199 protein-coding genes, 1 tRNA gene and 1 pseudogene (2 of these 201 only partly in view) are annotated in these 230,686 nt (G+C 63.2%); 118 read left to right on the plus strand and 83 right to left on the minus strand.

All coding sequences use genetic code 11. The features are described from left to right. The 9 genes from N0B28_RS15605 to gspG form a co-directional block, all read right to left on the minus strand. Positions 1–11,586, minus strand: the 5' portion of a protein-coding gene (locus N0B28_RS15605; protein ID WP_275727339.1) for a filamentous hemagglutinin family protein. The gene continues 1,047 nt to the left of window position 1, outside the view; the window shows 11,586 of its 12,633 coding nt (coding positions 1–11,586); its start codon is at positions 11,584–11,586; its stop codon lies beyond the left edge, outside the window. Between the two features lie 205 nt (positions 11,587–11,791). Further along, complete coding sequence (locus N0B28_RS15610; RefSeq protein ID WP_275727342.1) at positions 11,792–12,934, minus strand: substrate-binding domain-containing protein; 1,143 nt, start codon at positions 12,932–12,934, stop codon at positions 11,792–11,794. Positions 12,935–13,269: 335 nt separating this feature from the next. After that, entirely contained in the window at positions 13,270–14,475 is a 1,206-nt protein-coding gene (gspF, locus tag N0B28_RS15615; RefSeq protein WP_275727344.1) for a type II secretion system inner membrane protein GspF, read from the minus strand. Next, positions 14,475–15,893, minus strand: a complete 1,419-nt coding sequence (gene gspE / locus N0B28_RS15620) for a type II secretion system ATPase GspE (RefSeq protein ID WP_043860340.1) — start codon at positions 15,891–15,893, stop codon at positions 14,475–14,477. Before gspE ends, gspF begins: the two co-directional genes overlap by 1 nt. Further along, positions 15,890–18,241, minus strand: coding sequence for a type II secretion system secretin GspD (gspD, locus tag N0B28_RS15625; protein WP_275727348.1), 2,352 nt, complete (start codon positions 18,239–18,241; stop codon positions 15,890–15,892). The genes gspE and gspD overlap by 4 nt, the downstream gene beginning before the upstream one ends. Beyond that, positions 18,238–18,756, minus strand: coding sequence for a type II secretion system protein GspM (gene gspM / locus N0B28_RS15630; RefSeq protein ID WP_275727351.1), 519 nt, complete (start codon positions 18,754–18,756; stop codon positions 18,238–18,240). Before gspM ends, gspD begins: the two co-directional genes overlap by 4 nt. Next, positions 18,746–19,693: a type II secretion system protein GspL gene (gene gspL, locus N0B28_RS15635; RefSeq protein WP_275727354.1), complete on the minus strand. Its 948-nt coding sequence runs from the start codon at positions 19,691–19,693 to the stop codon at positions 18,746–18,748. Before gspL ends, gspM begins: the two co-directional genes overlap by 11 nt. Beyond that, positions 19,690–20,649: a type II secretion system minor pseudopilin GspK gene (gene gspK, locus N0B28_RS15640; RefSeq protein ID WP_240619902.1), complete on the minus strand. Its 960-nt coding sequence runs from the start codon at positions 20,647–20,649 to the stop codon at positions 19,690–19,692. Before gspK ends, gspL begins: the two co-directional genes overlap by 4 nt. A gap of 8 nt (positions 20,650–20,657) precedes the next feature. After that, a complete protein-coding gene (gene gspG / locus N0B28_RS15645) occupies positions 20,658–21,101 on the minus strand; it encodes a type II secretion system major pseudopilin GspG (RefSeq protein ID WP_275727360.1) in 444 nt (147 codons plus the stop codon). A 139-nt stretch (positions 21,102–21,240) separates the two neighbouring features. Between gspG and gspI the strand changes: the two genes are divergently transcribed. Continuing rightward, the gene (gspI, locus tag N0B28_RS15650) at positions 21,241–21,624 is read left to right on the plus strand and encodes a type II secretion system minor pseudopilin GspI (protein WP_043860346.1); all 384 of its coding nucleotides are present in this window, start codon (positions 21,241–21,243) and stop codon (positions 21,622–21,624) included. On the opposite strand, the gene N0B28_RS15655 is transcribed toward gspI, so the two are convergent. After that, positions 21,611–22,042 carry a type II secretion system protein N gene (locus N0B28_RS15655; RefSeq protein ID WP_275727363.1) on the minus strand — a complete coding sequence of 144 codons (432 nt, stop codon included), beginning with the start codon at positions 22,040–22,042 and terminating at the stop codon, positions 21,611–21,613. The genes gspI and N0B28_RS15655 overlap by 14 nt on opposite strands. Positions 22,043–22,160: 118 nt before the next feature. Between N0B28_RS15655 and N0B28_RS15660 the strand changes: the two genes are divergently transcribed. Both N0B28_RS15660 and N0B28_RS15665 read left to right on the plus strand, forming a co-directional pair. Next, on the plus strand, positions 22,161–22,604 hold the full coding sequence (locus N0B28_RS15660) for a GspH/FimT family pseudopilin (protein ID WP_275727365.1): 444 nt from the start codon (positions 22,161–22,163) through the stop codon (positions 22,602–22,604). After that, positions 22,601–23,212: a prepilin-type N-terminal cleavage/methylation domain-containing protein gene (locus N0B28_RS15665; RefSeq protein WP_054916093.1), complete on the plus strand. Its 612-nt coding sequence runs from the start codon at positions 22,601–22,603 to the stop codon at positions 23,210–23,212. Before N0B28_RS15660 ends, N0B28_RS15665 begins: the two co-directional genes overlap by 4 nt. Here the strand turns inward: N0B28_RS15665 and N0B28_RS15670 are convergent. Genes N0B28_RS15670 through N0B28_RS15680 form a run of 3 tightly spaced genes read right to left on the minus strand, consistent with a single transcriptional unit; the run spans position 23,205 to position 25,336 of the window. Next, complete coding sequence (locus N0B28_RS15670; protein WP_196932333.1) at positions 23,205–24,116, minus strand: DUF4880 domain-containing protein; 912 nt, start codon at positions 24,114–24,116, stop codon at positions 23,205–23,207. The two genes, N0B28_RS15665 and N0B28_RS15670, sit on opposite strands and share 8 nt — an antisense overlap. 39 nt (positions 24,117–24,155) lie before the next feature. Next, positions 24,156–24,686, minus strand: coding sequence for a sigma-70 family RNA polymerase sigma factor (locus N0B28_RS15675; protein ID WP_043860351.1), 531 nt, complete (start codon positions 24,684–24,686; stop codon positions 24,156–24,158). Between the two features lie 20 nt (positions 24,687–24,706). Further along, entirely contained in the window at positions 24,707–25,336 is a 630-nt protein-coding gene (locus N0B28_RS15680; RefSeq protein ID WP_240619901.1) for an STN domain-containing protein, read from the minus strand. Positions 25,337–25,474: 138 nt separating this feature from the next. On the opposite strand from N0B28_RS15680, the gene N0B28_RS15685 reads away from it, so the two are divergent. Then, positions 25,475–25,795 (plus strand): hypothetical protein, encoded by a 321-nt coding sequence (locus tag N0B28_RS15685; protein ID WP_275727374.1) that lies wholly within the window; start codon positions 25,475–25,477, stop codon positions 25,793–25,795. Positions 25,796–26,154: 359 nt separating this feature from the next. Here the strand turns inward: N0B28_RS15685 and N0B28_RS15690 are convergent, their stop codons facing one another. Further along, complete coding sequence (locus tag N0B28_RS15690; RefSeq protein ID WP_054916096.1) at positions 26,155–27,453, minus strand: ATP-binding protein; 1,299 nt, start codon at positions 27,451–27,453, stop codon at positions 26,155–26,157. 15 nt (positions 27,454–27,468) lie between these two features. Then, complete coding sequence (locus N0B28_RS15695; protein ID WP_043859689.1) at positions 27,469–28,170, minus strand: response regulator transcription factor; 702 nt, start codon at positions 28,168–28,170, stop codon at positions 27,469–27,471. Positions 28,171–28,325: 155 nt separating this feature from the next. Between N0B28_RS15695 and N0B28_RS15700 the strand changes: the two genes are divergently transcribed. From N0B28_RS15700 to mobA, 3 genes are read left to right on the plus strand one after another with little or no spacing between them, the layout of a single operon-like run. Beyond that, entirely contained in the window at positions 28,326–29,504 is a 1,179-nt protein-coding gene (locus N0B28_RS15700) for an efflux RND transporter periplasmic adaptor subunit (RefSeq protein WP_054916098.1), read from the plus strand. Positions 29,505–29,515: 11 nt separating this feature from the next. Beyond that, positions 29,516–32,644, plus strand: a complete 3,129-nt coding sequence (locus N0B28_RS15705) for an efflux RND transporter permease subunit (RefSeq protein ID WP_043859687.1) — start codon at positions 29,516–29,518, stop codon at positions 32,642–32,644. A 60-nt stretch (positions 32,645–32,704) separates the two neighbouring features. Continuing rightward, a complete protein-coding gene (gene mobA, locus N0B28_RS15710) occupies positions 32,705–33,283 on the plus strand; it encodes a molybdenum cofactor guanylyltransferase MobA (RefSeq protein ID WP_196932330.1) in 579 nt (192 codons plus the stop codon). Between the two features lie 63 nt (positions 33,284–33,346). Here the strand turns inward: mobA and N0B28_RS15715 are convergent, their stop codons facing one another. The 19 genes from N0B28_RS15715 to N0B28_RS15805 form a co-directional block, all read right to left on the minus strand. Beyond that, positions 33,347–34,924: a diguanylate cyclase gene (locus N0B28_RS15715; RefSeq protein WP_054916134.1), complete on the minus strand. Its 1,578-nt coding sequence runs from the start codon at positions 34,922–34,924 to the stop codon at positions 33,347–33,349. 257 nt (positions 34,925–35,181) lie between these two features. Beyond that, positions 35,182–37,014, minus strand: a complete 1,833-nt coding sequence (locus tag N0B28_RS15720; RefSeq protein WP_229589305.1) for a long-chain-acyl-CoA synthetase — start codon at positions 37,012–37,014, stop codon at positions 35,182–35,184. A 139-nt stretch (positions 37,015–37,153) separates the two neighbouring features. Next, on the minus strand, positions 37,154–37,816 hold the full coding sequence (locus N0B28_RS15725) for an iron-containing redox enzyme family protein (protein ID WP_043859798.1): 663 nt from the start codon (positions 37,814–37,816) through the stop codon (positions 37,154–37,156). 69 nt (positions 37,817–37,885) lie between these two features. Beyond that, positions 37,886–38,284, minus strand: coding sequence for an ester cyclase (locus N0B28_RS15730; RefSeq protein ID WP_043859797.1), 399 nt, complete (start codon positions 38,282–38,284; stop codon positions 37,886–37,888). A gap of 38 nt (positions 38,285–38,322) precedes the next feature. Beyond that, positions 38,323–39,099: a hypothetical protein gene (locus N0B28_RS15735; RefSeq protein ID WP_231390606.1), complete on the minus strand. Its 777-nt coding sequence runs from the start codon at positions 39,097–39,099 to the stop codon at positions 38,323–38,325. Positions 39,100–39,287: 188 nt separating this feature from the next. Beyond that, entirely contained in the window at positions 39,288–39,734 is a 447-nt protein-coding gene (locus N0B28_RS15740) for an HIT family protein (RefSeq protein WP_275727386.1), read from the minus strand. Between the two features lie 319 nt (positions 39,735–40,053). Next, positions 40,054–41,058, minus strand: a complete 1,005-nt coding sequence (locus N0B28_RS15745; RefSeq protein WP_275727389.1) for a CDP-6-deoxy-delta-3,4-glucoseen reductase — start codon at positions 41,056–41,058, stop codon at positions 40,054–40,056. A 14-nt stretch (positions 41,059–41,072) separates the two neighbouring features. Continuing rightward, positions 41,073–42,107 (minus strand): 4-hydroxy-2-oxovalerate aldolase, encoded by a 1,035-nt coding sequence (gene dmpG / locus N0B28_RS15750; RefSeq protein WP_043859793.1) that lies wholly within the window; start codon positions 42,105–42,107, stop codon positions 41,073–41,075. Between the two features lie 10 nt (positions 42,108–42,117). After that, positions 42,118–43,059: an acetaldehyde dehydrogenase (acetylating) gene (locus N0B28_RS15755; protein WP_275727393.1), complete on the minus strand. Its 942-nt coding sequence runs from the start codon at positions 43,057–43,059 to the stop codon at positions 42,118–42,120. Further along, positions 43,056–44,915: a feruloyl-CoA synthase gene (locus tag N0B28_RS15760; RefSeq protein ID WP_229589308.1), complete on the minus strand. Its 1,860-nt coding sequence runs from the start codon at positions 44,913–44,915 to the stop codon at positions 43,056–43,058. The genes N0B28_RS15755 and N0B28_RS15760 overlap by 4 nt, the downstream gene beginning before the upstream one ends. Before the next feature lie 104 nt (positions 44,916–45,019). Then, positions 45,020–45,802, minus strand: a complete 783-nt coding sequence (locus tag N0B28_RS15765; protein ID WP_058541174.1) for a fumarylacetoacetate hydrolase family protein — start codon at positions 45,800–45,802, stop codon at positions 45,020–45,022. 29 nt (positions 45,803–45,831) lie between these two features. Further along, complete coding sequence (locus N0B28_RS15770) at positions 45,832–46,803, minus strand: nitronate monooxygenase (protein WP_043861080.1); 972 nt, start codon at positions 46,801–46,803, stop codon at positions 45,832–45,834. Between the two features lie 31 nt (positions 46,804–46,834). Beyond that, positions 46,835–47,647, minus strand: a complete 813-nt coding sequence (gene hcaB, locus N0B28_RS15775) for a 3-(cis-5,6-dihydroxycyclohexa-1,3-dien-1-yl)propanoate dehydrogenase (RefSeq protein WP_043861079.1) — start codon at positions 47,645–47,647, stop codon at positions 46,835–46,837. A gap of 10 nt (positions 47,648–47,657) precedes the next feature. Further along, the gene (locus N0B28_RS15780) at positions 47,658–48,188 is read right to left on the minus strand and encodes a 3-phenylpropionate/cinnamic acid dioxygenase subunit beta (protein WP_043861078.1); all 531 of its coding nucleotides are present in this window, start codon (positions 48,186–48,188) and stop codon (positions 47,658–47,660) included. A 9-nt stretch (positions 48,189–48,197) separates the two neighbouring features. Next, positions 48,198–49,547 carry an SRPBCC family protein gene (locus N0B28_RS15785; RefSeq protein ID WP_043861077.1) on the minus strand — a complete coding sequence of 450 codons (1,350 nt, stop codon included), beginning with the start codon at positions 49,545–49,547 and terminating at the stop codon, positions 48,198–48,200. Between the two features lie 38 nt (positions 49,548–49,585). Then, positions 49,586–49,939, minus strand: coding sequence for a non-heme iron oxygenase ferredoxin subunit (locus N0B28_RS15790; RefSeq protein WP_043861076.1), 354 nt, complete (start codon positions 49,937–49,939; stop codon positions 49,586–49,588). Further along, positions 49,936–50,787 (minus strand): protocatechuate 3,4-dioxygenase, encoded by an 852-nt coding sequence (locus N0B28_RS15795; protein ID WP_058541176.1) that lies wholly within the window; start codon positions 50,785–50,787, stop codon positions 49,936–49,938. Before N0B28_RS15795 ends, N0B28_RS15790 begins: the two co-directional genes overlap by 4 nt. Before the next feature lie 4 nt (positions 50,788–50,791). After that, positions 50,792–51,088 (minus strand): extradiol ring-cleavage dioxygenase, encoded by a 297-nt coding sequence (locus N0B28_RS15800; RefSeq protein WP_043861074.1) that lies wholly within the window; start codon positions 51,086–51,088, stop codon positions 50,792–50,794. A 6-nt stretch (positions 51,089–51,094) separates the two neighbouring features. Further along, a complete protein-coding gene (locus tag N0B28_RS15805; protein WP_054916107.1) occupies positions 51,095–51,910 on the minus strand; it encodes an alpha/beta hydrolase in 816 nt (271 codons plus the stop codon). Positions 51,911–52,204: 294 nt separating this feature from the next. On the opposite strand from N0B28_RS15805, the gene N0B28_RS15810 reads away from it, so the two are divergent. From N0B28_RS15810 to N0B28_RS15835, 6 genes are all read left to right on the plus strand, one after another. Beyond that, entirely contained in the window at positions 52,205–52,786 is a 582-nt protein-coding gene (locus N0B28_RS15810; protein WP_043861072.1) for a TetR/AcrR family transcriptional regulator, read from the plus strand. A gap of 447 nt (positions 52,787–53,233) precedes the next feature. Next, a complete protein-coding gene (locus N0B28_RS15815) occupies positions 53,234–54,271 on the plus strand; it encodes a branched-chain amino acid ABC transporter permease (RefSeq protein ID WP_043861071.1) in 1,038 nt (345 codons plus the stop codon). Next, on the plus strand, positions 54,271–56,037 hold the full coding sequence (locus N0B28_RS15820) for a branched-chain amino acid ABC transporter ATP-binding protein/permease (protein WP_052504234.1): 1,767 nt from the start codon (positions 54,271–54,273) through the stop codon (positions 56,035–56,037). Before N0B28_RS15815 ends, N0B28_RS15820 begins: the two co-directional genes overlap by 1 nt. A 5-nt stretch (positions 56,038–56,042) precedes the next feature. After that, on the plus strand, positions 56,043–56,801 hold the full coding sequence (locus N0B28_RS15825; RefSeq protein WP_229589366.1) for an ABC transporter ATP-binding protein: 759 nt from the start codon (positions 56,043–56,045) through the stop codon (positions 56,799–56,801). Between the two features lie 48 nt (positions 56,802–56,849). Beyond that, complete coding sequence (locus tag N0B28_RS15830; protein WP_043861069.1) at positions 56,850–57,986, plus strand: ABC transporter substrate-binding protein; 1,137 nt, start codon at positions 56,850–56,852, stop codon at positions 57,984–57,986. Between the two features lie 32 nt (positions 57,987–58,018). Beyond that, the gene (locus N0B28_RS15835) at positions 58,019–59,299 is read left to right on the plus strand and encodes an OprD family porin (protein ID WP_054916110.1); all 1,281 of its coding nucleotides are present in this window, start codon (positions 58,019–58,021) and stop codon (positions 59,297–59,299) included. A gap of 215 nt (positions 59,300–59,514) precedes the next feature. On the opposite strand, the gene N0B28_RS15840 is transcribed toward N0B28_RS15835, so the two are convergent. Further along, positions 59,515–61,152, minus strand: coding sequence for a methyl-accepting chemotaxis protein (locus N0B28_RS15840; RefSeq protein ID WP_043861067.1), 1,638 nt, complete (start codon positions 61,150–61,152; stop codon positions 59,515–59,517). A gap of 145 nt (positions 61,153–61,297) precedes the next feature. Beyond that, positions 61,298–62,185 carry an SDR family oxidoreductase gene (locus N0B28_RS15845; protein WP_210014002.1) on the minus strand — a complete coding sequence of 296 codons (888 nt, stop codon included), beginning with the start codon at positions 62,183–62,185 and terminating at the stop codon, positions 61,298–61,300. A 113-nt stretch (positions 62,186–62,298) separates the two neighbouring features. On the opposite strand from N0B28_RS15845, the gene N0B28_RS15850 reads away from it, so the two are divergent. The 16 genes from N0B28_RS15850 (at position 62,299) to N0B28_RS15925 (ending at position 78,688) form a co-directional block, all read left to right on the plus strand. Continuing rightward, on the plus strand, positions 62,299–63,276 hold the full coding sequence (locus N0B28_RS15850) for a LysR family transcriptional regulator (protein WP_088515457.1): 978 nt from the start codon (positions 62,299–62,301) through the stop codon (positions 63,274–63,276). 42 nt (positions 63,277–63,318) lie between these two features. Further along, entirely contained in the window at positions 63,319–64,023 is a 705-nt protein-coding gene (locus tag N0B28_RS15855) for a GntR family transcriptional regulator (protein WP_058541363.1), read from the plus strand. Between the two features lie 153 nt (positions 64,024–64,176). Beyond that, a complete protein-coding gene (locus tag N0B28_RS15860; RefSeq protein ID WP_078480797.1) occupies positions 64,177–65,109 on the plus strand; it encodes a 4-hydroxyproline epimerase in 933 nt (310 codons plus the stop codon). After that, positions 65,106–66,221: an FAD-dependent oxidoreductase gene (locus tag N0B28_RS15865; protein WP_078480796.1), complete on the plus strand. Its 1,116-nt coding sequence runs from the start codon at positions 65,106–65,108 to the stop codon at positions 66,219–66,221. Before N0B28_RS15860 ends, N0B28_RS15865 begins: the two co-directional genes overlap by 4 nt. Further along, a complete protein-coding gene (locus tag N0B28_RS15870) occupies positions 66,214–66,450 on the plus strand; it encodes a 2Fe-2S iron-sulfur cluster-binding protein (protein ID WP_043861063.1) in 237 nt (78 codons plus the stop codon). Before N0B28_RS15865 ends, N0B28_RS15870 begins: the two co-directional genes overlap by 8 nt. Beyond that, positions 66,447–67,703, plus strand: coding sequence for an FAD/NAD(P)-binding oxidoreductase (locus N0B28_RS15875; RefSeq protein WP_275727414.1), 1,257 nt, complete (start codon positions 66,447–66,449; stop codon positions 67,701–67,703). The genes N0B28_RS15870 and N0B28_RS15875 overlap by 4 nt, the downstream gene beginning before the upstream one ends. A 74-nt stretch (positions 67,704–67,777) precedes the next feature. Next, on the plus strand, positions 67,778–68,527 hold the full coding sequence (locus tag N0B28_RS15880) for an AraC family transcriptional regulator (RefSeq protein WP_043861061.1): 750 nt from the start codon (positions 67,778–67,780) through the stop codon (positions 68,525–68,527). 248 nt (positions 68,528–68,775) lie between these two features. Next, positions 68,776–69,594, plus strand: coding sequence for a transporter substrate-binding domain-containing protein (locus tag N0B28_RS15885; protein ID WP_043861060.1), 819 nt, complete (start codon positions 68,776–68,778; stop codon positions 69,592–69,594). A gap of 10 nt (positions 69,595–69,604) precedes the next feature. Further along, a complete protein-coding gene (locus tag N0B28_RS15890; RefSeq protein ID WP_275727416.1) occupies positions 69,605–71,386 on the plus strand; it encodes an aconitase family protein in 1,782 nt (593 codons plus the stop codon). Continuing rightward, on the plus strand, positions 71,379–72,044 hold the full coding sequence (locus N0B28_RS15895) for an amino acid ABC transporter permease (RefSeq protein ID WP_275727419.1): 666 nt from the start codon (positions 71,379–71,381) through the stop codon (positions 72,042–72,044). The genes N0B28_RS15890 and N0B28_RS15895 overlap by 8 nt, the downstream gene beginning before the upstream one ends. A 10-nt stretch (positions 72,045–72,054) precedes the next feature. Next, positions 72,055–72,705, plus strand: a complete 651-nt coding sequence (locus N0B28_RS15900) for an amino acid ABC transporter permease (RefSeq protein WP_043861057.1) — start codon at positions 72,055–72,057, stop codon at positions 72,703–72,705. Then, the gene (locus N0B28_RS15905; protein WP_054916116.1) at positions 72,698–73,420 is read left to right on the plus strand and encodes an amino acid ABC transporter ATP-binding protein; all 723 of its coding nucleotides are present in this window, start codon (positions 72,698–72,700) and stop codon (positions 73,418–73,420) included. Before N0B28_RS15900 ends, N0B28_RS15905 begins: the two co-directional genes overlap by 8 nt. A gap of 116 nt (positions 73,421–73,536) precedes the next feature. Continuing rightward, positions 73,537–74,565: a proline racemase family protein gene (locus N0B28_RS15910; protein ID WP_054916117.1), complete on the plus strand. Its 1,029-nt coding sequence runs from the start codon at positions 73,537–73,539 to the stop codon at positions 74,563–74,565. 124 nt (positions 74,566–74,689) lie between these two features. Beyond that, a complete protein-coding gene (locus N0B28_RS15915; protein ID WP_043861054.1) occupies positions 74,690–75,607 on the plus strand; it encodes a dihydrodipicolinate synthase family protein in 918 nt (305 codons plus the stop codon). Positions 75,608–75,688: 81 nt separating this feature from the next. Beyond that, positions 75,689–77,080 (plus strand): fosfomycin efflux MFS transporter AbaF, encoded by a 1,392-nt coding sequence (abaF, locus tag N0B28_RS15920; RefSeq protein ID WP_275727423.1) that lies wholly within the window; start codon positions 75,689–75,691, stop codon positions 77,078–77,080. A 27-nt stretch (positions 77,081–77,107) separates the two neighbouring features. Beyond that, on the plus strand, positions 77,108–78,688 hold the full coding sequence (locus N0B28_RS15925; RefSeq protein ID WP_274097273.1) for an aldehyde dehydrogenase (NADP(+)): 1,581 nt from the start codon (positions 77,108–77,110) through the stop codon (positions 78,686–78,688). Positions 78,689–78,803: 115 nt separating this feature from the next. On the opposite strand, the gene N0B28_RS15930 is transcribed toward N0B28_RS15925, so the two are convergent. The 4 genes from N0B28_RS15930 to N0B28_RS15945 form a co-directional block, all read right to left on the minus strand. Further along, positions 78,804–79,811 (minus strand): Ldh family oxidoreductase, encoded by a 1,008-nt coding sequence (locus tag N0B28_RS15930; protein ID WP_123752445.1) that lies wholly within the window; start codon positions 79,809–79,811, stop codon positions 78,804–78,806. Positions 79,812–80,029: 218 nt separating this feature from the next. Beyond that, positions 80,030–81,865, minus strand: coding sequence for an NAD(P)/FAD-dependent oxidoreductase (locus N0B28_RS15935; RefSeq protein WP_275727430.1), 1,836 nt, complete (start codon positions 81,863–81,865; stop codon positions 80,030–80,032). A 149-nt stretch (positions 81,866–82,014) separates the two neighbouring features. Beyond that, positions 82,015–84,087, minus strand: coding sequence for a PQQ-dependent dehydrogenase, methanol/ethanol family (locus tag N0B28_RS15940; RefSeq protein WP_116054624.1), 2,073 nt, complete (start codon positions 84,085–84,087; stop codon positions 82,015–82,017). A gap of 34 nt (positions 84,088–84,121) precedes the next feature. Then, positions 84,122–85,045 carry a transporter gene (locus N0B28_RS15945; RefSeq protein WP_275727433.1) on the minus strand — a complete coding sequence of 308 codons (924 nt, stop codon included), beginning with the start codon at positions 85,043–85,045 and terminating at the stop codon, positions 84,122–84,124. Between the two features lie 358 nt (positions 85,046–85,403). Between N0B28_RS15945 and N0B28_RS15950 the strand changes: the two genes are divergently transcribed. Then, on the plus strand, positions 85,404–86,894 hold the full coding sequence (locus N0B28_RS15950; protein WP_043861048.1) for an aldehyde dehydrogenase family protein: 1,491 nt from the start codon (positions 85,404–85,406) through the stop codon (positions 86,892–86,894). A gap of 78 nt (positions 86,895–86,972) precedes the next feature. On the opposite strand, the gene N0B28_RS15955 is transcribed toward N0B28_RS15950, so the two are convergent. After that, positions 86,973–87,278: an NIPSNAP family protein gene (locus N0B28_RS15955; RefSeq protein WP_043861047.1), complete on the minus strand. Its 306-nt coding sequence runs from the start codon at positions 87,276–87,278 to the stop codon at positions 86,973–86,975. Between the two features lie 117 nt (positions 87,279–87,395). After that, positions 87,396–87,773 (minus strand): SH3 domain-containing protein, encoded by a 378-nt coding sequence (locus N0B28_RS15960; protein WP_058541187.1) that lies wholly within the window; start codon positions 87,771–87,773, stop codon positions 87,396–87,398. Between the two features lie 96 nt (positions 87,774–87,869). On the opposite strand from N0B28_RS15960, the gene N0B28_RS15965 reads away from it, so the two are divergent. Beyond that, positions 87,870–88,184, plus strand: a complete 315-nt coding sequence (locus N0B28_RS15965) for a hypothetical protein (protein WP_275727438.1) — start codon at positions 87,870–87,872, stop codon at positions 88,182–88,184. 114 nt (positions 88,185–88,298) lie between these two features. Here N0B28_RS15965 and N0B28_RS15970 read toward each other — a convergent pair whose 3' ends face one another. Both N0B28_RS15970 and ggt read right to left on the minus strand, forming a co-directional pair. Continuing rightward, positions 88,299–88,766: a YbaK/EbsC family protein gene (locus N0B28_RS15970; protein WP_043861044.1), complete on the minus strand. Its 468-nt coding sequence runs from the start codon at positions 88,764–88,766 to the stop codon at positions 88,299–88,301. Between the two features lie 76 nt (positions 88,767–88,842). Beyond that, complete coding sequence (gene ggt / locus N0B28_RS15975) at positions 88,843–90,621, minus strand: gamma-glutamyltransferase (protein ID WP_275732063.1); 1,779 nt, start codon at positions 90,619–90,621, stop codon at positions 88,843–88,845. A 234-nt stretch (positions 90,622–90,855) separates the two neighbouring features. On the opposite strand from ggt, the gene N0B28_RS15980 reads away from it, so the two are divergent. Together N0B28_RS15980 and N0B28_RS15985 are read left to right on the plus strand one after the other, a co-directional pair. Further along, on the plus strand, positions 90,856–92,043 hold the full coding sequence (locus N0B28_RS15980; RefSeq protein WP_275727441.1) for an MFS transporter: 1,188 nt from the start codon (positions 90,856–90,858) through the stop codon (positions 92,041–92,043). Positions 92,044–92,079: 36 nt separating this feature from the next. Next, positions 92,080–92,544 (plus strand): hypothetical protein, encoded by a 465-nt coding sequence (locus tag N0B28_RS15985; protein WP_240619899.1) that lies wholly within the window; start codon positions 92,080–92,082, stop codon positions 92,542–92,544. Between the two features lie 90 nt (positions 92,545–92,634). On the opposite strand, the gene N0B28_RS15990 is transcribed toward N0B28_RS15985, so the two are convergent. Further along, positions 92,635–92,817: a hypothetical protein gene (locus N0B28_RS15990; RefSeq protein ID WP_054916126.1), complete on the minus strand. Its 183-nt coding sequence runs from the start codon at positions 92,815–92,817 to the stop codon at positions 92,635–92,637. A 335-nt stretch (positions 92,818–93,152) separates the two neighbouring features. On the opposite strand from N0B28_RS15990, the gene N0B28_RS15995 reads away from it, so the two are divergent. From N0B28_RS15995 to N0B28_RS16005, 3 genes are all read left to right on the plus strand, one after another. Next, positions 93,153–94,136, plus strand: a complete 984-nt coding sequence (locus tag N0B28_RS15995; RefSeq protein WP_229589317.1) for a DUF1852 domain-containing protein — start codon at positions 93,153–93,155, stop codon at positions 94,134–94,136. Between the two features lie 28 nt (positions 94,137–94,164). Further along, positions 94,165–95,196: a methionine synthase gene (locus tag N0B28_RS16000; RefSeq protein WP_043861040.1), complete on the plus strand. Its 1,032-nt coding sequence runs from the start codon at positions 94,165–94,167 to the stop codon at positions 95,194–95,196. Between the two features lie 85 nt (positions 95,197–95,281). Next, complete coding sequence (locus N0B28_RS16005; protein ID WP_054916127.1) at positions 95,282–95,791, plus strand: flavin reductase family protein; 510 nt, start codon at positions 95,282–95,284, stop codon at positions 95,789–95,791. Between the two features lie 21 nt (positions 95,792–95,812). On the opposite strand, the gene N0B28_RS16010 is transcribed toward N0B28_RS16005, so the two are convergent. Genes N0B28_RS16010 through N0B28_RS16020 form a run of 3 tightly spaced genes read right to left on the minus strand, consistent with a single transcriptional unit; the run spans position 95,813 to position 99,285 of the window. Further along, positions 95,813–97,132, minus strand: a complete 1,320-nt coding sequence (locus N0B28_RS16010; RefSeq protein ID WP_275727448.1) for an aminotransferase class III-fold pyridoxal phosphate-dependent enzyme — start codon at positions 97,130–97,132, stop codon at positions 95,813–95,815. Further along, entirely contained in the window at positions 97,129–98,196 is a 1,068-nt protein-coding gene (locus tag N0B28_RS16015) for a phosphotransferase (protein WP_275727450.1), read from the minus strand. The genes N0B28_RS16010 and N0B28_RS16015 overlap by 4 nt, the downstream gene beginning before the upstream one ends. 57 nt (positions 98,197–98,253) lie before the next feature. After that, a complete protein-coding gene (locus N0B28_RS16020; protein WP_043861036.1) occupies positions 98,254–99,285 on the minus strand; it encodes an ABC transporter substrate-binding protein in 1,032 nt (343 codons plus the stop codon). Between the two features lie 185 nt (positions 99,286–99,470). Here N0B28_RS16020 and N0B28_RS16025 point away from each other — a divergent pair, with 185 nt between their 5' ends. From N0B28_RS16025 to N0B28_RS16040, 4 genes are all read left to right on the plus strand, one after another. Next, the gene (locus N0B28_RS16025) at positions 99,471–100,205 is read left to right on the plus strand and encodes an SDR family oxidoreductase (RefSeq protein WP_078480772.1); all 735 of its coding nucleotides are present in this window, start codon (positions 99,471–99,473) and stop codon (positions 100,203–100,205) included. Between the two features lie 67 nt (positions 100,206–100,272). Further along, positions 100,273–100,941 (plus strand): GntR family transcriptional regulator, encoded by a 669-nt coding sequence (locus tag N0B28_RS16030; protein ID WP_088515149.1) that lies wholly within the window; start codon positions 100,273–100,275, stop codon positions 100,939–100,941. Positions 100,942–101,150: 209 nt separating this feature from the next. Then, positions 101,151–101,429 (plus strand): hypothetical protein, encoded by a 279-nt coding sequence (locus tag N0B28_RS16035; RefSeq protein WP_153046092.1) that lies wholly within the window; start codon positions 101,151–101,153, stop codon positions 101,427–101,429. Positions 101,430–101,729: 300 nt separating this feature from the next. After that, positions 101,730–102,029 carry a hypothetical protein gene (locus N0B28_RS16040; protein ID WP_043861032.1) on the plus strand — a complete coding sequence of 100 codons (300 nt, stop codon included), beginning with the start codon at positions 101,730–101,732 and terminating at the stop codon, positions 102,027–102,029. Between the two features lie 864 nt (positions 102,030–102,893). Here N0B28_RS16040 and N0B28_RS16045 read toward each other — a convergent pair. Next, positions 102,894–103,457 (minus strand): class I SAM-dependent methyltransferase, encoded by a 564-nt coding sequence (locus N0B28_RS16045; RefSeq protein ID WP_275727463.1) that lies wholly within the window; start codon positions 103,455–103,457, stop codon positions 102,894–102,896. 816 nt (positions 103,458–104,273) lie between these two features. On the opposite strand from N0B28_RS16045, the gene N0B28_RS16050 reads away from it, so the two are divergent. Beyond that, positions 104,274–104,504 (plus strand): hypothetical protein, encoded by a 231-nt coding sequence (locus tag N0B28_RS16050; protein ID WP_275727465.1) that lies wholly within the window; start codon positions 104,274–104,276, stop codon positions 104,502–104,504. Positions 104,505–104,807: 303 nt separating this feature from the next. On the opposite strand, the gene N0B28_RS16055 is transcribed toward N0B28_RS16050, so the two are convergent. After that, positions 104,808–105,026 carry a hypothetical protein gene (locus tag N0B28_RS16055; RefSeq protein WP_190977290.1) on the minus strand — a complete coding sequence of 73 codons (219 nt, stop codon included), beginning with the start codon at positions 105,024–105,026 and terminating at the stop codon, positions 104,808–104,810. 279 nt (positions 105,027–105,305) lie between these two features. Here N0B28_RS16055 and N0B28_RS16060 point away from each other — a divergent pair, with 279 nt between their 5' ends. After that, positions 105,306–106,562, plus strand: a complete 1,257-nt coding sequence (locus N0B28_RS16060; RefSeq protein WP_190977334.1) for an integrase domain-containing protein — start codon at positions 105,306–105,308, stop codon at positions 106,560–106,562. 155 nt (positions 106,563–106,717) lie between these two features. Here N0B28_RS16060 and N0B28_RS16065 read toward each other — a convergent pair whose 3' ends face one another. Beyond that, entirely contained in the window at positions 106,718–107,644 is a 927-nt protein-coding gene (locus N0B28_RS16065) for a Kiwa anti-phage protein KwaB-like domain-containing protein (RefSeq protein WP_190977289.1), read from the minus strand. 951 nt (positions 107,645–108,595) lie between these two features. On the opposite strand from N0B28_RS16065, the gene N0B28_RS16070 reads away from it, so the two are divergent. From N0B28_RS16070 to N0B28_RS16145, 16 genes are all read left to right on the plus strand, one after another. Next, positions 108,596–108,925, plus strand: a complete 330-nt coding sequence (locus N0B28_RS16070; protein WP_190977288.1) for a hypothetical protein — start codon at positions 108,596–108,598, stop codon at positions 108,923–108,925. A 91-nt stretch (positions 108,926–109,016) separates the two neighbouring features. Beyond that, positions 109,017–109,985 (plus strand): DUF932 domain-containing protein, encoded by a 969-nt coding sequence (locus N0B28_RS16075; RefSeq protein ID WP_190977287.1) that lies wholly within the window; start codon positions 109,017–109,019, stop codon positions 109,983–109,985. A 75-nt stretch (positions 109,986–110,060) separates the two neighbouring features. Beyond that, positions 110,061–111,065, plus strand: coding sequence for a lambda-exonuclease family protein (locus N0B28_RS16080; RefSeq protein ID WP_037009424.1), 1,005 nt, complete (start codon positions 110,061–110,063; stop codon positions 111,063–111,065). 90 nt (positions 111,066–111,155) lie between these two features. Then, positions 111,156–112,106, plus strand: a complete 951-nt coding sequence (locus N0B28_RS16085; RefSeq protein ID WP_190977286.1) for a hydrolase or metal-binding protein — start codon at positions 111,156–111,158, stop codon at positions 112,104–112,106. Then, positions 112,078–112,626 carry a JAB domain-containing protein gene (locus N0B28_RS16090; RefSeq protein ID WP_010487172.1) on the plus strand — a complete coding sequence of 183 codons (549 nt, stop codon included), beginning with the start codon at positions 112,078–112,080 and terminating at the stop codon, positions 112,624–112,626. Before N0B28_RS16085 ends, N0B28_RS16090 begins: the two co-directional genes overlap by 29 nt. A 251-nt stretch (positions 112,627–112,877) precedes the next feature. Then, on the plus strand, positions 112,878–114,035 hold the full coding sequence (locus tag N0B28_RS16095; RefSeq protein ID WP_010953427.1) for an iron-containing alcohol dehydrogenase: 1,158 nt from the start codon (positions 112,878–112,880) through the stop codon (positions 114,033–114,035). An 82-nt stretch (positions 114,036–114,117) separates the two neighbouring features. Beyond that, the gene (locus tag N0B28_RS16100) at positions 114,118–114,795 is read left to right on the plus strand and encodes a type 1 glutamine amidotransferase domain-containing protein (protein ID WP_190977285.1); all 678 of its coding nucleotides are present in this window, start codon (positions 114,118–114,120) and stop codon (positions 114,793–114,795) included. Positions 114,796–114,804: 9 nt separating this feature from the next. Next, complete coding sequence (locus N0B28_RS16105) at positions 114,805–115,107, plus strand: DUF1330 domain-containing protein (protein WP_010487168.1); 303 nt, start codon at positions 114,805–114,807, stop codon at positions 115,105–115,107. A 69-nt stretch (positions 115,108–115,176) separates the two neighbouring features. Next, complete coding sequence (locus N0B28_RS16110) at positions 115,177–116,001, plus strand: NADPH-dependent oxidoreductase (RefSeq protein ID WP_010487167.1); 825 nt, start codon at positions 115,177–115,179, stop codon at positions 115,999–116,001. A 366-nt stretch (positions 116,002–116,367) separates the two neighbouring features. Further along, positions 116,368–117,468 (plus strand): NADH:flavin oxidoreductase/NADH oxidase, encoded by a 1,101-nt coding sequence (locus tag N0B28_RS16115; RefSeq protein WP_010953424.1) that lies wholly within the window; start codon positions 116,368–116,370, stop codon positions 117,466–117,468. A 78-nt stretch (positions 117,469–117,546) separates the two neighbouring features. Next, positions 117,547–118,938 carry an NAD-dependent succinate-semialdehyde dehydrogenase gene (locus N0B28_RS16120; RefSeq protein ID WP_275727483.1) on the plus strand — a complete coding sequence of 464 codons (1,392 nt, stop codon included), beginning with the start codon at positions 117,547–117,549 and terminating at the stop codon, positions 118,936–118,938. 251 nt (positions 118,939–119,189) lie between these two features. Further along, the gene (locus N0B28_RS16125) at positions 119,190–120,689 is read left to right on the plus strand and encodes an aldehyde dehydrogenase family protein (protein ID WP_024765054.1); all 1,500 of its coding nucleotides are present in this window, start codon (positions 119,190–119,192) and stop codon (positions 120,687–120,689) included. A 62-nt stretch (positions 120,690–120,751) separates the two neighbouring features. Further along, a complete protein-coding gene (locus N0B28_RS16130) occupies positions 120,752–121,876 on the plus strand; it encodes an alkene reductase (RefSeq protein WP_010953422.1) in 1,125 nt (374 codons plus the stop codon). A gap of 66 nt (positions 121,877–121,942) precedes the next feature. Then, positions 121,943–122,926 carry an LLM class oxidoreductase gene (locus tag N0B28_RS16135; protein ID WP_100857917.1) on the plus strand — a complete coding sequence of 328 codons (984 nt, stop codon included), beginning with the start codon at positions 121,943–121,945 and terminating at the stop codon, positions 122,924–122,926. A 138-nt stretch (positions 122,927–123,064) separates the two neighbouring features. Continuing rightward, positions 123,065–123,370, plus strand: coding sequence for a helix-turn-helix transcriptional regulator (locus tag N0B28_RS16140; protein ID WP_010487150.1), 306 nt, complete (start codon positions 123,065–123,067; stop codon positions 123,368–123,370). A 283-nt stretch (positions 123,371–123,653) separates the two neighbouring features. Then, on the plus strand, positions 123,654–124,253 hold the full coding sequence (locus N0B28_RS16145; RefSeq protein WP_024765057.1) for a nucleotidyltransferase family protein: 600 nt from the start codon (positions 123,654–123,656) through the stop codon (positions 124,251–124,253). On the opposite strand, the gene N0B28_RS16150 is transcribed toward N0B28_RS16145, so the two are convergent. The 9 genes from N0B28_RS16150 to N0B28_RS16190 all read right to left on the minus strand — a co-directional run bounded on the left by N0B28_RS16150 (position 124,231) and on the right by N0B28_RS16190 (position 132,875). Then, on the minus strand, positions 124,231–125,199 hold the full coding sequence (locus tag N0B28_RS16150; RefSeq protein WP_024765058.1) for a radical SAM protein: 969 nt from the start codon (positions 125,197–125,199) through the stop codon (positions 124,231–124,233). The genes N0B28_RS16145 and N0B28_RS16150 overlap by 23 nt on opposite strands. Next, a complete protein-coding gene (locus N0B28_RS16155) occupies positions 125,196–125,534 on the minus strand; it encodes a putative quinol monooxygenase (protein WP_190977283.1) in 339 nt (112 codons plus the stop codon). The genes N0B28_RS16150 and N0B28_RS16155 overlap by 4 nt, the downstream gene beginning before the upstream one ends. A gap of 28 nt (positions 125,535–125,562) precedes the next feature. Continuing rightward, entirely contained in the window at positions 125,563–126,771 is a 1,209-nt protein-coding gene (locus tag N0B28_RS16160) for an XdhC/CoxI family protein (protein WP_024765060.1), read from the minus strand. A gap of 13 nt (positions 126,772–126,784) precedes the next feature. Beyond that, positions 126,785–128,005, minus strand: coding sequence for a cytochrome c (locus tag N0B28_RS16165; RefSeq protein WP_010487144.1), 1,221 nt, complete (start codon positions 128,003–128,005; stop codon positions 126,785–126,787). A 10-nt stretch (positions 128,006–128,015) separates the two neighbouring features. Further along, positions 128,016–130,208, minus strand: a complete 2,193-nt coding sequence (locus N0B28_RS16170) for a molybdopterin cofactor-binding domain-containing protein (protein WP_103463263.1) — start codon at positions 130,206–130,208, stop codon at positions 128,016–128,018. A 1-nt stretch (position 130,209) separates the two neighbouring features. Further along, positions 130,210–130,671, minus strand: coding sequence for a (2Fe-2S)-binding protein (locus tag N0B28_RS16175; RefSeq protein WP_190977333.1), 462 nt, complete (start codon positions 130,669–130,671; stop codon positions 130,210–130,212). Between the two features lie 99 nt (positions 130,672–130,770). Beyond that, complete coding sequence (locus N0B28_RS16180) at positions 130,771–131,013, minus strand: hypothetical protein (RefSeq protein WP_100857915.1); 243 nt, start codon at positions 131,011–131,013, stop codon at positions 130,771–130,773. Positions 131,014–131,134: 121 nt separating this feature from the next. Next, complete coding sequence (locus N0B28_RS16185) at positions 131,135–132,169, minus strand: NADP-dependent oxidoreductase (protein WP_010487136.1); 1,035 nt, start codon at positions 132,167–132,169, stop codon at positions 131,135–131,137. 112 nt (positions 132,170–132,281) lie between these two features. Further along, on the minus strand, positions 132,282–132,875 hold the full coding sequence (locus N0B28_RS16190) for a TetR/AcrR family transcriptional regulator (protein ID WP_010953412.1): 594 nt from the start codon (positions 132,873–132,875) through the stop codon (positions 132,282–132,284). A gap of 389 nt (positions 132,876–133,264) precedes the next feature. On the opposite strand from N0B28_RS16190, the gene N0B28_RS16195 reads away from it, so the two are divergent. Then, positions 133,265–133,885 (plus strand): glutathione S-transferase, encoded by a 621-nt coding sequence (locus tag N0B28_RS16195; protein WP_190977282.1) that lies wholly within the window; start codon positions 133,265–133,267, stop codon positions 133,883–133,885. Between the two features lie 268 nt (positions 133,886–134,153). Here N0B28_RS16195 and N0B28_RS16200 read toward each other — a convergent pair. Then, a protein-coding gene (locus N0B28_RS16200) for an IS3 family transposase (protein ID WP_190977281.1) occupies positions 134,154–135,304 on the minus strand; the annotation gives its coding sequence in 2 pieces (ribosomal slippage) (positions 134,154–135,070 and positions 135,070–135,304; 1,152 coding nt in all). A 230-nt stretch (positions 135,305–135,534) separates the two neighbouring features. On the opposite strand from N0B28_RS16200, the gene N0B28_RS16205 reads away from it, so the two are divergent. From N0B28_RS16205 to N0B28_RS16235, 7 genes are all read left to right on the plus strand, one after another. Further along, complete coding sequence (locus tag N0B28_RS16205) at positions 135,535–135,783, plus strand: hypothetical protein (RefSeq protein WP_063033229.1); 249 nt, start codon at positions 135,535–135,537, stop codon at positions 135,781–135,783. Further along, positions 135,780–137,285, plus strand: coding sequence for a YfjI family protein (locus N0B28_RS16210; RefSeq protein WP_275727500.1), 1,506 nt, complete (start codon positions 135,780–135,782; stop codon positions 137,283–137,285). Before N0B28_RS16205 ends, N0B28_RS16210 begins: the two co-directional genes overlap by 4 nt. Before the next feature lie 354 nt (positions 137,286–137,639). Further along, positions 137,640–140,540, plus strand: a complete 2,901-nt coding sequence (locus N0B28_RS16215; protein ID WP_190977279.1) for an SNF2-related protein — start codon at positions 137,640–137,642, stop codon at positions 140,538–140,540. Between the two features lie 195 nt (positions 140,541–140,735). Then, positions 140,736–141,857, plus strand: coding sequence for a Fic family protein (locus N0B28_RS16220; protein ID WP_190977278.1), 1,122 nt, complete (start codon positions 140,736–140,738; stop codon positions 141,855–141,857). Positions 141,858–141,876: 19 nt separating this feature from the next. Next, positions 141,877–145,137: a site-specific DNA-methyltransferase gene (locus N0B28_RS16225; protein ID WP_190977277.1), complete on the plus strand. Its 3,261-nt coding sequence runs from the start codon at positions 141,877–141,879 to the stop codon at positions 145,135–145,137. A gap of 1 nt (position 145,138) precedes the next feature. Then, positions 145,139–148,417: a DEAD/DEAH box helicase family protein gene (locus N0B28_RS16230; RefSeq protein WP_190977276.1), complete on the plus strand. Its 3,279-nt coding sequence runs from the start codon at positions 145,139–145,141 to the stop codon at positions 148,415–148,417. A 952-nt stretch (positions 148,418–149,369) separates the two neighbouring features. Then, positions 149,370–149,723: a hypothetical protein gene (locus N0B28_RS16235; protein WP_190977275.1), complete on the plus strand. Its 354-nt coding sequence runs from the start codon at positions 149,370–149,372 to the stop codon at positions 149,721–149,723. Positions 149,724–149,830: 107 nt separating this feature from the next. Here N0B28_RS16235 and N0B28_RS16240 read toward each other — a convergent pair whose 3' ends face one another. After that, positions 149,831–150,448, minus strand: a complete 618-nt coding sequence (locus tag N0B28_RS16240) for a recombinase family protein (protein WP_190977274.1) — start codon at positions 150,446–150,448, stop codon at positions 149,831–149,833. A gap of 715 nt (positions 150,449–151,163) precedes the next feature. Here N0B28_RS16240 and N0B28_RS16245 point away from each other — a divergent pair. The 3 genes and pseudogenes from N0B28_RS16245 to N0B28_RS16255 all read left to right on the plus strand — a co-directional run bounded on the left by N0B28_RS16245 (position 151,164) and on the right by N0B28_RS16255 (position 153,206). Continuing rightward, complete coding sequence (locus N0B28_RS16245) at positions 151,164–151,697, plus strand: hypothetical protein (RefSeq protein WP_223849220.1); 534 nt, start codon at positions 151,164–151,166, stop codon at positions 151,695–151,697. 122 nt (positions 151,698–151,819) lie between these two features. Further along, positions 151,820–152,404, plus strand: a complete 585-nt coding sequence (locus tag N0B28_RS16250; RefSeq protein WP_190977273.1) for a hypothetical protein — start codon at positions 151,820–151,822, stop codon at positions 152,402–152,404. A 182-nt stretch (positions 152,405–152,586) separates the two neighbouring features. Then, a pseudogene (locus tag N0B28_RS16255) lies at positions 152,587–153,206 on the plus strand (tyrosine-type recombinase/integrase). Between the two features lie 433 nt (positions 153,207–153,639). Here N0B28_RS16255 and N0B28_RS16260 read toward each other — a convergent pair. The 3 genes from N0B28_RS16260 to N0B28_RS16270 all read right to left on the minus strand — a co-directional run bounded on the left by N0B28_RS16260 (position 153,640) and on the right by N0B28_RS16270 (position 155,794). Continuing rightward, the gene (locus N0B28_RS16260) at positions 153,640–153,939 is read right to left on the minus strand and encodes a hypothetical protein (RefSeq protein ID WP_223849163.1); all 300 of its coding nucleotides are present in this window, start codon (positions 153,937–153,939) and stop codon (positions 153,640–153,642) included. Further along, a complete protein-coding gene (locus N0B28_RS16265) occupies positions 153,936–154,640 on the minus strand; it encodes an F-box domain-containing protein (protein ID WP_190977100.1) in 705 nt (234 codons plus the stop codon). Before N0B28_RS16265 ends, N0B28_RS16260 begins: the two co-directional genes overlap by 4 nt. Before the next feature lie 317 nt (positions 154,641–154,957). Then, complete coding sequence (locus N0B28_RS16270; RefSeq protein WP_190977101.1) at positions 154,958–155,794, minus strand: hypothetical protein; 837 nt, start codon at positions 155,792–155,794, stop codon at positions 154,958–154,960. A 142-nt stretch (positions 155,795–155,936) separates the two neighbouring features. Between N0B28_RS16270 and N0B28_RS16275 the strand changes: the two genes are divergently transcribed. The 3 genes from N0B28_RS16275 to N0B28_RS16285 all read left to right on the plus strand — a co-directional run bounded on the left by N0B28_RS16275 (position 155,937) and on the right by N0B28_RS16285 (position 157,884). Further along, a complete protein-coding gene (locus tag N0B28_RS16275) occupies positions 155,937–156,323 on the plus strand; it encodes a hypothetical protein (protein ID WP_190977102.1) in 387 nt (128 codons plus the stop codon). A 252-nt stretch (positions 156,324–156,575) separates the two neighbouring features. Beyond that, entirely contained in the window at positions 156,576–156,812 is a 237-nt protein-coding gene (locus N0B28_RS16280; RefSeq protein ID WP_159388353.1) for a DUF4224 domain-containing protein, read from the plus strand. 4 nt (positions 156,813–156,816) lie between these two features. After that, positions 156,817–157,884: a tyrosine-type recombinase/integrase gene (locus N0B28_RS16285; protein WP_190977103.1), complete on the plus strand. Its 1,068-nt coding sequence runs from the start codon at positions 156,817–156,819 to the stop codon at positions 157,882–157,884. 123 nt (positions 157,885–158,007) lie between these two features. Here N0B28_RS16285 and N0B28_RS16290 read toward each other — a convergent pair. After that, positions 158,008–158,095 (minus strand) — tRNA-Ser (locus N0B28_RS16290). Positions 158,096–158,216: 121 nt separating this feature from the next. Between N0B28_RS16290 and N0B28_RS16295 the strand changes: the two genes are divergently transcribed. The 8 genes from N0B28_RS16295 to N0B28_RS16330 all read left to right on the plus strand — a co-directional run bounded on the left by N0B28_RS16295 (position 158,217) and on the right by N0B28_RS16330 (position 164,020). Continuing rightward, on the plus strand, positions 158,217–158,888 hold the full coding sequence (locus tag N0B28_RS16295; protein WP_043860836.1) for a Bax inhibitor-1/YccA family protein: 672 nt from the start codon (positions 158,217–158,219) through the stop codon (positions 158,886–158,888). A gap of 217 nt (positions 158,889–159,105) precedes the next feature. Further along, positions 159,106–160,476, plus strand: coding sequence for a uracil-xanthine permease family protein (locus N0B28_RS16300; protein ID WP_043860837.1), 1,371 nt, complete (start codon positions 159,106–159,108; stop codon positions 160,474–160,476). 93 nt (positions 160,477–160,569) lie between these two features. Further along, positions 160,570–160,962, plus strand: a complete 393-nt coding sequence (gene tusD, locus N0B28_RS16305; protein WP_275727511.1) for a sulfurtransferase complex subunit TusD — start codon at positions 160,570–160,572, stop codon at positions 160,960–160,962. Between the two features lies 1 nt (position 160,963). Continuing rightward, complete coding sequence (gene tusC, locus N0B28_RS16310) at positions 160,964–161,323, plus strand: sulfurtransferase complex subunit TusC (protein WP_043860839.1); 360 nt, start codon at positions 160,964–160,966, stop codon at positions 161,321–161,323. Next, positions 161,323–161,619: a sulfurtransferase complex subunit TusB gene (gene tusB / locus N0B28_RS16315; RefSeq protein WP_058541209.1), complete on the plus strand. Its 297-nt coding sequence runs from the start codon at positions 161,323–161,325 to the stop codon at positions 161,617–161,619. Before tusC ends, tusB begins: the two co-directional genes overlap by 1 nt. Beyond that, positions 161,616–161,951, plus strand: coding sequence for a TusE/DsrC/DsvC family sulfur relay protein (locus N0B28_RS16320; protein ID WP_043860841.1), 336 nt, complete (start codon positions 161,616–161,618; stop codon positions 161,949–161,951). Before tusB ends, N0B28_RS16320 begins: the two co-directional genes overlap by 4 nt. After that, positions 161,948–162,943, plus strand: coding sequence for a glycosyl transferase family protein (locus N0B28_RS16325; RefSeq protein WP_275727516.1), 996 nt, complete (start codon positions 161,948–161,950; stop codon positions 162,941–162,943). Before N0B28_RS16320 ends, N0B28_RS16325 begins: the two co-directional genes overlap by 4 nt. Positions 162,944–163,051: 108 nt before the next feature. Further along, positions 163,052–164,020: a glutathione S-transferase family protein gene (locus tag N0B28_RS16330; RefSeq protein WP_275727518.1), complete on the plus strand. Its 969-nt coding sequence runs from the start codon at positions 163,052–163,054 to the stop codon at positions 164,018–164,020. A gap of 92 nt (positions 164,021–164,112) precedes the next feature. Here the strand turns inward: N0B28_RS16330 and cysG are convergent, their stop codons facing one another. The 6 genes from cysG to ftsK form a co-directional block, all read right to left on the minus strand. Then, positions 164,113–165,498 (minus strand): siroheme synthase CysG, encoded by a 1,386-nt coding sequence (cysG, locus tag N0B28_RS16335; RefSeq protein ID WP_043860844.1) that lies wholly within the window; start codon positions 165,496–165,498, stop codon positions 164,113–164,115. Next, on the minus strand, positions 165,499–166,779 hold the full coding sequence (serS, locus tag N0B28_RS16340) for a serine--tRNA ligase (protein ID WP_054915099.1): 1,281 nt from the start codon (positions 166,777–166,779) through the stop codon (positions 165,499–165,501). It abuts the gene before it with no gap. A 17-nt stretch (positions 166,780–166,796) separates the two neighbouring features. Beyond that, positions 166,797–167,171: a fluoride efflux transporter CrcB gene (gene crcB / locus N0B28_RS16345; RefSeq protein WP_043860846.1), complete on the minus strand. Its 375-nt coding sequence runs from the start codon at positions 167,169–167,171 to the stop codon at positions 166,797–166,799. Further along, positions 167,168–168,493 (minus strand): replication-associated recombination protein A, encoded by a 1,326-nt coding sequence (locus N0B28_RS16350; RefSeq protein WP_043860847.1) that lies wholly within the window; start codon positions 168,491–168,493, stop codon positions 167,168–167,170. Before N0B28_RS16350 ends, crcB begins: the two co-directional genes overlap by 4 nt. A 19-nt stretch (positions 168,494–168,512) precedes the next feature. Then, positions 168,513–169,136 (minus strand): outer membrane lipoprotein chaperone LolA, encoded by a 624-nt coding sequence (gene lolA / locus N0B28_RS16355; RefSeq protein WP_043860848.1) that lies wholly within the window; start codon positions 169,134–169,136, stop codon positions 168,513–168,515. A 65-nt stretch (positions 169,137–169,201) separates the two neighbouring features. Next, positions 169,202–171,607, minus strand: a complete 2,406-nt coding sequence (gene ftsK / locus N0B28_RS16360; RefSeq protein ID WP_058541214.1) for a DNA translocase FtsK — start codon at positions 171,605–171,607, stop codon at positions 169,202–169,204. Positions 171,608–171,948: 341 nt separating this feature from the next. Here ftsK and aat point away from each other — a divergent pair, with 341 nt between their 5' ends. The 3 genes from aat (at position 171,949) to infA (ending at position 173,729) form a co-directional block, all read left to right on the plus strand. Further along, positions 171,949–172,626 carry a leucyl/phenylalanyl-tRNA--protein transferase gene (aat, locus tag N0B28_RS16365; RefSeq protein ID WP_275727528.1) on the plus strand — a complete coding sequence of 226 codons (678 nt, stop codon included), beginning with the start codon at positions 171,949–171,951 and terminating at the stop codon, positions 172,624–172,626. A gap of 75 nt (positions 172,627–172,701) precedes the next feature. Continuing rightward, complete coding sequence (locus tag N0B28_RS16370) at positions 172,702–173,409, plus strand: arginyltransferase (RefSeq protein ID WP_043860851.1); 708 nt, start codon at positions 172,702–172,704, stop codon at positions 173,407–173,409. A 101-nt stretch (positions 173,410–173,510) separates the two neighbouring features. Beyond that, complete coding sequence (gene infA / locus N0B28_RS16375) at positions 173,511–173,729, plus strand: translation initiation factor IF-1 (RefSeq protein WP_002553999.1); 219 nt, start codon at positions 173,511–173,513, stop codon at positions 173,727–173,729. Between the two features lie 130 nt (positions 173,730–173,859). Here the strand turns inward: infA and clpA are convergent, their stop codons facing one another. Both clpA and clpS read right to left on the minus strand, forming a co-directional pair. Next, the gene (gene clpA / locus N0B28_RS16380) at positions 173,860–176,130 is read right to left on the minus strand and encodes an ATP-dependent Clp protease ATP-binding subunit ClpA (RefSeq protein WP_043860852.1); all 2,271 of its coding nucleotides are present in this window, start codon (positions 176,128–176,130) and stop codon (positions 173,860–173,862) included. 30 nt (positions 176,131–176,160) lie between these two features. Beyond that, positions 176,161–176,523, minus strand: coding sequence for an ATP-dependent Clp protease adapter ClpS (gene clpS / locus N0B28_RS16385; RefSeq protein WP_043860853.1), 363 nt, complete (start codon positions 176,521–176,523; stop codon positions 176,161–176,163). Between the two features lie 228 nt (positions 176,524–176,751). On the opposite strand from clpS, the gene cspD reads away from it, so the two are divergent. Next, positions 176,752–177,006, plus strand: a complete 255-nt coding sequence (cspD, locus tag N0B28_RS16390; RefSeq protein WP_058541364.1) for a cold shock domain-containing protein CspD — start codon at positions 176,752–176,754, stop codon at positions 177,004–177,006. Between the two features lie 61 nt (positions 177,007–177,067). Here cspD and icd read toward each other — a convergent pair whose 3' ends face one another. After that, positions 177,068–178,324: an NADP-dependent isocitrate dehydrogenase gene (gene icd / locus N0B28_RS16395; protein ID WP_043860855.1), complete on the minus strand. Its 1,257-nt coding sequence runs from the start codon at positions 178,322–178,324 to the stop codon at positions 177,068–177,070. Positions 178,325–178,742: 418 nt separating this feature from the next. Between icd and N0B28_RS16400 the strand changes: the two genes are divergently transcribed. The 23 genes from N0B28_RS16400 (at position 178,743) to N0B28_RS16510 (ending at position 207,871) form a co-directional block, all read left to right on the plus strand. Beyond that, entirely contained in the window at positions 178,743–180,968 is a 2,226-nt protein-coding gene (locus tag N0B28_RS16400; protein ID WP_054915101.1) for an NADP-dependent isocitrate dehydrogenase, read from the plus strand. Positions 180,969–181,131: 163 nt separating this feature from the next. Then, complete coding sequence (locus N0B28_RS16405) at positions 181,132–181,572, plus strand: NUDIX hydrolase (protein WP_078480764.1); 441 nt, start codon at positions 181,132–181,134, stop codon at positions 181,570–181,572. 73 nt (positions 181,573–181,645) lie between these two features. Then, positions 181,646–182,767, plus strand: a complete 1,122-nt coding sequence (mnmA, locus tag N0B28_RS16410; RefSeq protein WP_275727535.1) for a tRNA 2-thiouridine(34) synthase MnmA — start codon at positions 181,646–181,648, stop codon at positions 182,765–182,767. Then, complete coding sequence (gene hflD, locus N0B28_RS16415) at positions 182,767–183,387, plus strand: high frequency lysogenization protein HflD (RefSeq protein WP_043860859.1); 621 nt, start codon at positions 182,767–182,769, stop codon at positions 183,385–183,387. The genes mnmA and hflD overlap by 1 nt, the downstream gene beginning before the upstream one ends. Positions 183,388–183,522: 135 nt before the next feature. Next, positions 183,523–184,893, plus strand: a complete 1,371-nt coding sequence (purB, locus tag N0B28_RS16420; RefSeq protein WP_043860860.1) for an adenylosuccinate lyase — start codon at positions 183,523–183,525, stop codon at positions 184,891–184,893. Between the two features lie 80 nt (positions 184,894–184,973). Continuing rightward, on the plus strand, positions 184,974–186,140 hold the full coding sequence (locus tag N0B28_RS16425; RefSeq protein WP_043860861.1) for a cupin domain-containing protein: 1,167 nt from the start codon (positions 184,974–184,976) through the stop codon (positions 186,138–186,140). After that, on the plus strand, positions 186,133–186,558 hold the full coding sequence (locus tag N0B28_RS16430) for a GNAT family N-acetyltransferase (protein WP_043860862.1): 426 nt from the start codon (positions 186,133–186,135) through the stop codon (positions 186,556–186,558). The genes N0B28_RS16425 and N0B28_RS16430 overlap by 8 nt, the downstream gene beginning before the upstream one ends. Before the next feature lie 125 nt (positions 186,559–186,683). Continuing rightward, on the plus strand, positions 186,684–187,418 hold the full coding sequence (locus N0B28_RS16435) for a secretin N-terminal domain-containing protein (RefSeq protein ID WP_229589330.1): 735 nt from the start codon (positions 186,684–186,686) through the stop codon (positions 187,416–187,418). A gap of 522 nt (positions 187,419–187,940) precedes the next feature. Next, positions 187,941–189,266 carry an isocitrate lyase gene (aceA, locus tag N0B28_RS16440; protein WP_043860864.1) on the plus strand — a complete coding sequence of 442 codons (1,326 nt, stop codon included), beginning with the start codon at positions 187,941–187,943 and terminating at the stop codon, positions 189,264–189,266. Positions 189,267–189,893: 627 nt separating this feature from the next. After that, positions 189,894–190,307 carry an NADH-quinone oxidoreductase subunit A gene (locus tag N0B28_RS16445; RefSeq protein WP_010220397.1) on the plus strand — a complete coding sequence of 138 codons (414 nt, stop codon included), beginning with the start codon at positions 189,894–189,896 and terminating at the stop codon, positions 190,305–190,307. Between the two features lie 10 nt (positions 190,308–190,317). After that, the gene (locus N0B28_RS16450) at positions 190,318–190,995 is read left to right on the plus strand and encodes an NADH-quinone oxidoreductase subunit B (protein WP_043860865.1); all 678 of its coding nucleotides are present in this window, start codon (positions 190,318–190,320) and stop codon (positions 190,993–190,995) included. Between the two features lie 77 nt (positions 190,996–191,072). Beyond that, the gene (gene nuoC, locus N0B28_RS16455; protein WP_043860866.1) at positions 191,073–192,854 is read left to right on the plus strand and encodes an NADH-quinone oxidoreductase subunit C/D; all 1,782 of its coding nucleotides are present in this window, start codon (positions 191,073–191,075) and stop codon (positions 192,852–192,854) included. A gap of 2 nt (positions 192,855–192,856) precedes the next feature. After that, a complete protein-coding gene (gene nuoE / locus N0B28_RS16460) occupies positions 192,857–193,354 on the plus strand; it encodes an NADH-quinone oxidoreductase subunit NuoE (protein WP_043860867.1) in 498 nt (165 codons plus the stop codon). Beyond that, the gene (nuoF, locus tag N0B28_RS16465; protein ID WP_043860868.1) at positions 193,351–194,706 is read left to right on the plus strand and encodes an NADH-quinone oxidoreductase subunit NuoF; all 1,356 of its coding nucleotides are present in this window, start codon (positions 193,351–193,353) and stop codon (positions 194,704–194,706) included. Before nuoE ends, nuoF begins: the two co-directional genes overlap by 4 nt. A 128-nt stretch (positions 194,707–194,834) precedes the next feature. Continuing rightward, positions 194,835–197,549 carry an NADH-quinone oxidoreductase subunit NuoG gene (gene nuoG, locus N0B28_RS16470; protein ID WP_043860869.1) on the plus strand — a complete coding sequence of 905 codons (2,715 nt, stop codon included), beginning with the start codon at positions 194,835–194,837 and terminating at the stop codon, positions 197,547–197,549. Beyond that, on the plus strand, positions 197,546–198,553 hold the full coding sequence (gene nuoH / locus N0B28_RS16475; RefSeq protein ID WP_054915105.1) for an NADH-quinone oxidoreductase subunit NuoH: 1,008 nt from the start codon (positions 197,546–197,548) through the stop codon (positions 198,551–198,553). The genes nuoG and nuoH overlap by 4 nt, the downstream gene beginning before the upstream one ends. An 11-nt stretch (positions 198,554–198,564) precedes the next feature. Beyond that, complete coding sequence (gene nuoI, locus N0B28_RS16480; protein WP_009400993.1) at positions 198,565–199,113, plus strand: NADH-quinone oxidoreductase subunit NuoI; 549 nt, start codon at positions 198,565–198,567, stop codon at positions 199,111–199,113. 9 nt (positions 199,114–199,122) lie between these two features. Next, positions 199,123–199,623 (plus strand): NADH-quinone oxidoreductase subunit J, encoded by a 501-nt coding sequence (gene nuoJ, locus N0B28_RS16485; protein WP_043860871.1) that lies wholly within the window; start codon positions 199,123–199,125, stop codon positions 199,621–199,623. A gap of 3 nt (positions 199,624–199,626) precedes the next feature. Continuing rightward, entirely contained in the window at positions 199,627–199,935 is a 309-nt protein-coding gene (gene nuoK / locus N0B28_RS16490) for an NADH-quinone oxidoreductase subunit NuoK (RefSeq protein WP_010220409.1), read from the plus strand. Next, positions 199,932–201,785 carry an NADH-quinone oxidoreductase subunit L gene (nuoL, locus tag N0B28_RS16495; RefSeq protein ID WP_043860872.1) on the plus strand — a complete coding sequence of 618 codons (1,854 nt, stop codon included), beginning with the start codon at positions 199,932–199,934 and terminating at the stop codon, positions 201,783–201,785. The genes nuoK and nuoL overlap by 4 nt, the downstream gene beginning before the upstream one ends. Positions 201,786–201,824: 39 nt before the next feature. Beyond that, a complete protein-coding gene (nuoM, locus tag N0B28_RS16500) occupies positions 201,825–203,357 on the plus strand; it encodes an NADH-quinone oxidoreductase subunit M (protein WP_043860873.1) in 1,533 nt (510 codons plus the stop codon). 7 nt (positions 203,358–203,364) lie between these two features. Next, on the plus strand, positions 203,365–204,834 hold the full coding sequence (gene nuoN, locus N0B28_RS16505; protein ID WP_043860874.1) for an NADH-quinone oxidoreductase subunit NuoN: 1,470 nt from the start codon (positions 203,365–203,367) through the stop codon (positions 204,832–204,834). Positions 204,835–205,777: 943 nt separating this feature from the next. Next, positions 205,778–207,871, plus strand: coding sequence for a TonB-dependent receptor (locus N0B28_RS16510; protein ID WP_275727551.1), 2,094 nt, complete (start codon positions 205,778–205,780; stop codon positions 207,869–207,871). Between the two features lie 17 nt (positions 207,872–207,888). Here N0B28_RS16510 and N0B28_RS16515 read toward each other — a convergent pair whose 3' ends face one another. Then, on the minus strand, positions 207,889–208,950 hold the full coding sequence (locus N0B28_RS16515) for an AI-2E family transporter (RefSeq protein ID WP_043860876.1): 1,062 nt from the start codon (positions 208,948–208,950) through the stop codon (positions 207,889–207,891). A gap of 120 nt (positions 208,951–209,070) precedes the next feature. Here N0B28_RS16515 and yegQ point away from each other — a divergent pair, with 120 nt between their 5' ends. After that, positions 209,071–210,390, plus strand: a complete 1,320-nt coding sequence (yegQ, locus tag N0B28_RS16520; protein ID WP_275727554.1) for a tRNA 5-hydroxyuridine modification protein YegQ — start codon at positions 209,071–209,073, stop codon at positions 210,388–210,390. Positions 210,391–210,474: 84 nt separating this feature from the next. Here yegQ and N0B28_RS16525 read toward each other — a convergent pair whose 3' ends face one another. Next, positions 210,475–212,796, minus strand: coding sequence for an acylase (locus tag N0B28_RS16525; protein WP_345799352.1), 2,322 nt, complete (start codon positions 212,794–212,796; stop codon positions 210,475–210,477). A gap of 208 nt (positions 212,797–213,004) precedes the next feature. On the opposite strand from N0B28_RS16525, the gene N0B28_RS16530 reads away from it, so the two are divergent. Beyond that, positions 213,005–213,391, plus strand: coding sequence for a fe2+ zn2+ uptake regulation protein (locus N0B28_RS16530; RefSeq protein ID WP_088515161.1), 387 nt, complete (start codon positions 213,005–213,007; stop codon positions 213,389–213,391). 40 nt (positions 213,392–213,431) lie between these two features. Here N0B28_RS16530 and N0B28_RS16535 read toward each other — a convergent pair whose 3' ends face one another. Then, positions 213,432–213,620, minus strand: a complete 189-nt coding sequence (locus N0B28_RS16535; RefSeq protein WP_043860879.1) for a hypothetical protein — start codon at positions 213,618–213,620, stop codon at positions 213,432–213,434. Positions 213,621–214,075: 455 nt separating this feature from the next. Between N0B28_RS16535 and N0B28_RS16540 the strand changes: the two genes are divergently transcribed. Then, a complete protein-coding gene (locus N0B28_RS16540; RefSeq protein ID WP_043860880.1) occupies positions 214,076–214,456 on the plus strand; it encodes a Mor transcription activator family protein in 381 nt (126 codons plus the stop codon). A gap of 79 nt (positions 214,457–214,535) precedes the next feature. Here the strand turns inward: N0B28_RS16540 and N0B28_RS16545 are convergent, their stop codons facing one another. From N0B28_RS16545 to N0B28_RS16555, 3 genes are all read right to left on the minus strand, one after another. Beyond that, entirely contained in the window at positions 214,536–218,210 is a 3,675-nt protein-coding gene (locus N0B28_RS16545; RefSeq protein ID WP_275727559.1) for a translocation/assembly module TamB domain-containing protein, read from the minus strand. After that, positions 218,207–219,946 carry an autotransporter assembly complex family protein gene (locus N0B28_RS16550; RefSeq protein WP_275727562.1) on the minus strand — a complete coding sequence of 580 codons (1,740 nt, stop codon included), beginning with the start codon at positions 219,944–219,946 and terminating at the stop codon, positions 218,207–218,209. The genes N0B28_RS16545 and N0B28_RS16550 overlap by 4 nt, the downstream gene beginning before the upstream one ends. A gap of 66 nt (positions 219,947–220,012) precedes the next feature. Next, the gene (locus N0B28_RS16555; RefSeq protein WP_043860883.1) at positions 220,013–220,663 is read right to left on the minus strand and encodes a GNAT family N-acetyltransferase; all 651 of its coding nucleotides are present in this window, start codon (positions 220,661–220,663) and stop codon (positions 220,013–220,015) included. Between the two features lie 148 nt (positions 220,664–220,811). Here N0B28_RS16555 and xthA point away from each other — a divergent pair, with 148 nt between their 5' ends. The 3 genes from xthA to N0B28_RS16570 all read left to right on the plus strand — a co-directional run bounded on the left by xthA (position 220,812) and on the right by N0B28_RS16570 (position 224,179). Further along, positions 220,812–221,624, plus strand: coding sequence for an exodeoxyribonuclease III (gene xthA / locus N0B28_RS16560; RefSeq protein ID WP_275727565.1), 813 nt, complete (start codon positions 220,812–220,814; stop codon positions 221,622–221,624). Positions 221,625–221,709: 85 nt separating this feature from the next. Further along, on the plus strand, positions 221,710–223,020 hold the full coding sequence (locus N0B28_RS16565) for a phosphate ABC transporter substrate-binding/OmpA family protein (RefSeq protein WP_275727566.1): 1,311 nt from the start codon (positions 221,710–221,712) through the stop codon (positions 223,018–223,020). 160 nt (positions 223,021–223,180) lie between these two features. Continuing rightward, on the plus strand, positions 223,181–224,179 hold the full coding sequence (locus N0B28_RS16570; protein WP_078480753.1) for a TerC family protein: 999 nt from the start codon (positions 223,181–223,183) through the stop codon (positions 224,177–224,179). An 83-nt stretch (positions 224,180–224,262) separates the two neighbouring features. On the opposite strand, the gene N0B28_RS16575 is transcribed toward N0B28_RS16570, so the two are convergent. After that, positions 224,263–225,492 (minus strand): acyl-CoA dehydrogenase, encoded by a 1,230-nt coding sequence (locus N0B28_RS16575; RefSeq protein ID WP_043860887.1) that lies wholly within the window; start codon positions 225,490–225,492, stop codon positions 224,263–224,265. Between the two features lie 150 nt (positions 225,493–225,642). Between N0B28_RS16575 and N0B28_RS16580 the strand changes: the two genes are divergently transcribed. The 3 genes from N0B28_RS16580 to N0B28_RS16590 all read left to right on the plus strand — a co-directional run bounded on the left by N0B28_RS16580 (position 225,643) and on the right by N0B28_RS16590 (position 228,058). Then, positions 225,643–226,569 (plus strand): LysR family transcriptional regulator, encoded by a 927-nt coding sequence (locus N0B28_RS16580; protein WP_043860888.1) that lies wholly within the window; start codon positions 225,643–225,645, stop codon positions 226,567–226,569. Between the two features lie 167 nt (positions 226,570–226,736). Further along, positions 226,737–227,138 carry a MerR family DNA-binding transcriptional regulator gene (locus N0B28_RS16585; protein WP_043860889.1) on the plus strand — a complete coding sequence of 134 codons (402 nt, stop codon included), beginning with the start codon at positions 226,737–226,739 and terminating at the stop codon, positions 227,136–227,138. Between the two features lie 20 nt (positions 227,139–227,158). Beyond that, the gene (locus tag N0B28_RS16590) at positions 227,159–228,058 is read left to right on the plus strand and encodes a hydroxymethylglutaryl-CoA lyase (protein ID WP_210013942.1); all 900 of its coding nucleotides are present in this window, start codon (positions 227,159–227,161) and stop codon (positions 228,056–228,058) included. Positions 228,059–228,608: 550 nt separating this feature from the next. Here the strand turns inward: N0B28_RS16590 and N0B28_RS16595 are convergent. Then, positions 228,609–229,127 (minus strand): MgtC/SapB family protein, encoded by a 519-nt coding sequence (locus tag N0B28_RS16595; RefSeq protein ID WP_043860891.1) that lies wholly within the window; start codon positions 229,125–229,127, stop codon positions 228,609–228,611. Between the two features lie 139 nt (positions 229,128–229,266). Between N0B28_RS16595 and N0B28_RS16600 the strand changes: the two genes are divergently transcribed. Then, positions 229,267–229,506, plus strand: a complete 240-nt coding sequence (locus N0B28_RS16600; protein ID WP_210013941.1) for a DUF3203 family protein — start codon at positions 229,267–229,269, stop codon at positions 229,504–229,506. A 121-nt stretch (positions 229,507–229,627) separates the two neighbouring features. Beyond that, positions 229,628–230,686, plus strand: the 5' portion of a protein-coding gene (gene ccoG / locus N0B28_RS16605) for a cytochrome c oxidase accessory protein CcoG (RefSeq protein ID WP_043860893.1). It continues 354 nt past the right edge of the window; 1,059 of the gene's 1,413 nt are visible here — the first part of the coding sequence; it begins with the start codon at positions 229,628–229,630; its stop codon lies beyond the right edge, outside the window.

The following is a 230,686-nucleotide window of genomic DNA, read 5'->3' on the forward strand; positions in this document are numbered from 1 at the left end:
GGCCGCATCGCCCTCGAAGGCGTAGCGCTCGGCCAGCCATTGACGCAACTCCTCGGCGTAGGTCTTGGCCACCTTGCCCGGCTGCGCCGCCAGGCTCTGGTTGCTGTCGGCAAGGTTGGCCGGGTTCAGGTACAGCTCGGCAAAGCGCGCATACCCTGGCCCCTGGGCGCCCACGCCGGCCTGCAACACCAGGCTTGCGCCGGGGCGGTTGTCGCCGGTGACGATGGCGCCCAGGCTGGTGATGGCCGCGCGGTCCTCCTGGCGCAGGTCACGCCCGGCACTGACGGTGAGCGTGCCGGGGCCGGCCACGTTCAGGCCACTGAACAGGATGTCGCGCCCAGCCACCACCTGCGAGTGATCGGTGGCGTGGTTGTGCACGAACAGGTTGCCGCTGGACAGCGCCAGCGCACCGACGATGTCCGACATCATCGCCGGCACGTAGGTGGTCTCGCCAAGGCCGGTACCGCTGTACACGATGTCGCGCCCCGCCATCATCCACACCGGTGCGGCGCCCTCGTACCAGACGGCCCCATTGCGCGCATTGCCGAAGTTCAGGACCTCGCCCGAGCGCACCCCCACCAGGTCGCCGCTCACGGCGTAGATGCGCGCCGGCTGCAATTGCCCGTAGGCATTGGCGGTGCTGGTGCTGCCAAAGGCGAACAGCGGGAAGCGACCCGCTTCCAGGTCTGCCGCAATCCCATCTGGCCTCTGGTTGCTGACGCTGTGGCCGTTGTAGCTGCCGATGAAACCCGGGTTGAACGGCGTAGCCAGGGCCGACGGTGCGGCGCCGGACTGGTTGATCGCATAGCCACCGGCGTAGATCGAACCCTGCGCCACCAGCTGCAACTGGGCATTGGCCGAAGGTGCCAGCAGCAACGAGTAGCCACTCGCGCCCTGCAGCCGGTTCTTCTCCCGGTACTGCGCGGAGTTCCCGTAGTACAGGTTGCCGGAGGCCGCCACCGCACGCAGGATCGACGGGTAGACAAAGCGCCCGTCGGTGGGCGAGGTATCCAGGCCGGACAGCGCATCACCGCTGACCGGCTGGGTCAATTCGATCAGCTGGGTGCTGGGGGTCAGGTCACCGCCCGCCGAGAACAGGTCGATGGCAGTGTTGGCCGTCCACAGGCTGAACCAGCTGTTGCCGCCCCCCGCCGCCGTTCCGAACGGCGTGGTGTTGAGCGTGGGCACACGGCCCGGGTCGGCCGCCGCCCCCAGCACCAGGTCGCCCCGGGTGCTCAGTTGCACCGTGGCGTCGCCGGGCACCACCACCAGGCCGCCTTTGGCGCTGGCCAGGGTGGCCTGGAACGGGTCGTAGGCGCGGGTTTCGTGGCTGTCCTGCTGTATCCCGAGCGCGCCGTAGGCACGGTCGATACCGCCCAGGGCCGCTGCCGACACCTGCAGGTTGCCGCGCAGGTTGACCAGGGTACCCTGCAGGTCATGGGCGGCCACGCCCAGTACATCGGCGTTGTCGCCACGCCCCAGGGCCGCCTGGGTCGGGTTGACGGCGCCGCCGACCTTCAGGTTCAGGTCGCCGCCACCGCCCAGCGTCAGGCTGCCATCGCGGCCCACGCGGCCGGTGCTGCCCACTGCCAGCTGCAGGGCCTGGGTACGTGCGCTATCGTCCCACTGCGTGCGGTACTGGTCAGCGGTATTGCCGATCACATCGAGGGTGCCGGCCTGCCCGCCCACCGTGACATCGAGGTTGCCCCCGCCCAGGGTGCCGAAGCCGGTGAAGCCGGCCACCACACTGTTGCGCTGGTAGCGCACATAGGTGCCGAAGTTGATCCACCAGGCCGTGGGTATCTGCTCGTCTGCCGCCAGCGCGTTGCCACTGCCCTGGCGCCACAGCCAGTTGCCGACCTGTGCGGTGGGCAACTGGTAGGCCAGGCGGGTCAGGCTGCCATATTCGCGGCTGAGGGAGTTGCCCGTCAGGTTGCCCCCCACCGTCAACAGCAGGTTGCCGCCCTGCTCCGGGTACCAGGCCTGGTACAGGCTCTGCGCGCCGCCATCGACCAGCGCCTCGTAGCCGCCGAGAAACTCCGGCAGCACCTGCCCGTCATTGGCCTGCCCGCGTGCCAGTTGATAGGCGGCGGGCACCGGGGTCGCCGTACCGGCGGTGTACACGCCGAACAGCGTGGTCATGTCCAGGTTGCCGGCGGCGATCAGGTCCAGGTCACCGGTACCGGTACGCAGCACGCTGTAACGCGAAGCGCCGCCGGGCACCGTGTCGTGCTCGGTGTTGCCCGGCGCGGTCATCACGCACCAGGTGGGGAACTCATCGCACAGGGTGGGGTAGCCAATCGCATCGAAGTCGATCAGATCGCCCGGCCTGGCATCTGCGCCAAACCCGTCGATGCCTTCCTGGGTCCAGGCCAGGCCACCGCCGGCCGCCGGTGCCCTGGCGCACCAGGTGGGGAACTCGTCGCACAGCGTGGGGTAGCCGATGGCGTCGAAATCGATCAGGTCACCGGGCTTGGCGTCCACGCCAAAGCCGTCGATGCCTTCCTGGGTCCACACCAGGCCGCCCCCGGCAGCCGGTGCCCTGGCGCACCAGGTGGGGAACTCGTCGCACAGCGTGGGGTAGCCGATGGCATCGAAGTCGATCGGGTCGCCGGGCCTGGCGTCCACACCAAACCCGTCGATGCCTTCCTGGGTCCACACCCAGCCGGCACTGGCGCCTACCGCCAGCATGCCCACGTGGTGGTCGGCCAGGCGCAGGCGCCCGCTGGCGTTCGGGTCGGCCAGGCGCGGGTCGGCCGCCGTGGTATCGGCACCGGCCACCACGCGCAGGTTCCACGACTGCGAACCGGCCGGCAGCATGCTGGCAACCGCCCAGTTGGTGCCCTTGCCCTCGCTGCGCAGCGCCACCGAGCCCACGCCCCCCAGCTTGATATCGGTGCGCGGCGGAATGATCGCGCCGCGTTGCAGCACCAGGTTGCCCGCCAGCAGCACCAGGTCATCGGCGCCACCGTTCAGCAGGTGGCCCGGATCGGACGGCAGTGCCACGCCTTTTGGCCAGGTCATGGCCGTGACGGGCGTGTTGACCACCAGCCGCGTGCCGGCACCCAGTTGCATGCCCGCTTCCAGGCGCAACGGGGCCTCCAGGCGGGTGCCCGCCGCCAGTGCCTGGCTGCCGTCGGCGTTGTAGAGCGCCGCCGAGAGCACGGTGCCAGCCGGCAGCTCGATCGCGGCCGAAAGGGTTGCACGCACTGGCAGCACAGCGCCCGAGGCCAGCACGCGCGCCTGTATCGGCAGGTCGTAGTTGAGCACCTGGCCGGCCAGAAAACCGGTGCCCTCGTGCAGCTCGACCCCGCCGTTGGGCACCACCACCTGGGCGCCATAGGCCAGGCGCCCTTCCAGCAGCACCCAGCCGCCGTCGTCCTGGGTCTCGGATGGCGGCGCGAAGCCGTCGTTGATGCTGCCCAGCACCTCCACGTCGCCACCGGCACGCAGGCTCAGGCTGCCGGCCTCGCCCGAGCCGTACACCGCGCCGGTCTTGTGCACGTTGGGGTTGAGGCTGGCATAGCGGTAGCGCGACAGGTCGAGGTCACCGCTGACCACCAGGTCGCCGTCGGTGATCACTTCAAGCCCCGGGCGCAGGTGGAACTGCTGGGCGTAACCCTTGACCAGGCCGGCGAGCTTGCCGTTGACCAGCGCCGTGTTGGCCAGGGCGCTGTCGATGAACTGCACGCTTTGCGCGTGGCGTGCGTCAAGGTAGGCCTGGTCGATCTGGACATAGGGCTTGCCGCTGACATGTGGGTCGACGCCCTGCGGGGCCGCATGATCGCGCGCCATGGCGAACAGGTCGATACGCTGCGCACCAAGAATCGACAGCGCCTGCGAGGCGTCGATGGCGATGTCGCCATGGGTCGGGTCGTCGGCCCGCAGCCGCGGCGCATACAGCGCCAGGGTGCCGCGCTCGCGGCCATCGTGCTGGCCGGCGGCGCCGCCGCGGGGTGCGTCGGTGCCATGGCGCAGGTCGATACGCACGCCACGCGCCAGGGTCAGCTGCCCGGCACCGGCATTCAGCTCCACCGTGGCCCGGTTGGGGCTGTCGATGATCTTGCCGTAGCTGTCCACGCGCAGCACGCTGCCATGTGCATCGAGCACCGCGCCCTGGGCCAGGGTCAGGCCATTGCCGGCGGCCAGGCGAATGCTGCCGACACGCTCGCCGCTGGCATCGATCAGGCCGTTGACACGCAGATGGCCGTTGTCCAGCGACACCTGCACCTGGTTGGCGCGCACCCCGTTGCCGATCTGCAGGTCGCCCTGCTTGAACTGGAAGCGCCGGCTGCCATGCACGCCGCCGTCGTTCAGGCGCTGGTTGAGCGTGGCGAAGGCACTGCTCAGGTCACCGGCCAGCCCCTGGGCACGCAGGGTGAAACCCGCACCCGCGTAGGGCACCTGGGTGCCCCCGGCATCGTAGTGGCCGGAGCTTGCGCCCAGGAGGCGGCCTTGCAGGTCGACCTGGCCGGCACTGGCGTCCAGCGCCACCACCTCCAGGCTGCCGGCCTGGTTGTGTTCGGCGTGCAGGTCGATGATCGAGCCGGCCGCCTGGTGGATGTTGCCGTGCTGGCTGCGCAGGATCACGTCGCCGCCCCAGCTGTACTTGTCCAGGTCGTTGAGGCTGACCTTGCGCCCGGCCAGGTCCAGTTGCGCCGCCTGGCCCAGGCGCAGGTCGCCCTGGCTGTCGAGGGTCAGCTTGCCGCTGGGCAGTGCCACGCGGGTGTCGAGGTCGATGCGCTGCGCGCTGAACGACCATTCGGCGCCCAGCGCCCCGGCCTTGAGCTGCGCGTCGGCGGTGCTCGGCGCCGCCCCCGCGAGCATCTGCAGGGCACCGCCGACGCGCACCTGGTTGACCGAACCGGCTTCACCGGTCACCAGCGGGGTGCGCACCAGCAGGTTGCCGCCGCTGTAGCGGTAGCCTTCGCCGGTCACATACTCGCCGCGTGACTGATACACCGACAGGCTGCCGCGGTGGTTGGCAGTCAGGCGTTCGCTGGCCAGCAGCGCCACGTCGCTGAAGCCCAGCGCCAGGCGCTCGAACGCCGGCTGGCTGCTGCTCTGCGCCTGCGGGCCATACCCCAGTTCGATGCGCCGGGCTTCGATCTGCAGCCGCCCGCTGCCGGTGCCGGCACCGTTGCCGAGCAGGGCCGGCGTGGCCTGGGTGGCGCCACTCCAGATCAGGTTGCCGGTACGAATGCTGGCCACGTCAGTGGCCGCGCCATGCCCGTAGATCGCCGGGGTGCCCAGCACCAGGTTGCTCAGGCGCGACTTGCCGGTCGACGGGTCGAGGGTGTCGAGCGCGGTGGTGCCGAAGAAGTTGAGGCTGTCCTGCACGGTCAGCGTCAAGGTTTCCAGGGCTGGCGCGCCACGGCGGGTATCGCCCTGCAGCAGGCGGTCGAGCACCTGCTGGTTGAGGGTCAGGCCGCTGGGCAGGTAGCCCGCCGCAGCGGCAGCGGCCAGGCTTTGCGCACTGCCGACGTTGATCGCGCCCACCGCCAGGGTCAGGTTGCGGGTGCCGAAGCGCACCTGGTCGTCGAGGCTGAAGCGGTTGTTGGTGGCGGCGGCAATGGTGCCTTCGGAATACAGCTCGGTCTGGCCGCTGCACCGCGTCAGGCAGCCGCCGATCAGGATGCTGCCCGGCCCGGTGATCGTCCCGCTGGGCGCTTGCGGCGCCAGCACGTCGACCCAGCCATTGGACACGATCAGCAGGCTGCTGTTGTGCGGGTTGTAGAGGTAGCCGTCGCGGCTGTCGTAGGCGGGTGCGCCCTGCCCGAGCGTATCGATGCTCGCGCCTTGCTCTATGTTGATGGCGCCGGCGATGCGCCCGGTAACCATCAGCACTTCGGCGGCCTTCAGGTGCGCGCCACCCTTGAGCACGATGCTGGTGCCCCTGGCATCACCGAACAGCAGCTGGTTGCCACCCTGCCCGTACACCCGCTGCCCGGCGTGGCCGATGCGCAGGCTGCTGGCACCCAGGGCGTTGAGCTGCGACGCGGCAATGGCGGTTTCGCCGGCACCCGGTGTGGCGGGCGCGTTGTCGCCGTGGATCACCAGGGTGTCGCCGAACAGCACCGTGGCGATGCTGCCGTGGCCCTTGTCCGCCGGTTTGTTCAACAGCACGCCCTGCATGCTGAAGCCGGGCCGCGTGGTGTCGTTATGGCCCAGGTCCAGGGTCAGGCCCTTGGCATCGATGGGCAGCGCGGCACGCGGGATACCCAGGCGTGCGGCATCGTTGAGCAGGAACTGGCTGAAACTGGTTTCGTTGTACTGCGAGTACCGGCGCAAGGTGTCGGCACCGGTCAGTATCAGGTGCTGCGACAGGGCATCGCCCAGCCCGCTGCCGGCGATCGAGCGCTTGCCGGTCAGGCCCCACGAGCCATTGCGCAGCGCCGTGGCACCTGCCTGCGGCGCGCCGACGCTGGCCTGGCCGTTGACCTCGACACGGTAGGCCCCCGGCAACAGCGCATAACTGGCCGGCAGCAAGGTGTAGGTGCCGGCGGGCAGGCCCGGTACCCCGGCGTCCAGGGTGATCTGCTGGCCCACCAACGGCATCGAACCCGATGGCTCGCCCGCCACCGCTTCGGGCGCCACGCTGGCCTGCACACCGGGCACGATGGCGTACACCGGGTTGTTCGCCAGGCCCGGCAGGCTGAAGCTGCCATCGGGGTTGTTGCGCACCAGCGGGTGATAGCGGGCATCGGTGGAGCCGCCGCGCCCGGAGATGAAGCCGGCGCCGCGCACATCGCCACCGCCGGACAGGTCGATTACCGCACCGGGTTGGACCGCGATGCTGCCACCGCCCAGGGTCACGTTGAGCCAGCCGTTGGGCAGGCTCTGGCCCAGCACCGTGCTGTTCAGCGACTGGCCGGCGAAGTTGTACACCAGGCCATCTACCGTGCCGCCATAAGGCATCACCAGGCCGGCGGCACTGACCGAAGTCAGGCTGCCAGGGCGCAAGGTCACTTCGCGGGTGCTGGCGGTGCCCAGTACCAGGGCGCCGAGGGGCGCGCGCAGCACGCCCTGCTGGTCGATGGTGTCGGCCTGTATCGACAGCGCGCCAAACAGCGAATAGGGCTGGGCAGGCGTGGCCGCGCTGCTGCGCGCAATCTTCACATGCTCGGCCTTGATCACTGCCACGGCATTGGTGCCAGGGTAGATCTGCGCCGCGCTCAGGGTCAGCGTGCCCGGCGCCACCAGCCGCGTGTCGTTACCGCCCAGTGTCTTGAGCAGGCGCAGATCGCCGCTGCTGTTCAGGCTGACCTGATGGAAGCCGCGTCGATCGATGCTCAGCGCTTCACTCACCCCCGTGCCGAACTTCAGGGTATTGCGTACGTCGATCAGCGCCGCATCCACCTGCAGCATGGCCTGATCGGCTTGCGACGAAAGCGCGATACCGATTTGATTGTTGGTGAGGCCCGGCCCGGCCGGCGGCAGGCTGGTGTACCCGGCCAGACGCACATGCGCAGCCGACAGGCGCACCCGGGTATCGGCGCGAGCCCCTTCGGCCAGCCCCAGTGCACCGGCATACAGGTGCAGGCTGCGTGCCGGTTGCAGCGTCACGTCGTCGGTAAAGCTGATCACGCCGCGACTGAACAGCGTCAGTGCATCGAACCCGCCCTGCGCCACCTGGGCCACGCTGAGGTGGCCATGGCCATGTTCCAGCTTACCGGCCTGGTTGGCGAAGGCTTCCCCGCGCGGGCTGATACGCAGCTCGCGCTGGCGGATGGCCTCGGCATAGGCCGGGGTGATCGGGTAGGTACCGCTCTCCAGCGCAAGGGTCAGGCTGCCGCCCGCCACGCCAGCGCCACCCGCCGCTGCACGCAACTCGCCGTCCACGTACAGGCCATTGATCGAACTCAGGCTGATGCTGCCGCCCTGGCTGGCCAGCCGAGTCGCGCCAACCCCGGGTACATCGACGCTCATCTGGCTGCCGGACGCATCCAGTACAGCGCCACGCTCGACCACCACAAACAGGTCGGGGGCCAGCGCGCCACCCAGGTTGGGGTCGAAGGTGCTGCCGATGACGATACTGCCGCCCTGGCGCAGTTCGCCATAGCGCTCGCCACGCGCGTCCACGGCGGTGACGGCACGGGCCGATACGTCGAGCAGCGCCCCGGCGCCGACCCGGATCGCCCGTTGATGCGGCTCGAACCGCACCGCACTGGTCAAGGCCTCCTGCACAACAGTGTCAGCCAGGGTGATCTGCCCGCCGTGTGCCACCAGGCTGCCGTCAACCTGCAGGCCACCGGGGCTGCGCAACGTGATGGACTGCCCGTCATCGACCTGGATACGGCTGCCGCTGGCTACCTGCAGCCAGCGTGACGCCACCTGCTGGGCCGACTGGTCCAACTCGCTGCCCGCCTGCAGCAGCAGGCTGGCACCGGCGCGCTGGGTCAGGACGCCCTTGGCGGCGTTCTCCAGGTACTGCGGTGGCGTCCACAGCTCCAGCGCCTCGGCCGCCGAACGGGCATCGCCACGCAGGCGATACACCGGCCGCGTCACCTGCACCTGGCTGTCGGCCGCCACCTCCAGGCGCTGGTTGCCCACCACCTCGTAGCGGGCAAAGCCCTTGGCGAAGAAATCGCTACCCAGGTTCAGGCTGGCCGCCGGGGTGTCGGCGCCGATGCTCACGTTGTCGCCGCGCAGGGCCAGCGTGCCGGCACCCGTGGTGCCGTACCCGCGCAGCTCGCCGCCCAGCAGCAACTGCCCACCGGCCCCGCCCGAGGTCAGGCTGGCCAGGCTCAGGTCGCCACCGGCACCCCCGCGCCAGCTGCCGTCGGGGGTGCGCGCCGCGCCGCTTTCCACACTCAGCACACTGCCCTGGCCCAGGCGAATGTCGCCGGTGCCACGCAGGGCCAGCGAACCGCCGTCCAGCCAGGCCGACAGGTCGGCGGGCTGGGCATTGACGCCGTCCTGGCGCCGGCCGCTGGCCTCCACGCGAACCCCGTCGGCCACCTCGATACGCGCGGCCAGGCCGGCATTGCCGACCCGCAGGCTGTCCGAGCCGCGTTGCAGGTTGCCCAGCAGCAGGTCGCCGCCGTGGCTGACCAGGTCGGCGTTTATCTGCACCTGTGGCGCCAGCAGGCTCAGGCCGGCGCCGTCGGCCAGGTTCAGCGCCTGCTCCAGGCGGATGCCCTCATACGCGGCCACGTGCAGGCCGCCAAGCTCGCGCAGGCGCTCGGCCTCCAGGCGCAGGACGCCTTCGCGCTCGGCCTCGACCGGGGCGTCGAGGGTCAGTGAGCCGCCCTGCACCTGCGAGCCGATCACCACCTGGTGCAGGTTGCCCGCGCCGGCGTTGAGCACGCTGCCCGTGGCGGTGGGCCGGTAGTCGCCAACGATCAGCTGCGCGCCGCGGGCCTGGCTCAGCTGGCTTTGCCGGTAGCCGTCGAGGCCGGCCTGGGGGGCCTGCAGCTGGTGGTCGCCCTTGAAGGTTTCGCCCAGGATCTCACCGCCCAGCTGCGCATTGGCGGTGCCGACCACCAGCCGCCCGGCATCGCGGCCAACGGTGTAGCCGTTCTCCAGGCGCTCGCGCGGGGCGATCAGCGGGCTGTAGAAGTAGCGGGTCTGGCCCCAGCGTGCGCTGTGCTGCTCGTAGCCCTTGTACACGCCCTGGTACAGCACATCGCCAGGGGCACGCGAGAGGTTGTACAGGCGCCCGTCGGCGCCCTTGAGCCAGGTCTGCTTGAGGTAGCCGGTGGCCACGTCCAGCGTGCCGCCCGAGAGGTTGACCAGCGAGCCGGCCTGGGTCACCAGGTCGCCCCCGGTGAAGCTCACCGTGCCGCCCTGGGCCAGCCACTCGCCCAGCCCGTGGCTGCGCGTGCCGAGGTAGCCGCCCACTTCCAGCAGGCCGCCGGCGGTGTACCAGCGCTCGCCCTCGTAGCCGTTGGTGCCGGCGGCCACGTGCACCAGCTCGCGGATGTCGACCCACACATCGGTGCTGTTGAGCGCGCCGCTGTCGCGGTTGCCCGCCGCGTCGCGCTGCTCGTTGCCCTGGATGTTGACCTTGATGCTGTTGCTGTCCATGGCCAGCTTGACCCCGACAGCGCCCGCCACGTCCAGCACCGCGCCGTCGCGCAGCAGGCTGCGCTGGCCGGCACTCACCGCCACCTGGCCGCCGGTGGCCAGGGTCAGCGAGCCGCCCTGGAAGTCCACCGTGCCGCCACTGACGATCTCGACCCGCGACAGGCTGCGGTCATCGGCCACCGTGCTGAGGTTGTCGAACGCGCCGTTACGCTGGTTGACCTGCCCGCCCAGGTCCTTGCGCACCGCCTCGCGCTGGCTGTCCAGTGCGCTGCCGGGGTTGGCGTCGATGACGATGGCAGTGGTGCTGCCGGCGGCCAGGGTCACGTTGCCGGTGCGGTCGCTGGCCGCGTTGAGCAGGTGGATGGTGCCGCGGTTGTCGATCGAGCTGGTGGCCACGGCCACGCCCTGCTGGCGCACCTGATGCCCGGTCAGGGTGATGTCGCCCTGGCTGGCCTGGATCAGCCCGCTGTTGCGCACCGTGCCGGCCGTGCTGCCGGCCTTCAGCGTGGTGGCCACCTCGTTGCCGCGGGTGGTGGAGTACGGGTTGCCCGCCGTGCCGACGCCCTTGCGGATGTAGAAGGTATCGCCCGCCGCCAGGGTCGCCTGGCCCTTGGCGTTGATCAACTGGCCGGCGTTCTCCACCTCGTGGCCCAGCAGCAGGGTGTAGCCACCGCCCTGGGTGGAGCTGGCCGGGGCGTGGGTCTGGATCAGCGCGCCGCGCTCGACCATGACCTTGCCGGCGGCATCGGTGAAGGTCGGCTGGCTGCCCAGGCTGTCCACGTACAGGCCGCGCTCGGTGAACTGTTGGTCGCTGATGGTGGCGGCGGCCGCCGTCAGGTTGCGCACGTTGATCTGGCTGCTGCCGCTGAACACGATGCCGTTGCGGTTGACGATCATCAGCGTGCCGTCGGCCTTGATCGTGCCCTGGATCTGGCTGGGCGCGACGCTGTTGCCGACGCGGTTGAGCAGCGCCCAGTTGGCGTCCTGCTGGAAGGTCAGCTGGGTATCGCGGCCGACGTTGAAGGTGTCCCAGTTGAGAATCGCCTTGTCGGCGGTCTGCTTGATCGTCACCTGGGTGGTGCCGCCCTTCTGCGTCTGTACCGGAGCCTGGGCGTTGGTGAACAACGGCTTGCCATTGGCATCGAGCAGCGGGTTCAGGCCATTGCCGCCCAGGCCGTTGTGGATGCTCGAGGGCGCCGCCAGCGCGGCGGCGCGGCCGGCCGCCTGGGCAGCCTGTTGCGCGGCGATGGCGGCCACGGTGTTGTTGAGGTTTTGCAGCGAACGCTGCAACTGGGCATTGGCACGCTGCTGCTGGGCCAGCGGCGGTGGCAGCCCCGGCAACTGCACCGCACCGCCCTGCCCGCCCGTACCGCCGGCCTGCGGCGCGCTGCCCTTGGCCGCGAACCAGGCCGAACTGAACGCCGCAGGCGCCGCCTGCACGCTGCCGGCCAGGGCCAGCAGCGCAATCACCTGGGCCAGCGGCTTGAGCCGCAGCAGGGGCATATCGGCCTGACGGTGGGTACGGCGGGAGGGCGAAGCAGCAGTGCCAAGGCGCATTGCAATCAATCCTTTTCTGGTCCATCGCGGTAATGGGGTGCCACACGCCGGTGCGGCCGGTGACCTATGACATAGGCGGTTGCACGGGCGGCAGACCGAACCTTTGTCACGCAAAGTTCATGTGATCGGTGGCGTTCTGAAACGCAAAAGCCGGTAACGGCGCGAGCCGTTACCGACGGGGTACAGCGACAGGCGTCGGCGCGGCTTAGGCCGGGCGACCCTGGGTGTTGCACACGCTGAGGTTGTTCACGCCCAGTGCGCCGGACTGGTTGGCGAACTGCAGGCGAACGGCGTTTTTCCAGGCTGAGCTCAACGGGATCAGCTTCTGCGCGATGATGGCCGCATCGTTGTTGGTGGTGGCGCCGTAATGACGGTTCAGGAAGGCGACGACGGCGGTGCCGTCTGCGGCGTCCTTGTAGCACTGACCGAAGATCAGGTTGGTGTAGGCAACGATGGAGTAGCCGGTGGCCGGGTTGGCCAGCACCGGGGCCCAGTTCTGCGGAATCGCGCGTGCGGCGGCGGTGGCCGGTGGCGCGGCGTTGGCCAGTGCAGTCTGCACGTTGCCGACGGTTGGCAGCAGGTTGTTGACGCGGGCGACCTTGGCGTTGTTGGTGGCATCCACGTCTTCAGGGCCTACATAGCCGATGGCGTCTTCGGTGCCGTACACCGAGGTCACGATATCGCCGCTCAGGGCAGCACCCTGGAACGTGGCAGGCTCTGCACCGACCTGAGCGGTGGTGAAGGTGCTGCTGACGCCGAACTGGGTCGGGCACTGGCTGTTCAGGTGACGGGTGAAGATCTCGGAGGTGCCGCTGCTGCCGCTGCGGTAGAACACCTTGATGGCCTTGTTCGGGTAGCTGGCGTCGATCTGGTTCCAGTTGCTGATCGAACCCGAGAAGATCCCGCACAGCTGGGCGCTGGTCAGGTTCAGGTCGTTGACGGCAGTGCCGTTGGCCAGCTTGAGGTTGTACGGGATGGTGACCGAGGTGGCTGCCGACGGAACCTGGATCAGCGGGCCCCACTTGTTGGCGACGTCGTTGCCGGCGCTGTTGTGGTCCAGGTTGTAGGTGTTGATTTCCGCATCGGAAAGGATCGAGTCGCTGCCTGCGAAATCGACGGTCACACCGGCGGGCTTGTTGATATCGGCGGCACGGTTGAACAGGAAAGCCGACTTGCCTTTACCGCTGCCAACACCGGTGTAGGTGTCGAAACCGGCGCCCAGTACGCCTGGGGTGGTGTACAGGCCTTGTGGCAGGGTGGCACCGCCACCGACAACCGCTGCCATCGATTGAGCCGAAGCCAGTGCGGCAACAGCCAGCGAGGCTGCGATCATAGTGCGCTTAAACATGAAGAAGCTCCTTTCGTCGTGTTCGTACGTTGAGGTGAGTCGCGCTTGCATGTCACGGTGGCGTGGCGCAGCGCCTTGATCCAGAGGGCTTGCTGGCCGATCCACGAGGCTTAGGTTGGCAGTGCGCGGTGACAGTCAGAGGAAAAAACATCGGGAGCTTGGCGGGTAATTTCTCGGGTGTTTCGGGTGGCCTCATCGCGGGTCAAGCCCGCTCCCACACAGGTCAGTGTGGGAGCGGGCTTGACCCGCGATGGCTTCACCACCGATGGGGCGGCCCCTCGAGGTCCCGGATTCCCCGGCAACCCACTCGGGTGTTGCCAACCCCCCAAAAAAAATCACTGCACCAGCTGGTTGATCTCGATGATCGGCAGCAGCACCGCCATCACGATCAGCAGCACCACCGCACCCATCACCACGATCATCAGCGGCTCCAGCAATGCGGTCATGCCCATCGCTCGGCGCTCGATGTCCTTGGCCAGGCTCTGCGCCGCGCGGTCGAGCATCGGCGGCAGGTTGCCGGTCTTCTCGCCGCTGGCGATCAGGTGGATCAGCAAGGGCGGGAACACCTTCTCCACCGCCAGCGCCGACGCCAGCCCCACGCCTTCGCGCACCCGCGCCGTGGCCTCGCTCACGCACTGGTCGAGGCGGTCGTTGGCCAGGGTCTGGCGCGCCGCCTCCAGGGCCCGCAGCAACGGCACCCCGGCACTGCCCAGAATCGCCAGGGTCGAGGCGAAGCGCGCGGTGTTCAGGCCCAGCACGAAGCGCCCCAGCAACGGCAGGCGCAGCACCCGGCTGTGCCAGGCCAGGCGTGCCGACGCGCCGCGCAGGTACACACGCCAGCCCCATGCCCCGGCCACCAGCACGATGAAACACAGCCAGCCCCAGGCCCGGATGAAGTCGCTGGCGTTGAGCATCGCCAGGGTCAGCCCCGGCAGGTCCTGGCGCGCCTGGGTGAAGGCGCTGACCACCTGCGGCACCACGTAGCTGAGCAGAAAGATCACGATGCCGATCGACACCAGCCCGACCACGCCGGGGTAGATGAGCGCGGTGAGGATCTTGCCGCGCAGGGTGTTGCGGTCTTCGATGTAGTCGGCCAGGCGCTCCATCACCTGGGCCAGGTCGCCGGACTCCTCCCCCGCCGCGATCAGTGCGCGGTAGATCTCGGGAAAGTCCCGCGGGCGCGCCGCCAGCGCGTCGGCCAGGCGCATGCCGCTGCGCACGTCGCCGCGCACCGCGCCCAGCACCTGGGCGATGTGCTTGCGTTCGGCCTGCTCCAGGGTAGCGCTCAGGGCGCCCTCCAGCGGCAGCCCGGCGGCCAGCAGGCTGGCCAGCTGGCGCGTGGTCCAGGCCAGGTCCGCATCCGACAGCTTGCTGGCGAACAACCCGCCGCCGGCACTGGCGGCAGGCTCCGGCTCGACCTGCAAGGCGCTCAGGCCCAGCCCGCGCAATTGCCCGATCACCGCCGCCGGGCTGTCGGCCTCCAGCTGGCCACGGCTGATGCGCCCCTGGGCATCGGCGGCTTCATAACGGTATCGGCTCATCAGGCGTCCCGGGTCACACGCAGGATTTCTTCCACGGCGGTACTGCCGCTGTCGACCCAGCGCTGGCCGTCCTCGCGCATGCTCAGCATGCCGGCCTGGCGCGCTGCGGCGCGCAGGGCCTGTTCGTCGGCGCCCTGGTGGATCAGGCCGCGAATCGGGTCATCGATGCAGAACAGCTCGTGGATCCCGGTACGCCCGCTGTAGCCGGTGTGGTTGCAGCTGGCGCAGCCATGGGGGCGAAACTGGCCGGGGGCATTCGGGTCGGGCTGACGGCAGTGCGGGCACAGCCGCCGTACCAGGCGCTGGGCCAGCACGCCGAGCAGCGCCGAGGCCAGCAGAAAGGGTTCCACGCCCATGTCGAGCAGGCGGTTGACCGCCGACACGGCGTCGTTGGTGTGCAGCGTGGCCAGCACCAGGTGCCCGGTGAGCGAGGCCTGCACCGCGATCTGCGCAGTCTCCAGGTCGCGGATCTCGCCGATCATGATGATGTCCGGGTCCTGGCGCAGGATCGCGCGCAGGGCCACGGCAAAGGTCATGTCGATGCGCGCATTCACCTGGATCTGGCTGATGCCCGGCAGGTCGTATTCCACCGGGTCCTCGACGGTGAGGATGTTGCTGACGCTGGCATCGAGCCGCGCCAGCGCCGCGTACAGGCTGGTGGTCTTGCCGCTGCCGGTGGGCCCGGTGACCAGCACGATGCCGTGCGGCTGGCGAATCAGCACGTCCAGGCGGGCCAGCAGCGCCGGGGCCATGCCCAGGGTTTCCAGTTGCAGACGCCCGGCCTGCTTGTCCAGCAGGCGCATCACCACCCGCTCGCCATGCCCGGTGGGCACGGTGGACACACGGATATCGATGGGCCGGCCAGCCACGCGCAGGGCGATGCGCCCGTCCTGGGGCAGGCGTTTTTCGGCGATGTCCAGTTGCGCCATGATCTTGATCCGCGACACCAGCGCCGCGTGCAGCGCCTTGCGCGGCGAGACCACGTCGCGCAGGGTGCCGTCGACCCGGTAGCGCACCACCGAGTGGGTCTCGAAGGGTTCGATGTGGATGTCGCTGGCCTCGTCGCCGGCAGCCTGGGTCAGCAGCGCGTTGATCATGCGGATCACCGGCGCGCCGTCCTGGGTGTCGAGCAGGTCGGTGATCTCGGGCATGTCCTGCATCAGGCGGTCGAGGTCGACATCGTTCTCGGCCGCGCCGACCGCCGCTGCGGCGCCGCCGTTGTCGCTGTAGGCGCTGGTCAGCAGGCGGTCGAGCTCGTCTTCGCTGACCTGCTCGGCGGCCTGCTCGCCGAACTGGCGGCGCACCTCGCCCAGCGCCCAGGCCGGGGTCGAGGGGCACAGGCGCAGCGGCGCGGCGTGCTCGCCGGCCAGCAGCACCACGCGCTGGGCCTTGGCCCAGGCGTACGGCAGGCGGCTCACCGGGCAACCCCGACTTCATCCAGCGGCACGGCGCGGATCGCCGCACGCGGGGTGCCGATGGCCGCGCCCGCGCGCGGTACGCCCTGCTCGGCGCTGGGCAGCAGCGGCATCTGCGCGTCCGGCAGCGCCCAGGAATGGGCCGGCTTGAGCCCGCCCTGCGCACGGCGGATGAAATCGTAGCGGTTGAGGGTGATGCTGCGCCCCACCTCGGCATCGCGAATGATGTAGGGGCGCAGGAACACCATCAGGTTGGTCTTGCTGGTGGCGCGGCGCTCGTTGCGAAACAGCACGCCCACCCCCGGCAGGCTGGAAAGAAACGGAATGCCGTCGTTGGCCTGGGTGTAGCCGTCCTGCAGCAGGCCGCCGAGCACCATGATCTGGCCGTCGTCGAGCAGGATGCTGGTGTCGATGGCACGCTTGTTGGTGACCGTGCCGGCGGCACTGGAGGCGCGTTCGTCGACGCTGCTGACCTCCTGGTAGATGTCGAGCTTGACCGTGCCGCCTTCGGAGATCTGCGGGCGCACGTTGAGCTTGAGCCCCACCTCTTCGCGCTGGATGGTCTGGAACGGGTTGTTGCTGGTGCCGCCGCCATCGGTGACGTACTGGCCGCTGACAAAGGGGATGGTCTGGCCGACGAAGATGCTCGCCGCCTCGTTGTCCAGGGTCAGCAGGTTGGGCGTGGACAGCACGTTGCTGCCGCCCTTGCTGGTCAGGGCGCGGGCCAGCACCTTGAGGTCGAGCACCTCGCCGATGCCGGGGATGTTCACCGTGCCGTCCACCACGCCCACGCTCAGGCCGGGGGGCAGCGCGTCGATGCTGTTCCTGGCACCGCGATTGAACCCGGCACCGCCCAGGTTGGCGCCGCCGAACACACCGTTCTTGCCCAGGTTGCCGGCCTGCCACTGGATGCCGAATTCGTTGGCGTCGTCTTCGCTGACCTCGACGATCAGGCTTTCGATCACCACCTGGGCGCGGCGCTGGTCGAGCAGGTCGATCACCTCCCGCAGGTTGCGGTACAGCGGGTCGGGTGCCGAAATCAGCAGGGTGTTGGTGGTGGCGTCGGCCTGGATGGTCACCCCGCCGGCGGAAAACGCGGTGTTCTGCTCGCTGCCCTGCGAACCGTTGCCATAGGCGTTGCCGGCCTGGCCGAGGCTGGCCCCGTAGGTGGCGGCTGGCGGGGTGGCGCTGGTGGTCTGCGCGGTGTTCGCCGCCGCGCCGCTGCCGTTCTGCTTGCCTGCCAGCAGGCCACCGCCACTGAGCCTGGCGCGGGCGTCGTCACCGCTGCTGCTGTCGCTCTCGCCGGTGAGCAGCCCGCGCAGGGCCTGGGCCAGCTTGCCGGCCTGGGCGTTGCGCAGGTACACCACGTGCAGGTTGCTGGGGTTGTTCTGTGCGTTGTCGAGCTTGTAGATCAGGTCGCGGGCCAGTTGCGTGCGCTCGGGGCTGCCGGCGCGGATCACCACGCTGTTGGAGCGTGGGTCGCCGATCACGCTGATCTTCTGGGTGGGGTCGTTGCCCTGGGTTTCGAGCAGCTCCGAGACCATGGCCGCGATGTCGCTGGCGATGCCGTTCTGGATCGCCACCACGTCGGTGTCGATGGCGCTGGGGATGTCGATGCTGTCGAGCAGCCGGGCCACACGCTCGAGGTTCTCGGCATAGTCGGTGACCACCACGGTGTTGTTGCCGGGGTAGGCGTTGATCGGGTTGTTGGGCGACACGATGGGGCGCAGCACCGGGATCACGTTGACCGCGTTCTCGTATTGCAGGCGGAAGGTGCGGGTGAGCATGCCGGTGCCGGCGTCCTTGCTGTTGATCGGCCCGCCCAGCAGCTTGGCGTCGGCCTCGGGCACCACCTGGCTGACCCCGCCCACGTCGACCACGCTGAAGCCCTGCATGCGCAAGGCCGCCAGCAGCATGGCGTAGGCACGTGGGGCCGGCACCTCGCCTTCGGACACCAGGGTCAGCTGGCCCTTGACCCGCGGGTCGACCAGAAACTGGCGCCCGGTGGCCCGCGACAGGGCGCGCACCACGGCCTGGATGTCGGCGTCGACGAAGTTCAGCTGCACCGGCTGGTCGCCCAGCGGGTTGCCCGGTGCGGCACTGGCGCTGCCATCGCTGTGGGGCCTGGCGCGGTGGGCGGGGGCACGCGGGGTCGGGCGCTGTGGCTCGACCCGCGCCTGCAGGCCGTGGCGTTCCAGGCTGGTCGGCCCGGGCTGCACGTTGGCCAGCGGTCGGCCCAGCTCGCTGCTGGCCAGTGGCTGCGCAGGCTGCTGGCTGCAACCGGCCAGGGCCAGTGCCAGTACCAGGGGAGCCAGGCCGGCCAGTCGGCGCGGCAGTTGGGTGCACATCATGACGATTCCTTAGCGCCTTGCGCCTGGTCCAAGCGAACGATTCCGGAGAACGACGCCGTGGCCGAGGGGTCGGCCAGCGGGTCGCGTTGCAGGCGGCTGTGCACCACCGTCAGGCCCAGTTGTGCGGGGGCCTGCAGCAGCCAGGCGGTGGCGGCCTCGGCGGGGGCCTGGACAAGATCGAGCAGCCAGCCGCCCTCCACCGCCTGAAGCTGGTAATGGCCGCTGAGCCCGGCGTGCTCCAGGCTCTGGCGCAGGGCCGGCGCCTGTTGCGCGGCGCCCGGCAGTGAGGGGGCGTGGGCAAGCAGGCCGTCGAGGGTCTGCGCCTGGCTGCGCAGCCTGGGCGTTTCGGCCTCCCAGTGGGCGATGCGCGCCAGTGCCGGCTGCACCAGCACCAGCCACCACAGCGTGGTGCCCAGCAGCAGTGCGGTCAGGGCCACGGCGCGGCGCTCGCGCGCACTCAGGCCGTGCCACCAGGGGCGCAGGCGGCGCAGGGGGTGCCGTGCCTTACTCAACATTGGCCACCTCCTCGCCCGTGGCGGTCGCCGGGCGCAGGGTCCAGCCGTGGTCGCTGCTGCTGGCCTCGATGCCCTGTGCCGCCAGCCGGGTTTGCCAGGCGTTGTCGGCCGGGGGCCGTGCGGCGCCGGGCAGTGGCTGCAGGTCGAGCACGCCGTCGTGGTAGGTCAGTTGCTCGACTGCGCCGGCCAGAAACGGCATGGCGCTGCCGGCGGCCTGTAGCAGGTGGTTGAAAGGTGCGACCGCGCCATTGTCGCCGGCGGCGAGCTGCTGGCGTACCTGTTGCAGCGGGTTGAGGATCACCTGCAACTGCGGGTAGGCAGCGCGTACCTGCTGGTGCATGTGCTGGCGCAGTTGCTGGCCGGTGTCGGCCAGCCGCGCGGCGTAGAGGTTCAGGCCCAGGGTCCAGATCATGGCGGCGCTGGCGCACAGGGCGAGTGCCCGTGGCCAGCCGTGCTGTGCGGCGCCAGGGGCGCGCAGGCCGCTGTGCAGGCTCGCCACCGGGCATGCGCCGGCCCTTGCCGGGGTCGGGTACAGGCCCCGGGGTTTGAGGCCGGCATTCGACAGCCACTGCGCCAGGCCCTGCAATGCCGCCTGCCCCAGCCATGCCACCGCCACCTTCCCGTCCGCTGCCCGTGGCCCGTGGGCGATATGCACGGCGCGCACATCGCCCAGTATCAGGCCCTGCGCCGCGCACTGCACCGCCGCCCCCAGGCGCGCCGCCGGCAACGGCGGCAGTACCAGCTCGGTGCACAGGCTGTCGTCCGGGTGCAGCCACGCCAGTACCTCGCGGCCGCGCGCCAGGCTCTTGAGCTGCGCCTGCGCCGCCTCGCCCTCGGCCTCGGTCCGGCCCTGGCGGTCCAGTTGCCGATAGCCGACCCGCGCCCCGCCCTCAAGCGCCGCGAGCCGCGGCAATGCCATGTGCAGTTGTGCCTTCATGCGCCCACCCGTGCCCATACAACCTGTGCCAGGGGCGCCTGCCCGCGCAGCAGCAGCGCCTCCAGGCGCACCTCGCGCGAGCCGCTGCGGGCCACGCCGTGCAGGCGAAACCAGTCGCTGGTAATGCCCACCGGCACGCTTTCGAGCACCACGTGGGGCATCTGCAGGCGGTTGACGAAATCCCCGCGGTTGACGAACCAGCGCCCGCCGTCGCGCTCGGCGATCAGCTGGCGCGCCTTGTCTACGCTCAAGCCCGGCACCTGCGCCGCCAGCACCTCGGCCGACGCGGTGTTGCCATTGATCCAGGTGTTGGCCGGCAGCACCGTGGCCACTCGGCGCAGGCGCGCCAGCCCTTCGGCATCCAGCCCCGGCACGGCCAGCTGGTCGAGGCTGCGCAGCATCGGCCGGCGTGCCGGCACCGGGCGCGAGGCGGCACCCGGCGAGGTTGCGCGGCCACTGTCGAAGCCGTGCACCGCCTCGGCCACGGGCGCCTGCCGGCGCGGGTAGCCGTCGATCACCCGCGCCGCGATCGCCTGCGCCACCGGCGCGGCCAGGCCGATCAGTGCACACAGGCGCTCGAAGGTGGCCAGGGCCTGCGCGTCGGGTTGCTCCTCGACCACCAGGTTGCGCAGGTTGAACTTGCCCTGCTCGTCTTCCAGCCGGCCCTGAAACACCGCGCCGTGCTCGCCCACCGGCAGGCCGGCGATGGGGCGCGCCCAGCCCTGGTCGAGGCGTACCAGCGGGTCGACGCGGCGCTGCTCGGCCAGTACCTCACGGCTCCAGGCCAGGCCCGCCTGCAGCACGCCCTGCCCCTGGGCACGCTGCTGCAGGCTTTCCAGCTCACGGGTGAATACGCTCTGGCGGCTGATCATGCCCGCTGCGATCACCGCCACCACGGCGGCTATCAGCAAGGCACTGATGATCGCCATTCCGCGTTGCTGCGCGGACGGTCTCATCACGGCGCCTACAGCTGCCAGGAGCCGATATCGGCGTTCACGCCGTCGCCGTCAGGCTCGCCATCGGCGCCCAGCGAGAACACGTCGATCTCGCCGTTGGCACCGGGGTTGAGGTAGTGGTAGGGGCGGCCCCAGGGGTCGTTGGGCAGGCGCTCCAGGTAGGCGCGCCAGGTGCCGGGCTTGGCCGAGGCGGGTTTTTCCACCAGTACCTTGAGGCCCTGGGCGGCGCTGGGGTAGCTGCCGTTGTCCAGGCGGTAGAGCTTGAGCGCCTGCATCAGCCCGGCGATGTCCTGGCGGGCGGCGGTGGCACGCGCCTGGTCGGGGCGGTCGAGCACCTTGGGCACCACCATCGCTGCCAGGATCCCGAGGATGACCACCACCACCATGATCTCGATCAGGGTGAAACCGCGTTGGCGACGGGGGGCAGAACGGCGTGGGCAGATAAGCGACATCTCGGCATTCCTTGGCGGGATTCGGGGGCCGATTGTGGCAAGGGCATATGTCAGTGGTATTGAAAATCCTCGGGAGTTCCGGTCGCCAATCGGTCAGACAGACCCCCTAGGATGCAGCTTTGCCCACACCGAGATGCCCATGCGCAGACGCCGCCCGCAACAGGCCGGTTTTACCCTGATCGAAGTGCTGGTGGCGCTGGCCATCGTGGCCGTGGCGATGGCCGCTGCAGTGCGCGCGGCCGGGCTGATGACCCAGGGCAATGGCCTGCTGCGCGACAAGTCGCTGGCCCTGCTCTCGGCCCAGGCGCGCCTTGCCGAACTGCGCCTGGAAGGCCAGGCAACCCCGGGCCTGCGCCGCTTGGAGTGCGACCAGGGGCGCCTGCGCCTGCGCTGCGAGCAGCAGGTCGACAGCCGCCCCGGTGGGCTGCTGCAGGTGCGCCTGGAGGTGTTCGAGCGTGACCGTGAAGGCCCGCCGCTGGCGCGCCTGGAGAGCTGGCTGGGCCAGGCGCCTAGGGGCGAATGAGGCGCGGCAGCGCGGGGCCTTCGGGCAGTCGGGCGATGCCGATGCGGCTGCGCTCCCCCGCGCGCTCGATCACCAGCGCATCGGCTTCTATGGCCACCAGTTGCACCCCCTGCGTCAGTTGCTCGCCCACCCGCACGGCCTGTGGCGCGCCGCCGTTGAGCGAAACGATGGCCACCGCACCGGCACTGCCGGCCAGCAGCCCGCTGAGGCTGATGTCGACCTGCGCCGGCAGGTTGGCGAACCACTGTCCGGCGGCGGCCGGGGGTGCCGATAGGGTCTGCTCCATGGCAGCCGGCACTGGTTGGGGGGTGGGCGTCCAGAGCAACGTGCCCCAGGTCGCGAGCCCGGCCAGCGCCGCGAGCAGCGCCGCGCCCTGGACCAGTTGCGGGGCAGCCACGGGTTTGAATGCTAGTGCCATGGGGAACGGTCTCCGTGTGGTTCCTGGCCCGAGCATACGCGCCGATTCTCACGCTTTTGTTTCACACGACGATCATCTTCGCCGTGCACGCTGTCACCAGCCAAGGAGGCATCGCCCCATGCAACGCAGCCATCCACAACAGGGCTTTACCCTGATCGAACTGATGGTGGTGCTGGTGATCGTCGGCATCGCCAGCGCCGCCATCAGCCTGAACATCCGCCCCGACCCGGCCAGGGCCTTGCGCGAAGACGCCGAGCGCCTGGCGCAATTGCTGCTGGTGGCCCAGAGCGAGGTGCAGGCCGATGGCCGCGCCCTGGTCTGGCAGGCCGACCGCGACGGCTACCGTTTTGTGCGGGCCGGCGCGGCGCTGGACAGCGACCCGCTGCTGCGCCCGCGCCCCTGGCAGGCCGCGCCGGTGACGGTGCAGCGCACCCCGCAGCGGGCCGTGCGCATCGACCCGGAATGGATCGGCGAGCCGCTGACCCTGCGCCTGGTCAGCGGCCAGCAGCAGATCGAAGTGCGCCGCGATGCCGCCGGCCGCGTCGAGGTGCACCAGCCATGAGGCGCCACCCGCAAGGCGGGTTCACCCTGATCGAGGTGATGGTGGCGATCCTGTTGATGGCCATTGTCAGCCTGGTGGCCTGGCGCGGGCTGGACAGCGTCAGCCGCGCCGACCGCCACGTCAAGGACAGCACCGAACAGGCCCGCGCCCTGCTGCGGGTGTTCAACCAGCTGGAGCGCGACCTGGCGTTGCGTGCCAGCAGCGAACTGGCCGAGCCGGTGCTGGCGGGCATGGACCCGCCCAGCGAAAAACCGCTGCCTGCGGTGCGGGTGCAGGCCAGCGACGGGCGCCCGGCGCGCCTGGAGCTGATTCGCAGCAGCGCCGCCGACGACGGCCTGATGCGCGTGCGCTGGTGGTTGCAGGGTGGCACGCTGTACCGCGCCGCGGCGCCGGCACGCGATCGCTTCCCGCTACCGGCGCCTGCCGGCCGGGTGGCGGTACTGGAGGATGTGGCTGAATTCAACCTGCGGGTGTGGGAGCCGGGCAAGGGCTGGCGGCACCTGACCGGCGAGGCCCGGGACAATCCGCCGGGGCTCGAGATCGAACTGCTGCGCCAGAGCGCCCAGGGCCCGCAGCGTTACCGCCAGGTACTGGGGCCGCTCAACTGAGCAGCACCACGCCACCGGGCAGTTCGGTGCAGCGTGCGCCGTAGGCGTCGCGGATCAGCTGCGCCACCCCTGGCAGCTGCGCCAGGCTGAAGCGCGCCTGCACCTTGCGTCGCCCCAGGCTGGGGTTGAGCAGCACCAGCATGCCGGGGCGGTAGCGGTTGATTTCGTCGATCACCTGGCTCAGCGGCGCGTCATGGAACACCAGCCGCTGCTCGCGCCAGGCCATTACCTGTTCGGCATCGAACGGCTGCGCGCTGCCGGCGCTGCGGGCGTCGTAACGCAGCTGCTGGCCGGCGGGCACGGGCAAGCTGCGGCCCTGCCAGAGAATCTGCACCTGGCCCTGCAGGCAGGTGACGCACACGGCCGAATCGGTGTGGCGCACATTGAAGCGTCCGGCCTGGGCCGACACCCAGGCCTGCCCGGCCTGCACCTGTACCGGGGCCTGGGCCAGCACCTCGACCTCGCCTTCGAGCAGGGCGATCGCTTCGCCGCTGCGGTTGATGCGGGTCTGGGTGTTGAGCTCCAGCGCGATGCCCTGGGTCAGGTCGATGCGCCGCTGCTCGCCAACGCCGGTGTGAAAGTCTGCCGCTGGCGTGCCGAGCCCGTCCACCAGGTTGCTGCGCAGCAGCACGAAGGCTGCCGAGGCCGCCAGCGCGCCGCCCAGGAACGCGCGGCGCCCCAGGGTGCGCAGGGGCACCACGCGCTCGGCCTGGCGCGCCGCCGGCTCCAGCTGCTGCCACAGCTGGCGGGCCTGCTCGAAGGCCTGGGCGTGCGCCGGGCTCTGTGCGCACCACTGGCGCAGGGCGCGTGCGTCGGCGACGGTGGCGCGCCCGGAGGTAAGCAGCAGCAACCAGTCCTGGGCCTGGCTGTGCAGGCTGGGTTCAGCCGAAGTCTGGGGTGTCATGGTCTGAGGGGCCTGCATCAAAATGGCGCTGTGTATTGTTCAAGACGGTTTTCCCGCACCGGGACCGAACCGCTGGAACACTTTTCTTTCCAGCCGCGTGGCGCAGTAACCCAGTGCGGCCTTGAGCTCCTTCTCGACCATGCGCGTGGAGATGCCGAAGCGCTGGGCGATTTCCAGGTGCGAGGCTTCCTCCAGGCGCGCGGCAATGAAGATACGCCGGCGCCGTGCCGGCAGTTCGTAGAGTGCGCCGAGCAGGCACTGGATTTCCTGCTGGCCGCCGACAATGCGCGCCGGGTCCTGGTCTTCGGCCACCTGCAGCAGGTCTTCGACCTCGGCGCCGGTGAGCAGCCGGGCGTCGGCCTGGCGCCGGTCGGCGGCGATGTTCAGGGCCATGCGGTAGAGGTAGGCGTTGGGCTTGTGCAGCGCGTGGGTGGCCTGCATGCGGTCGACCCGCAGGTAGGTTTCCTGGAGCACGTCGCAGGCCAGGTCGTCCGAACCCAGGCGGCGTTTGAGGCGCACCTTGAACTCGTCGTAAGAGGTCAGGAACAACGTGACCAGAGGTGTATTCATACTGCCTAGCCTCCATGCGATTAAGGGCAGTCCATGCGTGTATCGGGCAACAGCAGCAGCGTCACCGGTTGCGCCAGCGCCGAGGGCGGTGGCCGCTCCAGGCGCAGGGCGCGCAGGCTTTCGACCAGCGCGCTGTCACGCCGGTGATCGCCGGTGGAGGCCAGCAGGCGGCTCTGGGCCAGCACCCCGCGGGCGTCGATCCATACCTGCACGGCGGCCCGGTAATGGCCTGGGCGTGCCAGCGCGCTGGCACACAGCGCCTGTTCCACGGCGCGTTGCAGCGTGCGCGCATAATTGCCGGCCGCGCCGCCCCCGCCTGTGGCACGCGGGTTAGGCGCGGCTGCCGGCAGTGCCACGCGCTGCACGGTGAAGGCCTCGGCGCCGCTGTAGCGGGCCATCAGCCCGGTGCCTTCGAGCAGCCTGCGCAGGCCGTCGCGGGCGCTGAACGCGCCGCTCAGCGGCATCGAGCGCTGGCGTGCGGTCAGCTCCCGGTCCACCAGCACCGCCATGCCGCTCTGCTGGCCGAAGGCGTGCAGCGCCTCGTCCAGTGGCTGGGCCGGTATGTCGAAACGGATCGGGCCTGCGCCGTGCACCGGCATCGCCAGCACGGCCAACAGCAGCACGGCGATTCTGGCAAGGCAGTGGCGCAAACCGGTGTCTCCCCCGAAAGTCGCCATCGTGGGGCCTGTGTATGAATCTGATGTGACAGCGGTAGGCAAAAAACCTTAACGATGTGGGAAGTCGCCTGGGGCTAGACTGGGGGAAACCGCTTCAGGGAGGGCATGGACATGGGCTGTCGAATCGCGGGGTTGTGGCTGGTTGCCGGTCTGCTGAGTGGCCTGTCGAGTGGCGTGGTGCAGGCGGGTCAGGACGAGGGTTGCATCGACGTGCAGGTGGGCCAGGCGCGGGCGCTGGCGTACGACTGCCTGACGCGCCAGTTGCAGAACGGCAACGGGCAGCGCGCGGCGCAGGCCAACCGCAAGGCGATGGAGGTGGATGTGAGCCGGCGCGCGCCGAACCAGCTGGGGTTGTTCAACCAGTCGGCCACGAGGCAGCGCATGGGCAATGCGTTCGGGGTGTCGGTGCGGCCGCAGCGGCCGGGGCCGTGATCGGCGCAGTTGCATTCCTGCAGGCCATGGTTCGTTGCAGCCAATGTAGGAGCCGGCGTTGCCGGCGAAGCGCCGCGCGGGCGGCGCTCGGTTTTGGGAGCACCGGTGGATTCAAGACAGGCACCTTCCAGCCCGAATGAATTTCAAGGCTGATGATTGAAGGGGTGAGCGAGAAAACCAGCCAGCAATGGCGGTGGACGACTAGTGCCAACCGATGCCCTTGCAGCGCTCTCAGGATCGAGCGCCGCAAGCGCGGCGCTTCGCCGGCAAGGCCGGCTCCTACACGGGGCGGTATTGCCAGCCTCGGTGTGTTCGACACCCGATTGCAGTGAATCCACCTGACATCAGACTTGTCGCCCCTACCGCCCCCGCGGCAAGCAGATGCGAAACTGCGCCCCCCCCAACGCCGACTGCCCCACCGTCAGGGTGCCACCCTGCCCCTCGATCACCCGACGGCTGATCGCCAACCCCAGGCCAAACCCGCCCGTGGCACGGTCCCGACTGCGATCCAGGCGGTAGAACGGCTGGAAGATGCGCTCGCGCTCCTCCTGCGGAATGCCGATGCCGTCATCCTCGACGGTCAGCACGCACGCGCCCTTGGCATCCACGCTCAGGCGCAGCAGGATGCGCTGCCCGCAATAACGCATGGCGTTGCGGATCAGGTTCTGCACCGCCCGCGCCGTCAACCGCGGGTCCAGCACAAAGCGCGGCAGATCCGGCTCGGCACGCACCTCCAGGCTCACCCCGCGCCCATCCAGCTCTTCGGCATAGCTGCCCAGGATGCTGTCGACGAACTCGGGCAGCGCCACCTCCACCCGCTCGCCACCCTGGCCATTCTGCAAGCGGTTGTACGACAGCAGCTCAAGCACCAGCGCATCCAGCTCGCGCACGTGCCCCACCAGTTCCAGCAGGCGCTTGCGACTGGCCGGGGGCATTTCGTCGTACAGCAGCACCAGGCCGAAATCCAGGCGGGTCAGCGGCGTGCGCAGCTCATGCGACACCGCATTGAGCAACTCGCGCTGCTGGGTCAGCAGGCATTCGATATCCGCCGCCATGGTGTCGAACACCTTGGCCAGCGCGCCGATGTTCGAGCGTGGCGAGATCAGCGTGCGCTCCGCCAGGTTGCCTTCGCCCAGGCGCTGCGCCGTGGCCTTGAGCCGCTGCAGGTCACGCCAGTGCGGGCGCACCCAGAACAGCAGGCAGCCCAGCAGCGCCGCACCGATCAGCACGGTGATGCCCCACGACAGCAGGTAGATGTCCGCCGGGTCCGGCGGGTTGCGCAGCACCACCATCCACTCGCTGTCCAGCGGCGCCAGGGCGGTTTCGTAATAGCCCCACTCCCCCAGGCGCACCACGTACTGGCCGGCCTGCAGGTGCGCCTGCTCCTCGGCGTTCAGGTCAAGGTCGGCGCGCCGGCGCAGCTCGATGCTGAGGGGGGCGAAATCGGTGTTCAGCGCCTCGGCCACCTGGGGCCAGCTGTCGCGGTGCTTGAGGTGGAACTGGTTGACGATCAGGCGCTGCACGCCCCGCGCCTGGTCCTGGTTGTAGGCGATGTAGCGGTCATGGAACACATGCAGGATGAGTTCGGGGATCAGGAAGATCGACCCGGCATACGCGACGATGGTCACCAGATACAGGCGTACCAGAATTTTCAGCATGGCCGTGGCCGCTCCTCAGAATTCCCACTCGACTCGGCTGAACAGGTAGCCCTTGCCCCACACCGTCTTGATCTTGCGCGCCTCGCCGGCGCTGTCGTCGAACTTGCGCCGCAGCTTGGAGATGGCCACGTCCACCGAGCGGTCGGTGCCGTTGAACTCGATGCCGCGCAACTGCTGCAGGATGCAGTCGCGGCTGAGCACGCTGCCGGCATTGCGCGCCAGCACCACCAGCAGGTTGAACTCGCCGCTGGACAACTCCACCGTCTGGTCGCGCCACAGCACGGTGCGTTCGGCCAGGTCGATGCGCAGCCCGCCGATCACGATCAGGTCGCTCTCGAGATGCGGCTCGTTGATGCTGCTGCGCCGCAGCAGGGTCCGCACCCGCGCCAGCAGCACGCGCGGCTCGCACGGCTTGCTGACGTAGTCGTCGGCGCCCATCTCCAGGCCCAGCACCTGGTCGTGGCTGTCGTCGCGGGCGGTGAGCATGAGGATCGGCAGCAGCAGCGATTCGGCGCGCAGCTGCCGGCACACCTGCAGGCCGTCCAGGCCCGGCAGCATCAGGTCCAGGATCACCAGGTCGGGTTTGCTGCGCCGCGCCTCTTCCAGCACGTGGTCCCCCCGCGCAATCACGCTGACGCTGAAACCATTGCGTTGCAGGTAGCTGGCGATCAGTTCGCTCAGGGCGCAGTCGTCTTCGACCAGAAGGATAGTGGGCATGGGTAGTTTGAAAGGCCGGGAAAGTCAGGCAGGATATAGCGCTTATTCGCAGGTCGCGAAATTCTTCACACTTTTTCACACTCGCCCTACATAGCTTAACAACTGCCTGTAGCGCGGCTGCCTTAGCATTGCCGGGTCATTTATGGAAGATCCGCATGCCCAGTTCAAGCCCCGTCCGTCTGCGTACCCTGGCGCCCCTGTTGCTGCTGAGCCTGGCCCTGGCCGGCTGCGACAGCAAGCCGCCCGCCGAAGAACAAGCCCCCAAGCCCGCCGTCAGCGTCGAAACCGTGCACGAGCAACCCCTGGCCATCAGCACCGAGCTGTCGGGGCGCATCCTGGCGCCACGCATTGCCGAGGTGCGCGCGCGGGTGGCCGGGGTGGTGCTCAAGCGGGTGTACCGTGAGGGCAGCGACGTGAAACAGGGCGACGTGCTGTTTCGCATCGACCCGGCACCGTTCAAGGCCGACTACGACAGCGCCCGCGCCAACCTGGCCAAGGCCGAGGCCACGCGCTTTCAGGCGCGCCTGCAGGACCAGCGCTACGCCGAGCTGATTTCGATCGACGCGATCAGCCGCCAGGAGCATGACAACGCCCGCGCCGCCGCCATGCAGGCCGACGCCGAAGTGGCAGCGGCCAAGGCCGCGCTCGAGCGTGCGCGCCTGAACCTGGGCTATGCCACCGTGACCGCGCCGATTTCCGGGCGCGTGGGCCGTGCCCTGGTGACCGAGGGCGCGCTGGTGGGGCAGAACGAATCGACCCCGCTGGCGATCATTCAGCAGCTCGACCCGATCCATGCCGACCTGACCCAGTCGACCCGCGAGATCAACGCCCTGCGCCGTGCCCTGCGTGCCGGCGAGCTCAAGCAGGTGGGCCAGGACCAGGCCCGCGCCACGCTGATCCAGGATGACGGCACCCCTTATCCGCTGGCGGGCAAGCTGCTGTTCTCCGACATCAGCGTGGACCCGAGCACCGGCCAGATCACCCTGCGCAGCGAGTTCCCCAACCCCGACCTGGACCTGCTGCCCGGCAGCTTCATCCGCGTGCGCCTGGAACAGGCGGTGCAGCCCAAGGGCATCAGCGTGCCGCAGCAGGCCATCCTGCGTGACAGCGCGGGCCTGCCGCGGGTGCTGCTGGTGGACGCCGAGCAGCGCGTGAGCGAGCGCGCCGTGGTGCTGGGCAGCGTGCAGCAGGACCGCTGGATCGTCACCGAAGGCCTGGCCCCGGGCGATCGCATCGTCACCGAAGGCCTGCAGCACGTGAAGGTGGGTGACCAGGTGAGCGTGACCCCCGCCACCGACACGGCTGCCCCCATCGCCCAGACCACCGCCCAGTGAGGCCCTGATCCATGCCGCAGTTCTTTATTGACCGCCCGGTGTTCGCCTGGGTGGTCGCGCTGTTCATCCTGCTCGGCGGTGCGCTGGCCATCCCGCAGTTGCCGGTGGCCCAGTACCCCAACGTGGCGCCGCCACAGATCGAGGTGTACGCGGTATACCCCGGTGCCTCGGCGCAGACCATGGACGAGAGCGTGGTCAGCCTGATCGAGCAGGAGCTCAACGGCGCCGATCACCTGCTGTACTTCCAGTCCACCAGCAGCCTGGGCAGCGCCACGGTAACGGCGACCTTCCAGCCGGGCACCAACCCGGAACTGGCCCAGGTCGATGTGCAGAACCGCCTGAAGATCGTCGAGTCGCGCCTGCCGCGGGCGGTGACCCAGCAGGGCCTCCAGGTGGAGAAGATCTCCACCGGGTTCCTGATGCTGGTGACCCTGACCGCCGACGATGACCGCCTCGACGAAACCGCGCTGAGCGACTTTCTGGCGCGCAACGTGATGAACGAGGTGCGCCGGGTACCGGGCGTGGGCAAGGCGCAGCTGTATGGCTCGGAACGCGCCATGCGTATCTGGCTCGACCCGCAGAAGCTGATTGGCTTCAACCTCACCCCCGAGGATGTGAACCTTGCGATTGCCGCGCAGAACGCCCAGGTGGCCCCTGGCAGCATCGGCGACCTGCCCGGCAGCCCGACCCAGGAAATCACTGCCAACGTGCTGATCAAGGGCCAGCTGTCGACGCCCCAGGAGTTCGCCGACATCGTGCTGCGCGCCAACCCGGATGGCTCGCGGGTCACCGTGGGTGATGTGGCGCGGGTCGAGATCGGCGCCCAGGAGTACCAGTACGGCACGCGCCTGAACGGCAAGCCGTCCACCGCCTTCAGCGTGCAGCTGGCGCCCGGTGCCAACGCCATGCAGACCGCAACCCTGGTCAAGGCCAAGATGGACGAGCTGTCGCGCTACTTCCCGCCCGGGGCGGTGTACGACATCCCGTATGACACCTCGCCGTTCGTCAAGGTGTCGATCGAACAGGTGATCAACACCCTGATCGAGGCGATGGTGCTGGTGTTCCTGGTGATGTTCCTGTTCCTGCAGAACATCCGCTACACGCTGATCCCGACCCTTGTGGTGCCGGTGGCGCTGATGGGCACCTTCGCGGTGATGCTGACGCTGGGCTTCTCGATCAACGTGCTGACCCTGTTCGGCATGGTGCTGGCCATCGGCATCCTGGTGGACGACGCCATCGTGGTGGTGGAGAACGTCGAGCGGATCATGGCCGAGGAAGGCCTGCCGCCCAAGCAAGCCACGCGCAAGGCCATGCAGCAGATCAGCGGCGCCATCGTCGGCATCACCGTGGTGCTGGTGGCGGTGTTCGTGCCGATGGCGTTCATGCAGGGCTCGGTGGGGGTGATCTACCAGCAGTTCTCGGCGTCGATGGCGGTATCGATCCTGTTCTCGGCGTTCCTTGCCCTGAGCCTGACCCCGGCGTTGTGCGCCACCCTGCTCAAGCCGATCGCCAAGGGCGAACACCACGTCAAGCGCGGTTTCTTCGGCTGGTTCAACCGCAAGTTCGAAGGCATGAGCAACGGCTACCAGCGCTGGGTGATGCACGCGATCCAGCGCAGCGGCCGCTACCTGGTGGTGTATGGCCTGCTGCTGGTGGCGCTGGGCTGGACCTTCAGCCAGCTGCCCTCCTCGTTCCTGCCTACCGAAGACCAGGGCTACACCATCACCGACGTGCAGCTGCCGCCCGGCGCCAGCCGCAACCGTACCGTGCAGGTGGCCGAGCAGATCGAGGCGCACAGCGCAGGCGAACCTGGCGTGGGCAACACCACGGTGATCCTGGGCTTCAGTTTCTCGGGCAGCGGGCAGAACGCGGCGCTGGTGTTCACCACGCTCAAGGACTGGTCCGAGCGCACCGCCAAGGACAGCGCCGAGGCCATCGCCGAGCGCGCCAACATCGCCTTCAGCCAGTTCAAGAACGCGGTGGCCTATGCGGTGCTGCCGCCCTCGGTGGATGGCCTGGGCACCTCGACCGGTTTCGAGTTCCGCCTGCAGGACCGTGCCGGCGTGGGCCATGCCGGGCTGATGGCGGCGCGTGACCAGTTGCTGGCCGAGGCCGCGAAAAGCCCGGTGCTGGCCAACGTGCGCGAGAGTGCCCTGGCCGAAAGCCCGCAGGTGCAGCTGCTGATCGACCGCAAGCAGGCCAACGCGCTGGGCGTGTCGTTCGACGACATCGGCACGGTGCTCAACACGGCCATCGGCTCGACCTACGTCAACGACTTCCCCAACCAGGGCCGCATGCAGCGGGTGGTGGTGCAGGCCGAGGGCGACCAGCGCAGCCAGGTCGAGGACCTGCTCAAGATCCACGTGCGCAACACCAGCGGCAAGATGGTGCCGTTGTCGGCCTTCGCCCAGGCGCAGTGGGTATCGGGGCCGGTGCAACTGACCCGCTACAACGGCTACCCGGCCATTGCCGTGTCGGGCGAGCCGGCACCGGGCTACAGCTCGGGCGCGGCGATGGCCGAGGTGCAGCGCCTGGTCGACGCCCTGCCGCTGGGCTTTGGCCTGGAATGGACCGGGCTGTCGCTGCAGGAGCAGTTGTCCGGGGCGCAGGCACCGATGCTGATGGCGCTGTCGCTGCTGGTGGTGTTCCTGTGCCTGGCGGCGCTGTACGAAAGCTGGTCGATCCCTACCTCGGTGCTGCTGGTGGTGCCGCTGGGCGTGCTCGGTGCGGTGCTGGCGGTGACCCTGCGCGACATGCCCAACGATGTGTTCTTCAAGGTCGGCCTGATCACCCTGATCGGCCTGTCGGCGAAGAACGCGATCCTGATCATCGAGTTCGCCAAGAGCCTGGTGGACGAAGGGCATGACCTGGTCGAGGCCACCGTGCAGGCCGCGCGCCTGCGCCTGCGGCCCATCGTGATGACCTCGCTGGCGTTCATCCTGGGCGTGGTGCCGCTGGCGATTGCCACCGGCGCCAGCTCGGCGAGTCAGCAGGCCATCGGCACCGGGGTGATCGGCGGCATGCTCAGCGCCACGCTGGCGATCGTGTTCGTGCCGGTGTTCTTCGTGGTGGTGATGCGCGTGACCGGCTGGCGCCGGCGTGACGCCCAGGCCGACACTGCGGTGGTCGAACAAAGCTGATGGACAGCCGCGCGGCGGTCATGGGATGGTGCTAGCCCGCTTCTGGACTGGAACCCTGCAATGACCGCCGCCGTACTTCCCCCCTGCTCCATTCTTTTACTGGCCGGCGGCCGTGGCCAGCGCATGGGCGGGCAGGACAAGGGCCTGCTGTCCTGGCAGGGCCGCCCGCTGATCGCGCACGTGCACGCCGTGGTACGTGACCTGAGCGATGACCTGATCCTTTCCTGCAATCGCAACCAGCACGCCTATCGGGCGTTTGCCGACCAGTTGGTGGGCGATGCCGAGCCTGGGTTTCCCGGGCCGCTGGCCGGGGTGCTGGCCGGGCTTGCGGTGGCGCGGCATGCCTGGCTGGTGGTGCTGGCGTGTGATGCACCGCTGATCGAGCGCGGGTTGCTCGAGCAGTTGCTGAGCGTGGCGATCACCGGGGACTGCGCGGCGATGGTGCGCCAGGGCCAGCAGTGGCAGCCGATGTTCTGCGTGATCCCGGTGCGCCAGCAGGCGAGCTTGCAGGCGGCATGGCAGGCCGGTGAGCGCAGCCTGTTGCGGGCGTTGCTGGAGCATCCGTTGCAGGCGGTGGAGTGTGCAGAGGAGGACCGGCGCCTGAGCAACTTCAATACGCCGCAGTGGTTGGGGCAATAAGGCTTTTTGTGTCGTCTGTGAGGGCCTCTTCGCGGGCCAAGCCCGCTCCTACAGAGGCTTGCGCTACCCCTGTGGGAGCGGGCTTGACCCGCGATGGGCGGCACCGCCCCCCTCGAACACCACACACCGATTACGCCCCGCCGCCTTGGCCGCATACAGCGCCTGATCGGCAGCCGCCACCAGCGTCAGGGGCGTTTCGCCCTGCCCCGCCATGCCTGCCACGCCGATACTCACCGACACCCGCCCGAACGGGCTGCCAGCATGCACGATGTTCAGCTCGGCCAACCGCGCCAGCACCGTCTCGGCCACCACCACCGCGCCCGCCACCTCGGTATTGGGCAGCACCATCGCCAGCTCTTCCCCGCCATAACGCGCCACCACATCCGTCGGGCGGCGCACGCACTCGCGCAACAAGGCGCTCACCGCCTTGAGGCATTCGTCACCTCCGATGTGTCCGTAGGCGTCATTGAAGCGTTTGAAATGATCGATATCGATCAGCAGCAGCGCCAGCGGCTGGGCCTCGCGCTGGGCACGCCGCACTTCGCTGGCCAGCACCTCGTCGAAACGCCGGCGGTTGGCCAGCCCGGTGAGCGTGTCGTGGGTGGCCAGCACCGCCAGCTGCCGGTTGGTGGCCAGCAGTTCTTCGCGCGCCACCAGCAGCTGCGCATCCATCTCGGCGCGATGGCGCATGTCACGGATCAGCAGCCGGCCAATCACCGCGATCACCCCCTGCAACGCCAGCACCAGCCCCACCGTCAGCCACGCTTCCATGCGCCAGGCGTCCAGGGCCTCGCGCTTGCCGATGGCCACGGTGGTCACCAGTGGCAGGTGCTCGTTCTTGCGAAACGCATACAGGCGCTCCACCCCATCCAGGCTCGAGGCAAACGAAGCCGTGCCCACCGAGTTTTCCACCAGGTAGCGGGTGTAGATCGGCGACCGGGAAAAGTCGCGGCCCATGTCCTGCTCGCGAAACGGGTAGCGCACCAGGATGCGCCCACTGGTGTAGGTGAGCGCGATCGCACCGTCCTTGCCCACGTCGATCTTGCCGAACAGGCGCAGAAAGTTCTCCACCCCCAGGGTCACCGCGATCACCCCGGCGAACTGCCCCCCGGGCTGCTCGAAACGCCGGCTGACGGTGATCACCCAGTCCTGGGTGGAGCGGCTGCGGATCGGCGGGCCGATGAACACCTCGCGGGACGGGTTGTCGCGATGGTGGATGAAGAACTCGCGGTCGGCGCTGTTCGCACCGTCCGGAATCGGGCCGTTGGTCGACATCAGCCATTCGCCCGTCGGGCCATAGACGGTCAGCCCATGCAGTTGCGTCAGCAGTTCGTTCTGCTCCTCCACCAGCCCGGCCAGGCGCGCCAGTTGCTGCGGCCCGCCGCCATCGACTTCGAGCCGCTCGCTCAGGCCCAGCAGCATCATCGAACTCTGGCGGATGATGCCCTCGGCATAGGTGTCCAGTGCCTGGGTCAGGTTGAGGCTGTGTACCTGAACCTCGTTCAGCGCGCGCTGACGTGCAGCCCATATCTTCCAGGCCGTCAGCGATGCCAGCGATACGCAGATCACCAGCAACAGCAGCACGGCCAGGCGCACGTCACGCTTGTGCGGCAGCGGCACCGGCAGTAAGGGGGTCGACATCATGAAACGCTCCTGCGATGCCACAACTGAAGGCATCCTGCCATCAGCTGTACTCCGGAATGCCCTGTACCGCAAGGGGCAGAGCATCAGGCGCGCAATCAAGCGGTGGGGGTCACGACGGGCTGCTGCAGAATCCGGCAGGCAGAAGTTGCAGGGCGGTGAAGCTGAAAGTGGATCGCAAGGCCGCCCGCTCCAGTGAGCAGCCTTGCGCATGCATGCAGGCAGGCCTCGCGGTGCGCCGCTGGCGCGGTTGCCCTTCAGTAGCGGAACTTGCCGCCATGAATGTCCTGCAGCACCTGATCGGTCACCCGCACGTAGGTTTCGGTGCCCGGCAGCCAGGCATACACCGGGTCTTCGCCGGTCTGGCTGGGGTCGAAGGCTTCGCTTCTGAGCTTGGTCTTCTGGTACTTGAAGGTGCCGGTGGTTTCCATGCAGGTCTTGACGCGCAAGAACATCGGCACCGCGTAGTGAGGCATCTGGCTCTTGACGAAGCGCAGCAGGTCGCAGAAATCCAGCTGCTCCAGCGGCGCCGACGGGGTGATGGCGGCCATCCCGGCGCGACCGTTGGTGTTCTTGATTTCCACCCCGTAGGCCACGGCTTCGGCAATGTGGGGGTGCTGCACCATGATGTTCTCGACTTCGGTGGTGGAGACGTTCTCGCCCTTCCAGCGGAAGGTGTCCCCCAGGCGGTCGACGAACTGGGCATGGCCAAAGCCGATATCGCGAATCAGGTCGCCGCTGTTGAAGTAGCGGTCGCCCTTTTCGAACACGTCGTAAAGCACCACCTTCTTGCTCTTCTCCGGGTCGGTGTAGCCATCGAACGGGGCGTCGTCGTCGATCTTGGCCAGCAACAGGCCCTGACCGCCCTTGCCGACCTTCTGCATGAATCCGTCGGCGTTGCGCCGTGGTTCGCCGGTGTCGTGTTCGTACTCCACCAGCGACCAGGCGTTGATGGCAAAGCCGATGGTGTTCTCGAAATTGAGGATGTTGGTAAAGCCGATGTTGCCGTCACTGGCGGCGTAGAACTCGCAGACCCGCTCGATGTTGAAGCGTTTCTTGAAGTCGAGCCACACGCCCGGACGCAGGCCGTTGCCGATCATCTTCACCACCGGGTTGTCGCCATCGTTGCCGGCCGCAGGCTGATCGATCAGGTAGCGGCACAGTTCACCGACGTAGCAGATGGTGGTGGCCTTGAATTTGCGCGTGTCTTCCCAGAACTGGCTGGCGCTGAACTTGCGGCGGATGGCGAAGCCCGAGGCACCGGCCAATGCCGAACCCCAGCTCACGCACAGGCCGGTGCCGTGATACAGCGGCAAGGTGCAATAGACGATGTCATCGGGGCGCATGTCCAGGGCGATCATGCCGAAGCTGCCGTAGACCTTCATCCAGCGCCCATGCTTGAACACCCCGGCCTTGGGCAGGCCGGTGGTACCGGAGGTGTAGATGTAGAAGCAGGCGTCGTCGAGGTAGACCTGCTGGGTAGTCGCCGGATTGGCCGTAGCGTGCCCCTGACTGGCAAGAGTCAGGTTGACGTAGCCCTCGGGGGCGATGCCGGCATCGCGCGTGGTGTCGGTGTCGGCCAGGAAAAAGCTGCGCTGCCTGTCGATGGCCACCTCATCGCGCACCGCCTCGAACGATGGCACCAGCTCCTGGCCGACGATGATCGCCGACGGGTTGACCAGGCCCAGGCTGTGGATCAGCACGTTGTTGGTCTGCGAGGTGTTGAGCATGGCGCAGATGCCGCCGATCTTGCTCACGGCCAGTACGCTGACCAGCAATTCGGGGCGGTTCTCGATGAAGATGCCTACCACATCGCCTTTTTTCAGGCCACGGGCCAGCAGGTAGTGGGCGAAACGGTTGGCCCACTGGTTGACCTGTTCGTAACTGAAACGCGTGTCCTTGTAGAGCAGCGCCGGCCCTTGAGGGTTGCGCGCAACCGCCTGTTCGAAGGCCCAGCCCAGGCCACAGGGCTGATCGGCCTTGAGTTTGGAAACCTTGAGGCCCCTGACGAGCCGAGGAATGGCCCGAGTGATCGAGGGAATTTTGCGCAGCATCATGCCCCAGGTAATCATGTCGCTATTACTACTCATGGCACCTCCTGGTGGATTGACCGTGGCCGCCAGGCGGTTCGACAAACGCCATGACCAGCCAATCGTTTTTATTGTTGTGCACGCCATGTGAAAAAGTCCTCGCGCAGCGGGGTGCGCGAGGACGCCTGGTGCCGATCAATCAGAACTCGTCGGCGACCGACTCGAGGATCTTGCCCATCAGGTAGACCGTGGTGCGGGCCACTTGCTTGACCGCCTCTTTTTCTTCGTCGGTCACGACCCAGCGGTCGATGGCGGCGTTGACCTGCTCGGAGTGCTTCTCGTCGATGATCGCGTGGGCGACGAAGAAGGTCAGTTGCTGGTCGGTCAGCTTGAGATGGTTCTTGCACACGTCCATCAGGGGTTCGAGGTGCTCATAGCAGTCCTCGGCCCAGAAGCTGTAGCCCAGGCGCGGAATGATGCCGCGGCATACGGAAACGAAGTCCAGGTAGCCGTAGAACGCCTCGGTGGCCGGCAGCATCGGTTTCTCGAACTCCGACGGGTCCACGCCAATGGCGATCAGGTCGTTGTACGCCATGTTTTCATGGCCCAGTTCTTCCAGCGCATGCTTCATCGCGAAACGCAGCAGGCCGACCTTCTTGTGGTCCTGGTTCCAGCACGCCACCGCCTGGTTGATCGCGTTGTTCTTGGTGTAGTGGTACACCTGGACAATCGACTTGATATACAGCTCACGCTGCAGTTCGGGACGCTTCATCATCTGGAAGAAACGGCCGGCCTTGATCTTTTCCCATTCGGCGTCACAGATGGCTTTGAGCTCTTTGCGAAACGCGGTCACTTCAGTCATTTCACTCTCTTCCTTGGCGTGTTGATAAATCGTTCATGACACGTGTTATACGGTCAGGCGAATACAGCGTTACAGGCGCAGCACGGACTTGATGATGTAGATGAACTTGGAAAAGAAGCCCAGGCCTTCGATAGTGTCCCAGTGTTCCATCAGCACACCATTTTCAACACGGTAGATATCGATCACCTTGTAGTTCACCGTGAAGAACCTGTGCTTGGCCCAGTGCTTGGCATACAGGAAGACATAATCGCCTTCGGCGCAGACCCGCTCGATACTGGTACCCGACTCGGGGAACGTCTTGAAGAACTGCGTGAAGTAGGTCTTGAAGCCTTCGCGGCGCGGGGGAATGAACACGTTGTTGTGCTGCACGTAGTCCTCGGCAATCAAGGTATCGGCAACCGCCAGTTCACGCTGACCAAACATGCGCTCGTAAAACTCGATGACCACTTCTTTGTTCCTGGCTTCCATCTTGGATCAACCTCAATGTTGTCGTTATTGTGTGATGCTTATCCCGCCAGTGACTGCCTCGCGTGACGGGCGGCCAAGGTATGGCGAATCAGGTCATCGACGTCCTTCAGGTCTGCCGGGCAGCTGGGCAGGCCGAAGAAGGGCGTCACCGACGGCATCAGATCGCCCTTGTACAGGGCGTAGTAATGATCGCCACGGGCCTTGATCTGGAAGAAGATGCCGTCCTGATCGAACACGAAGCTGTCGAACTTCGGCGCCAGCCGTGGCTTCACATAGGTGATGAACGTCTTGTAGCCGCCTTGCAGGGCCACCAGCGAGGCACCGGTCATGGCCAGCCCGTTGACCACGTTCTTGACCGGGGCATGCTTGTCGACGATCAGGCGCGAAAGTTCGACGCACTCGTGCTCGTAGTTGGGCCCGGAGAACTGCACCAGTTGTTCATGGCTGATGAACTCACCCGACTCGTGAGGGAACGGCGTAATACGCTGAGTGCCGATGATTTCACCATCATGATAAAAGGCAAACACATAGGAACGCGGGTCGTATTCATCCAGGCACACGGTGTTGTCGACCGAGTTGCCAAACAGCGTCTTGTAATAGATCTTGCGCTGCCCATACAACCGGCTACGGGCACGAGAAAGTTCGATGAATTGCGCAGGCGTTACCACCTGCCTGACCTTTACCTTGTCAGACTGGCACAACTCCTGGAGGACTGAATCATAGAAACTGTAGATGGCCGAACCGGCGGAATCATCCTTTACCAACTGCATACTTGCCGAAGGCAAGTCAGCCTTGTTACTGGCGAGTGACGGCATGAGAAATCCCTTCTTATTGTGATCTGTAGTATTCAACTCAGCCCAGCGCACGACTTAAGTTTCCACAGGACAATACATAGCTTCGCCTCCTTGCGTAGATAGCCATAGGTTGTTGATTTACGGGCTGCGCACAGCCAGACACTCACCCGCTAGTGGCGGGCGTGCCGTTGAACCAGAGCGAGGTGCAGTCAGTTCGGTGGTAGCGAGGCCAAGGCTCGGCGGATCTGCTCGGCGCGCTCGCCCAGCACCTGTGGCGTGGCGATCGGGAGGTCCGCATGACCCAGGTTGAAACCGTCACCGACAAAGCGGGCCAGCACATGCAGGTGCGCGTGACCTACGGTCTGCCCGGCCACTGCGCCATCGCACAGCAGCAGGTTGATACCTTCACAGGGCTGTTCTTCGAGGCTCAGGCCGCTTTCACGCAGGGCGGCCGCCATCCGTTGACCCACACGCATCATGTGGCCACAGGTTTGAGGAGGGATATCACCCAGGCCGCTTGCGTGGGCCTTGGGAATGACCAGGACATGGCCAGGAGTGATCAGCTGAATCGAGAGAAAGGCCAGGCACTGCTCGTCTTCGTAGACAACGGCAGCCGGTGCTTCTTTCTTGGCGATTGCACAGAAAATGCAGTTCACGGATAGCTCCCTCTATTGTTGTAGGTGCAACCCCGGTGGAGGCATGAAGATCCGGGATGCTACAGGCTGCATTCCATTGCAGAGTTGACCGCGCAGCTTGTAGGAGAAATTACCCCTGGCCTTCCTCAGCTGTACACGGGAGTTTTGAAATTTTTTGTATCTGAATCCCGTAAATTTCCTAATGGTTTGATTTGAATGGGTTTTCCCAAGGTAACTTTTTGTATCCGGGCTGCATGGGGGCGTCACCGGCCAGGGCCATGAGGGCCGAGGACGGTGACGCGATCACCCACCCGCTGTGCGTGGGCTCGCCCGGCCTGAGCTACACGAACGCATCGGCATGAAAATGCGCGGGCTCCAGCCCCCGCTGCTCGACGAAATCGCGTCGCGCCGAGTCGACCACGATCGGCGCACCGCAGGCATAGACCTCGAAGTCCTTGAGGCTATGGAAGTCCTGCAGCACCTGGCGGTGCACGAAGCCGGTGGCGCCCTGCCAGTCGCAGGCCTGGCCCGGCTCGGACAGCACCGGGGTGTAGCGCAGCCACGGCAACTGCGCCTCCCAGGCCAGCAGCTGTTCATGCCGGTAGAGGTCCTCACGGCGCCGCCCGCCCCAGTACAGGTACACCGGGCGGCGGTTGTCGCCGCGCTCGCGCAGTTGCTCGAGCAGCGCCTGCACCGGGGCAAAGCCGGTGCCGCTGGCCAGCAATACCATCGGCCGTTGGCTGTCGCGCAGGTAGAACGAACCGAACGGCCCCTCCATGCGCAGGATCGCCCTGGGCTGCAACGCATTGAACACATGCCCGCTGAACACCCCGCCCGGCATGTGCCGGATGTGCAGCTCAAGCTGGTTGTCGCGCGCCGCTGCGGTGGCCATCGAGTAGCTGCGCCGGCTGCCGTCCTTGAGCAGCACCTGCACGTACTGCCCCGGCAGGTAGGCGAATGCGGTGCCCGGCGCGAGCATCAGGCGCAGCACCGCCACGTCGTGGCTGACCTTGTCGAGGCTGGCCACGCGCACGCCCATCTGCTGGATGCCGATGCCGCGCAGCTCGGTGACTTCCGGCGCGTCGATGACCAGGTCGGAACGTGCCCTGGCGCAGCAGAACAGCGCCAGGCCCTGGGCCCGCTCGGCTTCGCTGAGCACTGCCAGCGGGCTGTCGGCGTGGTCCACCTCGCCGCTGAGCACCTGGCCCTTGCAACTGCCACAGGTGCCGGTGCGGCAGCTGTGCTTGAGCATCAGGCCATCGGCCAGGGCAGCGTCGAGCACGCTCTGCCCGGCGTTGACCGGGCAGCTCAGGCCGACCGGCTGGATCTGCAGGGTGAAGCTCATGTGCGTACCCTCCGTCACTGCGCGCGTCCGGCGGCGGCCAGCAGGTCCAGCGCCACGTCGACGATCATGTCCTCCTGGCCGCCGACCATGCGCCGCTTGCCCAGCTCGACCAGGATGTCGACGGTTTTCAGGCCATAGCGCGCCGCGGCGATTTCGGCGTGGCGCAGGAAGCTGGAGTAGACCCCGGCATAGCCCAGCGCCAGCGATTCGCGGTCGACCCGCACAGGGCGGTCCTGCAACGGGCGCACGATGTCGTCGGCTGCATCCATCAGCGTGTAGAGGTCGGTGCCGTGGTTCCAGCCCAGGCGCTCGGCGGCGGCGATGAACACTTCCAGGGGCGCGTTGCCGGCGCCCGCGCCCATGCCGGCCAGGCTCGCATCGATGCGATCGCACCCCTCCTCCACCGCGGTGATCGAGTTGGCGACCCCGAGGCTGAGGTTGTGGTGGGCATGCATGCCGGTTTCGGTCTCGGGCTTGAGCACGGCCTTGAACGCGCGAAAGCGATCACGCACGTCCTGCATGTTCATCGCACCGCCGGAGTCGGCCATGTACACGCAGGTGGCGCCGTAGCTTTCCATCAGCTTGGCCTGGGCGGCCAGCTGCTCGGCCGGGATCATGTGGCTCATCATCAGAAAGCCCACGGTGTCCATGCCCAGCGCGCGCGCATATTCGATGTGCTGGCGGGCCACGTCGGCCTCGGTGCAGTGGGTGGCCACGCGCACCACGCGGGCGCCGGCGTCATATGCGGCCTTGAGGTCGTGCACCGTGCCGATGCCGGGCAGCAGCAGGGTGGTGATCCTGGCGTGACTGATCACGTCGGCCACGGCCTCGATCCACTCCAGATCGGTGTGGGCGGCAAACCCGTAGTTGAAGCTGGAGCCCTGCAGGCCATCGCCGTGGGCCACTTCGATGGAATCGACCCTGGCCTTGTCCAGCGCACGGGCGATGTCCTGCACGTTCTGCAGCGAGTACTGGTGGCGCACCGCGTGGCTGCCGTCGCGCAGGGTCACGTCGCTGATGTAGAGCTTCTTGGCGGGATTGAACGTCATGCGGGCATCCTCAGTTGTGCGCCATGGCCTGGGCCATGCGCTCGGCGGTCGCCATCGCGGCGGACGTCATGATGTCGAGATTGCCGGCGTAGGCCGGCAGGTAGTGGGCGGCGCCTTCGACTTCGAGAAACACCGAGGTCTTGAGCCCGCTGAAGCGGCCCAGGCCCGGGATCAGCAGCGGCGCCTGGAGCTCGATCACCTCGAACTGCACCTGCTGCTTGAGCCGGTAGCCGGGCACGTAGGCCTGCACCGCCTGGGCCATCTCGTGGATGGAAGCTTGCACGCGGGCCTGCTCGCAGGCTTCGGAGAGCACGAACACGGTATCGCGCATGATCAGCGGCGGCTCGGCCGGGTTCATCACGATGATCGCCTTGCCCCTGGCTGCACCGCCGATGGCTTCGATGGCCTTGGAGGTGGTTTCGGTGAACTCGTCGATGTTGGCGCGGGTGCCGGGGCCGGCGGACTTGCTGGCAATCGAGGCGACGATTTCGGCGTAGTGCACCTTGGCCACCCGCGACACCGCAGCCACCATCGGGATGGTCGCCTGGCCGCCGCAGGTGACCATGTTGACGTTCAACTGCGCCAGGTTCTGCTCCAGGTTCACCACCGGCACGCAGTACGGGCCGATGGCTGCCGGGGTCAGGTCGATCAGGCGGATGCCGGGCTTGCGTGCGCGCAGGTAGGCGTCGTTGCGTACATGGGCGCCGGCCGAGGTGGCATCGAACACGAAGTCGATATCGGCGAACTCGGGCATGCGCGCCAGGCCCTCGACCCCTTCGTGGGTGGTGGCCACGCCCAGGCGGCGGGCGCGTTCCAGGCCGTCGGAGGCCGGGTCGATGCCGACCATCACGGCCATTTTCAGGTGCTTGCCGTGGCGCAGCAGCTTGATCATCAGGTCGGTGCCGATATTGCCGGAGCCGATGATGGCGACATTGAATTTTGCAGGGTTCATACGGCTTCTCCGTAGACTTCGGCGAGGAGGATGACGCTCGGGTCGAGGCTGTCGGCGTACAGGCGCTGCACGGCCTCGGCGCGCAGGCTCAAGGCGGTGCGCTGGTTGATGTAGCCCTTGTCGGTGATCTCGCCGTCGTTGAGGCTGGGCGGCGAATCGAGTATCACCAGGCGCACGGCATGCTGGGACGAGGCCGGGTATTCCCGGGCCAGTGCCTGCAGGCCCGCGCACAGCGCCAGGCGCACCTCGGGCTGCAGCGCCAGCTGTGCACCGCTCATGTGCTGGCCCTCGGCGCCGAGCAGGTCGCGCAGGGCCTGGGACGGGTAGACCAGCGCGCCGATCATGTCGCGGTCATGCCCGCCGATCACGCAGTCGCTGGCATACGGCGCCAGCGCGCTGACCAGGCGTGGGCGCAGCGTGCCCACCGACACCCAGGTGCCGCTGCTGAGCTTGAAGTCCTCGGTCACGCGGCCGTCGAACTGCACGCCCAGCTCGGGGCGCGCCGGGTCGACCAGGCGCCCGGCGTCGCCGATACGGTAGAAGCCCTCTTCATCGAACGCCGCCAGGGTGCTGGCCGGGTCGCCCAGGTAGCGCGGGAACACCGAGGGGCCGCGCACGCGCATCTCCAGCTTGTCGCCGGCCGGCACGAACTTGAGCTCGGTGCCTGGTACCGGCAGGCCGATGATGCCGGCCTTGTCGGCGGCAAAATGCACGCTGGTGACCACCGGCGAGGTTTCGGTGGAGCCCCATTCGGTGGCGAAGAACAGCGGCATGTCGCGCACCTTCCCGGCACACGCCACCAGCCGGCTCCAGCTGCTTTGCGGCAGGGCGGCAGCGGCATAGAACAGCATGCGCAGGCGCCCGAACAGGGCCTGGGCCAGCGCCGGGTCGCGCTCCAGGTGCGGCAGCAGCATCTCGTAGCCGCGCGGCACGTTGAAGAACAGTGTGGGCCTGACCGAGCGGATGTTCTCCAGCGTGCGGTCGATCTGCCCCGGCACCGGCAGGCCGTCGTCGATGTACAGGGTGCCGCCGTTGCGCAGCACCAGATTGAAGTTGTGGTTGGCGCCGAACACGTGGCTCCAGGGCAGCCAGTCGAGCACGATCAGTTCGCCCTGCTCCAGAAAGCGCCAGCACTGGGCAATCGCCTGCTGGTTGGCGCAGAGCATGCCGTGGGTGTTGACCACGGCCTTGGGCGCACCGGTGGAGCCGGAGGTCATCAGGTAGCGCGCCGGGGTGTCGCCATCCAGGCGCGCGAAGGCGGCCATCACCGCCGGGGTCTCGGCCTTGTACAGGTGCGGCAGGGCCAGCGCACCGGGGATTTCCTGGGCGTTGCGCGCCGCCACCACCGGGCAGTCCGGGTCGACCAGGGCGATGGCGCGGCCATAGGCATCGCCGTCGTTGACGAAGATCAGCCCCGGCTTGAGCACCTCGACAATCGCCTTGAGCTTGGCGCAGCCGCTGCCGGTATTGCGCGAGTAGGCCACCGAAATGGTCGACACCGGGATGCCCACGTGCATCGCCGCCAGGGTCAGCAGCGCCTGGTCCAGGTCGTTTTCCGAAAGCATCAGCAGCGGCCGGCCGGCTGCGATGTCCAGTTCCAGCAGGCCCTGGGCCAGGGCGCCGACGCGCTGGCGCACCTGCTCGTAGGTCAGGCTGAACCAGCCCGCGCCGCGCCGTTCGGCCAGGTAGGCACGCTGCGGCGCCTGCACGGCCCAGTGTTCCAGCCACTGGCCGATGCAGCGCGCATAGGGTTGCAGCGGCTCGGGCGAGCTGAGCACGAAGCTGCCGTCGGCACGCGGTTCGTACAGCACCTGGGCGGGGGCCAGCTGGGTGGGGTCGTTGAAGAAGTCGTACATTGCACGCCCTCGTGAGCGCGGCAGGCCGTCGGCCCGCTGCTCACTGGTTTTATTGTTGTAGGTACCGGCGGTCGGTCAGGCCGCCGGGTTCAAGCCGGCACGGCTCAGGTGAAGCGACAGCTCACTTCGCCCAGGCGGGTCAGGCGCAGGCGCAGGCTGTCGCCCGCCACCACCGGCACCATCGGCCCCAGCGCGCCGGACAGCAGCACGTCACCGGCCTGCAGCGGGCGCCCGGCCAGGGCCATGGTGCGCGCCAGCCACAGGCAGGCATCCAGCGGGTTGCCCATGCACGCGGCGCCCACGCCGATGGCGGCCTGGGCACCGTTCTTCTCCAGCAGCATGCCTTCCAGGGCCAGGTCCAGGCCGTGCAGGCTGACCGGGGTCTTGCCCAGCACGTAGAGGCCCGAGGAGGCGTTGTCGGCCACGGTGTCGACCAGGGTGATCTTCCAGTCCTCGATGGCCGAGTCGACGATCTCCAGCGCCGGCAGCACATGGTCGACCGCGCGCAGCAGCTCGCCCAGGGTGGTGTCGGGGTCGGGCAGGTCACGCCCCAGCACGAAGGCGATCTCGCCCTCGGCCTTGGGCTGGATCAGCCGCGTGCTGTCGATGGCCTGGCCATCGTGGCATTCCATGTCGGCGAACAGCATGCCGAAGTCGGGCTGGTCGACGCCCAGTTGCTGCTGCACCGCCAGCGAGGTGAGGCCGACCTTGCGCCCGCTCAGGCGCCGGCCGGCGGCCAGCGCGGCCTGGGTGGCGAGTTCCTGCACGGCGTAGGCGTCGTGCAGCGACTGGATGTCGAAACGCTCGGAAATGCGCCCGCACGGGGTGCGGGTCGAGCGGGCCTGGGCCAGCGCTGCGGCGGCGGCCTGAAGGTTGGGGTGGGTCATGGGATTGCTCCTGAACGGGTCCGGTTGGCTTACAACGCGCGCGCGCGACTCTGGCGATAGCCCTGGTGCAGTTCGTCGACCAGCTCGGCCACGCTGCAGGTGCGGGTGATCTGGCCCACGCCCTGCCCCGCCGACCACACGTGCTTCCACGCCTTGTTGGCGGTGGCGATGTCGCCGGAGAAGTCGATGCTGGGGCGGGTTTCGCTGCGCGGGTCGATGCCGGCCTTGTCCAGCGACGGCTGCATCCAGTTGGCCAGCACACCGCTGACCGCCTTGGTGGTGGTCACCTGGTCCAGCGAGCACTCCACCAGCATGTCGCGGTAGGCGTCCTCGACCAGGCTTTCGTGGGTGGCGATCAGGCGCGTGCCCACCAGCGAGAAGTCGCAGCCCAGCACCTGCGCGGCATGGATGTCGCGCCCGTTGGAGATCGCCCCGGCCAGGCCCAGCGGGCCGTCCCAGAACTCGCGCACTTCGGCGACGAAGGCGAACGGGTTGTAGTTGCCTGTATGCCCGCCGGCGCCGTTGCACACCAGCACCAGGCCATCGACGCCGGCGGCCACGGCCTTGCGTGCCAGGGCCGGGCTGATCACGTCGGCGATCACCACCCCGCCATAGGCGTGCACGGTGTCGAGCACGCGCTTGGGGCTGCCCAGGGCGGTGGAGACGATCGGCGGCTGGTAACGGCGCACCAGTTCAAGCTCGGCCTCGAAGCGGTCGTAGGTGCTGTGCACGATCATGTTGAGCATCCACGGCGCCCACTGTTCGCCACGCTGCTGCGCGGCGTCACGCTCGCCGACGATCTGTTCCAGCCATTGCTGCAGTTGCTCGACGGTGCGCGCATTGGGCGCTGGCAGGCTGCCGACGATGCCGGCCTGGCAGCTGGCGGCGAGCAGGCGCGGGCCCGACACCAGGAACATCGGCGCGGCCAGCACCGGCAGGTCGAGCCCGGCGAACAGGTTCAGGAGTTGCTGTTGCGGTGCACTCAGGCTTGTTGTTGTCATCACGCATCTCTCTTGTTCTGGTTATCAAGGCTCAGGCCTTGCGCGACCGCGTGGGGCCGGCGCTGCGAATCTCCCAGCCGCCATCGCTGTGGATGATGTTGGCGGTGGTCAACCCGGCATTCTCGCGCGAGGCCAGCAGCACGTAGTGCCCGGTGTGGTCCTCGGGCTCGGCAATCCGTTGCAGGGGCACAGCCTGCGCGGCACCGGCCTCGAACCCGGGGATCTGGTTGAGCGGTACGCTGCGGCTGTTCAGGCCATCCAGGCTTTTCATCGGCGTGTTGGTCGCCCCCGGCGCCACGCCGTTGACCCGGATGTCTGGCGCCAGCTCGTAGGCCAGCTGGCGGATCATGCCCACCAGCGCATGCTTGGCGGTGACGTACAGAATGCCACCACCGCCGGCATAAAAGGCACTGTTGGACAAGGTAAAGATCATGCTGCCACGGGTTTGGCGCAGCGCCTCGATCGACGCCTGCGCGCCGAGCAGGTAGCCCTGCACGTTGGTGGCGAAGAGTTTCTGGAACGCACCCTCGAAATCCGGCGGGGCGATGCGGTCCAGGCGGGTGAAATAGTCGAACACCGCGGCGTTGCCGACGAAGGTGTCGAGCCTGCCGAACGCCTCCAGGGTGGCGGCCACGGCGCGCTGGTTATCCTGATAGCGCGCCACGTCGCCCTGCACGGTGATCACCGCATCGCCCAGCTCGGCAGCCAGCGCCGCCAGTTGCGCCGCGTCGCGGCCCATTACCGCGACCCTGGCGCCTTCGGCCACGTAGCGGCGCACGATGGCGCTGCCGATGCCGCCGGTACCGCCGGTGACCAGTGCCACCTGCCCTTTCAACCAAGCCATGTGCAGGCCCTCATAGGAACGTGTTGATGTTCTTGCACAGCAACATCGCGTTGGGGATCAGAATCTTGCGCTTGAGCAGCTTGAGGCCCTCGGCCTCCAGGCGCAGCACGTCCTCGCGCCGCCCGGCCAGCTGGGCGTGTTCGTCCAGGCCGCGGCTGCGCACGTTGACGAAGCACGAGTACGCCAGGTACTCGCCCGGCTCGGCGCCGGCATACACCTCGATGTTGCTGACCAGGTGCACGTTGCGCGTGGGCGGGTTCTCGGCCCAGGCCGAGGGCTGCTTGAAGCGCGCCACGCGGCGCTTGAGCTCGCGCATGCCGTCATCGAAGAAGGCCATGTGCTCCAGGCGGTAGGGCCCGGACTTGTCTTCGCGGCGACGGTTCTCGATGCCGGGCATCCAGTAGTGGATGGCTTCGCTCAGGCTCAGCAGCCATTGGTCCCAGCACTCGTTGTCGAGCAGGCGCGCCTCGCGCAGCAGAAACTGTTCGACCCGGCGGGCCTCGTCGATGGACACCGGGGTGTCCTGCAGTTGGTGTGTCATCTCGCCCCCTCAGCGCAGCGTGCCATTGCGGTCTGGTACGTCGGCCCAGGTCGGTGCCTGCAGCAGGTCTTTCCAGCGCTGGTAGAACGCCCGCGCGTTGCATTCGTTGAGCTGGCCCTTGAACACGTTGCCCGGCAGTTCGCTGTCGTCCAGGCGGGTGTGCATGCCCAGGCCCACGTACAGGTCCTGATAGCGCGTGACCACGCCCCGGCTGGTCTTGGTGCAGTATTCCCAGTTCTCGCCGTCGTCCATCTCGAACACGCCGGTGGGCGAGAAGGTCATCATCGCGCCACGGCGCCATTTGTCCTTGATGTCCTGCGGGGCGTTCTTGTTGACGATGACCCAGGTGAACAGCTCGATCTTGTGCGGGCCACGCGGCTGCCAGATGCGCACGGTGTTCTGCCCCGGCAGGAACGAGAAGTTGGGGAACACGGTGAACGAGGAGATCGCGCCGATCAGCTTCGAGCGGAACTCGCCCAGGCGCTCGGCGACCTTGGGGCGCAGCACATGCAGGTACTTGTTGATGTCCTTTTCGCCCAGGGTGGCGGCGTTGCCGACCACGTCGGTGGCGAACTCGTAGCCGTGGCCGTTCCAGTTCACCGAGTAGGATTCGGGCAGTTCGCCGACATTGGCCACCGGGCCGCCGAGCATGGCCTTGGCCGCCGAGTCGTGGGTCCAGCCGCCGTGCAGGATGTCGCCGACGAAGTTCTCGGCGGCGATCTTCCAGTTGCACTCGATGGTGGAGCGGATGCAGCCGCCCAGGAACTCGCTGCCGCCCTCGTCCATGTCGAGCATCACGTCCATGTACCAGGTCATCGGCCCGAGGTACTCCTCCAGGGTCGGCGCATCGCTGGCAAAGGTGGCGAACACCAGGCCCTTGTAGCTGGCCACGCGGGCTTCGCGCAGGCCATGCCTGGACTTGTCGAACTGGCTTTCTTCGTAGCACTTGGATTCGTGCATGCCCATCAGGCGCCCGCCATCGGCGCCGAACGACCAGCCGTGGTAGTTGCAGATGAAGCCGCGGGCGTTGCCGGCCTCGGCAAAGCACACCTTGTTGCCGCGGTGCGGGCAGGCATTGAGGAACACCTTGATCGAGGCGTCCTTCTGGCGTACCACCAGCACTTCGTCTTCACCCATCGAGGTGGTCAGGTAGTCGCCGGACCTGGGCAGCTGGGATTCGTGGGCGACGAACAGCCAGCAGCGCGCGAAGATCTTCTCCAGCTCCTGCTCGTAGATCGCCTCGTCCCAGAACACCTTGCCCGACAGGCGCCCCTCCTGCATGTCGCAGAGGCGGTCGAGGTTGCCCAGGGCGGGCGTGCTTTCGAGGGTTCTGAGCGGTATGTGCTTGTTGTTATCCATGGTTCAGACTCACAGGTATGCGGTTGGACGGCGCCCGGTCAGACCGGGCTGTCGGCGTCGGCCAGCGCCTCGTCGGCTTCCAGGGCCGTGTCGGCATACACCTCGCGGTCGGTGACAATGACCTTGTAGGTGCGCAGGTGCCGTTCGCAGGGGAAGGTCACAGCCTTGCCGCTGGGGATATGGAACTGGCCCCAGTGCACCGGGCAGGTGATCAGGTCGTCTTCCATGTCGCCTTCGGCCAGCGAGGCGGTGGCGTGGGTGCACATGTCGGTGGTGGCGTAGAAGGTGCCGCCCAGGTTGTAGACGCACAGGGCATCGCCATCGCCGTTGGCGACCTTCTTCAGTTCGCCCGGCGCCAGCTCGTCACGCTGGCAAAGCAGTACGCGGCTCATGCCGGCTCCTCGTTGTTGAGTTGCACAAAGCCCAGGCCGGTGACCCAGGCGGGCACGGCTTCATAGGCGATCACTTCACCGCGCGGACGCTCCAGGGCGGCCATGGCGCAGGCGAAGTTGCGGATTTCCATCGCGCCGTTGCCGGCCCGACGCAGGATGTCTTCGTCGCGGTAGGCGCACAGTGCCTGCAGGTCGCCGTTGACCCCGTGGGCAAGGATTTCGCGGTCGAAGTCCTCGGCCACCTGGCCCATCTCGACGGTGCCTACCCAGTGGCTGATGCCGCCGCTGCCGATGATCACCACGCGCTCGTCGGCGTCGAACGCCTCGACTGCCGCGCGCAGTTGCCGGCCCAGGTCGGCCGAGCGCTCCAGCGAGATGTACGGGTCGACGCCGCACGCCAGGTACACCGGGATGCTCGGCAGCTCACGGCCCAGCAGGGCCTCGGCCGGCTTGACCACCAGCTGGTGCGGGATCGAGAACGAATGGTCGACGGTGAAGCTGCGCGCCACGGTCCAGTCCACGCCCTGCCCTTCACCGTGATGGACGATGTGCTCGGCCAGCGCCTGGTGGTTGCGCACCACGCCCCGGTCCAGGCCTGGCAGGCGGTCGATGGGGCCGTCCACGTCGCCGGTGCCGATCACGTAGCGCGGCAGGCAATGGGGGCCGAACAGGATGTAGTGATCGCAGCCGACGATGATCACCGCCGTGGGCTGCAAGGCAGCCAGGCGCTCGGCGCATTGGGCATAGGCGCCCCATACGGCATCGCGTTGTGCGGCCGGTGGCGCATCGGGCGCCACGAACATCACCGGGTCATGCGGCATCCAGAAGCCGCCCACTATCTTGCCCATCGGTTCACCCCTTGAGCGCGGCGGAAAACCCCGCGCCTTGTTCATCGGTACAGCCCAGGCGCTGCTTGTAGACGCGCATGCTGCGTTGCGGCGAAAGCTCCTGCCAGAAGCCCATGGTCAGCATCGGGTTGACCCCGGCCGCCTGCAGGCCGGCCACGTCGAAGTCGAGGATCATCTGCGCCTCGTCGGGGGCCAGGGCAAAGCGCTGCACGAAGCCTGCGGCGTCTTCACGAAAGCGCTGCTTGGCCGCGCGCTCCACGCACAGCTGCCACAGCACCCGCTCCATCACGTTTCTGCTCATGCCGGACTACTCGCCGAGAAAGTCGCGAACCAGCGCGGCAAAGCGCCGTGGCTGCTCGCTCTGGACCCAGTGACCGCAGCGCCCGAACAGGTGCAGGTCGGCGTCGGCAATGCTGTTGGCGATCAGCAGCCCGCACTCCGGCGGCACCACACGGTCTTCGCGACCGTGTACCACCAGCGTCGGCGCCACGATCTTGGCCAGCGCGGCGGCGGGGAAGCCCTTGACCATCGTCTGGCCTTCGGCGGCGGGTTGCGGGATCAGCTTGCGCAAGGCGGCCTGGGCACCGGGCCGGGCACTGGCCTCGTAGCGGGCCTGCACCATGGCGTCGGTGATCAGCGCCTTGTCGTAGGGGAACAGCTCCATCAGCTGGCGCATGTTGGCCAGCGACGGCTCGTATTCCCAGGCACCGCGCAGGCCGGGGGTCTGCACGAACTCGCCGGCCGGGGTGCCGAGCAGCACCAGCTTGTTGACGCGCTCGGGGGCGAACACCGCCAGGCCGATGGCCAGAGCGCCGCCGAACGAGTTGCCGATGAACGAGGCCTTCTGGATATCCAGGGCATCCATGATGCCGATCAGGTGGCTGACCCACAGCTTGATGTCGTACCGGGCGTCATCCTTGAACTCGGTGAAACCGAAGCCGGCGATGTCCGGCACGATCACCCGCCAGCGGTCGGCGAATACCGGCACGCTGGCGGCCCAGTTGGCCCAACCCGAAACACCCGGGCCCGAGCCGTGCAGCAGGAACAGCGGCTCGCCCTGGCCGGCCTCGTGGTAGTGGGTGTGGTGCCCTGCTGCGAGCAGAGTCTTTGCAGTTGCGCTCATGTCGGCCTCCGGTTTTTATTCTTAACATACAGTTATGTATCTGCATGCTATTTACCGTTTTGACCTGAGTCAATGAAAAAACATGACTATTTTCAAATAATGAGCAGCCGTACCTACACCTATGTACTGTCATATATGGCAGGATGCGGACACCCGGCACTGGCCTTGTGGCCAATGCCGGCAATAGCTTCGCCGTTGCGGCGGGCGTTAGAATGACGGTTTGCTGCCAAGGCCAAGCGTCGAACCCTGCGCTGCCCTGGCGCTTATCCAGCTTGTTGGACAAGGCCCTACACAATGTCATCACGCACCAACCTCACGCGGGAAGATTGGATTCATGCGGCACAGGAAGTGCTTGTCACCAGCGGCGTCGACGCCGTGCGCGTCGACACCCTGGCCAAGGAACTGAAGATCACCCGTGGCAGTTTCTACTACCACTTCAAAAGCCGCGGCGAACTGCTCGAAGGCATCCTGGGCAACTGGCGCGCACGCGCCACCGAGGATGTGATCCTCAACCTGCGCACGGCCCACAGCTCGCCGCTGCAGCAGTTGCAGCGCCTGCTGGAGCTGCCTTCCCACGGCCAGACCGCCAAGGACGCCGCCTCGATCGAACTGGGCATCCGCGGCTGGGCGCGGCGCGACAAGCAGGCACGCCAGGCCATCGACGAGGTGGACAGCCACCGCCTGAACTACATCGAGGGGCTGCTGATTCAGGCCGGCGTGCCCAGCGACGAAGCCCAGGACCGCGCCTACCTGATCTACGCCTACCAGATCAGCCTGTCGCTGCTGCACAGCGAAGACACCCCGCAACAACGCCTGGCGCGCAGCCAGCGCATGGCCGGCATCCTCCTCCCCGCGTGCAGCCACGCCCCGGCCTGAGCGCCTGTGCCGACCCGCTCGGCACATTGCAAATACACAAATGTATCTTTGTATATCCAATACCCGCCATCCAGCGGGTATTGGCACGCTCGTCTTGAAAAATATTTATTCAATAAATTCAAATAGATAATCGAATAAATCGGCGAATGCAGGCGCGCCGCTGCGGCGCCTGTTGACAAGCCGCCCACCTTCCCGCGTAGTCTATACATACACATGCACATGTGTATTTAAACGCCTTGCATGTTGCCCTGCCCCGGGCAGGGGCGCACCACAATAAGAATAGAAAACGAGTACTTCACTATGCACGCGCCTGCACGCTCTCGCCGGGTCCCGCCCTGCGCGCCCGACCCGTCACGCCCCCGGTACGGCACCGCCGCACCGACGCCGACCGCCCTCTGCGGCCGGCACCCCACCTCCCCCTTGCCCACTGCTCGCTGAGGCCTGCCCATGGATTTCTCGATACTGGCGTTTCTTGCCCAGGACGGCCTGACCACGGGCGCGATCTACGCACTGGTGGCGCTGGCCCTGGTGCTGGTGTTCTCGGTGACGCGCACTATCCTGGTGTGCCAGGGCGACTTCGTCACCTACAGCGCCCTGACCCTGGCCACCCTGCAGCTGGGCCTGATGCCCGGCACCGTGTGGCTGCTGCTGGGCTGCTCGCTGGCCGCCTGCGCACTGGACTGCACCGACGCCGCACGGCGCCGTCAATGGCGCCGGCTGCCGGGCCTGTTGGCGCGCTACCTGAGCCTGCCGCTGCTGTTGTGGGCGGTGCTGGGCAACCTCGACCTGGCGAGCCTGCCGGCGCTGCTGCAGATTCTGCTGACCCTGGCCCTGGTCACGCCGCTGGGGCCGTTGCTGTACCGCCTGGTGTACCAGCGGGTGGCCGAGACCTCGGTGCTATTGCTGTTGATCGTGTCGGTGGCGGTGCATATCGCGCTGGTGGGCGTGAGCCTGCTGATGTTCGGCGCCGAGGGCGTGCGCACCGAAGCCCTGGCCGAGTCGGTGTTCATGCTCGGCGAGCTGCCGGTGGGCCTGCAGAGCCTGCTGGTGATCGGCAGCGCGCTGCTGCTGATCGGCCTGCTGTATGCCTTCTTCGGCCACAGCCTGTACGGCAAGGCGCTGCGTGCCACTGCGCTCAACCGTACCGGCGCACAGCTGGTGGGCATCCCCACCCAGTTGGCCGGCAAGGCCGCATTCGGCCTGGCCGCGCTGATCGGCGCGATCTCCGGGGTACTGATCGGCCCGCTGACCACGCTGTATTACGACTCGGGCTTTCTGATCAGCCTCAAGGGCTTTGTGGCGGCGATCTTCGGCGGCCTGGCCAGTTACCCGATAGCCGCGGCCAGTGCGTTCTTCGTCGGCGTGCTGGAGAGCTTCGCCAACTTCGGCGCCTCGGCCTACAAGGAGGTCATCGTGTTCACCGTGGTGATCCCGGTGCTGCTGTGGCTGTCGCTGAAAAACCCGCACCTGGAGGAGCAACACTGATGGCCCTGCGACTGATCCCCCTGTTGGCCCTGCTGCTGGTGGCGGGCCTGGCGCCGCTGGTGCTGCCCGCGTTTCACGTGACCCTGCTCAACTACATCGGCCTGTACAGCCTGGTGGCCCTGGGCCTGGTGCTGCTGACCGGCATCGGCGGCATGACCTCGTTCGGCCAGGCCGCATTCGTGGGCATTGGCGCCTACGCCAGCGCGGTGCTCACCACCCAGTACGGCCTGTCGCCGTGGCTGGGCCTGCTGGCGGGGCTGGCGATCACCCTGGTGGTGGCCACCAGCCTGGGCCTGCTGACCCTGCGCCTGGCCGGGCACTACCTGCCCATCGGCACCCTGGCCTGGGGCCTGGCGCTGTTCTACCTGTTCGGCAACCTGCCGGGCCTGGGCGGCTTCGGCGGCCTGCAGAACCTGCCGAACATCGAGCTGCTGGGCTGGCAGATCAGCGGCTCGGCCGATTTCGCCGTGCTGATCGGGTTGTTGCTGGCGGCCAGCCTGTGGCTGCTCGACAACCTGCTGCACAGCCGCCAGGGCCGTGCCATCCGCACCCTCAAGGAATCGGCCGGGATGGCCGAGGCGATGGGCATCGATACCGCACGCAGCCGTCTGCAGGTGTTCATCATCGCCGCCCTGCTGGCGGCCCTGTCGGGCTGGCTGTACGCGCACCTGCAGCGGGTGGTCAACCCCACGCCGTTCTCGGTGGTGATGGGCATCGAGTACCTGTTCATGATCGTGCTGGGCGGCGTCGCCAGCCTGTGGGGCGCGCTGCTGGGCGCAGCGTTGCTGACCCTGATCAAGCAGGTGCTGCAGGACGTGCTGCCGCAGCTGTTCGGGCATGCCGACAACGTCGAGATGATCTTCTTCGGCGTGCTGGTGATCCTGGTGCTGCAGTACGCCCGCGGCGGCCTGCTGCCGGTGCTGCGCAGCGTGCTGCCGGCCAGCCGCCCGCGCACCCTGGCGCTGGATGACGCGCCGGCCCTGCCCCGGCGCAGCATGCCGGCGGCCGGCAAGCCGCTGATGGTGGCCCAGGGGCTGCTCAAGCAGTTCGGCGGGCTGGTGGCCAACAAGAACATGGGCCTGTCGGTGAATGCCGCCGAGGTCACCGCGCTGATCGGCCCCAACGGCGCCGGCAAGTCGACCCTGTTCAACCTGTTGTCGGGGGTGCTGACGCCCAATGCCGGGCAGATCACCTTCAACGGCCAGCGCATCGAAGGCCTGTCGCCGCGCGCCATTGCCCACCTGGGCGTGAGCCGCACCTTCCAGCACGTGCGCCTGCTGGGCGAGATGAGCGTGCTGGAGAACGTCGCCCTCGGTGCCCATGCCCGGGGCAAGGCCGGGCTGCTGCGCTCGATGCTGCACCTGGAACGCAAGGAAGAAGCCGCCCTGCTCGCCGAGGCCACGCGTCAGATCCAGCGGGTGGGCCTGGGCGAATACCTGCACACCCCGGCCGGCAGCCTGCCGCTGGGCCAGCAGCGCATCGTCGAGATCGCCCGGGCGCTGTGCAGCGACCCGTTGCTGTTGCTGCTCGACGAACCCGCCGCCGGCCTGCGCCATGGCGAGAAACAGGCGCTGGCGCAACTGCTCGAGCAGTTGCGTGGCGAGGGCCTGGGCGTGCTGCTGGTGGAGCACGACATGGAGTTCGTGATGGGCCTGGCCGACCACATCGTGGTGATGGAATTCGGCCAGCCCCTGGCCAGCGGCACCCCGCTGCAGATCCAGCAGAACCCTGCGGTGCTGGCCGCCTACCTCGGAGGTGTCGAATGAGTCGCCTGCTGGATGTGCGCAACCTGTCGATCAACCACGGCAAGGTCGAGGCGGTACGCAACCTCGACCTGCACCTGGAGGAAGGCCAGATCGTCAGCCTGATCGGCCCCAATGGCGCCGGCAAGACCACCCTGATGGCGGCGCTGATCGGCCTGCTGCCCTGCCAGGGCCAGGTGACCTACGCCGGCCAGGCGTTGCTGGGCCACCACGACGTGGCCCAGCGCATCGACCAGGGCATGGTGCTGGTGCCCGAGAGCCGCGAGCTGTTCGGCCTGATGAGCGTGGAGGACAACCTGCGCCTGGGCGCCTTCAGCCGCCACCGGCGCGGTTTTCGCGACCATCAGCAGACCCTCGACGAGGTGTTCGGGCTGTTCCCGCGCCTGCTCGAACGGCGCCAGCAGGCCGCCTGCACGCTGTCGGGCGGCGAGCGCCAGATGCTCGCCATCGGCCGCGCGCTGATGGCCAAACCGCGCCTGCTGATGCTCGACGAACCGAGCCTGGGCCTGGCGCCGCGGGTGATCGGCGAGATCTTCACCATCTTCGACACCCTGCGCCAGAGCGGCGTGTCGATCCTGCTGGTGGAGCAGAACGCCCGCGCTGCGCTGAAGATTTCCGACTACGGCTACGTGCTGGAGGTCGGCGAGATCGTGCTTGAAGGCGACGCCCAGGCGTTGGCCAGCAACCCCCGGGTGGTCGAAAGCTACCTGGGCCGCGCACCCGCGCCCACCGCCACCACGGAGGTGATCAGCGCTACCGGCACGTAGCGCCCCGCAGCACTTGCCACACCCATAAAAACAATATCAGGAGCTTGCATGAAACCGATTCTTCCCTTGCTGTTGCTGGCCACGCTGTCGACCGCTGCACAGGCCGACATGACCGTCGGCGTGATTCTCTCCACCACCGGCCCGGGGGCCTCGCTGGGCATCCCCGAGCGCAATACCGTGGCGCTGCTGCCCAGGGAGATTGCCGGGCAGGCCGTCAAATACGTGGTACTGGACGATGCCAGCGACAGTACCGCCGCGGCCAAGAACGCGCGCAAGCTGGTCAGCGAGCACAAGGTCGACCTGCTGATCGGCTCGACCACCGTGCCCACCTCGGCAGCAGTCGCGCAGATCGCCAAGGAGAGCCAGACCGCGCAGATCGCCCTGGCGCCGTTCAGCCCCGCCAGCGGCGAGCAGAGCTGGATCTTCACCATCGCCCAGACCAACACCCTGATGGCCCAGGCGCTGATCGAGCACATGCAGCAGAACGGTGTGAAGACCCTCGCCTACATCGGCTACAACGATGTGTGGGGCGAAGACTGGCACAAGGTGCTCAGCGAAATGGCGCCGGCGGCAGGCATCACGCTGGTGCGCGACGAGCGCTTCAACCGCACCGACTCGTCGGTCAGCGGCCAGGCGCTGAAGGTGATGAGCAGCAAGCCCGACGCGGTGCTGATCGGCGCCACCGGCACCCCGGCGGCACTGCCGCATACCGAGCTGCGCCGGCTGGGCTACAAGGGCACCGTGTACCACACCCACGGCGCGGCCAACAGCGCGTTCCTGCGCATCGGCGACAAGGCGCTCAACGGTGCGATACTGCCGGTGGGCCCGGTGGTGGTGTGGGACAAGCTGCCCGCCAGCCACCCCTCCAAGGCCATCGCCAGCCAGTACGCGCAGGACTACCAGGCCAAGTACGGCGACAACAGCCTGTCGCCGTTCGGCGCCTACCTGTACGACGCCATGCTGCTGGTGCAGGCGGCCACCCCGGCGGCGCTCAAGGGTGCCGAGCCCGGCACCGCGCAATTTCGCCAGCAACTGCGCGACCAGCTGGAGCAGACCCGCGACGTGGTCGGCACCCATGGCGTGTACAACCTCAGCGCCACCGACCATTTCGGCCATGACCAGCGCGCGCGTGCACTGGTGAGCGTGCAGGACCAGCAATGGGTCCTGCTGCATGCCCCTGAATAAACCCCCACAACAATAATAAAAAAGGCAGATCCATGAGCACTCTGAAACGGGTCAACACCACCCTCGCCCTCGGCACCCTGTGCGGGCTCAGCCCGGCACTGCTGGCCCAGGGTTTCATCGAAGACAGCAAGGCCACCCTGACCGCGCGCAACTACTACTTCGACCGTGACTACAAGGGCGAATCGGCGCAGTCGGCGACGCGCGAATGGGCCCAGGGCTTCATCCTGCGCTTCACTTCCGGCTACACCCCGGGCACCGTCGGCTTCGGCCTGGATGCCCAGGCCATGCTGGGCCTGAAACTGGACTCCAGCCCCGCGCGCACCGGCACCGGGCTGCTGCCGTTCGACCCCAGGGACCGCGATCCGCGCGACGATTATTCGGAGCTGGGCCTGACCGGCAAGGTCAAGGTTTCCAGGACCGAACTGCAGGCCGGCACCCTGGCACCGTTTTCGCCGATCCTGTTCGCCAGCCCCACGCGCCTGCTGCCGCAGACCTTTCGCGGGGTGCAGTTCAAGTCCCAGGACATCGACAACCTGACCCTCAGCGGCGGGCGCCTGGACCGCATGAACCAGCGCGATTCCACCAACTACCAGAAGATCACCGTCGCCGCGCCCAACCGGCGCTTCAATGGTGCAGCCGAGTCGGACAGCTTTACCTATGGCGGCGGCGACTATCAGTGGTCCGAGCAGCTGGTGCTCAAGTACTACCATGCGCAGCTGGAGGACATCTATCGCCAGGACTACGTCGGCTTCGTCGACAACCGTGCGGTGGCGAACGGGCGCCTGAAGACCGATGTGCGTTACCACATCAGCGGCGAGGACGGCCCGGCCAGGGCCGGCAAGGTCGACAACCGTACCTTCGGCGTGATGAGCACCTACAGCCTGGGCGCACACAGCCTGGGGCTGGGCTACATGCAATTGAGCGGCGATACGGCGATGCCGTACATCGCCGGGTCCGAGCCGATGGTGGTGAGCGAGGGCGCATTGAGCAGCGAGTTCCTCAACCCCAAGGAGCGTACCTGGCAGGTGCGCTATGACTACGACTTCGTCGCCCTGGGCGTACCGGGGCTCAAGGGCATGCTGCGTTACCTGGACGGCAGCCGCATCGAATTGCCGAATGCGCTGGGCGGCAGCGGGCGCAGCGAGAGCGAGAAGGACATCGAGTTGTCGTACGTGGTGCAGAGCGGCACGTTCAAGAACGTTGCATTGCGGTTGCGCCATGCGTGGTACCGCAATGACTTTGCCTCGACTGCGGCGTTCAGGGATGACAACGAGCTGCGGGTGAACGTGGATTACACCGTGGCGCTTTGGTAACGCGCTGGCATCGTGTGTAGATGAACAAACGCCCCGGCTTGCCGGGGCGTTTTGCGTTGGCAGCGTCGAATCACCGCGGTACCTGTAGGAGCCGGCCTTGCCGGCGAACGGGCGCGCTGCGCTCGCGGGGCAGTCAGGCCGCCTGTGCCGGTCCTGCTGGTGCTTCGCACCAGTTCGCGGGGCAAGGCCCGCTCCTACACGTCCGTTGCCGCGCCCTACCCCGTAACCACCTGCCCCACCTGCTCCTCCAGCTGCTGCGCCAACGCCCTCAGCTCATCACACGACTGGCGCGTCTGCTCGATGGTGCGCGCGCTCACCGTCGAGGCGTCGTGGATGCGCGTGACGCTGCGGTTGATGCCGTCTGCCGTGGCCGCCTGCTGCTCCGCCGCACTGGCAATCTGCAAGGTCATCTGGCTCACCGTGGACGCCGACGCATCGATCAACGCCAGCGCCTGCCCGGCCCGCGCCGAGGCCGCCACCGGCTGCTGCGCCGACTCGACGTTGGCGCCGATCTGCGCCGCCGCCTGGCTGGCACCGGCCTGCACGCGGTTGATGATCTGCTGGATCTCCAGCGTCGACTGCTGCGTACGCCGCGCCAACGTGCGCACCTCGTCCGCCACCACCGCAAAGCCACGCCCGTGCTCACCTGCACGCGCCGCCTCGATGGCAGCATTCAACGCCAGCAGGTTGGTCTGCTCGGCAATCGCGGTGATCACGTCCAGTACGCGCCCGACACTGCCCGAGTCGGTGGCCAGTTGGTCCACCACGCTGCGGCTGTGCTCCAGCGCCTCGGCCAGCGCACCAATCGCCTCACCGGCATCGCGCACCGTGGCGCTGCCGGCCGTGGCCTGTTGCTCGGCATCGCGGGTGGCGCTGGCGGCGACGCTGGCGTTGTGCGCCACGTCCTGCACGGTGCTGACCATCTCGCTCATGGCCGTGACCACGCTGTCGGTCTCCAGTTGCTGGGCCTGCATGCTGCGCTGCGCCGCCTCGGTGATCTGCCCCAGGCTGTCGCTGGTGCTGGAGATGCGCTGGCTGGCCTTGGCCATGCTGCGGGTGACGCGGTGCGCAGCCTCCACCAGGCGGTTGAAGCTGTGCGCCACCTGGGTCAGCTCGTCGAAGCCGTCGGTGGGCAGGCGCAAGGTCAGGTCGGTGTGGCCATCGGTGGCGCGGGCCAGCGCCTGCACGGTGTGGTTGAGCGGCCGAGTGATGCTGCGAATCAGCAGCCAGGCGCACAGCGCCATGCCGAGCAATGCCACCAGCACCAGCAACGCCGGCATGCGCAGCACCGTGTTCACTTCGTGGCGCACGTCCTGCGGGTGGATGCCGCTGGCCAGCACCCAGCCCCAGGGCTTGAACAGCACCACCTCGGACACCTTGAATTCCGGCGCCTGCCCGGCTGCCCGCGGGAACCAGTACTCGACCGTGCCGCGCCCCTGGGCCACGGCCCGGTCGATCATTTCACGGGCGAACGGCTTGCCGTTGACGTCCTTGAAATCGGCCTGCGACTTGCCCACCAGGGCGGGTGCCTTGGGGTGCATGAGCATGCGGTGCTGCAGGTCGAGAATCAGCAGGTAGTTGTCGCCCAGGTAGCGAATGCGGCTGACCATTTCTGCCGCCTGGCGCTGCGCCTCGGCGCGGCTCAGGTGGCCTTCCTCGGCCTGCTTCTCATAATGCGCCAGCAGGGTGGATGCGGTGTCCAGCGCAGTGCCGACACCGGCCATCTTCTCCTGCAGCAGGCTGCGTTGCAGGGTCAGCCCCAGCCAGCCACTGAGCAACACGACAAACAGGGTGATACCGATCACCAGCACGGTGATGCGGGTGCTGATACGCAGATGTCTCAACCCGATCATAGGGGGCAATACCTCATTTTATTGTTATGCACGACGGCGCAAGGCGCACCGCGCACAAACATACACTATTGTATTTTAAAATGAAGATTGCCCCGCTTCTAATATGTCATTTACCTCTTACAAAAAGATTCAGACATGTATTCGATCAGTAGGCGAATGCGGCCCGGTGCTTGCGCACGAAGTCCACCCAGCGCACCGGCTCGCGGCCGGTGATGGCCTGGAAATTGTCGAACACCTGGTCGACCCCGGGGATGGTGCCGGCGGCCATGCGCGTGAAGTTGTCGTGCACGCAGCTCATGTAGGCCATCTCGGCGCCGGCGGCGCGCATGTTTTCGAGAAACACGTCGGGTGATTGCGCGTCATAGCGAAACGGCTGGCCGAGTACCTCGCTCATCACCTGTGCCACCTCGTCGTAGGACTTCACGTCGTAGCCCAGGCGGTAGGTCTGCCCGGCATGGCGCTGCGGGTGCAGCAGGGCCTGCGCCGCCACCCGCGCCACGTCTTCGCCGTCGACCCAGCTGAACCGCGTGTGGCCGGTGTACTGTTCGATCACGCCGTTGCGCACGGCCTGGGTGCCGTCGTAGCTGAGCAGGTTCTGCATGAAGCACTCCGGGCGCAGGTGGGTGAAGCTGAAGCCGCACCATTGCACATAGCGCTCCACGAACTGGTGCCAGGCCCAGTGGCCGATGGTGGCGTCGTCGTCGCCACAGGCCCCCAGGTGCACCACGTGCTGCACCCCGGCGTGGCGTGCGCGGTCGAGAAAGGCCTTGCTCTGGCGCAGCATGTCGACGCTGTAGCCGGTCACCAGCAGCACCCGGTCGACGCCCTGCAGGGCCGGCGCCAGGGTGTGCTCGTGGTCGAAGTCCATGATCACCGTGCGGATGCCACGGGCCTGGAAGGGCTGCGCCTTGGCCGGCGAACGCACGGCGGCCACCAGTTCGATGGTGTCGTCGCCTTGCAGAAAGCGCAGGGTGTCGCCGCCGATCTGGCCGGTGGCGCCGGTGATGAGGACGGTGGGCTTGGTGTCGTGCATGGTCGCAACCTGTTGTGCAGTAGAGGTCGAATCAGGCTACTCGGGAACAAACGGCGTATTGGCGATATGTTTTACCGGGTAAAGTGACTGCAATTCATCAATGGGGTGGGCACATGTATTCTTCGGAACGCCTCAAGGGCATCGACGTGTTCGTCTGCGTGGCCGACCTGGGCAGCTTCAAGGCCGCGGCCGAGCGCCTTAACCTGACCGGCTCGGCGGTCAGCAAGAGCGTCGCGCGGCTCGAGGCGCGGCTGCACACGCGCCTGTTGGCACGCACAACACGGCGCGTGGCGCTGACCGAAGCCGGAGCGGCGTTCTATCGCACCTGCACCGGCGTGCTGGCCGAGCTGGAAGAGGCAGAGCTGGCGCTGAGCACCCAAGACGCCGAGCCACGCGGCCGGGTACGCATCGACCTGCCGGCGGCCTTCGGGCGCCTGCACGGGCTGCCGGCGATTCTGGCCTGCGTGCGCGAGCATGCGCTGCTGATGCCGCACGTGACCTTCTCCGACCGCTTCGTGGACCCGGTCGAGGCCGGCATCGACCTGTTCGTGCGCATCGGCGGGCCGCAAAGCTGGCCGGCGGCGGTGGGGCACCATTACCTGGGCTCGCAGCGCGTGGTGTTCTGCGCCGCCCCCGCGTACCTGGAGCGCCATGGCGAGCCCGGCAACGAGCTCGAACTGGAACGCCACAGCTGCATCGTGTACGGGCTCAATGACGGCATGGTCGGCCCGTGGCACTTCCCTACCGCCCGCCCCGGGCATACCGAGCGTCGGATCATGCCGGCACGCATGGCGGTGGGCGATGCCGAGGGCCAGGTGGCCGCAGTGCTGGCCGGGCATGGCATCGCACAGCTGCCGACCTGGCTGATTCGTCGTCAGCTGGAAGACGGCAGCCTGGTGCAGGTGCTGGCGCCGCTGGCCACCGACGGCCTGCCGATTCACCTGGCGTGGCTCAAGAGCCGGCAGGCGCAGCCCAAGGTCGCGACGCTGCTGACGCACCTGCGCCAGTGCCTGTCGGGGGACGGTTTCGAGCCGCCGTCGCCGTCATCGTGTGGCAACGCGTCGCGCTCCCGGGCGAACGTTTCCAGATAATTCGTATACCATATCCCTAAATCCCCTCGAATGATTGCCACCGTGAACCTACCCAAACTCAACGCGCCGGACTTGGGCAACACGCCCTCCACGTCCGAGATCATCACCCGGCACCTGCGCGATGCCATCGTGGCCGGGCACTTCGACGAAGACGAGCCGATTCGCCAGGACGACATCGCGCGTCAGTTCAACGTCAGCAAGATCCCGGTGCGCGAGGCGCTCAAGCGGCTTGAGGCCGAGGGGTTGGTGATGTTTCAGCGCAACCGTGGGGCGATGGTCACGCGCTTGTCGGACTTCGAGCTGGCGCAGATGTTCGAGGTGCGCATGTTGCTGGAGGACAAGGTGTTGCGCCTGGCCATCCCGAACATGACCGAGGCCACGTTCGAACAGGCCGAGCGCATCTGCCAGGAGTTCATTGGCGAGAACGACGTGGGGCGCTGGGCGCAGTTGAACTGGGAGTTGCATGCGTGCCTGTACGAGCCGGCGCAGCGACCGTTTCTGGTGAGCATGATCCGTTCGGTGAACGACAAGCTGGAGCGGTACCTGCGCATGCAGATGAGCCTGTCGGCGGGCAAGGAGCGTGCCGACCACGAACACCGCGAGATCCTCGATGCATGCCGGGCGGGTGATGTGGAGCGCGCGGTGGGCTTGCTGGATGAGCATATTGCGGGGGTGTGCGAGACCTTGCTGGAGCACTTGCCGATGGCCAAGCCCCACCCCGGTCTGGAGCCGGGCCAACAGGGCTGACCTCTCAAAACCCCCAGGCCATGGCGCGTTGCAACAGTTCGGACATGTCATGGCCCTATGCCGATTTCGTCATCCACACCGCGCAATTCCATCAAGACGCCACCCCCCACCAACCGCCACCCTTGCGTCCATACCCCCCAACGGACGCGCCCCATGAAACGCATCACCGTGATCGACTCCCACACCGGCGGCGAACCCACGCGCCTGGTCACCGCAGGCTTCCCCGACCTGGGCCACGGCAGCATGGCCGAACGCAGGCAACAGCTGGCCGAACACCACGATCAGTGGCGCGCCGCCTGCATGCTCGAACCCCGCGGCAATGATGTGCTGGTGGGCGCACTGCTCTGCGAACCGGTCGACCCCAGCGCCTGCGCCGGGGTGATCTTCTTCAACAACACCGGCTACCTGGGCATGTGCGGCCACGGCACCATCGGCCTGGTGGTCTCGCTGGCCCACCTGGGCAGGATCGGCCCCGGCACCCACACCCTCGAAACCCCCGTGGGCAACGTGCAAGCCACCCTGCACGACGACCACTCGGTCAGCGTGCGCAATGTACCCGCCTACCGCTATCGCCACGCCGTCAGCGTGCAGGTGCCCGGCATCGGCGAAGTGACCGGCGATATCGCCTGGGGCGGCAACTGGTTCTTCCTGGTGGCCGAGCACGGCCTGCGTATCAGCGGCGACAACCTCGACGCGCTCACCGCCTACACCGTGGCCGTGCAGCAGGCCCTGGAAGATCAGGGCCTGCGCGGCGAGGACGGCGGCCTGATCGATCACGTCGAGCTGTTCGCCGACGACCCCGACGCCGACAGCCGCAACTTCGTGCTGTGCCCCGGCAAGGCCTATGACCGCTCGCCCTGCGGCACCGGCACCAGCGCCAAGCTGGCGTGCCTGGCCGCCGACGGCAAGCTGCAACCGGGCCAGATCTGGCGCCAGGCCAGCGTGATCGGCAGCCAGTTCGAAGGCTCGTTCGAAACCGCAGGCGATCGCATCGTGCCGACCATTCGCGGCCGCGCGCATATCAGCGCCGAAGCCACGCTGATCATCGAGCAGGACGACCCGTTCGCCTGGGGCATCCGCCTGTGACCCAGGGCCTGGCCGCCGATGTGATCGTGGTGGGCGCCGGCATCATCGGCGCGGCCTGCGCCCAGGCCCTGGCCCGGCGCGGCCTCGACGTGCTGGTGCTGGATGCCGGGCTGCCCGGCGCCACCGCCGCCGGCATGGGCCACCTGCTGGTGCTGGACGACAACCCCGCCGAACTGGCCCTGAGCCAATACTCGCTGCAACGCTGGCGCGACATTGCGCGCAACCTGCCCGAAGGCTGCGCCTACCGCAGCAACGGCACCCTGTGGCTGGCCGCCAACGCTGAAGAAATGGCCGTGGCCGAGCACAAGCACGCCAACCTGCGCGCCCATGGGGTGATCTGCCAGCTGGTCGGCGCACCTCGATTGCGCGAACGCGAACCATTGCTGCGCGAAGGGCTGGAGGGCGGCCTGCTGATCGAGGACGACGGCATTCTGTATGCCCCGGCCACCGCACGCTGGATGCTCGACCAGCCGCGCATTCGCCAGCGCCAGGCACGGGTCGCCGAGGTGGATGGCGCCCGGGTGCGCCTGGACGACGGACAGTGGCTGGCCGCCACGGCCGTGGTGCTGGCCAACGGTATCCAGGCCACCGAACTGTGCCCCGAACTGCCGATACAACCCAAGAAGGGCCACCTGCTGATCACCGACCGCTACCCCGGCCAGGTCACCCACACCCTGGTGGAACTGGGCTACGTGACCAGTGCGCACAACGCCAGCGGCCCGTCGGCCGCGTGCAATATCCAGCCGCGCCCTACCGGCCAGCTGTTCATCGGTGCCTCACGCCAGTTCGGCACCACCGACCCGCAGGTGGAAGGCTGGATGCTTGCCAGGATGCTCAAGCGCGCCACCGAATACGTGCCGGCGCTGGCCCAGCTCAATGCGATTCGCGCCTGGACCGGCTTTCGCGCCGCCAGCCCCGACGGCCTGCCGCTGGTGGGCCAGCACCCGCAACGCCCCGGCCTGTGGCTGGCGGTGGGGCATGAAGGGCTGGGCGTGACCACGGCCCCGGCCACCGCCGACCTGCTGGTGGCGCAACTGTTCGACGAACACCCGCCCCTGGCCGCACAGGCCTACCTGCCACAGCGTTTTCTCGGAGAACCGACCCATGCCTGAACTGACCCTGGACGGACGTGCCCTGCGCGTGGCCGAAGGCACCAGCGTGGCCGCTGCACTGGCCCTGGCTGGCGACGGCTGCACGCGTACCTCGGTGAGCGGCCAGCGCCGCGCACCGCTGTGCGGCATGGGCATCTGCCAGGAATGCCGGGTGAGCATCGACGGCCGGCGCCGCCTGGCCTGCCAGACCCTGTGCCGCGACGGCATGCAGGTGGAGACCCGCGCATGAGCGCCCATGCCGACGTACTGATCATCGGCGCCGGCCCGGCCGGCCTCAATGCCGCACTGGCCGCTGCCCCCAGCGGTGCACGCATCGTGCTGCTGGACGACAACCCCTGGCCCGGCGGGCAGATCTGGCGCGACGGCCCGCAGGCCAGCGTGCCGGCGCAGGCACAGCGCCTGCGCGAGCACGTGGGCGCCTTGAACAATGTGCAGCACCACCCGCAGACCCGCGTGATCGCCGCCACCGGCCCGCGCCAGTTGCTGGTGGAAGACGCCGAGCGCGGCTGGGTGATCGACTACGACACGCTGATCCTGTGCACCGGCGCACGCGAACTGCTGTTGCCCTTCCCCGGCTGGACCCTGCCCGGCGTGACCGGTGCCGGTGGCCTGCAGGCACTGATCAAGGGCGGCCTGCCGGTGCGCGACCAGCGCGTGGTGATCGCCGGCAGCGGCCCGCTGCTGCTGGCCAGCGCTGCCACGGCGCGGCACAACGGCGCGCAGGTGGTAGGCGTTGCCGAACAGGCAACCCGCGGCGCGGTGGCGGGTTTTGCCGCACAACTGCCGCGCTGGCCAAACAAGCTGCTGCAGGCGTTCGGCCTGTTCGACCGCCACTACCGCACCGACAGCCATGTGGTGGAGGCACTCGGCAGCGAGCGCCTCGAAGGCGTGCGCCTGCGCCAGCACGGCAACCTGGTCGAGCTGGCCTGCGAGCGCCTGGCCTGCGGCTTCGGCCTGATTCCCAACAGCCAGCTCGGCCAGGCCCTGGGCTGCACACTCCACGGCCAGGCGCTGGCCGTGGATGCGTGGCAGGCCACCAGTGAGCCGGGCCTGTTCGCGGCGGGGGAATGCACCGGTTTTGGGGGCAGCGAACTGGCGCTGGTGGAAGGCACCATTGCCGGGCTGGCGGCCGTGGGCGACCGCCAGGGCGCCGCCCGCCACTGGCCGCAGCGAGCGCGCTGGCAGGGCTTCGCCAAGGCGCTCAACCACGCCTTCGCCCTTGCCCCGCAGCTCAAGCAACTGGCCCGCCCCGACACCCTGGTATGCCGCTGCGAGGATGTGCCCTACAGCAAGCTCGCCGGCCAGCGTGACTGGCGCGAGGCCAAGCTGAGCAGTCGCTGCGGCATGGGCGCCTGCCAGGGCCGGGTGTGCGGCGCCGCAGCGCAGCACCTGTTCGGCTGGCAGCCCTCGGCGCCGCGCCCGCCGTTCAGCCCGGCGCGCATCGAGACCCTGCTGTGCCTGGACGACACCCCGCCCGCATGAAACGCAGCCCGGGGCTTTCGAGGCGGGCGCCGGATCTCTATGATCCCGAAGGTGCCCACCAGACCGTCAGCGCCATGTACGTATCGCTCAACAGCTTCCAGCCCTGCGACCTGCCCAGCCTGCTGAGCAGCCTGCAGCCGATCGCGCCGCTGCTCGATACGCTGAGCGACGTGGTGTTCTTCATCAAGGACACCCAGGCCCGCTACGCCTTCGTCAACCACACCCTGGCGCGGCGCTGCGGCTTCAGGCACAGCCACGAGCTGCTGGGGCTGACCGCCGACAGCGTGTTCCCCGAGCGCTTCGGCCCGCTGTACACCGCGCAGGACCGCCGCGTGCTCGACAGCGGCCGCGAGCTGGCCGACCAGCTCGAACTGCACCTGTACTTCGGCAACCAGCCGGTGTGGTGCCTGACCCACAAGCTGGCACTGTTCGACACCCAGGGCCAGATCGTCGGCCTGGCCGGCATCTCCCGCGACCTGCAGGCGCCCCAGGCCAGCCACCCCGGCTTCGATCGCCTGGCGGCGGTGGATGCGCACATTCGCGAGCACTTCGCACGGCCCGTGAGCCTGGCCGAGCTGACCGCGATTGCCGGGTTGTCTGCCGCGCAGCTGGAGCGCAACTGCAAGCGCGTGTTCCAGCTCACCCCGCGCCAGATGATCCACAAGGTGCGCCTTGAAGAAGCCTCGCGGCTGCTGCACCACAGCGACCTGCCGATCACCGAGATCGCCCTGCGCTGCGGCTACACCGACCACAGCGCGTTCAGCCGCCAGTTCCGCGCCCTCACCAGCCTGTCGCCAAGCCAGTACCGCGATACCCGCCGCTAGACGCGGTGTGTTCCTTTAGGGTGCGCCGCCGCACCCACTGCTCCCATATGTAACACCGCCGGCACCGGGCAGCGTTTCCTGCGCACCGCCCGCCTGCCCTGCCGGATTCAACGCAAGTCCTCTGGCTCAAGGGCCGCACAGCAATTGCATCGCGCGGGCAAAAACAGGCACGCGCATTGCTATAAAAATATCGTATACGAAATTCACAATACGCCCGCTACCAGCACCTTCCGACAAACGAGGCTTCCATGAAAAACCCCGCTTTTGTTGTAGCTCTCAGCGCTGTGCTCAGTACCTCCTTCATCGCCACCGCCCAGGCCGACAAGCTCGATGACATCATCGGCTCCGGCAAGCTGCGCTGCGCCGTGACCCTGGACTTCCCGCCCATGGGCTTTCGCGACGACGCCAACAAGCCGGCCGGCTTCGACGTCGACTACTGCAACGACCTGGCGAAGGTCCTCGGGGTAGATGCCGAGATCGTCGAGACGCCGTTCCCGGACCGTATCCCGGCGCTGGTCTCGGGGCGGGCCGACGTGATCGTGGCGTCCACCTCCGACACCCTGGAGCGGGCCAAGACGGTCGGCCTCACGGTGCCCTACTTTGCCTTCCAGATGGTCGTGCTGACCCGCGACAACACCGGCATCAACAGCTTCGACGACATCAAGGGCAAGGCCCTGGGCAACACCAGCGGCACCTATGAAGCCATCGCACTGGAGAAGGACGTGAAGCAGTGGGGCAGCGGCAGTTTCCGCGCCTACCAGTCGCAGAACGACACCATCCTGGCCGTGGCCCAGGGGCACATCGATGCCACCGTGGTGACCAACACCGTGGCCGCCGCCACGCTCAAGTCGGGCAAGTACAAGAACCTGAAGATCGCCGGCAACGCACCCTACGTGATCGACTACGTGTCGCTGGGGGCCAAGCGCAACGAGTACGGCCTGCTCAACTACCTCAACCTGTTCGTCAACCAGCAGGTACGTAGCGGCCGCTACAACGAGCTGTTCGTCAAATGGGTAGGCACCGATATCCCGCCGACCGACCTGACCGTGCCGAAGGTCTACTACTGAGGTGCCCGGCATGCCCAGCCCTTCCACTGCCCTGAACGGGCGTAGCCTGGTCGATGGCGCGGCCAGTGGCGAGTTGCTGTTCGCCGACATCGGCCTGAGTTTCTGGGGCGGTGTCGACGCCTTCAGCGGCGAGGTCATCGACCGCCATCACCCGCTCAGCGGCGCACACCTGGCCGGCCGCGTGCTGGCCATTCCCAGCGGGCGCGGCTCGTGTACCGGCAGCAGTGTGATGATGGAACTGATCAGCAATGGCCATGCACCGGCGGCACTGGTGCTGGCCGAGCCGGATGAGATCCTGACCCTGGGCGTGCTGGTGGCGCAGTTGCTGTTCGGGCGCTCGCTGCCGGTGCTGTGCATCGGCCAGCAGGCCTTTGCCGCCCTGCGCGGCAAGGCCTTTGCGCAGGTGCAGGGCGAGCGCCTGGTGCTGTTCGACCAGGCCACCGCCGAGGCGCTGCCGGCAGCCCCGGCCAGCCCGCCGGCGGCGACGCGCCCGACCACCCTCACCCTTACCGACCACGACCAGGCCTTGCTCGCGGGCGACCTGGGCAAGGCCGCGCAGGTGGCGATGCAGATCGTGCTGCGCATGGCCGAGCTGCAGGGCGCACACAGCCTGGTGGACATCAGCCAGGCGCATATCGACGGCTGCATCTACACCGGCCCCGCCAGCCTGCGCTTTGCGCAGCAGCTGGTGCAGTGGGGCGCCAGGGTGCGGGTGCCGACCACCCTCAACTCGATTTCCGTGGACCAGCGCCGCTGGCGCGAACTGGGTATCGACGCGGCGCTGGGCGAACCTGCCAGTGCGCTGGGCGATGCCTACATGGCGATGGGCGCGCAGATGAGCTTTACCTGCGCCCCCTACCTGCTCGACAGCGCGCCGAAGCTCGGCGAGCAGATCGTGTGGGCCGAGTCCAACGCCGTGGTGTACGCCAACAGCGTGCTCGGCGCGCGTACCCTGAAGTACCCCGACTACCTGGATATCTGCATCGCCCTGACCGGCCGCGCGCCGCTGATCGGCTGCCACCTGGAGGCCCAGCGCAAGGCGCGGGTGCAGATCGACCTGCCGGCGCTGACCCAACTGGACGATGCGTTCTACCCGCTGCTGGGCTATCACATCGGCGCCATGGTCGGCAGCCGGATCCCGCTGGTGACAGGGCTGGAGCGTTTTGCCCCGACCCACGACGACCTCAAGGCCTTCGGCGCCGCGTTCGCCACCACCTCGGCGGCGCCGCTGTTCCATATCGCCGGGGTCACACCCGAAGCGCTGGACCCGGCCCAGGCGGTCAGCGCGGGCGAGGTGCTGCCGGTAAAACGCATTGCCCTGGCCGACCTGCTGGTGAGCTGGCGCGAGCTGAACAGTGCCCGTGACAGCCAGGTGGACCTGGTGTCGCTGGGCAACCCGCACTTCTCCCTGGGCGAGTTCGCGCACCTGGCACAGCTGTGCCGCGGGCGCACACGCAACCCGGCGGTCAGCCTGGTGATCACCTGCGGCCGTGCGGTGCTGGAGCAGGCCCGTGACGCCGGCCACCTTGCCCCGATCGAAGCCTTCGGCGCGGTGCTGGTGACCGACACCTGCTGGTGCATGCTCGGCGAGCCGGTGATCCCGCCCGCCGCCCGCACACTGATGACCAACTCGGGCAAATACGCCCACTACGCCCCCGGGCTGGCGGGCCGGGCGGTGCATTTCGCCAGCCTTGGCGAGTGCGTCGAGGCCGCCTGCACCGGCAGCGCCAGCGGTCGCCTGCCGGCTTGGCTGCAACCGGCCGCCCCACAGGAGAGCCCCGCGCATGTTTGACTACACCTTCCAATGGCGCTCGGCCCTGCGCGCCCTGCCCGACATGCTGGCCGGTGCCTGGGTCACCTTCGAGACCGCCGCGCTGTCGATGATCTTCGGCGTGCTGATCGCCCTGGCCTTGACCGTGATGCGTGAAGCGCAGCAGCCGGTGACGCGCGGCATCGGCAATGCCTGGGTATCGATTGCGCGCAACACCCCTTCGCTGTTCCAGATCTACATCCTGTACTTCGGGCTTGGCTCGCTGGGGCTGCACGTGAGTTCGTGGTTCGCGCTGCTGGCCGGCATCACCTTCAACAACGCCGGGTACCTGGCGGAGAACTTTCGCGGCGGGCTCAAGGCAGTGCCGACCACGCAGATGCGCGCGGCACGCTCGCTGGGCATGAGCGCGTTCCAGGCCTACCGCATGATCATCGTGCCGCAGTTGCTGCGGGTGGTGTTCTACCCCTTGAGCAACCAGATGGTGTGGGCGGTGCTGATGACCTCGCTGGGGGTGATCGTGGGGCTCAACAACGACCTCACCGGCGTGACCCAGGACTACAACGTCAAGACCTTCCGCACCTTCGAGTACTTCGCCATTGCAGCGGTGCTGTATTACCTGATCGCCAAGCTGATCGTCGCGGTGGCCCGGCTGATGGCCTGGCGGCTGTTCCGTTACTGAGGAGCTGTCCATGTTTTCTACAAGCTTTACCTGGAACGACATGCTGTTCCTGCTCGACGGGGCCTGGGTCACCCTGCAGCTGACCTTCTGGTCGATCATGCTGGGCTCGGTGGCCGGGCTGGTGTTCGGCCTGCTGCGTGCGCTGCTGCCACGCGCCAGCCTGCCGCTGGCCTGGGTGCTGGATGTGTTTCGCAGCGTGCCGCTGCTGATCCAGTTCGTGCTGTTCAACTCGTTCAAGAGCATCGTGGGCCTGAACATCAGCGCCTTCAGCGTGGGCTGCATCGTGCTGGGGGTGTACGCCGCGGCGTACTTCACCGAAATCGTGCGCAGCGGTGTGCTGGCGGTGCCGCCCAGCGTGCGCCGGGCCAGCCGCTCGCTGGGCCTGAGCTACCTGCAGGACCTGCGCTGGATCGTGCTGCCGATGGCCTCGCGGGTGGCCTTTCCGGGCTGGCTGAACCTGGTGCTGAGCGTGATGAAGGACACCGCGCTGGTGATGTGGATCGGCATCGTCGAATTGCTGCGCGCCTCCCAGACCATCGTCACACGGATTCAGGAACCCCTGCTGGTGCTGTGCATCGCGGGCCTCATCTATTACGTCATGAGCCTGGTGGTCGCACGCCTGGGCGCCCGACTGGAAAGAAGGTGGCAAGAAAATGATTGAGATCGACAACGTACACAAATCCTTCGGCGACCTGGAAGTGGTCAAGGGCGTGAGCCTGACGGTGAACAAGGGCGAGGTGGTGTCGATCATCGGCGGTTCGGGCTCGGGCAAGTCGACCCTGCTGATGTGCATCAACGGCCTGGAGCCGATCCAGAAGGGCAGCATTCGCGTGGATGGCATCGAAGTGCACAACCGCGCCACCGACCTCAACCGCCTGCGCCAGAAGATCGGCATCGTGTTCCAGCAGTGGAATGCCTTCCCGCACCTGACGGTGCTGGAGAACGTGATGCTGGCGCCGCGCAAGGTACTGGGCAAGAGCCGCGAGGAAGCCGAGGCACTGGCGATCCAGCAGCTGACCCACGTGGGGCTGGGCGACAAGTTCAAGACCTTCCCCGGCAAGTTGTCCGGTGGCCAGCAGCAGCGCATGGCGATTGCCCGGGCGCTGGCGATGTCGCCGGACTACATGCTGTTCGACGAGGCCACCTCGGCGCTCGATCCGCAACTGGTGGGCGAAGTGCTGGACACCATGCGCATGCTTGCCGAGGACGGCATGACCATGGTGCTGGTGACCCACGAGATCCGCTTTGCGCGGGATGTGTCGGACCGGGTGGCGTTCTTTCGCAACGGGCTGGTGCACGAGATCGGCTCGCCGGACCAGGTGATCGGCAACCCGCAGCAGCCGGAGACGGCGGCGTTTCTCAAGTCAGTGAAGTAACCAGGGGCCTCATCGCGGGTCAAGCCCGCTCCCACACAGATCAGCCCATACCCTGTGGGAGCGGGCTTGACCCGCGATGGGCTGCGCAGCAGCCCCAATCAATCAGGAGCCAGGCAATGCGTTCATCAAAGGTGATTCATGTAGTCAGCTGCCACGCCGAAGGCGAGGTCGGCGATGTGATTGTCGGTGGCGTCGCGCCGCCACCGGGCGACACCCTGTGGGAACAGTCGCGCTGGATCGCGCAGGACGACACCCTGCGCAATTTCGTGCTCAACGAACCGCGTGGCGGCGTGTTCCGCCACGTCAACCTGCTGGTGCCGCCCAAGAACCCGGCCGCGCAGATGGGCTGGATCATCATGGAGCCGGCCGACACCCCGCCGATGTCCGGCTCCAACTCGCTGTGCGTGGCCACGGTGCTGCTCGACAGCGGCATCCTGCCGATGACCGAGCCGCAGACCCGTCTGGTGCTCGAAGCCCCCGGCGGCCTGATCGAGGCCGTGGCCGAATGCCGGGACGGCAAGGTTCAGCGCGTGGAGGTCAGGAACGTGCCCTCCTTCGCCGACCGCCTGGACGCCTGGATCGAGGTCGAGGGCGTGGGCTCGCTGCAGGTCGACACCGCCTATGGCGGCGACAGTTTCGCGATTGTCGATGCCCAGCGCCTGGGCTTTGCCATTCGCCCCGACGAGGCCGCCGACCTGGTGGAGGTGGGCCTGAAGATCACCCGCGCCGCCAACGAACAACTGGGTTTTGTGCACCCGCTCAACCCCGGCTGGTCGCATATCTCGTTCTGCCAGATCGCCGCGCCCATCGTGATGGAGAATGGCGTGGCCACCGGTGCCAACGCGGTGGTGATCCAGCCCGGCAAGATCGACCGCTCCCCCACCGGCACCGGCTGTTCGGCGCGCATGGCAGTGTTGCAGGCCAAGGGCCTGATGCAGGTGGGCGAACGCTTCATCGGCCGCTCGATCCTGGGCTCGGAGTTCCACTGTCGCATCGATTCGCTGACCGAAGTGGCCGGCCGCGCCGCCATCTACCCGTGCATTTCGGGGCGCGCCTGGATCACCGGCACCCACCAGTTGCTGCTCGACCCCGCCGACCCGTGGCCACAAGGCTACCGACTGTCGGACACCTGGCCCGGCGCCTGATCGCTAAGCCCTTGATTCACAAACCCTAAGCAAAAAGACCAGCAAAAACCCCGAAATAACGCTGGTCTGCTTCACACACATAAAATATCGTATACGAAATACTAACAACCACCGGAGACAACCAATGAGCAAGCGCATCAACTGGAGTGGCGTGTTCCCTGCGGTCACCACCCAATTCAACGACGACTTCTCCATCAACCTGGAAAAAACCCACCAGGTGATTTCCAACGTGATCCGCGACGGCGTGTCGGGCCTGGTGGTGTGCGGCTCGGTGGGCGAGAACACCTCGCTGACGGCCGAAGAAAAGATTGCCGTGACCGAAGTGGCGGTGGATGCCTCGCGTGGGCGTGTGCCGGTGATCTGCGGCGTGGCCGAGTTCACCAGCGTGCAGGCCGCCAAGGTGGCCAACGCGGTGCGCAAGGTGGGCGTGGACGGGGTGATGCTGATGCCGGCACTGGTGTACGGCTCCAAGCCGTTCGAGACCGCCGAGCACTACCGTTACGTGGCCAAGCATGCCGACGTGCCGCTGATGGTCTACAACAACCCGCCGATCTACAAAAACGACGTGACCCCGGACATCCTGATTTCCCTGGCCGACTGCGACAACGTGGTGTGCTTCAAGGATTCCTCCGGCGACACCCGCCGCTTCATCGACGTGCGCAACGAGGTGGGCGACCGCTTCGTGCTGTTCGCCGGCCTCGACGACGTGGTGCTCGAAAGCATCGCGGTGGGCGCCGAGGGCTGGGTGTCGGGCATGTCCAACGTGTTCCCCAAGGAGGGCGAGACGATCTTCCGCCTGGCCAAGGCCGGACGCTTTGCCGAGGCCATGCCGATCTACGAGTGGCTGATGCCGATCCTGCACCTGGATGCCCGCGCCGACCTGGTGCAGTGCATCAAGCTGTGTGAAGCCATTGCCGGTCGCGGCAGCGCGCTGACCCGTCCACCGCGCCTGGCCCTGCCAAAGGACGACCGCGAGTTCGTCGAGCAGATCATGGCCAAGGCCCTGGCCAATCGCCCTGAACTGCCGGATGTCGGCCTCTGAGTGAGTGCCGGGCGGGCCTCTCTGCGGGGCCCACCCGGCGCGCCAGTTTTTCTGTCTTGCGCCTGCACAGGAAACGCCAGCATGAGCACTGCACACCCCTCTCCCCGCGCAACCACCGCCCCGGCGGGCCTCAAGCGTGTGGTAGCGGCCGCCATGGCCGGTACCGTCGCCGAATGGTATGAATTCTTTCTCTACGGTACGGCCTCGGCACTGGTGTTCGGCCAGTTGTTCTTTCGCCAGACCGACAGCCCCATCGACGGCATCATCGCCGCCTTCGCCCTCTACGCCGTAGGTTTTCTGGCCCGCCCGCTGGGCGGCCTGGTGTTCGGCCACTATGGCGACAAGTTCGGGCGCAAGCGCCTGTTGCAACTGAGCCTGGTGGTGGTCGGCATCACCACCTTTCTGATGGGCTGCCTGCCCGGTTTCGACAGCATCGGCTACGCCGCGCCCATCCTGCTGGTGCTGCTGCGCCTGATCCAGGGGTTCGCCTTTGGCGGCGAATGGGGCGGCGCGATTCTGCTGGTGTCCGAGCACTGCCCGGACAACCGTCGCGGCTTCTGGGCCAGCTGGCCGCAGGCCGGCGTACCGGCGGGCAACCTGCTGGCCACGGTGGCGCTGCTGGCGCTGTCGAGCACCCTGAGCGAGGAGCAGTTCCTGGCCTGGGGCTGGCGCGTGGCGTTCTGGCTGTCGGCACTGGTGGTGCTGATCGGCTACTGGATCCGCACCAGCGTGGATGATGCCCCGATCTTCAAGCAGGCCCAGGCCCGCCAGGCACAGCACAAGGTGCAGCAGCTGGGTGTGGTGGAAGTGCTGCGCCATCACTGGCGTTCGGTACTGGTGGGCATCGGTGCGCGGTTTGCCGAGAACATCCTGTACTACACCGTGGTGACCTTCTCGATCACCTACCTCAAGCTGGTGGTGCACAAGGACACCTCGCAGATTCTGCTGCTGATGTTCGGCGCGCACCTGCTGCACTTCTTCCTGATCCCGCTGATGGGCTACCTGTCCGACCTGGTGGGGCGCAAGCCGGTGTACCTGACCGGTGCGGTGCTGACCGCGTTCTGGGGCTTCGTCGGCTTCCCGATGATGTACACCGGCAACAACTGGCTGATCATGGCGGCGATCACCCTGGGCCTGGCCATCGAGTCGATGACCTATGCGCCCTACTCGGCGCTGATGGCCGAGATGTTCCCCACCCATGTGCGCTACACCGCCTTGTCGCTGTGCTATCAGGTGGCGCCGATTTTCGCCGGCTCCCTGGCACCGCTGATCGCCATCACCCTGCTCAACAAGTACAACAGCTCGACGCCGATTGCCTGGTACCTGGTGGGCGCCGCGGCGATTTCCATCGTCGCCGTCGGCCTGACCCGTGAAACCCGTGGCAAGTCGCTGCACCTGGTCGACGCCGAGTCGGCCGAGCGGGTTGCCGCCAGCACCGACACCGCCAGCGCTCGCGGCAACTCGCTGGCCTGAGCCCAACCCTTTCAACAGGAGGTCTGCATGACCGAGATCATCGGCCACAACTACATCGGCGGTGCGCGCAGCGCCGCCGGCAGCATCACCCTGCACAGCCATGACGCCACCACCGGCGACGCCCTGCCGTACCGTTTCACCCAGGCCACCGCCGAGGAAGTGGACGCTGCCGCCCGCGCCGCAGCGGCGGCCTACCCGACGTTTCGCAACCTGCCGGCCGGGCGCCGGGCGGAGTTTCTGGAGGCCATAGCCGAGCAGCTGGACGCGCTGGACGATGACTTCGTCGCGCTGGTAACCCGCGAAACGGCCTTGCCCACGGCACGGATCAAGGGCGAGCGCGGCCGCACCAGCGGGCAGATGCGCCTGTTTGCCCAGGTGCTGCGCCGGGGAGACTTCTACGGTGCACGCATCGACCGCGCATTGCCCGAGCGCCAGCCGCTGCCACGGGTGGACCTGCGCCAGTACCGTATCGGCGTGGGGCCGGTGGCGGTGTTCGGCGCCAGCAACTTTCCGCTGGCGTTCTCCACCGCCGGGGGCGATACCGCAGCGGCGCTGGCGGCCGGCTGCCCGGTGGTGTTCAAGGCCCACAGCGGGCACATGGCCACGGCCGAGCACGTGGCCAACGCGATCATTCGCGCCGCCGAGCGCACCGGCATGCCCGAGGGCGTGTTCAACATGATCTATGGCGCCGGGGTGGGCGAGGCGCTGGTCAAGCACCCGGCGATCCAGGCCGTGGGCTTTACCGGCTCGCTCAAGGGCGGGCGCGCGCTGTGCGACATGGCGGCGGCGCGGGCGCAGCCGATCCCGGTGTTTGCCGAAATGAGCAGCATCAACCCGGTGCTGGTGCTGCCGCAGGCGCTGCAGGTGCGCAGCGAGAAAATCGCCACGGAGCTGGCGGCGTCGGTGGTGATGGGCTGCGGGCAGTTCTGTACCAACCCCGGGCTGGTGATCGGGCTGCGCTCGCCGCAGTTTTCGGCGTTTGTTGCGCACTTGGCGGCGACGCTGGGCGAGCAGCCGGCGCAGACCATGCTCAATGCCGGCACCCTGCGCAGTTATGCCAGGGGCGTACAGGCGTTGCAGGCGCACCCTGGGGTGAGCCACCTGGCGGGCCGTGAACAACAGGGCAACCAGGCGCAGCCGCAGCTGTTCAAGGCAGATGTGAGCTTGCTGCTCGACGGTGATGCGCTGTTGCAGGAGGAGGTGTTCGGGCCGACCACGGTGGTGGTGGAAGTGGCCGATGCGGATCAGTTGCATAGCGCACTGGCGAGCCTGCATGGGCAGTTGACCGCCACCCTGATTGCAGAAGCCGACGACCTGGCGCAGTTTGCCCAGGTGCTGCCGCTGCTGGAGCAGAAGGTTGGGCGGGTGCTGTTCAACGGCTACCCGACCGGTGTTGAAGTGTGCGATGCGATGGTGCATGGCGGGCCCTACCCGGCCACCTCGGATGCGCGGGGGACGTCGGTGGGGAGCCTGGCGATCGATCGGTTCCTGCGGCCGGTGTGTTACCAGAACTGCCCGGATGATCTGCTGCCGGCGGCGTTGCAGGATGGCAACCCGTTGGGGATTGTGCGGTTGGTGGAGGGTTGTAGCAGTCGCGAACCGCTCTGACTGATTTGGGGCTGCTTTGCAGCCCATCGCGGGTCAAGCCCGCTCCCACAGGTACACCACTGTGTTCATGGTCAGTGGAGCCCCTGCGGGAGCGGGCTTGGCCCGCGATGGGGTTTCAGTTCAGCAATGCCTTGAGGTCGTTGTACAGCGCCTCGGGGATCTGCACGCCCTCCTCCAGGCTGCGCTTGCGCGCCTCGAAGCGGCGCTGTGACGGCAGCCGCGCACCCTGCCCCTCGATGCCCGCAAACACCGCCTCCGCCCGCGCCAGGTGCGCCTCGGCGCCCGCCCCCAGAAACCGCTGCGGGTCCAGCGCGAGGATCAGCTCGCCATGGTACGGCGAGGACTTGCTGCCCGCGTCATAGGCCAGCGACTCGGCACTGGTCAGGTCGCCGATCAACGGCCCGGCAATCAGCTCGACCATCGCCGCCAGCGCCGAACCCTTGTGCCCACCAAAGGTGAGCATCGCGCCACTGTCGAGCACCACGTTCGGGTCGGTGCTCGGCTGCCCCTGGGCATCCACGCCCCAGCCTTCGGGGATGGCCTTGTCGGCGCGCCGATGCAGCTCGATGTCGCCGCGCGCAATCGCGCTGGTGGCAAAGTCGAACACGAACGGGTTGGCGCCCGCACGCGGCCAGCCGAACGCGATGGGGTTGGTGCCGAACACCGGCTGGCTGCCCCCGGCCGGCGCCACCCAGGCATGGCTGGGGTTGCACGCCAGCGCCACCAGGCCGGCCTCGGTCAGTTGTTCGATCTCGACCCACAACGCCGAAAAGTGCACGCAATGGTTGATGGCCAGGGCCGCGATGCCGTTGCTGCGGGCCTTGGCCTGCAGCATCGGCAAGCCGGCCTGGAACGCCAGCTGCGAGAAGCCGCCAGCAGCATCCACACGCACGATCGAGGGCGCCTGGTCGATCACCTGCGGCTCGGCCGCCGCCGACACCTTGCCGGCCTTGAGCGAGTTCACACAGCCGATCACCCGGTACAGCCCATGGGAGGCGCAGCCATCGCGCTCCCCGGCGACCACCGTGGCCGTCACCGCTGCGGCGTGCGCCGCGTTGAAACCGTTGTGCAGCAGGATCGACTCTGCCAGTTCATGGGCTTGGGTAAGGGTCAGTCGAATCATGGTCAGCTCCTTGGACAGACCGTCCATCGTGCCCCATCGACCGGGGCCGGGCTTGATCGATTCGGACCACGGGCATGACGAACTTGGCACAGTGGCCAACAGCCCCCCACGCACACCCAGGGAAGCTGTTCAGTTTGTAATCAAACTGACGCAGCCCTTGTGGTACGTAGCGTGTAGCGCTTTATCCACAGAGCTACCCACTTTTTTTGTGGATAGCTTCAGCGCAGTTCGACCGGTTGCAGGTCGGCCCAGGATTCCACCGGGCCGGGGTTGCGCGGGTCGCTCGCGCCGCCCAGGCACACGGCAATCTTGTTCACCGCATTGAGTGCGCTGGTGACCGCGCCCTCGGCCCAGCCACCGGTCCAGGACACGTCGTCGCCGGCCAGCACGAAGCCGTAGGGCGTGGCGCTGCCCACCCCGGTCATGAACTGCGCGAAGAGCCTGCGCTGGTAGGCGTACTGCCCGGGCAGGTTCATCTTGAAGGCGCCCAGGTAGTGCGGCTGGTCCTCCCAGTTGAACTCGACGAAGGTGTTGCTGGCACTGTAGTGCGCGGCGAGGTCCACGTTGGGGTAGATGGCCTGCAGCAACGTGGTGCACAGCTGGGCATGTTGCGGCGCCGGCCTGGCGCGGTCGCCCAGGAACTTCAGCGCATCGTCGTTCCAGGTGTACGACAGGAAGATGCCGCTGCCGCGGTAGCCGCTTGGCGCCTGCGCGTAATCGACCAGGTAGGTGCCACGGGTGAGGCCATCGGACAGCGTCACGCTCAGCGTGCGTTCCTGCATCGGCCCCGGTCGTTCGTGCCAGAAGGGCCGCCGGGTGGCCGCGAAGATCTTTGCCGACTGCATGTAGTGGGTGTATTTGACGGCCTCCCAGGTCGCGCTGGGCAGCAGCGCGTCCATGGCCTTCAGTTGCTGCACGGTGCCGCTGGCGCGCAGTTTGTCGAGCACCCGCAGGTGCGGGGTGTAGACCACGTGGCCGATGGTCAGCCAGGCACTGGTATCGCGCTTGAGGTCGTGGACCAGTACCGAGAACTCACCGTTCGCCAGCGGGCTGATATGCCGGACTTCCTGGTTGAACGGCTCGGCGAATACCTGGCGGGACATCGACTCGACGCTGCTGTCGCCCTGGCCATTGGCGCAGGGGTCGCCCAACGCAGTGGGCGATTGCGTCCACAGCGCCCTGGGCAGTGCATCGGCGCCCTGGTACATGAGCCGGTGGCTGGCATCCAGCCCGGTGTACAGCACCCGCAGCACTTCGAGAATGCTGTTGGGGTAGTCGGTGTTCCAGCCACCGGTGCCGAAGCCGATCTGGCCGAACAGGTTGATCTGCTCGCGGCTCCACCCCGACTCCTGCAGCAGCGCCTGATAGAAACTGACGTCGTCCCAGCTGCGGCCGGCGCCGCAGTGGACGATGGCATTCCACAGGCGCTTGATGGCTTTCTGGTCGATGCTGCCTTCGGTCATGGCGGTTTCCAGTTCATGGAAGTGGAACGGCGCGCCCGCCAGAAAGGTTTCGAAGAACTGCTCTTCGAGCTGCAGGTACTCCGGTGGCACGGGGAACACCGGGCTGTCGTGCTCGTAGTACTTCACGCGGCCCTGGTAGTCGACCACGGTGCTGACTGCGGCCGCTGTGCCGGGGTTGGGAAAGTCCGCCGACTGCGCGGTCATGCCCACCTTGTCGAAGTAGTGGAACAGCGCCTTGCCGGATACCGGAAAGCGCATGGCGCCCAGCTCGCAGATCACCTCGGCGCCGGGGTCGCCCATGACCCTGGAATACAGCCGCCCGCCGATGCGCTCGCCGGCCTCCAGCACCACCGGGTGCAGGCCCATCTTCAGCAGTTCGTAGGCCGCCACCAGGCCGGCGATACCGGCGCCGACCACCAGCACCTTGCGGCCCCAGCACTCGGGCGGCACGCGGCACAGCGGCTGGCCGGCAGCACGGGCGGCGGCGAGGTAGTCGGCGTAGTGGAACGGGAAGTCCGGGACCAGCGCGGTCACGTCCTTGTTGCGGGCAAGTGGCGTCCTGCGGGGGCTGCGCGAAGGGATGGCGGACATGGCAGTGGCTCCAGGGGCAATCGGGCTCTCGCGTTGAAGTCACAAAGACTGCCAGCGATGTGACTACTTTCAGAAAAGACCAGATCGACCCGGAGCACCAACACGCACCCGACCGGCGGCCTGTGACGTACACAGGCCGCCGGTGCGATTCAAGGTGCGGCTTTGTGGCGCGCCATGTAGTCCTCGTACTCGCGCGACATCACGTAGAGCTTGATCTGCTCGACCTCCTCGGGCTTGAGCGAGTCGTCGAACGACGGCATTCCCAGTGGCTTGAGCGCGCCCTGCAGGACGATCTGCTGGAAGTGCTCGCGGGTGGCGTCGCTGGACTGGCGCAGGTCGGGGATCAAACCGCCGCTGATGGTGCCCATGCCGTGGCACACGCTGCAGAACTGGCCATACAGCTGCTTGCCGGCCTGCACCTGCTCGGGTGCTGCGGTGACGGGCTGGGGCACGCGCTCGACCTTGGCGGGCGCCGGGGCCGGTGGCGGCAACTGCGCCTTGCCATCGAGGGCGAACACCAGCAGGCGGCTGCGGTTCTTCATGCCCGGCAGGTTCATCGACTCGCCGCCGGTCAGGGTGGCCACGCCGCCCCAGCCGGCCATGATCGCCACGTACTGACGCCCGGCCAGTTCGAAGGTCATGGGCGCGGCAACGATGCCGCTTTGCGCCTCGAACTGCCACAGCGCCTCGCCCTTGTCGGCGGAATAGGCATGCATCTGCCCCGCCGCAGTGCCCTGGAACACCAGGTTGCCGGCGGTGCTCAGGGTGCCGCCGTTCCAGTGCGTGGGGTACGGCACCTTCCAGGCGGCCTTCTGCTTGACCGGGTCCCAGGCCAGCAAGGCGCCGCTGACCACGGCGGCCGGCACGTCGGTGGCGTCGGCAAAGCCGGCGGCGGTGTTGAATGCCTTGCGGGTAACGAAGTCCTTGCCTTCGTTGCGGTACACACCGGGTACTTCCTGGTAGGGGATGTACACCAGGCCGGTGCCGGGGTTGAACGACATCGAATGCCAGTTGTGCGCACCAAAGGGGCTGGGCCACATCACGATGGGCTCTTTTTCGTAGCGCACCCCAGGGGCCTCGACCGGCCGGCCGGTGGCGAGGTCGACCTTCTCGGCCCAGGTGACCTTGCCGAACTTCTCGGCCGAGATCAGCTTGCCGTTGGTGCGGTCGAGCACGTAGAAGAAGCCGTTTTTAGGCGCCTGCATCAGGACCTTGCGCGGTTTGCCGTCGATGTTCAGCTCGGCCAGGGTGATCTGCTGGGTGGCGGTGAAGTCCCAGCTGTCGCCCGGGGTGACCTGGTAGTGCCAGGCCAGCTTGCCGGTGTCGGGGCGGATGGCGAGGATCGACGACAGGTACAGGTTGTCGCCACCGCCCGGGCTGCGCACCTCGCGGTTCCACGGCGAGCCGTTGCCGGTGCCGACGTAGAGCAGGTCCAGCTCGGGGTCGTAGGCCATGCTGTCCCACACCGTGCCGCCACCGCCGAGCTTCCAGTACTGGTCGCCCTGCCAGGTCTTGGCCGCTTCGCGCAGTTCGGGGTGCTCGTAGGGCAGCGCCGGGTCGCCCGGTACGGTGTAGAAGCGCCAGGCCAGTTTGCCGGTGTCGGCGTCATAGGCCGAGACGAAGCCGCGCACGCCGTATTCGGCGCCGCCGTTGCCGATGATGACCTTGCCTTTGACCACCCGTGGCGCGCCGGTGATGCTGTAGGGCTTGGCCGGGTCGGTGGTCTGCTGGCTCCAGATGGCCTTGCCGGTCTTGGCGTCGAGGGCGATCAGACGCCCGTCCAGGGTGCCGACGTAGACCTTGTCGCCCCACAGGGCCACGCCGCGGTTGACCGCGTCGCAGCACGAGGTACGGGCCTTGACCTTGGCCACCTCGGGGTCGTAGCGCCACAGCTCCTTGCCGCTGGCGGCGTCGACCGCGATCACCCGGCTCCAGGACATCGAGGTGTAGATCACCCCGTCGTGGAACAGCGGCGTCGCCTCCAGGCCGCGGGTGTTGTCCAGGTCCATGTACCAGGCCAGGCCCAGCGACTTGACGTTGCTGGCGTCGATCTGTTTGAGCGGGCTGAAGCGTTGTTCGGCATAGGTGCGGCCGTGGCTGAGCCACTCGCCGCCGGCCTGTTCGGTGGCGCGGATGGCGGCCTCGTCCACCCCGGCGGCAAGGGCTGCCAGCGGGGTGGCCAGGCACAGCATCAGCAATGAAGTACGCAAAGGTTTTTTCATGTTCGGTGTCCTCGGTGATGGCTGCAGGTGCGGGTCAGAACACCTGCATCAGGCGTACGTTGAAGCGGTCGCCTTCCTTGAAACCGTTTTCCACCGACTGGTCACGGCCATAGTTGAACAGCAGCTGGGTCTTGGGCGTGACGAACCAGCCTGCGCCCACCAGAAACTTGGCGGTGTCGGGTTTGTCGTGCTGGTCGACGCCGTCCAGGCGGGTTTCGCCGCCCCACAACCTGGAGTAGCCCACGCGCAGGTCCAGGCTCGGGGTGAGCTGGTAGCGCAGGAACGCCTGGCCCTGGTACAGCGCGGACTGGCGCAGGGTCAGGCCGGCGGAGGTGGCGTCGTCGTTCTTGCCGAACCAGGTGACGTCGCCGATCAGGTCCAGCCACCACTTGTCGCCCAGGCCCTGGATGTAGCCGGCCTGCAGCGCGAACTTCCAGCGGTTCTCGCCGATGTTGAGCGCGTCGTCGCGGTCGTAGCGGCCGGTGGGCACGTAGAGGAACGGGGTGATGCCGAAATAGGTCTTTTCTTCCGGGCGCTCCACCAGCCACACGGTGGAGGCCAGGATCAGGTCGCCGATGCCGCCATCGCTCTTGCCCAGGCCCGAGGTGTCGCGCTTGCCTTCGAGCTGGCCGAAGGGCAGCAGGAACTGCGGGTCGATGGTGAACCCGCCCAGCTTCATGAAGTGCACGCCCCTGAGAATGCCGATGTCGGAGTTCAGCCCGGCACGCACCGGCTGCTTGTGGCCACCGGAGTACAGCGAGCGACGTTCGGCATGCTGGTAGTAGACCATGCCCAGGTTGGTGCCTTCGGGCAACGCGGTGTAGTCCCCGGCGTCCACATCCACGGCGTGCGCCTGGCTGCCCAGGCAGCCGGCGAGGCCCAGCGTCCAGGCCTGTGCCCAGCCCAATACAGTACGACGGCGGTGTGCCGGCACGCTTGACAGTACGGTCTTGCTCATCGAGTCACCTGTTTATTGTTTTTGTCGGATGAGCCACCCAATGGGCGGCACACAGGCCGTAGCAGGCTTCGTGCCAACGAAATTAATCCATTGATATCAATTGGTTGCGCTTTGAGGACGTCAACCTGCGGTGAGGTGCCCGGCTGCCACCTGCCCCGTTGCAGGCCCGGTTTGCAAGGCTTTGCGGGGTTTCTCAGGGGCGTCTCATGTGTCTCACCGTTTGTCTCGACCTAATACGCACAGAACCGGCTCAAGCCCTCCAAACCCCTGAAAAACAAGTACTTTGGTAGTAGAAAAAAGCTGGCACAAGGGTTGCTGAATGCCTCGGGTTCCTTTCAATAACAAGAGAGCCACACCCATGACCCATGCCTTCCCGGTTCACAGTGATACCCAGGCGTTCGTGCAGCGTCAGCACCGCATGCTGATCGGTGCCGACTGGCGCGGCGCCAGCGATGGCGCCACGCTGCAACTGCTCAACCCGGCCAACGGCCAGGCGCTGGCCCAGGTGCCTGCCGCCACGGTCGAGGATGTCGACCAGGCGGTACGTGCCGCGCGCCAGGCGTTCGATGACTCGCCCTGGAGCCGCATGCGCCCGCGCGAGCGCCAGAACCTGCTGTGGAAGCTGGCCGACCTGATCGAGCGCGATGCCCAGGTGTTCGCCGAGCTCGAATGCCTGAACAACGGCAAGAGCGCGCAGGTGGCGCGGGTGATGGACGTGCAGATGGCCATCGACTCGCTGCGCTACATGGCCGGCTGGGCAACCAAGATCGAAGGCACCACGGTCGACCCGTCGCTGCCGCTGTTCGACGGCGAGTTCCATGCCTATGTGCGCCGCGAGGCAGTGGGTGTGGTGGGTGCCATCGTGGCGTGGAACTTCCCCCTGCTGCTGGCCTGCTGGAAGCTGGGCCCGGCATTGGCCACCGGGTGCAGCGTGGTGCTCAAGCCGGCGGACGAGACCCCGCTGAGCGCGCTCAAGCTGGCCGAACTGGTGCTGGAGGCCGGCTACCCGGCGGGCGTGTTCAACGTGGTCACCGGCGTGGGCGCGGTGGCCGGTGCGGCGCTGTCGGCGCACCCGCTGCTGGACAAGGTGACCTTCACCGGCTCGACCGAGGTGGGCAAGCTGATCGGCAAGGCGGCGATGGATTCGATGACGCGGGTGACGCTGGAGCTGGGCGGCAAATCGCCGACCATCATCCTGGCCGACGCCGACCTTGAGGTGGCCGCTGCCGGTGCCGCCAGCGCGATCTTCTTCAACCAGGGGCAGGTGTGCTGCGCGGGGTCGCGCCTGTATGTGCACCGCAAGCATTTCGACCGCGTGGTGGCCGATATTGCCGGCATCGCCAACGGCATGAAGCTGGGCAATGGCCTGGACCCGAGCATCGACATGGGCCCGTTGATCTCGGCCAAGCAGCAGGCACGGGTGGGCCGCTACATCGACATGGGCCGCGAGCTGGGCGCCAAGGTGGCGTGTGGCGGCGAGTATTACGGGCCGGGGTATTTCGTGCAGCCGACGGTGATTGCCGACGTCGACCAGCAGTGCCCGCTGGTGCAGGAGGAGATTTTCGGGCCGGTGCTGGTGGCGATTCCGTTCGACGACATGGACGAGGCGATTCGCCTGGCCAACGACAGTGCCTATGGCCTGGGCGCGAGCATCTGGTCCAACGACCTGGCGCAGGTGCATCGCATGGTGCCGCGCATCAAGTCGGGCTCGGTGTGGGTCAACTGTCACAGTGCGCTGGACCCGGCGCTGCCGTTTGGCGGCTACAAGCTGTCGGGCGTGGGGCGCGAGATGGGCGCGGCGGCCATCGAGCATTACACCGAGCTGAAGTCGGTGGTGATGAAGCTGTAGGCGGCAGTTGGGGCCGCTCTGCGGCCCGATCGCGGGTCAAGCCCGCTCCCACAGGAGGGGGCTTGCGCCGTGATGGGGTCAGCCCAGTACAGGGCGGAAGAAACTGCGCTCGTAGCTGATGATGCACCGGGTGTCTTCGGCGTACTTGAACGCGGCGATGCACTCGGCGTCGGTTTTCGACTGTTCGCGGTAACGTTCGTACGCTGCCAGGCTCGGGAACGAGAACATCGCCAGGGCGACGTTGTTGGCGCCTTCGCTGGGCAGGAAGTAGCCATGGTGCTGGCCGCCGAATTTCTCCACCAGCGGTATCCACATGCGCCCGTAGGCTTCGAACTCTTGCAGCTTGTAGGCATCGACGATGTAGCGCAGGTAGCAGGTAACCATTGCAGCACTCCATGAAAGGGACCGGCAGCGAGCCTAGTGGGCGTCACGGGCGGGCGTCAATACGCGACAGGTGCAGCGAGCATCAGCGCTCGCACCGTTGAACCCGCGTGCAGCCCTTCAGCGGGTCGGTGCCGCCGGCGCCTGTTCGATGTGGCGCAGATGGCTTGAAGGCACCCAGCCGGCCTGCGCGTCGCGCGACCTTGTGCACCAGGACCAGCCGTTGAGCGACCTCACGCAGAGCAACTCATCGCCAATGTCCACGTCCAGCTCCCTGGCGGTGTAGTCCTCGCGCGCGCGGCCTGCCTGCTCGCCCAGCCTTTCGATCACCTGCGCCGGTACCCAGCCACCCTGCTGGCCGGGCGTGGTGCAGAAGTACCAGTTGTCCCATCCTTCATCGCCCTGGTACACCTCCCCCACCTCCAGCACGGCCCCCTTGGCAAAGGTGATGGGCTGAGGGAATTCGCTGCGGTGCGCTTTAATCACGCGGTATTGCATGTGTCTTCTCCTTGGTGAACTGAAGCCGGTGCCCACCCAGCGGCGCGGCTGTGCGAAAATAGCGCCTTTGTTATCAATAGGTTGGAGATGTACGGTTTGGTTACACACTATTCGGCGAACGGCGCCAATGCCGCCTGCGGGCGTACCAGTCAGACCCTCAACAGCACTCAGGCAGCGGATCAGGTGTCGTGCAAGTCCTGCCTGCGCTCGCTGGCTGCCCCCGACTCGGCAGCCGTGGCCGCCAAGGCCAAGACCCCTTCGCTGGCCGAACTGCGCAAGCAGCGCCAGCAACAGGCCGCGCCGGCGCCGGTGCCCGCGTTCAACGTCAAGGCCAGCTGGCAGGCTCGCCTGAGCAGCCAGGCCGACCGTTGCCGCCTGCCACGCGGTGTGCGCAAGCAGATCTGCGTGTGACCCCCGGGCAGGCCGGCTTGCTGTGGCAAGTCGGCCTGCCCGCCGTTGCCCTGCAACGGATAATCGAGCGGTTTTCATAACCCCGCGCCACCACCGCTTGCGCGCCTGGCGACTTCAGGCCAGTGGCTGGATCACGTCGACCCACTGCGCGTTGACCAGGGTGGCCAGGCGCTCGGGCTCGATGCGCACCGCCGCATTGACGGCACCGCCGGCGGGGAAGACCACCTCGAAGTCCTTCAGCGACTCGTCGCAGTACACCCGCAGCGGCTGGCTCAGGCCGAAGGGGCACACGCCGCCGATGGGGTGGCCGGTGTGCTGCTCGACCTGCTCGGCCTCGAGCATGCGTGCCTTGACGCCGAACTGCTGCTTGTACTTGCGGTTGCACAGGCGCGCATCGCCGCGTACCACCAGCACGATCACCTCCTCCCCCACGCGCAGCGAGAGCGACTTGGCGATCTGCCCAGGCTCGACCGCCAGCGCCTCGGCGGCCAGGGCGACGGTGGCGGTGCTGGACGCCAGTTCCAGCACCTGCAGGTCGGGTGAATGGTGGGAGAAAAACGCTTTGACTGACTGCAGACTCATCTTCGCTTGATCCTCTGAAAAAACAGCCCTGGCGGGATACCGTTGCGTACCCTACCAGCTTGGGCAGGCAAAAAACTCAGTCGCCCAACGCGACGCCCTCGCGACGTGGGTCGGCACCGGCCGACCAGCCCTGCCCATCACGCACGATGACCTGCGTGCCGCTGGTCATCTCGATGGGCGATACCGCATGCCCGCGGGCCTTGAGCTGCTCGATCAGGGCAGGGCCGACCAGCCCGGCCTCCACTTCGGTGCCGACGTTGCGGCTGCCGAAGTTGGGCAGGTCGACGGCCTGCTGCGGGTCGAGCTTCCAGTCCAGCAAGCCGATCAGCGCCTTGTTCACGTACTCGATGATCTGCGAGCCGCCGGGCGAGCCGAGGGCGGCCACCAACTGGCCGCTGGCCTGGTCGAACACCAGGGTCGGCGCCATCGAGGAGCGCGGCCGCTTGCCCGGTGCGATGCGGTTGGCCACCGGCTTGCCGTTCTCCTCGGGGATGAACGAAAAGTCGGTCATCTGGTTGTTGAGCAGAAAGCCCTTGACCAGCACATGAGAGCCGAACGCCGCCTCGACCGAGGTGGTCATCGACAGCGCGCCGCCCTGATCGTCCACCGCGACGATCTGCGAGGTGGAAATGCGCAATGGCGAGCGGTCAGGCGCCCACGCCAGGGGCATGCCGGGCGGCACACCGGCAGTGGCGACGCCCATGCTCCGGTCACCGATCAGCGTGGCGCGCTGGGCCAGGTACGCCTTGCTGGTGAGCCCTGGCACATTGACCGGCACCTGGTCGCTGTCGGCCAGGTACAGGGCGCGGTCGGCATAGGCCAGGCGCTCGGCCTCGGCAATCAGGTGCACGGCCTGGGCGGAGGGTTGCATGACGCCCCCGGGGCGAGCTTTTTCTGGCGCCATCGCCGCCAGGTCCAGTGCCGGTTTCTGGCGCTGCAGCGCCTCCAGAATGCCCAGCGTCTGCAGTACCGCGACGCCACCGGACGACGGTGGCGGCATGCCGCAGACCGTCCACTGCTTGTACGGCCCGCATACCGGCTCGCGCACCTTGGCCCGATAGCCTGCAATGTCGCCCAGCGACAACGTGCCGGGGTTACTGTGGGTATTGACCTGCTGCACCATCGCCTCGGCGATGGGCCCGTGGTAGAAGGCGTCCGGGCCCTGGTTGGCGATGGCCTCCAGGGTTTGCGCCAGCTCGGGGTTCTTCAGCAGCGTGCCCACGGGCAAGGGCTGGCCCTGGGCCGTGAGCAGGTAGCGGGCCAGTGCAGGCGACTGCGGTATCGAGGTGGAGGCGGCAATCAGGGCATGCAGCCGCGCAGACACGGGGAAGCCGTCGCGGGCTAGGTCGATGGCCGGCTGGAACAGCGCGCGCCAGGGCAGCTTGCCGTGTTGCTGGTGCGCCATCTCCAGGGCCCTGAGCACACCGGGCACGCCCACCGAGCGACCGCCGATCTGGGCGTCCTTGAATCCCATCGGCGTACCGTCCGGCTTCAGGAACAGGCGGCTGTCGGCCCCTTGGGGCGCCGTCTCCCGCCCATCGAACGCCTGCACCTGCTTGCCATCCCAGTACAGGATGAAGGCGCCGCCGCCGATGCCGCTGGACTGCGGCTCCACCAGGGTCAACACCGCCTGCATGGCAATGGCGGCATCGATCGCAGACCCGCCCTTGCGCAGCATCGCCTGGCCGGCGGCGCTTGCCAGAGGGTTGGCTGCCGCGGCCATATGGTGCTGTGCCTGTACGGTGGCCATGCCTGTGCGGTAGCCCGAGGCGATTTCCGGGGCGGCGGGCAAGGCGGTGCTGGATGGCGCAGGCGGGGTTGCGCTGGTGCAGGCGCCGAGCAGCAACGTTGCCATCGAGAAGCCGAGGGCGTGGATCAGGTGTTTGCGGGTGGTTGGGTAACCGGTCAAGACCAACTCCATTGGGCGTTTGGGGAACGCGGGCAATGGTAGCGTGATTGACGCGAGCAGGCCCGGTACTCACCGCGCCTTGTGCGGCGAATCCAATGCGCGTGCCCTGATTCTCGACGCGTAGGGTGCAGATTGATTAAGCTTCCCGCTTTAACGTTTCAGTTTGTTTCAAGGATTCAGATGACCATTCAGCAAGCGCCGCCACTCGCCTATTCCAGAGCCACCGTCGGCAAGATGGAAGCCGCCATGGCCCTGGGAAGTTTTGCCATCGGTACCGGCGAGTTCGCGATCATGGGGCTGATGCCCGACATCGCCAGCAACCTGCACCTGAGCGAGCCCCAGGTGGGCCATGCCATCAGCGCCTATGCCCTGGGCGTGATGGTGGGTGCGCCGGCCCTGGCGATTCTGGGCGCCAAGCTGCTGCGCAAGCACATGCTGCTGTTGCTGATGGCGCTGTATGCAATCGGCAACCTGGCCACGGCCTTGGCGCCCTCCTTCGCCGGGCTGGTGGCGTTTCGCTTTATCAGCGGCCTGCCCCACGGCGCCTACTTCGGCATCGCGGCGGTGGTGGCCTCGAGCATGGTGGCCACCGACCAGCGCGCGGGCGCGGTGGCACGGGTGATGATGGGGCTCACCCTGGCGATGCTGCTGGGCAACCCGGTGGCGACCTTCCTGGGGCAGTTCTTCGGCTGGCGTGCGGCGTTCGTGCTGGTGGGCGCGATTGCGCTGTGCACCATCGGGCTGGTGTGGCGCTACGTGCCGCAGCGTCACGATGAAGTACGCAGCGACCCGCGCAAGGAGCTCCAGGCGTTTCGCCTGCCGCAGGTGTGGATGGCGCTGGCCATCGCCTCGATCGGTTTTGCCGGCATGTTCTGCGTGTTCAGTTACCTGGCGCCGACCATGCTGCAGGTGACCAAGGTGTCGCCACAGTGGATTCCATTCGGGCTGGCGGCGTTCGGGGTGGGCGGCATCATCGGCAACATCGCGGGCGGCAAGCTGTTCGACCGCCTGCAGTTTCGCGCGGTGGGGTTGGTGCTGGTATGGTCGATTCTCGTGCTGAGCCTGTTCCCCTTCGCGGCCAGCTCGCCGTGGGGCGTGCTGCTGGGCTGCGGGCTGGTCGGCACCATGATCGCACTGGCCGCCCCCTTGCAGATTCGCCTGATGGACATTGCACATGAAGCACCGAGCCTGGCGGCGGCATCGAACCATGCGGCGTTCAACCTGGCCAATGCGCTGGGGCCATGGTTTGGCGGCATGGCGATTACCGCGGGGTTCGGCTGGACCAGTACCGGCTACATTGGCGCGGCGACTGCGCTGGTGGGGTTGGGGATCTACCTGGTGGCGCGGCGCATGAAGGGCGGGCACTGAGGGCCTGCCAGGTTTTGCCAAAGGAAAGAAACCAACGTGAACCAGCTTTCAATCGCCAGCTTCAAATCGAAGTACAGCCAGGGCTTCTACTCGACCTTCGCCATCGATGGCGTGCCGCTGGAAGTCTGGCTGCCAATACGAGACCCCGCTGCGCAGCTTCATCTGGTGGCAGCGCATGCCGGCCTCTACGGCGAAGACGATAATGAACTGGTGTGGGACCGCAGCTACTCCACTGCCCCTGGGTGGACCACCCTGGTGCCGCTGCTGGTGTGCTCCGATGACCTGGACCTGAGCTGCACGGTCATCGTCGTGGAGCAACACGCCCATGAGGACCACATCCACTGGCGGCGCTTCGGCCTGCTGCACGAGGTGATCACCCTGGAGCAGCCCCGCGTCAGCTGGTTCGAGGCCGCGTGCACCGCCACCTTCGAACGCGCCGAATTCCACCACACACTGGATGAATTTCGCCGGCTGGAAGGCGTGGTGATGGCCTGGGACTAGGGTCTGTATGAAAAGTCTTGAGACGAAGGTCAGGCTGTTTTCAACGCAGCATCATCGAGTATCAAGGCTTTTCGTACAGAGCCTAGGCCGCTATCGAAGCCTGGACTGTTCGCATGCAGCCTTGAGGCGCTGCATGGCATCGGGCGCCATGGGCGCGGTCATCATGGCGTGATAGTTCATGCATTCCCGGGTTTGCTGCTCAGCCGTGGGAGCGCCGCTGGAGGTACAGCCGGCGAGGATGAACAGCGCAAGGGCCGTGATCAGTGGTTTCATTTATATATCCGCAACAAGTGACGCCATGGCCTCCAGCGCCTTGAGGCCTCAATGGTCACCATGGCCTGCGCGCATCTTGAAAAAGCGAACCTGCCGCTTATTGGCCAAGGCGGAAAATAATAATCAAAAGCCCTGCAGATGAGCATCATGAGGGTGGCTAACGTTCCCATGAAATCAATTCAATTTAACTCGTTCGATGCCCGGACATAAAATACGCCCCAATTAAGGAACACTTCAAGACGCCCGAGCAAAAAAACCTACAACGAATCAAACTTGCCGAAGAGGGCAAATGTAGATTCGGTTTTTATCTCGGACCATCAGGGCACCCGATTAAAATGAGCACAGCATTTACATTCTCGATCAAGCGTATTCGTTTCGACGAACATTATCGCCCCGCTGAAAACACCCGCACGACCACCAACTTCGCAAACCTGGCGAGGGGGCAGCGTCGCCAGGAGAACCTGCGCAACACCCTGACGATGATCGACAATCGTTTCAACGCCCTGGCGCACTGGGACAACCCGAAAGGCGACCGCTACAACGTCGAACTTGAAATCATTTCCGTGGAAATGAACATGGATGCCGAGCACAGGGACACCGCCCTGCCGCTGATTGAAATATTGCAGACCACCATTGTGGATCGCAAAACAAGCGAACGCATCGAGGGCATCGTAGGCAACAACTTCTCCTCGTACGTGCGCGATTATGACTTCAGCGTGCTGTTGCTGGGGCACAACAAGAACCAGCAGGGGTTCAGCACGCCGGATGATTTCGGCGAGCTGCACGGCAAGCTGTTCAAGCATTTCGTGAACTCGAGCACTTATAAAGAACACTTCAAAAAACCACCGGTCATCTGCCTGAGTGTTTCCAGCAGCAAGACCTATCAGCGCACCGAAAACCAGCACCCGGTATTGGGCACCGAATACCAGCAGGACGAATATTCCCTGACCGATGAGTACTTCCGGAAGATGGGCCTGAAGGTTCGCTACTTCATGCCTGCCAACAGCGTGGCACCGCTGGCGTTCTACTTTGCGGGGGACCTGCTGGGGGATTACACCAACCTTGAACTGATCAGCACCATCAGCACGATGGATACCTTCCAGAAGATCTATCGCCCTGAAATCTACAACGCGAATTCAGCAGCAGGTCGATGCTATCAGCCGAGCTTGAATCACCAGGATTACTCGTTGACCCGCATTGTCTACGATCGAGAAGAGCGCAGTCAGTTGGCCATCGAACAGGGCAGGTTTGTCGAAGAGCACTTCATCAAGCCCTACCAGACCGTGCTTGAGCAGTGGTCCGCCCAATACGCGCTTTGATCATTCAGAACATACAAGGTCATCTATCGTGAAAAAACTGCTACCCACCTCCACTGCTGGCAGCCTGCCCAAACCGTCCTGGCTTGCACAACCCGAGACGCTCTGGTCGCCCTGGAAGCTGCACGGCGAGGAGCTGCTCGAAGGCAAGCAGGATGCCTTGCGCCTGGCCCTGCAGGAACAGCAACACGCAGGCATTGATATCGTCAGCGACGGCGAACAGACCCGCCAGCATTTCGTTACCACCTTTATCGAGCACCTGAGCGGAGTGGATTTCGAGAAGCGCGAAACCGTCAGAATTCGTGACCGCTATGACGCAAGCGTGCCGACCGTTGTGGGTGCTGTTGCCAGGCAAAAACCGGTGTTTGTCGAAGATGCCAGGTTTCTGCGCCAGCAGACCAGCCAGCCCATCAAATGGGCCCTGCCGGGCCCCATGACCATGATCGACACGCTGTATGACAGCCACTACAAAAGCCGGGAAAAGCTGGCTTGGGAATTTGCCAAGATCCTCAATCAGGAAGCCCGAGAGCTGGAGGCGGCGGGCGTGGACATCATCCAGTTCGACGAGCCTGCCTTCAACGTGTTCTTCGACGAGGTGAATGACTGGGGCGTGGCCACACTGGAACGGGCGATCGAAGGGCTCAAATGTGAAACGGCCGTGCATATTTGCTACGGCTACGGCATCAAGGCCAATACCGACTGGAAAAAGACGCTGGGCTCGGAGTGGCGCCAATATGAGGAAGCCTTCCCCAAGCTGCAGAAATCCGGCATCGATATCATCTCGCTGGAGTGCCACAACTCCCATGTCCCGATGGACCTGATCGAGCTGATTCGCGGCAAGAAAGTGATGGTGGGGGCCATCGATGTGGCGAACCACGCCATCGAAACCCCCGAGGAAGTGGCCAACACCCTGCGCAAAGCGCTGCAGTTCGTGGACGCCGACAAGCTCTACCCGTGCACCAACTGCGGCATGGCCCCTCTGCCCCGCGAGGTGGCACGCGGCAAGCTGAACGCCTTGAGCGCCGGCGCGGACATCGTGCGCAGAGAGCTCTTGAACCGATAAGGGTGCAGGAGGGGTTGCAGCGCTGATCGAGCGGCTTGCCCCCTCCCCACCGCCTTTGGATCCGCCCCTTCAGCCAGGACCTACCATGTCACGTTCCAGTACTGCCATCGAGCCATTGCGCTTTCGCGAAGCGCTCGGGCACTACGCATCGGGTATCACGGTGATCACGTCGCAGATCGAGGAGGAGCCGGTCGGCTTTACCTGCCAGTCGTTCTATAGCGTGTCGATGAGCCCGCCGCTGGTGTCGTTCAGCGTGATGGCCGGTTCGGCCAGCTACCCCAGGATCCGCCAGGCAGGCCGCTTCGCAGTCAATATCCTGTCCGGTGAACAGGTCGGGATCTCCAACCAGTTCGCCCGACGAGGTACCGACAAGTGGCAGGGCGTGCAATGGCAGGCATCGCCACTGGGCAACCCGATCATTGCCGGCAGCCTGCACTGGCTCGATTGCGAGATCCACGCCGAACACGTCGCCGGTGATCACCTGATCGTGATTGGCGAAGTGAAGGCGCTGAACCTGCAGCAAACTGCCGCCACACAGCCCTTGCTGTACTTCAAGGGGCAATACTGCAACCTCGCCGCCCACGGCGCAGGCTGAGGAACCAGGGGCCTGGCCTTCTCAACAAGCCCCTTGCATCGCGGTATCGACCGCTTCCACAAGCATCTGCGCATGCTCTTCGGTAAACGCCAGCAGCGGACGGATTTTGAGCACGTTCTGGTGCGGACCGGCGGCGCTGATCAGCACGCCCTGCTCGCGCATCGCGTTGACCACCTGGCGGGCCTGCCTGGCTGCGGGTGCCTTGGTGGCGCGGTCGGTGACCAGCTCAACCCCAAGGAACATGCCGGCCCCCCTGACGTCGCCGATCATTTGATGGCGCAGGGCAAGCCGTGTCAGGCCGTCCAGCAGATAGCTGCCAATGTGATGGGCCCTCTGCTGCAGGTGTTCTTCGCGGATGACGTCCAGCACCGCCTGACCTGCCGCACACGAGACCGGGTTGCCGCCAAAGGTATTGAAGTAGCGCATGCTCCTGCCGAAGTGATCGACCACCTGGGAGCGCCCGACGATGCCGGCAATGGGCTGGCCATTGCCCATGGGCTTGCCGAGGGTGACGAGGTCCGGGCGCACGTTGTGCCTGGTAAACCCCCACATGTTAAGGCCGGTACGCGCAAAACCCGGCTGTACCTCATCGGCGATGTACAGCAGGCCTTCGGCCTGGGCCAGCGCCACACCCTCGGCGATACAGCCCGCCGGCCCGGGCAGCACGCCGTCGCTGGAGAAGATGCCATCCAGCAGGATTGCCGCCGGGCGGATGCCGTGCGCCTTGAGGTCGTCGATTGCGGCGCGCACGTCTGCGGCGAACATCGGCGCCACGTTTTCGGCCCCCAGACGGTAAGCGTCAGGTGCGCGAACGGTGCGCACATGCGCCGGGAGCACCATGGCGCTGCCAAGCGATGGTGAAAGCTCGGCGATGTCTGCGGTGACGCCGTGGTAGGCGAACCGGGTGATGATGACGCCGGTGCCTCCGGTGCAGTGCCTGGCGATACGCAGCGCCAGATCATTCGCCTCGCTCCCGGAGCAGGTGAACATGACGCGATCCAGGTCATCGGTGAAGGTACCGAGCAACTGCTCGGCATAGTCGAGAATGCCCTCCTGCAGGTAACGGGTGTGCGTGTTCAGCACCTGCGACTGCCGATGAATCGCCTCGACCACCCGGGGATGGCAGTGACCGATGGAGGCAACGTTGTTGTAGGCGTCCAGGTAACGACGGCCCTGCTCGTCGAAGAGCCATACGCCCTCCCCTCGAACGGTGTGCAGCGGTCGCTCGTAGAACAGACGGTATGCCGGGCCCAGTAGCCGCTCGCGGCGCTCGATCAGGCGTCGCTGCGATGCCGAAAGCCGGGTGGCGTCGGCTGACGTGAAGCCGTTGATCATGCTCATGCTCGATTTGCTCGCAGGCAGGCCGAAGCAATTCGGTCTTCTGTTTCAGCGCGAGGCAGCGCCGACAGTGCCTTCAGGTTTGCCCAGGCACGCTGGGTGTTTCGAAGGATGTACTGGCGATTGTCCGGATGCAGTTCGGCGCGCCAGGAGTTGATGCACAGGGCCAACGCCAGGCGCGTGGCCAGCAGCTCGGGCAGCAGCGCCAGCTCCTGCTGGTTCAGGGGGTTGCACTGGTGGTAGCCGACAATCACATCTAGGGCCGGCTCCAGTACATCGCCTACCTGCCCAAGGTGGTAGGAAGCGGCAACCGCGACCTCGTTGACCAGGGGCGCATGCACCATGTCACCGAAATCGAGGATGCTGCGCAGCACATCGGGGTTGTGGGCATCCACGATGATGTTGTGCGGGTTGGTGTCATTGTGAATGACCTGCTTGCGCAACCCGGGGATGCTGGGCACCACCACCGACGCATACTGCTCGAGGCTGCGCTGCACCAGGCTTCGTCCGGGGCCGGGTTCGATGTGCACCAGCAGCGGTCGAAGGTGCGCGGCGTGCTGCATGTCCCACAGCAGCGCATGCCCGGCGGCGGGGTGGGCAAACCCTTGCAGCGCCACGTCAAGCCGGGCGATGGACTGCCCGATGACCCGGCGAAACGTCGGTGTGGGGTGACTCACGCAGTGAAGGGGCATGCCGTCTTCGAAGGACAGCAGCCGCGCCAGCATGCGCTGCCCGTCGATCTCGACGAAGGTGGCGTACTGGCCCTCAAGCGAGGGGTGCACGCGCTGAACCGCAAGCCCGGGATCGCGAAGCTCGATTCTTCGCATCGCCTGGTTGTGGAAGTCGACCACATCGGGGTTTTCAAGCGGGTGGGAGAGCTTGAACAACCGGGATGAGCCGCCTTCGAGCATCACGCGGAAATTGAGGTCGCGCTCGCCGCCCAGTTTTTCGAGCGTGCCGCTCAAACCAAATTGCTGGCGCAGCACTGCACACGCCTGCGCATCGGTGACCCGTGCCGGAGCAGCTTCGAGCAGGCTGTCATCGACAGCCAGATTTTCAAGGGGCATGACTCGCATCCTTATACGGCCTTTGAATGGCGCCCCCGGTTTCAGGGGCGCCATGCATCACTTGTTGACCCAGGCGTTGAAGCGTTCCTCCAGGTCCTCACCGTGGTCGATCCAGAACTCGGCGTCGGTGGCACGGGCGTTTTTCAGGTTTTGCGGGGCGGTGGGCAGTTTTTCGCCCACGCGCTTGTCCAGCAGGTCCATCGCGCCGGTGTTGCTGGGCCCGTAGGGGATGGCCTCGACGAAGTTCTTCTGTTGCATGGGCTCGCTGGCGAACGCGATGAAGCGCTCGGCCAATTCCTTTTTCGGCGCCCCTTTCACGATGGCCCAGTGATCGAGGTCGTAGAGGCTGCCATTCCATTGCATCGCGAACGATTGGCCTTCCTCCTGGGCAGAGGTGACACGGCCGTTGTAGGCGGAGGTCATGACCACGTCACCGGCGATCAGCCATTGCAGCGGCTGCGCGCCGGAGTCCCACCACTGGATGCTGGACTTGATTTCATCGAGCTTTTTGAACGCACGTTTGACACCCTCTTCAGTACCCAGCAGCGTGTAGAGGTCCTTGTTGTCTACCCCATCGGCGAGCAGCGCGAACTCCAGCGTGAACTTCGCGCCGCGGCGCAGACCGCGCTTGCCGGGGTACTTCTTCAGGTCCCAGAAGTCGGCCCAGCCTTGCGGGCTGGAGGCGAGTTTGTTGGGGTCGTAGGTCAGCACGGTGGACCAGATGAAGATGCCGACACCACAGTCGCTGACGGCCGCAGGAATGAAGTCTTCCTTGTTGCCTATCCGGCTCCAGTCCAGCGGTTCGAACACCCCTTCGCTGCAACCACGGATGAGCTCGGGCGATTCGACCTCCACCACATCCCAGCTGGTTTTGCCGGTGTCGGCCATCACCTTGATCTTGGCCATTTCGCCGTTGTAGTCGTCGGCGGTGATGGCCACGCCGGTCTGGGCGGTGAAGGGTTTGTAGAACGCCTTCTCCTGCGCCTGGCGGTTGTTGCCGCCGAAGGACACCACGGTCAGCTTTTCAGCGGCATACAGCGGGCTTGCGATGGTTGCGAGCAAAAGTACAGCTGCGATTTTCTTATTCATGCGTCTCTCCAGGTCAGCTACGGGTCGTGGGCAGCTTTAAAGGGATGGCAGTTTTCTTGTAGTGGCAGCAATCGATCGAACGTGACGCTTCCCCGGTGGGGACGGGACGCATTAAAACACATAATAAATATGATGCATCATATTTTACGCTACACTTGCCCTCACCAATGAACAGGGAACCCGCCATGACCGATCAACGTACGCTGCTTCTCACCGGTGCCAGCCGGGGCATCGGCCACGCCACCGTGAAACATTTCAGTGCTGCGGGTTGGCGCGTGTTTACCGCCTCGAGGCAGGACCTGGGCGAAGGCTGCCCCTGGGCCGAAGGCATCGCCAACCACATTCACCTCGACCTGGGGAGCGTGGAGGACATACAGCGCAGGCTTCCGGAAATCCGGGAAAAACTCGGGGGGCGGCTGGATGCGTTGGTCAACAACGCCGGCGTTTCACCCAAAGGCCCGGATGGTGGGCGGCTGGGGGTGCTGGAGTCCGACTACTCGACCTGGCTGAACGTGTTCAACGTGAACATCTTCTCGACGGCCCTGCTGGCACGGGGGTTGTTCGAGGAGCTCAAGGCGGCGAAAGGCTCGGTGATCAACGTCACCTCCATTGCCGGTTCGCGGGTGCACCCGTTCGCAGGGGTGGCCTATGCCTGCTCCAAAGCGGCGCTGTCGGCGCTGACGCGCGAGATGGCGCACGACTTCGGGCCCTATGGGGTTCGGGTGAACGCGATCGCCCCGGGGGAGATCGACACCTCCATCCTGTCCGCTGGCACCGAGCTGATCGTGGAGCGATCGATCCCGATGAAACGCATGGGAAAACCCGAGGAGGTCGCGGCGTTGGTGCATTTTCTCTGCACGCAGGGCGCTTCGTACGTCAATGGCGCAGAAATCCATGTAAACGGTGGGCAACATGTTTGAGTTACTCGATAATCGCTGCCGGTAGCCTCCCCTCTCCCGCCGGGCCTGCGCCGCACACGAGTACGCGATGAATTATCCGATTGAGCACCTGAAACACTCCTACCTTGGCAGCGGTATCTATGGCCTGCTGCGCGAAGCCCTGATTACAGGGCGCTTCCAGCCTAACGACCGGCTGCGCATACGCGACCTTGCCGAACAGCTGGGTACGAGTGTCACACCAGTGCGGGACGCGATTCTTCAACTGGCAAAGGAGCAGGCGCTGGTTCTGAAGACACCGCGGGACATTCGTGTGCCGGTACTGACTTCCAAGCAGTACTTGGAGATCAGGAGCATCCGGCTCTCGCTCGAGGGGTTGGCGGCCGAAACAGCTGCATCGCTGGCGACCGAGGAGCAAGTGGCGCGGCTGCAAACCTGCATTCAGAACAACCTGGTGGCGATCAAGGACAATGACTTGAGGTCCGCGCTGACCTTCAACCACGAGTTTCACTTCAGTTTGGCGGAAATCGCCGATATGCCGGTGCTGGTCAGCCTGCTGGATGGGTTGTGGATGCGTACCGGGCCGCTGATTGCCCGGGCCTACGGCGGGTTCAACGAGCGCATGGCGATTGATCATCACTGGGATGTGCTGGAGGCGTTGAAGCAGCGCGATGGTGCGGCGGCTCGCCTGGCGATCTGCAGTGACATTCTGGATGGGAGCCAGAAGATGCTGGAGTATGTTCAGATGGAGCATGACTGAAGGGGCGTGGTGCTGGCGATAACTCGGCATGCGACAGGCCGCATGCTGCAAGTGGCGCCGCTGGCGTTCTGAAACCGATTCTCCCCCCCCCTGTTCCGGCGTCCTGCCGACCGAAAAAATCCCCTCCCCGTGCAATTCGTCGCCTCGGCTCGCCGTGCTCGCCCGACTGGATTACTGTATATGCAAACAGTATCCATATGGTGACGGAAATGACCCAAGACATTGAAGACTTTGACGGCTTCGGAGCGCCCACTGAGCTGGAGATGTGGAAGCACCAGGTGGTGCTCATTACGAATGAGGCCGAATACCTGACCCGAGAGCTGGGCAAGGCGCGCAGGAACATTGCCAAGCTTGTGGCGATGAACCAGGGGCTGACGAAGGACCTGCACGACCTGCAGCTGAAATCGACAGGGCGGGTGTTCCCCACGAGCTGCGCACTCAGTGGCAGCCCGGCACAGGAAATCGCGGAACTTCATAAAAACTCATAAGGCGTGTCGTCACCGTAAAACTTAGCGGAAAAGGCAGGAAACTTACACGGTGCACGATCCCATTAAAGTGAGAGCGAAACTTTTTTTGAACAAGAAATAAATTGTAACAATGACCTGTTGAAATATTTTAAATACCAGGAACCCAACCTTTATTGACCAAAAAATGTGAAGCTGTGCGTTTTTATAGCTGGATGGAAACCCAGTTCAATAAAACCTCACCCGATGGTAACGTATGCTTTCGCATTGCTCAGAATAATAAAAAACATGAGCAAACTTGTTGGTTGAATAAAGGATTAACGAATGACTATCGAGCGAGAGATTTTCTCGGCCCTTATCGCGCAGAACGCATTTCAAGGTGAAAAGCCGAGCGTACAAAGCTACGCCCAGCTAGCCGTAGACAAGGGGTTCAGAGCGCTTACGTCAAGGCAGCAGGCGGTGGTGAGCCCCTTCCTGAAGAAACAATGCGAGGGGATGAGAAAACCAAACGAAAAACACAACAACTGCCAAAACACGATAGCCGGTCGTGATTTGGTTGCAGCGCTTGAAAAAGCAGAAAGTTACAAGGGATGGCGCTGCGAAAGCTGCCGGAGTGCATCTTAAAAACCAGAAAGCACCGTAAAAAGAGTAGCCCTCCAGAAAAGCTGTAAAGTAAAAAACACTACTGCACTCGCTACTCCTGACTGTTATTGCAGCAGGCCGCCATGGCCTGCTCGCAAGTTTTTCTTTTTATGCCCTGATCAGCCCACCCGCCAATCTTCGTTCACTCGTCACGCACCTGAGCGCCTTGAAAAAATAGTGCACGAAACAGCCCGATTCTTTTGCGCGGCTAATTTTTTCAGAGAGAAAAATAGTGCCTATCTACCAGGCAGCACTACTGGTTGTGCGCCGGGTCATCGCTTACAGTGAGGCCAGCATCCTCGACAGCGATGTTCGGTGCGGGCGGGCTGGCACTCGTAGCCAGACCAATTAGCGGGCCTACCAAGAGCTGGCGAGTGCTTCAATGACGACGCTGCCCGTCAGAGCATCAACGCTTCCGGTGCAGTTCGGGTGACCAGGCGCTGCTCAGGACGATAACCCCGAAGATCACCAGGTACAGCCAGTATTGGCTCGGGTACGAGAAAGAGCCCACTTGGGCGACCACAAACACGCCGCCACCAACAACTAACCGCTGCCGACGCGTGAACCTCTGCCTGAGCGCTACCAGCTTGCTTCTCCACCCCATTGCCACGCTCCCTGTTTGGTCAGCGGCAAAGCATATCACCCCTATTCAATGATTCCGCCTCGCGCCAGATGCTCGACGCACCGCTGTGCGCTGAGCAGCTCATGGAGCTTGCGGAAGACAGGCAGGTGCCACGACCTCGGTATCAGGGCCAAGGGCGTGGCCAGAGAGATTTGAACGTATCGAATGTCATTGCAAAGACCGGATGTTGCTGGCTCCGCACTTTTAGCGGGGCCAGACAAAAGCTACCCCGGCTTGACGGAACACGTTGCGATGAATGTTGGCATGTAGTTGTCGATCAGAAATCGGGGCACCGGCTGAAAAGCTTCTTCGAAGCCTGTTAGCAGCAAGCCCGCCTCCAGCTGCCCGCTTATTTGCTCCGCTAACGTGTGACCAAATACGAATGCCTCACCTCTCGCTATCTTACCCTCAATTTCGTCAGCATTCAGATCGGTTATGTCTGCGTAAGGCAGTGTGAAGCGCGGTTTCATCAAACCGCTTTTAGCCAGGTCAGTAGAGCGGTCGAAAATGAATACTACCGGATTGTAAAAGCTGCTGAGCAGCTTTCCTCCCTTACCGAGTACGCGATAACATTCAGCCCATACTTTACGAATATCGGGCACATACAGATTCGAGATCGGATGAAAAATCAGGTCAAATGACTCATCATCAAATTCAGACAAGTCCTGCATATCTCCCAAGACCGTGCGTAGAGAAAGATCGTCTCGCTTTGCAACCATATCATCCAATGCCAGCTGATCGCGAGAGGCATCCATCACAACCACTTCAGCCCCCGCAGCCGCCAACACGGGGGCTTGCTGCCCTCCGGAAGCAGCTAGGCACAAAATGCGCTTCCCTTGCACATCGTTAAGCCACGCTGTCGGGAGCTCTGCGGGGATAAGTTGTATTTTCCACTCCCCTCTTCGAGCAGCCTGAATAACTTCGGCAGAAACTGGCTTCGACCAATCACAACCTTCGCGAGCAAGTCGGTTCCAGACATTCTGATTATGATCATAAACATCTTTTTAGGAGAATCGGGCAGTCATCGTTACTTATCCCTACAGAAGAGAACAACGCCAAACAGTAAAGCAAGAAGGCTTTATTAGCCGTCACCATCGATCAATTCAAGGTAACAGGCCATATCAACTCAAACAATTACGTGCTTTGACTTTTGGCAAATCCGAAAGAGGCTAACACACATTAATTGTTCATTACGGGAGAATCTCGATGCAAGATTAATTCAATGGAGACTTTTTGAACATAACTGCCCAAGCCGATTCATGCAAGTATCACATTAGGGATACAAGGTGGACTGTAGATAGAAACCCGGTTGGCAGCTACGAGCCAATACGCCCACACAGCAGTTACTCCAGCGCCAACTGCACCTCATCCAGCTCCAGTGATAGCGGTTCGAGCTTCAGCTGCGACTACCTCCTCCCCGCCTCCGCTACCATTTGCGGCGTGGGGCTTATCCCACGTAAATCGAAATACTCCTGGACAACGAGCTGGCTGAACTGACCGGCTAGAAGGCCAGTAGCTACCAGCGCGGCTGGCTTGAAGAGCTCCATTGGTACTTCACCGAACGCCGCGGCAGATGACTATTGGTTGGCAGCCAGTACGCCCGAATGAAACTGGGTATAACGCTTCAAGCCATGCTGTCCATGGATCTGGCGTATCTGACAGGACAGCGTCCTGCGGACGTGCGAGTGCTGAGGAGGAACTACATCGAGGGCGTTGCCCTGGGCGTGAAGCAGCAGAAGACACACAAAAAGCTGCGGGCCCTGCTTGAGGTTGACGGAGTGGAGCGCAGTTTAGTGACCATGATCAGCAACATCCTGGCTCAGAATGAGCAATAGGGGGGACAATGCGAAAGAAAAGAATTCCCAAGCGTGTTCCCGAGGCCTTTTTCCCTACCCTCAGAAACGCAAAAAGCCCTGAATAATCAGGGCTTTAGAAGTGGCGGAAGCGTAGAGATTCGAACTCTAGGATAGTTGCCCATCGACGGTTTTCAAGTCCATTAAATTTTCCTTTAAAAACAATGAGATAGAAAAATCGATGTTCCGCAATTCACCTTTTCAGAACGAGCTCAATCCCTTCCATAGCAAGGGTCGCTTTTTCAGTTGCGGAACTGAATTTGAGCTGACAGCGACCGTTTGATCTCAGTGAAGAACCGGAGCTTCACCGCCGAGGGCGCGTAGCTGATATGCCTGAACAGCCTCGATAAAGGACTCTGCCTGGATGCGCAGCTGTTTTACTTCATCAACATCAAGCACACCTTTTGCTTCTTCGTAGGGACGCAAAGCCTCAAAGGCTTGGGCCATCAACTCGTCACCTTGCTCCATTCGCGCAAGCAACGTTTCCGCATCGATTTTAGCCATCCTTGCCGCCTCCAAGAGGTAATCACCCCCGAGTATAGGTCGCTGTCTGTAGGTACGATTACAGACGGGGGTTCAAATCCCCCCGGCTCCACCAAATAATCAAACAAAGACGTCCACGGACGTCTTTTTTTTGTGCCTAAAACCCAGTAAATACGGGGCTTTCAGGGCCATCGGTATCCACTGACGTCCATGAGCAGCCACGCCTTTTGGCATTCCAAATGGCATTCCAAGCGCTTAGGTGCTAATTTTTGGAATGCCAAAATCAATTCTGGAATGCCAATGTGCGCACAAGCTACCCGTCTCTCTGAACTCAAAATCAAATCTGCCAAGCCTGCTGAAAAGGACTACGTCTTATTTGATGGCGGCGGACTACAAATGCGAGTGAGAAGCAATGGCTCTAAACTATGGAACTTCAACTATCGACACCCTGTGACGAAGAAGCGGATCAACATGGGACTAGGAACCTTCCCTGAAGTCTCGTTAGCGCAAGCACGCAAGCGTTCCGTTGAAGCGAGAGAAGCACTTGCCCACGGCATCGACCCTAAAGAGAAACGGGATGCGGTGCTGCAAACTAAACAAGCTGCGACTGAGCACACATTCCAGAATGTGGCAACGTCCTGGTATGAGCTGAAGAAAGATGCTGTGACGCCGGCCTACGCTGAGGACATCTGGCGTTCGCTAACATTGCACGTATTCCCGGACTTGGGTTCCACACCGATCTCAGCTATCAGCGCACCTCAAGTCATCAACCTGCTCCGGCCACTCGAAACCAAAGGCAGCCTTGAAACCGTGAAGCGGCTGACGCAGCGGCTCAACGAGATCATGACCTACGGGGTCAACTCGGGACTGATTCACGCAAACCCGCTCAGTGGTATCCGCTCAGTCTTCAAGAAGCCGAAAAAGAAAAACATGGCGGCACTCCCCCCCGATGAGCTGAAAGAGCTCATGGTGGCAATCGCCAATGCCAGTATCAAAAGAACGACCCGCTGCCTCATCGAATGGCAGCTCCACACCATGACCCGGCCAGCCGAGGCTGCGACCGCCCGCTGGGTGGACATCGACATCGTGAAGAAGATCTGGACGATCCCTGCGGAGCGCATGAAGAAGCGCCGCACGCATATTGTCCCGCTCACGGAGCAGGCTCTTGCACTCCTGGAAGCGATCAAGCCCTACAGTGGACATCGGGAGTATGTGTTTCCCGCAGACCGGAACCCTCGTACCCACTGCAACAGCCAGACCGCCAACATGGCGCTGAAACGAATGGGCTTCGAGGGGCGTCTGGTCAGCCACGGCATGCGCTCGATGGCGAGCACCATCCTCAACGAGCACGGCTGGGATCCTGAACTGATCGAGGTCGCGCTTGCCCACGTAGACAAGGATGAGGTTCGCAGCGCCTACAATCGTGCGGACTATATCGAGCGGAGACGCCCGATGATGATCTGGTGGAGTGAGCACATCCAGGAGGCAGCAACGGGCAATCTGTCGGTGTCAGCCATCCAGGAGAATCGCGACAGAAAAGTCGTTTCAATACGCTGATTAACAAACGGCGCCCCGAAATTGCGGGTGAAGATAAGGTAAAAATGGCGAATAGCAGGCACTGGTTGTGTCTTGCAAACCGAGGACAATTCGTTTTTGCTGGTCGGGCACAGGTGATTTTTAAAAGGGAGGACATGTGGCCCTCCCTTTTCTACTCACACCCCTGTCTCAGCGGTGTTCTGAACGTCATAAATCTTTTCAGAGAAGTGAGACTTAAGCCGGTGATCTAGTAGCGCTTTGAAAATATCAGGGCAGCTTTCTGGCGTAGGCGCAATTTTTCCGTCAGCTTGGAAGGGGATGTTTAGACCAAAGTTAGCGTACTCGCGTCGTAGATTACCCATGAATCTCGCATCGAGGTAATGGCCCTTCATCTTGATGGCAGAAGCCCTGCGAAGCTGCATGGCATTTGTACCAACGTAGGCGCTCACCGCGTCGGTGGTGGTGAAAAGTGCTTGGAAATCAGCCTGGGCTAGGAGCTGAGTAAAATCATCCTGGTGGGCAGCCTTATGGCTCAATATCGATTCAAAGCTGGGTTTGTGTTTGATGAATATGGTGTCATCCAGCACCGCCATGTCGAAGTCCTTAGCGATGTGAAAGCTGGGCGCCTCATCAAGTTTGAGCGTTTTGGATTTGAAAAAGGTATGAATGGCACCAGCTCGCTTCTTGGTCTTCCATGTTGAATCCGTCTTGCGCGCACAGTACAGATTGCCCTGAGCACTGGAGAATTTCACCACGTAAAACTCGGCGTTGGCGAGCTCTTCCATTTTGGAGATTCGCTTGGCTGGGGTCTGGTCATGCGACTCTGCCACGAACTTGGCTGCGTGAGTTTCGTCCTGCGGAATGGTGAGCGCACTCGATTGATTGTTTTCGGCGAGTAACCCGTATTCAAGTGTTTCAGTGAGCCCCGCTTTGAAGGCGGCTGCCGTCGTCCTCAATGCCACTTTGAGGTCATTATCCAGGCTTACCCATTTGCCCGTGTATTTTGGCTCTGGTGGCGTACCTTTTGTATATCGTTTGAATACCCAGAAATTGACCGTTGCTTGTTCGAGATCAAAATCGTGTAGATCCTGCAGCACTGCCATGATTAATCCCTTTTCACTATGACTTCTTGTATAAATTCTACGTCGATGCAGGCTTTGGCTGCGGGCTTAAACTCAGTTTTAGCCAAGGCTTTATCTACGCGCTCAGTTGGGCTGTTCTGGTACGTGTATTTGATCTCGTACAACTTCCAACCTAGGATAATCAGAATTGGATTGAGGACGACTTGGCCGGCTTTGTAGGACAACCAGAAAATCCACATCATGAATAGCGCAAAGCCCATCACCTTGGTCAATTGTGAATACTCAAGACTCATGAACGAGACTATGTAGGGCACTACGTAGTTTATTAGGTCAGTTGGAATTTGTTTTGACTCAATGATAGTAACGCTCTGAGGCTCTTGCTTACACCAGATCACAACGATGGTGGTTAGAAAGCAAACCAAGCAGCAGAGAACAAATCCAATAGCAAGGCCAGAATTATTGAAAGGGAGCTCGCACTCCGACGACATCCGCGAAAGCGTTGAGCAAAAAGGTCTACTGATGAGCTCGACCTTCAAGTCCTGAATCAGCAGAATGATGCTGAGCGGAAGGTAGGAGCCCAAGAAGATTGCTGCGGCGAATACTAGCCTGAGTTCCATTGTGCATCCCTGCTAGGGCGGGGCGAAATTATCCGTCCCTGGTGGCGCAAAAAATGATGGGAATCAGGATAACGGCGATCACTGGCTGCGGCTAGTGGCATAATGCTCCAGCAAGCTAAAGAGTCTAGGCTATTGGCGCTTACACGGTTTAGACCCAGGCTGTTAATTTAGCTTGGCTAAATGCTGCCCCCCCCCCGCAATGAATCGCCCTCTGTTTCCCAACCCATCGGAGGACTGCGATTGGCCGATATAGCCCGTTACACCATTGGTTTCGCTGATAAAAGCGACCATTCGATTCAAAAAAATCTCAGCCACACATGATCGCGATGACATCAACAGTAGAAGGTCATTCTCCATGTCATTGCAATGCCCCCGTTGTCATTCCCCTAAAGTCGCGTCCTTCCATCACGCTATGAAAGTTGGTGCCGCCGTTGGTACCGTGGGCGGTGCCGCGCGTGGCGTCAGCGCTGCCCTGGCAGGTGGTCAGGCTGGCGCCGCTATCGGCGCGTTCGCCGGCCCTGCCGGCATCACCCTAGGTTCCGTATCGGGCGCCATCCTCGGCGGCCTAGCCGGTGGCTTGGGTGGCTGCGCGCTCGGCGCTCAGCTCGGCGAGTCGCTCGACCGCCACGTCCTGGCCCACAACCTCTGCCTGCTCTGCGGTCACCGCTTCAACCTGCCGGCCTGATCCGGCCTTCCACCTCCTCATTCTCTCATTCAGTCGGTGCTGCGCCTCGCGCAGCGCTTTATGCCGACTTGCACCCAAAGGAATCGCTCACATGGCACATCTCGTCGAAACCATGGCCTACGCTGGCGCAACACCCTGGCACGGCCTGGGCAATCAACTCACTCAGAATCAACCCATCGAAGTCTGGCAACGCGAAGCCGGTATGGACTGGCAGATCCTGGAAAGCCCCGTGCACTTCAAATCAGAAGTAGCTGGGCATCTGGGCGCGATCCATTCCTTCCCCGAGCAGAAGGTGCTTTTCCGTTCGGATACTAAGGCACCGCTGTCGGTGGTCTCGCAGCGTTATCACACCGTGCAGCCGCGTGAGGTGCTGGAGTTCTATCGTGACCTCACCGAAGTCTCCGGCTACGAGCTGGAAACAGCTGGCGTACTCAAGGGTGGCCGCAAGTTCTGGGCGCTGGCGCGTACCGGGCAAGGCGCAGCACTCAAGGGCAACGATCAGGTCAACGGGTATCTGTTGTTAGCCACGTCCTGTGACGGCACCCTGGCCACCACGGTAACCCCAACCACTGTGCGCGTGGTCTGCAACAACACCCTGACCATAGCTCTCGACGGCACCAGCAGAGCGATCAAGGTGCCGCACAACACCCGCTTCGATCCCAAAGCGGTAAAGAAGCAACTCGGCATCGCCGTCTCGCAATGGGACGACTTCATGTATCGCATGCGCGCTTTGGCCGAACGCAAAGTGCAGTGGCATGAGGCATTGGGATTCTTCATGTCCGTGCTGTGCGAAACCAGCCCAGACGGTGCAATGCCAGAGGTATTACCGAATGAGCGCGCCCTGCGCAAAGTCCAGGAGCGGTACGAAGGTCGTGGTCGCGGCAGCCAGCTCGACTCGGCACGCGGCACCGCCTGGGGCCTGCTCAACGCCGTGACCGAGTATGTCGACCACGAGCGTCGTGCGCGCAGCAACGAGTACCGCATGGACTCAGCCTGGTTCGGCCAGGGGGCGCAGGTCAAACAAGGCGCCCTGGATACCGCGCTGCAGCTCGTCGCTTAACCAGCACTCACACCCATCCTCGCGCCCAGTCAGCCTTCTGCTGGTCGGGCGTTTTTATGTCTGCAGGTGAACACTATGAAAGCAACGTCATTGAACGGCAGCACCAGCAAGAAACGCCCTGCCCTGCGTCTGGTCAGCACCAAGGAGCTTCCGCGCGAGGACTGGCTGCAGATCCGCAAGCAAGGCATCGGCAGTTCGGATGCCGCTGCTGCAGTCGGTCTCAATCCCTACAAATCACAGTTGGAACTATGGCTGGAGAAGACCGGTCGCGATACTGGATTGCCGAAGGCCGATCCCCACGATGAGGAAAGCCCGATGTACTGGGGCAATGTCCTAGAGCCCATCGTGGCTTGGCACTACAGCAAACGCACCAAGAACAGGGTCCGTCGCATCAACGCCGTGCTGCAGCACCCAGATCCGGATTTGCCTTGGATGCTCGCCAACATCGACCGCGAGGTGATCGGGGCCGACGATGTGCAGATCCTCGAATGCAAGACCGCCGGCATAAACGGGGCACGCCTCTGGAAAGAGGGCGTGCCTGAGTATGTGCAGTTGCAGGTGATGCACCAGCTCGCCGTTACCGGCAAGCAAGCGGCAGATGTAGCGGTTCTACTGGGTGGCCAAACGCTGGAGATCCATCGCATTGAGCGAGACGAGCAGATGATCGCTCGCCTAATCGAGCTGGAGCGCAAGTTCTGGCATTACGTGGAAACGGACACCCCGCCACCGGCAGATGGCACCGCTTCCGCTGAGTCGGCGCTGCGCTGTCTCTATCCGGAGGACAACGGCCAGGTCGTCGACTTCAGCCAGCATGCTGGTCTGTCAGCGGCTTACATCGAGCTGAAGGCCGTTCGTCAGTCGATTGCCGACAAGGAAAAGCGCGAGGCCGAGCTCAAGCAGATGCTGCAGCAGGCCATGGGCGATGCCAGTCGTGCGGAGTTCTCCAGCGGCTATGTCAGCTGGCGCAAAGCCAAGGACAGCATCGGCCTCAATGTCGCTCACTTACTCAAAGACAAACCCTACCTGCAGGCCAAGTACCCACTGCTGAAACCGGGTGCTCGGCGCTTCCTGGTCGGCTGAAACCCAACCTTTCCCTCCCATACCTCCCTTGACCAGTCCATGCAGTTCGCGCTGCGTGGCTGGCTTTTTTTCATTTCCAGGAGATTCACCATGCTCAAAGGTCTGGCTATTACTCCGCCGGTGCTCGGACGGATTTCAATTGGCAAGGTCATCGAGAAGAACGGCAAGCGACTGCCGGAAAAGGATGACCAGTTCACCATCACGTCCCAGGTACAAGGCAAGGACGGGTGGCTGCTGCACCCGCTTAATGACGAGCTGCGCCAGGGTAAGGACGACAAGCTGCGTAGCATTCCGGTACGCCTTTTGTTCAACGAACCCGAGCTGAATTTCCGCACCGACTACAGCCTGTTCGACCGCCAGTCCGGGCGCCCGCTGTGCGTCGGCAATGGCGAGACTTGCAAGCGCGTCACCCCGGACGGCATGCAGTCGCTGCCCTGCCCTTCGCCGGATGCCTGCTCGTTGGCCAAAGGCAATGCCTGCAAACCTTACGGCCGACTGAACGTGGTCATTGGCGACGACGACCCGTTGGGCAGCTTCGTGTTCCGAACCACCGGTTTCAACAGCATCCGCACCCTCGCCGCCCGGCTGCATTACTTCCAGGCCATCTCCGGAAACCGCTTGGCGTGCCTGCCGCTGGAGCTGCGCCTGCGCGGAAAGTCCACCCGGCAAAGCCATGGCACGCCGATATTCTACGTCGACCTGACGGTACGCGGCGGCATGGACATGGCCAAGGCGCTACTGGCCGCCAATGAGCTCGATGCGCAGCGGCAAGCAGCTGGCTTCGATCAGGCGGCGTTGGATGAAGCGGCGCAGCGTGGCTTCGGCAATGGCGCCTTCGAGGACAGCGAAGAAGACGCTGGCGCCGTCGCCGAGGAGTTCTACCCCACCGAGGAAAGCCCATCTCCAGCCATCAAGACTCCCCAACGCTCTGCGAAACCCAGCCTGGCTGAGAAGCTGGACGCGCAAGCCCAGCGCCATACCCCACCGACCGATAACCCTCAAGGAGCCAACCATGCGCTTGCACAAGCTGAAGGCCAGTGAATCGACCGGCACCTACCTGGTCGAGTCGCCGGTCACCGAAACCGAAATCCTGCTGATGGCCCGACAGTTGGCGAATCTGCGTCTGCGCCGGGGGCGAGCACTGACTTCACCAAAGGAAGTGTTCGGCCACCTGCAGGCGCTGCTGGGCGACTACGAGCATGAGGTATTCGCCCTGCTTCTGCTCGACAGCCGGCACCGGGTGATCGTCTTTCACGAACTGTTCCGGGGCACTCTGGACAGTGCCAGCGTCTATCCCCGGGAAGTCGTCAAGACTGCTCTGGAGCACAACGCCGCGGCAACCGTGCTGGTTCACAACCACCCTTCCGGTGAGGCACTGGGTCTCAGGCAGATCCTTCTGCTACAAAGCGAAGTCCGCGTGGTAACGCTTGGCTGCATCAGTCGATGCGCTGCCAATGAAGCTTCTGCTGCTTCATTAGCAACCATCGAAACAGCGTTGTATAGATTATCCACAACCGAAAGTAGACGACCGGTCTATTTTTTTGATACGGTAAACCTATGACTCCCGATGCCCTATCATCAGTGCCTAGCAACAACCCTCGACATCGCGCGGAGCTTACGCTGCTTGGCGGCAACGCCTTTGGCTCGGGACCAGGAATGCAGACGAATGCCACACCAACTTGGTTGCCTTTAGAAGCAAGCTTCTAACCAATCTTCAGCTATTTGGTGCGCAATGCGCGCCGACGAGCTTCTGCAATAAAAATTTCACCAAAAAATATACGACTGGTCTACTTTTAAGGAATAGAGAAATCTATGCTCAATTTTGACTTCCACAACCCCACGCGAATTATCTTCGGTAACCAAACCATTGCCCGGCTGGATGAGCTGATTCCGACTGAAGCCCGCATTCTGCTGCTCTATGGTGGCCAAAGCGCTCGTGCGAGCGGGACGCTCCACGAAGTCCGAGAGGCATTAGGTTTCCGGGAGGTGCAAGAGTTCGGGGGTATAGAGCCGAACCCCAGCTACGAAACGCTAATCAGGGCCGTTGATACGGTTCGCATCCATCGCTTGGACTTTCTACTAGCCGTTGGTGGAGGCTCGGTCATTGATGGCACTAAGTTCGTTTCCGCCGCTGTTGGCTACGACGGTGATGCTTGGGACATCCTTGAAACGCGGGGCGCAAGTATTCGGCAAGCCTTGCCATTCGGTACCGTACTAACTCTGCCCGCAACTGGCTCAGAAATGAACAACGGCGGTGTGGTAACTCGCCGAGCGACACAAGACAAGTTGCCGTTTCGCAGCCCTCACGTGTTCCCGCAATTCTCGATTCTTGATCCTACTAAGACCCAGACCCTCCCTACCCGCCAACTCGCAAACGGCGTAGTAGATGCGTTCGTGCATGTCATGGAGCAGTACCTTACCTACCCAATCGATGCCCGCGTGCAAGACCGCTTCGCCGAAGGGCTGCTGCAAACACTGATCGAAATCGGTCCGCTGATGCTGGAGGAGTCTGCGGACTACAGCACCCGCGCCAACCTCATGTGGACGGCCACTCTGGCGCTTAATGGCTTGATCGGTGCGGGTGTGCCACAGGACTGGTCTACGCACATGATTGGTCATGAGCTGACCGCACAGCACGGCATCGATCACGCACGGACGCTGGCTATCGTGTTACCCGCAAATCTCGAAGTTCGCCGTGAAGCCAAGCGCGCCAAGTTGCTGCAATACGCCGAGCGGGTTTGGCATATAAGCCAAGGGGACGAAGAACAGCGCATTGATGCCGCCATACAACAGACCCGGACACTCTTCGAGAGTCTGGGCCTACCGACGCGCCTATCGGCCTACCAGCTTGGCGCTGACGTCATCGATGCGCTGATCAACCAGCTCGCCGCTCACCGCCTAACCGCACTCGGCGAACATGCCGACGTCAGCTTAGACGTCAGCCGCAGGGTGCTTGAAGCCAGCCTCTAAGCCGTGCCGCTAGCGTCGCACACCCACGCTAGCGGCGCATAACCAAACAGCCATAACTACTTTTATCCGCAAGGTAAATCACATGAAGATCCTCCTCGTTCTGACTTCCCACGAGCAACTTGGCAACACTGGTGAAAAGACCGGTTTCTGGCTCGAAGAGCTGGCCGCGCCCTACTACGCCTTTATCGACGCAGGCGCGCAACTGACCCTGGCATCGCCCAATGGCGGCCAGCCACCGCTCGACCTAAAGAGCAATGAGCCTGACTTCCAGACCGACGCCACCCGCCGCTTCGAGATTGATTCAGTCGCCACGCACGCGCTGGCCAACACGCTAAAACTCAGCGACTTAAACGGCGCCGAATTTGATGCTGTGTTCTACCCCGGCGGCCATGGCCCGCTGTGGGACTTGGCCGAAGATGCCGCGTCCATCGCCTTGATTGAGCGCGCCATCGCCGCCGGCAAGCCTGTTGCGGCGGTTTGCCATGCGCCCGCGGTGCTGCGTCACGTCAAGGGCAGCGACGGCCAGCCATTGGTCGCCGGCAAGGCGGTCACCGGCTTCAGCAACAGCGAAGAGGAGGCTGTAGGCCTGACCCAGGTGGTGCCGTTCCTGGTCGAGGACATGCTCAAGGCTCAGGGCGGCCACTACAGCAAGACCGCCGACTGGCAGGTACATGTCATCACCGACGGGCTGCTGATCACGGGCCAGAACCCGGCCTCCTCCGAAGCCACCGCCCACGCGCTGCTCAACGTGCTGAGCTAAGGAGGCCCGATGTCCGCCTACGTGGTTTTCACCCGCGAGCACACCACCGACGCTGCTGAACTGCAACGTTACGCGCAGGAGGCGCCTGCCGCACGAGAAGGGCACGACGTCACACGTCTGGCTTTCTACGGTCAACTGGAGGTGTTGGAAGGTCCATCGATCGAGGGAGCGGTCATTCTACGTTTCGAAGATATGACAGCCGCTCGAGCCTGGTATGCCAGCCCGGCTTACCAGGCGGCGCTAAAGCATCGTCTCTCCGGTGCGGAGTACCGAGTTTTTCTAATCGAAGGCACCGACACATCACCTAACTGACACGCGTGCACAAGTCGTTATGAGCGTATATCTCGGCTTGTGCATGTCATTGCACTGGAACAATCCATCATGAGCCTTCAAGACGAAGCACTCAAAGCCTGGCAAGCCCGTTATGGCGAGCCAGCTAACTTACCTGCTGCCGACACCGTGATCGCGCAGATGTTGCAGCATCGATCAGTACGTGCCTACAGCGATCTTCCTGTGGATGAGCAGATGCTGAGCTGGGCGATCGCGGCGGCCCAGTCAGCCTCGACTTCCTCGAACCTGCAAGCTTGGAGCGTGCTCGCCGTGCGGGATCGCGAGCGTCTCGCGAGGCTTGCCCGACTGTCCGGTAACCAGCGCCATGTCGAGCAGGCACCGCTGTTCCTGGTCTGGCTCGTGGACTGGTCACGCCTACGCCGACTAGCCAGAACCCTTCAGGCACCGACTGCAGGTATCGACTATTTAGAAAGCTACACCGTCGGTGTTGTAGATGCAGCTCTGGCCGCTCAGAACGCCGCACTAGCTTTCGAGGCCCAAGGACTGGGAATCGTTTACATCGGCGGAATGCGCAACCACCCGGAAGCGGTGTCCGAGGAGCTTGGCCTGCCAAACGACACTTTCGCTGTATTTGGCATGTGCGTCGGTCATCCCGATCCGGCACAGCCCGCCGAGATCAAGCCACGCCTGGCGCAATCAGTGGTGCTTCACCGTGAGCGCTATGAGGCCACCGAGGCAGAGGCGGTTTCAGTTGCTGCCTATGACCGAAGGATGAGCGACTTCCAACATCGTCAACAACGCGAAAACCGTTCCTGGTCCAGCCAGGCCGTGGAACGTGTAAAAGGAGCGGATTCACTGAGCGGAAGACACCGCTTGCGAGATGCATTAAACACCCTAGGTTTCGGCCTGCGCTGAGATAGTGAGATATCCCATGCCTATTCCCGCCGCCCTGAACTGGAGCACTAATACCTGGCAACTTTGCTTTGCTGCGCTCTCGCCGTTCCTTGTTGAAACGGTAGTGATCCATTGGTCGACATTCACCCGACACTCAAGGTTCCAGTGGCCGGATAGCCGCGCACTGCAAGACTTCGGGCTTTATTCACAACCAACCAACTACACCGACAGACACCTTTCCAGAACGGCAAGGTCAAGCGAGTTAAACCGTAAATGATCTAAGGACTTTAGTTGGACGAGCCTACCTCTTGGTTTCCGGAGCCTCATTGCACGGTTCTATCCGAGCGATGTGGGTGAGTTCCTCCATAATTCAATCGGAGAACCATCGTGTCAGCGCTATTCGAACCGTTCGAACTAAAAAGTCATTGCTTACGTAACCGCATTGCCGTGCCGCCTATGTGCCAGTACATGGCCAACGAGGGGCTGGTCAACGAGTGGCACCACATCCATTACGCGAGTATCGCGCGTGGCGGAGCAGGACTAGTGATAGTTGAAGCGACCGCAGTCTCACCTGAGGGGCGAATCACACCCAGTTGTGCTGGGTTATGGAGCGACAAGCAAGGCGAAGCCTTCATCCCCATTGCCCAGGCAATTAAGGCAGCTGGTTCCGTAGCGGGTATTCAGCTCGCTCATGCAGGTCGCAAAGCAAGCGCGAATCGGCCTTGGGAGGGCAATGGTCATATAGCCGAAGACGACCACCGTGGCTGGCAAACAATCGCACCGTCTGCCATCGCTTTCGGAGCCCATTTATCAAAGGTCCCCAGGGCAATGTCCTTGAGCGATATCGCGCAGGTGCGTGAAGAATTCGTCATGGCTGCACGACGAGCCTTGTCAGCCGGTTTCGAATGGCTGGAACTACACTTCGCGCACGGCTATCTAGGCCAGAGTTTTCTCTCTGCGCATTCCAACCGACGCAGCGATGGCTACGGTGGCAACGTGGAAAACCGCAGGCGTTTTCTCATCGAAACCATGTCTGCAGTGCGCGAAGTATGGCCTGAGCACCTTCCGCTGACTGTACGCCTCGGCGTAATCGAGTACGACAACCAGGATGAGCAGACACTGCTCGAAGCCATTGCGCTGATACGGCAACTCAAGAACGCAGGTGCCGACCTAGTCAACGTTAGCACGGGCTTCAACATCCCGAACACTGACACTCCCTGGGCACCGGCATTCCTTGCACCAATTGCCGAACGCATACGCCATGAGGCGGGCATTCCCGTTGCTGCGGCCTGGGGTATCGAGTCGCCAGCCCTGGCCGACCGCTTGGTGCGCGATGGCCAGGCTGATCTGGTAATGGTCGGCCGGGCCCACCTCGCTGATCCACATTGGCCATACGCGGCAGCTCGCACCCTTGGCGTCGAGCGCCCCGCATGGGTACTGCCCCCCCCTTACGCCCACTGGCTCGAACGGTATACGCCGGTGGAGTAATCCGAGTTTCAGCCCCTGTCACCACGTACGGAAAGACCGGAGCTTTTCATGCCACCATGCCACGAGTAGGAGAATCACATGGCTTACGCCACTATCAACCCCTATAACGGGGAATTGCTCAAGACCTTCCCAGAAACCACCGACGACCAGGTCAATCAGGCGCTGGACGACGCACATAGCGCGTTCATCGACTGGAAAGAACGCAGCTTTACCGAACGCAGTGCCAGTCTCCAGCGGGCAGCTGAGCTGCTACGCGCCCAGGCCAGCGACTATGCCCACCTGCTAACCTTAGAGATGGGCAAGATCACCGCTGAAGCTTTGGGCGAAGTCGAGATTTCAGCGCGAATTTTAGAGTATTACGCTAAGCATGCGGAGGGGCTGCTAGCTCCAGAGAAACTCCCTGTTGCAGAACCGTCCGAGGGAGAGGCAACTTTAACTCACGAGCCGCTGGGAATCATTCTAGCCATCGAACCATGGAACTTCCCCTACTACCAAGTAGCACGCATCCTCGCTCCGCAATTAGCAGCCGGCAACACCCTACTGCTCAAACATGCGTCAAACGTACCGCAGTGTGCTGCAGCCTTCGAACAGTTGATGCTAGATGCGGGCTTACCCTCGGGAGCTTTCCGCAATCTCTACGCAACGCGTCAACAGATCGAAAGCATTATCAGCGATGATCGTGTTCATGGTGTCGCTCTGACTGGCTCTGAAGGAGCAGGCGCCATCATTGCTGCGCAGGCCGGCAAGGCGTTGAAGAAGTCGACCCTGGAACTAGGTGGTGCAGATGCCTTCGTGGTACTGCGCGATGCCGAGCTGGATAAGACTGTGAAGTGGGCCGTAATCGGGCGTCACTGGAACGCTGGACAGGTGTGTATTTCCTCCAAACGCATGATTGTGGTGGACGAGGTCTATGAGGAGTTTCTGAGTCGCTACACAGAAGGAGTGGCGCAGCTTAAGGCTGGTGATCCCTTTGCCCAGGAAACCACGCTGGCCCCTTTGTCATCGCAGGCCGCCGCCGACGAGATTCGTCAGAAGATCCAGGTGGCAGTCGCTCACGGCGCGAGAGCCACCGAAGTCGGCCCCAGAGTCCCTAGACTGGGGGCCTTCGTGCAACCAACTATCCTGACTGACGTAGAGCCCGATAATCCCGCCTATTACTGGGAGTTCTTCGGCCCAGTGTCGATGATCTTCCGTGCCAGGGACGAGCAGGACGCGGTGCGTATTGCCAACGATTCGCCGTTCGGTCTGGGCGGCTCGGTATTCACCGCCGATACTAAGCATGGCGCCGAGGTGGCCAAACGCATCTCCACTGGTATGGTGTTCGTCAACCATCCCAGCACCTCGAGGGCCAACCTACCCTTCGGTGGTATCAAACGCTCCGGCTACGGGCGCGAGCTAATCGGCTTGGGCATCAAGGAATTCGTCAATCACAAGCTGATTAGCGTCATCGATATTGACGCGCCGTTCTAACTTCATCTGCACATCAACGCAAACATCAATACCTGATGCAGCCAGCCTCCTTGATGAATAGATCAAGGGGGGCTGGACTACATAGGCAACCCTGGCGCGAAGCACGGCGCGTTCCCGGCTGATCCAGAAGTGAGCTGCAAGGGTGCGGAGATATGCATAAGTGCCGGAATACAAAGCTGCATATTGACATATGTGAATATTACGAATAGCCTGGACTCGTAAACCACCCTAGGCACCTCATGAGGTACCCCATGAAAGATTCCAGCGATACCCATCCGAATCACCTTCCCGACAGCTGCTACGGCCTGTTTATCGACAACCAGTGGGTTACGGCCGAATACGGTGAAACCCTCGACATTATCAACCCCGCCAACGGAAAAATTCTCACCAACATTCCAAACGCCACAGCTGCCGACGTCGACCGCGCGGTGCAGGCCGCACAGCGCGCCTTCGTGACCTGGCGTACCACCTCACCAGCGGAACGCGCCAATGCGCTGTTGAAGATCGCCGACCTACTGGAAGCCGATGCCGATCGGTTCGCGGTTCTGGAAACCCTTGATGTAGGCAAACCCATTCGTGAAAGTCGCTCCGTCGACATCCCACTGGCGATTGATCACTTCCGCTACTTCGCTGGCGTAATCCGCAGCCAATCGGATGAGGCGGTCATGCTGGATGAGCAAACACTCAGCATCGCTCTCAGTGAACCCCTCGGCGTCGTGGGCCAAGTGATTCCGTGGAACTTCCCGCTTCTTATGGCCGCCTGGAAGATCGCTCCAGCCATCGCGGCGGGTAACACCGTAGTTATCAAACCTTCTGAGCTGACCCCGGTAACCATCCTTGAACTAGCGAAGATCTTCGCCAAGGTACTTCCGGCCGGCGTGGTCAACATCGTCACAGGCTTAGGCACCACAGTTGGACAGGCGTTACTGGATCATCCGGACCTACGCAAGCTTGCCTTCACCGGCTCGACGCGTGTCGGCGAACTCGTCGCCAATGCGGCAGCGAAGAAAATAATTCCCGCCACCCTTGAACTGGGCGGCAAGTCGGCCAACATCGTTTTCCCCGATGCGAACTGGGACAAGGCCGTGGAAGGCGCAGTCCTCGCCATCCTGTGGAACCAAGGCCAAGTCTGCGAATCCGGCGCTCGGCTGTTCGTTCACGAATCCATCTACGAGCGATTCCTGGCTGAGCTCAAGCATAAGTTCGAAGCTGTGCGTGTGGGTGACCCATTGAACCCGGACACCATGATGGGCGCACAGGTCAGCAAGACCCAGATGGAACGGATCCTCGGCTACGTCGATATCGCCAAAGAGGAAGGTGCCGAGGTACTGATCGGCGGCGGTCGTCTTACAGGTGCCGATTACGATGCCGGCTTCTTCATCCAGCCAACGATTCTGGTCGGTGTTCGCAACGATATGCGCGTCGCCTACGAGGAAATTTTCGGCCCAGTTCTGTGCGTCATTCCTTTCAAGGATGAAGCGGAGGTCATCGCCATGGCTAACGACTCCGAGTACGGCCTAGCGGGTGCAGTCTGGACCCAAGACATCAACCGGGCGTTGCGTGTGGCACGCGCGGTGGAAACCGGACGTATGTGGGTAAATACCTACCATGAGATCCCTGCCCACGCCCCCTTTGGTGGCTATAAGAAATCTGGCCTGGGACGGGAAACTCACAAGTCAATGCTGGAAGCCTACAGCCAGAAGAAGAACATCTACGTCAGCCTCAACGAAGCACCGCTCGGGCTCTTCTGACCTCGTTGATCCATGTTTTTTAGCTTACAACATCGAATATTTTAGATATGCAGGTAAATGAAATGACACAATCAGAACTTTTCAAAACCACTCAGCTGGGCCCATACACCCTCAAGAACCGTATCGTACTGCCGCCACTGACGCGTTCGCGCAGCTCCCAACCCGGCAACATTGCGAACGACCTCATGGCCACCTATTACCGTCAGCGCAGCGGTGCTGGCTTCATGGTGACCGAGGGCACCCAGATCGAACCCCGGGGACAGGGTTACGCCTGGACACCCGGCATTCATAGCCCAGAACAGATACAAGGCTGGCGTAAGGTCACCGACGCTGTTCACGCCGAAGGGGGGGTGATCTTTGCTCAACTTTGGCATGTAGGCCGCGTGTCGCACACATCGCTGCAGCCCGGTGGTGAAGCGCCCGTCGCGCCATCAGCCATTCGCGCGGACAACGTCAAGGTGTTCATCGAAACTGGCCCCGGCACGGGTGCACTGGCCGACCCATCGACCCCACGTGCCCTGTCCACCAAGGAGGTAAAGGAACTGGTTAAGCTCTACGCCCAAGCAGCCCGAAATGCCTTGGACGCAGGTTTTGACGGGGTGGAGCTTCACTGCGCGAACGGGTACCTGGTAAACCAGTTCATTTCGGCCCATACCAACCAGCGTGATGATGAATATGGCGGCTCGCTGCAGAACCGTCTTCGCTTCCTGCGCGAAATCACCCTGGCCGTTGCTGGTGTCGTCGGCAAGGAGCGCATGGGCGTTCGCTTCGCCCCGCTGTTCGCGACCACAGACGAAGACCGCGTATACCTAGGTCTGGTCGAAGAAGATCCGCACCAAACCTACATCGAGGCCGTGAAGATCCTCGAGGAAGTGGGCATTGCCTACCTGTCGCTCGCCGAAGCCGATTGGGAAAACGCCCCCGAGCTGCCTGAGACGTTCCGGGAAGATGTTCGTAAGTCCTTCAGCGGCAAGATTCTCTATGCCGGCAAGTACACCGCTGAACGAGGAAATCGCGTGATAAAAGCTGGCTGGGGCGACCTGATCGCTTTTGGTCGCCCCTTCATTGCGAACCCCGACCTGCCCGCTCGTATCGCCAACAACTGGCCGCTTAACCCAGTTGATCCAAGCAGCATGTACGGCGGTACCGATAAGGGCTACACCGACTACCCGACTTACAAATCCTAAACGCTCAATGCCACGCCCCATAACTCAGGGGCGTGGCTCAGCGTTTGCTGACCGAGGAAGTTAAGCATGTACCAACCGAGCACGATCCCCTACCAAGAGCATAGGGGATTCAAACGAACCTTCAGGCAGGGTCATCTAAGCCTTGGGCTGTTCTTTCCCCTAGAGGCTTTCGAAGGTGATACACCGAGCATGCTAGATCAGGTAGCGCTGGCCAAACGTGCAGAGGCGCTTGGTTTTTCGGCGCTCTGGTTTCGCGACGTCCCACTCAGGGACCCAAGCTTCGGCGATGTCGGCCAGGTTTTCGACCCTTGGGTGTACATGGGATATATGGCCGCCCATACAACAAAAATCGCATTAGGCACGGCCTCCATCGCCCTTACACTGCGTAATCCCCTGCACACGGCAAAGGCCGCAGCAAGCATTGATCAGTTGAGCGGAGGTCGCTTGCTCCTGGGAGTAGCCTCTGGCGATCGTCCCGTGGAGTTTCCCGCATTCAGCATCGATCCCGAAAAGCGTGGCGAGACCTTTCAAGAAAACTGCGAGGTGATACGTCAAGCTCATCGAACACACTTCGAGCCCATTCGCTGGAGTGGAGGCGAGTTGTTGGGGGCCGATCTCATTCCCAAACCCACGACCCGTGAAATACCGCTATTCGTAACCGGACACAGCCGCCAGTCGCTCGATTGGATCGCGCGCGAAAGCCATGGATGGATCAACTATCCACGCCCACCGAAAATACAGCGACTGATCGTGGAGGATTGGCGACAGGAAATATTGAAACAGTGTGGTCCCACCTACAAGCCGTTCTTGCAGTCGCTTTATATCGACCTTGACGAACACCCGTCCACGCCGCCCTCGCATATCCATCTTGGATTCCGCCTGGGACGTGACCACCTTCGGGCCTTACTGGATACGCTTGAGGAAATCGGTGTGGACCACGTCATCCTGAACCTCAAGTACGGTAAACGCCCCGCAGCAGAGGTTATCGAGGAACTTGGCAAGCACATCATCCCGCACTTCGACACACAGACGTCCGATAGCCCGGCCTGATAGGGCAATAGGATTTCAGTCCAGAGCAGCCAGTCTTTTTGACAGGCGGGCGCGCAGAGGTCACGGAGACGCCTTCCAATTTTCTACGCGAACTAGGAAAATATCTAAATATCGCAAAAAACAGGTATAGAAAAATCTATGACCATTGATGTCAACGAAGCCCTTAAAGCATTGGCGAACCCGATGCGCCTAGCCATCCTTAATTGGCTCAAGGATCCCAGGACAAACTTTCCCGAGCAGGAGGTAGATCCAGAGACGGTAGGTGTGTGCGTCAGTATCATCCAGGAACGCACGGGCCTCTCGCAGTCAACGACATCGCTTTATCTCGCAGCTCTACAGCGCGCGCAATTGGTGACATCGCAGCGGATCGGCCCCTGGACCTACTACAAGCGCCACGATGAGAATATCGATGCCTTCTTCAAGGCGCTGCAAGAAAGAATCTAGGGCTGCACACCCTTGTATTTCTGACTGATTTCAGTCTTTGCCGATGTCAAAAACAGCAATCTGACCAAATAACGATCAGATCATCCGAAGCTTCGAGTGATCGAACAGCATTACCAGTGATGCGGTGCGCGGAAAAAACGCTCCTATAGCAAAACTGCCACTTGACAACGCTGAAACCAGGGGCTGTACACGCAAAAGACAGCACACTCCAGAGAGGGACGCGAAGCCCTTCAAGTGCTCTTCTACGGCCAACCTTCTTTAGGGGGCAACATAGATTTTCAACATGACAGAACCGCGCCGCAACCCTGAGTGTATTGGCCTGGTACTCGCCGCCGGCACCGGGCAGCGCTTCGGCAGCGACAAACGCTGCGCCAAGCTGGCCGACGGCAACAGCCTGCTACGCGCAACAGTGCTGCGCACGCAAGAAGCCTTCAGCGATGTTCGAGTCGTGCTAAAAGCCGAGGACGATGCCCAGGCCCTGGCTATACCGCCTGGCGTTCAGCTGGTACGTGCGGCCCACGCCAAACAGGGCATGGGCTCAAGCCTGGCTGCCGGCATCCAGAGCCTGGCACACTCGCAGGCCACTGCGGTGGCGGTGCTGCTTGGAGATATGCCGTGGATTTCTGCCGCCACCCTGCGGCAACTGCGAGCGCAGGCCGACGCTGAACATATCGTCGTGGCTTACTGCGAGGGTCAGCGCGGCCACCCGGTGTTGTTCGGCCGGCGCTTCTGGCCGGAGCTGATGCAACTGCAAGGCGAGAATGGGGCCAGGGGCTTGATCGCCAGCCATGCGCAACAGGTGATTGCCGTGACGCTCGATGACCACGGCATTCTGCGGGACGTCGACAGGCCGGACGACCTCAGCCACCCACCGATTTCATAATCAGCGCGCTGCCGGTAAACGTAGCGTCCTGCTTGTCCGCCAGCGCACGGCCGAGCAACGCGGTGAGCTGCGGCTGTGCCTGCTCAGTCGGCAGATCCAACAGCGTGCCCATAAAGTGCCCGCGATTGGATGACAGACATCCGTATAAACTGCCGGTAGACGACAGGCGCAGACGGCTGCAGCTCCGGCAAAAGGGCGCGCTTTCGTTGGCAATGATGCCGAACGCCCCGCGCTCGCCAACGCTATAACGCAGCGCGGTGGAGTCTACCGGCGCCTCAGCCTGGGTGAAGGCATAACGCTCGCCGATAAGCTCCAGCAGCTCGCGCTGGCCGACGAACTGGGTACGAAAAGCCTCTGCATTCTGGGCCAGATGGCCCATGCGCATAAGTTCGATAAAACGCAATTCGTAGCCCTGCTGAAGGCAGAACACCAACATGGGCAAAACTTGATCGAGGTTGCTACCACGCATCGGCACCATGTTGATCTTGATGCTCATGCCGGCTCGGCGCGCCTGCTCAATGCCGTTGAGCACCGTCTGCAGGTCGCCGCCCTTGGCGATCGTGCGGAAGGCACTCGGGTCGAGCGTATCGAGGGACACATTGAGCCGCTGGATGCCGGCGCTGCGCAATAACGGCAGTTTGCCGGCCAGCAACTGGCCATTGGTGGTCAGGCTAATGTCCTGCAACGCCAGCTTACCTACGCCCTGCAGAAAGGGCTCCAGCCGGTCACTCAGCAGCGGCTCGCCGCCGGTAATGCGCAGTTCCTCAACCCCGGCAACATCCCTGAGCAACTCGACGGCACGCAGCATCGACGCGGACGTCAGCTCATCGCGTGCGGCCACCAAGCGACGGCCATCGGCCACACAGTAGGTGCAGGCGTAATTGCATGCGGCAGTCAGACTCAGACGAAGTTTGCGAAAACGCCGACCATGTCGATCAACTATCACTCGACAACGCCCGTACGGGGATCAATGGCGGGTTCGATGTCCTCCGCCAGCGCTTCAAGCACATAAACCTGACGATCGCTTAGCAGCTCGCCCAAGGCATTGGCCATGGCCGTGTAATGTGGCATCTGCCGATGGCGCGCTATCGCCTCATGGCTGGCCCAGCGCTCGACGAAGACAAAACGCCCGGCCTGTTCAATACAGCGATTCAGGACGTAAGACAGGCAGCCGTCTTCGGCGCGCGATGGTTGCACACAGGCGCGCAGAATCTGCTCGACCTGCGACTCTTTGCCAGCCTTGGCTATCAGTATCGCTACAACGCGTATGGCTTGACTCATGCTGATGGGTTCCTCGGTTGATAAATTGTTAACGCTGCACGGCCACCAGCCGACAACCTTCTGCCGCAACATCCGTTTGATCCCGGCCAGCCATTAGCACAGGGTCGCTGTCATGGATGCTCGCAGATCTGAAGCGCAGGCTGCCGCCATTGCGGCCGTTGAGCACTGCCTGAATTTCCGCCAGCACCGCCATGGCCACGCATTCCGGGGTGTCGCCACCCAGGTCCAGGCCGATCGGATAATGCAAACATTCCAGCCCCGGCAGCTCGTCCTGTGGTTTAGCCAATTGTTCGTGGATGCCGGCCAACAAGCGCTCGGTGCGCTCACGCGGCCCCAACTGACCGACATAGCAGGGTTCACTGTGCAGCACACCCTTTAGCCAATGCGCGTCTTGCACCAGGCTGTGGGTCATCACCGCCACCGCAGCCCCGCGCACCAGCTCGTGGTAATCGAAAGGCTGCTCTACATCGCCGACCAGCACCTGGTCAGCCTCGGCAAAACGCTCGGCCCGGGCAAAGTGCGCCCGGCCGTCGATCACCGTCACATGCCAACCCAACAGCTTGGCCATGCGCACCAGCGGCTGGGCATCATGGCCCGCGCCGAAGATCACCAGACGCCGCACCGGCGGCAAGTACTCCAGAAGCACTTCCACTTCGCCGAGACCATTCGGGTAGAGACCACGGGATGACTTGCCGCGCAGCAAGGTCTGCTGCAGGTCGGCGCTGATTTGCTCAACCAGCACCGAGCGCAGCAACTCGCCCGCGGCCTCCTGCCCAGGCATCAAGCACAAACGCTCGCCTAAGCGTGGCGCAGCCGCGCCCGAGCTGACGATTACCGTAGCGATGGCCGCAGGCTGCTGGCGGTCGCGTACGCTGAGCAAAGCATCGACCAAGGCGCAAGGGCCGGCCGGCAGGCGCTCGAACAGCACGTGAACCTTGCCGTTACAGCCCAGGCCGAAGCTCAGCGCTTCTTCGCTGGCGTCATCCGCCTCTGCGGTGCTGTAGCTGCGCAGCGCCGGCCCGGCTTCGGTCAGCCACCAAGCCTTTTTCGCCACTTCCGCCTCCAGGCAGCCGCCACTGATGGTGCCCTCGGGCCGGCCGAAGCGCGACACCAGCATGCGCGCACCGGGCCGCCGATACGCCGAACCTTCGACCTTGACTACAGTCGCAAGCACCGCTTCGCGGCCAGCCTCGCGCTCGGCCAGGAGCGCATCCAGCAATGTGTTCAGGCCCGACATGCAGAACCTCCGCTCAATGCAGGGACTCGGTCCGGCGCTTAGCCACAGCCGGCACCGAAACCTGCGCACCACTCTCGCCGAAACGCTGCAACATAAAGCTGCTCAACGCGGCCAACTCTTGATCGGTATAAATGTTGCCGAACGATGGCATACGCCGATTCACTGGGGCGTCGGCGGCGCCGTGGCCACTCAACAGAATGCCGAGCAAGTTGCTGGCGGCCGGATCGTTGACCGTCTTCAAGCCCAGCAGCATGGCCGTCTGGCTCTGGTTGCCCGTGCCGTCCCAGCGGTGGCAACTGGCGCAGGCTTCGGCGAACAGCTTGTTGCCGAGTGCACTGCCGCTGCCCGGTTCTGCAAGCGTGACCTGCTGCGGGCGAGGCACGCCTTCACTGCGCGGTGGCGAGTCCTTGAGGAACACTGCAATCGCCTGACGGTCAGCGTCAGTCAGGTGGCGCAAGCTGTTTTCCACCACCTCCGCCATGGGCCCTGAAGACAAACCCAGGCCTGGCGCTGCGCCATCCTTCAAATAGCCAGCTAGCACGTCCGTGGGCCAGGCACCAATGCCGTGCACGGGGTCGGCACTGATGTTGTAGGCGTTCCAACCCTGGATCAGATTACCGGCCAGCGAGCGCTCGCTGCTGACAGCCTGAAACAGGTTGCGCGGTGAATGGCATTCGCCGCAGTGACCCGGCCCTTCGACGAGGTATTTGCCGCGATTCCACTCAGCAGAGCGCTGGCTGTCCGCCTGAAATGGCTCATCGTTAAGGAACAGCAAATTCCAGAAAACCATGCCCCAGCGCTGATTGAACGGGAAGCCGATGTGGTTTTCGCGCGGTGCTTGCTCGACCGGTTCCAGGCTATCGAGATAACCCTTGATCGCGAGGATGTCATCGCGCGACATCTTGCTGTAGGAGGTATAGGGAAACGCCGGGTAGTAGTGCTTGCCGTCACGGCCAATGCCGGTCTGCAGCGCACTGACGAACTCGTCATCGGTCCATGCACCGATGCCGGTTTGCGTGTCCGGGGTAATGTTGGGCGAAAACAGCGAGCCGAACGGCAGCTTGAACTCAACACCACCGGCGAAGGGTTGACCGCCAGACACGGTATGGCAAGCCACACAGTTGGCAGCGCGCGTCAGGTATTCGCCCTTAGCCAGCAAGTCCTCTTGCGCATAGGCCGCTTGCGCCAGCAGAGCCGCGCTGGCGAGCGTCAGTAGGTTGCTTATTAATTTCATCAAGTGCTCCTTAAACCGGGTAGTAGCCGAAGCGGCTCAGCGGCAGGCGACGGATGCGCTGACCCGAGGCGGCGAACAGGGCGTTGACCAGGGCCGGACCGATCAACGCAGTACCGGCCTCGCCGACGCCACCCGGCGCCTCCAAGCTAGGCAGCAGGTGCACCTCCACCTCCGGCGCTTCGCTGATGCGCAGCTGCCGGTAGTTGTGGAAGTTGGTCTGCTGCACCTGGCCGTTTTCGATGAGGATTTCGTTGAATAGCGAGGCGGACAGTCCGAACAGCGTGCCGCCCTCGATCTGCGCCTTAACCGAGGTCGGGTTAGTCGCAAAGCCGCAATCCACCACACTGACCAGCCGCTTGATGCGTATGCCCAAGTCGCCCTGCATCTCCAGTTCAACCAGGGTCGCCACATAGCTGCCGAACACCGCACTGACCGCCACACCACGGCCTTGCCCTGCGGGCAACGGCTTATTCCAGTCAGTCTTTTCGGCCAGCAAACGCAGCACCGCCTGGGCACGCGGCTGCTCCGCCATCAGTTCCAGGCGATAGGCAACCGGGTCGGCCTTGGCGTTGTGCGCCAGCTCATCAATAAAACACTCCAGGGCATAGGTGCCGCGCAGCGGGCCCACGCCGCGCCACCAGGACACGGGCACAACGCTCGGCTCCTGGCGGATATAACGAACCTGCAAATGCGCCAGGCTGTAGATGGGGTCTACCGCCACTTCCACGGCATCACTATCCACGCCATTGGGCGGCAAGCTGCCGACATAACGGGCGAGAATCGAGGCGCCGGCGATGCGGTGCTCCCAACCCAGCGGCCGTCCCTGCTCGTCGAGGGCGGCCTGCATACGGTCGGCATACAGCGGCCGGTAGAGGTCGTGGGTCATGTCTTCCTCACGGCTCCAGATCAGCTTGATCGGGTAATCGACCTGGCATGCGATGGCCACCGCTTGGGTGATGAAATCAAACTCCAGACGCCGGCCGAATGCGCCACCGATCAATTGGTTGTGCACCTGGATTTTTTCCACGGGCAACCCGGTGACTTGGGCGGCCGTCTGCTGGGCAAACACCGGTACTTGGGTGCCGACCCACAGCTCGCAGGCATCTTTGCGCACATGGGCCACACAACTCATGGGTTCAAGCGGCGAATGGGACAACAGCGCCTGCTCGTAAACCGCTTCGAACTGGCTGGCCGATTGCTGCTTGGCTTGCTCAATGTCGCCGCTGCGCTTGGCGACCACGCCATCACGGCTACTGGCGGCGAGCAGCTCCTGGTCCAACTGCGCTGAACCAATCGCGGCATGTGGGCCGAGGTCCCACTCGATCTTCAGCGCCCTGATGGCCTGCTGACAGGCCCAGAAGTTGCTCGCAGTGACGGCCACGGCATTGTCCAGGCGCACGATGTCGCGCACCCCAGGCACTCGTCGCGCCTGACTGTCATCAACGTTGAGCAGCCGCCCGCCATACACCGGACAGGTGATACTGGAGGCCACCAGCATGCCGGGGATTTGCAGGTCGATGGTAAAGTGCGCCTTGCCGTTGACCTTCGCAGGCGTATCCAGACGCTGCGCGGGGGTGCCCAGCAACTTGAACTGCTCGGGGGTTTTCAGCGGCACTGCGTCGGGCAATGGCAGCGTCGCAGCCGCCTCGACCAAGTCGCCATAGGCCGCCTGCAGGCCATTGGGGCCAAGCACCTGGCCGTTCTGCGCATGGCACAGGCTCGGCGCGACGCGCCATTGCAGAGCAGCCGCCTGGATCAACAGGATGCGCGCCGTAGCGCCCGCCCGACGCAGCGGCTCCCAGGTAACACGAGTAGAAGTCGAACCACCGGTGGCCTGAAACTGCATCAGGCTGTCGGTATACAGCGCCGAGTTCGGTGGCGCTTCCTGGATCACTACCTGATCCAGGGGCACTTCCAGCTCCTCGGCGACCATCATGGCAATACCGGTTTGCGCACCCTGGCCCATTTCAATTTTCGGCGAGATCACCGTGACCACGCCATCGGGGCCAACGCGGACAAAGGCACCGTAACCCTCCGCGGAGTGATCACCAAGCCGACCTGCCGCAGCCGCCTCGGCGGCTGCGCTTTTGGCCACCAGCGGCGGTAGCCAGGTACTCAACACCAAGCCACCGAGGGCGATACCGCTGCCCTGCAAGAGGCGGCGACGGGACATATCAACAGTCACTTCGTTAGGCTTTTTCATCTCACGCCTCCTCAACCTGGCCAACACTGTGAATGGCCGTGCGAATCCGGGTGTAGGTGGCGCAGCGGCACAGATTGCCCGCCATGGCGGCATCAATTGCCTGATCATCGGGCTTCGGCTGGCTCTGCAGCAGCGCCGTGGCGGCCATGATCTGCCCTGATTGGCAGTAACCGCATTGCACCACCTCATGCGCCAGCCATGCCTGCTGCACGGCTTGGCCCACGACCGTCTCACCGATGGCCTCAATGGTGGTGATCGCGCGGCCCGCCATGGCGGAAATCGGCGTCACGCACGAACGAATCGGCTGGCCATCGAGGTGCACGGTGCACACGCCGCACTGGGCAATGCCACAGCCATACTTGGTTCCGGTTAGGCCCAGCACATCGCGCAGGACCCATAGCAGAGGCATATCGGGGGCAACGTCAACCTGCTGCGACTGTCCGTTGATGATTAACGTTTGCATGGTATTTCCTCTGCTTAAAGTGTTGATGCCGACAACCTTGGTTATCGCTTTGATCATGTGGGTGCGCGACGTGAGGCAGACTTAAACAGCGTCATGCCCTCACGAATCTATTCGCCTTAAACGGGCAACCAGCCACCCGGCCAATGGAAAGGAAATAAGCTGGGTGACAGGCACCAATACCAGCACTTCCACCAGCACCATTACCGGGAAACTCAGATCACGGGTCAGCGGGGCTAATACACTCAGCACCAACAAGAGTGTTGGGTAAAGCCCCAGACAACCAACCACTACACGCCAGAACATGGCGTTTATTTTATGCGAGCGCTTACTGGGTTTATGCATACCCCCCCCCTGCAGGCATTGCCTGTAACTTAGCAATCTGGTTTTTTTAAATAAAAAAGCCCTACCAGCAAGGAGCTTGAGCTGGCAGAGCAATAACCTGTGTTATTCCAACAAGCGGCAATCAGTCCTCACTGACGCGAACCACTAACTTGCCAAAATTGCGCCCCTCGAGCAGGCCGATAAAGGCCTTAGGCGCCTCCTCCAGACCACTCACTAATTCTTCACGGTATTTAATCCGGCCCTGCGCAAACCAGCTCGACATATCGTTAAAGAACTCGTCGTAGCGGTGGCTGTAATCATCAAAAATGATGAACCCCTGCACATGAATACGCTTGCGCAGAATGCTGCCCATCAAAGCAGGCAAACGATCTGGCCCGTTGGGTAAAGCGGTATCGTTGTAGTGCGCAATAATGCCGCAGACGGGCACTCGGGCCTTGGTATTGAGCAGCGGCAGCACCGCATCGAAGACCTTGCCGCCGACATTCTCGAAGTAGATGTCGATACCTGCCGGGCAGGCCTTGGCCAGTTGCTCGGCGAAGTCCGGCGCACGGTGATCTAGACAGGCATCAAAACCCAGCACCTCGACCGCATGCCGGCATTTTTCCGCGCCACCGGCGACACCGACCACATGGCAGCCCTTGATCTTGCCGATCTGCCCCACAGTCGCGCCGACCGGCCCGGTGGCCGCCGCCACCACCAGGGTTTCACCCGCCTGCGGCCGGCCAATATCGAGCAAGCCCATATAAGCGGTGAAGCCCGGCATGCCAAAGATGCCCAAGGCATAAGAAGGATGCGCCGGCGACTCACCCAACGCGGTCAGATCGCTTCCATCGGACAGCGTGTAGTCCTGCCAGCCAGCAAAGGACAGCACCCAGTCACCGACCTTGTAGGCCGGGTTTTTCGAAGCCTCCACACGGCATACAGTGCCACCCACAATCACTCCACCGACTTCCACCGGCGCAGCATAGGACGGTGCATCACTCATGCGACCACGCATGTAAGGGTCAAGTGAGAGGTAAACGGTACGCAACAGAACCTGCCCTTCTGCTGGCTCAGGAATGGGGCTTTGCTCAATGCGAAAATTCGCTTCGAGAGGCGCACCGTGGGGACGTGAGGCCAGAACGACGCGCCGATTGATTAGCTTTGATTGGGGCATGTGCAAACTCCTGGGGTTGCTGAAGTTGGGGTTGTCTCGATCACCCGAATTAGACCAGTCGACTAGTTGGTCAGTGAAAAAAATGCCCACCTGTTGGTGGGCAACCTCGCCATCAGATGTTGTCAGAGGTCAGAATGGTCTGAGTTGTGGCCATGGCGTTTTCCAGCGGCCGACTATTACGGTGTAGCTTGCTCAGCAGACTCGCACCGAGCCACAACTGGTAAAGGGCCGTCGCAGTGTGGAAAGCATCGCCCATTGCCAGAGAACCGTCTCGCTGCCCCTGCTCAATACATTCAGAAATCCGCGCAATGATTTGATCTGCACCATCGCGCAGCGTGAGGCGCATGGGCTCCGAAAGATCAGCTACCTCTGCGCTCAGCTTCACCACCAGGCACTTCTGGTCGTCGCAGGGCTCGCAGTAGCTGTCTAGCCACTTCTGCCAATACCCCATCAGGCGCTCGCGAGCCGTGTTGCCCGTGACGGCAAAACGCTCATCCATGCTCGCCAAATAATTGCGAAAGTAATCCTCAAGCAACGACTGGCCGTACTGCTCTTTGGACTTAAAATAATGGTAAAACGAGCCTTTCGGCACGTTAGCGGCCTGCAAAATCTCGTTAAGGCCCACACCAGTGAAGCCCTTAACCACCATCATGCGGTGGCCGGTATCGAGTAGATGCTGACGCGTATCGTCGTAACGTAGTTTCATCGGATTAATGTATCAATAAATAGACCAGTCGTCTATAGTGAATTTCTGAGAGAATTGTTAGCCATTCTTGATGACACCCAGACAGTATACAGACCAACCCACACACAGCGAGCTCATGGCGGCGCAGTACGGCGAAGCACCTACCTGAAGCTAACGGGGAACCTTCAAACCGCCCTTCGCTCGTGCCCAGAAGGAAAGCCGCTGGATAGAGACCTCAGTGGATCCGGAGGGAACCTAAAGGGCATCGCCGCACTCAGCTTGCCATGCCAGTAGACTGGTCGCTTAGTGACAGATAAAATTTTTGATCGCCGGTTGCTGGCTCCCCCTGCCGAGATCCCTCATACAAAGCACACCTCCCCTCCCACGATAACTTACAAGGCGTAATAACGATGATAAAACTCCACCATCTAAATGATTCTAGGTCGTTTCGTATTCTGTGGCTACTGGAAGAAATAGGCCAACCATATGAAATCATTCGGTATCAGCGTGATAAAGAAACCCATCTGGCCCCCGAAACCCTGAAGGACATTCACCCGCTAGGCAAATCTCCGGTTATTGAGCTCGACGGCAAGATAATTGCGGAGTCAGGGTCGATTACAGAAGTTTTGATTAAAGAATTCGCCCCCCATCTAGCACCAAACGAAAAAAGTCCAGAATATATTGACTACCTACAATGGATACACTTCTCAGAGAGCTCAGCGATGCTCCCGCTCCTACTTAAAATATTCAATGAGCTCGAAACACGATCCGGAACCGACCTAAAATTCCTCAAGAACTATGCAGAAATTGAATTCAACAAAGTTTTTTCATACCTAAACAATCACTTGAATAATAAAAAATTTTTAGTCGAAGACAGACTCACAGGAGCAGACTTCATGCTGGGTTTTGTAGTGAAAGGCGCACTTAATCTGCTTAAGTCTAGCGGTGCATTTCCACATATCGAAAGCTATATTACTAATATTGAAAATCAGATAAGTTACAAGCGAGCACTGGATATAGATGCCAATTAAACCTGGCTTCGCAAAAAAAGCCTCCAAGAAACCAACGCCGGTCTGAGAGCAGCATTGCTCAATTCATACCCCAAAAGGACTCAACCGAGTGACTCAACCGAAAACCCGGGTTCGACCCGGGTTTTTGCTTTTTACAGACGCACTTTCTCTATATCAGCCAGCAAATAGCCCAACTTCTAGCTCACGGACCACCGATCATGGGATATATCTGACCCACGAGGAGAAACTTTCGAACTAACCCCTGGGCATCTGAATCGCCCCTGGTTTCCTAGACACTCTCTAAGCTCAGAAAATAGCGTTTCTCATACTCTACCGGCGACAGCTGATTGTTGAAGCCATGCCGACGTTTTACGTTGTAGAACATCTCGATGTAATCGAACACATCACTACGAGCATCTTCCCGCGTGTTGTAGATTTTCCGCCTGATCCGTTCCCGTTTCAGAAGTTGGAAAAAGCTCTCGGCCACGGCATTGTCATGACAGTTGCCTCGGCGACTCATGCTGGCAACCAAATTGTTCGCCTTCAAAAAGCTGCGCCAATCGGAACTGCTGTATTGGCTGCCCTGATCGGAGTGAACCATCACCTCCTGTTTCGGTTTTCGCCTCCAAACCGCCATCAATAACGCATCAATGGCCAAATCACTGGTCATCTGCGACTTCATTGACCAGCCAACGACCTGACGAGAAAACAGATCCAGCACCACTGCTAAATACAGCCAGCCTTCGTACGTACGAATGTAGGTGATGTCGGTGACCCAAACCTTGTTGGGTTCTACGACATCAAACTGGCCCTTCAGCAAGTTGGGTGAGGCGATTGCTGGCTTACCGCCGTACTTTCCAGGGCGACGTCGATAACCTGACTGAGAACGCAGACCTTCAAGACGCATCAGCCTTGCCACACGATGACGACCACAATCCTCGCCGGCCTCGCGCAGATCGTCATGGATTTTGCGATAGCCATAAACGCCGCCGCTCTCCAACCATGAATGCTTAATCAAACCCAGCAGTCGCTGGTCGTCTTTGGCTCGTAGAGATTGCGGCTCAGCCAGCCAGGCGTAATAACCGCTGGGATGGACTTTCAGCGTCAGGCAAAGCCGTCGAATCGAATACTCGCCCGCGTGCTGCTTGATAAAGGCGTACTTCAGCCGCACTCCTTGGCAAAGTACGCGGCGGCCTTCTTTAAGATGTCTCTCTCTTCCGTCACACGCTTGAGTTCAGCGCGTAGCTTGCGCAACTCGGCCTGCTGATCATCATCTTGCTGACGCTGCTCTTGGGGCTTGCTGTAGACCTTGATCCAGGCGTAAAGGCTGTGCACGGACATGCCCAGACGCTGGGCGACATCGGCAACAGGTTTGCCTTTTTCGGTCACTTGCTTGACCGCTTCGATCTTGAACTCTTCGGGGTAACGCTGACGACTCATGGCACCTCCTATTTGGGCCTCATTATGAGGCTTGGAGGTGTCTACGAAACCAGGGGCGATTCAATGCCAGCTTTATGACAGCCTGTCTGCCCGCAACGCCCATCCGCGGCTGTCGCCTTTACTTCAACAATCGACAGAACGTTTTCCGGCGCTTTTTTGGTTTGAAATCTCCCCCCAACTGACCGGACAGGATATTTAATAGGAGTCGACTTACACACAGAGCCCCATACATGTCGACACATGCCCCCAAGAAATACCTGATCAGTCACACCTCTCTTCAGCACTGCTTTGACAAGAGCCGCTCCGGACTAGAAAAGCTGCGCGAAACCGATGCCAGCTTCCCTCGCCCCATCAAATTTGGCCCGAGCAAACAGGCTGGGGTTTACTTCGTTGTCGCAGAGGTGGAAGCCTGGCTGGAGAGCAAGATCAGCGAGCGTGATGGTATCGCTCTGGATCTCGCCGGGCGAGAAGACCAATGACTACACACGAGCAGATACCGTCGTTCTTAGCAGAGATGCCCGCGCCGGCATTTGCCGCATACATGAACCCTAACATTGCGCCAAAGCCACTACCGAGCGGGTTGGCCAGGGTCATGCCCTGGTTTGATGAACTATTGCCTACTGCTCTTCAGGAGTACGTGCGGGATGTTGCTGAGCGTACCCAGTGCCCACCTGATTTTGTTGGGGTCGCGCTTATCGTGGCAGTCAGCACAGTAGTCGGGCGCAAATTCAGCGTCTACCCGAAACAGAAGGATGACTGGATGGTCGTTCCAAACCAGTGGGGCGTCATCATCGGGCGACCGTCTGCGATGAAAACGCCGGCACTCAAACAGGCGCTGCTTCCATTGCGCGCCTTAGATGCCAAAGCGCGAGAACGCTATAGCCAAGCTCAAGCCGAGCACAAGGCCGCTAGCGAGCTTTACGACATGAAGCGCAATGCAGCCAGGGTAAAAGCCAGAAAGCTTTACAGTGGTGGTGACGAGAATGCAGCTCAGGAAGAACTGAAACGTCACTCAAGCGAGAACCCGCCCCCAATTCAGCGGCGCTACATCGTCAACGACGCAACGGTCGAAAAACTCGGCGAGCTGCTCAACGAGAATCCAAACGGCCTAGTAGTTGAGCGTGACGAGTTGGGGGGCTGGCTGGCAACGATGCAGAGCGAAGACGGTTCGGTTGCGCGAGCATTTTATTTGGAATGTTTCGACGGCAACGGCTCATTCACCTATGACCGTATCGGCCGAGGAACCATTTATATCAAGTCATGTTGTTTATCGTTGATCGGTGGGATTCAACCCTCACGAATTGCGTCCCTTGTAAACGCTGCCGTCAGCGGCGAACTGGATGACGGCCTGATTCAGCGCCTGCAGCTGGCGGTATATCCCGACGATGTTCGAGAGTGGCGTTATATCGACCGTTGGCCGAACAAAATCGCCGCTGAGCGCGTCTCGGAGGTTATCGAACAGCTCGACCAGATACCTGATGAGCCTCACTCTGCCCTCAGATTTACTCCAGAAGCCCAGGAGAAGTTTATCGCCTGGTATACCTGCCACATGCAAGAAAGCCGGAGCGATCATCTTCACCCCGCATTGCAATCCCATTACCTGAAAATGCCGAAAACCATTGTAGGCTTGGCCCTTCTATTTGAGCTGATTGAAGGCGGACGGGAAGCCGTGGGCGCTGAGTCCACTGACCGCGCCATCAACTGGGCGAACTACCTGATGAGCCACGCCCAGAGGCTGTACGGAGTGGCAATCAACGCGCCACTACTGGGTGCGCGGCTGATCCTGGAGCGCCAGCAGAAATTGCCCGAGCCGTTTACTCCTCGCGAGATACGCCTGAAAGGCTGGATGGGGCTCGACTCTCTGGATGCGGTCAACAATGCACTCAACGTCCTGGTCGAGCACAACTACATTGTCGGCTACGAGGTTGCCGGCGAGAAAGGCGGACGCCCGTCAACACGCTATGTCTGGCGTAAGCAATAGTCTCAGCTTGGCGGATTATTTTCAGAAACAGCGGTGAGTCCAGCCTACAAAACCTACGAAACCAGGTTCTGTAGGTTTTGTAGGTTTGCCTTGGGCACTGTTTGTAAAAATGGCGATTGGCGAGCAGTAGGCTTCCGGAACGATCCGGCCATAGCCGTGACAACGCCCCAACCAGGAGAAGCGCATCGTAATCCTCCCTTGGTTGGGATACGGTGGCCAGTCCAATAGAGCTACAAACCTGCTCATTACATCGGTACAGTTGAGCAGCAGTCGCAGCTTAATTAAGCGACCCAACACAAACCCCGGATGCAGGATCTGCATCGTTCGGCTCATGGACATTACCGAGGGCAGTTGATGTCGACGCTCAATCCCCCAAGCAGCCTTACCCCCCATCACGCCAAGTATTTCGCCTGGGAGCTAACGCGCCGCCGTGCAGCCAGCGAAGAAGACCGGCTTTCCCAGTCGCTCTTCGATGCCAGTGTCGACCTTAATCCACACCAGATTGATGCTGCCCTTTTTGCCCTGCAAAACCCTCTGAGCAAAGGCGTGGTGCTGGCTGACGAAGTCGGCTTGGGTAAAACGATTGAAGCTGCCTTGGTTCTAGGCCAGCTCTGGGCCGAACGTCGCCGTCGCCTCTTGGTCATCTGCCCAGCGGCACTGCGCAAACAATGGGCGCAGGAGCTTTCCGAAAAATTCAATTTGCCCACCCAGGTGTTGGATGCCCGCACCTGGAAACAGCTTCGCCAGGATGGCATCTACGATCCGTTGGCTCGCGACGTTATCAGCATCATGTCGCTCCACTTTGCCGCGCGTATGGAAGAGCAGCTGGGCAATATTCCCTGGGATCTGGTCGTTGTCGATGAAGCCCACAAGCTGCGTAATGCCTACCGAAAAAGCAACGAAACGGGGCAATCCCTCAAGCGCTCACTGGCCGGGCGACGCAAGCTTTTGCTAACGGCCACACCGCTGCAGAACTCACTCATGGAGCTGTATGGTCTTAGCTCGCTGATTGACGAGGACATCTTCGGCGATGAGCGCAGCTTTCGCGCTCAATACAACAACACGGATGGCGACCTGGCAGCTTTGCGCCGCCGTTTGCAGGCCTTTATCAAGCGCACCCTGCGTAGGGATGTTCTGGAGTACGTGCCCTATACACAGCGCCATGCGCTGACCACACCATTTACCCCGAGCGATGACGAGCAGCGGCTTTACGACCTCATCTCCGCGTATCTGCACCGCGACTTCAGCTACGGCTTCCCACAGCGCCAGAAGCATCTCGTGGCTCTTATCCTGCGCAAGCTGCTGGCCTCGTCCACGGAGGCTGTCGTCGCCACACTGCAAGCCATCAAAGCACGCCTGCAGAAACTGCTGGATCGTCAGAGCATCGATGAGGAATGGTTCGAGCACCTGATTGAAGAGGACGACCTGGAGGAAGACCTTCTCGAAGCAGCGGAAGACTCAGCCAACTACGATGTTCATGACTCAGCCAGCAAGCTCGACTTCGAACTGCTGAGCAAGGAAATCGCCGAGCTCGACCTTTATATCGAAATCGCTCGCAGCATTCGCGAAGACCAAAAATCCTTCGCCCTGCTGAACGCGCTCGAACAAGGCTTTGCACGCATGTCCGGTATGGGCGCACCGCGTAAAGCAGTAATCTTCACCGAGTCCCGCCGCACACAGGAATACCTGGGTCGTTTTCTAGAGGCTCATGGGCACGCCGGCAAGGTTGTCACCTTCAGCGGTGGCAATCAGGGTGAAGCCGCAACCGGCATTTATCAGCGCTGGATGGCTCGCTACCATGGCAGCGACCGTATCACCGGCTCCCCCGCCATCGACCGTCGTACAGCGCTGATTGATCACTTCCGCGATAGCGCGGAAATTTTGATTGCCACCGAGGCAGCCGCCGAAGGTGTGAACCTGCAGTTCTGCTCCCTGGTGGTGAACTACGATCTGCCCTGGAACCCCCAGCGCGTAGAGCAACGAATTGGTCGCTGCCATCGCTACGGGCAACGTTTCGACGTAGTGGTGATCAACTTCCTCAACCAACGCAATGCCGCAGACCAGCGTGTACTGGAGCTACTGCAGGACAAGTTTCACCTGTTCGATGGTGTTTTCGGTGCGTCTGACCAAGTGCTCGGCAGGATCGAAGCCGGCATCGACTTCGAGAAACGTATTGCCGAAATTTACGACTGCTGCCGCACGCCCCAAGAGATCGATTCCGCTTTTGCCAACCTGCGCGCCGAACTGGATGCTGATATTCAGGCACGCATGCTGGAAACCGAAAAGCTCCTGTTGGAAAATTTCGATGCCGATATCCACAGCCTGCTCAAAACCCACAAAGAGCGCGCTGAAAGCCAGCTAGACCGAATCACGCGGCTGTTTTGGCAACTGACCCAGTACATCCTGGCAGAGCAAGCCAGGTTCGACAGCACCCTACTGACCTTCGACCTCAGCCTACCGCCCCTCCCACAGATCGCAACCGGGCACTACCAGCTCATTCGCAAGGGCGAGCTGGCAAAACAAGCTCAGATTGAAAACACCCGGATCTACCGCCTGACGCACCCACTGGGCGAATACGTACTCGATCAGGGACGTAATGCCCCTGCCCCCACAGCCACTCTGCGCTTCAGCTATGCGCAATGGCTGGAAGGCCGCAACCCGCGCATCAGCGTCATCGAGCAGCTGGTCGATCAGCAGGGCTGGCTTCAGCTCAACTTGCTGGAGCTCGACAGCTTTCAACGTGAGGAGCACCTGGTATTCACCGCCATGGCCGATAGCGGCGAACTGCTAGATCAGGAAACCTGCGAAAAACTCTTCCAACTGTGCGCTACCGCCGAGCCAACCCACAGCGCCCCGCCGGATGACCTGCATGGCAACGCCCGTCGCCAGATCGATGCAGCGCTGAGCCAAGCACTAGAGCAGAACGACAAGTTTTTCCAGCAAGAACGCGAAAAACTGGACGCCTGGGCCGAAGACCGCATCCTCGCTGCCGAGCAAGCCCTACAAGACACCAAGCTCAAGCTCAAAGGCCTAAAGCGGCAAGCCCGTACCGCCCAGAGCATGGACGAGGCACGACGCTTACAGGACGATATCCGCAAGGTGGAAGGCGAGCAACGCCGGCAACGCCAGGAGATCTTTGCCGTAGAAGACGAGATAGAAGCTCGCCGCGATGCCCTTATCGAAGCCCTGGAAAAGCGCCTGCATCGTGCCAGCCGCACCCAAACACTGTTCACTGTGCGCTGGGCCGTGAGCTAACACGTCGCTAAAAAGCCATTTCAAGAACACGTTGTGCACACATGTCGCCGCCAGCGACATGAGAGCAAAACATGTCGCTGGAACTAAAAAATAGCGACACGTTATGCACACATGTTTACACTGACGCCACGAAAAGGGCGCTCATCAGAGCGCCCTTGCCTTTAGATTTATACCCCAAGGATCAGGATCGCATCCGTGACCGCATCCCCCCTCCCCTGGCAGGCCGACAGGCCCTATAACCAGCTGCCGCCTCTGCCACCTGCAGCCGAATTAGAAACCCGTGCAGTGCTCAAGCGTTGTATCGAGGCCCGCACAGCCTTGGCCGAATTGAAACAGGCGGCCGAGTTGATCCCCAATCAAACGGTGCTGATCAACACCATTCCGTTGCTGGAAGCCAAGGACAGCTCGGAAATCGAAAGTATCGTCACCACCACGGATTTGCTCTTTCAGCACGCCCAGGATGGCGACAACCATGCCGATCCCGCGACCAAGGAAGCCCTGCGCTACCGCAAGGCCCTTCATCATGGCTACCAGTCCCTGGCCGAGCGCCCACTTTCCACCGGCACGGCAGTCGAGATCTGCCGCACGCTCAAGGGCGTAAACATGGATATACGCCGGGTGCCGGGCACACAGCTGGCCAACGACCGCACCGGAGAAATCATCTACACCCCACCGGAGGGTGAAGACCGTTTGCGCGATCTGCTCGCCAACTGGGAGCGCTTTCTGCACAACGAAACGGAGCTAGACCCACTGGTACGTATGGCTGTGGGTCACTACCAGTTCGAGGCCATCCACCCGTTCACCGATGGCAATGGCCGCACCGGGCGCGTGCTCAACACACTGTATCTGATCCACGAAGGTTTGCTGAATCTGCCGATTCTCTACCTCAGCCGCTACATCATCGCCCACCGAGCCGACTACTACCGCCTGCTGCTGGATGTCACCCGCGAGCAAGCCTGGGAGCCCTGGCTGCTGTACATGCTCAGTGCGGTGGAAGAAACCGCTCGCTGGACCACTGCCAAAATTGCCGCCATCCGCAGCCTGTCCGAGCACACCACCCAGTTTGTTCGCGAACAGCTGCCGAAAACCTATTCCCGCGAGCTGGTAGACGTGATTTTCGAGCAGCCCTACTGCCGCATCAGCAACGTCGTCGATAAACAGATTGCCCAGCGTCAAGCCGCCTCCCGCTACCTCAAAGAGCTGGTCGCCATCGGCGTCCTGCAAGAGGTGCAGGTCGGCAAGGAAAAGCTCTTTATCCATCCCAAGCTGATGCAACTACTGATTCGCGACAGCAACGACTTCAAGCCCTACGCCTGACCTTTTTTGAGAAGTACCTATGAGCAAGCAAAAAGACCAATTTATCGCCCTGCTGGGCGAGCTCTTCCAGCTAAACCAGCCTGAGCTCGACTTCGGCCTGTATCGCATCCTTCACGCCCGTAGTGCACAGATCAAAACCTTTATCGATACCGAGCTGGGTAGCGAGATCGACGCCCACTTTGCCGGCCAATCGCAAAGCAACGCTCATGACGCGTTAGAAGCCGCCCGCGTAAAAGTCGCCGAGACCCTCGGGGAGGACGCCTTCCTGCCCACGGGTGAACTGAAACCTGAATATCGCGGCACCAAGGTTGGCAAAGAATTCGAGCTGGCTCAGCAGCACGCACGCGATGGCGGCGGTGTACTGGCTGACGACGCCCAAGTGTACGAGCACCTATACCGCTTCTTCAGCCGCTACTACGACAAGGGCGACTTCATGTCGAAGCGCTACTTCGTCGCCGAAAACGACAGCCGTGCCGCGCCCTATGCCGTGCCCTATGATGGCCGCGAAGTCATGCTGCACTGGGCCAACAAAGACCAGTACTACATCAAATCCAGCGAGGCACTCAGCAACTTCACCTTCGACCTCACCGCAGCCCAGGCCAAGGAGCGGGGCCCGCAAAGCGGATTTGATTTCCAGCCAGCGGCCACAACCCCGCTGAAGGTGCATTTCCGCCTGGCCGCAGCAGCAGAGGGCGAACACAACAACGTCAAGGAAGGCCAAGAGCGCTTCTTTATCATCCACGCGACAGAACCGCTGAAGCTAGAAACCAACGATAAAGGGCTGCCAGAACTCGTCGTGCAGTTCGACTATCGTCCCGACAGCACGAAGACTGGCCAGGCCGGCACCTGGCAGCAGAAGCGTCTGGCGGAGGCCGAGCAAATCGTAGGCGAGCAGCTGGCTAACCTGGTATTCCCTCACCCAGAGCTGCGCGCCTTCGAGCAGCCACTGTTTGCTCCAGCTCCCACCGACAAGCAGCCAACTCGCACGCTGTTGGGCAAATACCTGGGGCAGTTCACCGCCCGCAACACCATGGACTACTTCATCCACAAGAACCTCGGTGGTTTCCTCCGTCGCGAGCTGGACTTCTATATCAAGAACGAAATCATCCGCCTCGACGACATCGAGGCGGCCGATGTTCCGCGCGTGGATGAATACCTGAAAAAACTGCGCGTGCTGCGCAAGATCGCACGGCGCATTGTCGATTTTCTCGCCCAGCTCGAAGACTTCCAAAAGAAACTCTGGCTCAAAAAGAAATTCGTTGTCGAGACCCAGTACTGCATCACCTTGGATCGCATTCCGGAAAGTTTCTATGCAGAAATTGCAGCCAATGAGCAGCAACGGGAAGAGTGGGTAAAATTATTTGCCATTGATGAAATCAAGGACAGCGCACAATCCGGTTATAGCACACCACTTACCATTAACTTTTTGAAAGAAAATCAATTTCTAGTAATTGACACCAGGCTCTTCCCGGAGCCATTTAAATATAAGCTTGTTTCCAGCCTAGACAAACTTGACGAAAACACTACAGGAAATCTGCTGCACTCAGATAATCAACAGGGACTCAATCTGATCAGCGAAAAATTCAAGAAAGAAATTGACTGCATCTTTATTGATCCGCCTTACAACACTGGAAATGATGGCTTCATATACAAAGATGCTTACTGCCATTCATCCTGGCTGTCATTCGCAAGATCAAGGATAGAGGCGGCCAAACCGCTACTTTCCGACAGCAGCTATTTTGGTGCGACAATCGACTTTGTAGAATCCTCACGACTCAGACTACTTCTCGACGAAATATTCGGCGAAGACTCTTTTCTAGCCGACATAGCATGGGAAAAACGCTACACAAGAAGTAATAACGCCAAGAAATTTTATAGCCTTAAAGACCAGCTTTTAGTGTACGGCAATGTAGAAACCTTTAAAGAGCGCAGAACTGAAAGCTCACTAGAGAACTACAGCAATCCTGACAAAGATCCTAGGGGCGACTGGATCAGCTCATCATATGTAAATCCAGCAACTCGCGAAGCAAGGCCAAACCTTTCGTATGAGATCGTAAATCCTTATACACAGGAAGAAATCAGCCATCCCACTCATGCTTGGAAGTACGATAAACAAGTCTACCTGCAACATGTGCAAGACAACAGGCTCTACTGGGGTGAATCCGGCGACTACACTTACCCCAGGCTAAAATCCTTCCTAAGTGATGCGTCTGAAAACATGGTGCCTGTCGATATATGGAAACATCAAGACACCGGAACAACAGACGCTGGCGGAGCCGAATTAAAGAACATGTTCGGCAAATCGGTCTTTGACAACCCAAAACCCACTTCACTTATTTCAAGATTTGTTCGCTTGGTCGCAGACAACAAAGAACCAAGGCAAATTATAGATTTCTTTGCCGGCTCAGGTAGCACAGGGCATGCCTTGATTAACCTTTCCCGACAGGCATGCAACAAGAAATATATCTTAATAGAGATGGGTGCCCACTTTGATTCAGTTCTAAAGCCTCGCCTCCAAAAATCAATTTACTCAAAAGACTGGAGCGAAGGGAAACCCGTATCCCGAGAAGGCATTAGCCATTGCCTCAAATATATTCGCTTAGAGTCTTTCGAGGACACGCTAAACAACCTCCAGCTACCAGACACCCCGCGCCTAAATACCAGCTCGCCTGAATCTGCAGAGATGACTCGCGATTATCTGCTCAAATATTGGCTGGAGTTCGAAACCGCCGGCAGCCCGAGCCTGCTTAATGTCCGTGAGTTTACTGACCCGACTTCCTACAGGCTCAAGGTCAAACAACCTGGCAGTGACGCCCAAGTGGAGAAAACCATTGACCTGGTGGAAACCTTCAACTGGTTGATCGGCTTGCATGTCGCCCACCTCGACCAACCGCGCCGCTATGCCATTGAGCTGGTGCGTGAGGCCGATCCAGAGCTACCCAAAGACCAAGATACGCGCTGGCGTTCCACCGCCATCAAGGAGCGAGACGATGGCGAGTTCTGGTTTCGTGCTGTGGAAGGACACATCCTCAGCGTGCCTGGGGACGATCTGTCACGCGAACGCGTGCTGGTGATCTGGCGCAAGCTGACCGGCGACTCCGGTCGCGATCAAGCCGCCCTGGAAGCCTGGCTGAACAAGCGCGGCATTAACCCGCGTGAAAGCGAGTACGCGTTCATCTACGTCAACGGCAACCATGCCCTGCCCAGCGATGGCGATGCAGCCACACGCGTGCGCCTGATCGAAGAGACCTTCGCCCAGCGCATGTGGGAGAACGCTTGAGATGGCTCGTGCCCCGCGTAAAAACAAAGTCCAGCCGCCACTGGTAGCCAGCCACTTTCAGGATGCCTTGGTACTCAATCAGTATCTGATCAGCCTGTTTGGCATCGATCCGCTGGTAACTCACAAAGATGAAGGCCGCCAGGTGCGGCCACTGGAGATAATCGCCAAATCACTGCGCAACGCCGAACCGGGCATCGGCCCGGACGGCAAGCACCGCTTTCTGGCCAAGCTGATTTCGCACTTGCCTGCCAATGCGACATTGCCCCCGGTTGAGCTGGAGCGTTACGACGCCAACCTGGTGGCTCATACGCGGGCGATCAATGCCCGGCGCAAGCACAAGGGAGAAATCGCCTGGAAGTACTTCCAGTGGCTGACTCTGCTGTTTGTTGAAATCTACCTCGACCGCTACTTCAACGACCGTCAGGGGCTCTGTGCGGCGCTCAATGAATTTATCGAGCGCTTCAACCAGCACCACCAGGGCCAAGGACGCGAAACCGGCATCGGAGCTTATGCTGTTGAAGACCTCAACAAGCTCTGCCTGCAAAACGCCACAGGCAGCGGCAAGACGTTGCTCATGCATGTGAATTTGCTGCAGTTTGCCCAGCATGCGCGGGCGACCGGCCAAGCCGACGCTTTCAGCCGGGTCATTGTGCTGTCGCCGAACGAACGCCTGTCCGAGCAGCACGAACGTGAGCTGCGCGAGAATGGTTTTTACCCGGAGCCACTGCGCCAGGAAAGCGACCTGATCTCTCGCGGTCAGAATGCCCTCGATGTGCCGCTGCTGACCGAAATCACCAAGCTGGCGGACGAACAGAAGGTCAAGCAAATGGCCGTCGACAGTTTTGGCGATGGCAACCTGCTGCTGGTCGACGAAGGCCACCGTGGCATGAGCGGCAGCGACTGGAAAAGTAAGCGCGACAAGCTGGCGGCCAAGGGCTTCACCTTCGAGTACTCCGCTACCTTCAAGCAGGCAGTCAAGGCAGCCAACGACCGCGTGCTGGCCGAGAGCTACGCCAAAGCGGTGCTGTTCGATTACAGCTACCGCTACTTCTATGCCGATGGCTATGGCAAGGACTACCGCATCTTCAACCTGCCTAAGGATGAACTGGCCCACAAGGACGCCTACCTGACCGCTGCCCTGTTGGGGTTTTATCAGCAGCTGCGCATGTTCACCGAGGCGGGCAATCGCTACACCGGCTACAACCTGGAAAAGCCGTTGTGGGTCTTTGTCGGTGCAAGCGTCACCGGGCGCAAGGTCGATGAGGAAAGCGTACAGCCGTCCGATGTGGCGCAGATCCTCGACTTCTTGGCGCGCTTCCTCGCCCACCGTGAAGCCTTTACTACGCTTATCCATACTGTGCTCAACGGCAACAGCCAGCAGACCGGGCTGCTTGATGCCCAAGGGCGCGACATCTTCGTGCAGTCCTTCCCTTACCTGAAGGGCTTGAAGCAAAGCGCAGCGCAGTTCTATTCCGACATCTGTCAGCGTCTGTTCCATGCCCCTGGCGGCGGTCACTTGGTGGTTGAGCGTGTGAAAGGTGACAGCGGCGAGTTGCTACTGAAGGTTGGCGAATCTGACGAACCCTTTGGTGTCATCAACGTCGGCGATGCCGCGGCGCTGGCCAAGCATGTGCAGGATGAGCTGGAAGACAAACAGTCCCTTGCCGAGGTGCGCCCTAGCGAGTTTGGCGAGCCGGTATTCGGTGACGTGCATAAACCGACCTCGCCCATTCACATGCTGATCGGCTCGAAGAAGTTCATCGAGGGCTGGGACTGTTGGCGGGTATCCAGCCTGGGCCTGATGCGCATGGGCCAGAGCGAAGGCGCACAGATCATTCAGCTTTTCGGGCGTGGCGTGCGCCTGAAAGGCAAAGACATAAGCCTGATGCGTACCAGCCGCTATCAGCCGGTGAACCCACCGAGGGATATTCACTTCCTGGAGACGCTGAACGTGTTCGGCGTGCAGGCTGACTTTATGGCGACCTTTCGCGACTTCCTCGAAAGCGAAGGCCTACCGCCGAACGATGCGCCACATGTTGAGGAAATCACCCTCAACGTCACCCACGACTTTGGCCAGAAGCTGAAGATCCTCCGCTCCAAATTCCGCAAAGACACCCAGGAGCAGTACGACTTCCGCAAACACGGCCCCATCGTGGACCTCAGTATCGGAGCCCTCCCGCCCGGTTTGACCAAGGGGGGAATGCCATTGGTGGTGGATCGCTTCCCACGACTGCAAATGATCCAGGCCAAAGAGGTTATGGGCCAGGCTCCTGAGGCAGCCGATAACCCACCACGTCACTTCGATGCCTTGCGCCTGTCGATGCTCGACTGGGACAAGTTGTGGTTCGATCTGGAACGCTTCCGCCGCCAGCGACACATGGACAACGTCATCGTCAAAGAAGAAGTGCTACGTCCACTGCTGGAGACCCCAGACTGGTATCGCGTCCTGGTGCCCGCGCACTGGTGGGCACCTTCGATGGCCAACCTGCGTCACTGGCAATCGATAGCCTTCGAACTGCTCTGCGGTGCTCTGGAGCGCTGCTTCAATCACCAAAAGCGCAAATACCTCGATCCGCGCATGGAACTGGTTCTGCTCACCCGCGAGAACGAAAACCTGCCGGGTAACGACATCAACTACCAGTTGATCGTCGAGGCTACCGAGCAATACCTGATCGACGACATCAAAGCGCTAAAGGCAGAGCTCGCTCAGGTTGGCTGGCGTGATCACGGCCACGTCCAAGGCCTAAGGCTAGACGCTCACCTCTATGAGCCGCTGCTTTCCAGCGAGAAGGTGAAGATCCAGCCCGTCAGTCTCAACAAGTCCGAGTTTCAATTCGTCGAAGACTTGCGCCTCTGGCTGGTGGCCAACGAAACGAATCTTGCTGAATGTGGAGAGCGCATCTTCCTGCTGCGCAACCTGGCCAAGCAGGGCGTCGGTTTCTTTGAGGCCGGCAATTTCTATCCAGACTTCATCCTCTGGTGCCTGAAGTCGGATGGCAGTCAGCGCATCTGCTTTATCGACCCGCACGGACTGGAACACGAAGGCCCCGGCAGCGACAAGATCCAGCTCTCGCAAAACATCAAGGATCTGCAGACACGCCTGAATGATCCTGGGGTCACGCTGGAGTCGGTCATCCTGTCACCGAGTACGAACCGCATGCGCATCCAGCACCTGTGGAGTCAGCAAGGCCTGCCAACCCCAGATCTGAATGCGCTGCATGTTTTCTTTATCGGGGAACCGGACTACATCGGCAAGGTGATGGGGCTCGTGCAGCCGTAACTTCCTACAAAACCCAGGCGTCTTCGGGGCGGTTTACCCCGCCCTAAAGACCACCTCACACACGCTGTCCCAGCCAGCATGCGGCGTCGTCATTTGCCGACCATCTATTGTCACGGCATGCACCTGACAAATGCCCACTGGCGCTCAGTCGTCATCTGCCGTCGATCTGCCGTTGCCTGCACGGTTCATGGGATAGTCCAGCGCAAAACCCAGCAACCATTGGGGCTGCGGCGACGACACCTCTTCACGACACCCCTTACCTGGACAGCAACACCCCTTTACAACACCCCTTAACCTGTACAAGACGCCAGGAATAACCTGAAACCCAGCAACCATGCGGGTTGCAGCAGCAACACCTCTTCACGACACCTCTTACCTGGGCTACAACACCCCTTTACGACATCCCTTAACCTGTACAAGACGTCCTGAATAACCTGAAACCCAGTAACCATGCGGGTTACAGCGGCAACACCCCTTCACTACACCCCTTCGGCAAAAATCGGCAGAGTCCCTCTATGTGAGGTGAACCGTCAGACTCCCATAAGCAAGAGAGGTAGTGTGAGCATGTTTTTTGAACACGTGTCGCGCAGCGGATATGAGCGGTGCGCCGGTTGCTCTGGAATTTAATCGCCAAGTGCCGGCGGAAAGGGATTTCAGGAGGAAGAAATCCTTGGGATTGGCACAGCAGGTGAGAAGCTGGATTCTGTGCAAATTTTCAGCCCAGAAGGAGCAAGACATGGATGCGATTGAGCTACTGGTTTACGCGGTCATTGGCGTAATCGGCACGTTGGGATTGGCGGCGGTGATTGGCTACAAGGTGGCGGATCATCTCGATAAAAAACATCACACCGACTGACCTTGCAGGCACCTGCAGGCTCGCATGGCGGCGTCTTGGGATTTGCCAGCGCTCGGGTAATGTTCAGGCATGTGCCAAGTCCAGCAGGTTCACGCCATGAGCAAAGTTGAGTGCCAGTGCTGCAAGAAGATGATGGTTCCAAAGGTGATCACTAGCGCGCCGTTCTACATCAGCGGAGTACCCGTGGGCGGCCGTGACCCGGAGTCGTCCGTATGCCCCTTCTGCCTGTCGCCGAAGTGGATGCTCACCGAACATCAGGCTCTGGCTGCCGGCAAGGCTAATGCCGAGTTCTACGGTTTTATGGTTCTCGCCCTGGTGAACATCGTTACGTTCGTCCGTTTCGGCGAACAGGCGGGCGGTATAGCGCTTGCGGTGTCAGTCGCAACCGTTCTCATGCGTGCCAGGATGATTCGAGCGGTGCGCCGTCGCCTGGGCCGTAAGACGAACTAATCTATTCCAGGCGAGCGGAATGCTGCCCAGGCTGCGGATGCAGTCCGCTACCCGGGTAAAATTCATGCGAATCTCACTGCGGCTCGACAACACGACAAATCGCGTTGTCACTCGGTCATTTGATCGCGGATTTTAAGCACTGTGGTGGTACTGCACCCTGCATGACGAGCGGTCGCCCGAATGCCCAGACCAGCGCCGAGCAGCTCACCAACGCGCTGGTGCAGCCCCTTGTCAGCCGGCCGACCTTTGTAAGCGCCGGAAGCCTTTGCCCTCTGGATACCCTGCGCCTGGCGCTCCCGACGCTGCTCATAGTCCTTGCGCGCAATAGCCGCCATCATCTCGATCATCATGACGTTGATAGCTGCCAGCATTCGGTCAGTGAACTCATCACCTACCGTTTCTCTCATGCCTTGGTGGCTGGTCGGCAGATCCAGGGCGACGATGCGCAGTCCCTTGGAGTCAATCGCAGCCTTAAGCGCCTGCCAATCAGCCACCGGCAGCCGTGAGAGCCGGTCAATACTCTCAAGCAGTAACACGTCACCGCTATGGGCATCACCTAGCAGCCTCAATAGCTCCGGCCGATCGGCCCTGGCCCCGCTGGCGTTCTCGATATACTGCGCGGCAATGGCCTTGCTATGGTTAGCAGCGAACTGCTGCAGAGCGTCACGGGCACGACTGGCATCCTGCTCCGCAGTGGAAGCGCGAAGGTATGCGCGAACGAACATGGGATTTCCTTTCATGTATCAGTTTGGGTGGTGTTTTTTTAAACGTAGCATTTGGACCGTTACTTATAAAATTGAACCCATGGAAAACGTTACCCCTGAACGTACCAGCTAAGGCATACTCAAAAGAACCACCGTAGGTTTGCGAAAAACCCGCGGCACAGCCCAGCAAAATTACTGCGTAACTGCAATCACGTGACCGCCAATTTGCGTTCGACTTGACCAGCCGTTTGCATGGGATTTGACCAGCACATTTGATGCCTGTGACCGACAGAAGTCGGCCAATAGCGGTAGTCCGTACGACTGCTTTCGACCCATAGCTGCCTTCATGGAGGGCAGTTCACGGCCAGAAGTGGACGGTGGACACTCTGATGGCAAATGGGTAACGTCAACCACGCTGCTAGCATCTACCTCGTAGTAGTTAGGTGCTTATGGAGTCCATCGGCTACTTTAGACTTTGACAGTCCTGGGAGGATTGATGAGTTGCTTACCGAGTCACGGCAGAGTCTCCTGCTCGCGTTGCTATAATGATATTGCGCCACAATTCGATGTATCCAAGCGCACGGAGGGAGATTGGCGAATTACAGCAAACCCTTTGGCATGGGGCAGTACTAAGCCCGAGGTTATTGTACTTGGCTTCTCCAAGGGCCCAACTCAGGCTGGAGCACTCGCTTCCACACCTCACGACGAAATTGCGTACAAGGGTAGTCGTCTCAACGTGGGCAAGATTCTGGCTCATGTCGGTCTCATCCCCACCGACGAGCCCGATAAACTGAAGAAATATGTAGACCGTCTTATCGCGGATAAGTCCGGGCGCTTTCATTTCGCATCACTCATTCGTTGCAGTGTAGAACGCTACGACCGCAAGTCTGTATCCTGGAAAGGATCGGGTGGCGGAATGTTGGACAAGTTCATTGCTACCCCGTTCGGCACATCGGTTGCTACTAACTGTACAACTACCTTTCTCCGTGACCTGCCGGAAGAGACTCGGCTCATTGTCATGTTTGGTCTGGGTACGGGCCTAAACTATGTAGCGTCCGCTTACAACCTGTTTCGCCGCGCTCGTCCTGGCGCCTGGAAAATGATCAACTCAGTGGCCTACACGGACGGAAAAATCACAGTGGTTCATGTTGAGCATTTTGCTGCTCAAGGCGCTTTGATTCCTAACTGGCTAGGAGGAAAAGGTCACCCAAGAAGCAACCTTGGCGTCCTCTCAAAAGCTGCAATCGATGCATCTGGAGTCGTTGTCTAACGACGCATCCAAGCCGAAGTTCCAAGCCTGCTGAGCACAACTGGCCTTAATTTTAATGGGCTCCCGTGCTCATCCTGACTCAGCTATATCCCATTGGAAAAAATCAGGTTCGGGGAATATGCATGACTAATCAACCGGTGCTTGAGGGCGCTAACTTTCAGACGATACTTGCACAAGAGCCGCTGAAAGAAGCAACTTTCCTTTGCCAAGGCTCGAGCAGCATGTTGTTTGAGCGCGGCGACAGACTCTATCGCCTTACTCTCGAGGGATGCGGTCACAACTTTCTCGCCCAGCAGTGGGCCGAAGGCAACCGTAATGTTGTCGAGATCATTCAAGATTACGGCGCAGTCGGACCCTCTGATTCTTCACTCCAAGGAAGTGCAAATGAGTTCTATTGGCTGGCCGAAGTGGAAAGATTGATGAGCGTAGATGAGACCAGCGAACCTTTACTTGCTGGCATATTGTCGAGTTTGCTCGACGACAACGATGATTTACCGGCCAACTGCGCGCTTTCTGAACAATGCCAAGCCTTAGCCGACGAGCATCCAAATTTGGCAGGTGTATTGATCACTCTCGCTAAGTCGGCAGAATTTGCGGAGCGTCATGAATGTAACGTCGATGCCAGGATTGACAACATTATGAGACGCCCCACTACTGGGGAACTCGTCTGGTCTGACCCACTGGGCGGGTGCCTTTATGAGCCATAAATCAAAAGAAGGGCCAATTACTGACCATCATTCAGTTTACTGGCACCGCGAAGACCCGAGCCCACAATGACCGCTACTGGTCGATTGCTGCCCTTTCGCGAAAGGCCGCTTTGGGTCGAATAGCGACCACCACTCATTGTGACTGATCCACCCTTGTCCTCCCTCAACGTGAAGGACAAGCCATGAACACTATTGCTACATACAGCCATCAGCCTTGGAACAAGGGAAAGCTTGTCGGGCAGAAAGCCCCACTCCGAGTCAGAGATATCTGGGCCATCCGAGTAAGACTCCAGCTTGCTGAGAAGACGCGAGATTTGGCGCTTTTCAACTTGGCCATCGACAGCAAGCTGCGTGCCTGTGACTTAACCAAGCTGCGAGTCCGAGACATAGCCCATGGGAAGCACGTGTCGTCGCGGGCCATCGTGATGCAGCAGAAAACTCAGCACCAGTACAATTTGAAATCACGGAGCAAACCCGAACGGTTCTGGAGGCTTGGATGCATCAGGCCCACCTCCGCAGTGAGGACTTCTTGTTTCCGACCCGGTTGCACGACTCAGACCATTTCTCCACCAGACAATACGCTCGGATAGTCAAAGCGTGGGTGACCGCCATTGGCCTTGACCCATCTATGTACGGTACTCATACGCTACGGCGAACCAAAGCATCGCTGATCTATCGCAGGACGAAGAACCTGAGAGCTGTCCAACTCCTGCTTGGTCATACGAAGCTTGAAAGCACCGTCAGATACCTAGGAATCGAGGTCGATGATGCCCTGGAAATGGCGGAACAGACGGAAGTTTAACCACCCACTGCGACGGTCGATGCTAGACCGTCGCTATCCGACCCAAAGCAGCCAGTCAGTACAGACTGTTCTCAATCAATCGACTGAAAAATGCGCTGCCTCAACCGTTTTATCAGATGTAAGGGACACCTAGCGCAATTGCAGCGTCTTTTCTCCATTTCTCGATAGCTGCATCTACTGAATGCTGGTCAGCTAGCTCAGCCAATTCAATACTATTGCTATACACACGATACCCCGGAACGGATTCGCTCCTACCCACTTGCCCATCTTCTGGATAGGGAAGTTGGTTCCACACTTTATTGTACCAATTTCCTAAGGTTTTGTTTGGCTCGTCACAGATTACAACAGAGATAACAAGGATGCTTTGGGAGTCCTCAGCTGTTCTCGTTGTATAGTGACCTTGATACTTGTCAAACCCAGTATCACTGCGTACTCATGCACCAAACATCAAGTCACCAGGTAGGTGTTTATCCCAATACTCTTCCTGATTCTGGTGGCGGAGCCATATCGCCGAAATATCTAAAAAAGGAAGGAAACGCAACCCTGCATTAGCTTGGTTCTCCAGCCCGCCTAGGTCATTAGGACGAGAAAACGCATAGTCTTGATAATAATCTATAGCTTCTAGCTTATCACGAATATAGGAAAGTAGATCAAATTGGCGTTTCTGGTAGTTGGCCAGCAAACGATATGCGCGGCGAACATCAAGCAAGGCAGTATTAAGATCTTGATTCATTTCAGGTTCCATCGGTCGAAAATACTTGGCTTGGTGGTCAGATGCGCAGACTTTAATGCGTTTAGCCATAACGTGCGATGAGTGCGTAAACCATGCCAGTAATAACACTCAGAAATATCTGAGAGCATTCGTTGGAGCCCTGGGCTCGGGTGCTCCTTCAGCGTTTCTTCCAGCGCGCAGAATAGTTGTTGCCAGCTACAGCAGACCAGTTTGAATCGATATTCCTTGCCTGGAGGAAGGCTTGTGATGAGATCTCTATAAAGATCTTCACGTGCTCTATGCCCATATTCGGTCAAGCCGCCTAGCGTCAGCAGGATGCAGTCCTCAGTCAGTTTTCCCTCGCTCCAGCCTGCGCGGAGTTCTGTCGCCAATTGACCTGCATATTGTTGCCGAGAATAGTCATGGCGTTTGGCTTCAACCAGCAGCGACTGTTGCCCATCGCTGATTACTACATCAGGTTCGACGCGACGACCATCGGACAAGTACCATGACGGCCAGAAATCGATAGTCTCAATTGCACCAATGGCCACCCCTAATACCGCGGTGAGTGCGGAACTAAATAAGTTATCTGGCAAGTAAGCAAGACGCTCGAAGACACTCGCCGTGAGCACATCCTCAGCACCTTCAGCCTGGCCAAGCTTCAACCAATTTCCTTCAATGCCAGTACCACGTTTCTTGCCAGAAATGACAGCAGTTAACATAGTTCACTCATCAGGTAGTGAGTTAAAGAGTTGTGCCCGTATATCACATTTGGATTTTTAATGTAAGCCCTATACGCTGAATGCACCTTGGGCTCGTGGCAGCATGACGTCTTTAGAAGTGCGGAAGAATTTAGCGATTGGAATTAATGCCTGTACGACCTGGGTTGAGCTTTTGTGAGCTGGAGGATTTGCTTGAAGCCAACTTGTGCCCAAGGGTCCTTCGTCGCGGCTGTCCGCTATGGGTCGCTTTCTGCCGGTCAGGGACACCCAGTGTGCGGGTCAAATCCGATGCAAAAGGGTGATCAAGTGGAGTGCAATTACTTCGCTACGAAGTGGAGCACCCTGCCCTGATTGAAGATTGCCGCTGGAATCGAATCTTTTCTAAGCCGCTGACCAGGGTGGTAGATGTAGATCCAATCAGGCAGGTATTGCGATACAAGCAGCATGGCTTCCGACGTAGTCATGTCGTTCTTGTAGGCATCAAGCGTGAATTGGTTGTCACGTATGAAGATCGGCCCGTAGCTGAGTGGCGATCTCAGAAAGCTCGGCGATTTAGCAACCTCTTCACTGTATGGAACCGGACGCTCCGCATAACTATCTGCCAGGGATGCATAGCCGAAGTGATGACCATCAGGATATTTACCGATCTGCATTGGCAGCTTCGATAGGCCATTGGCAAAAACTCTCTTGCGAGCATCTTCGACCTTATGCAATGCGAGAGCAGACGCCGCCTCCGGCGAGCTTGCCTGGTCAGCAGGTACCCACGCTACAACCTGAGTTGCACGCACCGGATCGCTCGAGCCACCCAACAGCATCAAGCCCAAGCCAATTCCCGCTGCTGCGCCACCACTCAAACCTGTAGGTGGCGAAGCGAAGCTAACCGCGCTTAATCCAGCATCCCCGAGCACTGTTCCAGAGCCGCTGGCCAGGCTCGCCCTATCAACTGCCCCTGCCAGCTCGATTGGAACGTCACGCTGCCCGGAAATCCCCATGGCGGTCAGAACATGCATAGCATCCGACCATTTTTCCCTCGGTAAATCTTTCGGCTCAGGAAGCTGCACAGTCCTAGCCTCCTGGGTGCCAGAGCACCCAACCAGAAGAGCTACTGTCGCGGCCAGCAAGCCGATTCGGATCGTTGTTGATTTGTTACCCATGGCGCCACTCCCTGTTTTGATTACCACAGCTTACGGAGACCTTCAGGAAACCCAACGGCATAAGCCTGTGAGCTGTGCCGGCTTGGGATTTCCAGAGCCTGGCATAGCGTGTCATGCAACCTCATGCATGCGGAGCGCCACCATGGAATTTCGTCACCTAGGCAATGGACAGACTTTCCCACCCATAGCGCCGAATGGCCGGATTTACGCCGTACCTGCCACACAGGAAAACCACGTAGAAATTTTCTGCCTGACGCCTGACGGCATCGTTGGAAGCGGCGTTTCGGCAAACTGGGCTGAAATCACGGGCGTCTACTACGACGATGACTCTTGGGAAATCATCCTGCGCAATTACACCGGGAGGGGAATGCGTTTCCGCCGTGGTCATCCCTGCTTCATGGTTGCTGAGGGAGACGAAACGATACTGACGACCATTCAGGGGTACTCAATCCCCATATGCATAATGAACCGCATATCTTTTGAGAAAATCAATGATTCCTGCCAAAAACCCACGCCAAAGCGAACCTAGATAAAAGAAATCTACCTTTTACGGCAATTTCAATTTCCGACGATAAATGCGCTTGAAAGCGAAACCTATCCCTCCTGAACCCCAGTACCTTGTTCTAAAACGGACTGATACGGAGCGCTGAAAATGATCCAAAACATATTCCCTGGCAGGGAGCGAACATCCCAATGAGCACACCGCGCTGGGTTCTTATCAAGCATGCGCCTGAACGAATTCCTCATCAACTCTGCCGCCAGGCGCGGCGCGGAGAGAATTATGGAAATTCAGACTGAAACTCTGGGTGAAGAGGAAATTGCAGCTATCACTGGCTATCAACTGCCTTCGAAACAAATTCAATGGCTAGCCAGTAATGGATGGCAATACGCCCTATCTGGCGCCAGACGTCCGGTCGTTGGCCGAGTGTATGCTCGCCTAAAGCTGGCTGGAGTTAAGCCAACAGCCATGAACGCCGTCGCAGAGACTTGGACTTTCGATTTGTCTCGGGTGGGTTAGCAAGATGCGTCCGAAACAAACCGCTAATAGAGATCTTCCGCCGCGAATGATTCGGCGTACGCGAAAGCGCAAAAACGGCAACATCTGGGTCGCTTACTACTACGACGGCAGGGACGAAGATGGCAGGCGTCGAGAGATACCTTTAGGTAACGACCTCGACATCGCCAAAGTAGAATGGGCGAAGCTCGATAGGAAGGCCATTCCAAAGATTACGCGCTTGATGGGGCAGCTATTCGATCGCTATGAAAGGGATGTCATTCCGGGTAAAAAGCCGCGAACCCAGAAGGACAACCTGGCCGAGCTCAAACAGCTGCGCAAAGCTTTCGATAATGCCCCGATGGAGCTGATTACACCTCAAGTACTTGCCCAGTATCGAGATCGACGGACAGGCAAGGTTAGGGCGAATCGAGAGATCGCCCTTCTCTCTCACATTTTCAACATGGCAAGGGAGTGGGGCATTACTGACCGCCCAAACCCAGCGACCGGTATCCGCAAAAACAAGGAGACACCTAGGGACTTCTATGCAGGGCCGGCGATCTGGGATGCTGTCTACGAGCAAGCCGCTTCCGAGCTGCGAGATGCAATGGACTTGGGCTATCTGACCGGTCAACGCCCAGCGGATGTACTGGCCACCCGGGCGACAGACGTGGTTGATGGTTTTCTGCAATTCGCCCAGGGCAAAACGACAAAAAAGCTCAGGATTCGTCTTGAATCAGAAACAGAGACCAGCCAACTGGGGATACTGGTTGAGCGCCTTCTGAGCCAACGCAAGGCGCGAGGGGTGCGCAACCCTTACCTGATCGTGACAGAGGACGGCCGTAACGTGACGCCAGCGATGCTACGCCTTCGCTTTGATGATGCTAGATCCAAGGCCGCCGCCAAAGCGATGGAAGACCTTGATAGCGTCCTGGCCGACAGCATTCGTCAATTCCAGTTTCGCGATATCCGCCCCAAAGCAGCGAGCGAAATTGAAGACCTGGCGCACGCGAGTAGGCTACTAGGTCACACCGATAAGCGGATCACGCAGACCGTTTACCGCCGCGTCGGGGAGATCGTGAAACCAACCCGATGAAACATCTTTTACGAAGGAGTTGCGGAACACCATCGAAAAGTTGCGGAACACTTGGCCTTTTCAGCGTCAAGTTTTCCGCTCTCCAAAAACGCAAAAAGCCCTGAATAATCAGGGCTTTGAAGATGGCGGAAGCGTAGAGATTCGAACTCTAGGATAGTTGCCCATCGACGGTTTTCAAGACCGTTGCCTTAAACCACTCGGCCACGCTTCCTCGTATTGCGGGCGCCATAATACCGAAATGAAACAAGCTGTCAAACTCTCTAGGTGGCTGGTCTGCGTGCCTCTGTTATGATCTTTGCATCTGAACGTTTCAAACCCACAGGAGTGTCGCCATGCGCGAACAGGATTACGCCGTCAACCACGGCCTGCAGGTCGAACAGCAAGAGGTCAGCCGCGTCCTGCGCAACACCTATGGCCTGCTGGCCATCACCCTCGCTTTCAGTGGTGTCATGGCCTATGTAGCCCAACAGATGCGCGTCGGCTACCCGAACATTTTCGTGGTGCTGATCGGCTTCTACGGCCTGTTCTTCCTCACCAACAAGCTGCGTGATTCGGTATGGGGCCTGGTGTCCACCTTCGCGCTGACCGGTTTCATGGGCTTCCTGCTCGGCCCTATCCTCAACCGCTACCTGGGCATGGCCGGCGGCGCTGAAGTGGTCAGCTCGGCATTCGCCATGACCGCACTGGTGTTCGGTGGTCTGTCGGCCTACGTGCTGATCACCCGCAAGGACATGAGCTTCCTGGGCGGCTTCATCACCGCAGGCTTCTTCGTGCTGCTGGGCGCTGTGCTGGCAAGCTTCTTCTTCCAGATCAGCGGCCTGCAACTGGCGATCAGCGCAGGTTTCGTGCTGTTCTCGTCGGTGTGCATCCTGTTCCAGACCAGCGCCATCATCCACGGTGGTGAGCGTAACTACATCATGGCGACCATCAGCCTGTATGTATCGATCTACAACCTGTTCGTCAGCCTGCTGCAACTGTTCGGGCTGATGGGTCGGGATGACTGATCCGAGCTTGGTTGGTTGAGTGTTGAAAAAGCCCGCTTCGGCGGGCTTTTTTGTGGGTGGCGTTTGAGGGGCGCTGGCTTCGCGCTCGTTCACTGGCAAGGCCGACTCCTACGCCCTGCGGGCTGTAGCGCCAGATAATGCTGGCAAACTGGACTACCCCAATCCCCGCGCGCGCCGTAGAATGCGCTCCTTTTTTCTGCCCGGGGCAGCAACACCCATGAGCTCACTCGAACAAGCGCCCGAACAGGCCAATGAACTGGTTCTAGGCCTGGAAGACCGGCCCCGGCCGCTGATCGCCCTGCTCGCTGCCCTGCAGCACCTGCTAGCGATCATCGTGCCCATCGTTACCCCCGGCCTGCTGATCTGCCAGGCACTCGGCGTATCGGCCCGCGATACCAACCTGATCGTGTCGATGTCGCTGGTGATCTCCGGGATCGCCACCTTCGTGCAATGCCGACGCTTCGGGCCCTTCGGCGCCGGGCTGTTGATCGTGCAAGGCACCAGCTTCAACTTCGTTGGCCCGCTGATCGCCGGCGGCGCACTGATGGTCAAGCAAGGTACCCCGGTAGAAGGCGTGATGGCGGCGATCTTTGGTGTGGTGATTGCCGGCTCGTTCGTTGAGATGGGCATTTCGCGCATTCTGCCGTTCGTGAAACGCCTGATCACCCCCCTGGTCACCGGCATAGTAGTGCTGATGATCGGCCTCACGCTGATCAAGGTGGGCCTGATCAGCATGGGCGGCGGCTTCGGCGCCATGGCCAACGGTACCTTCGCCAACGGCGAAAACCTGCTGCTGTCCGGCGTGGTGCTGGCCATCATCGTGGTACTCAACCGCATCCCGGTGGTGTGGATGCGCAGTTGCGCGATCGTGATCGCGCTGGCCGTCGGCTACGCACTGGCCGGCTACCTGGGCCGCCTGGACTTCACCGGCATGCATGAAGCCGCCGTATTCCAGGTGCCGGTGCCATTGCACTTCGGCCTGAGTTTCTCCTGGGCGCTGTTCATTCCGATGCTGGTGATCTACCTCGTGACTTCGCTGGAAGCCATCGGCGACGTTACCGCCACCAGCAAGGTATCGCGCCAGCCGGTCGAAGGCCCGCTGTGGATGCAACGCATCAAGGGCGGCGTGCTGGTCAACGGCGCCAACTCGCTGCTGGCCGGTGTATTCAATACTTTCCCGAGCTCGGTGTTCGCGCAGAACAACGGCGTGATCCAGCTGACCGGTATCGCCAGCCGCCATATCGGTATCTGGATTGCCGCAATGCTGGTGATTCTGGGGCTGTTCCCAAGCGTGGCCGGGGTGATTCAGGCGGTGCCGGAGCCGGTGCTGGGTGGCGCTGCGATGGTGATGTTCGGTGCCGTAGCGGCCTCGGGTATCAATATTCTGGCCAGCATCAGCCTGGACCGTCGCGCCCTGCTGATCATCGCGGTGTCCCTGGCGCTGGGCCTGGGCGTGGCGCAGGTGCCGGAATTCCTGGCGCACATGCCATCGGCACTGCGCAATGTGCTGGAGTCTGGCGTGGCAACCGGCGGCATCTGTGCGCTGGTGCTGAACTGGTTCCTGCCCGAGTCCAAAGCTCAGAACTGAGGCCGCTTGCCAAGCTGCCCCAACCAGGCCCGCGCCCACAAGGCGCGGGCTTTTTGCTTTATCATGGGCGCAGTTTTGCTGACAGAGCCTGCCATGAAGTTCGCCCTCGCGGTATTTTCCCCCGGCCATGCGCCCTCCTCGCGCCGTGCACTGCTGTTCGCCCAGGCTGCCCTGGCCAGCGGGCACGAGATCGTGCGGCTGTTTTTCTATCAGGATGGCGTGCACAGCGCCTCGGCCAACGTGGTCGCGCCGCAGGATGAGCTGGACGTGCCGGCGCAATGGCGTGCCTTCGTCACCGAGCACCAGTTCGATGCGGTGGTGTGCATTGCCGCCGCCCTGCGCCGTGGCGTGTTGAACGCCGAAGAGGCCCAGCGTTATGAACGCCCCGCCGTGAACCTGCCCGCGCCGTGGGAGCTGTCGGGCCTGGGCCAGTTGCACGAAGCTGCACAAACCGCCGACCGCCTGGTCTGCTTTGGAGGCGACTGAAATGGCCAAGTCATTGCTGATCATCAGCCGCCAGGCCCCCTGGGCCGGCCCGTCGGCCCGCGAGGCACTGGATATCGCCCTGGCCGGCGGCGCCTTCGACTTGCCGCTGGGCATGCTGTTTCTGGATGATGGCGTGTTTCAGCTGGCACCTGCGCAGCAACCGGCACAGCTGCAACAGAAGAACCTGGCGGCCAATCTCCAGGCGCTACCGATGTTCGGCGTGGAGGCCCTGTTCGCCGACGCCCGCAGCCTGCTCGAGCGCGGCCTGGACGCTGAACACCTGACACTGGACGTCGAGGTACTCGACGACGCTGCACTGGCAGCCCTGATCGACCGTTTTGACCAGGTGGTAACCCTCTGATGAGCACCCTGCACGTCATTTCCCACTCGCCGTTCGGCGATAACCGCCTGAGCAGTTGCCTGCGCCTGCTGGGCAGCAACGACGGCCTGCTGCTGTGCGGCGACGCGGTGTACGCGCTGCAGCCCGGCAGCGAGCCGCTGAAGGCGCTGGAGCACGCCAACCTGGGCGCAAGGCTGTTTGCGCTGGAAGAAGACCTGCAAGCTCGCGGTATCTCCAGCGACGCGGCCCGGGCCATCGACTACCCGGCGTTCGTGCAGCTGTCGCTGGACCACGACAAGGTCAACAGCTGGCTATGAGCACCCTGAGCCTCGACAACCGCGACATTGCCCTGGACAAGGACGGCTTCCTGGTCGACCTGAAGGACTGGTCAAAGCCCGTGGCACAAGCCCTGGCCGAGCGCGAAGGCCTGGAACTGACTCCCGAACACTGGGAGGTACTGGAGCTGCTGCGCCAGTTCTACCAGGAGTTCGAGCTGTCGCCGGCCACGCGCCCGCTGATCAAGTACACCGCCTTGAAGCTGGGCCCGGACAAAGGCAACAGCCTGCACCTGAACCGCCTGTTCAACGGCACCCCCGCCAAACTTGCCGCGAAGCTCGCGGGCCTGCCAAAGCCGACCAACTGCATATGACTGCCCCTACCCCGCTCACCCTCGAAACGCCCGCCGAACACCCCTTCGCCCAGTTCGTGCGCATTTTGGGCAAAGGCAAACGCGGCGCCCGCGGCCTGACCCGGGAAGAAGCCCGCGAGGCCATGGGCATGCTGCTGGACGGCAAGGTCGAGCAGACGCAGCTGGGCGCCTTCCTGATGCTGCTGCGTCACAAGGAGGAGAGCCCCGAGGAGCTGGCCGGCTTCACCGAAGCCGTGCGCCAGCGTGTACAGGCACCGCCCATCGCGGTCGACCTGGACTGGCCGAGCTATGCGGGCAAGAAGCGCCACCTGCCGTGGTTTCTGCTGGCGGCCAAGTGCCTTGCGAAAAACGACGTGCGCATCCTGCTGCACGGCGGCGGCGCTCACACCGCCGGGCGCCTGTATACCGAGCAGGTGCTGGAACAGGTGCAGATCCCGCTGTGCCGCGACTGGGCCAGCGTCGCCAGTGCCCTGGACGAGCACTGCATCGCGTTCATCCCCCTGCAGGACTGGGCGCCGCGCCTGCAGCACATGATCGACCTGCGCAACACCCTGGGGCTGCGCTCGCCCATTCACTCCCTGGCACGGGTGCTCAACCCGCTGGGGGCGCGGTGCGGCCTGCAGAGCATCTTCCACCCCGGCTACCAGGCCGTACACCGCGAAGCCAGTCGGCTGCTGGGCGATACGGCGATTGTGGTCAAGGGTGACGGCGGTGAGATCGAGATCAATCCGGATGCCACCAGCCACCTGTACGGCACTGCCCATGGCCAAGACTGGGATGAAGAATGGCCGCAGCTGTCGGCCCAGCGCCATGTGAAGCCGGCCAGCCTCGACCTGCAGCACCTGCTGGCAGTATGGCGCGGCGAGGCCCGCAACAGCTACGGTGAACTGGCTCTTGTATCGAGCATGGCGCTGGCGCTACGCGGCTTGGGGCAAACCCGAGAGGACGCCTTCACGCAGGCGCAGCACTGGTGGGATCAACGCCTGAGCTAGGCGACTGATCGGGGTTTTCGATCAAACAGGCCGATGCTTTGCGCCATTGGTTCGAACTTGAACCCGTACACTGGGCTCCAAGTTGAACGAATCGCCAAGGAGACCACCATGGGCCTGTTGATCGATGGCCGCTGGCATGACCAGTGGTATGAAAGCAGCAAAGACGGCACCTTCCAGCGCGAGAACGCGCAGCGGCGCAATCAGCTGCCCGCAGCCGACGCCGGGCGCTATCACCTGTATGTGTCGCTGGCCTGCCCCTGGGCGCACCGCACGCTGATCTTTCGCACGCTCAAGGGCCTGGACAAGCTGATCGACGTGTCGGTGGTCAGCTGGCTGATGGGCGAGAACGGCTGGACCTTCGACACAGCCCTGGGTTCGACAGGCGACAAGCTCGACCAGCTTGAATTCCTGCATCAGCGCTACACCCGCGACGACCCGCATTACACCGGCCGGGTCACGGTGCCGGTGCTGTGGGACAAGCAGGAACAACGCATCGTCAACAACGAGTCTGCAGAGATCATCCGTATCTTCAACACCGCCTTCGACGGGCTGACCAGCAATCGCCTGGACCTTTACCCCGAGCCGCTGCGCGCGAGCATCGATGCACTGAACGAGCGGATCTACCCTGCCGTGAACAACGGCGTGTACCGCGCAGGCTTTGCGACTACGCAAAAAGCCTACGAGCAGGCGTTCGACGAGCTGTTTGCCGAGCTGGATGCACTGGAAAAGCTACTGAACGACCAGCGCTACCTGGCCGGCGAGTACCTGACCGAAGCTGACTGGCGGCTGTTCACCACGCTGGTTCGGTTCGATGCGGTGTATCACGGGCACTTCAAGTGCAACCTGCGGCGCATCGCCGATTATCCGAACCTGTCGAACTGGCTGAGGGAGCTGTATCAGTGGCCGGGGGTGGCCGAGACGGTGAACATGGAGCATATCCAGCGTCACTACTACATGAGCCACAAGACCATCAACCCGAACGGGATCGTGCCCAAGGGACCATTGCAGGACTTTGCGACGCGACATGATCGGGAGCGGCTGGTGGGCCGGGGGATTTGGGACAAGACCAGTTTTTGATCAGGGGTTGAAGGGCCCCTTCGCCAGCAAGGCTGGCTCCTGCAGTGGGTCGCGTGTACCTGCAGGAGCCAGCCTTGCTGGCGAAGCTGTTGTTACTGAGCCCCTTCGAACCACGCCAGCTTCTCGCGAAGCTGCACCACCTCGCCCACGATCACCAGCGTCGGCGCATGCACTTCATGCTCCGCCACCAGTTGCGGCAGGTCGGCCAGGGTGCCGGTAAACACCCGCTGGTTGGTGGTAGTGCCCTGCTGCACCAGCGCCGCCGGCGTACTAGCCGCACGACCGTGACGAATCAGCTCGGCACAGATGGTCGGCAAGCCCACCAGCCCCATGTAGAACACCAGGGTCTGCGCAGGCGCCACCAGGTCATTCCACGGCAGGTTGCTGGTGCCGTCCTTGAGGTGGCCGGTCACGAAGCGCACCGACTGGGCATAATCGCGATGGGTCAGCGGGATGCCGGCATACGCCGAGCAGCCGCTGGCCGCAGTGATGCCCGGCACCACCTGGAAGGGTATGCCATGCTCGGCCAGCTCTTCGATCTCCTCGCCACCCCGGCCGAAGATGAACGGATCGCCGCCCTTGAGGCGCAGCACGCGCTTGCCTTGCTTGGCCAGGGTCACCAGCAGCTGGTTGATCTGGTCCTGCGGCACACTGTGATCGGCACGGCGCTTGCCCACGTAGATGCGCTCGGCGTCGCGCCGGCACAACTCGATGATGGCGGGCGCCACCAGGCGGTCGTACAGCACCACATCGGCCTGCTGCATCAGGCGCAGCGCACGGAAGGTCAGCAAGTCCGGATCACCCGGCCCCGCCCCCACCAGGTACACCTCGCCCGAGGTCTGCGGCAGCGCGCCATCCACCTTGGCCTGCAGCAGGCGTTCGGCTTCGGCGCCCTGCCCGGCCAGCTGGCGCTCGGCAATCGGGCCCTGGAACACGTCTTCCCAGAACCCACGACGCTGGTTCACGTCGGGGTACAGTTCCTTGACCCGATGGCGAAAGCGCGCGGCCAGGCCGGCCAGTTCGCCATAGGCGGCAGGAATCCAGGTTTCCAGCTTGGCGCGGATCAGGCGTGCCAGCACCGGCGCATCGCCGCCGCTGGACACTGCCACCACCAGTGGCGAACGGTCGACGATCGCCGGGAAGATCACCGTGCACAAGGCCGGCGCATCCACCACGTTGACCGGCACACAGCGCTGGCGCGCATCGGCCGATACCTGGGCGTTGAGCGCCTGGTCGTCGGTGGCGGCGATGATCAGCTGGCAACCGTCGAGGTCGCTTTCGTGATAGCCGCGGGCCAGGGTCTGGCCGCCACTGGAGCGTGCCAGTTCGGCCAGTTGCCCCTCGATTTCAGGGGCAACCACCCGCAGCACGGCACCTGCATCGGCCAGCAGGCGAGACTTGCGCAGGGCAATCTCGCCTCCACCCACGACCAGCACCTGGCTGCCCCGCAGGTTGTGGAACAGCGGCAGGAACTCCATTTAACCGATGATCTCCAGGCCACCCATGTAAGGCTTGAGCACTTCCGGTACACGGATGCTGCCATCAGCCTGCTGGTAGTTCTCCAGCACTGCCACCAGGGTACGGCCTACAGCCAGGCCCGAGCCGTTGAGGGTGTGCACCAGCTCCGGCTTGCCGGTTTCCGGGTTGCGCCAGCGGGCCTGCATGCGGCGCGCCTGGAAGTCGCCGCAGTTGGAGCACGAGGAAATTTCGCGGTACTTGTCCTGGCTCGGCACCCACACTTCCAGGTCGTAGGTCTTCACGGCACTGAAGCCCATGTCGCCGGTGCACAGCGACAGTACGCGGTAAGGCAGCTCCAGCAGCTGCAGCACGCGCTCGGCGTTGGCAGTCAGGCCTTCGAGGGCTTCCATCGACTTGCCCGGCTCGACCACCTGGACCATCTCGACCTTGTCGAACTGGTGCTGGCGGATCATGCCGCGGGTATCGCGACCCGACGCACCGGCTTCGCTACGAAAGCACGGGGTGTGGGCGACGAACTTGATCGGCAGTTGCTTGGCATCGACGATTTCGCCGGCCACGATGTTGGTCAGCGACACTTCGGCCGTCGGGATCAGGTAGAAGTCGGCCTCGCCTTCGCGGCTGATCTTGAACAGGTCTTCCTCGAACTTGGGCAGCTGGCCGGTACCCTGCAGCGCCGGGGCCTGCACCAGGTACGGGGTGTAGGCTTCCTCGTAGCCATGCTCGGCGGTGTGCAGGTTGATCATGAACTGCGCCAGGGCACGGTGCAGACGGGCGATCGGGCCGCGCAGCAGGGCAAACCGCGCGCCCGACAGCTTGGCTGCGGTCTCGAAGTCGAGGTAGCCGTTGCGCTCGCCCAGGGCGACGTGGTCCTGGATCGCAAAATCGAAGCTGCGCGGGGTGCCCCAGCGGCGCACTTCGACGTTGTCGTCTTCATCGGCGCCCACCGGTACGCTGGCGTCCGGCAGGTTGGGGATGGTCAGCAGGATAGCGTCCAGCTCTTCGCGGATACCTTCCAGCTCCACCTTGCCGGCAGCCAGTTCGTTGGCCATGCGCTCGACGTCGGCCATCAGCGGGGCAATGTCCTCACCCTTGGCCTTGGCCTGGCCGATGGATTTGGAACGGGCGTTACGCTCGGCCTGCAGCTGTTCGGTGCGGGTCTGCACAGACTTGCGGCGCTCTTCAAGTGCTTCGATGCGCGCGACATCCAGGCTGAAGCCACGGGAAGCCAGGCGATCCGCCACTTCCTGAAGTTGGCCGCGTAACAGTTGGGAATCGAGCATTTCGTTTTCTCGCTGGTTCAGAATTTGGTCAAGGACAATCCGGCCCAGGTGGCGAGCAGGCCACCCACTACACTGAGGCTGGCATAGCCGAACGCCAGGGGCGCTTGCCCGCTTTCGAGCAGGCGTACGGTGTCCATGGAAAAGGATGAAAAGGTCGTCAGGCCGCCAAGGAAGCCGACGATCAGGCCTGCGCGCAGCTCGACCGGCACCAGCGGGCGATGCAGAAACAGCCCGTAGAGCAAGCCGATCAGCAGGCAGCCAATCAGGTTGACCGCCAGCGTACCGAGATAGAAGTGGCGTGGCCAGTGGGCATTGACCCAATTTCCCGCGGCAAAGCGCAGCAGCGTGCCGGCAATGCCCCCGGCGCTGACTGCGGCCACCAGGGCAATCATGGCTTCCTCCGCTGGCGCGGGCTCAGGCGATCGAGTTCGGCCAGGTGGCGCAGCTTCTCGCCGATCTTCAGTTCCAGGCCGCGAGGCACCGGCTGGTAGTACTGGCGCGGCGCGAGGTCATCGGGAAAGTAGTCTTCGCCCGCCGCATAGGCATCGGGCTCGTCGTGGGCATAACGGTACTCGTCGCCGTAGCCCAGCTGCTTCATCAGCTTGGTGGGTGCGTTGCGCAGGTGCAGTGGCACTTCCAGCGAACCATGCTCGGCGGCTTCGCGCAGGGCGGTCTTGAAGCCCATGTACACCGCGTTGCTCTTGGGCGCACAGGCCAGGTACGTAATGGCCTGGGCCACCGCCAGCTCGCCCTCGGGGCTGCCCAGGCGCTCCTGCACGTCCCACGCGGCCAGACACAGGCTCAGCGCACGCGGGTCGGCGTTGCCGATGTCTTCGCTGGCCATGCGCACCACGCGCCGCGCCAGGTACAACGGGTCGCAGCCGCCATCGAGCATGCGTGCGAACCAGTACAGCGCCCCATCGGGGTTGGAGCCACGCACCGACTTGTGCAATGCGGAAATCTGGTCGTAGAAGGCCTCGCCGCCCTTGTCGAAACGTCGACGGGTATCGCCAAGCAGGCTTTGCAGCAGCTCCACCCCGATCTCGCTGCCGTCTTCGGCCAGGTCCGAGGCATTCTCCAGCAGGTTGAGCAGGCGCCGGCCATCGCCATCGGCGGCAGCCAGCAGCATCTTGAAGGCTTCGTCGCCCAGGCTCAGGTTGCGCTTGCCCAGGCCGCGCTCCTCGGTCAGTGCGCGCTCCACCAGGCGGTGCAACGCGGCTTCGTCCAGGCTCTTGAGCACATACACGCGCGCCCGCGACAGCAGGGCGTTGTTGAGTTCGAACGAGGGGTTTTCGGTGGTGGCGCCGATGAAGATCAGCGTGCCGTCTTCCACATACGGCAGAAAGGCGTCCTGCTGCGACTTGTTGAAGCGGTGCACTTCGTCGACGAACAGGATGGTGCGCCGCCCGTACTGTGCGGCCTGCTGCTTGGCGATCTCCACCGCCTGGCGGATCTCCTTGACCCCGGCCAGTACGGCTGAAACAGTCTCGAAGTGCGCCTCGCAGAACTGTGCCAGCAAACGCGCCAGGGTGGTCTTGCCCACCCCGGGCGGGCCCCAGAAGATCATCGAGTGCAGCGCGCCCTGCTCCAGTGCCTCGCGCAGCGGCTTGCCGCGCGCCAGCAGGTGCTGCTGGCCGACGTATTCGTCCAGGTTGGCCGGGCGCAGGCGCGCGGCCAAGGGCTGGGCAACAGGGTCACTTCGAAACAGGTCCATGGACGCGGGCTTGACCTCTTTACTCTTGAATCACGTCGGCGCCTTCAGGCACGACGAACTTGAATTTGCTCGCCGGGATCGGCTCATTGGCCTTGACCCCGCTGAACAGGATGTTGGTGCGCTGGCCGACGCTGTCGATCAGTTGCATATCGTTCACCAGCCCCTTGCGGAACGACAGGCGCAGCGAGTCGAACAGGGTGTCCTTGGTTTTGGGCTTGAGCGTGAAATCGATCACGTCACCCTGTTGCTTGGAGGTGATATCGAAGCTCTGGCTGATTTTCGAGATATCACCCGACAACAGCAAGGCCGGCGTTTCGGTCAGACGCTCGTCGAGCTTCTTGATGGTCGCCTGCTCCAGGTCCGGGTCCCACAGGGTCACCTTCTTGCCGTCCGACACCACCACCTGCTCGGCAGGCGCATCGGTGTGCCAGTAGAACAGACCAGGGCGCTGTACCGCCATCTGACCGGTGGTTTCCTGCAACTGGGTGCCGCTGCCATCGAGGGTCAGTTGCGAGAAACCGGCAGAAATGGTCTTGGACGTCTCCAGCAATTGGGTCAGGCTTTTGACGTCCGCCTCTGCGGCGAAAACCGAAGCGCTGGACAGGGCCATGGCGGAAACCAACAGCATGCGAATCAGGCGCATGGAAATCCTCGTTGCAGTAGGGGTGGGCCGGCGGCCGTCAATGGCCGCCGGCAGATAAGGAATCATCAGTCGCGCATCGGTCCGGGCGCAATCACTTCACGCGAACCGTTGGTGTTCATGGCAGTGACCACACCGGCCATTTCCATCGCCTCGATCATGCGGGCGGCGCGGTTGTAGCCGATCTTGAGCTTGCGCTGTACCGCGGAAATGGAGGCACGACGGCTTTCGAGCACGAACTGCACGGCCTCGTCGTACAGCGCGTCGGTTTCGGCGTCATCGTCACCGCCACCACCACCGCCCCCATCGAAGCCGCTGCCGGCCTCTTCGACACCGCTGAGGATGTCGTCGTTGTAGTCCGGGGCGCCGCGCAGCTTCCAGGCCTCGACCACGCGGTGAACCTCTTCGTCGGACACGAAGGCGCCGTGCACGCGAATCGGCAGGCTGGTGCCCGGCGGCATGTACAGCATGTCACCATGGCCCAGCAGTTGTTCGGCGCCGCCCTGGTCGATGATGGTGCGCGAGTCGATCTTGCTCGATACCTGGAACGCCATGCGGGTCGGGATGTTGGCCTTGATCAGGCCGGTGATCACGTCCACCGACGGACGCTGGGTGGCCAGGATCAGGTGGATACCGGCAGCCCGCGCCTTCTGCGCGATACGGGCGATCAGTTCTTCGACCTTCTTGCCGACGATCATCATCATGTCGGCGAATTCGTCCACCACCACCACGATGGTCGGCAGGGTCTTGAGCAGCGGCGGCACGTCATCCATGCTTTCGCGCTTGAACATCGGGTCGTAGATCGGCTCGCCCGCCTCTTCGGCGTCCTTGATCTTGCGGTTGAAGCCGGCCAGGTTGCGCACGCCCATGGCCGCCATCAGCTTGTAGCGGCGCTCCATCTCGGCCACGCTCCAGCGCAGGGCATTGGCGGCGTCCTTCATGTCGGTGACCACCGGGCACAGCAGGTGCGGGATGCCTTCGTAGATCGACAGTTCGAGCATCTTCGGGTCGATCATGATCAATTTGGCGTCTTCGGGGCCGGACTTGAACAGGATCGACAGGATCATCGCGTTCACGCCCACCGATTTACCGGAACCTGTGGTACCGGCCACCAGCAGGTGCGGCATCTTGGCCAGGTCGGTGATCACCGGCTTGCCGCCGATATCGTGACCCAGGGCCATGGTCACAGGCGACTTGGCCTCGTCATACTGCGGCGACGACAGCACCTCGGAGAAGCGCACGATCTGGCGGTCTTCGTTGGGGATCTCGATACCCACCGTGGTCTTGCCCGGGATCACTTCGACCACGCGCACGCTGGTTACCGCCAGCGAGCGCGCCAGGTCCTTGGCCAGGTTGGCGATGCGGCTGACCTTGACCCCGGCGGCCGGCTGGATTTCGTAGCGGGTGATCACAGGGCCGGGGTGGATCGAGTCCACCGACACTTCAACCCCGAACTCCTTGAGCTTGATTTCCAGCAGATGGCCCACGCCCGCCAGGGACTCTGGCGAATAGTTGACCTTCTTCTTCTCGGCCGGGTCGAGAATCGAAATCGGTGGCAGCGTGCCTTCGATGGCGCTGTCCACGAACAACGGCGCCTGCTTTTCCTTCTGCACGCGCTTGCTCGGCTCTGGCGCCTTGGCCGGCGCCGGCATGATCACCGGTGGCACATGCTGCTCGCGTTCGGCCACATGCTTGCTCAACGCGGTATCGCGCTCGATGATGCGTTCCTTGGCCTTGAGCTGCTCGCGGCGGTCGGGCACCACAGGCGCCACCACGTCGTGCACCTGCTCGTCGACTTCACGCAGTTGGGCAACCAGGCGCTTGCGCTCGTTGCGCCCGGTCCACCAGCGGTTGGCCGCACCCTGGAACAGTTCGAACAGGTCGAGGGTGATCTTGCCGGTGATGTCCATCACCTTGAACCACGACAGGTCGGTGAACACGGTCAGGCCGAACAGGAACAGCGCGATGAACATCAGGGTGCTGCCCTGCACGTTCAGCGCGTTCTTGGCCAGGTCACCCAGGCTTTCGCCCAGCGCGCCGCCCGCCGAGGCCGGCAGGCTCGGGGCCGAATGGAAATGGATATGCGCCAGCGCGGCGCCCGACAGCACCAGGAACACCAGGCCGATCAAACGCCAGGAGAACAGCCAGCCGCTCCACTGCCAGGGCTGATGACGTTCGCGGAAGATCTGCCAGGTCTTGATCGCCAGCAGCAACGGGAAGATATAGGCGAAATAGCCCAGCACCATGAACAACACGTCGGCAAAGAACGCCCCGGCGCGACCGGCGGCGTTCTGCACCTGCTCGACATTGCTGGTATGGCTGAAGCCCGGGTCGGCCTGGTCGTAGGTGAGCAGGGCCATCCACAGGTACAGGCACAGCGCGCCCATGGCGATCAGCGCACCTTCCTTGAGCCGGTAGTGCAGCTGCTGGCGCCAGATCGGCTCGGGGTTGGGTGTTGCGGTGGATTTCTTCAAAACGCGTCTATTCCTGCGCTCAATGCGCGTCCAACAGGGGTCGACCGGGCGACCGGGTCAACAAACCACTACTTTTAACATTACTGCCCGCCTGCCGCCATGACGGCACGCCGGAACGAGGCGTAAACGGGGGCCAATTTCCTATACGGCAATTTGAGCACGCATTCTCTTTTGTGACAAAGGCTTATGCGGGGTTTTTGCGTAGTTGGGACAGCATAGTGCAGGTTAAGTTGCGCCGCCCGCCAACGCCGGCGGCGCAACGGCAGGCGCCGGCCTTGCCGACGAAGCCTTTTGCGGCGATCCTTCCCCTCCCCTCCTCCACCGCACGGCGACCCACCTCCATGCTGACCTGGCTGAGCCGCAACAACCTGGACTTCCCGCCCCTGGAAAAGGCCCTGCACGAACCCAACGGCCTGCTCGCCGCCGGCGGCGACCTGAGTGCCGAGCGCCTGGTGCAGGCCTATCGCCATGGCTGCTTCCCCTGGTACCAGGACGGCCAGCCGATCCTGTGGTGGTCGCCCGACCCGCGCACCGTGTTGTTCCCGGACGAGCTGCACGTGTCGCGCTCGCTGCGCAAGGTCATTCGCCAGGGCCGCTATCAGGTCAGCTTCGACCAGGACTTTGCCAGCGTGATCAGTGCCTGTGCGGCGCCTCGCGACTATGCCGACGGCACCTGGATCACCGCCCCCATGCAAGCTGCCTACCTCACGCTGCACCAGCAGGGCTTCGCCCACTCGGTGGAAGTGCGCGAAAACGGCGAGCTGGTGGGCGGGCTCTACGGCCTGGCCATGGGCCGCCTGTTCTTTGGCGAATCGATGTTCAGCCGCGCCGACAACGCCTCCAAGGTGGGCTTCGTGCACCTGGCGGAACACCTCAAGGCGGCCGGCTTCGTGCTCATCGACTGCCAGATGCCCACCAACCACCTGCACAGCCTCGGCGCCCGCTCCATCGCTCGCAGCGCCTTTGCCGAGTACCTGCGCAACTACCTCGACCAGCCGGCCAACGTCAGCTGGGCCTGACGTCCTGGCGTTTGCTAGGCGAGTTTTCACAGCTGGCTTACACTTAATCCAAACGCACCTCCCGAGGGGTTGATCATGACAGAGCTGGCGCGGTTGAAGTTTTATGCCACTCAACCCCATGCCTGCAGCTACCTGCCAGACGAGCAAGCCACCACGCTGTTTCTCGACCCGAGCCAGCCAATGGACGCCAACGTCTACGCAGACCTGTCGGAAATGGGCTTTCGTCGCAGCGGCGACCACCTGTACCGCCCGCATTGCCAGAACTGCAATGCGTGCGTACCTGCGCGCATTCCGGCGGCTCGCTTTACGCCCAATCGCCAGCAGAAGCGCATCATCAAGCGCAACGCCGACCTGGTGGTGACCCCCGCACGCCCTCGGTTCAACGAAGAATACTTCGAGCTGTACCGCCGCTACATCGAGCAGCGCCATGCCGACGGCGACATGTACCCGCCCAGCCGCGACCAGTTCTCCACCTTCCTGGTCCGCGACCTGCCGTTTTCACGCTTCTACGAGTTTCGCCTGGACGGCAAGCTGCTGGCGGTGGCGGTCACCGACCTGCTGCCCAACGGCGTATCGGCGGTGTACACCTTCTACGAACCCCAGGAAGAACGGCGCAGCCTGGGACGTTTCGCGATCCTCTGGCAGATCAGCGAAACCCTGCGCCTGGGGCTTGAAGCGGTCTATCTCGGGTACTGGATCAAGAACTGCAAAAAGATGAATTACAAGACCCAGTACCGCCCCATCGAGCTGCTGATCAATCAACGATGGGTCACGCTTAACTGAAACCCTTGGCTTGAACCCCATTTTTCGGGCACAATGCACGCCACTTTTTAGCCTGGCGCAGTTGCACCGGGCCGGCAACTGGACACCGAGGGCTTTACTGCATGTCGAAAGAAGACAGCTTCGAAATGGAAGGCACTGTCGTCGACACCCTGCCCAACACCATGTTCCGCGTGGAGTTGGAAAATGGGCACGTCGTTACCGCGCATATCTCCGGCAAGATGCGCAAGAACTACATCCGTATTCTCACCGGCGACAAGGTCCGCGTCGAACTGACGCCTTATGACCTGAGCAAAGGGCGCATCACCTACCGCGCCCGCTAAACGCTACACACAAGAACGCCCGGCCAGTGCCGGGCGTTTTTGCGTGCCTGCCTGAAAAGCCTCGCCGGCAAGGCCGACTCCTACCAGGGCAGCATCACCCCGCAGGAGCCGGCCGTGCCGGCGAACGCGATCAGGCCATCTCGGCCGTGGTCTCGAAGTCGAACACCAGCTCGCCATCGCGCAGGTCGATGTGCACCACGCCGCCATGCTCGGCCAGCTCGCCAAACAGGATCTCTTCGGCCAGCGGCCGCTTGATCTTGTCCTGGATAAGCCGCGCCATGGGCCGCGCACCCATCTGCGCATCGTAGCCACCGGCTGCCAGGTAGCTGCGAGCAGCATCCGACACCTCCAGCAGTACGCGCTTGTCTTCCAGCTGGGCCTGCAGTTCGGTGAGGAACTTGTCGACCACGCTCTTGATCACTTCGTGGCTCAGGCGACCAAACTGGATGATGGTGTCCAGGCGGTTGCGGAACTCCGGCGTGAAGCTCTTCTTGATCACTTCCATCGCGTCGGACGAGTGGTCCTGATGGGTAAACCCGATCGAGGCCCGTGCCGCAGTCTCGGCGCCGGCGTTGGTGGTCATGATCACGATGACGTTGCGAAAGTCCGCCTTGCGCCCGTTGTTGTCGGTCAGGGTACCGTGGTCCATCACCTGCAGCAGCAGGTTGAAGACTTCCGGGTGAGCCTTCTCGATTTCATCGAGCAGCAGCACGCAATGCGGCTGCTTGGTGATGGCTTCGGTCAACAGGCCGCCCTGGTCGAACCCGACATAGCCCGGAGGCGCACCGATCAGGCGCGACACGGTGTGACGCTCCATGTACTCGGACATGTCGAAACGCACCAGCTCGACCCCCAGCGCCTTGGCCAGCTGACGCGCCGCCTCGGTCTTGCCGACCCCGGTAGGGCCTGCAAACAGGAACGAGCCCACCGGCTTGTCCGGCGCCTTCAGGCCCGCACGCGACAGCTTGATGGCGGTGGCCAGCGAATCGATCGCGGCATCCTGGCCAAACACGGTCAGCTTCAGGTCGCGTTCCAGGTTGCGCAGCAGCTCCTTGTCGGAACTGGTGACGTGCTTTGGCGGAATGCGCGCAATCTTGGCGACGATGTCTTCCACCTGCTGCACATCGATGCGCTTGACGCGCTTCTCGACCGGCTGCAGGCGCTGGTACGCCCCCGCCTCGTCGATCACGTCGATGGCCTTGTCCGGCATGTGACGGTCATTGATGTAGCGCGCTGCAAGCTCCGCTGCGGCACGCAGCGACTCATCGCTGTACTCGATGCTGTGATGGGACTCGAAACGCCCCTTGAGGCCGCGCAAGATGCCGATGGTGTCTTCCACCGACGGCTCGCTGACATCCACCTTCTGGAAGCGCCGCGCCAGGGCCCGGTCCTTCTCGAAGATGCCGCGGAACTCCTGGAACGTAGTCGAGCCGATGCAACGGATATCACCCGAAGACAGCAGCGGCTTGAGCAGGTTGGACGCATCCATCACCCCGCCCGATGCCGCACCGGCGCCGATGATGGTGTGGATTTCGTCGATGAACAGGATCGCCTGCGGACGCTTGCGCAGTTCGCCGAGCAGCGCCTTGAAGCGCTTCTCGAAGTCGCCACGGTACTTGGTACCGGCCAGCAAGGCGCCCAGGTCCAGCGAATAGACCACGCTCTGGGCCAGCAGGTCAGGCACCTGACCGTCGACGATACGCTTGGCCAGGCCTTCGGCGATGGCGGTCTTGCCCACCCCGGCCTCGCCCACCAGCAGCGGGTTGTTCTTGCGCCGACGCGCAAGGATCTGCGCCACGCGCTCGACCTCGGTCTCGCGCCCCACCAGCGGGTCGATACGCCCCTGGCGTGCCAGCTCGTTGAGGTTGCTGGCATAGGCATCCAGCGGATTGCTCGAGGACGAGGCTTCGCCGCCGTCTTCGTCCTGCATGTCCTGCTCGCCGTCCTGGTGTTCGCCATGGCCCGGCACCTTGGAGATACCGTGAGCGATGTAGTTGACCACGTCGATTCGCGCGACACTTTGCTGTTTGAGCAGGAACACCGCCTGGCTTTCCTGCTCGCTGAAGATCGCCACCAGCACATTGGCGCCGGTGACTTCACGTTTACCCGAGCTCTGTACATGGAACACGGCACGCTGAAGCACCCGCTGGAAGCCCAGGGTTGGCTGGGTCTCGCGGTCTTCATCATGCACGGGGATCAGTGGCGTGGTGGAGTCGATGAACTCCTGCAGGTCGTGCTTGAGCTTGTCGAGGTTGGCTCCACAGGCACGCAAAACGGTTGCGGCGGCCTCATTATCCAAAAGCGCCAGCAGAAGGTGTTCGACGGTCATGAACTCATGACGCTTCGAACGGGCCTCCTTGAAGGCCAGATTGAGGGTGACTTCGAGCTCGCGGTTTAACATAGCTTCACCTCATACCCAAGTGGTCGGCGATTAACCGTCCTTCTCGATTTCACAGAGTAGCGGATGCTGGCTTTCCCGGGCGTATTGGTTGACCTGCATGGCCTTGGTCTCGGCGATGTCGCGGGTAAACAATCCGCACACTGCCCGCCCTTCTGTATGGACGGCCAGCATGACCTTGGTCGCCAGCTCGCGATTCAGGTTAAAAAACACCTCGAGCACTTCGACGACGAAATCCATCGGTGTGTAGTCATCGTTGAACAAAACCACCTTGTACATCGGTGGTGCCTGCAGCGCGGGCTTGGCTTCCTGTACCGCCAGACCAGAGCCATCGTCCTCATCCTGCTGCGGGCGATCCTGATTGAATGTTAGTCGAATCTGGCTATGTGCATGCATGGAAAGAAATTCATCATTTCGACAGGTTAAGGTTGAATGTGGACCGCCTGGCCACACGCCGGAACGGCCGTCGCCTGACCTTGACTATCGGCAAATCGGTGTTACAACCAATAAGAGCCCACCGTGGTCGATAAAGATCCGCGCAGTCAACCAGAATTTTCGCAGGTTCATAGGCGGATGGAGTGGATGATACTCCAGTGATGGAGTCCTTTGCAGAGGGATATGAGGATGGCAACCGGCAAAGTCAAGTGGTTCAACAATGCCAAGGGATTCGGATTCATCAACGAGGATGGCAAGGATGAGGACCTGTTTGCCCACTTCTCTGCCATTAACATGGAAGGTTACAAGACCCTGAAGGCCGGACAAGTCGTCACATTCGATATCATTCAGGCACCCAAGGGGTTTCATGCGCAGAACATAAGACCCGTCGTCACCAGCGCCCAGAGCGAGCCCGCCGGCAGCGCGACCACGATCGACGCCTGAACACCCCAGGAACACCAGGGCCGGCCTGCCCTCTCGGACAGGCCGGCCTTTTGCTGCCCGCTTACATGTGCTTGATCAGCGCCTCACCGAAGCCCGAGCTCGACACCAGCGTCGCACCTTCCATCAGGCGTTCGAAGTCGTAGGTCACGGTCTTGGCCTTGATAGCCCCGTTGGTGCCCTTGATGATCAGGTCCGCCGCCTCGGTCCAGCCCAGGTGACGCAGCATCATCTCGGCCGACAGGATCACCGAACCAGGGTTGACCTGATCCTTGCCGGCATACTTGGGCGCCGTGCCGTGGGTGGCCTCGAACATGGCCACGGTGTCCGACAGGTTGGCACCCGGCGCGATACCGATACCGCCCACTTCCGCCGCCAGGGCGTCGGACAGGTAGTCACCGTTCAGGTTGAGGGTGGCGATCACGTCGTACTCGGCCGGACGCAGCAGGATCTGCTGGAGCATGGCGTCGGCAATGGCGTCCTTGACGATCACTTCACGGCCGGTCTTGGGGTTCTTGAATTTCATCCACGGGCCGCCATCGAGCAGCTCGGCGCCGAATTCGTTCTTGGCCACCTCGTAGCCCCAGTCCTTGAAGGCCCCCTCGGTGAACTTCATGATGTTGCCCTTGTGCACGATGGTCAGCGACTCGCGGTCGTTATCCACCACATACTGCAGGGCCTTGCGCACCAGGCGCTGGGTGCCTTCCTTGGAAACCGGCTTGATGCCGATGCCGCAATCCTGGTCGAAGCGGATCTTGGTGACACCCATTTCCTCCTTGAGGAACTTGATGACCTTGTTCGCCTCGGGCGAGCCGGCCTTCCACTCGATGCCGGCATAGATGTCCTCGGAGTTCTCGCGAAAGATCACCATGTCGACGTCGCCAGGTTTTTTCACCGGGCTGGGCACACCCTCGAACCACACCACCGGACGCAGGCACACGTACAGGTCCAGTTGCTGGCGCAGGGCGACGTTCAGCGAACGGATGCCGCCGCCGACCGGGGTGGTCAGCGGGCCCTTGATCGATACCACGTAGTCTTTCACCGCATCCAGGGTTTCCTGGGGCAGCCAGGTGTCCTGGTCGTAGACCTGGGTGGCCTTCTCGCCGGCGTACACTTCCATCCAGGAGATCTTGCGCTTGCCGCCATAAGCCTTTTCGACTGCAGCATCGACCACCTTGATCATCACCGGGCTGACATCGACGCCAATACCGTCACCTTCAATGAAGGGGATGATCGGATTGTCGGGAACATTGAGAGAATGGTCTGCGTTGACGGTGATTTTGTCACCGACTGCCGGAACCTTGATTTTCTGGTATCCCATGCTGCACTCCGCTTTTTTCTGGTTGATAGGACTTCATGCAATCCCCAGAGCCTAACCCAGTTGAACGCAGACGCAAACCTCGCCGAAAAAACCGTCATACCAGCGTAAAACGCTCTACGTCTTTGGTCTAAAAGTGGCCATCCGACATGTTGACCTTGATGATTACGACCAAGGGTTTGATATACTCCGCCGGTGACCAAAGGGTCACTGGGGGCGACCGGTCCGAATAGAGACGTCCGGCCCCGACAAGACTGGGCTGTTACCGCAGTTCAGCCGTTTGACACTCGACTGATGCAACCCACCATCACAGCCCGGAATCCTCGACTTTCTGCTCATGGATCCGCTTGAGCGAAGCGCCTATCCTGCGCACCCCTCGAGATTCCGCGCACGCTCAGCAAAACAGAGAGTTAACCCGAATATGCCCACCCGATCCAAGATCATCTACACCTTCACCGACGAAGCCCCCGCCCTCGCCACCTACTCACTGCTGCCCATCGTCGAAGCGTTCACCGCCACTGCCGACATCGCCGTCGAAACCCGTGACATCTCGCTCGCTGGCCGTATCCTCTCTGCCTTCCCTGAACAGCTCGGCGCCGACAAGCAAGTGGCCGACCACCTGGCAGAACTGGGCCAACTGGCAACCACGCCTGAAGCCAACATCATCAAGCTGCCGAACATCAGCGCCTCGGTACCGCAGCTGAAGGCCGCGATCAAGGAACTGCAAGCCAAGGGCTTCAACATCCCGGACTACCCGGACACCGTCAGCACCGACGCGGAAAAAGAAGCCCGCGCCCGCTACGACCGCATCAAGGGCAGCGCCGTGAACCCGGTACTGCGCGAAGGCAACTCCGACCGCCGCGCACCGCTGTCGGTCAAGAACTACGCCCGCAAGCACCCGCACAAGATGGGCGCCTGGGCAGCCGACTCCAAGTCGCACGTCGCGCACATGGACAACGGCGACTTCTACGGCAGCGAAAAAGCCGCGCTGATCGAAGCCGATGACAGCCTGCGCATCGAGCTGCTGGCCAAGGACGGTTCGACCACCGTCCTGAAAGAAAAGACCGCGGTCAAGGCCGGCGAAATCGTCGACTGCGCCGTGCTCAGCACCAAGGCCCTGCGCAGCTTCATCGCTGCCCAGATCGAAGAAGCCAAGGCCCAGGGCGTACTGCTGTCGGTTCACCTGAAGGCCACCATGATGAAGGTCTCCGACCCGATCATGTTCGGCCAGATCGTCGCCGAGTACTACAAGGACGCGCTGACCAAGCACGCCGCCGTACTGGAGCAGGTCGGCTTCAACCTGAACAACGGCATCGGCGACCTGTACGCCCGCATCAAGGACCTGCCAGCCGAGCAGCAGGCCCAGATCGAAGCCGACGTGCAGGCCGTGTATGCCGTGCGCCCGGCGCTGGCCATGGTCAACTCCGACAAGGGCATCACCAACCTGCACGTGCCGAGCGACGTCATCGTCGACGCCTCGATGCCGGCGATGATCCGCGACTCGGGCAAGATGTGGAACACCGAAGGCCAACTGCAGGACACCAAGGCAGTGATCCCGGATCGCTGCTACGCCACCATCTACCAGGCGGTGATCGAAGACTGCAAGCAACACGGCGCCTTCGACCCTACCACCATGGGCAGCGTGCCGAACGTCGGCCTGATGGCACAGAAGGCCGAAGAGTACGGCTCCCACGACAAGACCTTCCAGGCCAAGGCTGATGGCGTGATCCGCGTCGTCGACGGCAAGGGCAACCTGCTGCTGTCCCAGGACGTCGAGGCCGGCGACATCTTCCGCATGTGCCAGACCAAGGACGCGCCGATTCAGGACTGGGTCAAGCTGGCCGTCAACCGTGCCCGCGCCAGCGCCACCCCGGCGATCTTCTGGCTCGACCCGCAACGCGCCCACGACGGCGTGCTGATCGAGAAGGTCCAGAAGTACCTGAAAGACCACGACACCACCGGCCTGGACATCCGTGTCCTGTCGCCTGTCGAGGCCATGAAGGTTTCGCTGCAGCGCATCCGTGCCGGCGAAGACACCATCTCGGTCACCGGCAACGTGCTGCGTGACTACCTGACCGACCTGTTCCCGATCATGGAGCTGGGCACCAGCGCCAAGATGCTGTCGATCGTGCCGCTGATGAACAACGGCGGCCTGTTCGAAACCGGCGCCGGCGGTTCGGCACCCAAGCACGTGCAACAGCTGGTGGAAGAAAACTTCCTGCGCTGGGATTCGCTGGGCGAGTTCCTGGCCCTGGCAGCTTCGCTCGAGCACCTGAGCACCGCCTACGCCAACCCCAAGGCCAAGGTACTGGCTGCGACCCTGGACCAGGCCACCGGCCAGTTCCTGGACAACAACAAGTCCCCTGCGCGCAAGGTTGGCAGCATCGACAACCGTGGCAGCCACTTCTACCTGACCCTGTACTGGGCCCAGGCACTGGCTGCACAGACCGATGACGCGGCGCTGCAAGCACGCTTCGCACCGCTGGCCAAGGCACTGACCGAGAACGAAGCGACCATCGTCGCCGAGCTCAACGCAGTCCAGGGCAAGCCGGTTGAAATCGGTGGTTACTACTACCCCGATGCCGAGCTGACCGCCAAGGCAATGCGCCCGAGCCAGACCTTCAACAACGCGGTTGCCGCGCTGTAAGGTTGGCTTGAGCTGACACACAGACCCCGGCCACGCACCGGGGTTTGTGCTTTCTGGAATCTGTGTCGTCTGCATCGCGGGTCAAGCCCGCTCCCACAGGGGTTGTGTGGGAGCGGGCTTGACCCGCGATGCAGGCGACGCTGCCCTGAGCAGGAGCACCCGCATGACCTGGCAACCCCACATCACCGTCGCCACCATCGTCGAAGACAACGGCCGCTTCCTGCTGGTCGAGGAATTCAAGGCCGGCCGGCACGTCTTCAACCAGCCCGCCGGCCACCTCGAAGCCAACGAAACCCTGCTCGAAGCCGCCCTGCGCGAGACCCTCGAAGAAACCGCCTGGGACGTCGAGCTTACCGGCATCGTCGGCATCTACCTCTATACCGCCCCCAGCAACGGCGTGACCTACCAGCGCATCTGCTTCGCTGCCCGCCCGCTTCGCCACCACCCCGAGCGCGCCCTGGACACCGACATCGTGCGCGCCACCTGGCTCACCCGCGACGAACTGCTGGCCGCCCCCGAGCGCTGGCGCAGCGAGCTGGTGCCGCAATGCATCGACGACTACCTGGCCGGCCCGCTGCACAGCCTGAGCCTGATCCGCAATTGAAGCCGCGGCTTTCGCCTTGCGCGGCGCAGCCTGATAGAATCGACGTCTTTTTCCAGATACACAGCCGGTACCTATGACCAGTCCAGCACTCTACGAACCCGAAAAGACACGCGTCATCGTCGGCATGTCCGGCGGCGTGGACTCTTCCGTCTCCGCCCTCCTGCTGATCGAGCAGGGCTACCAGGTGGAAGGCCTGTTCATGAAGAACTGGGAAGAGGACGACGGCACCGAATACTGCACCGCCCGCGAAGACCTGGCCGATGCCCAGGCCGTGTGCGACCGCATCGGCATCAAGCTGCACACTGCCAACTTTGCCGCCGAGTACTGGGACCACGTGTTCGAGCACTTCCTGGAAGAGTACAAGGCCGGGCGCACGCCGAACCCGGACATCCTGTGCAACCGCGAAATCAAGTTCAAGGCGTTCCTCGACTACGCCCTGATGCTCGGTGCCGACCTGATCGCCACCGGCCACTATGTGCGCCGCCGCGACATCGACGGGCGTACCGAGCTGCTCAAGGGCCTGGACCCGAACAAGGACCAGAGCTACTTCCTGCACGCCGTCGGCGGCGAGCAGATCGCCCGCACGCTGTTCCCGGTGGGCGAACTGGAAAAGCCCGAGGTGCGCGCCATCGCCGAAAAACACGGCCTGGCCACGGCCAAGAAGAAGGACTCCACCGGTATCTGCTTTATCGGCGAGCGCCGCTTCAGCGATTTTCTCAAGCAATACCTGCCGGCGCAGCCCGGTGAAATCCAGACCACCGAGGGTGAAGTCATCGGCCAGCACCACGGCCTGATGTACCACACCATCGGCCAGCGTCAGGGCCTGGGCATCGGCGGCCTCAAGGATGCCAGCGACGAGCCGTGGTACGTGCTGGAGAAAGACCTCAGCCGCAACGTGCTGGTGGTCGGCCAGGGCAACGAGCACCCGTGGCTGTTCTCCCGCGCCCTGCGCGCCTCGGAGATCTTCTGGGTCAACCCCGTCGACCTCTCCAGCCCGCGCCAGCTGACGGCCAAGGTGCGCTACCGCCAGAGCGACCAGGCGTGCACCCTGGAACGCACCACAAGCGGCTACCGCGCCGTTTTCGACGAGCCGCAGCGCGCCGTGACGCCGGGCCAGTCGGTGGTGTTCTATGACGGTGAGGTATGCCTGGGGGGCGGTGTGATCGAAGTGGCCGAGCCCTGGAGCAGCCGCTGATGAACCAGATGCAAGAACAACTGGTCGCTCTGGGCGGGGTATTCCAGGCCGCCGTGCTGGTCGACCGAATCGCCCGCACGGGCCAGGCCAGCGAGGCCGACCTGGGCTGCATGCTCGGCAGCCTGCTGGTACGCGACCCCAAGGACACCCTGGAGGTGTTCGGCGGTGACGACCTGAACCTCAAGGATGGCTACCGCGCCCTGGCCAGCGCGCTGGAGCGCGACCCTGCCAGCCTGCAGCGCGAGCCGCTGCGCTACGCCTTGTCGATGCTGGGCCTGGAGCGCCAGCTGGCCAAGCGTGGCGACATGCTCGACACCATCGGCAAGCGCCTGCCGCAGATCCAGTCCCAGGCCGATCATTTCGGCCTGGTGCATGAAAACGTGATCGCTTCGTGCGGCGCCCTCTACCAGGACACCCTGAGCACCCTGCGCCAGCGTATCCAGGTGCATGGCGACATGCGCAACCTGCAGCAGCCCAACAATGCCTCGAAGATCCGCGCCCTGCTGCTGGCCGGCATCCGTGCTGCGCGCCTGTGGCGCCAGCTGGGCGGGCACCGCTGGCAGCTGGTGATCAGCCGGCGCAAGCTGCTCAAGGAGCTGTACCCGATGCTGCGCGGCTGACCCTGACCGCGTCGCGGCCTTCGCTGGCTTGCCAGCGAAAAGGCCCGAAAGACCTTTTGTCACCCTCAAAACCCGGGCGCGTTTTTCATGTATGATATGCGCCCTTTTCGTTGCCCGACTGTCCGAGAACACCCCATGCAGCTTTCCTCGCTCACTGCGGTTTCCCCTGTTGACGGCCGCTACGCCGGCAAAACCCAGGCCCTGCGCCCCATCTTCAGCGAATACGGCCTGATCCGTTTCCGCGCCCTGGTCGAGGTCCGCTGGCTCCAGCGCCTGGCCGCCCACCCGCAAATCGCTGAAGTACCAGCGTTTTCCGCCGAAGCCAACGCCGTGCTCAACGCCCTGGCCGACGACTTCGCCCTCGAGCACGCCGAGCGCGTCAAAGAGATCGAGCGCACCACCAACCACGACGTCAAGGCCATTGAGTACCTGCTCAAGGAGCAGGCCGCCCAGCTGCCGGAACTGGCCAAGGTCAGCGAGTTCATCCACTTCGCCTGCACCAGCGAGGACATCAACAACCTGTCCCACGGCCTGATGCTGCGCGAAGGCCGCGACAGCGTGCTGCTGCCGCTGATGCGCCAGATCGCCGAGTCGATCCGCGAACTGGCCCACCGCTTCGCCGACGTACCGATGCTGTCGCGCACCCACGGCCAACCGGCTTCGCCGACTACCCTGGGCAAAGAGCTGGCCAACGTGGTGTACCGCCTGGAGCGCCAGATCGCCCAGGTTGCCGCCGTGCCGCTGCTGGGCAAGATCAACGGCGCCGTGGGCAACTACAACGCCCACCTGTCGGCCTACCCGCAGATCGACTGGGAAGCCAACGCCCGCGCCTTCATCGAAGACGAGCTGGGCCTGGTGTTCAACCCCTACACCACCCAGATCGAACCGCACGACTACATTGCCGAGCTGTTCGACGCGATCGCCCGCTTCAACACCATCCTGATCGACTTCGATCGCGATATCTGGGGCTACATCTCGCTGGGCTACTTCAAGCAGCGCACCATTGCCGGCGAAATCGGTTCCTCGACCATGCCGCACAAGGTCAACCCGATCGACTTCGAGAACTCCGAAGGCAACCTGGGCATCGCCAACGCGCTGTTCCAGCACCTGGCCAGCAAGCTGCCGATCTCGCGCTGGCAGCGCGACCTGACCGACTCCACCGTGCTGCGCAACCTGGGCGTCGGTTTCGCCCACAGCGTGATCGCCTACGAGGCCAGCCTCAAGGGCATCAGCAAGCTGGAAATCAACGAAGCCCGCATCGCCGAAGACCTGGACGCCTGCTGGGAAGTCCTGGCCGAGCCGATCCAGACCGTGATGCGCCGCTACGACATCGAAAACCCGTACGAGAAGCTCAAAGAGCTGACCCGCGGCAAAGGTATCAGCCCTGAAGCGCTGTTAACCTTCATCGATGGCCTGGACATGCCGGCCGAAGCCCGCGCCGAGCTGAAGAAGCTGACCCCGGCCAACTACATCGGTAATGCCGCGGCACAAGCCAAACGCATCTGATTGCCCCCGCGTTTTGACGCCCGGCTTGGCCGGGCGTTTTTATTGCTGAAAGAAAATTACTTTTTTTCAATAGGTTACACATGAATCCTGATACCCCACTTCAGCTGCTGGGCGGCCTGACTGCCCGCGAATTCCTGCGCGACTACTGGCAGAAGAAGCCCCTGCTGGTTCGCCAGGCCTTCCCTGATTTCGAAAGCCCGATCGATGCCGATGAACTGGCCGGCCTGGCACTGGAAGAGGAAGTCGAATCGCGCCTGGTCATCGAACATGGCGAGCGCCCGTGGGAACTGCGCCGCGGCCCGTTCGACGACGACACCTTCAGCACCCTGCCTGAGCGCGACTGGACCCTGCTGGTACAAGCCGTCGACCAGTTCGTGCCGGAAGTGGGCGAGCTGCTGGAGAGCTTTCGCTTTCTGCCAAGCTGGCGCATCGACGACGTGATGATCAGCTTCGCCGCCCCGGGTGGCAGCGTGGGCCCGCACTTCGACAACTACGACGTGTTCCTGCTGCAAGGCCAGGGCAAGCGCAACTGGAAGATCGGCCAGATGTGCGACAGCGACAGCCCGCTGATCGAGCACGCCGACCTGCGCATCCTGGCCGACTTCGAGCAGACCGACGAGTGGACCCTGGAACCGGGCGACATGCTCTACCTGCCACCGCGCCTGGCCCACTACGGTGTGGCCGAAGACGACTGCCTGACCTATTCGGTCGGCTTCCGCGCGCCGAGCGCCGCCGAAGTGCTGACCCACTTCACCGACTTCCTCAGCCAGTTCCTGCCTGACGAAGAGCGCTACACCGACGCCGACGCCCAGCCAGTGAGCGACCCGCACCAGATCCAGCGCGACGCCCTGGATCGCCTCAAGGGCCTGCTGGCCGAGCACATGAGCGACGAGCGCCTGCTGCTGACCTGGTTCGGCCAGTTCATGACCGAACCACGCTACCCGGAACTGGTGGCTGGCGAGGCACTGAGCGAAGAAGACCTGATCGACAGCCTGGAACAGGGTGCGATCCTGATCCGCAACCCGAGCGCGCGCCTGGCCTGGTCGGAAGTCGACGACAACGTACTGCTGTTCGCCAGCGGCCAGAGCCGCCTGCTGCCGGGCGAACTGCGCGACCTGCTCAAGCTGATCTGCGCCGCCGACGCCCTGCACGTGGAAAACCTCGCGCCATGGCTTGGCGACGAAAATGGCCTTACCCTGATCTGCGAACTGGTCAAGCAAGGAAGCCTGGGATTTGCCAATGAATAAGATCGAAGTACGCCTGGCCGATTGGCAGAAAGACAACGCCGACATCCGCCGTATCCGCGAATCGGTGTTCATTGCCGAGCAGAACGTGCCGCCAGAGCTGGAGTGGGATGCCGACGACAACATCGCCGTGCACTTCCTGGCCTTTGAGGGTGACTACGCCATCGGCACCGCCCGCCTGTTGCAGGATGGCCAGATCGGGCGCGTGTCGGTGCTCAAGGACTGGCGCGGGCTCAAGGTGGGTGACGCACTGATGCAGGCCGCCATCGCCGAGGCGCAGAACCGCGATCTGCGCCAGCAGAAGCTCACCGCACAAGTGCATGCCACCGCATTCTACGAGCGCCTGGGCTTCAAGGTTGTCAGCGAGGAGTTCCTCGAGGCCGGCCTGCCGCACGTGGACATGGTGCGCGACTCGCAGTAAGCGCCAGCCCTGTCGCCGGCAAGACCAGCTCCCATACCTGCGGGAGCCGGCCTTGCCGGCGAACAGGCCAGCACAACCGCTACAAATTTGCCATCATGTCCACTCCACCCGCGGAGACCATGGACATGCCGCTACGCCCCCTGCTCGCCACCCTGCTTCTGTCGTTCAGCCTCAGTGCGCTGGCCGCCACCGAAGTCCTGCCGCTGAACCACCGCACCAGCGCCGAACTGCTCCCAGCCGCGCAAGCCTTCATCGGCAAGGACGGCAGTATCAGCACCTTCGAAAACAAGCTGATCGTCAATGCCGAGCCCGGCAAGATCGACGAACTTCGCACCCTGCTGCAACAACTGGACACCGCCCCCAAGCGCCTGCTGATCAGCGTCGACAACACCGACAGCAACGTCCAGGACAACCGCGGCAATGCCCGCGTGATCCGCTACGGCACCGCCAACCGCGAGGGTGGGCTGCAACAGGTGCAGGCCAGCGAGGGCACTCCGGCGCTGATCCAGGTTGGCCAGAGCATTCCCATCACCAGCACCCAGACCGACAGCTACGGACGCGTGCAGAGCAACACCGAGTACCGCAACGTCACCCAGGGTTTCTACGTCACCGCCAGCGTCACCGGCGAAACCGTGCACCTTGCCATCAGCACCAACAATGACCGAATGAGCCAGGAACGCCCCGATGTAGTGAAGGTGCAAAGCACCGACACGAAGGTCACCGGCAAGCTTGGCGAGTGGATCAGCCTGGCAGGTGTCAACGCTCAAAGTCAGGCCGATCGCAGCGCTTCGACCCTCAGTTACTCCACACAGCGCGGTGAGAACATGACTTTGCGGGTAAAAGTCGAGGCACTGGACTGACCCCGCGTCGTTCAAGGCCTCGACCAAAGGCCTCGAAACTGACTGACGAGTCGTATTAGACCAAAGATGTAGTGGATGAAAAAAAGCACTACAAAACATTTGACGCCCCCGAATCGCAGAGGCATGATGGCCCCGCTCCCGCTAATCAGAGGCCCTGGCAAGGGCCTTCGAGTTGCGCTCTGACCTACCCGACCTGAGCCGATTCGTGTCTGTACAGCCCACAAGGCGGTTTGACGAGATTGCGACTGGAACGAAGTTGTCCCGAGGGACGGAAGCGCATCAAACGGTAGACGGCACACCCTGATCGACGCAGCACGGCAACCACGAGCCAACCTGCCCGACAGCCACGCCAAGGACCTGCTCACTTCCCCCTTCGAGCCCCATCGTTCAACGTCGCCATTTCGCCCACACCACTGGCTGCCAGTGCTTCTGACCAGCGAGCAATCGGAGCTGCCCCTGTACGCACAGCGCAGCCGACAGAGCGAACATTTTTTACCGACCTATGCGACGAGGTTTACTTTCATGGCACTGACACGCGAACAGCAAATTGCAGCCCTCGAAAAAGATTGGGCCGAGAACCCACGCTGGAAAGGCGTGACCCGTACCTACTCTGCCGCTGATGTCGTTCGTCTGCGTGGCTCGGTTCAACCTGAGCACACCCTGGCCCGCATGGGTGCCGAGAAGCTGTGGAACCTGGTAACCAAAGGCGCCCACCCTTCGTTCCGCCCTGAAAAAGATTTCGTCAACTGCATGGGCGCCCTGACCGGCGGCCAGGCTGTTCAACAGGTCAAGGCCGGTATCCAGGCTATCTACCTGTCCGGCTGGCAAGTGGCTGCCGACAACAACTCGGCCGAGTCCATGTACCCCGACCAGTCGCTGTACCCGGTGGACTCCGTGCCAACCGTGGTCAAGCGCATCAACAACTCGTTCCGTCGCGCCGACCAGATCCAGTGGAAAGCCGGCAAGAACCCGGGCGACGACGGCTACATCGACTACTTCGCACCGATCGTGGCTGACGCTGAAGCCGGTTTCGGCGGCGTGCTCAACGCCTACGAGCTGATGAAGAACATGATCGAGGCAGGCGCCGCCGGCGTTCACTTCGAAGACCAACTGGCCTCGGTTAAAAAATGCGGCCACATGGGCGGCAAGGTACTGGTTCCGACCCAGGAAGCCGTACAGAAGCTCAGCGCTGCCCGCCTGGCAGCCGACGTCGCCGGTGTACCGACCATCATCCTGGCCCGTACCGACGCCAACGCCGCCGACCTGCTGACCAGCGACTGCGACCCGTACGACCAGCCATTCGTGGTGGGTGAGCGTACCCAGGAAGGTTTCTACAAGGTACGTGCCGGTCTGGACCAGGCGATTGCCCGCGGCCTGGCCTACGCACCGTATGCCGACCTGATCTGGTGCGAAACCGCCAAGCCGGACCTGGACGAAGCACGCCGCTTTGCCGAAGCCATCAAGAAGGAATACCCGGACCAGATCCTGTCCTACAACTGCTCGCCTTCCTTCAACTGGAAGAAGAACCTGGACGACGCGACCATCGCCAAGTTCCAGCGCGAGCTGTCGGCCATGGGCTACAAGCACCAGTTCATCACCCTGGCTGGCATCCACAACATGTGGCACGGCATGTTCAACCTGGCGCACGACTACGCCCGCAACGACATGACTGCCTACGTGAAGCTGCAGGAGCAGGAATTCGCCGACGCGTCCAAAGGCTACACCTTCGTGGCGCACCAGCAGGAAGTGGGCACTGGCTACTTCGACGACATGACCACCGTGATCCAGGGTGGCAAGTCTTCGGTTACCGCCCTTACCGGCTCGACCGAAGAAGAGCAGTTCCACTGATCGGCTGATCGATTGGTGACATTCGGGTAACACGCAAGACCCGGGGCCTGTGATGGGGCTCCGGGTCTTGTGCCATTCATACCCCGCGCAGGCGTCAGCCTTGCCGGCGAAAAGGCCAGCCGCCCGGCACAAGGCTTCCTTATTACCCCCGATTGGCTATGCTAGTGCACACCGGCGTCAGCGGACGGCCGTGGCAGCGCAGATACCGACGCGCCACCCCCGCGCACAACCCTGAGCCAGAGCCCAGCGCCAGCACGCAGACACTGCCCGAAACAGGGGCGCACAAACTTGCCGGCCACACCCTTGAACAACAACTTTTAGTTGACGCAGGAGGTAGGAATAACAGGAGTTCCTCAAATGATATTAATTATCATTTCGAAACTTGCATTTCGTTACGCCATACAAGAAACATAATTAACAAAAGCACGCGCAATCCACGGAATACGTGGCCTGCAGCGAGTTACGAAAGATTTTTGTTCTTAATGCTACGAATAAATTTGCTGCAGAAATTTTACTTGCTACGGGTTTACCCATAAAATCAGCGCGATAGATTTCGCTGCGACATATCGTCACTGCTCTACTTCTTTTCAAGCTCAGAGACCAAGCGCTCTGTTAAGGATTTTCAGCATGCCCGATTCGACAGGACTCATCGCCCACAACTGGGGCTTTGCCATCTTCCTTTTGGGTGTCGTCGGCCTGTGTGCCTTCATGCTCGGCCTGTCCGCCCTGCTGGGCAGCAAGGCCTGGGGCCGCAGCAAGAACGAACCGTTCGAGTCCGGCATGCTGCCAACAGGCGGTGCCCGCCTGCGTCTTTCCGCCAAATTCTATCTGGTCGCGATGCTGTTCGTGATCTTCGATATCGAAGCCCTCTTTCTCTTTGCATGGTCTGTGTCCGTCCGCGAAAGCGGCTGGACCGGATTCGTCGAAGCACTCGTTTTCATAGCAATTCTGTTGGCAGGTCTTGTCTACCTATGGCGCGTCGGGGCCCTCGATTGGGCTCCCGAAGGTCGTCGCAAGCGGCAAGCGAAGCTGAAACAATGAGGCTTTGGCAATGCAATACAATCTCACCAGGATCGACCCCGATGCGCCCAACGAGCAGTATCCAATCGGTGAACGGGAAACCGTCTCCGATTCGCTGCTAGAGGACCAGGTCCACAAGAACATCTTCATGGGCAAGCTCGAAGATGTACTCAGTGGAGCCGTCAACTGGGGGCGCAAGAATTCCCTGTGGCCGTACAACTTCGGCCTCTCCTGCTGCTACGTGGAAATGACCACGGCCTTCACGGCGCCCCACGACATCGCCCGCTTCGGCGCCGAGGTCATCCGGGCATCGCCGCGTCAGGCCGACTTCATGGTCATCGCCGGCACCTGCTTCATCAAGATGGCGCCGATCATCCAGCGCCTGTACGAGCAGATGCTCGAACCCAAGTGGGTCATCTCCATGGGTTCGTGCGCCAACTCCGGTGGCATGTACGACATCTACTCGGTCGTTCAGGGGGTCGACAAGTTCCTCCCCGTGGATGTCTACGTGCCTGGCTGCCCGCCTCGCCCCGAAGCGTTCCTGCAAGGCCTGATGCTGCTGCAGGAATCGATCGGCAAGGAGCGGCGCCCTCTTTCGTGGGTCGTCGGCGATCAAGGCGTGTACCGCGCCGAGATGCCGTCGCAGAAAGAGCAGCGTCGTGAACAGCGTATCCAGGTTACCCACCTGCGCAGCCCCGACGAAGTCTGATCCAGCGACCTGCCGCCTGTTCATTCGAGCAGGCGGCCTGGCTTCATTCTCTACGTTGACCGAAAGCGATCGAGACCATGACAGCGGACACCGCTATTTACATCCCGCCTTACAAGGCTGACGACCAGGATGTGGTCGTCGAATTGAACAATCGTTTTGGCCCCGAGGCGTTCACCGCCCAGGACACCCGCACCGGCATGCCGGTGCTTTGGGTTGCCCGCGCCAAGCTGATCGAAGTGCTGACCTTCCTGCGCAACGTGGCCAAGCCGTACAGCATGCTGTACGACCTGCACGGCGTGGACGAGCGCCTGCGCACCCAGCGTCGCGGCCTGCCGGGCGCCGACTTCACCGTGTTCTACCACCTGCTGTCCGTCGAGCGTAACAGCGACGTGATGATCAAGGTGGCACTGAACGAAGGTGACCTGAACCTGCCCACCGTCACCGGTATCTGGCCCAACGCCAACTGGTACGAGCGCGAAGTCTGGGACATGTTCGGCATCGACTTTGCCGGCCACCCGCACCTGACCCGCATCATGATGCCGCCCACCTGGGAAGGCCATCCGCTGCGCAAGGACTTCCCGGCGCGCGCCACCGAGTTCGACCCCTACAGCCTGAACCTGGCCAAGCAGCAGCTCGAGGAAGAAGCCGCACGCTTCAACCCCGAAGCCTGGGGCATGAAGCGTTCCGGTGCCAACGAGGACTACATGTTCCTCAACCTTGGCCCCAACCACCCTTCGGCTCACGGTGCGTTCCGTATCGTGCTGCAGCTGGACGGTGAAGAGATCGTCGACTGCGTCCCGGACATCGGCTACCACCACCGTGGTGCCGAGAAGATGGCCGAGCGCCAGTCCTGGCACAGCTTCATCCCCTACACCGACCGCATCGACTACCTGGGCGGGGTGATGAACAACCTGCCCTACGTGCTCGCGGTCGAGAAGCTGGCCGGCATCAAGGTGCCGCAGAAGGTCGACACCATCCGCATCATGATGGCCGAGTTCTTCCGCATCACCAGCCACCTGCTGTTCCTGGGTACCTACATCCAGGACGTCGGCGCCATGACCCCGGTGTTCTTCACCTTCACCGACCGTCAGCGCGCCTACACCGTGATCGAAGCCATCACCGGTTTCCGTCTGCACCCGGCCTGGTACCGTATCGGTGGCGTGGCCCACGACCTGCCGCGCGGCTGGGAAAAACTGGTCAAGGACTTCGTCGACTGGCTGCCCAAGCGCCTCGACGAGTACACCAAGGCCGCCCTGCAGAACAGCATCCTCAAGGGCCGTACCATCGGCGTGGCTGCCTACAACACCAAGGAAGCCCTGGAATGGGGCGTCACCGGTGCCGGCCTGCGTTCGACCGGTTGCGACTTCGACCTGCGCAAGGCACGCCCGTACTCGGGCTACGAGAACTTCGAGTTCGAAGTGCCGCTGGCCAGCAATGGCGATGCCTATGACCGCTGCATGGTGCGCGTGGAAGAAATGCGCCAGAGCATCAAGATCATCGACCAGTGCATGCGCAACATGCCGGAAGGCCCGTACAAGGCGGATCACCCGCTGACCACGCCGCCGCCAAAAGAGCGCACCCTGCAGCACATCGAGACCCTGATCACGCACTTCCTGCAGGTTTCGTGGGGCCCGGTCATGCCGGCCAACGAGTCCTTCCAGATGATCGAAGCGACCAAGGGCATCAACAGTTACTACCTGACGAGCGACGGCGGCACCATGAGCTACCGCACCCGGATCCGCACTCCGAGCTACCCGCACCTGCAGCAGATCCCTTCGGTGATCCGCGGCAGCATGGTCGCGGACCTGATTGCGTACCTGGGCAGTATCGACTTCGTTATGGCTGACGTGGACCGCTAAGCATGAATAACACGCTTATCCAAACCGACCGTTTCGCCCTGAGCGAAACCGAGCGCTCGGCCATCGAGCACGAGATGCACCACTACGAGGACCCGCGCGCGGCGTCCATCGAAGCCCTGAAGATCGTTCAGAAGGAACGCGGCTGGGTGCCGGACGGCGCCGTGTACGCCATCGGCGAAGTGCTGGGCATCCCTGCCAGCGACGTCGAAGGCGTGGCCACCTTCTACAGCCAGATCTTCCGCCAGCCGGTCGGCCGCCACATCATCCGTGTGTGCGACAGCATGGTCTGCTACATCGGCGGCCACGAGTCGGTGGTCAGCCAGATCCAGAGCGAGCTGGGCATCGGCCTGGGCCAGACCACCGCAGACGGGCGTTTCACCCTGCTGCCGGTGTGCTGCCTGGGCAACTGCGACAAGGCCCCGGCCCTGATGATCGACGACGACACCTTTGGCGACGTGCAACCTGCCGGCGTTTCCAAACTGCTGGAGGGTTACGTATGACCATCACTTCCTTCGGCCCGGCCAACCGCATCGCGCGCGCCGCCGAAACCCATCCGCTGACCTGGCGCCTGCGCGACGACGGCGAGCCACTGTGGCTCGACGAGTACCAGGCCAAGGACGGCTACACCGCTGCCCGCAAGGCACTGGCGCAGATGTCGCAGGACGACATCGTGCAGACCGTCAAGGACTCCGGCCTCAAGGGCCGTGGCGGTGCGGGCTTCCCGACGGGCGTCAAATGGGGCCTGATGCCCAAAGACGAATCCATGAACATCCGCTACCTGCTGTGCAATGCGGACGAAATGGAGCCCAACACCTGGAAGGACCGCATGCTGATGGAGCAACAGCCCCATCTGCTGATCGAAGGCATGCTGATCAGTGCCCGCGCGCTCAAGGCCTACCGCGGCTACATCTTCCTGCGTGGCGAATACACCACCGCCGCGCGCAACCTCACCCGTGCGGTCGAGGAAGCCAAGGCTGCCGGCCTGCTGGGCAAGAACATCCTGGGCAGCGGTTTCGATTTCGAACTGTTCGTGCACACCGGCGCCGGGCGTTACATCTGCGGTGAAGAAACCGCACTGATCAACTCCCTCGAAGGCCGCCGCGCCAACCCGCGTTCCAAGCCGCCCTTCCCTGCCGCCGTGGGCGTGTGGGGCAAGCCGACCTGCGTGAACAACGTCGAGACCCTGTGCAACGTGCCGGCCATCGTCGGCAACGGCATCGACTGGTACAAGTCTCTGGCCCGCGAAGGCAGCGAAGACCACGGCACCAAGCTGATGGGCTTCTCCGGCAAGGTGAAGAACCCTGGCCTGTGGGAACTGCCCTTCGGTGTCACCGCCCGCGAGCTGTTCGAAGACTACGCCGGCGGCATGCGCGACGGCTTCAAGCTCAAGTGCTGGCAGCCAGGCGGCGCCGGTACCGGCTTTTTGCTGCCCGAGCACCTCGACGCCCAGATGTACGCCGGCGGCATCGCCAAGGTCGGTACCCGGATGGGTACGGGCCTGGCCATGGCCGTTGACGACAGCGTCAACATGGTCTCGCTGCTGCGCAACATGGAAGAGTTCTTTGCCCGCGAATCGTGCGGCTTCTGCACCCCGTGCCGCGACGGCCTGCCGTGGAGCGTCAAGCTGCTGCGCGCCATCGAGAAAGGCCAGGGTCAGCCAGGCGACATCGAGACGCTGCTGGGGCTGGTCGGTTTCCTCGGCCCAGGCAAGACCTTCTGCGCTCACGCACCCGGTGCGGTCGAGCCGCTGGGCAGTGCCATCAAATACTTCCGCCCCGAGTTCGAAGCCGGCATCGCAGCCACTGCTGCACCGCGCCCGGACTTGGCCAAACCCGTTGTGGTTGGCGCATAACGAACAAGAAGACGGGCGGTCCGTGCCGCCCGTTGCCCGCGATGCTCGCCCGGATGACGGCGAACCGCAGGCATACAGCTTTCCATTAGCCACGCCCGCAGACGCGGGCCAACGAAGAACTTTGAACCATGGCCACTATCCACGTAGACGGCAAAGAGCTCGAAGTCAACGGTGCAGACAACCTGTTACAGGCGTGTCTGTCGCTAGGCCTCGACATCCCCTATTTCTGCTGGCACCCGGCGCTCGGTAGCGTCGGTGCCTGCCGCCAGTGTGCGGTCAAGCAGTACACCGACGAGAACGACACCCGTGGTCGCATCGTCATGTCCTGCATGACCCCTGCCACCGATGGCAGCTGGATTTCCATCGAAGACGAAGAAGCCCGCGTGTTCCGCGCCAGCGTCGTCGAATGGCTGATGACCAACCACCCGCACGACTGCCCGGTGTGCGAGGAAGGCGGTCACTGCCACCTGCAAGACATGACGGTGATGACCGGCCACAACGAGCGCCGCTACCGTTTCACCAAGCGTACCCACCAGAACCAGGAGCTCGGCCCGTTCATCTCCCACGAGATGAACCGCTGCATCGCCTGCTACCGCTGCGTGCGCTACTACAAGGACTACGCCGGCGGTACCGACCTGGGCGTGTTCGGTGCGCACGACAACGTGTATTTCGGCCGCGTCGAGGACGGTGCCCTGGAGAGCGAGTTCTCCGGCAACCTGACCGAGGTCTGCCCGACCGGTGTGTTCACCGACAAGACCCACTCCGAGCGCTACAACCGCAAGTGGGACATGCAGTTCGCCCCGAGCATCTGCCATGGCTGCTCCAGCGGCTGCAACATCAGCCCGGGCGAGCGCTACGGTGAACTGCGCCGCATCGAGAACCGTTTCAACGGCTCGGTGAACCAGTACTTCCTGTGCGACCGTGGCCGCTTCGGCTACGGCTACGTCAACCGTACCGACCGCCCACGCCAGCCACTGCTCCAGGACGGCCAGAAACTGGGCCTGGACGCCGCGCTGGACAAGGCCGCCGACATGCTGCGCGGGCGCAACATCGTGGGTATCGGTTCGCCCCGTGCAAGCCTGGAGAGCAACTACGGCCTGCGCGAGCTGGTGGGTGCCGAACATTTCTATGCAGGCATGGAAGCCGGTGAGCTGGAGCGCGTGCGCCTGGCTTTGCAGGTGCTCAACGACAGCCCGCTGCCGGTGCCGACCCTGCGCGACATGGAAGACCATGACGCGGTATTCGTGCTTGGCGAAGACCTGACCCAGACCGCTGCCCGCGTGGCCCTGGCCCTGCGCCAGTCGGTCAAGGGCAAGGCCGAGGCGATGGCCGATGCCATGCGCGTTCAGCCATGGCTCGATGCCGCGGTGAAGAACATCGGCCAGCACGCCATGTACCCGCTGTTCATTGCCAGCCTGAGCGAGACCAAGCTCGACGACGTGGCGCAAGAGTGCGTGCACGCCGCGCCGGACGACCTGGCCCGCATCGGTTTCGCCGTGGCCCACGCCATCGACCCGAGCGCCCCAGCCGTCGAAGGCCTGGACGCCGAAGCCCTGGACCTGGCCAAGCGCATCGCCGACGCCCTGGTCGCGGCCAATCGCCCACTGGTGGTTGCCGGTACTTCGCTGGCCTCCAGGGCTCTGATCGAAGCTGCCGCCAACATCGCCAAGGCACTCAAGCTGCGCGAGAAGAACGGCTCGCTGAGCCTGGTGGTGCCCGAGGCCAACAGCCTGGGCCTGGCCATGCTCGGTGGCGAGTCGATCGATGCGGCGCTGGACGCCGTGATCGCCGGCAAGGCCGATGCCATCGTGGTGCTGGAAAACGACCTGTACAGCCGCGTACCGGCTGCCAAGGTCGACGCTGCCCTGGCCGCGGCCAAGGTGGTGATCGTTGCCGACCACCAGAAAACCCCGACCACCGACCGCGCGCACCTGGTGCTGCCGGCCGCCACCTTCGCCGAGGGCGACGGTACCCTGGTCAGCCAGGAAGGCCGCGCCCAGCGCTTCTTCCAGGTGTTCGACCCGCAGTACCTGGACAGCAGCATCCTGGTGCACGAAGGCTGGCGCTGGATGCACGCACTGCGTGCCACCCTGCTCAACAAGCCGGTCGACTGGACCCAGCTGGACCACGTGACCCACGCCGTGGCTGGCGTGGTGCCGCAACTGGCCGGCATCGTCAACGCCGCGCCATCGGCCGCGTTCCGCATCAAGGGCATGAAACTGGCCCGCGAGCCGCTGCGCTACTCGGGCCGTACCGCCATGCGCGCCAACATCAGCGTGCACGAGCCACGTACCCCGCAAGACCCGGACACCGCGTTCGCCTTCTCCATGGAAGGCTACTCGGGCTCCGCCGAACCGCGCCAGCAGGTGCCGTTCGCCTGGTCGCCGGGCTGGAACTCGCCGCAGGCCTGGAACAAGTTCCAGGACGAGGTCGGTGGTCACCTGCGTGCAGGCGACCCGGGCACCCGCCTGATCGAGACCCAGGGCGACAGGCTGAACTGGTTCGCCAGCGTTCCGGCGGCGTTCTCGCCGGCCCGTGGCACCTGGCAGGCCGTGCCGTTCTACCACCTGTTCGGCAGTGAAGAGAACTCTTCGCGCGCCGCCCCGGTGCAGGAGCGCATCCCGCAGGCCTACGTGGCACTGGCCAAGTCCGAAGCCGACCGCCTGGGCGTCAACGACGGCGCACTGCTGAGCCTGAACGTGGCCGGCCAGACCCTGCGTCTGCCGCTGCGCATCAATGAGGAACTGGGCGCAGGCCTGGTTGCATTGCCCAAAGGCCTGGCCGGCATCCCGCCTGCCATCTTCGGTGCATCCGTCGAAGGCTTGCAGGAGGCAGCACAATGACCTGGTTCACCCCTGAAGTGATCGATGTGATCCTCACTGTCATCAAGGCCATCGTGGTGTTGCTGGCGGTGGTGGTCTGCGGTGCGCTGCTCAGCTTCGTCGAGCGTCGCCTGCTGGGCTGGTGGCAGGACCGTTACGGTCCTAACCGCGTCGGCCCGTTCGGCATGTTCCAGATTGCCGCCGACATGCTGAAGATGTTCTTCAAGGAAGACTGGAACCCGCCCTTCGTCGACAAGGTGATCTTCACCCTGGCGCCGGTGGTGGCCATGAGCGCCTTGCTGATCGCCTTCGCGATCATCCCGATCACCCCGACCTGGGGTGTCGCGGACCTGAACATCGGCCTGCTGTTCTTCTTCGCCATGGCCGGCCTGTCGGTGTACGCCGTCCTGTTCGCCGGCTGGTCGTCGAACAACAAGTACGCCCTGCTCGGCAGCCTGCGGGCCTCGGCCCAGACCGTGTCGTACGAAGTGTTCATGGGCCTGGCGCTGATGGGCATCGTGGCCCAGGTCGGCTCGTTCAACATGCGCGACATCGTCGAATACCAGGCGCAGAACCTGTGGTTCATCATTCCGCAGTTCTTCGGCTTCTGTACCTTCTTCATCGCTGGCGTGGCCGTGACTCACCGTCACCCCTTCGACCAGCCGGAAGCGGAACAGGAACTGGCCGACGGCTACCACATCGAATATGCCGGCATGAAGTGGGGCATGTTCTTCGTGGGCGAGTACATCGGCATCATCCTGATCTCGGCGCTGCTGGTAACCCTGTTCTTCGGTGGCTGGCACGGGCCGTTCGGCATCCTGCCGCAACTGTCGTTCGTGTGGTTCGCCCTGAAGACCGCGTTCTTCATCATGCTGTTCATCCTGCTGCGCGCCTCGATCCCGCGCCCGCGCTATGACCAGGTGATGGACTTCAGCTGGAAGTTCTGCCTGCCGCTGACCCTGATCAATTTGCTGGTGACCGCTGCGCTCGTGTTGCTCAACACGCCAGCTGTTGCGGCCCAGTGAGGATTTGACCCATGTTCAAGTATATTGGCGACATCGTTAAGGGCACTGGCACCCAGCTGCGCAGCCTGGTGATGGTGTTCTCCCACGGGTTCCGCAAACGCGACACCCTGCAATACCCCGAAGAGCCGGTCTACCTGCCGCCGCGCTACCGCGGCCGCATCGTGCTGACCCGCGACCCCGACGGCGAGGAGCGCTGCGTGGCCTGCAACCTGTGCGCTGTGGCCTGCCCGGTGGGTTGCATCTCGCTGCAGAAGGCCGAGACCGAAGACGGTCGCTGGTACCCCGAGTTCTTCCGCATCAACTTCTCGCGCTGCATTTTCTGCGGCCTCTGCGAGGAAGCCTGCCCGACCACCGCGATCCAGCTCACCCCGGATTTCGAAATGGCCGAGTTCAAACGTCAGGACCTGGTGTACGAGAAAGAAGATCTGCTGATCTCCGGCCCCGGCAAGAACCCTGATTACAACTTCTACCGTGTTGCAGGTATGGCCGTTGCCGGCAAGCCGAAGGGCGCCGCGCAGAACGAAGCCGAGCCGATCAACGTGAAGAGCTTGCTCCCTTAAGGAAGAAAGATGGAATTCGCTTTCTATTTCGCATCCGGTGTCGCCGTGGTGTCCACCCTGCGGGTGATCACCAACACCAACCCGGTGCATGCCCTGCTCTACCTGATCATTTCGCTGATCTCCGTGGCGATGACCTTCTTCGCCCTCGGCGCGCCGTTTGCCGGCGTGCTCGAAGTGATCGCCTACGCTGGCGCCATCATGGTGCTGTTCGTGTTCGTGGTGATGATGCTCAACCTGGGGCCGGCCTCGGTCGCCCAGGAGCGCGGCTGGCTCAAGCCCGGCATCTGGGGCGGGCCGGTGTTCCTCGCCGTCCTGCTGCTGGCCGAACTGCTGTACGTGCTGTTCGTGCAGCCGAGCGGCGCCGCCATCGGTCATACCACCGTTGACGCCAAGGCCGTGGGCATCAGCCTGTTCGGCCCTTACCTGCTGGTGGTGGAACTGGCCTCGATGCTGCTGCTGGCTGCAGCAGTGACGGCGTTCCACCTCGGCCGCAACGAGGCGAAGGAGTAAATCATGTCAGCAATTCCTCTCGAACACGGCCTGGCCGTCGCCGGCATCCTGTTCTGCCTCGGCCTGGTCGGGCTGATGGTGCGCCGCAACATTCTGTTCGTACTGATGAGCCTGGAAATCATGATGAACGCCTCGGCACTGGCATTCATCGTGGCGGGCAGCCGCTGGGCGCAACCGGACGGGCAGATCATGTTCATCCTGGTGATCAGCCTGGCCGCCGCCGAGGCCAGTATCGGCCTGGCGATCCTGCTGCAGTTGTATCGCCGCTTCCACACTCTCGATATCGATGCTGCCAGTGAGATGCGCGGATGAACCTACTCTTTCTGACCTTCGTCTTCCCCCTGATCGGCTTTGTGCTGCTGTCGTTCTCGCGCGGGCGGTTCTCGGAGAACCTGTCGGCGCTTATCGGTGTCGGTTCGATCGGCCTCTCGGCCATCGTGGCCGCCTACGTGATCTGGCAGTTCAACGTCGCCCCGCCTGAAGGCGGCGCGTACAGCCAACTGCTGTGGCAGTGGATGCAGGTGGGCGACTTCAAGCCCAACTTCACCCTGTACCTGGACGGCCTGTCGGTGACCATGCTCGGCGTGGTGGTCGGCGTGGGCTTCCTGATCCACCTGTTCGCCTCGTGGTACATGCGTGGTGAAGCCGGCTACTCGCGCTTCTTCGCCTACACCAACCTGTTCATTGCCAGCATGCTGTTCCTGATCCTGGGCGACGACCTGCTGTTCATCTACTTCGGTTGGGAAGGCGTGGGCCTGTGCTCGTACCTGTTGATCGGTTTCTACTACAGCAACCGCAACAACGGCAACGCGGCGCTCAAGGCCTTCATCGTCACCCGTATCGGCGACGTGTTCATGGCCATCGGCCTGTTCATCCTGTTCCAGCAACTGGGCACCCTGAACATCCAGCAACTGCTGGTGCTGGCGCCGCAGAAGTTCCAGGCCGGTGATTTCTGGATCGTGCTGGCAACCCTGATGCTGCTGGGCGGCGCCGTGGGCAAATCGGCCCAGCTGCCGCTGCAGACCTGGCTTGCAGACGCGATGGCCGGCCCTACTCCGGTATCGGCACTGATCCACGCCGCCACCATGGTGACCGCCGGTGTCTACCTGATCGCACGTACCCACGGCCTGTTCGCCCTGGCACCCGACGTGCTGCACCTGGTGGGTGTGGTCGGCGGCGTGACCCTGGTGCTGGCCGGCTTTGCCGCGCTGGTACAGACCGACATCAAGCGTATCCTGGCCTACTCGACCATGAGCCAGATCGGCTACATGTTCCTGGCCCTGGGCGTGGGCGCCTTCGACGGCGCGATCTTCCACCTGATGACCCACGCCTTCTTCAAGGCCCTGCTGTTCCTTGCCTCCGGTGCGGTGATCGTTGCCTGCCACCACGAGCAGAACATCTTCAAGATGGGCGGCCTGTGGAAGAAACTGCCACTGGCCTACGCCAGCTTCATCGTCGGTGGTGCCGCCCTGGCTGCCCTGCCGCTGCTGACCGCCGGCTTCTACTCCAAGGACGAGATCCTCTGGGAAGCCTTCGCCAGCGGCAACAGCGGCTTGCTGTACGCCGGCCTGGTGGGTGCGTTCATGACCTCGCTGTACACCTTCCGCCTGATCTTCATCGCCTTCCACGGCGAAGCCAAGACCGAAGCCCACGCTGGCCACGGCATCTCGCACTGGCTGCCGCTGGGCGTGCTGATCGTGCTGTCGACCTTCGTCGGCGCCTGGATCCACCCACCGCTGGCCGGCGTGCTGCCGCAGAGCGTCGGGCATGCCGGTGGCGAAGCCAAGCACAGCCTGGAAATCGCCTCGGGTGCCATCGCCATCGCCGGTATCCTGCTGGCCGCCATGCTGTTCCTGGGCAAGCGTCGCCTGGTTACCGCGATCGCCAACAGCGGTATCGGTCGTGTGCTGTCGGCCTGGTGGTTCGCCGCCTGGGGCTTCGACTGGATCTACGACAAGCTGTTCGTCAAACCTTACCTGCTGATCAGCCACATCCTGCGCAAGGATCCGGTTGACCGCAGCATCGGCCTGATTCCGCGTTTGGCCAAGGGCGGTCATGCCGCCATGAGCAAAACCGAAACCGGTCAGCTGCGCTGGTACACCGCCTCGATCGCCATTGGTGCCGTGCTTGTGCTCGGTGCCGTTGTTGTGGCTGCGGTCTGATATGAACCTTGCGACTTTGCGAAAGGAATTGAGCCCGTCATGATTTTGCCTTGGCTGATCCTGATCCCCTTTATCGGCGGCCTGCTGTGCTGGCTGGGTGAGCGCTTCGGCGCCACCCTGCCGCGCTACATCGCGCTGCTGACCATGTCCCTGCTGCTTGGTATCGGCCTCTGGCTGTGGGCCAACGGCGACTACACCCTGGCGCCTGCGCCGGGTGCCGCGCCACAGTGGGCCTACGAGTTCAAAGTGCTGTGGATCGAGCGCTTCGGCATCAGCCTGCACCTGGCCCTGGACGGCCTGTCGCTGCTGATGATCCTGCTCACCGGCCTGCTCGGTGTGCTCTCGGTACTGTGTTCCTGGAAAGAGATCCAGCGCCACGTCGGCTTCTTCCACCTCAACCTGATGTGGATCCTGGGCGGCGTGGTCGGTGTGTTCCTGGCCCTGGACCTGTTCCTGTTCTTCTTCTTCTGGGAAATGATGCTGGTGCCGATGTATTTCCTCATCGCGCTCTGGGGTCACAGCTCCTCGGACGGCAAGAAGACCCGGATCTACGCAGCCACCAAGTTCTTCATCTTCACCCAGGCCAGCGGCCTGATCATGCTGGTGGCGATCCTGGGCCTGGTACTGGTCAACTACGGCAACACCGGTGTGATCACCTTCGACTACACCCAGTTGCTCAAGGCCGACCTGCCGGCGGGTACCGAATACCTGCTGATGCTGGGCTTCTTCATCGCCTTCGCGGTCAAGCTGCCGGTAGTACCGTTCCACTCCTGGCTGCCTGACGCCCACGCCCAGGCGCCGACTGCCGGTTCCGTCGACCTGGCCGGTATCCTGCTGAAGACCGCGGCCTACGGCCTGCTGCGTTTTGCCCTGCCGCTGTTCCCGAACGCCTCGGCCGAGTTCGCGCCGATCGCCATGACCCTGGGTCTGATCGGGATCTTCTACGGTGCATTCCTGGCCTTCGCGCAAACCGACATCAAGCGCCTGATCGCGTTCTCCAGCGTCTCGCACATGGGCTTCGTGCTGATCGGCATCTACTCCGGCAGCCAGCAGGCCCTGCAGGGCGCGGTGATCCAGATGCTGGCCCACGGCCTGTCGGCGGCGGCGCTGTTCATCCTCAGCGGCCAGCTGTACGAGCGTCTGCACACCCGTGACATGCGTCAGATGGGTGGCCTGTGGTCGCGCATCGCCTACCTGCCGGCCATCAGCCTGTTCTTCGCCGCGGCTTCGCTGGGCTTGCCGGGTACCGGCAACTTCGTCGGCGAGTTCCTGATCCTGATCGGCAGCTTCGTCAGTGCCCCATGGGTCACCGCGATTGCCACCTCCGGCCTGGTGTTCGGCTCGGTGTACTCGCTGATCATGATCCACCGCGCCTACTTCGGCCCGGCCAAGTCCGACGAAGTACTGGCCGGCATGGACAACCGCGAACTGATCATGGTGCTGGGCCTGGCGGTACTGCTGATTGTGCTGGGCGTTTACCCGCAGCCGTTCCTGGATACCTCCGCCGCCACCATGAGTGGTGTGCAGCAGTGGCTCGGCTCCGCTTTCACTCAACTCGCTTCGGCCCGGTAAGAGCGCTATGGACCTGACGATTCAACACTTTATTGCGCTTGCGCCACTGCTGATCACCAGTATCACCATCGTCGTGGTGATGCTGGCCATCGCCTGGCGCCGCAATCACTCGCAAACCTTCCTGCTGTCGACCGTGGGGCTGAACCTGGCCCTGCTGTCGATCATCCCGACCCTCAAGGTGGCCCCGCTGGCGGTCACCCCATTGCTGACCGTCGACAGCTTCGCGTGCCTGTACATGGCGTTGATCCTGGTCGCCACCCTGGCCTGCGTGACCCTGGCGCATGCCTACCTGGGTGACGGCGGCAAGGGTTACCCGGGCAACCGCGAAGAGCTCTACCTGCTGATCCTGATGGCGGCCCTGGGCGGCCTGGTGCTGGTCTGCGCGCAACACCTGGCCGGCCTGTTCATCGGCCTGGAGCTGCTCTCGGTACCGGTGTATGGCCTGGTGGCGTATGCATTCTTCAACAAGCGTTCGCTGGAAGCCGGCATCAAGTACATGGTGCTGTCGGCAGCCGGTTCCGCGTTCCTGCTGTTCGGCATGGCGCTACTGTATGCCGACGCCGGCAGCCTGAGCTTCGACGGCATCGGCAAGGCCCTGGCCACCACCAGCCTGCCAAGCCTGATTGCCCAGCTGGGCCTGGGCATGATGCTGGTCGGCCTGGCGTTCAAGCTGTCGCTGGTACCGTTCCACCTGTGGACCCCGGACGTATACGAAGGTGCTCCGGCGCCGGTTGCCGCGTTCCTGGCCACCGCGAGCAAGGTGGCTGTATTCGCCGTTGTGGTACGCCTGTTCATGCTCTCCCCTGCTGCCAGCAGCGGCGTGCTGACCACCGTGCTGTCGGTGATTGCAGTGGCCTCGATTCTGGTCGGCAACCTGCTGGCGCTGACCCAGAGCAACCTCAAGCGTCTGCTGGGTTATTCCTCGATCGCCCACTTCGGTTACCTGCTGATTGCGCTGGTGGCGAGCAAGGGCATGGCGGTGGAAGCCATTGGCGTGTACCTGGTGACCTACGTGATCACCAGCCTGGGCGCGTTTGGCGTCATCACCCTGATGTCCTCGCCTTACAAGGGCCGTGATGCCGATGCCCTGTACGAGTACCGCGGCCTGTTCTGGCGTCGTCCGTACCTGACGGCGGTGCTGACCGTGATGATGCTGTCGCTGGCGGGTATTCCGCTGACTGCGGGCTTCATCGGCAAGTTCTACATCATTGCTACCGGCGTCGAGTCGCAGTTGTGGTGGCTGGTGGGTGCGTTGGTGATCGGTAGTGCGATCGGGGTGTTCTACTACCTGCGCGTGATGGTCACCCTGTACCTGATCGAGCCGAACCTGCGTCGTCACGATGCGCCGTTGAACTGGGAGCAGCGTACCGGTGGCGTGATGTTGCTGGCGATTGCGATTCTGGCGTTCGTGCTGGGTGTTTATCCGCAGCCGTTGCTGGACCTGGTGCAGCATGCAGGTTTGCAGTTGCTTGGTTGAGTGCTGATGCACTGACAGGACACCCCGCTTCGGCGGGGTGTTTTGTTTTTGGCGATTGAACAACCCATCCCCAGCACCGCCGTTGTTCTTGATCTTGACCTTGATCTTGATCTTGACCTTGATCTTGATCTTGACCTTGATCTTGACCTTGATCTTGACCTTGATCTTGACCTTGATCTTGATCTTGATTGTCCGGCCTGTCAGGAGGCCGAGTGGAGGTGTCGTGCAGGGGGCGGGGCGCAGCCCCTTCGGCGTTAGCCGAAGCGAGCGACTGTTAGAGTTGCGCAGCAACTCGGGTCGCGTGCCCCCTGGACGGCGCCGGAGGGAGGGAACCCGGAGCGAAGCGTAGGGCCGTATGTTTGGCCGGGGACCTTTTGGTTACTTTTGCGTCCTTGCAAAAGTGACCCGCTGTAAGAGCGGAAGGCGTCATTCGCAGCGCTATCCATGCCGGATAAACACACCGCTCGATAAAATCGACGACCGTGAACATATCCAGCATGCATATCGACAATCAGGGCCCCTTCCGCTCTTACAGCGGCTTACTTTTTTCTTGGAAAAAGTAAGCAAAACCGCTCCGTCCATCATCAGGCCCTACGCTTCGCTCCGGGTCCCCTCCCTCCGGCGCCGTCCAGGGGGCACGCGACCCGAGTTGCTGCGCAACTCTAACAGTCGCTCGCTTCGGCTAACGCCGAAGGGGCTTCGCCCCGCCTCCTGCACGACACCTCCACTCGGCCTTCTGGGGGACGGAAGATCAAGATCAAAAGCAGATCAAAATCAAAAGCAAATCAACAGCAGATCCAGAGCAGATCCAGAGCAGATCCAGAGCAGATCCAGAGCAGATCCAGAGCAGATCAAAAGCATGACTGCACTACAGATCACCCACTGTGCTTCGTCTGATACTTGCAACGTCAGATACCCGCCCAACCGTCCCGGAACCCCTTCGATGCACCCCACCCTGCCCCGCTCGTCCCTCGCCGTATTGATCGCCTGCACCGCCACCGCCCAAGCCAACCCAGGCATCGAACTCGGCCAGGTACTGATCCAGGACCAGGAACACAACGAGCTTCAGGACGCCCGTGAGCGCCTGCAGCAAATCCCCGGGGCCACCAACCTGATCGACATGCAACAGGTCGAACAAGGCCGCGTCGCCAGCAACCAGGACGTTCTCGCCTACCAGCCCGGCGTGTTCGCCCAATCCGCCGGCAACGACGGCATCAAACTGTCGATTCGCGGCTCGGGCCTCAACCGTGCCCCCGGCGCCCACGGCTCCGGCGTATACACCCTGTTCGACGGCCTGCCCCTGACCGGCCCCGGCGGCACGCCCTATGAACTGTTCGAGCCCCTGTGGCTAAGCCGCGCCGAGGTACTGCGCGGCGCCAACGGCTTCGACCGCGGCGCCCTGGCCCTGGGCGGCGCCATCAACTATGTGACCCACACCGGCTACGACGCCGCGACCCTGCAGGTACGGGTCGAGGCCGGCAGCCGTGGCTACGGCAAACGCCAGGTCAGCTCCGGCCAGGTACTGGGTGACCTGGACTACTACGTCGCCCTCACCGACTCGGAATACGACGGCTACCAGGACCACAGCAGCGGCAGCAGCAAGGGCATCGCCGCCAACGTCGGCTACCGCTTCAACCCCAACCTGGAAACCCGCTTCTACCTGCGTTACCGCGAAACCGAAAACGAACTGGCCGGGCGCCTGACCAAGGACCAAATCAAGCACCACCCGCGCGCTGCCAACCCGCTGTACCTGAGCCGCGACGCCAGCCGCCCGCAACCGGGCAGCACCTGGCTGGGCAACAAGACCACCTTCTACCTCGATGACGACTCGCAACTGGAAGCCGGCCTGGTCTACCACGACTACCCGATGGACCTGCGTGAAGGCACCAAGCGCCTCAAGGTGGCGTACACCGACGTCAGCGGCACGCTCAACTACCTGCGCCGCGACACCCTGTTCGGCCACGAGAGCAAGACCACCCTGGGCTGGCGCACCACCAAGCACCTGCCCAACACGGGGGCCTCGGAGTTCGTGCGGGTCGAGACCGACCCCACTCAGCCCATAGGCACCAAGACCCGCGACTTCACCTACCAGGGCTCGGACAGCGTCCTCCACTTCAGCAACGAACTGGAACTGGTGCCAGACCTGTGGCTGACCAGCGGCCTGGCGATGATCTATACCCGCCGCGAAAGCGCCGTCACCTATCCGGCCAGCGGCGGCAAGGTCAGCCAGCATGACTGGGACTACGCCCCGCGCCTGGGGCTGCGCTACGACTTCAGCCCCGCGCTGCAGCTGTACGGCAACCTGAGCCGCTCGGTGGAGCCTGCGCACCCCTGGGCGCTGATCTGGAGCTCGCCAGCGATCAAAGGCCTGCAGACCCAACCCATCGAGCTGCGCAACCAGACCGCTACCACCCTGGAGCTCGGCGCACGCGGCGACTCGCGGCTGGGGCGCTGGGACCTGGCCTGGTACTACTCGGCCGTGCGCCACGAACTGCTGACAGTGGAAACCGTGGCCGCCAGCAGCACCACCAACGCCATCGTCGGCGAGGTGAATGCCAGCCCTACCGTGCACCAGGGGGTGGAAGCCAGCCTCGACAGCCTGCTGTGGGAACACAGCGGAGTTGGCCGGGTGTCGCTGCGCCAGGCCTACACCTTCAGCGACTTCCACTACCGCGATGACGCGGCGTTCGGCGACAACCGCCTGCCCGGCATGCCGATGCACTACTACCAGGCGCAGGTGCGCCTGGACCATCCCAGCGGCTTCTATGCCGGGCTCAACACGCAGATGGCCTCAAAGGTGCAGGTCGACTACGCCAACTCCTACCAGGCCGATGCGTATGCCCTGCTGGGCGCAACCTTCGGCTACGCCTCCCCCCGACAGGACTGGACCACCTGGCTCGACCTGCGCAACCTCACCAGCAAGCGCTATGCCGCAACCGTGACGCCCGGCTACGACGACAAGGGTCTCGATGCCGCACGCTCCACCCCCGGCGAAGGCTTCGCAGCCTACGTGGGCATGTCCTATAGCTGGAAGTGACGCTCGCCAGCGGCGCCTCAGGGCAGTTGCACCTGAGGCTTGGTCGCCACGAAAATCCCCCAGCTGGACATGAACAGCGCCGCGATCAACGGCCCGATGACGAAGCCGTTGAGGCCGAACACCGCCAGCCCGCCCAGGGTCGAGATCAGGATCAGGTAGTCGGGCATGCGGGTGTCCTTGCCCACCAGGATCGGGCGCAGCACGTTGTCCACCAGGCCGATCACGAACACCCCGAAGGCGGCAAGCACCACACCCTGCCAGATCGAACCACTGAGCAGGAAGTACGCGGCCACCGGGCCCCACACGATGCCGGCACCCACCGCCGGCAGCAGCGACAGAAACGCCATCAGCACCGCCCACACCAGCGCACTGGGGATATCCAGCACCCAGAAGATGAACCCGCCGAGCGCGCCCTGGGTCACCGCCACCAGCAGGTTGCCCTTGACCGTGGCACGCACCACGCGATTGAACTTCAGTTGCAGGCGACGCTTCTGGTGTTCGGCCAGGGGCACCGCCGTGCGGATCTTGCGCACCAGCTCGGCGCCATCGCGCAGGAAGAAGTACAGCAGGTACAGCATGATGCCGAAGCTCACCAGGAACTCGAACGTGCCCTGCCCGAAGCTGAACGCCTGGGTGGCGAAGAACTGGCTGCCCTGCATCGCGCCCTTGGCGATCTTGTCGCGCAAGCCCTCCAGATCCCCCATACCCAGGCGTTCCAGGCCATGCTGGGCCACAGCGGGCAGCATGTCCTTGAAGCGCTCGATGTAGCCGGCGATATCCAGTTGGCCGCTCTCGATGTTCTTGTACAGCGTGGCGCCTTCCTGAACCAGCAGCGTGCTGATGACGATCACCGGCAGAATCGCGATCAGCAGGCACACCAGCAGCGTGATACCCGCCGCCAGGTTGCGCCGCCAGCCCAGGCGCAACAGCAACCGGCGCTGCAACGGCGCAAACACGATGCCCAGGATCACCGCCCAGAACACCGCGCCGTAGTAGGGCAATAGAATCCAGATGAAGGCCAGGGTCACCAGGACCAGCAACCACATCAGGGCTTTTTGCTGCAATACCGATTCGTTCATGTCCGCTCCTTTGCGCTCTGATGATTAGTGCGCGGCGCACTGCAGAAAGTGCCGTTGCCGTGGATCAATAAAATCGGTGGTGCAGGCGCGTAGCATCCGCGCTTTTGTCGCGACCTTGCCATGACCCACCTCGCCCGACCCGAACTGCTCGCCCCTGCCGGCACCCTGAAGAACATGCGCTATGCCTTCGCCTATGGCGCCGATGCGGTCTACGCCGGCCAGCCGCGCTACAGCCTGCGTGTGCGCAACAACGAATTCGACCATGCCAACCTGGCGCTGGGCATCCAGGAAGCCCAGGCCCAGGGCAAGCGGTTCTACGTGGTGGTCAACATCGCCCCGCACAATGCCAAGCTCAAGACCTTCCTCAAGGACCTGGAACCTGTGATCGCCATGGGCCCGGACGCGCTGATCATGTCCGACCCTGGGCTGATCATGCTGGTGCGCCAGCACTTCCCGGCCATGCCGATCCACCTGTCAGTACAGGCCAATACGGTGAACTGGGCCAGTGTCGCGTTCTGGCAATCCCAGGGCCTGAGCCGGGTGATCCTGTCCCGGGAGCTGTCGCTGGAGGAAATCGAAGAGATCCGCCAGCAGGTGCCGGCGATGGAGCTGGAAGTGTTCGTGCACGGCGCCCTGTGCATGGCGTATTCGGGGCGCTGCCTGCTGTCGGGCTACCTGAACCGGCGCGATGCCAACCAGGGCAGCTGCACCAACGCCTGTCGCTGGCAGTACAGCGCCACCCCGGCCCAGGAAAACGAGGTGGGTGACATCGTGCGCGAAGTCCAGCCGACCCTGGGCGTCGGCGTCCCCACCAACCAGGTGTTCGTGCTGCAGGAAGCCAACCGGCCCGGCGAAGACATGCCGGCATTCGAGGACGAGCACGGCACCTACATCATGAACGCCAAGGACCTGCGTGCCGTGCAGCACGTCGGGCGCCTGACCCGCATGGGGGTGCACTCGCTGAAGATCGAGGGGCGTACCAAGTCGCACTTCTACTGTGCCCGCACCACCCAGGCGTACCGGCAGGCCATCGACGATGCGCTGGCGGGGCGTGAATTCGACCGTTCGCTGATGCTCGACCTGGAGTCATTGGCGCAACGCGGCTACACCGAAGGCTTCTTGCGCCGCCACGTGCACGACGAGTACCAGAACTACGAGCGGGGCAACTCGGTGTCCGAGCGCCAGCAATTCGTGGGCGAGCTGACCGGGGAGCGGGTCGACGGGCTGGCCGAGGTCAAGGTCAAGAACCGTTTCGGGCTGGGCGATCACCTGGAGCTGATGACGCCGCGGGGCAACTACCATTTCGACCTGCACCAGCTGCGGGATCGCGCAGGCAATCCGCTGGAGGTGGCGCCGGGGGATGGGCACACGGTGTACCTGCCGATTCCCGAACAGGTGGAGCTGGGCTTCGGGCTGTTGTTGCGGGATCTGAATACGTAGCCACGCTATCGCGGGTCAAGCCCGCCCCCACAGGTAGTGCGCAACCCTGGTGGGAGCGGGCTTGACCCGCGATGCAACCGACGCTCAACGTGCGCTGCTGGCTACAGCTGCAGTATCCGTCTCACGTATCACCTGCACCTGATACTGCGGGTCCGCCTTGATCTGCGCCTCGGTGAATGGAATGGTGTGCCAGTGCCCGGCCGAGAACGCACGGGTCTGGTCACTGGCATACACCGACCCCGCCTCGCTGGACTGGGAAAACGCCAGCAGCCCCTGCGCGTGCGGCCCCTTGTCATCGAAACTGACCACCTGCAGGTAACTGGTGCCGCTGATCACGGTGCGCTTGCCCCCCTCGCCCGGCACGCTCTGCATGGCGTTGTACACCCCAAGGCTCGACGGCCCGCCATGCATCGGCGTGCCGTCGCCCGCCTGCTGGATCTGCCCCCACTGCACATTCGCACTCAGCCCGGCCTCGGCCACCTGCGCCTGCGACGCCAATGCCGCCTCACGCACGGCCCTGGCCACCTCGGCACGCTCCAACGCAAGGCCGCGTGGGGTGTGCTGGGGGTCGGCCGGATCGAATGCCACGCGCCAGAATTCACCGTGCTCCTGCAACGCCTGCAGGATGTTCTGGAAGTGCACCAGGCCGATGCCACTGGCCAGGCCGGCCTTGCCATCCCACGCCGCCAGGCTGTCGCATACGGCCTTGAGCTGCGGATCGGCCGTGGCGCCCTTGCACCACTGCAACAGGTCGGGCAGCGCCAGCTCGGCCAGGTACACCTTGTCGTCCATGACCATGTGGTGCAGGTCCTGCGCGCTGATCTTGCCGGGGCGGTTCAACCGCAGCAGGGCAAAGCGGCTGCGCGGGCCCAGGGGCACGTCTTCGCGGCTGATGATCGGCGAGTAGCCGCGCAGCGGCTGCGCCGGGTTGACCATCCAGGCCGAATCGTTGGAGTGCTGTACGAAGTCGCCACGCAGCAGGCTGGGCTGCAGTTGCGCGGGGAAGATACCGGGCTGCGCCGCTCGCGCATCGACCTTCCAGTTGCAGGCGCTGCGCGAACCGTCGAGCACGATCAGTTCAAGGCCCGCCGCCGGGTCGCTGCACTGCGCCAGCAGCGGCGCATCCACATAGGGCACCACCGACTGGTTCAGGTACAACGCCTGCCCCCTGGCATCCACCGCCAGGGTGTTGACCCAGGGTATGCCCTGCAGGCGCTGCACCGACTGCTGCAGGGCCTGCAGGCTGTCGGCCTGGTTCATGCTGTACCACTGCTGCAGCACGCGGGTGTTGCCCAGGTTGGCATCACGCAGGCTGAAGGCAACCTGCCCGGTCCAGTCCAGCCGCCCGGGCCACTGCACCAGCGGGCCGTAGATCGTGCCGTACAGCTCGCGGGTGACCACCTGCTGCTGGCCGTCCTCAGCCTTGACCGACACGCTCACCGGCTGGCGGGTCATGGGGGTGGACACGCCGTCGAGCAGGTAGCGGGTCGAGTCTTTCGGGTCCAGTTGCAAGCGGTGCAAGGTGAAGTGCCGGGAGGTGTCAACGGTGTGCGTCCAGGCCAGATGCCGGTTGAAACCGATGTTGATCAGCGGCAGGCCGGGCAACGCGGCGCCCATCACGTTCAGCTTGCCGGGGATGCTCAACTGCATCTGGTAGAAGCGCATGCCACCCACCCACGGGAAATGCGGGTTGGCCAGCAACAGGCCACGGCCATTGGCCGAACGCTCGTGCCCTATCGCCACCGCGTTGCTGCCGCGCTCAAGCGCAAAGTTGGCCTGGCGCGCCTGGGCCACACTGAAGGCCGCAGCCGGCAACCCCGCCGCTGCACCGGGGGGCGCGGCACCGGCCACGGCTTCGACGAACTGCCCGGCCCCACCCTCGACCAGCAGGCGCCGGGTCAGCTTGACCAGGTCCAGGGCGGTGATGGGGCGCAGCCACTCGGCCTGCTGGCACTGGGCAGGCAGGCCCTGGGCAGTGCGCTCGGCCAGCGCGCGGTTGTAGCCCAGCGCGTAGCCTTCGAGCAATGAACGGATCGGCGCCGGTTGCGCCTGCCAGTACGCAGACACCGCCGCCGGCGTGTTCAGCCAGGTGAAAAACACGTCGCTGGCCAGGTTTTCACGCTGCTCCAGGGTCAGCGCCTGCGGCCCGAAGAACCGCGAGCGCTCACCGTTGACGGTCACCACTTCGTTGGCCAGCAGGCACAGGTTGTCCTGCGCGTAGGCATACCCGATGCCATAGCCCAGGCCACGCTCATCGCGGGCCACGATGTGCGGCACACCGAAGCTGGTGCGGCGGATCTCGGCCCGGGCCTCGCCCGGCGGCGCCTCGCGGGCGTGGGCTGAACAACTCAGAGCAACCAGCAGGGCCGTCAGGCAGAACGAGGGGATCGAGCGATTGGCAAACACGCGGACTCCGGCAGCATCAGGGTGAACGAACATCCTGACTAGACGAATTTCATCATGAAAATTTACCGCTTTTGCGCCGCTCGTTCGTCTCTCTCTACATAAAGGCAATATTTTTTGCCTTGCCGATGCAGATTTGCCGCGCTCGTTCGTCTTATAGAGTGAGAGCACCACACGCAAACTGGACAGGCTCGGGAAAGGGAGTTTTCACATGTACAACCAGCAACAGCCAATCACACCGCTGCGCTTCAGGCGCAAAGCCCACGCGCCGCTGCCGGAAAAGCCCGAAGCGGCTGAACCGGACCGCGCCGGCAACGAACATATCCGCGAACTGCTCAAGGCATTCGGCCTGCGCACCAGCCTGATCCGGCTGAAGGTCATCGATGCGCTGCACGCGGCCGCCAGAGAGGGGCGCAGTATCGGGGTGCGCGGGGTGCACAGCCAGCTCGAGCAGCTGGATATTCCGCTGTCGTTCCTGAGCGTTCGCGAAGTGCTCAAGCGCCTGTGCGTCGAAGGTGTGATCAGCCTGGGCAGCGACAAGTGCTACAGCCTCAACCCCGAGGCTCGCGCGGTGCTGGAACAGCCGGTTTCACGCTAGGCCAACGGCCGGGTGACGCCGGCCGCAGCCTCGCAAGCGGTCAGAACTTGACCTTGCGCCGCATGATGCCGTTCACGATCACGGCCAATACGGCTACGCCGATGGCGATGTACTGGAACACCTTTTCGCTGATCACGCCGGCGTTCTGCAGGTACGAGCCGCCCAGCATGATTGCCAGCACCACCAGGGCAACCAGGATCGAGTATTTCAGGCGTTGAGCTTGAGTCATTGAAAAATCCTTACGACAACGGGTTTGAGGGCCCTACTGCGGCCGGCGGCCATGATACAACGCCACGTCACGCAGGAGGATGTTTCCCGGTTTTTCCCGACGCGACAACCTGAAATCATCCGCCAGGTGTGCCCGTGCCTTGCGTTCAGGGTTGAGCAACCTGAACCACAGCGCTGGAGCAGGCTCGCCGTAGACACGCGGCCACGCCCTCCCTGGCGCCGCTGGTTCCTACAACAGACCACCGACTTCCTCACGCAATGTGTACGGAAAGACTACCTCCCCTGACCCGCTTGCTGCCTAGATCTCCCCTTGGCGGTTGACCGAGAATTCCTTCAGGCCACTTGGCAGTTCAACGCTGTCGACGTGGGGCGCGCCGCACCTGGCAAGGATGCTCAGGCACGGACGGCACCCGATGAAGTGGCCCCTTCGCTCATACCGCCAACAAGGAAGTCATCATGGAACTGTGTGACCTGAACAAGATCGACATCGAACAACTGCCCCAGTCACTGCAGATGCTCATCGAATGCATCGGGCTGGAGCATGCCTACCGCCTGACCACCATCTACGGCGGCCGCCCCAAGTACATTCCCAAGCACCGCGAGCGCACCACGCTGGCCGAGATCCTGCCAACCGAAGCGCTGGATGCATTGATCAAGCGCTACGCCGGCATGGCGCTGGAGATTCCCAAGGCCGATCACTTCAATCGCCAGCTGCGCAACCAGCAGATCCAGCAGGAAAGCTCCAATGGCCAGTCACGCAGCGTGCTGGCCGACAAGTACGGGTTGAGCCTGCGCCAGATCGGCAACATCCGGCGCCAGGAAGCGCACACGCGCTAGACACACCCTGCACACAACAACGCCAGGCGCGAGCGGTCGCGCCTGGCGTTGTTGTGTGCGCAGCCCTTGACGGGCCGTATCAGAAGTCGCGCTTGTAGAAGATATCCAGCGAGCTGGCGATACCGCTGGCAGCCTCCAGGTAGACCTTCTTGCTGAGCAGGTAGCGCAAGGCGATGGTGTTGGCCGGCTCGAACACCCCTACGCCGTAGCGCAGACTCAGGCGCTCGGTCAGCTTGCCGCTGGCCACCACGCTGGTGTTGTCGCCGCTGCCCTGGGTGTCGAGCTGGAAGTCCTCGATGCCCAGGCTCGATGCCAGGCTGCCGGTAATCCCCGCGCTGCCCGCCAGGCCCAGGCCCAGGGCCGCCTCCGCCAGCATGTTGTTGTCTTCGCCGGTATTGCCCAGCGGACGCCCCAGCACCAGGTACGACAAGGCCTGCTCCTGGCTCATCGCCGGCTCGGAAAACACTTGGGTGGTGGGCTGTTCGGCGCTGCCGCTGAGGCGGATGCCGGCAATCACGTCGTCGGTCTGGCGAATGGCCTCGATGTCCAGGTAGGGCTGGTCGATCGGCCCGGCAAACAGCAGCCGCGCACGGCGGATGGTCAGGCGCTGGCCATAGGCGCGGTAGCGCCCATCGGCCAGGCTGAGCTCGCCACGGGTATCGAGGTTGTCGCCAATGTGCACGCGCCCCAGCAGGTTGGCGGTCAGGCCGAAGCCGCTGAATGCCAGCTTGTCCTGCCCCACCTCCACGTCGATGTCCATGGCCACGGCCATCGGCGCCTTGCCCTGCTCGGTCTGGCGGCCGACGATGACCGTGTCATCCGACACCTTGACAGTCGAAGGCGGCAGTTCGCGCACGGTGATCTTGCCCTTGGGCACCAGCACCTTGCCGGTGACCGCGAGCTTTTCGCCGATCATCTGGATCTTCAGGTCCGGCGCCACCTCCAGGTTGGCGTAGGGTTCGACGGTGACCGGCAGGCGCTGCCCCTGCAGTTGCAACTCCACCGCCAGGCCCTGGGCCCAGCCGATCTGGCCACTCAGGCGGCCCTGGCCGACCGGGCCGCTCTTCCACTCGCCGCCCAGTTGCACCTGCTCGCCTGCGATCTGTGCCCGCAGGCTGAGGTCGCTGAGGCTGATGGGCAACTCGGCACCCGACACTTCGCCATTGCTCAGCGTCAGGTTGCCGTTGACCTGGGGCGCCAGCAGCGTACCGGTGATCTGTCCGCTGCCGTTGAGCTGACCAGCCAGGCGCTCGACCATGGGCGCGAACGGCCGGCCCACCGACAGGTCCAGCCCGCTCAGGCGGAAGTCTCCGCTCAGCGGCTTGTTGCGCGCCAGCGGGTCGATGCGCGCCGACAGGGTCAGCTCGCCCAGGCGCCCGCCCACGAACTCCAGGCGCGTGTCCACGCGGCGCGGGCCCAGGGTGCTGTTCAGGCGCAGCGCCTGGTACGGGAAGTCCAGCCATCGATCCTTTTCCCGCACCCGCAAGGTGCCGCCACTGGCGTCCACCACGATCGACCCCTTGGGCCCGCTGGCCGGCAGATCGAGGTTGATGTCGGCATTGAGCATGCCCTGCCAGGCGAAGTCCTTGGGCAACCACTGCGCCAGGCTTTGCAGCGGGAACTGCTTGAGGTGGTAGCGCAGGCGCGGGTCGGGCATCAGGCGCTGGTCTTCACCACACAGGCTGGCCTGCCCGGAGCGCCAGCAATGGGCGCCGAAATCCACCTGCCCATTGGCCAGGCGCTGCAACCTGGCCGGTGCCTGCAGCTGCCAGTCCTGCCCGCCCGCCTGCACCTGGCCGCTGGCCAGGCGTCCGCGCCAGTTGCCCTTGTCGAGCTGACCGTCCAGGCCCAGGTCGAGCTTGAGCTGCGGCCCATCGAGGGCCAGTTGCAATTGCTGCTTGCCAATGTCGCCCTGGCCTTTGGCGGTCAGGGTGCCCAGGTTGGTTTCGCCCAGGCGGATCGACCCGGCCTGCAGGTCGATCAGGGCACGCTGGGCGCTGTCCAGCCGGGCGTCCAGGTCAAGGCGTTGCACGCGGTTTTCGGCCTGGCCCAGTTGCTGGCCCTGCAAGGTCAGTTGCCCCTGCGGCGCCTTGAGCGTACCGGCCACATCAAGCCGACCCTTGAGCTGGCCTTGCAGTTGCGGCCACAGCTGGCCCAGGCGCGGCAGGTTGAGGTCAAGCTGACCGGCCAGGCGTTGCTGCACACTGGCGCTGCCGTTGATCTTGTTGTCCCCCAGCTGGATCAGCAAGGTGCCCAGGGTCCAGTTCTCGCCTGCACCGTCGGCCTTGGCCTGCAGCACGGCGGGCTGGCCGCGCAATCGCCCCTTGAGGTCCAAGTCGGCATTCAGGCGCAGCGTGTCGCCCTTGAGTTCGCCCTTGCTGCGCAGCGGGCCCGCCAGGGTGCCCGGCAGCTCGGCCAGCCAGTACGCCGGGTTGAGCGCCGACAATTCCAGTGCCGCGTCCCACGCCACGCCCTCGGCAAACTGCACGGCGACGCTGCCGGCCACCTTGCCCTGGCCGGCTTCAAGGGCCAGCTGTGGCAGGCTGACCTGGCCCAGGTCGCCCTTGAACGGGCTGCTGACCTTGAAGGCACCTGCCGGCCCGTCCAGGTCGCCACTGAAATCGCCCTGGTAGTTGCCGTCGCGGTAGTTGACCTTGGCGTTCAGGCGCCGCAGCGTGACCTGCGGAGCCTCGTCCAGCGGGTACAGGCGCAGCCACGGGAAGTCCAGCCAGTCGATGCTGGCATCGGCAACCAGACCGCTCTGCCAGTCGGCAGTGGCGCTGAGCGTGACACGCTGTTGCGCGGCGGCGCTCAGGTCCAGGGCAGCGATCTGGGCGCCCTTGGCATCCACCCGGCCACGCAGGCTCAGGCTGATCGGCCCCTGCTCGGCCGGCAGGCGACCGGCGCCCACCAGTTGGTAACCTTTTGCCAGGTCGCCATAGGCACTGAGTTCCAGCTGCTCGAACTGCAGGGTGTCCGGCAATCCGGCCGATGGCTTGAAGCCGGTGGCGCTCAGGCGTACCTGGGCCGGCAGGTGCTCGGCCAGGGGCTGCAATTGACCCGCCAGGCGCCCTTGCAGGTAGCCGCTGCTGTCGGCCTGCAGGTCGAGGCTTTTCTGCAGGTCGCCTTTTATCTGCACCGCCAGTTGCCAGGGCTGGTCGTCGATGGCCGGCAGTTGCACCTGACCCTGCAGCTGCAACGGCCAGTCACCCACCGGTTGCAGCAGGCCGCTGAGGTTCAGGCTGAGGTCTTCGCGTTGCAGGTTCAGGCTGTCGATCTGCAGGCCCTGGGCGGTCCAGTGTGCAGCCAGTTGCAACTGGCTCAACTGCTCGCTGCCGTCCAGATGCAACTGGCCGACCTGTACTTCGCCCAGTTCGATCGCCACTGGCAACTGGAGGCTGGGCAACTGCAGCGGCCCGCTGTCGGGCGCTGCCTCGCTGGGGGCGAAGTCCAGGTTGACCTGCCCGGCGCGCAGCTGGTCGATACACAAGGTCATGCGCAACAGGCAGCCGGGCGACCAGGCAAACACCGGCGCAAGCACTTCGACACGGTCCTCGCCCTGCTGCCAGATCAGCCGATCGGCCTGCCATTGCCCGCCAAGGCGGCCTTGAAAATTGTCCAGCTGCAAGCCCGGCACCAGGCTCAAGGCCCAGCGGCTGCCGGCCTGGGTACCCAGCAGGATACCCACGGCCAGCACCAGCACGACCAGCAGCGCCAGCAGGGCCAGCCCGCCGCGTTTCAACACCTTGCTCACAACTCGGGCCCCATGGAAAAGTGCAAACGTATGCCGCCGTCATCGTCCAGCGCCTTGGCCAGGTCGAGCCGCAGCGGGCCGACCGGCGACACCCAGCGCACACCGAAGCCGACGCCGGTCTTGAGGCTGGGAAGCTCCAGGCTGTTGAACGAGTTGCCCTGGTCGACGAAGGTCGCCAGGCGCCACTTCTCGGCGATCGAGTACTGGTACTCGGCACTGGCGGCCACCAGGTAGCGCCCGCCGATACGGTCGCCATCGGCGTTCTTGGGTGAAAGGGTCTGGTAGTCGTAGCCACGCACGCTCTGGTCGCCACCGGCAAAGAAGCGCAGCGAGGGGGGCACCGACTTGTAGCCGTTGGTGGCGCTGCCGCCGAACTGCACCCGGCCCAGGAAGCGGTGGTTCTGCGCCACGGTGGTCAGGCCCTTGAGCAGCACGTTGCCATGCAGCAGGTTGGTGTCGGACAGCAGCCCTTCCTTGGCCACCTGCGCGTCGAACTGCAAGCGGTAGCCGTTGTGCGGGTCGATGCGGTTGTCGCTGCGCAGGTAGCTGTAGCTCACACCCGGCATCAGCAGGGTGCTCAAACCCGAATCATCACCCAGACGGTACTCTTCGCGCTGCCACTTGAGCGATACCACGCGCTGCCAGCCGCTGGGCAGCTTGCTGTGCCATTCCGGGCCCACGGTGAGCAGTTTGCTGAGGCTGTCGGTGCCGGCGATCTCTTCGTTCTGGTAGCCGCCGGCAAAGCGCAGCTTGTCGGTCAACGGCGGGTCGAGCGGTATGTCGTACCACAGGCCGACGTTCTGGCGCGGCGCCGAAAGCTCGGTTTCCAGGCCATAGCTGTGGCCTTGCGGGTTGACCCAGTGGCGGGTCCAGTTGGCCTTGCCGCGCGGCCCGACGTCGGTCGAAAAGCCCAGGCCCAGGCCCATGGTGCGGGGCTTGCGGGTTTGCAGTTGCACCTCTACCGGGATGCTCTGCGCCACGGCGGCAGTGGGCGCAGCGTCGACCCGCACGCCTTCGAAGTAGCCGCTCGATTGCAGCGCGTTGTTCAGTTCGGCGATCAGTTCGGAGTCGTAGGGGGTGCCTTGCTTGAAGGGCACCATGCGTTGCAGCAGGCTCTCGTCGAACGGCGCGTCGCCTTCGAAGCGGACCTTGCCCAGCTGGTAACGCGGGCCGCTGTCGTACACCAGTTCGATGTCCGCCACACCCGCCGCCGGGTCGACCGCCAGGCGCTGGCGCAGGAAATGCCCGCTGAAGAAACCATAGCGCGAGGCCTGGTTCTGGATCAGCCGCTTGGCGTCCTCGTAGTTGCCATGGTTGAGCACAGCCCCAGGCCGCAGCGCCTTGCTCGAAGGAACCCGGAAGGCCGTCATCTCGCTGGCCGGGCCCTCGACGCGCACGGTCACCTCGCGCAGGCGCACCGGCTCGCCCGGCTCGATGCTGAGCACCAGTTGCGGGCCCTTGTCGGCCTTGGGCGAAGGTTTGACCTGGCTGTCGATCTGCGCCTGGTAGTAGCCCAGCGCCTGGGCAGCTTTTCTGGCCTGCTCCACGGCGCCGCGGCTGAAGCGCAGCAGCGCTTCTTCATCGCGGGTGCCAAGGCTGCCGATATAGCCTTCGACGTTGGCCTTGAGCTCGTTGTTGGCGGGCTTGATGCGTACTACCAGCTCGCTCTGTGCGTACACCGCGCAGCTGGCAAACCATAAAATCAACCCGCAGGTGAATCGTCCTGAATACGTCATAGGCGCGGATGCTACCAGAGCTTGGCGGTTGCCCGCAGCTCGCCGACGGTCTGATACATCACCCCTTCAGGCCTGTGCCTGGCGCAAACGCTGGGGATTGGGATGAAAAAACACATGCTCGCGGATTGGTCCTACAGCAATTTCACCGATTTCCAGGTAGCCCTGTCGCTTGTAGAACTCGAGGTAGTGGTCATTGCCGGTATTCAGTACCACCCCTTCGGACTGTTCGTCCTCGGCGCACCAGTCATGCAGCGCCAGCAGCAACTGTTCGCCATAGTGATGGCCCTGGAACTGCGGGTGAATGCCCAGTAGCGGCAGCACATGCACCGCGTCGCCCGGCACACAGGCCATGACCGCGGCCTGGTAGTCCAGGTAGCGCCGGGTACAGCGCAGGCCGGCGCTCAGCAGCATGCGCAGGCGCCACGCCCAGCTCTCGGTGATGCCCAGGCGCCGCTGCGGCGGGGCGATCAGGGCGATGCCGATCAGCCGGTCCTGCACCAGCAGGCCCAGCGCCGGCAGGTCCTGGAAGAAATGCTGACGCACCAGCTCGCGTACCGTGGCGCGCACGCGATGGTCGTAGCCGGGGCGATCGGCCTCGAACAGGTAGCGGAAGGTCGGCTCATGCCGGTAGGCCTGGTACAGCAGCGAGCGCGCCTCACGGCTGTAGCCGCTGTCGAGCTGACGAACTTCGGCCGGTACGGCAGGGGTATCGGACATGGTGACTCTCCTGGTGGGCTTCAATGCCTCTTTCTGAGTAGTGCGCGCTGGCCAACGTTCCCTTTGACTATAGGCCAGGACGCCACGTGTGCTGACACGCCGGGCGCCATCGGCTAGCATTCCCGATTTGCTCAGGATTGCGCCCCCCATGAAGATCGTCTCGTTCAACATCAATGGCCTGCGCGCCCGCCCCCATCAACTGGCCGCGCTGATCGAAAAGCACCAGCCGGACGTGATCGGCCTGCAGGAAACCAAGGTGTCCGACGAGCAGTTCCCGCTGGCCGAGGTGCAGGCGCTGGGCTACCACGTGCACTTTCACGGGCAGAAAGGCCACTACGGTGTCGCCCTGCTGTCGCGCCAGGCGCCGCTTAGCCTGGTCAAGGGCTTCAGCACCGATGAAGAGGACGCGCAGCGGCGTTTCATCTGGGGTACCTTCGCCGACGAGCACGGCAACCCCATCACCATCATGAACGGCTACTTCCCCCAGGGCGAAAGCCGTGACCACCCCACCAAGTTCCCGGCCAAGCAGCGCTTCTACGAAGACCTGCAGGCCCTGCTCGAATCCCGATTCCAGAACGACCAGCCACTGGTGGTGATGGGCGATGTGAACATCTCGCCCGAGGACTGCGACATCGGCATAGGCCCAGACAATGCCAAGCGCTGGCTGAAGACCGGCAAGTGCAGCTTCCTGCCCGAAGAGCGCGGGTGGATGGCGCGCCTGAAGAACTGGGGCCTGACCGACAGCTTCCGCCATCTGCACCCGGAAGTGGCCGACCGCTTCAGCTGGTTCGACTACCGCAGCCGCGGCTTCGAGGACGAGCCCAAGCGCGGGCTGCGCATCGACCTGATCCTGACCTCCCAGGCACTGCTGCCGCGCATCAAGGCCGCCGGGGTCGACTACGAGTTGCGCGCCATGGAGAAACCCTCCGACCATGCGCCGATCTGGCTGGAACTGAACTGAGCCATGCGCTCGATGGCAGTCATTGGACTGTCATCGATCTGTCTTAATCTGCGCTCACCATCTTGAGTGCAGAGCACCCCCGGCAATGTTGCGATCTTTCTGTCTGCTGCTTGGCCTGCTGCCGGCGCTGTGCTGCGCCGAGCCGGCCAGCCTGCGCCTGCAAGGCTCCAATACCGTGGGCAGCGTGCTCGGCCCCGCGCTGGTACGCGGCCTGCTGCAGGCCCAGGGCGCCCGGTCGATCCAGACCCTGCCCGGCGCACGACCCAACGAGGTGTGGGTGCAGGGGGTTTCGCCACAGGGCCAGACACTGCGCGTGAGCATTGCCGCCCATGGCTCGAGCACCGGCTTTGCCGCGCTCAAAAGCGGCGACGCCGACCTGGCGGCCACCTCACGCCCGATCAACGACAGCGAGCAGCAGGCGCTGCACGCGCTGGGCGACCTGAAAAGTGCCGACGCCGAACAGGTCATCGCCCTCGATGGCGTGGCCGTCATCGTGCACCCGGACAACCCGCTGCCCCAGCTGAGCACCACGCAACTGGCGCAGATCTTCGCCGGCCGCATCACCACCTGGGATGAACTGGGCGCCGGCAGCGGGCCGATCCACCTCTACGCCCGCGATGACCGCTCGGGCACCTTCGACACCTTCAAGGCCCTGGTGCTGGACGCCCAGCAGTATTCGCTGGCCAGCCACGCCAGGCGTTTCGAGTCCGGCGAGCAGTTGGCCGACGAGGTCAGTGCCGACCGCCAGGCCATCGGCTTCAGCAGCCTGGCGTCGGTGCACAGGGCCAAGGTGCTGGCCATCGTCGACGGCACCTCCCAGGCCATGCTGCCGACCCCCGCCCTGGTGGCCAGCGAAGACTACCCGCTGTCGCGGCGGCTGTACCTGTACCTGCCGCCCGCCCAGCGCAACCCGCTGGCCAGTGCCCTGGTGGAGTTCGCCCAGAGCGCAGCGGGCCAGGCCATCGTGGCCAGCAGCGGGTTCGTCGCACAGCAGGTGCGGCCGGTCCAGGTACAGGCCTTGCCGGGCATGCCGGCGCAGTACCGCCAGTTGATCGCCAACGCCAGGCGCCTGAATGTCAATTTCCGCTTCCAGGAAGGCAGCGCCAGCCTCGACAACAAGGCGCTGCGCGATGTGCAGCGCGTGCTGGCGTACCTGCGCGAACACCAGAAGCTGCAGCACAGCGTGGTGCTGGTGGGGTTCGGCGACGCCAAGGACGACCCCGACCGCGCCGCCCTGCTCTCGCGGCTGCGGGCCATGGCGGTACGCCGCGAACTGGTGCGCGAAGGGGTGAACCTGCGCGAAGTGACGGGCCTGGGCGGTCAGATGCCAGTGGCGACCAATGCCGCCGAAGAAGGCCGAATTCGCAATCGCCGCGTGGAAGTCTGGGTCTACTGACTCACCCACCCGGGAAACCATTTGTAACAGCCTCCCCCCTCACCCTTTCCAGAGGCGAGCTAGGCTTTGGCTCAGTGACACCGGGCCCCTCTGACGGCTGATCGCCGCCATGTCGGAGTCACAGTTGTTTTCATACAACTACGACGACAAGGAGGGGCTCATGAGCGCTCTGCCGTTATTTCTCTTCGACGATTTCCTGGGCACGGCCGTGTGGCTGTGGCTGGTGTTCATCACCCTGGTGGTGGCTCTGCTGGTCCTGGACCTTGGCGTGCTGCACCGTCGCCCGCACGACATCGAAATGCGCGAAAGCCTGCTGCTGTACTCGGCCTACTTCAGCGTGGGGCTGCTGTTCGGTGGCTGGGTGTGGCTGGAGCTGGGTGCGCAGAGCGCGCTGGAGTTCTACACCGGGCTGCTGGTGGAGCAGTCGCTGTCGATGGACAACGTGTTCGTCATGGCGATGATCTTCGGCTTTTTCGGCATCCCGCGCCGCTACCAGCACCGCGTGCTGTTCTGGGGCATTCTGGGCGTGGTGGTGCTGCGCGCCCTGATGATCGGCCTGGGCAGTGCGCTGGTGCAGGAATTCGACTGGATACTGTACCTGTTCGGCGCATTCTTGCTGTTTACCGGCCTCAAGATGCTGTTCACCCGCCACGAAACGCACCCGGACCTGGCACACAACCCGGTGATCAGGTTCGTGCGCCGGCACATGCGCGTGACCGATGACCTGCATGGGGCGCGCTTCTTCGTGCGCCTCAAACCGGCTGGCCAGCCCAGGGCACTGCTGTACGCCACACCGCTGTTCCTGGCCCTGGTGCTGATCGAGCTGGCCGACCTGGTGTTCGCGGTAGACAGCGTGCCGGCCATCCTGGCGATCACCCAGGACCCCTTCATCGTGTACACCTCCAACATCTTCGCCATCCTGGGCCTGCGTGCGCTGTACTTCGCCTTGGCGGCGCTGGTGCACCGCTTCGTTTACCTCAAGTACGCCCTGGCGCTGGTGCTGATATTCATCGGCGGCAAGATCTTCGCCCACGGCCTGATCGGCAAGGTGCCGCCGCTGCTGTCGCTGTGCGTGACGTTCGGGCTGCTGGCCGGTGGCGTGCTGCTGTCGCTGTTCAAGACACGAACGGCGGCCGAGGAGGTGAAACGGGTGGAGTAGCCTCGGGCAGCGTGTCGATACCCTCGCGGATCATGCCCGCCCCACCCGGTCAGCAGGCGATCCGCGAGGGCATCGACGCGGGCTCAGTGCCCGCTGCGCAGCATCTCCCGGGGCACGTACTTGCCGATCTCGTACTTGCCGATCGCCGCGCGGTGCACTTCATCCGGCCCGTCGGCCAGGCGCAGGGTGCGTTGCATCGCGTACATGTAGGCCAGCGGGAAGTCGGCGCTGACCCCTGCCCCGCCGTGAATCTGGATGGCCCGGTCGATCACCTTCAGCGCCACGTTCGGTGCCACCACCTTGATCTGCGCGATCTCGCTGCGGGCCACCTTGTTGCCGACGGTGTCCATCATGTAGGCCGCCTTGAGGGTCAGCAGCCGGGCCATGTCGATCTCCATGCGCGAGTCGGCGATCTTGTCGATGTTGCCACCCAGGCGCGCCAGCGGCTTGCCGAATGCGGTGCGCTCGGCCGAACGCTTGCACATCAGCTCAAGGGCACGCTCGGCCATGCCGATCGAACGCATGCAGTGATGGATGCGCCCCGGCCCGAGACGGCCCTGGGCGATCTCGAAGCCGCGCCCTTCGCCCAGCAGCACGTTGTCATACGGTACGCGCACGTTCTCGAACAGCACCTCGGCGTGGCCGTGGGGCGCATCGTCGTAGCCGAACACCGGCAACGGGCGAACGATCTTCACCCCCGGTGCATCGGTAGGCACCAGGATCATCGAGTGCTGCTGGTGACGCGGCCCGTCCGGGTTGCTCAGGCCCATGAAGATCATGATCTTGCAACGCGGGTCGCAAGCGCCGGAGGTCCACCACTTGCGGCCGTTGATCACCCACTCGTCACCGTCGCGCACCGCCCGTGCGGCCATGTTGGTGGCATCGGACGAGGCCACGTCGGGCTCGGTCATGGCGAACGCCGAACGGATCTCACCGCGCAGCAGCGGCTCCAGCCACTGGCGTTTCTGCGCCTCGCTGCCGTAGCGCACCAGGACCTCCATGTTGCCGGTGTCCGGGGCCGAGCAGTTGAACGGTTCCGGCCCCAGCAGCGAGCGGCCCATGATTTCGGCCAGCGGCGCGTACTCCAGGTTGGTCAGGCCGGCGCCCAGCTGCGACTCGGGCAGGAACAGGTTCCACAGGCCCTCGGCCTTGGCCTTGTCCTTGAGTTCTTCCATGATCGCGGTCGGCTGCCAGCGATCACCTTCGGCAACCTGGCGTTCGAACACCGCCTCGGCGGGATATACATAGGCGTCCATGAACGCGGTGACGCGTTCGCGCAGTGCCTGGACCTTGGGTGAATAGGCGAAATCCATGAGCGGTACCTGCTGGGAAAGGCGAGTGATTTAAGAGATCTGGCTTGGATGCTAGATCACCGGGCAAAATCCACCTAGCCTATTCTCGGCGTGTATAAACATTCATAACCGATATATGATCGGGCCATAACTCCAACAAGAGCGGCATCCATGAACCTCAGCAAGGTCGATCTGAACCTGTTCATCGTCTTCGATGCGATCTACACCGAAGCCAACCTGACCCGTGCCGGCCAGATCGTCGGCATCACCCAGCCTGCGGTGTCCAATGCGCTGGCGCGGCTGCGCGAGACCTTCAACGACCCGCTGTTCGTGCGTACGGCCCAGGGCATGGTGCCCACGCCCATGGCCCAGAACATCATCGGCCCGGTGCGCAATGCCTTGTCGCTGCTGCGGGTGTCGGTGCAGGAGAGCCGCATCTTCAACCCCTTGCAGGCCAACAAGACCTTCCGCATCAGCATGACCGACCTTACCGAGGCGGTGGTGCTGCCATCGCTGTTCCAGCGCCTGCGCCGGCTGGCGCCGAACGTGGTGATCGAGAGCTTTCTGTGCAAGCGCCGCGAGACCACCAAGGAACTGGCCGCCGGACGCCTGGACTTTGCCGTGGATGCACCGCTGAACACCGACCCGCAGGTGCGTCACGTCAAGCTGATGCAGGACCCGTTCGTGTGCGCGATGCGCCAGGGCCACCCGCTGGCCAGGGACAGCATCAGCCTGGAGGATTACCTGAGCCTGACCCACATCCAGATCTCCAGCCGGCGCAACGGCCTGGGGTATGTGGACCTGGCGCTCGGCAAGCAGGGGCTCAAGCGCAAGATCGCGCTGCGCTCGCAGCATTACCTGATGGCTTCGCAGGTGCTGCAGCAGACCGACATGGTGATGACCGTGCCGGAGCGCTTCGCACGGCGCCACCAACTGAACTACGTGAGCCTGCCGGTGGGCGACGTGCCGCCTTTGGAAACCCACCTGTACTGGCATGAAAGCACCGACCAGGACCCGGCCAACCGCTGGATGCGCGAGCAGATGATCGAGTTGTGCCAGGCGGTGGTGGCGCAGGACGAGCGGGAGGCACGCGCATAAGGTGCGGGCTGCGTTGCAGCCATCGCGGGTCGAGCCCGCTCCCACCCGACCTGCGCTGAAGCTGTGGGAGCGGGCGTGACCCGCGACAGCCATCCCCGAATGCCTGCTTGACGTATACGTCAACCAGCCAGTAGCTTAGCCGCATGCCCCCTTCCCCGAGCCATGCAATGAGCAGCCAGACCTACAGCATCTCCGACCTTTCCCGCGAACTCGACATCACCACCCGGGCCATCCGCTTCTATGAGGAGCAGGGCTTGCTCAGCCCCGAACGTCGTGGCCTGGAGCGTGTGTATTCGGCCCGCGACAAGGTCAGCCTCAAGCTCATCCTGCGCGGCAAGCGCATCGGTTTCTCGCTGGCCGAGTGCCGCGAGCTGATCGAACTCTACGACCCCACCAGCGGCAATCAGAAACAGCTGCACAGCATGCTGGCGAAGATCGCCGAGCGCCGCGCCCAGCTCGAACAGCAACTGCTCGACATCCAGCAGATGCAGCTGGAACTCGACACCGCCGAGGAGCGCTGCCAGCAGGCGCTGGCCACCACCCTGAACAATCAGAAAAACGGCCATTGAGGCCCACAGGAACCCTAGCCATGTCATTGCCTACCCATGTGCGTCTGGTCGAAGTCGGCCCCCGCGACGGCCTGCAGAACGAAGCCCAACCCATCAGCGTGGCGGACAAGGTCCGCCTGGTGGATGACCTGACCGACGCCGGCGTGTCCTATATCGAGGTGGGCAGCTTCGTCTCGCCCAAGTGGGTACCGCAGATGGCCGGTTCGGCCGACGTGTTCGCCAGCATCCGCCAGCAGCCCGGCATCACCTATGCGGCGCTGGCCCCCAACCTGCGCGGTTTCGAAGACGCACTGGCCGCAGGCGTCAAGGAGGTGGCCGTGTTCGCCGCCGCGTCCGAGGCGTTTTCGCAGCGCAACATCAACTGCTCGATCAGCGAAAGCCTGCAGCGCTTCGCGCCCATCATGCAGGCGGCGCGCGAACACGGGGTGAAGGTACGCGGCTATATCTCGTGCGTGCTGGGCTGCCCCTATGAAGGCCAGGTAGATGCCGAGCAGGTCGCCCCCATCGCCCGCGAGCTGCGCGACATGGGCTGCTATGAGGTGTCGCTGGGCGACACCATCGGCACCGGCACCCCGGGCGCCACCCGCCGCCTGTTCGAAGTGGTCGGCGGGCAGGTGCCGCGTGCCGAGCTGGCCGGGCACTTCCACGATACCTACGGCCAGGCGCTGGCCAACGTGTACGCCAGCCTGCTGGAGGGAATCAACGTGTTCGACAGTTCGGTCGCCGGCCTGGGCGGCTGCCCGTATGCCAAGGGCGCCAGTGGCAACGTGGCCAGTGAAGACCTGGTGTACCTGCTGCAGGGCCTGGGCATCGAGACCGGCATCGACCTGGACAAGCTGATCGACGCCGGCCAGCGCATCAGTGCCGTGCTGGGCCGCGCCAGCGGTTCGCGTGTGGCCAGGGCACGCGCTGCCCGGTAACGGTGCGCAGCAACAGGGCCAATGGGGGGTGAGTGTTACCGCCCCCACACCCGACAGGGAAAATCCGGGTAACACGGAAACAAATCAGCACAATTTCCCGTGGCGATTTTTCCATCAAACCAGCAAACCATTGATTTTATTGGGTTTTAAAAAGTTGGCACGGCACCTGCTATATCTTTCGTACAACAACAATAAAAAATGCGACAACCCAATAAAAATAAGACGTACCGGCTCTGACATAACAAGAACAACACGGCAGAGGCGCAGCTAACAGATTTTTTTGAAGTGGATGGCTTTTCGGGGGCGTGCCCCGCGACCTGACAGAGAACAATAAAACTACCCCAAGGTAGCGCCCGTCTCGGTTGGATCAGCAATGATAAAGGTCGATCAGCGCTCAAAAAAATACGTTTGCTCTTGATCCCGGATGGGGATCGCAACGCAACAAGAGGCAAGGGTCGCCAAAAACAACAATAGACCACCCTCCAATAATAAAAAGAGCACACGCAACAAAATTTGAGGGGAGCCCAGGCTCCCCTCAGTGCTTGCTGCCCTACTCGTTCTGCTGGTCATCCTCTGGCTTGCGCTTCTCCAGGCGGTCGACCACCCACGGCATCACCCCCAGCACCAGCAACGCCAGCACCGTGCTCACCAGCGCAGTGGCTTCGCGCCCCATGCCTGCGGCCACGCCGATGGCGGCGGTCATCCACAGGCCCGCAGCAGTGGTCAGGCCCTTCACATGACCCGCATCGTCCTCCTTGCCCTTGAGTATGGTGCCCGCCCCCAGAAAGCCGATGCCGGCGACGATCCCCTGCACCACCCGACTCAACGCTGCGTCGTCCGCCCCGGCCATGCGCGGCACCAGCACGAACAGCGCCGCACCGATGGCCACCAGCATGTGCGTGCGCACTCCCGCCGCCTTGCCCTTGAGCTCGCGCTCGAAGCCCAGCACCGCCCCCAGCAGCGCAGCCATCAGCAGGCGCACCGTCACCTGCGTCAGTTGCTTGGCATCGGTGATATCGGCGAATTCGGCAATCAGTGTCGACCAGACTTGGTGCCACCAGGCGTCCATGAGCAGCGTCCATCAGCAAGGGGATACTGGATGGACAACAGCCTGGCGCGCGAGTGCTGTCGACCGCTGATCGGCCACGCTCAGCAACCCGGCCGGCAACGGGGTCACAGCTGTAAGCCCCCCGTTCGAGGACACCGCCATGCCCATTGAAATCAACGAAACCACCAAGCGCTGCACCCTGATAGCCGACGACTTTAACATCGAAGGTGAAGCGGCAGAGGTGCAGATCATCACCGATGCCGACCTGCGCATGTCGATCGCGACCCTGGCCGGGCAACGGGTGCCGATCACCGAGGCAGAGGCTGACGCGCTCACCGTGGCAGGTGCGGTGGATAGTCGCAGGCATTTGAAGACCTCCGAGGAGGGCTCGATCATATAAGGGCTGCAGGGTTTCAAGCGATAATCTGATACGGTTTTTATCCAGATATCTGCACCTGTTATGCAAACAGATGGGACGCCATAGTGCTCTGGCCTGATCGAGGCCTGATGAGCGACGAACCATGAGCGAACGAATTCCCGTCCAGATCGTTGAAATTGCCGAGCCCTCCACGTTCAAGAAGAAGGCCGCCAGCAGCGACAGACACATCCACACCCGTAGCTTCACCGGCTTTTTCCGAAACCTGCGCCTGGGTGGCGCGGGTTTTCTGTTTCTGCTGTTTTTCGGCACCGTCTGGCTGAACTGGGACGGGCGCCAGGCGGTCCTCTGGGACCTGGCCGACAGCAAGTTCCACATCTTCGGCGCCACCTTCTGGCCGCAGGACTTCATCCTGCTGTCGGCGCTGCTGATCATCTGCGCCTTCGGCCTGTTCGCCATCACCGTGTTCGCCGGGCGCGTCTGGTGCGGCTACACCTGCCCGCAAAGCACCTGGACCTGGGTGTTCATGTGGTGCGAAAAGGTCACCGAGGGCGAACGCAACCAGCGCATCAAGCTCGATGCGGCGCCCTGGGGCCCCAACAAGCTGGCGCGCCGCGCAGCCAAGCACACCCTGTGGCTGGGCGTCAGCCTGCTGACCGCACTGACCTTCGTCGGCTACTTCACCCCCATCCGGCCACTGACCCAGGAGCTGTTCACCCTGCAGCTGGGTGGCGTCAGCCTGTTCTGGATCCTGTTCTTCACCGGTGCCACCTACATCAACGCCGGCTGGCTGCGCGAGGCGGTGTGCATGCACATGTGCCCGTATGCCCGGTTCCAGAGCGTGATGTTCGACAGGGACACCCTCACCATCGCCTATGACCCGCAGCGCGGCGAGTCGCGCGGGCCGCGCAAGAAGGACGCCAACCACAAGGCCCAGGGCCTGGGCGACTGCATCGACTGCCACATGTGCGTGCAGGTATGCCCCACCGGCATCGACATCCGCGACGGCCTGCAGATGGAGTGCATCGGCTGCGCCGCCTGCATCGACGCCTGCGACAGCATCATGGACAAGATGAGCTACCCACGCGGGCTGATCGGCTACAAGTCCGAGCACACCCTGCAAGGCGGCACCACCCAGTGGATGCGTCCGCGCCTGCTGGGCTACGTGACCGTGCTGGTGGTGATGATCGGCGCCCTGGTGATC

The organism is Pseudomonas sp. SD17-1 (assembly GCF_029201585.1).
In the GTDB taxonomy this organism is placed as follows: Bacteria; Pseudomonadota; Gammaproteobacteria; order Pseudomonadales; family Pseudomonadaceae; genus Aquipseudomonas; species Aquipseudomonas palmensis.

What these genes read in the sequence shown, in the direction of transcription:
- N0B28_RS15610 (WP_275727342.1), bottom strand. Translation starts at nt 12,934, where the DNA reads ATGTTTAAGCGCACTATGATCGCAGCCTCGCTGGCTGTTGCCGCACTG.
- gspF (WP_275727344.1), bottom strand. Translation starts at nt 14,475, where the DNA reads ATGAGCCGATACCGTTATGAAGCCGCCGATGCCCAGGGGCGCATCAGC.
- gspD (WP_275727348.1), bottom strand. Translation starts at nt 18,241, where the DNA reads ATGATGTGCACCCAACTGCCGCGCCGACTGGCCGGCCTGGCTCCCCTG.
- gspM (WP_275727351.1), bottom strand. Translation starts at nt 18,756, where the DNA reads ATGTTGAGTAAGGCACGGCACCCCCTGCGCCGCCTGCGCCCCTGGTGG.
- gspL (WP_275727354.1), bottom strand. Translation starts at nt 19,693, where the DNA reads ATGAAGGCACAACTGCACATGGCATTGCCGCGGCTCGCGGCGCTTGAG.
- gspK (WP_240619902.1), bottom strand. Translation starts at nt 20,649, where the DNA reads ATGAGACCGTCCGCGCAGCAACGCGGAATGGCGATCATCAGTGCCTTG.
- gspG (WP_275727360.1), bottom strand. Translation starts at nt 21,101, where the DNA reads ATGTCGCTTATCTGCCCACGCCGTTCTGCCCCCCGTCGCCAACGCGGT.
- gspI (WP_043860346.1), top strand. Translation starts at nt 21,241, where the DNA reads ATGCGCAGACGCCGCCCGCAACAGGCCGGTTTTACCCTGATCGAAGTG.
- N0B28_RS15655 (WP_275727363.1), bottom strand. Translation starts at nt 22,042, where the DNA reads ATGGCACTAGCATTCAAACCCGTGGCTGCCCCGCAACTGGTCCAGGGC.
- N0B28_RS15660 (WP_275727365.1), top strand. Translation starts at nt 22,161, where the DNA reads ATGCAACGCAGCCATCCACAACAGGGCTTTACCCTGATCGAACTGATG.
- N0B28_RS15665 (WP_054916093.1), top strand. Translation starts at nt 22,601, where the DNA reads ATGAGGCGCCACCCGCAAGGCGGGTTCACCCTGATCGAGGTGATGGTG.
- N0B28_RS15670 (WP_196932333.1), bottom strand. Translation starts at nt 24,116, where the DNA reads ATGACACCCCAGACTTCGGCTGAACCCAGCCTGCACAGCCAGGCCCAG.
- N0B28_RS15675 (WP_043860351.1), bottom strand. Translation starts at nt 24,686, where the DNA reads ATGAATACACCTCTGGTCACGTTGTTCCTGACCTCTTACGACGAGTTC.
- N0B28_RS15685 (WP_275727374.1), top strand. Translation starts at nt 25,475, where the DNA reads ATGGGCTGTCGAATCGCGGGGTTGTGGCTGGTTGCCGGTCTGCTGAGT.
- N0B28_RS15690 (WP_054916096.1), bottom strand. Translation starts at nt 27,453, where the DNA reads ATGCTGAAAATTCTGGTACGCCTGTATCTGGTGACCATCGTCGCGTAT.
- N0B28_RS15695 (WP_043859689.1), bottom strand. Translation starts at nt 28,170, where the DNA reads ATGCCCACTATCCTTCTGGTCGAAGACGACTGCGCCCTGAGCGAACTG.
- N0B28_RS15700 (WP_054916098.1), top strand. Translation starts at nt 28,326, where the DNA reads ATGCCCAGTTCAAGCCCCGTCCGTCTGCGTACCCTGGCGCCCCTGTTG.
- N0B28_RS15705 (WP_043859687.1), top strand. Translation starts at nt 29,516, where the DNA reads ATGCCGCAGTTCTTTATTGACCGCCCGGTGTTCGCCTGGGTGGTCGCG.
- mobA (WP_196932330.1), top strand. Translation starts at nt 32,705, where the DNA reads ATGACCGCCGCCGTACTTCCCCCCTGCTCCATTCTTTTACTGGCCGGC.
- N0B28_RS15715 (WP_054916134.1), bottom strand. Translation starts at nt 34,924, where the DNA reads ATGTCGACCCCCTTACTGCCGGTGCCGCTGCCGCACAAGCGTGACGTG.
- N0B28_RS15720 (WP_229589305.1), bottom strand. Translation starts at nt 37,014, where the DNA reads ATGAGTAGTAATAGCGACATGATTACCTGGGGCATGATGCTGCGCAAA.
- N0B28_RS15725 (WP_043859798.1), bottom strand. Translation starts at nt 37,816, where the DNA reads ATGACTGAAGTGACCGCGTTTCGCAAAGAGCTCAAAGCCATCTGTGAC.
- N0B28_RS15730 (WP_043859797.1), bottom strand. Translation starts at nt 38,284, where the DNA reads ATGGAAGCCAGGAACAAAGAAGTGGTCATCGAGTTTTACGAGCGCATG.
- N0B28_RS15735 (WP_231390606.1), bottom strand. Translation starts at nt 39,099, where the DNA reads ATGCCGTCACTCGCCAGTAACAAGGCTGACTTGCCTTCGGCAAGTATG.
- N0B28_RS15745 (WP_275727389.1), bottom strand. Translation starts at nt 41,058, where the DNA reads ATGAGCTTCACCCTGCAGATCCAGCCGGTCGGCCTGAGCTGCCCGGTC.
- dmpG (WP_043859793.1), bottom strand. Translation starts at nt 42,107, where the DNA reads ATGACGTTCAATCCCGCCAAGAAGCTCTACATCAGCGACGTGACCCTG.
- N0B28_RS15755 (WP_275727393.1), bottom strand. Translation starts at nt 43,059, where the DNA reads ATGAACCCTGCAAAATTCAATGTCGCCATCATCGGCTCCGGCAATATC.
- N0B28_RS15760 (WP_229589308.1), bottom strand. Translation starts at nt 44,915, where the DNA reads ATGTACGACTTCTTCAACGACCCCACCCAGCTGGCCCCCGCCCAGGTG.
- N0B28_RS15765 (WP_058541174.1), bottom strand. Translation starts at nt 45,802, where the DNA reads ATGACCCACCCCAACCTTCAGGCCGCCGCCGCAGCGCTGGCCCAGGCC.
- N0B28_RS15770 (WP_043861080.1), bottom strand. Translation starts at nt 46,803, where the DNA reads ATGACAACAACAAGCCTGAGTGCACCGCAACAGCAACTCCTGAACCTG.
- hcaB (WP_043861079.1), bottom strand. Translation starts at nt 47,647, where the DNA reads ATGGCTTGGTTGAAAGGGCAGGTGGCACTGGTCACCGGCGGTACCGGC.
- N0B28_RS15780 (WP_043861078.1), bottom strand. Translation starts at nt 48,188, where the DNA reads ATGACACACCAACTGCAGGACACCCCGGTGTCCATCGACGAGGCCCGC.
- N0B28_RS15785 (WP_043861077.1), bottom strand. Translation starts at nt 49,547, where the DNA reads ATGGATAACAACAAGCACATACCGCTCAGAACCCTCGAAAGCACGCCC.
- N0B28_RS15790 (WP_043861076.1), bottom strand. Translation starts at nt 49,939, where the DNA reads ATGAGCCGCGTACTGCTTTGCCAGCGTGACGAGCTGGCGCCGGGCGAA.
- N0B28_RS15795 (WP_058541176.1), bottom strand. Translation starts at nt 50,787, where the DNA reads ATGGGCAAGATAGTGGGCGGCTTCTGGATGCCGCATGACCCGGTGATG.
- N0B28_RS15800 (WP_043861074.1), bottom strand. Translation starts at nt 51,088, where the DNA reads ATGAGCAGAAACGTGATGGAGCGGGTGCTGTGGCAGCTGTGCGTGGAG.
- N0B28_RS15805 (WP_054916107.1), bottom strand. Translation starts at nt 51,910, where the DNA reads ATGAGCGCAACTGCAAAGACTCTGCTCGCAGCAGGGCACCACACCCAC.
- N0B28_RS15810 (WP_043861072.1), top strand. Translation starts at nt 52,205, where the DNA reads ATGTCATCACGCACCAACCTCACGCGGGAAGATTGGATTCATGCGGCA.
- N0B28_RS15815 (WP_043861071.1), top strand. Translation starts at nt 53,234, where the DNA reads ATGGATTTCTCGATACTGGCGTTTCTTGCCCAGGACGGCCTGACCACG.
- N0B28_RS15820 (WP_052504234.1), top strand. Translation starts at nt 54,271, where the DNA reads ATGGCCCTGCGACTGATCCCCCTGTTGGCCCTGCTGCTGGTGGCGGGC.
- N0B28_RS15830 (WP_043861069.1), top strand. Translation starts at nt 56,850, where the DNA reads ATGAAACCGATTCTTCCCTTGCTGTTGCTGGCCACGCTGTCGACCGCT.
- N0B28_RS15835 (WP_054916110.1), top strand. Translation starts at nt 58,019, where the DNA reads ATGAGCACTCTGAAACGGGTCAACACCACCCTCGCCCTCGGCACCCTG.
- N0B28_RS15840 (WP_043861067.1), bottom strand. Translation starts at nt 61,152, where the DNA reads ATGATCGGGTTGAGACATCTGCGTATCAGCACCCGCATCACCGTGCTG.
- N0B28_RS15845 (WP_210014002.1), bottom strand. Translation starts at nt 62,185, where the DNA reads ATGCACGACACCAAGCCCACCGTCCTCATCACCGGCGCCACCGGCCAG.
- N0B28_RS15850 (WP_088515457.1), top strand. Translation starts at nt 62,299, where the DNA reads ATGTATTCTTCGGAACGCCTCAAGGGCATCGACGTGTTCGTCTGCGTG.
- N0B28_RS15860 (WP_078480797.1), top strand. Translation starts at nt 64,177, where the DNA reads ATGAAACGCATCACCGTGATCGACTCCCACACCGGCGGCGAACCCACG.
- N0B28_RS15870 (WP_043861063.1), top strand. Translation starts at nt 66,214, where the DNA reads ATGCCTGAACTGACCCTGGACGGACGTGCCCTGCGCGTGGCCGAAGGC.
- N0B28_RS15875 (WP_275727414.1), top strand. Translation starts at nt 66,447, where the DNA reads ATGAGCGCCCATGCCGACGTACTGATCATCGGCGCCGGCCCGGCCGGC.
- N0B28_RS15880 (WP_043861061.1), top strand. Translation starts at nt 67,778, where the DNA reads ATGTACGTATCGCTCAACAGCTTCCAGCCCTGCGACCTGCCCAGCCTG.
- N0B28_RS15885 (WP_043861060.1), top strand. Translation starts at nt 68,776, where the DNA reads ATGAAAAACCCCGCTTTTGTTGTAGCTCTCAGCGCTGTGCTCAGTACC.
- N0B28_RS15890 (WP_275727416.1), top strand. Translation starts at nt 69,605, where the DNA reads ATGCCCAGCCCTTCCACTGCCCTGAACGGGCGTAGCCTGGTCGATGGC.
- N0B28_RS15895 (WP_275727419.1), top strand. Translation starts at nt 71,379, where the DNA reads ATGTTTGACTACACCTTCCAATGGCGCTCGGCCCTGCGCGCCCTGCCC.
- N0B28_RS15900 (WP_043861057.1), top strand. Translation starts at nt 72,055, where the DNA reads ATGTTTTCTACAAGCTTTACCTGGAACGACATGCTGTTCCTGCTCGAC.
- N0B28_RS15905 (WP_054916116.1), top strand. Translation starts at nt 72,698, where the DNA reads ATGATTGAGATCGACAACGTACACAAATCCTTCGGCGACCTGGAAGTG.
- N0B28_RS15910 (WP_054916117.1), top strand. Translation starts at nt 73,537, where the DNA reads ATGCGTTCATCAAAGGTGATTCATGTAGTCAGCTGCCACGCCGAAGGC.
- N0B28_RS15915 (WP_043861054.1), top strand. Translation starts at nt 74,690, where the DNA reads ATGAGCAAGCGCATCAACTGGAGTGGCGTGTTCCCTGCGGTCACCACC.
- abaF (WP_275727423.1), top strand. Translation starts at nt 75,689, where the DNA reads ATGAGCACTGCACACCCCTCTCCCCGCGCAACCACCGCCCCGGCGGGC.
- N0B28_RS15925 (WP_274097273.1), top strand. Translation starts at nt 77,108, where the DNA reads ATGACCGAGATCATCGGCCACAACTACATCGGCGGTGCGCGCAGCGCC.
- N0B28_RS15930 (WP_123752445.1), bottom strand. Translation starts at nt 79,811, where the DNA reads ATGATTCGACTGACCCTTACCCAAGCCCATGAACTGGCAGAGTCGATC.
- N0B28_RS15935 (WP_275727430.1), bottom strand. Translation starts at nt 81,865, where the DNA reads ATGTCCGCCATCCCTTCGCGCAGCCCCCGCAGGACGCCACTTGCCCGC.
- N0B28_RS15940 (WP_116054624.1), bottom strand. Translation starts at nt 84,087, where the DNA reads ATGAAAAAACCTTTGCGTACTTCATTGCTGATGCTGTGCCTGGCCACC.
- N0B28_RS15945 (WP_275727433.1), bottom strand. Translation starts at nt 85,045, where the DNA reads ATGAGCAAGACCGTACTGTCAAGCGTGCCGGCACACCGCCGTCGTACT.
- N0B28_RS15950 (WP_043861048.1), top strand. Translation starts at nt 85,404, where the DNA reads ATGACCCATGCCTTCCCGGTTCACAGTGATACCCAGGCGTTCGTGCAG.
- N0B28_RS15955 (WP_043861047.1), bottom strand. Translation starts at nt 87,278, where the DNA reads ATGGTTACCTGCTACCTGCGCTACATCGTCGATGCCTACAAGCTGCAA.
- N0B28_RS15960 (WP_058541187.1), bottom strand. Translation starts at nt 87,773, where the DNA reads ATGCAATACCGCGTGATTAAAGCGCACCGCAGCGAATTCCCTCAGCCC.
- N0B28_RS15970 (WP_043861044.1), bottom strand. Translation starts at nt 88,766, where the DNA reads ATGAGTCTGCAGTCAGTCAAAGCGTTTTTCTCCCACCATTCACCCGAC.
- ggt (WP_275732063.1), bottom strand. Translation starts at nt 90,621, where the DNA reads ATGGCAACGTTGCTGCTCGGCGCCTGCACCAGCGCAACCCCGCCTGCG.
- N0B28_RS15980 (WP_275727441.1), top strand. Translation starts at nt 90,856, where the DNA reads ATGACCATTCAGCAAGCGCCGCCACTCGCCTATTCCAGAGCCACCGTC.
- N0B28_RS15990 (WP_054916126.1), bottom strand. Translation starts at nt 92,817, where the DNA reads ATGAAACCACTGATCACGGCCCTTGCGCTGTTCATCCTCGCCGGCTGT.
- N0B28_RS15995 (WP_229589317.1), top strand. Translation starts at nt 93,153, where the DNA reads ATGAGCACAGCATTTACATTCTCGATCAAGCGTATTCGTTTCGACGAA.
- N0B28_RS16005 (WP_054916127.1), top strand. Translation starts at nt 95,282, where the DNA reads ATGTCACGTTCCAGTACTGCCATCGAGCCATTGCGCTTTCGCGAAGCG.
- N0B28_RS16010 (WP_275727448.1), bottom strand. Translation starts at nt 97,132, where the DNA reads ATGAGCATGATCAACGGCTTCACGTCAGCCGACGCCACCCGGCTTTCG.
- N0B28_RS16015 (WP_275727450.1), bottom strand. Translation starts at nt 98,196, where the DNA reads ATGCCCCTTGAAAATCTGGCTGTCGATGACAGCCTGCTCGAAGCTGCT.
- N0B28_RS16020 (WP_043861036.1), bottom strand. Translation starts at nt 99,285, where the DNA reads ATGAATAAGAAAATCGCAGCTGTACTTTTGCTCGCAACCATCGCAAGC.
- N0B28_RS16025 (WP_078480772.1), top strand. Translation starts at nt 99,471, where the DNA reads ATGACCGATCAACGTACGCTGCTTCTCACCGGTGCCAGCCGGGGCATC.
- N0B28_RS16030 (WP_088515149.1), top strand. Translation starts at nt 100,273, where the DNA reads ATGAATTATCCGATTGAGCACCTGAAACACTCCTACCTTGGCAGCGGT.
- N0B28_RS16035 (WP_153046092.1), top strand. Translation starts at nt 101,151, where the DNA reads ATGACCCAAGACATTGAAGACTTTGACGGCTTCGGAGCGCCCACTGAG.
- N0B28_RS16040 (WP_043861032.1), top strand. Translation starts at nt 101,730, where the DNA reads ATGACTATCGAGCGAGAGATTTTCTCGGCCCTTATCGCGCAGAACGCA.
- N0B28_RS16050 (WP_275727465.1), top strand. Translation starts at nt 104,274, where the DNA reads ATGAAACTGGGTATAACGCTTCAAGCCATGCTGTCCATGGATCTGGCG.
- N0B28_RS16055 (WP_190977290.1), bottom strand. Translation starts at nt 105,026, where the DNA reads ATGGCTAAAATCGATGCGGAAACGTTGCTTGCGCGAATGGAGCAAGGT.
- N0B28_RS16060 (WP_190977334.1), top strand. Translation starts at nt 105,306, where the DNA reads ATGTGCGCACAAGCTACCCGTCTCTCTGAACTCAAAATCAAATCTGCC.
- N0B28_RS16065 (WP_190977289.1), bottom strand. Translation starts at nt 107,644, where the DNA reads ATGGCAGTGCTGCAGGATCTACACGATTTTGATCTCGAACAAGCAACG.
- N0B28_RS16070 (WP_190977288.1), top strand. Translation starts at nt 108,596, where the DNA reads ATGTCATTGCAATGCCCCCGTTGTCATTCCCCTAAAGTCGCGTCCTTC.
- N0B28_RS16075 (WP_190977287.1), top strand. Translation starts at nt 109,017, where the DNA reads ATGGCACATCTCGTCGAAACCATGGCCTACGCTGGCGCAACACCCTGG.
- N0B28_RS16080 (WP_037009424.1), top strand. Translation starts at nt 110,061, where the DNA reads ATGAAAGCAACGTCATTGAACGGCAGCACCAGCAAGAAACGCCCTGCC.
- N0B28_RS16085 (WP_190977286.1), top strand. Translation starts at nt 111,156, where the DNA reads ATGCTCAAAGGTCTGGCTATTACTCCGCCGGTGCTCGGACGGATTTCA.
- N0B28_RS16090 (WP_010487172.1), top strand. Translation starts at nt 112,078, where the DNA reads ATGCGCTTGCACAAGCTGAAGGCCAGTGAATCGACCGGCACCTACCTG.
- N0B28_RS16095 (WP_010953427.1), top strand. Translation starts at nt 112,878, where the DNA reads ATGCTCAATTTTGACTTCCACAACCCCACGCGAATTATCTTCGGTAAC.
- N0B28_RS16100 (WP_190977285.1), top strand. Translation starts at nt 114,118, where the DNA reads ATGAAGATCCTCCTCGTTCTGACTTCCCACGAGCAACTTGGCAACACT.
- N0B28_RS16105 (WP_010487168.1), top strand. Translation starts at nt 114,805, where the DNA reads ATGTCCGCCTACGTGGTTTTCACCCGCGAGCACACCACCGACGCTGCT.
- N0B28_RS16110 (WP_010487167.1), top strand. Translation starts at nt 115,177, where the DNA reads ATGAGCCTTCAAGACGAAGCACTCAAAGCCTGGCAAGCCCGTTATGGC.
- N0B28_RS16120 (WP_275727483.1), top strand. Translation starts at nt 117,547, where the DNA reads ATGGCTTACGCCACTATCAACCCCTATAACGGGGAATTGCTCAAGACC.
- N0B28_RS16125 (WP_024765054.1), top strand. Translation starts at nt 119,190, where the DNA reads ATGAAAGATTCCAGCGATACCCATCCGAATCACCTTCCCGACAGCTGC.
- N0B28_RS16130 (WP_010953422.1), top strand. Translation starts at nt 120,752, where the DNA reads ATGACACAATCAGAACTTTTCAAAACCACTCAGCTGGGCCCATACACC.
- N0B28_RS16135 (WP_100857917.1), top strand. Translation starts at nt 121,943, where the DNA reads ATGTACCAACCGAGCACGATCCCCTACCAAGAGCATAGGGGATTCAAA.
- N0B28_RS16140 (WP_010487150.1), top strand. Translation starts at nt 123,065, where the DNA reads ATGACCATTGATGTCAACGAAGCCCTTAAAGCATTGGCGAACCCGATG.
- N0B28_RS16145 (WP_024765057.1), top strand. Translation starts at nt 123,654, where the DNA reads ATGACAGAACCGCGCCGCAACCCTGAGTGTATTGGCCTGGTACTCGCC.
- N0B28_RS16155 (WP_190977283.1), bottom strand. Translation starts at nt 125,534, where the DNA reads ATGAGTCAAGCCATACGCGTTGTAGCGATACTGATAGCCAAGGCTGGC.
- N0B28_RS16160 (WP_024765060.1), bottom strand. Translation starts at nt 126,771, where the DNA reads ATGTCGGGCCTGAACACATTGCTGGATGCGCTCCTGGCCGAGCGCGAG.
- N0B28_RS16165 (WP_010487144.1), bottom strand. Translation starts at nt 128,005, where the DNA reads ATGAAATTAATAAGCAACCTACTGACGCTCGCCAGCGCGGCTCTGCTG.
- N0B28_RS16170 (WP_103463263.1), bottom strand. Translation starts at nt 130,208, where the DNA reads ATGAAAAAGCCTAACGAAGTGACTGTTGATATGTCCCGTCGCCGCCTC.
- N0B28_RS16175 (WP_190977333.1), bottom strand. Translation starts at nt 130,671, where the DNA reads ATGCAAACGTTAATCATCAACGGACAGTCGCAGCAGGTTGACGTTGCC.
- N0B28_RS16180 (WP_100857915.1), bottom strand. Translation starts at nt 131,013, where the DNA reads ATGCATAAACCCAGTAAGCGCTCGCATAAAATAAACGCCATGTTCTGG.
- N0B28_RS16185 (WP_010487136.1), bottom strand. Translation starts at nt 132,169, where the DNA reads ATGCCCCAATCAAAGCTAATCAATCGGCGCGTCGTTCTGGCCTCACGT.
- N0B28_RS16190 (WP_010953412.1), bottom strand. Translation starts at nt 132,875, where the DNA reads ATGAAACTACGTTACGACGATACGCGTCAGCATCTACTCGATACCGGC.
- N0B28_RS16195 (WP_190977282.1), top strand. Translation starts at nt 133,265, where the DNA reads ATGATAAAACTCCACCATCTAAATGATTCTAGGTCGTTTCGTATTCTG.
- N0B28_RS16205 (WP_063033229.1), top strand. Translation starts at nt 135,535, where the DNA reads ATGTCGACACATGCCCCCAAGAAATACCTGATCAGTCACACCTCTCTT.
- N0B28_RS16210 (WP_275727500.1), top strand. Translation starts at nt 135,780, where the DNA reads ATGACTACACACGAGCAGATACCGTCGTTCTTAGCAGAGATGCCCGCG.
- N0B28_RS16215 (WP_190977279.1), top strand. Translation starts at nt 137,640, where the DNA reads ATGTCGACGCTCAATCCCCCAAGCAGCCTTACCCCCCATCACGCCAAG.
- N0B28_RS16225 (WP_190977277.1), top strand. Translation starts at nt 141,877, where the DNA reads ATGAGCAAGCAAAAAGACCAATTTATCGCCCTGCTGGGCGAGCTCTTC.
- N0B28_RS16230 (WP_190977276.1), top strand. Translation starts at nt 145,139, where the DNA reads ATGGCTCGTGCCCCGCGTAAAAACAAAGTCCAGCCGCCACTGGTAGCC.
- N0B28_RS16235 (WP_190977275.1), top strand. Translation starts at nt 149,370, where the DNA reads ATGAGCAAAGTTGAGTGCCAGTGCTGCAAGAAGATGATGGTTCCAAAG.
- N0B28_RS16240 (WP_190977274.1), bottom strand. Translation starts at nt 150,448, where the DNA reads ATGTTCGTTCGCGCATACCTTCGCGCTTCCACTGCGGAGCAGGATGCC.
- N0B28_RS16250 (WP_190977273.1), top strand. Translation starts at nt 151,820, where the DNA reads ATGACTAATCAACCGGTGCTTGAGGGCGCTAACTTTCAGACGATACTT.
- N0B28_RS16260 (WP_223849163.1), bottom strand. Translation starts at nt 153,939, where the DNA reads ATGAATCAAGATCTTAATACTGCCTTGCTTGATGTTCGCCGCGCATAT.
- N0B28_RS16265 (WP_190977100.1), bottom strand. Translation starts at nt 154,640, where the DNA reads ATGTTAACTGCTGTCATTTCTGGCAAGAAACGTGGTACTGGCATTGAA.
- N0B28_RS16270 (WP_190977101.1), bottom strand. Translation starts at nt 155,794, where the DNA reads ATGGGTAACAAATCAACAACGATCCGAATCGGCTTGCTGGCCGCGACA.
- N0B28_RS16275 (WP_190977102.1), top strand. Translation starts at nt 155,937, where the DNA reads ATGGAATTTCGTCACCTAGGCAATGGACAGACTTTCCCACCCATAGCG.
- N0B28_RS16280 (WP_159388353.1), top strand. Translation starts at nt 156,576, where the DNA reads ATGGAAATTCAGACTGAAACTCTGGGTGAAGAGGAAATTGCAGCTATC.
- N0B28_RS16285 (WP_190977103.1), top strand. Translation starts at nt 156,817, where the DNA reads ATGCGTCCGAAACAAACCGCTAATAGAGATCTTCCGCCGCGAATGATT.
- N0B28_RS16295 (WP_043860836.1), top strand. Translation starts at nt 158,217, where the DNA reads ATGCGCGAACAGGATTACGCCGTCAACCACGGCCTGCAGGTCGAACAG.
- N0B28_RS16300 (WP_043860837.1), top strand. Translation starts at nt 159,106, where the DNA reads ATGAGCTCACTCGAACAAGCGCCCGAACAGGCCAATGAACTGGTTCTA.
- tusD (WP_275727511.1), top strand. Translation starts at nt 160,570, where the DNA reads ATGAAGTTCGCCCTCGCGGTATTTTCCCCCGGCCATGCGCCCTCCTCG.
- tusC (WP_043860839.1), top strand. Translation starts at nt 160,964, where the DNA reads ATGGCCAAGTCATTGCTGATCATCAGCCGCCAGGCCCCCTGGGCCGGC.
- tusB (WP_058541209.1), top strand. Translation starts at nt 161,323, where the DNA reads ATGAGCACCCTGCACGTCATTTCCCACTCGCCGTTCGGCGATAACCGC.
- N0B28_RS16320 (WP_043860841.1), top strand. Translation starts at nt 161,616, where the DNA reads ATGAGCACCCTGAGCCTCGACAACCGCGACATTGCCCTGGACAAGGAC.
- N0B28_RS16325 (WP_275727516.1), top strand. Translation starts at nt 161,948, where the DNA reads ATGACTGCCCCTACCCCGCTCACCCTCGAAACGCCCGCCGAACACCCC.
- N0B28_RS16330 (WP_275727518.1), top strand. Translation starts at nt 163,052, where the DNA reads ATGGGCCTGTTGATCGATGGCCGCTGGCATGACCAGTGGTATGAAAGC.
- cysG (WP_043860844.1), bottom strand. Translation starts at nt 165,498, where the DNA reads ATGGAGTTCCTGCCGCTGTTCCACAACCTGCGGGGCAGCCAGGTGCTG.
- serS (WP_054915099.1), bottom strand. Translation starts at nt 166,779, where the DNA reads ATGCTCGATTCCCAACTGTTACGCGGCCAACTTCAGGAAGTGGCGGAT.
- crcB (WP_043860846.1), bottom strand. Translation starts at nt 167,171, where the DNA reads ATGATTGCCCTGGTGGCCGCAGTCAGCGCCGGGGGCATTGCCGGCACG.
- N0B28_RS16350 (WP_043860847.1), bottom strand. Translation starts at nt 168,493, where the DNA reads ATGGACCTGTTTCGAAGTGACCCTGTTGCCCAGCCCTTGGCCGCGCGC.
- lolA (WP_043860848.1), bottom strand. Translation starts at nt 169,136, where the DNA reads ATGCGCCTGATTCGCATGCTGTTGGTTTCCGCCATGGCCCTGTCCAGC.
- aat (WP_275727528.1), top strand. Translation starts at nt 171,949, where the DNA reads ATGCTGACCTGGCTGAGCCGCAACAACCTGGACTTCCCGCCCCTGGAA.
- N0B28_RS16370 (WP_043860851.1), top strand. Translation starts at nt 172,702, where the DNA reads ATGACAGAGCTGGCGCGGTTGAAGTTTTATGCCACTCAACCCCATGCC.
- infA (WP_002553999.1), top strand. Translation starts at nt 173,511, where the DNA reads ATGTCGAAAGAAGACAGCTTCGAAATGGAAGGCACTGTCGTCGACACC.
- clpA (WP_043860852.1), bottom strand. Translation starts at nt 176,130, where the DNA reads ATGTTAAACCGCGAGCTCGAAGTCACCCTCAATCTGGCCTTCAAGGAG.
- clpS (WP_043860853.1), bottom strand. Translation starts at nt 176,523, where the DNA reads ATGCATGCACATAGCCAGATTCGACTAACATTCAATCAGGATCGCCCG.
- cspD (WP_058541364.1), top strand. Translation starts at nt 176,752, where the DNA reads ATGGCAACCGGCAAAGTCAAGTGGTTCAACAATGCCAAGGGATTCGGA.
- icd (WP_043860855.1), bottom strand. Translation starts at nt 178,324, where the DNA reads ATGGGATACCAGAAAATCAAGGTTCCGGCAGTCGGTGACAAAATCACC.
- N0B28_RS16400 (WP_054915101.1), top strand. Translation starts at nt 178,743, where the DNA reads ATGCCCACCCGATCCAAGATCATCTACACCTTCACCGACGAAGCCCCC.
- N0B28_RS16405 (WP_078480764.1), top strand. Translation starts at nt 181,132, where the DNA reads ATGACCTGGCAACCCCACATCACCGTCGCCACCATCGTCGAAGACAAC.
- mnmA (WP_275727535.1), top strand. Translation starts at nt 181,646, where the DNA reads ATGACCAGTCCAGCACTCTACGAACCCGAAAAGACACGCGTCATCGTC.
- hflD (WP_043860859.1), top strand. Translation starts at nt 182,767, where the DNA reads ATGAACCAGATGCAAGAACAACTGGTCGCTCTGGGCGGGGTATTCCAG.
- purB (WP_043860860.1), top strand. Translation starts at nt 183,523, where the DNA reads ATGCAGCTTTCCTCGCTCACTGCGGTTTCCCCTGTTGACGGCCGCTAC.
- N0B28_RS16425 (WP_043860861.1), top strand. Translation starts at nt 184,974, where the DNA reads ATGAATCCTGATACCCCACTTCAGCTGCTGGGCGGCCTGACTGCCCGC.
- N0B28_RS16430 (WP_043860862.1), top strand. Translation starts at nt 186,133, where the DNA reads ATGAATAAGATCGAAGTACGCCTGGCCGATTGGCAGAAAGACAACGCC.
- N0B28_RS16435 (WP_229589330.1), top strand. Translation starts at nt 186,684, where the DNA reads ATGCCGCTACGCCCCCTGCTCGCCACCCTGCTTCTGTCGTTCAGCCTC.
- aceA (WP_043860864.1), top strand. Translation starts at nt 187,941, where the DNA reads ATGGCACTGACACGCGAACAGCAAATTGCAGCCCTCGAAAAAGATTGG.
- N0B28_RS16445 (WP_010220397.1), top strand. Translation starts at nt 189,894, where the DNA reads ATGCCCGATTCGACAGGACTCATCGCCCACAACTGGGGCTTTGCCATC.
- N0B28_RS16450 (WP_043860865.1), top strand. Translation starts at nt 190,318, where the DNA reads ATGCAATACAATCTCACCAGGATCGACCCCGATGCGCCCAACGAGCAG.
- nuoC (WP_043860866.1), top strand. Translation starts at nt 191,073, where the DNA reads ATGACAGCGGACACCGCTATTTACATCCCGCCTTACAAGGCTGACGAC.
- nuoE (WP_043860867.1), top strand. Translation starts at nt 192,857, where the DNA reads ATGAATAACACGCTTATCCAAACCGACCGTTTCGCCCTGAGCGAAACC.
- nuoF (WP_043860868.1), top strand. Translation starts at nt 193,351, where the DNA reads ATGACCATCACTTCCTTCGGCCCGGCCAACCGCATCGCGCGCGCCGCC.
- nuoG (WP_043860869.1), top strand. Translation starts at nt 194,835, where the DNA reads ATGGCCACTATCCACGTAGACGGCAAAGAGCTCGAAGTCAACGGTGCA.
- nuoH (WP_054915105.1), top strand. Translation starts at nt 197,546, where the DNA reads ATGACCTGGTTCACCCCTGAAGTGATCGATGTGATCCTCACTGTCATC.
- nuoI (WP_009400993.1), top strand. Translation starts at nt 198,565, where the DNA reads ATGTTCAAGTATATTGGCGACATCGTTAAGGGCACTGGCACCCAGCTG.
- nuoJ (WP_043860871.1), top strand. Translation starts at nt 199,123, where the DNA reads ATGGAATTCGCTTTCTATTTCGCATCCGGTGTCGCCGTGGTGTCCACC.
- nuoK (WP_010220409.1), top strand. Translation starts at nt 199,627, where the DNA reads ATGTCAGCAATTCCTCTCGAACACGGCCTGGCCGTCGCCGGCATCCTG.
- nuoL (WP_043860872.1), top strand. Translation starts at nt 199,932, where the DNA reads ATGAACCTACTCTTTCTGACCTTCGTCTTCCCCCTGATCGGCTTTGTG.
- nuoM (WP_043860873.1), top strand. Translation starts at nt 201,825, where the DNA reads ATGATTTTGCCTTGGCTGATCCTGATCCCCTTTATCGGCGGCCTGCTG.
- nuoN (WP_043860874.1), top strand. Translation starts at nt 203,365, where the DNA reads ATGGACCTGACGATTCAACACTTTATTGCGCTTGCGCCACTGCTGATC.
- N0B28_RS16510 (WP_275727551.1), top strand. Translation starts at nt 205,778, where the DNA reads ATGCACCCCACCCTGCCCCGCTCGTCCCTCGCCGTATTGATCGCCTGC.
- N0B28_RS16515 (WP_043860876.1), bottom strand. Translation starts at nt 208,950, where the DNA reads ATGAACGAATCGGTATTGCAGCAAAAAGCCCTGATGTGGTTGCTGGTC.
- yegQ (WP_275727554.1), top strand. Translation starts at nt 209,071, where the DNA reads ATGACCCACCTCGCCCGACCCGAACTGCTCGCCCCTGCCGGCACCCTG.
- N0B28_RS16530 (WP_088515161.1), top strand. Translation starts at nt 213,005, where the DNA reads ATGTACAACCAGCAACAGCCAATCACACCGCTGCGCTTCAGGCGCAAA.
- N0B28_RS16535 (WP_043860879.1), bottom strand. Translation starts at nt 213,620, where the DNA reads ATGACTCAAGCTCAACGCCTGAAATACTCGATCCTGGTTGCCCTGGTG.
- N0B28_RS16540 (WP_043860880.1), top strand. Translation starts at nt 214,076, where the DNA reads ATGGAACTGTGTGACCTGAACAAGATCGACATCGAACAACTGCCCCAG.
- N0B28_RS16550 (WP_275727562.1), bottom strand. Translation starts at nt 219,946, where the DNA reads ATGACGTATTCAGGACGATTCACCTGCGGGTTGATTTTATGGTTTGCC.
- N0B28_RS16555 (WP_043860883.1), bottom strand. Translation starts at nt 220,663, where the DNA reads ATGTCCGATACCCCTGCCGTACCGGCCGAAGTTCGTCAGCTCGACAGC.
- xthA (WP_275727565.1), top strand. Translation starts at nt 220,812, where the DNA reads ATGAAGATCGTCTCGTTCAACATCAATGGCCTGCGCGCCCGCCCCCAT.
- N0B28_RS16565 (WP_275727566.1), top strand. Translation starts at nt 221,710, where the DNA reads ATGTTGCGATCTTTCTGTCTGCTGCTTGGCCTGCTGCCGGCGCTGTGC.
- N0B28_RS16570 (WP_078480753.1), top strand. Translation starts at nt 223,181, where the DNA reads ATGAGCGCTCTGCCGTTATTTCTCTTCGACGATTTCCTGGGCACGGCC.
- N0B28_RS16575 (WP_043860887.1), bottom strand. Translation starts at nt 225,492, where the DNA reads ATGGATTTCGCCTATTCACCCAAGGTCCAGGCACTGCGCGAACGCGTC.
- N0B28_RS16580 (WP_043860888.1), top strand. Translation starts at nt 225,643, where the DNA reads ATGAACCTCAGCAAGGTCGATCTGAACCTGTTCATCGTCTTCGATGCG.
- N0B28_RS16585 (WP_043860889.1), top strand. Translation starts at nt 226,737, where the DNA reads ATGAGCAGCCAGACCTACAGCATCTCCGACCTTTCCCGCGAACTCGAC.
- N0B28_RS16590 (WP_210013942.1), top strand. Translation starts at nt 227,159, where the DNA reads ATGTCATTGCCTACCCATGTGCGTCTGGTCGAAGTCGGCCCCCGCGAC.
- N0B28_RS16595 (WP_043860891.1), bottom strand. Translation starts at nt 229,127, where the DNA reads ATGGACGCCTGGTGGCACCAAGTCTGGTCGACACTGATTGCCGAATTC.
- N0B28_RS16600 (WP_210013941.1), top strand. Translation starts at nt 229,267, where the DNA reads ATGCCCATTGAAATCAACGAAACCACCAAGCGCTGCACCCTGATAGCC.